This window comes from Dokdonella fugitiva, from assembly GCF_004342425.1.
GTDB classification, from domain to species: domain Bacteria; phylum Pseudomonadota; class Gammaproteobacteria; order Xanthomonadales; family Rhodanobacteraceae; genus Dokdonella_A; species Dokdonella_A fugitiva.
The window spans coordinates 1-188,761 of record NZ_SLWQ01000009.1; the positions used below are offsets into that span (position 1 = coordinate 1).

Below are 188,761 nucleotides of genomic sequence, written 5' to 3' on the forward strand. Positions count from 1 at the left end.
GGGTACTCTCCGCGCTGCTCCAGCACCATCCGCACCGCTCGCTCGCGGACCTCGGGGCTAAACTTCTTCGACGTGTTCATGGCTCCATTCTCTCAAGAGTTGGAGCCTCCACGAATCCCGGGGCGGTTCACCTCAGGGAGAGTTTCCAGGAATCCGTGGACTCACTCTACGGGGGAAGGACCGGTGGGCGGACGCTTACGACAGACCCACATCGCCGCGCAAAAACAACACCGCCAGGCTGTGCCGGGCGGTGGGTGAGCTTATGCAGCTAGAGAAGAACGACAGTCTTACCGTTTGGACTGCGCAATAGCGAGCAATTGATCCAGCCGCTTAGAGATTTGGTCGTACTGATTCGGCTGCACACCCTTGGCAAATTCAAGGTATTGGCGAACCAACTCTGGCACCCGACTGTTCTCTGCAAAAAAGGCGGCCGCCACCCCATAATACGCCCTTCGAGGGAAGTTGTTGCATAGCGAGTGCGTCTTCGACTCAATCGGGTGGTTTAACCCACGCGAGCATTCCAGCAAAGACGAGTATTGCTTAAAGAACTTTTCCCCTTCGCCATCGAGCATGGCTGCGATGTTGGAAGCAGCACGCCTAATGTCTGCATCAGCGGAGGCTAGACGAATGTACTGCTTGTCGTCCCTGCCTTCGCTAAAGGGGAAAAGGCCAAGCCCTCGAGTAACCGTTGTAGTGAACTTTTTATTACCGTCCCCATAGACCAGGCCGAGCTCATTCACCACATCCTCAACCATATCGTGGCGGACACCCAAGACTGGGCCAAGCTCGAGCCTGCCCCCCTCATCATTTGTCGAGTGAGAGGTCCACGACAGATTCGAGAAGCCGTAGGGCTCCTTTCGAACGAACATTTCACGTGCTTTTAGCCACTTAAACCCGGCACCAGTCAAAGCTGGTGCCAACTGCTCGACGAGAACTTTTTCAGCGTTATTCATACAGATGCATCCACCAATTTTCCGGAGCAGGCAGGCCAGGGCCCGTCACTCTTCCAATGCTAAACGGCTCAAGCACCGAGCCGGCTGGCAAACCAATTGCCCGTCCATTGTTGCCCACTACGACACCACCGTTTCTTTGTAAGTACGGGAAGTGTTCAAGCTGACGAGTCGTAAAGGGTGCGTTTTCGGAAAGCTTGAATTCCAGCGCCCCAAATTCGCCAGTATCCGCTCGAATACCCGCAGCATCGAGCTGGGTTCGACCCGGGAGCAGATTGCCGTTGTCGTTAAACGCACGAACCGACAGCCGGCGTGACATTTGGCGCTGTTCAAAGGCTTCAGCGGAAGCACGCGCTACACCAGCATCTTCAAATGCCGTTCCGAGTTTAAACGGCGAGGCTGCGCTGTTTGCAACACCTGCAAGCGAATGTGATTCAGCACCAGCTTGCGATACATATGGCTTGTGAGAAACCGGCTCATGCCCACCCCTCGAGAATCCGTACTCGAGGTCATTGACAACCCCCAGATCCACCGCGGAAAAGCCCACGCCGTCAGCAGCCTCACCGATCACCACCTTCTCGGTGAACCGACCCACGGCGGCCGTACCATGGACGATGCTTGAGTCGACTGCAATGCTGGCGACCCGCGTCGGTGCCGCCAACGTCGTGAGTGTAGCGCCGACATCGCTTATTGCCGCCGGATCGCCCGAGAATGCCTCCGTAGTGTCGGCTACCGCTCGATCGTATGTCCTGAACAGGCCGTCGTCACGGAGATATGCAGCCGTTTGACGAACCGCCTGCTCCGAGCCCATCAGCTCCCTTGCTGGGCCATCCGCGTAGGTTGGATTGAAGCCGATCGCGCTGGCGACGGTCGCGCTGGCGAGTACGCCAACGTTGACCAGCGCGTTCACAGCGCGCAGCCCTCCCTCGGTCAGGGAGAGGAAACCTCGCCCGATCCCAGGCCCGAGTAGACTTAGCGTGTTTCCGACCTTGTTGTGCTCCTGCCGTGCGGCTAGGTCGCGGAGTGACTCGTTCCAGGACGACAGCATGTCCGCGCCATTCACTAGCGCGGCGATCCTTCCTGTGGGATCGATGTACATGGTCGGATTCGCGTACGCATACAGGTATCGGTGCAGGCTCGGCGGCTGCATCGCCTTGCCTTCTTCCGGGTCTTCGGACGTGAACCGCGCGATCCGCGGGTCGTAGTAGCGCGCCTTGGCGTAGTACAGGCCGCTTTCCTGGTCGGTCAGGTAGCCGGTGAATCCGATCGGTTGCCGGTCGGTGCGCGTGAGGTCGGCGGTGGTGCCGTCGGTGTTGGATGCGGTGACGGTGCCGGCGCTGTCCTGCTGGGTGACGATCTCGCCCCAGGCGTCGTATTTCGTGCGGCTGCTGATCGCGCCTTGCTGGGTCAGCAGCGCGATCGGCGTGGCGAGGCTGTCGAGCAGGTAGTGGCGCTGGGTCGGCGTGCTGCCGGCCTCGGTGCGGCTGATCAGCTGGGTGGCGCTGTAGTGATAGCGGCTGAGGGGGTTGCCGATGCTGTTGGTTTCGGCCAGCAGGCTCTGCTGGTCGTACTGGTAGCGGGTCTCCTGGCTGCCCTGGCGCTTGGCGATGCGCAGGCCGTCGGTCTGGTAGTCGAAGCCGAGTGGCGGGGCGTTCGGCTGCTCCAGCGTCATCAGCCGGTCGCGCGCATCGTAGGTGAACGTGCGCGTACCCGATGCGTCCGTCTCGGTTCGCGTGTTGCCGTCGGCGTCCCAGGTCAGCTCGACGTGCAGGCTCGTGGCCGTGTCGTCGCGTGTCGTGAGCTGGCCTCGGGCGTTGTAGGCCAACGTACTGTCGCCGATGACGGCATTGCCCGCATCGCGGATCGTCTCGTGCGTGCGATTGCCGGTCGGATCGAGCACATAATGCGTGGCGCGGTCCGGCGTCGTCGTGTCCGTCAGGCGATCCGCTTCGTCATAGGCATAGGTCGTCACCTGCTCGACGTTCTGCGTCACCGCGCCGTTGGCTTCCTTCTGCTCGATCCGATTGCCGTTGGCGTCGTACGTGTACGCCTCGTGGGCAATCTCGCTGCCTGCCTTGGCATGGACGATCGACGCCACTCGACCGGCTGCGTCATATGCCGTCGTGCTCGTGCTGCCATCGGGGCGCGTGACCTCGCGCGGCTTGCCGCTCGGGAAATAGGCCAGTGTGGTCGTGCCCTGCCCCGGCACGGTGACCGCGTCGTTGCGATTCAGGGCGTCGTAGCTCCACTGCGTGGTCTGGCCGTCGCTGGCGAGCTGGGTGCGGTTGCCGACGGCGTCGTAGGCATACACCAGACTCTTGCCGTGGACATCGGTGTCCGCGTCGATGCGGTCGAAGGCGTCGTAGTGGCGCGTTGCATGCCGCGGCGTGCCGTTGATCGTCTCGTCGATCGCCGTCACGTTGCCATTGCCGTCCCGATGCCAGATCGTGCTGGCGATCTCGGTCGGCAGTGGCGCGGAGACGGTTTCCGAGGTCTCGCGGTCCAGCGCATCGAACGTGGTGATGATGGTCCTGCCGTTCGGCGTCGTCCGCGTGGCGAGGTTGCCGTCGGCGTCGTACGTCCAATGCACCGACGCTGCGCCCGTGCCCGTCGGGGGATATGTCAGGCCCGTTCGGCGATGCCGCGCATCGAACGCGAAGGTCGTCGTATTTCCATTGGCATCGGTTTGCGACGTCAGATTGCCATCGAGGTCGTAGCCGAATGTCGTGCTTGCACCGCTCAAGGTGCCGATCGGGTCGGTTACGCGGACGAGGCGATCGCCCTCGTCGTAGGCATACTTCCATGTATGCGTGTCGCCAAGCGGCCGGCGCATCGACGTGCGGTGGCCTTCTGCGTCGTATCCGTACGTCGTCGTTTCACCCGCAGCGTTGGTTTCCGTCTCGAGGAACCGGCGTGGCGTGTACGTCCTCGCCGTCGTGCGGCCGTCCGCATCGGTCTCGGTGCGCACGTCGCCGATCGGATCGTACGTCCATGACCGCACGAAGCCGAGCGGACGCTCTTCCTTGATCTTTCGCCCCGCCGCGTCGTACGTATCGGTCGTGACGCGGCCAAGCGCGTCCGTATCGGTCTTGATACGACCGTCAGCGTCGTAGGTGCGCGTGCTCGTGACGAGGCCGTCACGCGTCACCGTGCGCACGCGGTTTTCGCGGTCGTATGCCGTTGCCGTAACGATGCCGCGTCGATCCGCGTGCGTCAGGACGTTTCCTGCGGCATCGTACGTCCAGTGCTGCGTGAAGCGGCCGTCGATGGCGCCCGGGGCCCCTGATGCGTCCGGTGTGGGCGGGTCGATCTGGGCAGTTCGATGATCAAGGTCGTCATAGGAGTATGAGGTCGTATTGCCACGCGCGTCGGTTTCCGTCGTGACATTGCCGACCAGGTCGTATCCCGTTTCCAGTATTGCGGCCGGCTCGCCGTCGATCGCGGGCAAGGTCGTCGAAATCCTGCGGCCGAGCGCGTCGTAGACGTGCGTGGTCGAGTGACCACCGGGGTCGATTTCAGATACGACATCCCCATGGACATCGAGCACCCTTTGCACGACCCGCGGCTGGCCATCTACCGGCGGCAGATCCTGCCCTATGAGGCGGCGCAGGCCGTCATAGTGGTTCGTCGTCACATGACCATTCGCGTCGGTATGCGTTGCCACGTCGTCGTTGGCCGTATAGGTGAATGATTCGACCGGCCCGACGCTGTCGTTCGTTGCCGTGTGTCGCTCCAGGGCATCGTAGGTCAGCGTACGAACGTTGCCGTTTGCCCACGTTTCGCGAATCTTGTTGCCGGCGAGGTCGTATGCGCTCGTCGTGAGCTGCCCTTCAACCGGTCCGACTTCGCGCACCATGCGGTCGCGGGCATCGTATTCATAGCGCGTGATGTTGCCGCGCGCGTCACTGCGGTTCGTCACGTTGCCCTTTGCATCGTAGCCCGTCGTACGCCGACCTCCCTCCGCATCGACTGCCGCGACCATGCGGTTGGCGTCGTCGTATTCGCGCCGGCGCACTTGAGGCACGAGGCCGGGCCCGGCGAGGGTCTGTGAGACGATGCGGTCGGCATCGTCGTAGACCGTGGTCATGACCCTGCCAAGTGATGCCTCTTCGCGGTCGCGCCGGTCGCGATCGTCATAGTGGAACAGGGTCGCGCGGTTGAGCGCATCGACGACCCGGACAGGGTTGCCGTTGGCATCGTACTCACTGTGCTCATCCGCGGTGGTCGCTGCGTCGAGGCGACGACTCACCAGCGTGCGCAGGTAGAGAGGATGGTCGTACCGATAGGTCGTCTGGCGCGTTTGGCCGGATGCGTCGGCACCCTCGCCGATCGTCACGGTCAATACGTGGCCGACTGCATCGTAAGTGCGCAGCGTCGTACGACCTTCCGGCTCATGCGTCCCGGTGCGCCGGTTCGCGTCGTCATAGACATGCGTCGTGACGTGGTTCTCGAAGTCCGTTTCGCGCACGAGATTGCCGTTCTTGTCGTAGTCGAGGCTACGCTGGCTGCCATCATGACGGCGCACGCGGATCAATCGACCCATCGCATCGAACGAGGACACGGTGGAGTGGCCATTGGCGTTGGTGTCCGTGTGCGTGTCCGCAGCGTCATCGTAGGAAACGACCTCCGTCGCAGTGCCCGCCTCGGTCGCCGGCAGCGTGGTACGCAGGACGCGATCCATGGCGTCGTACGACCAGCTGGTGCGATGGCCATTCGCATCGATGACGCTGGTGCGCCGCCCTCGTTCGTCGAACACGCTGGCGACGACGTGATGCAGCGGATCTTCCATTTCCCGCTCCGTACCGTAGACGTCGTAGCGCCACAGCCACGCGTGACCCAAGCCGTCGATGTGGCTGGAATGGTCACCGTTGGCGTCGTAGCCGTCTCGCTCCGTGACGCCGCCGCGTGTGGTCGCAACACGGTTGCCGCGCTCGTCGTACGCGTACGTCGTCGCGAGACCACGACCGTCGGTGGCGACGGCGACGCGATCGCGGATGTGAACAACGACGAATGCGGACTCCGGCTCGTACGTCCAGCCGCGATGGATCACGCCGGATGCGTGCTGAATGGTTTCCGACGTCTTGTTGCCGGCGGCGTCATAGGTGTAGCTCGTCGTGGTACCGACGGCGTCGGTGATGCTCGCCGGCTGGCGGTGCGCGAGGTCCCAGGTCGTCGTGGTGGTCCCCGCCGCGTCCGTCACCGATTCGGCGGCGCCATAGCGATTGAGTGCGTACTGGATGGGCTTGCCACGAGGGTCGGTGATGTTGGTCGTGACAGGGCCGGTGCCTCTTACCTCGGGATAGGTGAATGTGGTTACGCCCTGATCTGGCTCGGTCAGGCTCATCACCCGCTGGACGGGCTCGATCAGCGTGTGGCCATCGCCGATGTCGACCGAAGTGAAGCCGCGGGTGTATGCATATCGACGTGAGGCCTGGTCTTCCGCATTCTTCGCCTCCACGAGGCGAAATCCGTAGCGGTAGTAGAGAAGCTGGCCACCCGGGCCGGCCCCGTACTCGCCGCCAAGATCGGAATAGGCGTACTCGCGCGTCCGGGTGCCAAGCCCCCCGCCGTCAGCGCGAACTGCGCGCACGAGGTTGCCGGCCTCATCGTAGTCGTAGCGCAGGATGAGGCCCCCGGACCCCTTCGCCATGCTGACGACCGGGAATGTTTCATCGATCGTGAAACCGGAGACCTGCGACTGCACATGTTTGACCTCGTAGACGAGATCGATGTACCGCCCAGCTGCATCCTCGATGCGCTGGACGCGCGGAGCGCCCTGGCTGACGTCGTATCGATAACCGATGCGATTGCCATTTGGGTCCTGGACGTAGCTGAGTCGCGGGCCGCGTACGTCGGGCTGGGCGAAGTGGTAGCGGGTACCGTCCTTTGCGTAGAAGTCGTATGCCTCGCCGCGTTGCACGAGAATGCCGTGATATCCGCCGATTGCCTCGAACGTGGTTGCGCCCTCTGCAGTGCTCACCGGGGCGAACCGCTGGCCTTGACCCGCAGTACCGGTCACGATGCGGGTATTGCATTCGTCGACGACGACCTGCGCATCCAGATCGGACGACCAGCCGCGACCGAATGGGGTGCGCTCGTCGCCAGCCAAGGAGGAGTAAGTGCGGGTCAGGCGCAGCCCAGGGCCGCGCCCACCAACGGCGATGTCCTCCTCGGGCACGACCGCTCCGCCGGAAAATACATCGACGCCTTTGACCAGGGAATGCGCAAGAGGAAGCGCGTCGCGATGCTCGATGTGATGCGCCAGCACGCCGGCGTAGCTCTCCGTCGTGCCATCCGCGGCGACGGCCGTGAGTACGTATTTGTAGTCGCCCAGGGGGAGGTTGTAAGACGTGATCGCGACGTCGTTGAAGCCGCGCGCCTTCATGACGCCATCGAGTGCCGTCCATGCAACCGTTCCGGTGCTGCCGTCAGGCCGCACACCGCTGAATGTCAAGGTGATGGTCGCGTCCCGGGCAAGAACGTAGGCGAAGCGCGCATTGCCCATGCAGGCGTAGCCACTCGGAACATCGATGCTGTCACGCATGGAAAGCGCCGTCGGGAAGCGTCCCTGGACGAGCGCGAGTTCATCGGCGGCGTCGGGCGGGCCACCCGGCGAGGGCGGTGAACCGGCGTCGACATGCGGCAGCATGCCGTAACCAGCGACGATGTCACTGCCGAACAGAACCGGTGTCCGCGTAGATTCCAACCGGAATGGCGTGCCGTCGTTGAGTACGGTACGGATGCTGTAGTGCTTGTCCGGATCGATGCTCATGCCGCGCGGAACGTCGCACGTATGGTTGCCGAGTGCGAGCGCGGGCGCGCTGCATGCGAACTGCACTTCGTCGCCCTGCAGGAATTCGATGCTCGCCGGTGAGGCGACGTACTCACCCGGCAAACCAGCGTCGGCCAAGTGCATCGGTGTGTCGGTGACGCCGAACGGGGTCAACGGGACTGGCATGGGGGCGACTGTCGGCGGTCGGAGATCCACTGCCCAGCCGTAGGTCAGGTCGGTGCCGTCTCGTGGTACCGCCGGAGTGGCGACCAGCGTCGGCGCACCCGCATTCGTCGAGCGATTCGCCCAGATCTGGCCGTGAATCCTGCCCGGCGTGCCGGCACGCAGGTCGACGAGGTAACTTCCGGCAGTGGTCTCGTGTGCGTCCTCGAGGACGCCATTGGTCAGTTGCGCACTGAACCTCGCTCCCTCGATGGGCCGCCAGAGCACGCCCGCGTGCGTGCCGCGAACGAGGTCGGCCTCCCAGAAGTCGGTGCGTTGTTGAAGGATGTCACCTGGCGGCGCGGCATCGAGCGGCTCGACATATGTGCTGCTCGCCTGCGGCAAAGCGCCCAGGCGCGGGGCGTAGGTCCAAGCCACCGCAAGGGACATGCTCGTGTTGCGGCAGGGATCGAAGCCCGCGTACGTCGAAAGTTGCATCGCCGCCGTGGTTCCCGCACCGGAGGCCGTAATCGTCAGAGTCGCCAACGCCGTCGCGGGCGGTACGACGAAGAACGTGCTGCCGAATGATTCCGAGACGAGCGACAGCGCCGGCGTCGCGCATCCGTTGCCGGTCAGCTGCAAGAGATCCTGGGGGCATTGGCCCGCAGTGAACAGCGTCGCGTCGATCACGTCGACCGGCGTAGGCTCGGCCGTACACGACAGCGGCGCATACTGCGTCGCCACCTCCACGCTCACAGGGACATTCGCGATCCCGTTGCCGAAGCGATCCTTGACGAATACGTTCGCGTAGTCGTAGCCCACGCCGGGATTGAGTTGATCCTGGGTTCGACCCTGCAGGTCGATGGTTGCCGGCTGGTCGGGCAGCGCGTAGGCGCGATACGGCTCGCCAGCGCGCAACGGTCCGAGATTGGAGTCGGCGAAGACATCGATCTGCTGGATTTCCACCCACTGCGGATGCGGCCGATCCGGCAGGACGAGGAAGTTGCCATTGTCGACCTGCCTCTGGCCGAATCGATAGCGCGCCGTGGCTACGCCATGCCGGTCCGTCGGGACGATCAACGCATCGACCGGCAGGGAATTGGCGTCGAGCAGTTTGCCCGAACCCGCCGTGCGTACGAAATGAACCGGCGCACCCACGACGGGCCTGCCGCCCTGGTCCTGCACGAACACGTAGAGCGGCTTCGCGGTTTCGGTGTCGACCACGCCTTGCTGGCCCTGCGAGGTGGCGTCCAGCGAGACCGCGACGCCACTCATCGGATCATCGGACGGATCCTCGCTGTAGGGGTTGGACAACCACTCGACGAGATCACCGAAGTACCACAGCTCCGGCGGCATGGCCGTTGACCCTCCCGCCAACGCCCCGGCGATGAAGTAGCCCGCTTCACCACTCGACAAGGAACGGACTCGCCAGACTGCACCGGTCCAGGCCTCGTACGTGATGGGGTCTCGCGGCACGTCGACCACGTAGCCGAGCGCGAGCCAGCCCGCGATCGCTGTGAGCACTTCGGACGGCTGGTTCACGCCCGACGTGCCGCTCGCCTGCGTGAGGGTGAGGACGGGCACGCCCTGCTCCCGCGCAACGGCCAGGCCCTTGTCGGCCGAGATGCTGTCGACTGCCCACTGCTGCTCGAACACCTGGTGCTCGAGCACCGAACCCTGCAGCGCTGCCAGCGCCATCCAGTTTGCCGCGGCAGCGGCGTCGGCCGTCTGCGCGATGGGCTCGCGCGGCCGCAAGGCCGCATCGATGCCGACGCCTCGCCACTCCAGTGCATCGACGACGCCGCCTATCCGCTCTACCGCGTACTGGTTGATGACGAGCGCAAGCGAGGGAAATGGCTGCATCACGCTCACGCCGACCAGGTTGGCGAGCTCGTCGTCCGCACGATCCCATTGCGACATGTAGCGAGCGCCGAGGTTCGCCAAGACGCGCGCCGCCTTCGCTTCGCTTTCGCCGACCAGCACGTCGCCGTCCGCCTGCTCGGGCGGCTGACCGTCCTGCGCGTCGAACACGAGCGCACTGATGCCGCCGGCGATCAATTGCTGTCCCGCATGGACCGTGCCGCCTGGCCCATCGAACGCAATCTCGATGCGATGCGCGGCGCCGCCTTCGAGCTCGCCGTCGCCGACAGCAGCCGGCTGGCCTGCCACGTTGAGCACCGGGCGCAGGTGGATCAAGTAGGGAGGCGTCCCTCCAACGCCTCCATATCGATCGGCGATGCGGCCGTCATCGATCGACGCCGGCTGATACGAGAGCGTGACGCGTCGGTCGAGCAACTGCGCCATGGGCAGCGTGCGATCGAACACCACGGCAGCGCCTTCGCCCATCCCTGCACGCACGACGATGCGCGCATGCTGGCGCAACGCTTCCGGCAGCCTTGAAAACTCGCCGGTGACCACTTCGCTCGGTACCGGCAAACTGGCCGGAAGGAGTTCAAGCCCGGGTGCGTCCACGTCCCGGCGCGACAACTGGTCTCCATATGCCACCGGAGGTGTCAGTTGCGAGAGGCGATCGCTCACCTGCTGGCGCAACAAGTCCAGCGGAGACGATGCCTGTGACCGGGAGAGATAGTCACCGATGAATTCATCGGGCGACAAGCCGATGCGAGCGAGCGCGCCCCCTGCGGGAACGTAGTCGTGCGGCTTGATCGCCGGCATCAACGGAATCCACGTCCTTCCGTCGAGGTCTGCAGAAGTGCCGCGATAGTTTCCGTATGGCACCCACGCCGAGACGAACACCTGCTCGATCGCGAAAGCCGCGATGCGGCCGCCGCTCACCAGCGGACGATTGGGCACGCCAGCCGCGCCGAGTGCCCGGCCGACGTCATCGGTGCGCACGCCGAGCATCACGGCGAGGTCGCCGACCGGTACGTCGATAACGCCACGCACGTAGCGCGCGGGCGCACCACTGGCGCGCAACAGGGCGATCAGGAGGCTGGCTTGATCGACGTCGTTGCCCGCGTGCGAGCGCAACGTTGCTTCGGCGCCCTTCTGCGCGCCGGAATACCATTGCGTGCGCACGACGCTGCGAACGAAATCGAAGATCCGCGCGTAGTCGTGTCCCAACGCCTCGGCCTGCGCGAGGATCGTCGGCGAAAGGGGAGCATCCTCGGTTGCCGCGTAGTCCTCTGGCGCCGGCTGGAGATCATTCGCGTCCGCGTAACTCGGCGTGACCGCCGGCGTAAGCTCAGGCGATCTCGATGCCAGCCGGGGCCTGAAGACGGGTAGCGTTGCCGCGCCATAGATCGGCGTGTCACCGATCGCCGCGCTGGCCGCCTCGCCGAATGCGTCGATGGCTGCGTCCGACGTCACGCCTCGCGCGAGTGCGCGCGAGGCATCCTGCGCCGCAGCCTCGATGCGATCCAACGCTCCGACGATCCGCTCACGGTGCACGAGCCAGCGCTCATGCGCGATCGCGGGTTGCCCGGGAGCATCGACCAGCCGATCGATCTGCTCGAGCCGGGCATCCACGAGCAGGCGCTTCGCCTCGACGTCGGCGAGCGCAGACGATAGCGATGCCGCGACGGTGCCCGCGCGTTCCGCGGGCCATGCCGACTGTGTACGGGTGGCCAGGTCGCGCGCGCTGCGAACGGCTGCCGCGTAAGCCATGAACGCGGTTCCGGCGGCGATGTGTTTCTTCGAGGGCGCCGGCGCCATGCCCATGGCAAGCGCTTCCGCGACTGCCGCGCGCGCATCCCTTCCCGCGAGCAAGGCATCGATGGCACGCCGGTCGGCCGGAACCCCGGCACTCGCGTCGCGCACCGGCGCGACCACAGCCGCTGCTGGCTGCGGGGCGGCGGTCCCTGCATCGGCGGGGGTCATCGGCGCCACAAAGAACATCGCCGTAGCGACGACCAAGGCCCGTCGCGTGCGCATGCCTGCAAGCGAATGCAATTTCAGTCGAATGTGCATCAGTGCAGTTCCTTCTGCTGATCCAGCGCGCGCATGCCGGCAGGTCGCACCTGCGGCATGCGATGGCGCTCCTCGACGAACGCGTACCACTCGTACCGGCGCCGGGGTGCCCTGGAAGGCGATCGGATCATCGATGGCCCTCGATCCGCCGACATGCCGCGAGGCACGAATCGCGTGCCTTTCCGCGCTGGGGCATGAGCCCAGTCGCGGCCTGCATCGGCATCGGCATCGGCGAGCATTGCCTTCGGGGGTAGGTCAAGCCACGCCAATGCACCGAGCCATGGTGCATTGCCTCGTGCGAGCACTGTGTCCAGAGGATCGAAGCCGTCGCAGAAGATCTGGCCATCGCGAATGACACCGGCGCCATCGAAGCCGTCGGCGAATAGCGCGTCACCACGACTGCATGCCGTCATCGCCAGCGTCAACATCTCCGTATCGAGAGCGGTCGGTCCGGTCGGCGCCGGCAGCAGTGCCTGCAAGGTCAGTGAATAGGTGTCGCTCGGCAACGCCGTTGTGCGAAGCACGCGCGTACCGGCAATCTCGGCGCCAACGGGCAAATCGATCTGGAAGGCGTCTTCCACCAGCACGTCGCCGCCAGCTGTCGCGCGCAATTCGAAGCGTAATGGCAAGGCGGCCAGGTCCAGTCCTCCCGTGTTGCGTACGACGTAGCTGGCAAGCACCGGCACCGCCTGCGGCCACGACGCATCGAACGGAAGGATGAATCCTGTCACCGCGGCCTCGGCAGGCTGACGGAAGATCACTTCGAGCGCCGCATCGGATCCCACGTTGCCCGCGCGATCGGTCGCGTGAGCAAGTATGGTATTGGCGCCCACCTGCAGCGGGACGGCCAGCACACTGAAGCGGCCCTCGGCGTCGGCGTACGTGTCCACGCCAAACGAACCGACTGAAAGGTGCACTTGCGCCAAGGATTCGGTTTCGCCGATCACATCGACCGCCGGCACCGCCACGACGGCGCCCGGGGCCGGGGAAATGAAGGCCACCGACGGCACATCGAGATCGAGGATGAACGAGATCGTCTCCGTCGCTGCATTGCCGGCGCTGTCGGTGGCGAGGACGTCGATCCGATGCTCACCACTCGCCGCTATCACGGTGCCAGAGACGTACGGCTGATCATCGAGGCGCACATCGCTCGTGAACAGATGCGCGTCGGAGATCGTGATGACTGGAGTTACCGCATGCGCGAGCAGGTCGCCGTCACCGACCCCTGCGACATTGATGAGCGGCGGCTGCGTATCGATCGCGAAATGCACGGGTCCGCGCTCGCCGGGGTTGCCGGCGCCGTCGTGCGCACGAAGCATCGCCTCATGGTCGCCGTCGCCGAGCGCCATCGGCGCGGATTCGAACACTCCGGGAGATGTTTCGACGAGCAGGCTCCAGACGCCTCCGTCCAGGCTGGCTTCAACCTCGGAGATGCCGCTGAGCTCGTCACTTGCCGTCGCGCGCAATGTCGTGGGTGAGCGCAATACATCGGCTTCGACCGGCGACAGCAGTTCGACGAGCGGAGCCGTGCGGTCGACCACTTCGATCGAACGGCCGTCGAGCAACAGCCAGTCCGCCCCCTGCTGCAATTCGAGCCGCAGTGCAAGCACGGCCAGTGGCCAGCCGCCGCTGTCGAACTGGACGTCGACCGCATACGTTTCATGAGCCGCGAAGTCGTGCGTGAACACGTGCTCGGCGAGCGTGTCCGCGCCTGATGCCACGCGAACCCGCAGGTGCTGCGCGGCGGCCGCGACGGCATTCGGGTTCTGCACGTCGACGTGCAGGCCGAGCGGCGTGCCCCAAGGCAGCTGGGCGCCGGGAGGTTGCAGGCTGCCGGTCAGGGGCCCGATGACCATCGGGTCGTAGACGACAGTGATCGCGGCCGGCGCACCCACGTTGCCTGCTGCATCGCGCGCAGTGGCCGATATTCTGTTCGAGCCAACGAGCAATGGCACGCCCGCAAAGTGGACATACCCCTCGTCATCGGCGGCTTGTTCGATCTCGTACGTTCCCGTCCCCAAGCGGGTGATGGCGAATGCCTCCGTCATGACATCGACGTCCACCGAAGGCGCGTTGATGACAGCCCCGTCCGCAGGCGCAACGATGACGACGGCGGGCGCCGAGCGATCTATGGTGAAGCGCACCACGCGCTGGCTGCGGTTGCCTGCGGAATCGCCCGCGCGCACCATCAGTACGTGGCTGCCATCCTCACCGACGGCAGTACCGGGAACGAATACCGCGCCGTCGAGGCGGATCTCGCTTTCCGCGAGATGAAGGTCCTCGATCGTGACGTCAGGAATGACGGCCTGGCCGTACGAGACGCCATCGGCGACACCGGATATCGTGATGACGGGCGATGAAGCGTCGACTTCGAAAGGCAGCGGCGGCGTCTGCGTTTCGTTGCCCCAACCATCGCGCGCGCGCACGCTGATCGTGTGGCCGCCGTCGACGAGTCCGGCAAGCCCACGCGAGTACGCGCCATCCGGGCCGGCGCTGACCGGCTGCCACGTGCCGCCGTCGACGCGCAGTTCGGCTCGCGATATGCCCGAATGCTGATCGACGATTCGAGCGACGAAGGGCACGACAGCAGGCTGCAGGCTGGCCGCCACGGGCGCGAGTACCGTTATCGAGGGTGGGAGGCCGTCGACGACCGCGAAACTTCGGCGCGCGAGCAGGCGCCATTGGCCGATCGGATCGGACGGCAGGCGTGCTTCGAGGATCGCTGCATGTGATGCAAGCGCGAGCGGCGGCGCACTCAACGCCGACACTGCATCATGACTCTCGCCGGCGCCGAGATCGAACGCATCGGTGATCTCGCTTACGAGGGCGTGCCCCGGCTCAGCGGATATGCGCACCCGCGTTTGCACGCCAGCCAATGCGCTGGTTCCCGAATTGGAAACACGGGTGCGCATCAAGGCGCCTTCACCGGCGATGAGCGTGGTCCCGGGCTCGAAGGCAATGCTTCCAGCCAAGGTGACGGCAGGTTCTGCTGCCGACAACGTGACACTTGCATCCACGGACGCTTCGTAACCTGGCGCGGCCAGACTCAGTCGCAGCGTGTAGACACCCTCCGAGAGGCCCGTCGTCGGCCACTCGTCCTCTCGCGACAGCTCATAGCCCGGGAGCAGTGAACCCAGCACCTGCTCGTGGCGCCATTGTTCAACCCCACCGGCATCCAGCGCCACGAGGCGCAGCAGAGCACCATCGATGATCGCGTTGCCGTCCGTATAGACGACATTCGTGCGGACGACGACATCGCGCCCCGCAATCTGCGTCGCTGCATCGGGAACGAGCCCGATCACCACGTGGCGAAGCACGCTTATGGAGAACGCCACTGACCGCTCGTCGAGTGCCAGGCCAGCCTGGTCGAACAGGCGGGAGCGCATGCGGTAGTCGCCTGCAAGGATGCCATGTGCGTCCCAGGCGATCGCGCTGTGCCAATGCTGGTTGAAGCCGAGCGCCTCGATGGCGAAGTCGCCCAGATCCGTGACGATGGCACCGCCGGAGTCGAGCACGTCGAGGTGCACGCGGCCCGTGAATGGTAGGCCGGTGCCGGTCGCACCGACGTCGCCCACGACTGCCTCGCCCGGAGCAAAGACCGCGCGGCCCAACGCGAGATCGAGCACCGGGGCGCCATCGGCGCTCACCGTGAAGGCGGCCGACGCCGTGTTGTTGCTTTCGTTGCTTTCGCGCACCGACAAATCCGGATCGACGGCGACATCCACGCGCCAGCTTCCGGCGGACGCGAGCATTCCGATCGGGTATGTCAGCGATCGCGTCTGGCCCGCCGCCAGCGGGCCCAAGGGCGGAGCGGCGAGCGCCGTACGTCGCCCGTCGGGCGAGATCAAGGTGGCAGCCAGCGAGGGATGCTCGACGTCGATCGAGCCGAGATTGTGTACGGTAACGACCGCTGCATAGCTGTCACTGGTCGTGCCAGTAGCCGGAACGATGAACACGTCGCCCTCGCTCACTGCAAGATCAGGCAGTTCCCCCACAGGCGCATCGACCTCGATTGGAAGCGAACCGAAGCCACGATTTCCTGTCGGGTCGGTAGCACGCGCGACGAATACGTTGGTCGCCATCAGCGGCACGCGACGCGCGCAGAACCATCCCGGAAGGTCGAAGTAGTCCAACCGGTCGCTCGTGCCTGCGAAGATTCGTCCGGACGCGGTCCAGGAAAGCATCGTTCTGTAGCTCGCGGCCGAATCGAGCGGAGTCGTGTAGCCGGCGACGGTGTCCACGAGATCGATGCCGAAGTCATCGAGGATGGCGATGACACTGCCGGATGGAGACGACGCGAGAGCGACGATCGGAGCGTAGCGCGTCAGCAGCAGCTCGTCCGCGCCGGTGGCGATGTCGAATACCTGCAGATCGTCGCCACCGTATGCGTTCATGCGTGCATAGGTGAAGTGCGACCGGTCGCTCCATGCCGTAGCACCCTCGCCACCGAGCGGCAACACGGTTGCGACCGCGCCGCTGGTTGCGTCGACTAGGCGCAGCGTTCCACCCGTATCGACCACCAGTACGTATGCGCCGTCCGGAGACCAGTTCGGTGGCGACACGCGGCTCACCGAGTCGGCATCGATGTCGATGCGCCGGCGTGGGCCGCCGACCGCGTCGACCAGCCACACGCCATGTTCGCCCGTCTGCCCGTCGTCACCGACGATCAGATAGGCGGTGCCCCGTGGATTGACGGAGAACGCAGAGGGCGCGCTGATCGGCACCCCGAGCGGTTCGGGTGCGCTGCCGGGCTCCCAGCGGACATACTGACCCGACGAAGATACATAGTAGAGCGCCTCGCCGCGCGATACCCAGCTTTGCAACCGCGTCCCCGGTTCGGAGGCGTACGACGCGACCCCGTTGTCGATGTCCTGGATTCGAATCACGCCGAAATCATCGATTGCCACGACGCGAGCGCCGGACGGGGCGGGCATCAGCGCGATCGTGTTCGAGGACGTCGTCGAGCCCGCAGCATAGGCCGCTGCAGCCACCGTCGATGCGACACCCAGCGAATTCCTCTCGAGTTCGATCGCAGCGCCTGATTCGGCTTCGCCACATACGTCCGACGCTTCCGCGCGCATCGTCAGTGGTGCATCGGCGGCGGTCGGGTAGGTCAGCACCGGTGGTTCGGGCGCGACGCGATCACGCGGCGTTCCGCTCACCGGTTCGCTCGGCCCACTGAAATTGCCTACGGCATCGACGGCCTCGACGGTGTAGTAGTACGTCGTGCCATCCGTGAGTGGTGCGTCGCGATACTCCGTGGAATCGACATCGGCGACGGGTTCGAATGGCCCGGCAGCGAGCAAGGCGCGACGGACGACGAATTCTGCCGCGGCCACTCCGCCGCCTGGCTGCCACTGGATATCGAGCTCACCACCGGTTGCCGGCGCCGTGACGGTCACCCCGAGCGGCACGCCGGGCCCTTCACCCAGAACGGTCAGGACGAGCGTATTCGACGGGGGCCCCTCGTTTTCGAAGGCATCGTACGCGCGGACCACATATTCATGCGCGCCCAGCAGGAGGCCCGTGTCCACGTACATGCGCGGTTCGTCCGCAGCAACCGTAGCGATGGGCTCGCCGTCGCGCTCGAGGCTGTACCTCGCAACGTCGACCGAACTGCTCGCGGTCCAGCTGAGGTTCGCGGCATTGCCGTCGAGGTCACCGCTGAGCATGACGGGTTCAGGCCCTTGTACGTCGCCGGCGCCAGCCGTGACTGGTTCCGAGGAATTGCTCTCGAAGGCCAGGGTGCTCAGCGCGGAGACGGAGTACCGCCAAGCGCCATCCGTGACGGTGTCGGCGATGCTGGTCGCACCCTGAACCGGGCGTTCGCGGAAGTGGATCTCGGCCAACTGGACGGCCTGGTAACCGAGCGTGCCGGTCATCGTCGAATGCGCCACGATACGGATGCGGGTAGTGCGGTACGGCTGCACGAATTCGACCTGCTGATCCGACTGTCGCGTCCCGCGCATGCTCGCGACCTGGATCCAGGCATGCCCGGACCAGGCTTGCATGTCGAAATTGCCGCTCACGGTGAATATCGACCAGGCGAGATCGGCGCCGACGACGATGCGCGGTTCGACCCACGCGAACTCGATCGTGGGATCATCGGAAGCTTCGGCATCGCCGTCGATGACGGATGCCACCCAGGAACTCTGCGGGTTGCCGTCGACCGCGGCAGCAGCGTCGCCCACGTCACTGGCCGGGGTGGGCAGCTCACCGAGCAGGCGATCCGCTTCCAGTGGCTGGCCATTGCGGAATACCCGGTAGCCGAGCAAATCGGTTTCAGAGTTCGCCGTCCAGCCGAGCTCGACGCGGTGATCGTCGACGGTTGCGACGACACCCGTCGGCACGGCAGGCGCCGATCCGCGATCCACCCACACGTCGGCGGGGCGACTGACGTTCCCGGCGTGATCGGTCACGCGCATCGTGAAGTGATTGCTGCCCCGCTCGAGGGCGTATCCAGGAAACGCGACCACGCCAGCGGTCGACGTCTCGCTTGGCGCTGCGTCCGATATGCCTTGCGGCGTTTCGACGTGGAGTTCGACTCGGCCGGCGCGTGCGCTGCAGCCGCGCAGATCGATGGCAGCAAGTTTCGTCGGTGAGAAGGGTTGTTCCAAATCGATGCCGAATACGTCGACTGCCGCCTCGTTCGATGAGGCCGATGTGTTGCCACTGCTGTCATAGGCCACCACGGAATACGTGTAGTGCGCGTCCCCGAGGCCGGCATCGTCGAACGCAGTCGACCCCGCGTCGAGCGTGCCGACCTCATATCCGTCGCGGTAGATCCGGTAGCCCGCAAGGTCCGGCGCCGCGCTCGCGCTCCAGGCGAGCCTGGCCACGGCACCATCGGCGTGCGCGACGAGGCTCGTCGGTGCCGGCGGAGCGGTCATGTCCGCATAGACCAGATGCACGACCGGCGGCGTCGGATCGACGCGGCCGCCCGCATCGCGCGCGACGGCGCGGACTTCATAGTTGCCGTGCGCGACATCCGATGCCGGTTGCCAGATGATGCGATACGGCGCAGATGTAAGCGGCGCGCCCAATTCGGTCCAATCGCCCGCGCCCTCGGCACGATACGAATAGCGAACTTCCGTGATGTCGGTATCGCGACTGGTTGCGAGGACGGTCACCGACGCCTCGAAATGCGTGCCGTCCGCGGGAGATTCGATCGTCATCGACGGTGGCGCATTGTCGAGCGGATCCAGCATCACCGGCGATGACGGCGGGCTCACGTTGCCGGCACGGTCGATCGCATACACGACGTACGTGTGACGGCCATCCGCAATATGCGCATCGACATAGGCGACATCCGCGAGCGCGAACGGGCGCAGGTCGGCCGGGACGTTCGGCCCGGTCGCATTGACGAGTTGGTTGTCGCGATACAGCAGATAGCCGAGAAGGTCGGCTTCACCGTTCGAGTCCCAGTGCGTTTGCGCATCCGCACCGACGATGCTGGCTACGAGCCCCGTCGGCGCGGCCGGCGGAGCGTTGTCGATGACCACGTCGGCAGTCGCGGTCGCAACATTGCCGCGCGTGTCCTCGGCGTCGAGGCGCAGGTGCACCATGTCGTCCTGCTGGAATTCCGGCGAGCGCGTGTTCCAGGCGGCGAGCAGGCCACCTTGGACCGCCAACGTGCCGTTCGCGATCGCTACGGCTTCCGCCGGACGATTCGTCGCCTGCGCAGTGATGCGGTAAGTCTTGAAATCGTCGCTGCTCGAGGCCGTGCCGACGATTTCGTAAATGCCGCGCACGCGCTCACCGGGGCCAGGATGGTTGATCTGCGCTGTGGGTGGCGTGCGGTCGACCAGCAACGCGACGGTATTGCTGGGGGCGCTTTCATTGCCGGCGGCATCGACCGCACGGACCTGATAGCGCGGGAAGCCTTCAGGGACATCGACATCCACATGATGCGTACCGGACACGGAAGCAGGCGTGATGCGCAGACCGTCCCGGTAAACGAGGTAGCCCGACAGGTCCGCCGCCGCCACCGCGCTCCAGTCGAGTATGACGTCCCGATTGTTGTCCACGCGACCGGTCAAGCCGATCGGTGCCGGAGGCGGTGTCGCATCGATTCGCACGCGAACCTGCTGGGTGGAAACGAGGCCCGCACGATCGGTCGCTACGAGACGCAGCACATAGTCGTTCTCGGGGAGATCGAGGCTCAACGTCGCGAGGCGACCCGCGTCGACAGGCGTGGTGCTGCTGTAGATGTCTGACCACTGTCCACCCGCGGCCTGGGTGGCAGGAACCACACTGAGGCGGTAGCCGGCAAAATGCGCGTCTGTCGCGGTGCCGTCGACGTTGCCGTTGCTGCCCAGGAACCCTCCATCGTTCGGGGCGGTGATCACCGCGACGGGCGGAGTGCCGTCGATTTCGATCCCGTGCACGACCTCAGTCGCGTTGCCTGCTTCGTCGATTGCACGCAAACGGAGCCGGTAGCGACTGTCCGGCAGCTCCGGGCGCCATGCGATCAGTTCGCCGTGCGGAACACTGGCCGTTCCGCTCGATAGCTCCGTCCACGCATCACCCTGCTCCGGCGCGACGGCGAGCGAATAGGACGCCAGGTGTGCATCCTCGATGCTGCCCACAACCGACGTGGCGGTCGTCGACGGGATCAGCGCCCCCTCTGCCGGCGTCTCGAGCGTGACAGTGGGTTGCACGGCGTCCACATCGAACTGCACATCTCGAGAGGTCCTGTTGCCCGCTCCGTCTTGCGCCTCCGCATGCAATGAATAGCGACCTTCGTCGAAGCGCGCCAGCGTCGTCAGAACCGCGTCGCCGGGCTGGGCACCCGCCTGGGAGGCGACCTGCGCGCCATCCGACAAACGTGTGAGACGTGCCTCGTATTGCGTGAAGTGGGCATCTTCGAAGCGCAGTTCGACGGCCGAGGCAGGCGATGCATAGGCGCCGGTTGGTCGCCGCACGTCGACGAGCGGCGGCGTGGCGTCGACGATGACCGCCAGACTTTGGGTTTCACCGGGCCCCACGCCGTCGTGCGCATCGACGCGAATTGCGTAGACGCCGTCGGCCACGACATGCCCCAGCGCATCCAGACCGTTCCATGTGTATCCGGCGCTGCCCGCAACCTGCGGCCCGGAATACAGGCTCGCGACCAGATGGTCCGACGGATCGAACACGCGCACATCCACGATGGCCGCTCGCAGCAGGTCCAGCTGCAGGCGCGTCGAATCCAGCACACCATCACCATTGGGCGAGTAGAGCATCGGCTGCAGCTGGGCACCGCCGATGAGGACAGGCGGATCGCCGAGTACCAGCGGCAAATGCGTCTCCGCGCGATTGCCCATCGCGTCGATTGCCGTGAAACGGATGTCTACCGGCCCTGCGAGCGACCCGCGAGCCCAGTTCTTCAGGACCTCAGGCCCAGGAACCGGCGATGATCCGCTCGCGATCTCCTGCCAGCGTTCGGGGGATTCGGCCGTTGCGACTTCGAGGCGCCAGGAAGCCAAGCGAACATTGTCCTGGACGCTGCCCACCAGTCCCACCACGGCCGAGGTGACCGTGGTGCCTGGCGCAGGCGCCGTCAGGCCCACATCCGGCGGCGTCGAATCAACGAGCGCGCCGTAGACGACGCGAGTGATGTGGGCGCAGTCGTCCTCGGCATCGATCGCGATACCGTACAGTCCATCCGCTGCCGGCTGGCCTTCGATGACGCCGTCCCAGTGGATGTCGATGTCGCCGAAGGCGGAGTCCTGGTGCCACAAGGTTCCGAGGCTTTGGGCGTCGAGGATGAGGGTATTTGTCGCCGGATCGATATGCGCTCGATGCAATGTTGCATCGACGCGAACCGGCTCGTCTGCGCGCAGGAAGAATGATCCTTGCTGGCCGCTTGCCGATATGCCTACGATCGGCTCGGACGCCTGCATGAGTTCCAGTATCGTGTGCGGAGAAGCGCGCTCGACCATCTCGGCAACGGAATCCATGTTGAACGTGCGCTGCGTGCAGACGGTTCCCCCCGACCAGCCCAAACCCTTCACCTGGATGGTGGCTGTGCCGTCATAGGCGGTGAGGTCACCCTTCACATTTGCGGCGCCCCCATCCAGCGAGCGCAGGGTGAAGCCGTTGATCAAGGAATATGCCGGGCAAAGCTCCATATCGGAGTATGAATACGACTCGCCCTTGGCAAGGTAACAGGTGAACAACGAAGGAGACGCCCCACTCCCGAGCAGTAGGCGATAGCTGCCGGGCAACGTGGAATGTAGGTCGATGCTGACGGGAATCGATTGCTGCGGCGGATCTCCCGGCAAGGATTCCTGCATCGCACACACGCGCTCGCCGCTGCGTGGCGTGACGATGGTGGTCGATGGAGGCTGTCGCGTCACCGGGAGCGAGATGGTTTTTGATCGCGAGGACCCATCGACGTAGTCAATGTCCATCCTCGCCTGGTGCTCGCCTTCAGGCCATCCATCCGTCGCGATGACATCGGTTTCATCCAACGGCTGCGATCCGTCGATTTCGCGCAAGACGACGCGCGATCCCGACAGTCCATCGACATAGCTGACGCGGACGTGCAAAGGCTCCGGTTCACCGGGGACGCCTTGTGGCAACTTTTCGATACGAAGTCCTACGCTGATCTTGTTGCTCGGCAACCCATCGCAGTTGTCCACGACTACCGGCGCCGGGCTCATTTCGATCAGCCAGCCATCAGGCGGAACCGAGCACGCGAGCGCTGCGTCGGGCGAGCGGTAGGAGAAACCGGCCGCGTCCGTTCCTGTGACCCAGGCGGCGCCAATCGCTGTAGCGCCCCAAGGAGCATCGAAGAACACCTCGTCATCGTAGAGGTGCGAGGCCGCAACGGTGTGCTCGTTGCCACCTTCGATGTAGTGCAGGATCGCTTCGACGAGGGCGCCGTCCGCGTACTCGACGCTTCGCACGCTTCGCGTGCCATCTGCCGCCAGGCTGCACGTCGGCGGATCGATGCCGCCGACCTGAACAAGCCCTTGGTTCGAATATACCCTGCTGCCGTCTTCCCTTTCGCCACGCAGGCGGACTAGCAGACGTGCGCCCTGCGGAACGGCGCCAAGATCGAGCGGAACACGCAACTCATCGGCGAGCGGCTTCAGGCAAAAGCCCGACCCAGGGCAGAACTCGTCAGCCAAGGGGTAGACGTTGCGCTCGGCCCACTGCTGCGGCGAGTCGGCATCGGCAGTCTCGACGGCGATACGAACGAGACCAGCCACGAGAGCCGCGGCAGAGAGGTAGTCGTCATCGCTGTCACGCTGGACGGATCGCGGTCGCCAATCCCGCATGTCGGGCACGGCGTCGAAAGGCGGAGGCGTGTAATAGAACGACGGGTAGTATTCCGGCCCCACCGTCCTGAGCACGAGGACATCCTCCGCGCGGCCGATTTCCTGGTTTCGGACATTTCCGGCGGGATCGGTAGCCGACAGGCGGAACCGGCGTGCTGTGTAGTTCGAGGCAGGGAGCTCGCGTTTTTCCCAGTTGTTGGGGTCCGTTGGACTCCTCGACGGATCAAGAGAAGCGTTGTTGCGTTCGGCGACAACCGACCATACGCCGTCGTCGCCCGTCCTTGATTCGAGCACAAGGTGCACCGCATTGGCGTCACGCGTCGCCATGCGCACCATCGGACGAACGTCCACATGCGTGACGTCGCGCACGTAGGCCGGTGGAACGTCGCCGCCGAGTTCCGGAGGAAGAGTGTCGAGCGTCAGCCACGCAGCGAAGCCATCAGCGTTGAGCCGATAGCGCCCGTCGGGCAGTGCGTGTCCCGCATCGTCGCGACCGTCCCAATGAAATTCCTGCGCTCCCAGATCCGCGGTGCCGTAGGTTAGATCCACCGTGCGCACGATGGCGCCGGTTGCATCGGTGATGCGTATGGCCAGTGTTACCGGCTGGCGCACGCGGTACTTGGCGACTGCGATGTCGTTGACACCATCGCCGTTCGGCGAGAAGTAGCGCGGCGCCAACGAAAAGTTGTCGATGGCCGAGCTGTCGAAAGACGACGCCGTCGCCAGGGTCGAGACGCTGTTTCCCGCCTTGTCCATGACGACGAGTCGAATGACGAAGGTACCGGGCTGAGGCGGAACCCAAGTCAGGAACTCGTCCTTTAGAACTTCATCGGACGTCGCCGGGGACAAGGCCTGCCAAGCTGACGCGCTCTGGTCCTCGATCGGCGCCCACTCCAGCCGATAGCTCGCGAAGTTCCGATCAGCGGCGATGCCGGTGAGTTCTATCCCCCGCCCCAGCGTCCGCGCGTGCAACACGGCGTGAAGGTTCTGCAGCGTAGTGAACATCCGATCGCCATCCAGGAGCGCTCGCGATTCATCGCCCCAGAGTGCACGCACGCTGGCGTCATCCGACGGCCAATCCTCCTGCAGCACGCCCCGGTCGAGCGTCTGGACCAGCCCGTCGGTACGAATGCGAGCCCCATCGCGCAAGATCAGTTCGGGCCAATCGGGTGCCGGAGCGCCAGCGCAGGGCTCGAGCAAGGGGTAGACGGCTTGGTCCGGGACGGACTGCAATGGCAGCAGTGTGCCGCGCTGGACGACGTCGACATCGCCGTCGTCCGCATCCATCTGGGCATAGGCGCGAATGCCGGGATGCTGGACGAGGACCCAGCCCTCGATGGGCTCGTCGCGGGCAGCGATCTCGCCGTACGAGAGATACAGGCGATTGCGGGCGCGGTCGAGGATCCTGTGTTCGACTCTCGCATCGAGTTCCCGGGCACACGGTTCCCCTGCCAACCTGGGATAAGACGCCGCCACGACGTTGGACGAATCGAACGGTACTGGCGATCCCTCGTTCCCGGAGGGCGAGTAAGGTCCGATCCTCTGCAAATCGGGCAGCGTACGCTCCGACAAGCGCTGGCCACTCGGTGAATAGATCGACAGACGCCGGGTCGACGCGTTAGCGATCACCAGTTGCTCACGACTGTCCAGCCAACCCATCCCGAGATGCGAGATGCCTGCCGACTGGCCGGAGAACCCGCCATGGACGTAGTCAGCCGGTTCGTCCACGAGCGCCCTTCGCGCGCCGCTTGCAAGATCCACCAACTCGATGACGTCGCGGGAATTCCGCCTGTGCACGGCAATGGACTGCAATGTCGGCGACAGTTCCGCGTCGAATTCTTCGTCGGATGCATGCTCCCCGTACTGCAGCTCGATCACAGGCTTGGCCGGATCGCGAGGAATGAAGGTGTCGGGTGGCCCGAAAGACGACCGCAAGAGACCAAGCGGGACGACTTTGAACGCACCGCCTCCCACCTCGCCTTGGAGGTTGCGCAACGGCGTAACCACGTGGCTGTCCACGTCGATCACGTCGAGCATGCCGCTTCGATCCGGACCGACGGCAACACTCGTCGCATCGAAATATCCGAGCACGTTGAAGGCATAGACATCGGGGAATTCGGCCAGCAACACCGGTGCATCCGTCTGGTCGACAGGCGAGTGGACGACCCACAGCGTGGCGTGCCCCGCATGATTGCCGCGCAGGACCGCAACGATGTCACTCCCGTCCTGGCTGAACGCGAAGTCGACAAGTTCCACGGACACGCCATTCGCGATGCCGAACGCGCGAACCCATGCTCCGGAAATCACGGGTACGGCGGACGCGTAGACCGTGTCGCTCCTGTAAACACCGACGGGTGATTGCGCGTTCGCACGCCACAATCCGAACACCTGGTCGTGAAGCGGACTCGATGCCGGCGGAATGCGGGCAAGCATCCCCCGAGGCAGCTCCGTGTAGACGCCGTGCGGCGTACCCACTGCCCCGAGCAGCGACGACTGGTTGTTGTCCACGGTTACGAGTACGGCTTCCTGCGTACTGCCGCCCACCACGACGAAGCGGTAGTCGCCATCCGGGACGACGCGCCCACGCTGATCGCGACCATCCCAAAGGACTTGCCCACGGGACTCCGAGTTGAGCGCCACGCCGGTGAAACGGCGTATGACGTCGTTGACGGCATTGACGACGTCTACTTCGACCTGGCCCGGCACGCCGGCGTTGAAGACGAAATCCACTGCATCCCGTATGCCGTCCCCGTTCGGCGAGATGTAGCGCTCGGTAGCGAAGAAGTCGCCGTTCTGCACGTCGAATGGCAGTACGGCCGTGTTGTTCGCATCGCTGCCCTCGCGCACGTGATCGTCCGGGTCCGCCGTGACCATGACGGCGTGCGAGGACGGCGCGAGCCCGAGGGTCCAGTTCCACGTGAGCGTGGTCGTCGCTCCCCCCGCTATGAGCCCGACCACCTTGTCGGCCCCTACCGCTACGGCTTCCTCCCCATCGCCCTCGAGCAAGCGCACCGTCACGTCGTGCGCATCCTGGTCACCGAGGTTGCGCACCGTCACGCTTGCCTGCACGCTTTGCCCAGGCACCGGCAGCGGCGGCGACAGCAAGATGTCCGCCACGGTGATCGCGAGATCGGGCTTCGTTCGAACACGCAGGGGCCGTACGACGACGTTGTTGTTTTCGTCGATTTCCGCCACCTGGCCGCCGGCGTCGATCATGGCGAACATGCGCTGATCACCACGCAGGGCGAGGTCGGGAACGACCATTGTGGCGGTCATGCGGCCCAAGCCGGCCAAAGACGGGATCACCGTGCTGGCGATGGGAATGCCACCAGCCAGCGGGTCGGTTGCGTACAGGGACACGCGGAATTCCCCGGTCGCGACCGTGCTGAGATTCCGAACGCCGAGCGTCGCCGTGAACGGCTGGCCTTCGAGCGCCGGATCCGGCGCAAGCTCGAAACTCCCACTCTCGAACGTCAGGTCGGCCTGCTCGACGGCGCCGACATCGAAGCCGAGCTCGGCGGAGTTGTTTCCTTCTTCGGTTTCAGCAATCTGATTCAATGGGTCCAGCGCAGCATGCAGCTGCGCCGCGCCGACCTCGCCGGCCGTCCATGTGACGCGTCGATGCACGCTCTGGCCCGCACCGACCTGCAGCGGTGTATCGAAGATCGTCGTCACCGTCCCGCCCTGCGTCACCGTCACCTGCAACAGTGCCGGTGGCGTGTCGACGGTGCCGCGATTGCGGGCAATGACATCGAACTCCACCTCGTGCCCCACCAGCGGCTGTGCGGTCAGCAGCGTCAAGTCTGCCGGCGCGACTTCGAGATCGATGGATGGGCCATATGGCAGCGCAAGATCGACATCGTTGTTGCTCTCACTCGCTTCGGCGATGGCATCGTCCGGGTCGACGCGCAACACCAGATTGGTCGTTGCCGCCACGCTGACCTCGAAGTCGAGCGCGAACGTCGTTGTCCCCCGCGCACGGACGGAAACCGTCGTCTGCGCCAACGCATGCGTCAAGTCCGGCCTCGCATACAAGCGGACGACCGCCTCACCTGCGTCTTCGCCGCCTATGTTGTGCACCGATCCCGACAGGTGGACTGGCTGCGGCAATGTCGTGACCACTGCGGGGTCAAGCGTGATCTCGGCGCGCTGCAGCGCAAGGTCGGGGGCAGTCGATGGCGGGAGGACGGTCGCGGTGAGATGACTCCGATTGTCCAGCTCGCTCGCTTCGATCGCGATTGCGGTGGCATCCAGGATCACCCAGAGCTCGTGCACTCCGGCGAGGTTGCGTGTATCCCAATCCGTACTGATCGTGGTGCTGGAGCCCGCTGCAAGTCCGGGCACGGCTACGTCACCACCGATCTGCGCCCCGCCTGAGTCGGGGTCACCGTCGAACCACCGCAGCACCGTCGCGTCCACCGGGACATTGCCGGAGTTGGTGATCCCGGCACGAAGGATTGCGTGTTCGCCATCGTACGGCTGCGAAGGCGACAATGTCGGAACGCCCGACAGCGCCAGATTGGGGCGCTGGTCGCGCGCGTAGGCCAGCGCCGCGGTCGCCGTCAGATAGATGCTGCCGCCCCAATCGCCATCGATTTGCTGCTGGCTGCGCACATACTGGCGTGCCGTTGCACTTGCCGACGGCGCGAGTGGCAAGCGACCCACGAGAGCATAGGCATCCACGGTGTCAACGAGCGCCGGTTGCGGCGAGAGGAGCCGCGCACCAATCCATTGACTCGCCGCGGCAAGCCTCTGTGTACTGCCATCGTCGCCCTGTCTTGCCCAGAGACTGGCTGCGCTCAACGTGGGCCGCATGCGGCCGACAGTGCCACTGCCGATGCCCACGCTCCCATCGACATTCTGTCGCATACCGAGATGCTGCAACGCCGCCGCCACCGCCAGCGGCTCTTGACCCTGATTGGCGAGCGCCAGCGCCACCATCCCCGTATCGACGTTGTCGGCTACCCATCCTTCCTCTATGGCGAAGCCGCCTTGCGCATCCTGCGCGCGCACGAGATCCTCGGCGTCGAAATTCCCATCCGATCCCATGAGCTTCCACGCGCGCTGGTCGACGTTTGCGGGCGCGTGTTCAGAGATCCACGCACGCGCGCGCGACAATCCCGGATATGCCGGGTCCAGCTCTTCGAGCGCGCGCAGGGCGGCAACCGTGTCGCGCATCGCCGTGGCTGCCCGGTCCTGCCAATGGCCATCCTGAGCCTGATGCGCCTCCAGCCATGCAAGCGCTGCAGCTACGCCGCCCGGCGTGGAGGTCGCACCGCTTCCCTGCAGGATTGCAGGAAGCGCCGTACCGGCTCCGCGCTGCTGGGTAAACATGTGCACCGCTGCGCGTCCGTCGGTCATCTCCGCCAGCTGTTGCTGGAAGCGGATCCGGAAGCGTTCGAGCTCCAGGAGGCGTTCGGCAGGGACTGATTCACCGGGCCGTTTGAGCAGGATCAGCGCCGCGTTGAAATCCCGCTGCGCACTCGCCGCAGAAGGCGCGCGCGGGCCGTTGGCCGCGACGATCTGCTCGATCGTGACGGCTTCAGCGCTGCCGTCGGTCGTGGCACCGAGCCGAGGAAGATCCGTTGCGCTCGCACCACTGCCATTGCGAATGAGGGTGAACGGTGGAACCTCCGACGCAGCAGCCCAGCCGGCCAGGTAGAGGTCGAGCGGACTGTAACGGTGCCTGACGTCGACGCTCCGGAAACTTCCATCAGGCTGGATTTGCCAGTCGTTTCCGTACATGACGGAGCCGTCGGAATCCAGGTAGTAGCTCCAATGCGAGCCCGCATTCCCGATGAGGTCCGCGCTTTCACTGCCACCGGCATCCATGAAACGCACCGCGGCGCCCCAGCGGTGCATGACTTCGTGTGCCAGCGTGTCGACTACTTCGTGGTATTGCGGCGATCCACTCGCGAAGCTGTAGCGCCCCATGGCCGCCATGTCGACATAGCCCTGCAGGCGGCCTGCGCTTCCGAAGTCATTGCTGTAGTCGAACATCGTTCGGCCGATGCCGGCCGTGTCATTCCGAATATGGTTGTAGAACGCGAGCGCGCCTTGCGTTTCGAATTCGAACGTGGTGAAGGCAATCAGAAAGTCGTACTGATCGGGATGATTCGCAAAGAACTGCGTGGCCACCTGTCGGCGTGGCTCATCCATTCCGCGATCGTAGCTGCCGCCGACCTCCATCACGGTGACGTTGCCGATGTCCTCCGACGCGGCAACCAGCGCGGGTTCCGCCGCGGATTTGGCGGCCGCCGGTCGGACGAATTCGTCGCAATCCTGCAGGTCCGGCATCGCGCGCGCAAAGGGGCAGCACGCGGCAAGCGAGAAGAACCACGCGATCGCGGCCCGCCGCTTCCAGCCAGTGCTTTGACGATGATGGTTACGCACGCTCCCTCCCTGGACTGTCGGTTACCGCGCCCGCTTCTCCATCGATGTCGGCTGTGCTTGGCCAATAGGGATTGGCGGAAGCTCTGCGGTCGGTGGCAGCCGAAGCCGTATGGGCGCACCCGTGGCAACGCGCATGCGGGCGCGAACACCACTCCGCGGCAAGACACTTTCGAAGTCCGCTCCGTCGGGCTGGACGGAGACCAGTCGCCAGCCCGAGCCAGCAATGGAATCGCCTTTGGAGTAGCGATGTACTCGCCCTGTCCCGTCGCGCACGACGATGGCTTGCACATCCACGGCGCTTGCCGCAAGCAGAGTTGCGCCTTCATTTCCGGCTGCAACAGCCTTCGCCGCGCAGGCAAATAGCACAGCAGTGATGAGCCCGCATTTCTGATTGCGCCGCATAGCCCCCCCCCCGTTCCCGATGGCCACGGCGAGCGCGAGCAGAAGCGCAGTAGAAATCCAGGCCGGGCCGACTTCCCCCGAAGTCAACGCGATGCTCACACGTCGTCCGCCGCAATTTCAAGACGGGTCACGTTGTCTTTTGTTCTTTTCAGCGTATTGACTACAAATGGATTGACAATTTCCTACAGGAAGTGAAGGAGAATGCCCATGCAAACGTTTACGTGATCGCACGGGAGCGATGGGCGCTCCGACTCACTCGAGGAGGGAGCCTCGTGTGACCAAAGCCGCCCGGGAAAGCGGTCCGCCACGAACGCCCGCATCGAAAGCACGGTGACCAGCCCAACAGCCAGCCTTTGCGCCCTGCGAGTGGACTGCGATTCCCAACGTTGGGCCGCCGTGCTGTGCGAATTTTCGTACACGACGGCATTGCCGATTCGTACGCGCACCACCGTACCCGGCGTGCGCTCCGTGGTAGCGTGGCGCTGTTGGACGCGTGGTCGGCGGGAAGGTCGGGGCGCCTTCCGGTTTCGAGGGCGCTATCGGCACTTTCGCCGCAGCTGCCGCCCACGCCGCGATCCAATGGAAGATCGCATCGCTCCAGTCATTCCGGAAATGGCCATCCACGCTCGAGGAGGTCTCCGATGGAACTGCATCGCGCGTCGCTTCTTCGTTTGTTCACTGCCCTTGCGTCCGCGGCATCGGTGACGGCGTGCGACCGGACCCCGCCGCCGCCCGCGCCGGCCGCTACGCCGGCCACACCCTCCTTGCCGGTCGCGAGTGATCGGCCCTGCAACAACGCGGGGGCGACGAAAGATCCGCACTGGGTGTGCCAGGCGGCGCCGCATGCGCGCACCGCGGTGGTGTTCGTGCACGGCATCTTCGGCGACACCAACGGCACCTGGGCGAACGACAACGGGCGGACGTTCTTCGACCTGCTCGCGTCCGCGCCAGGCATGCAGGGCAAGCTCGACCTGTTCGCGTTCGGCTTCACCTCCACGATGTGGGGTGGCGGCTCGCTCGACATCCGCGAGGCGGCGAACAAGATGGAGAGCTACCTCGCGTTCAACCACGTGTGGGACTACGACTCGGTCGTGTTCGTCGCGCACAGCATGGGCGGGCTCGTCACGCTGCGCGAGGTGATCAACCAGCCGCAGCATCGCGCGAAGGTGCCGCTGGTGTTCCTGTTCGCGACGCCTACGGAGGGTTCGCAGATCACGGCCGTCGCGCAGTACGTGGTCGACAACCCGGCGATCAGGCAGATGTTCATGGCCAATGGCAACGACTTCCTGAAGCTGCTGGACGAGGACTGGCGGCGCCTTGCGCCCGGCGATCGCCCGCACGTCGCGTGCGCGTACGAGAAGAGCCCCACGTACGGGCAGATGATCGTGGCGTGGTCGAGCGCGACGCGCCTGTGCGACGGCACGCCCGATGCGATCGAGGGCGCCAACCATCTCACGCTGGTGAAGCCGGACCGGCCGGACCATCCGTCGGTGATCGCGCTGGTCAATGCGATCAACACCTATGCGCCGGTGTCCGCCGACCAGGCCCTGCTCGACATGCCGGACTTCCGCCAGGACGGCGACCACTGGGCCTATACGCTGGCCGACGCGGATGCGCGCAATTCCGCACGCCTGCGCAACACGGGTGCGCGCCGCCTAGCGTACGAGATCCGCGAGATCTCGAGCCAGCGCCTGCTCGTGTGGCCGGCCGAGCAGGCCACGATCGAGCCGGGCCAGACGGACACCGTCAGCTTCGCGCTGCTGCACGGCAAGATCGATCCGCAGTACAGCCTCGTGATTCGCGCGCGGCCGTTGCCCGACCGCACGGTCATCGTGAACGTGCCGGACGTGCAGGCGGTGGAACGGCAACAGCGTGCGCTGGTCGAGACGATGTCGGCCGGCATTTCCGACTACCTCGCGTCGGCCGGCACCGTCGACGAGCTCAAGCGGCTCGGCGAGGACGAGCAGCGCACGCGCGTCGCCGACGCCGCGCGCAGGGCCGCGGCCGCCCGCATCGGCGAGTTGCCCGAGGGCGCGCAATGGGTGATCACCGCGGATGCCCTCGCGGAGGTCGGCTGGCCCGCGCTCGCGACGAGCGCGTTGCGCAAGACCGAAGCGGTGTCGCCGAGCCTCGCGAAATCACCGGCGGCCATCGCGGTCGCGGACACCGTCGCGACGCAGTCGGGTGCGCTCAAGGTCTTCGACTGGCAGGCGGAGCGCATCCCGGACCCGCCCGCGTCCGGCGAGCCGAAGACATGGGCGTACATCACCGCGGGGAACGCCGCGCACTGGTCCGCGCTCTCCGAACGCCTCGGCGAAGTACCGGCGCTCGCGCCGGAAGGCCTCAACCTGAAGGGCGACGTGTTGTCCGTCACCGGCCAGAACACGGATGCGAAACGCGCGTACACCCGCGCTGCGCAGTTGCGCGACTCGCCGTTGTCGAAGCAGCGCATCCGGACGGTGGATGCGCAGTTGCGGCGGCATGATGTGCAGGGGTGAGGCGCATCCACTGCCCTCCCCTTGCAGGGAGGGCAGTGGATGCGGGCTGCGCTCGCCTACGGCGCGGTGGACGTGGCCGCGGCGAGTGGCGTCGCTGCGGGGCTGTCGGCATCGACTGGCGTGTCGGCCGGCGGCACCAGCGGCATCGCCTCCGTCGCGGCACTCGCGCGGTAACGCCGCACGAAGGTCGCCCTCACCCGTTGCGAGTTGTTGAAATACGCGGTCCAGATCATGGCCGCGATGAGCATGCGTGCGGCTTCGAAGCCGGCGCCTTGCGCGTCTTTCGCGGCCAGCACGGGCGCGGACAGCGCGCTGTCGACGAGGGTGGCGAGCAGTTGCAGCCACAGCAGGGCAATCATCAGCCGCGGCAGGCTCGTGCGGCGCTTGAGGAGCAGCACGAGCAGCAGCACGCAGAACGCGCTGCGCATGACCTCTGCTGCACACTCGTACAGGATCACCGGTGCCCACAAGGCGTGGTAACTCGGCGAGGCGGGGTCGGTGAGCGTGGACCAGGCATCCGCGTCGATGTGGAGCAGGGTCCGCAGTATTGCGAGGTCGGCCACCGGGACCGCGACAAGGCCCAGGATGGGCAGCACGAGCCAGCCGCCGAGGCCGACCGGGCCACCGCGGCGCTCGATCGCCATCGGCGCGGGATCCCAGCGATAGAGGTAAACCGCGCCGATGAAGGCGGCGATGATCGTGGCCAGCGTGAACAGCCACACCGTCCAGTTGATCGGCGGCGGCGCGCCCGAGGCCTTCGCCACGGACCATTTCAGTGCGTAGCCGAGACCCTCGCGCGCCTCGCGCAGGTGGGCGACGTAGCCGGCGATGTCGTCGACCGCGACGTGGTCGGCGCGTGCGACGTAATGGTCGGTGATGAGGACGCGGTGGTCGTCCGGCAGGGTGATGGACCGCTCGAACAGGAACGCCGGGTCGTCGACGTGCGATGAGCGCTCCGCGACCGAAGTCCTCATCGGCAGGAGGATCTCCGTCGTGGTGGTCGCCTCGAATGGATGGGCTCGCCCGAGCGGTGCATGACGGATGGTGGAATCGGGATCCTGCAGCAGGCTTTCCGTATCGGGGAAGCTGAATTCGGCCGTCATCGTGCGGCCGTCGGCCGACGCGTGCGGGAGGCCGCCGAGCGTGTAGTGCTCCACCACCGTGTATGCGTTCTCGGCGGCATCGTCGTGCGTCTCCATCGGCGCGGCGAGTTCGATGTGCGGATAGCTGCGCGCGTAGAAGTTGAGCGCATTCTTCTGCATGTCCGCGCTCGGGTTCGTGCGGTACAGGTTGCGCTTGTACTCGGCGTGGCCACCGCGCGAGGTGGTGGTGACGGTGTACTCGACCGGCTGGTCGAAACCCTTGCGTGCGTCGATCACCACGGCCACCAGCGTGCGTGCGGCCGCCTGCGACGGGTTGTCCATCGGCACGAGGCCGGTGGTGCCCGGCGCGACGAGCAGCGCACGCCCGAAGTCGGGCTGGTGCACCTGGTCCAGGCCGGCACCGTCCTGGCGCGGACGCGTGGGATCGAGCCAGTAGTCCTTGCCATCCACGCGCACGCGCGTGATGACATGATCGAACGCGTACGGTTGCGGCAGGCGCCCCTCGATCGCCTTGTCGATCGAGGTATTGACCAGTGCCGGCGTCGCTTCGACGTGCAAGGCGCGCAGCATGGCGACGAGCAGCACGGCCTTGTCCTTGCAGTCGCCGAAGCGGCGCTTGAGCACGAGGTCGGGCGGGTTCGGCGCGTGCGAATTGACGCCGATCTCCACGCCGAGATAGCGGATCTCGCCCTGCACGAACTGCAGCGCGGCCATCGCGCGCGCGGCCGGCGTGGCGTGCGCGGCGGCGATGCGATCCACCTCCGCGCGCAGCGCCGCGCCGGGCGGCTGTCGTTGCGCATACAGCGGCAGCGCCCATTGGACGACCGCCGCCCAGTCCGGGTACGCGCTCCACTGCACCATCGGGTAGGGGTCGTACCACGCCGGCGCGTCGGATTCGACCACCAGCGGCTCGACGTCGTCGATCGACCACTCCACCTCGCGCGTGTCGCCGACGTCGCGCGTGGTCGGCACGAGGTCCGTGTTGCGCGTGCGCACGATGGGCGGATGCGCGCGGTCGAACAGCAGGCGCTGGTGGATGCGCCCGACCGGCTCGGTGTAACGCAGCATGGAAACGCCGAACGGCCGCCCGCCGAACACGGGGTTGCTGCCGCGCACGGAGTAGGCGTAGTCGACGACGTCGCCGACGCGCACGTCCTCGAGGAAGATGCTCGCGCTCTTGCGGCCGTCGTAGATGCGCTCTTCGAGCCCGGCCTCGCGTTGCAGCAGGCGCACCTGCGCAGTGCGCAGGCGCGACGTGGCAACGCCGTCGCGGATCACGTCGATCGAGTGCAGCACGAGGGTCTGGTACGCGGGGTCGAAGCCGATCTGGATGTTCGCGATCGACTCCACGCCCGACGCGTTCAGCGCCTTCACGGCATAGCGACGATACTGCGCGGGCTCGCCTCCGGTCGCGCGCAGTTGCGCGTCGATGAGCAGGTGGAAAGCGCCGTCGACGAGCTGTTCCTGGCGGATGACGGGCTGCTCCGGTACCGCCACCGGCCGCACCCACGCGGGCGTCGGGGCGATCGTGTACTCCGCCGCCCGCGCATTCCCACCCACGACGGCGGCAAGAATCGCCAGCCACACCGCCACCGCGCACATGGACGCGCGCCAACATCCTTGCTTCATGGATCTCCCCTGCCCCTGCATCAAAGGGCCATTATGCGGGCGGGCGGGTCGGGAAGTGGATTGTTGGCTTTCGCGGCATGCCGCGGACGCGTCCAGACACCCACGACCGCGTCGAGCGTGCGACACATGGCCCTTCGACTCCGCGCCTGCGGCGCTGCGCTCAGGGCGAACGGTGATGAGGTGCTCCCCCTGCCGATCAGGCTGAGGGAGGTCGCGCTCCCGCCCATCCTTTCGCATTGAGCGAAGCTCGCGGTTCCCCGTTCCGTTCGCGTCGAGCGAAGCTCGCGCAGCGAGCGTAGTCGAAGCGCCCCCGACCGCGGGGAACATGCGGCCCGGCCCTTCGACTCCGCGCCCGGAATGCTGCGCTCGGGCGCACAGTAATGAGATGCCTCCTGCGTGGGCGTTGAACTCTCCTCACTTCGACCAGACGCGCCAGGCAGCCGGCCTCAGTGCATCGCGGATCGGCGCCATGATTTCGTCGAACTTCAGGATGAGCTTCTGGTAGCCCTTGTTCCTCGGGTGGATCTCGTTGATCCACAGGGTCGGGTCGCCGATGGGCGTCAGTACGCCCTGGGTTTGCGCGATCAGCAGGCGCACATTCGTCTGCGTGTGCGCGTTGAGGTCGTCCGCAAGGGTCGTGAGACGGGCGGCGAACTGCTCCAGCAGCGCACGCGGCACCTCCGGCCGAAGGTCGGGAGGAACCTTGTTCCGGACCAGGTCGTCGTACATCCACGGCCCGCTCACCTGCCACCGATCGAGCAGGCGCGCTCCGCGCTTGTCGGGAACCAGGAAATCGTAGACGTGGGTGACGATCTTGATGCCCTTGTTGGCCGAGCTTTGCTCGCAGAGGCGAAACACTTTCCGGTAGTTCTCGAGCGTCTTGTCCATCTGCGCGGACACCGCTACCTGGTTCAGCAGGTCCCTGCCCGACGTCTGCCCGGAATACTTCACGATGTAGTCGCCGAACCGGGTGTGGCGCTTGCCGTCGATTTCGGTGGTGCCGACGAAGTCGTTGCCGCCCATCGACAACAGCAGGAAGTCCCACTTGCTTTGCCGGATCGCGCGGGAGAGCTGCTCGAAATAGTCGCCGGTCGTGAGCTCTTCCGACGTCGCACCGGCCTTGCCGCGGTCGAGGATGCAATACCTCTTCCCGCCCGGCTGCGGGAGTGCCTCCAGCGCCCGGATCAGGTTGATGGGTGCGGGCAGGTCGAACAGCGTCGGGTACTTGAACCAGGAATCTCCCAACGCGTAGATCATCGCCGAGGGTGGCTTTCTCGTCATGCCGGGCCGACCGGGCACGGGCTCGGAGGCTGCGACCCTTCGATTCTTCGCCGATGATTTCCTCTTCGTGGCCATGTGCTATCTCCGGTGTCACCGTGGACGATGCGGACGCGTTCGGTGCGCTGGCACGACGGGGACTTCGCGCACGGGTTGCGCATGACATGGCGCATCCGCCAGGCGGTCGCCGCGGGCGAATGCGTCGGTGCGAACAGCACCGCCGACCGTGTTCATGAAATCCCCTGTAGATCCCGTCGCGTACCCCGCGCCGTCTGGCATGCGAAGGCTTAGCAGATCGGCGCTGCGTGTGCACGCATCGCGTCGCTGTTGCTGCCTTGCTGGATTTTTGCCCGGACAATTGGTTGCGCGATTGTGTAGGAAATGTCCTACAGGAGTTCGTGGACAAGTCGTACGCGGCGTTCGCTCGTCCTCAGGTCGAACGGATCGCGCAGCTGCGCGGACAGCCGCACCACGCCGTTCGCGTTGAGCGGAGCGCGCGGAGCGCGCGCAGTCGAAACGCCCGCGACTTCGTGAAGCGTGCGGCGCATGGCCCTTCGACTCCGCGCCTGCGGCGCTGCGCCCAGGGCGAACGGTGATGAAGTGATCCCCCCAACCCGTTCGCGTTGAGCGGAGCGCGCGCAGCGCACGTAGTCGAAACGCCCGCGACTTCGTGAAGCGTGCGGCGCATGGCCCTTCGACTCCGCGCCTGCGGCGCTGCGCTCAGGGCGAACGGTGATGAAGTGATCCCCCCAACCCGTTCGCGTTGAGCGGAGCGCGCGCAGCGCGCGTAGTCGAAACGCCCGCGACTTCGTGAAGCGTGCGGCGCATGGCCCTTCGACTCCGCGCCAGCGGCGTGCGCCCAGGGCGAACGGAAGTCGTGGAATGGGCGAAGGAGTGGAAAGGCCGGAAGCCTTCGGGAGGACCCGAAGGCTTCCAGCTTCCACGACTTCACTCAGGCCTTGCGCCTTGCATGCGCCGCCGCGCCGACCAATGCGAACTCCCGCGCGCGTCCGCGATGCTCGCGGCCGCGCTGTCCGGCCGCCGTTACCGATCCGTTACCGCGCGGTTGTCCCGCCGTGCCGACGCGGCGGCGGCCGCTGCCTAGCATGCCGTCGCCCGCCACAGCGCGGCCAACACGGCCGTGGCGCCGGGCATCACCGCCGCAGGGAGAAAGAGTTCATGGCCATCGCAGTACCCGTTCGCGTCCTCGCCGCCGCCGTCCTGGCCTGGGCGGTCTGTCCCATCCTCGCCCAGACGGTAGCCTCGAAGGTCGTCGCTGGCGACGGCCGCGCCGTCGGCACGAGCTGGCTGGTCGCCCCGGTCGCGGGCACCTGCTGGGCAACCGACGTGGATTTCGCCGACGCGCGCCACGGCCTGGCCTCGTGCGCCTTCAGCGCGGCCATGAGCACCAGCGACGGCGGCCTCACATGGACGGCGTTCCCCACCGGCCTGCAGCAGTCGCTGGCGTTCGCGCACGCGACGAGTGCGAGCGAGTGGTACCTCGCGCGCGAAGGCCTGTACCGCAGCACGGACGCGGGCGCATCGTGGCAGGAGCTGGGCCAGCTCGGCGCCAACGGCGGCGGCGTGCAGGACGCGTACATCGACGGCCCGCAGATGGTTGCACTGCACGGCGGCGCGCTCTCGCGCAGCACCGACGGCGGCGTCACCTGGCGCGTGCGCTTCCCTGCGCAGAGCGACGTCTACCTCGAGGAGCTGCACTTCCCCACCGCCACCACCGGCTACGCCACCGGCGGCATCACCACCGAAGCGCTCGACCAGGGCAGCGTGGTGCGCACCGAGGACGGCGGCGAGAACTGGAGCTTGCTGCCCTTCACCCACGGCCACATCACCGCGGTCGATTTCCGCGATGCCCTGCACGGCGCCGCGGTGACGATCGCGGCGGAGGTCTACGTCACCGCCGACGGCGGCGCGAGCTGGCAGCAGGCAGGCGCACTGCCGACGGGCACCTACGTCAACGATCTGGCCATGCGCGACGCGCAGCGCTGGTTCGCGGCCACGCAGACCGGATGCATCCAGGAAACCCGCAACGCCGGGGCGTCGTGGACGCCCGCGTACTGCGACCCGGACGGGCGCGAGGTGACCGCGCTCAGCTTGCGCAAGGGCGGCGCGGTCGCCGTGGGCAACTACGGCTTGGCGATCTTCGAGGACACGATCTTCAACGACGGCTTCGAGTGACGGCGACGCCGCCATCTCCACACTGCGGCATACCGCCGGCCAGGCTGCGACGCCCGGTCCGGCGTCGCGCTCCCGCCCGCGCCGATACGGACGGGCAACGGACAGTTGGCATGGCGGCGCTTTGAACGGAGTGGGCCCGAACCGCTGCAACGGAGGGCGCCGCCCGTCGATCGATCCGATGCCCGGCGCCGTGCCGGGCATCGTCATTCTGGCCGCCTCGCGAGACCCGTCGCGCGGACAGGCCTCGGCACGGCGGGTGCGATGGCGCAACCCTGCGCGCTTCGCGAGGCCGCGCCGCGCCATCATCGCCCCGCGTTACCGCTTGGTTACCGCGAAATTTCCTCACCGTGCCGACGCCGCAATTGCGCAGCGGTAGCGTGCTGCCGTCCCGAGGGCCTGCGCCGCTGCAACGCGATCGCGTCGCACGCGCGCCCCCCTACGGCGACGCGAAGCCACTGAACTCAACGAGGACCCGCATGAAACCAAGACGACTGCTGGTGCATGCCGCACTGGTGCTGTCGGTGGTCCAGGCCCAGGCCCAGACCGCCACGAGCGTTCGCGATGAATACGCAAACGCCGTTTCCGCCGCTCAATCCCCGACGGCCTTCGGCCCCGACCTGTTCGGCGAATCGGTCAACCTGAAGGACGGTGTCACCGTCTTCAGCACGACCGATGTCGCCGGACGTACCCAGAGCGGCCTGCCGCTCGCGGTGACGCGCACGCTGGGCGTGAACGCCGCCGACACCGACAAGTATGTGAACCCCGAAGTCGACGGCGAGCTGTTCGGCAACTGGAAGCTGGACGTGCCGGTGATCCACGGCACCTTCGACGAACGCACCGGCTGGGTCGTCGCCAGCAATACGCCGGCCTCGCGCTGCAGTTCCGGCTATACGCCGCCCGGCGTACCCAGCGCCTTCAGCAACTGGCAGATCACCTATCTGCCCGAACAGTACTGGCACGGGAACGAAATCAGCATCCCGGGGCATGGCAAGTATCCCTTGCTGGCGCTGCCTGCCGACCGCCCCCGCCCCGACGACGGCCAGACTTACGTCGGCACGACCCGCGGCGACTGGCGCGTGTCCTGCGTGCCGACGTTGAAGAACGGTTCCGGCGAGGGCTTCAAGGTGTCGCTGCCCGACGGCACCAAGTACACCTTCGACTGGATGAGTTCGCGCAAGGTCGCCGCCCTCAAGGACAAGCATTGCAAGGTGGCGTACTACAACGAATACAACGTCGCCAACTGGTCCTGGAGCTACTGGACCTTCGGGCCCAACGACCCCAGCGACCCCAACGACCCGAACGGACACTGGCGACTCAACCGCATGGACGGCGGGGCCTTGAGCGGCGGCTCGCGCGAGGTGAATTTCTGTCGTGAGGAGATCGTCGTCAACCGGCGCGAATATTCACTGCACGCGACCAAGGTGGAGGACCGGTTCGGCAACACCGTCACCTATGACTACGACCCGGCCAATCCCCGCCGTCTGCGCGCGATCACCGCCAGCGACGGCAACGCCATCACCCTGGCCTACGGAACCAACGGCAAGGTCAGCAGCGTCGTGCACAACGGCCGGACGTGGCGCTACGAGTACGGCGGCACCGACGGCACGGCGTTGACCTCCGTGACCCTGCCCGACAACAGCCGCTGGACGTTCCAGTACGGCGACTTGTATACGATGCTGCATCCGGACAACCAGCACATCCTGTGGGCGGATTGCGAACCGCACGTGCCCGGCCAAGCCACCGCGGACGTGACCATCGGCCACCCGACCGGCGCGGTAGGCGTCTTCAGCTTCCGCTCGATGATGCACGGCACCGATCGCACGCCCGGCGGCTGTTACCAGCCCGATCCCGACAAGCCACAGGTGGCGGAATTGAGCGAGCTCGTCATGGTGTACAAAACCGCTTCGCTGACGAGCAAGCAGATCAGCGGTCCGGGCTTGAGCCCCTCGTCCTGGACATATGCCTATTTCCCCAAGTGGAGCTGGAACGCGACCGGCTACGTGGACGACTGCAGCTTTGCCGCGGCCAACTGCGACAGCACTGTCACGACCGAAGTGACCGCGCCCGACGGCACGGTGACGCGCTCGACCTTCGGCAACGACTACTGGCACAACGCCGGGCAGCTGCTCAAGGTGGAGACGCTCAGCGGCGGCAGCGTGGTGCAATCTGTCACCAACACCTATCTTGCCAGCGCGACGGGGCAGCCCTTTCCGGATGCCGTCGGCATCGACCCCAATGTGCGCAACAACCGCCTGGTGACCGAGAAGAACCGCCCGCTCAGCGCCAGCGTGATCTCGCGCGACGGCGATCAATTCTCGCGCAGCGTGCAGTCCTTCGACGCGTACGCCCGCCCTGTGCGCGTGGTCAAGAGCAACTCCCTGGGTTATTCCCACGAGGACGTCACGGAGTACTACGACAACCTGCCGCTTTGGGTGCTGGGTCAGGTTCGGCGCCAGTACGTGCCGTCGACCGACGTCAACGCCAGCAACAGTGCGGGCAGCGTCATCGTCTCCGAGACCGAGTTCAATGCTCAGGCGCTACCCGTCAAGAATTATGCTTTCGGCAGGCTGCAGCAGGCCCTGACCTACACCGCCGCAGGCCTGCTCGCCACGGTCGCCGACGGCAACGGCAACGTCACCACGCTGCTCGACCACTACCGCGGCCTGCCGCGCATCGTCGTGTTCCCGGCGACCCCGGAATCGCCCTCCGGCTCCAGCGTGAGCGCCGAGATCGACGCCAACGGCTGGATCCGCGCGGTGAGCGACGAGACCGGCGCCAAGACCTGCTACAGCTACGACGCAATGGGCCGCACCACCGGCATCGTCTATCCGTCCGAGACCCAGAACGGTGTGTGCGATGCGTCCCGCTGGACGCCCGTCACCCAGGCGATCGAGCAGATCCCGGTCGAGGAGCACGGCCTGGCCGCCGGACACTGGCGCGTCCAACGCACCGAAGGCAACCACCACGTCAACACCTACCTGGACGCCCAGTGGCGCCCCGTGCTGGAGGAAAGCCTGGACGCGACCGACCCCGTCGGCACCGTGTCCCAGACGGTGAAGCGCTACGACGCCATGGGACGGCTGGACTTCACGTCCTTTGCGCAGCGCGGAGTCGGCAGCTATCTCGACGCCCTGCCGGGCAACCGCACCCGTTTCGATGCGCTCGGCCGCACGATCCGCACCGAGAGCGACAATGAGCTGGATGCTTCGCAACCGCTGGTCACCACGACCCAATACCTCGGCGGCTTGCGCACGCGCACGACCGATGCGCGCGGCACCACGACGCTCACCGCGTACCTCGCCTGGGACGAACCGCTCTACGACCTGCCGGTTTCCATCCAGATGCCGGAGGGCAAGACGATCGCCATCGACCGTCATCCGAAGTTCGGCTGGCCGCGCGCCCTGACCCAACGCAGCGCGGACGACGCCTTGCACGAAACCCGCCGCTACGTCTACGACGGCAATGCGCAGCTGTGCAAGACGATCGAGCCGGAAACGGGCGTGACGGTCATGGGCTACGACGCCGCGGGCAACCTCAACTGGAGCGCGAGCGGCCTGCCCGCCGCGTTCGCCGACTCCACCACCTGCCAGCAAGCCGAAGCCTGGAATGCCGGCCGCCGAGTGGTGCGCAGCTACGACGCGCGCAACCGGCTGCTCACGCTCGCCTTCCCCGACGGGCAGGGCGACCAGACGTGGACCTACACGCCCGCCGGACTGCCCGCGCGCGCCACCGCGTCCAACGCGAGCAACGGCGCCGGTGCGGTGTCGACCACGTATGCCTACAACCGGCGCGGCCTGCTCGTTGCCGAGACGCTGGCCTGGAACGGCAACCCGGCCGGCTGGACCATCGGCTACGACTACGACGCGCTGGGCCATCTGGCATCGCAGTCCTATCCGACCGGGCTCAGCATCGCCTACGCGCCCAATGCGCTCGGGCAGCCGACGCGAGCCGGCTCCTTCGCCAGCGATGCGCGTTACTACCCCAACGGCGCCCTGCAGCAGTTCAACTACGGCAACGGCCTGGTCTAGAGCATGACCCAGAACACCCGCCAGCTGCCGTCGCGGATCAGCACGGGCGGCATCGCCGACTACGTCTACAGCTACGACGCGAACGCCAACGTCAAATCCATCACCAGCCTGGGCAACGGCGGCCAGAATTTCTGGGTGATGAACTACGACGGCCTGGATCGCCTGCTCTCGTCCGATTCCACCGTCTTCGCCGGCGAGGGCGTGCACCGCTTCACCTACGATGCGCTGGACAACCTCACGTCCTGGAAGCTCGGCGGGGTCAAGGACTACGCGGCCTACGTCTACGATCCGACGACCTACCGGCTCAAGGCCATCCAGGACAGCTCCGGTGCCGAGGTACAGACCTTCGCCTTCGACGCCCAGGGCAACCTCGCCGCCAAGAATGCCCAGGCCTATTCCTTCGACTACGGCAACCGCCTGCGCAGCGTAGCCGGCAAGGAAAACTACGGCTACGACGCGCTGGGCCGACGCATGCTGACCGCCGCCGCGAACGGCAGCGCCACCACCGCCTGGCAGTACGACCGCGGCGGCACGCTGCGCTTCTGGAGCGACTGGAACGCACCGGGCTACAGCAACCAGAAAACGCACGAGAACATCTACCTCGGCGGGCAACTCGTCGCCACCGTGGATCGCCAGTGGCCGGGCAACGCGGTGATCGCCACGACCTACCAGCACACCGACGCCCTGGGCAGCGCTGTCGCGAAGACCAATGAAGCGGGCCTGCTGGTGCAGAACAACGACTACGATCCCTTCGGCGCCGTGATCGGGAAGCCCACCTATAGTGGGCTGGGCTATACCGGCCACGTCATGGATGGGGCCACCGGACTGACCTATATGCAGCAGCGCTACTACGACCCCACGATCGGGACGTTCCTGTCGGTCGATCCGGTCGCCGCCGATGCCAGCACGGGACGTCTCTTCAACCGGTACGCCTATGCGCTCAACAATCCCTACACCCTCACCGATCCGGACGGACGCGACCCCTTTGGCGACGATCCCGACAAGACTCGTCAACATGTGCCCATCGTTCGACTGAGCAGCACTTCTTCCTTGTTGGCCAACAAGCGGATTCGTGTTCGCGGCACGGCGGGCGTGGTCCTCGGCTACAAGATCAAGACCCCGGCCGGAAGCAAGAATGTGCATGCGGGCTCGATCTCGATCAGTGCTTCCGAGCGCCCCGGCGAACCACGCCGCAGCCGCACTTACGAATACCGGATCGAAGGCCCGGACATTCCCCTCGAGACCCCTTGGGGCGATCTTCACTACAAGGGCGGGACGAGCGTAACAACTTGGGACGGCCCGACGGGCCTGATCCGTGGTGCCAGGACCTACATAACGCGCCCGCAATTGTCGGGAAGCCTCGTCGATCGCATCCGCGGCCAGCTACCCTGGTCGGTGCCCACGCGGCCGGCACCAGCCGGCGCCACCGCGCCTCCCACGCTCAATGTCAGCAAAGGCTCGGCGGAATTTTCCGGCGGCGTAGGTGTCTTCAGCGGCGTGTCCTTGGAGCTGGAGAGCGTCTCCCCGCCGCCCCAGGAACGGGTGGATGTGCTGCCCCTGCCGGATTACGCCAGGGATGAACCCTAGCGCAGGGAAAGCTGTATCGGGCGCCACAGCGTAGTACGTGGCGCTGACGAAGGATCGCCTTGGCGCACAAGGATGTGCGCCGGGGCATCGAGGCCCGATCTCAGCGACGAGGCCAAGGTGCGGCTGTGGAAGCCGTTCGTCGTGCCGACGCGCGAGGCGCTGCACGAGCAGAACAAGGCCACCAAGCGCAGCTTCGGCATCGTCAAACCCGACAAGGGCAGCGTGAAGCTCCTCGGAACGAAGTCGCCTACCCGAGCCATTCGCCCCGACGCGCGCCTCAGCACTGTGGACGCGGCTCATTTCGATGAAGATGACGGACCTCGCTCGAAGAATGAAGAATGCCAAAGCCCGGACCGCCGCGACGGCCGACACACGCATGAGCTCGTAGGCCGGATCAAGTCGCGCAGCGGCGGATCCGGCGCTCTCGCGCCTTGATCCGCCCTACGAATCTCAGGGCATCCGGACACCCTGGCGCCTTTTTGCGTTCGCGTTGAGCGGAGCTCGCGCAGCGAGCGTAGTCGAACGCCCGCGACTTCGTGAAGCGTGCGGCGCATGGCCCTTCGACTCCGCGCCAGCGGCGTGCGCCCAGGGCGAACGGAAGTCGTGGAATGCGCGAAGGAGTGGAAAGGCCGGAAGCCTTCGGGAGGACCCGAAGGCTTCCGGCTTCCACGACTTCACTCAGGCCTTGCGCCTTGCATGCGCCGCCGCGCCGACCAATGCGAGCGTCATGAGCAGCAGCATCCAGCGGCTGTCGATCGGCGTCGGGATGGGCTCCTGGCCGGGGCCGACCGGCGTGACGGTGACGGTGGCTTGCGAGGTGCACGGCGGCGGCGAACCCGACGGCGCGCAGACGCTCGTGCCGCTCGAGGAGGCGTCGGCGACGTTGACGATGCTCGCGGGTGGCGTCATCAAGAGCACGGCGGTGATCGTGTAGGTCACGCCGGCGCCGGCGGGGAGCGTTGCGATGATTTCGGCGAGTGCGCCGGTGCCGGTCGCGTTCGGGCAGGTGGCGCCGCCCGTGGCCGTGCACGTCCATGCGAAGCTCCCGATGCCGGCGGGCAGTGGATCGGTGATCACCGTGTTGGTCGCAGCCGCGATGCCGACGTTGCTGACCGCGACCGTGTAGGTGACGGTGCCGCCTGGCGTGGTCGTCGCCGTGTTCGCGCTCTTCTGGATCAGCAATTGCGCCATGCCGGCCTGCGGCGTCACCGCGATCACCGCGCAGCTCGCGGGTGTCGGCGTGAGGCCGCAGTCGGCGGGCGTGGTGCCGGTTTCGTAGGCGACGTTGCGGATCAGCGTGACGCCGTCCGGGATCGGATCGACGGCCGTGACCGTGACGACGAGCGTGAGGCTGCCGTTGGCGGGGATCGCGAGATTGCTCCACGTCACGCTGTTGCCCGCGTACACGCCGCCGTTGTCCGCCGACACGAACACGAGGTTCGGATCGAGCGGGTCGGTGACGCCGAAGCCGGTCACCGCGCCGCCGCTGTTCGCCAGCGTGATCGTGTAGGTGAGCGACTCGCCGGGTTCGACGCTGCCGTTGTTCGACGCATCATCGACCGACTTGCTGATCGTGATCGCGCCTGGCGGTGCCACGGCAATCGCGGCGCAGTTGGCGGGCATCGGCGTGGTGCCGCAGAGCGGCGGCGTCCCGCCGGCTTCGTACGCGAAGTTGCCGATCTGCGTGACGCCAGGCGGCAACGGGTTCGCGACCGTCGCGACCAGCGTGAGCGTGAGGTTGCCGCCGGCCGGCACGGTGAGGCCGGACCAGCTCACGATGCCGCCCGCGAACGTGCCGCCGTGGTCGGCGCTCGTGAACACGAGATTCGGGTCGAGCGGGTCGAGCACGCCGTAGCCGGTGCGATCGGTCGTGCCGGTGTTGCTGAGCGTGATCGCGTAGACGAGCGTCTCGCCGGGCTCGGCGAGGCCGTTGCCCGAATCGTCGGCGACCGACTTCGCGATCGTCACGGCGCCTGGCACCGGCAGCACCGCGCACTGCGGACCGGCCGGCGGGCACGCGGGCGGCGTGGCGCCGGTCTGGTAGGCGACGTTGGCGATCGCATCGACGCCATCGGGGAGCGTGTCGACGACGGTCGCGACGACCGAGAGCTCGAGGCTGCCGCCCGCGGGAATCACGAGATCCTCCCACGTCACGACGCCAGCGGACTGCGTGCCGCCGTTGTCGGCGGAGACGAAGACCGTGTTCGCATCGAGCGTGTCGCGGACCGCATAGCCCGCGACGTCACTGCCGCCGGAGTTGCTCAGCACGATGGAGTAACTCAGCGCCTCGCCGGGCTCGGCGATGCCGTTGCCGTTCGCGTCGAGCACGGACTTCACCAGCGTGACCGAACCCGGCGTCGGCAACACCGCGCACTGCGGGCCCGCGGGCGGACACGTGGGTGGCGTCGCGCCGGTTTCGTAGGCGACGTTGGCGATCCGCGCGACGCCGTTCGCGAGCGGCGAGTCGACCGTCGCGGCGAGGTGCAGCACGAGGTTGCCGCCCGCGGGCACGGTGAGGTTGCTCCACGTGACCACGCCGCCGGCGAACGCGCCGCCGTTGTCGGCCGAGGCGAAGCTCGTGTTCGGATCGAGTGCGTCGGTGACGCCGAACGCGGTCGCGTCACTGCCGCCCGGGTTCGCGAGCGTGATCGTGTAGTCGAGCGTCTCGCCCGGTTCGGCGATGCCGTTGCCGTTCGCGTCGGCAACCGACTTGCTGATCGCGACGGCGGCAGCGGACTGCGTCGTGACCGTCGACGTGCACGGCGGCGGCGTGTTGCCGGGCACGCAGGTGCCGCCGGTCGTCGGCGTCGCCGTCGCGATGTTGGTGATGCTCGTCGGTGCCGGCGTCGCGACCGTGCCGGTCACGATGAAGACGACCGAGGTGCCCGGCGGCATCGTCGGAACCGTTTCATTGATCGGGCCCGTGCCGGTCGTGTTCGCGCACACGGCACCCGTGGCCGCGATGCACGTCCAGGCGCTCGAGACGATGCCGGCGGGCAGCGGGTCGTTGACGAGGGTGCCGTCGGCGTTCGCGGTGCCGTAGTTCGCCACTGTCACGGTCCAGCTCAGGGTGCCGCCCGCGACGTACGAAGGATCGTCGGCGACCTTCTGGATGCCGATGCGCGGCCCGACCGGGTTGCCGACCGTCGCCGTGCACGGCGGCGCGGTGTTGCCGGGCAGGCATACGCCCGCCGGCGGCATCACGCTCGCGACGTTATTGATGGTCGAGGCCGTCGGGTCGTCGTCGATCGTCGCGACGATCGTGTAGACGAGGCTAGCACCCGACGGAAAGGCCGCGATCGTCTCGTTGACCGAACCGGTGCCCGATGCGTTCGGACAGGCGGCACCGCCGCTCGCGCTGCACGTCCACGTCGCCGACGCGATGCCAGGTGGCAGCGTATCGGTGACAAGCGTGCCGGCCGCATCCGCGCTGCCGCTGTTGGTCGCGGTGATCGTGTAGGTGACCGTACCACCCGGGGTGAGCGGGCCGGTCGTGTCCGACGTCTTGGTCACGCTCAACTGCGGCACGGCGCCGCCGCTCACCTGCGCATCGCATGGTGCGGCCGTGTTGCCCGGCGTGCAGAGGCTGCCCGGTGGCGGATTGGCCGTCGCGGTGTTGGTGATCGTCGCCGGCGGATCGTCGGCGATCGTCGCGACGATCGTGTAGGTGACGAAGCTGCCCGGCGGGAACGCGGCAAGCGTGTCGCTGATCGCACCATTGCCGCTCGCTGCGCACACGGCGCCCGCGTTCGCGGCGCAGGTCCACGCCTGGCTCGCGATGCCAGCCGGCACCGGATCCTCGACCGTGGTGCCGTCGGCGTCGGCCGCTCCGGTGTTGGTCACCGTGATCGTGTAGGTCACGCTGCCGCCCGGCATGAGCACGCTGGTGTCGGCGGTCTTGGTGATGCTCACTTGCGGGTTCGATGTCACGTTCGCGGTCGCGACGCACGGCCCCGGCGTGTTGCCCGGCGTGCAGACGCTGTCGGCATCGACGGGCGCGACCGTGACCGTGTTGCTGACGATCGCGGGCGGGCTCGGCGCGACCGTCGCGGTGACGTCATAGGTGACGAAACCGCCGGCGGGGAACGTCGTGATGACGTCGCTGATCGCACCCGTGCCCGACGCACTCGTGCACGTGGCGCCGCCGCTCGCGCTGCAGGTCCAGGCCTGGCTCGCGATGCCGGCCGGCAACGGGTCGTCGACGGTCGTGCCGTCGGCGGCGAGCACGCCGGTGTTGCTGACGACGATCGTGTAATGGATCGTGCCGCCCGGCGTCACCGTGGTCGTGTCGGCGGTCTTGCTCACGCCGATCTGCGGTACCGGCGGCAGGCTCGCCGACGCCGAGCACGGCGGCGGCGTGTTCGCGGGCGCGCACGCACCGTCCGGTGGCGTCGCGGTCGCGGTGTTGTTGATGCTCGCGGGTGGCGTCGTGCTCACCGTCGCGACGATCGTGTAGACCACGCTGCCACCCGGTGGCAATGACGGGATCGTCTCGTTGAGGGCAGCCGTGCCCGACGCCGCCGGGCAGGTCGCGCCGCCGCTGGCGACGCAGGTCCACGACCAGGTATCGATGCCGTTCGGCATCGCATCGGTGACGAGCGTGTCGATCGCGTCGACCGGGCCGGTGTTGGTCACGCCGACCGTGTAGGTGACGACATCGCCCGGGATCACCGTGGTCGCGTCGACGCTCTTGTCGATGCGTACGAGCGGCTTGATCGACGTCGTCACCGTGCTCGTGTTGTTGCCGGGCACGGGATCGTTCGTGCCCGCGGGCGGCGCGACGGTGGCCGTGTTCGACAAGGGCGCGTTTGTCGCCGGCGAGGTCGTGCCGTTGATCGTGATGACGAGCGAGCCACCCGACGGCAAGGTCGGGATCGTGCCGCTGACGATGTTGCCCGTGACGGAGACCACGCCCGGACAGACGGCGCCGCCCGTGGCGTTGCCGCAGGTCGCGCTGGCGCCGGTGAGCGACGCGGGCAGCGGGTCGTTGAACGTGGCGCCGTTCGCGGCCGACGGGCCCGCGTTGGTGATCGTCAGCGTGTAGCTGATCGGACCGCCCGGCACGATGCTCGTGCTGCCGGTCTTGACGATCGACACGTTCGCGCTCGCGTCGAGCGTGTCGCTGTCGCTCGCCGAACCGGTCGCGCCACTCGGCACGTCGGTCGCGTTGACCGTGTTGACGAGCGGATTCATCGCGAGGCTCGAGGCGAACGTGACCGGCGCGCTGAAGGTGAGCGTGTTGCCGGCGCCGCCCGCGATCGTCGCGTTCGTGGCACCGAAGCTGCCCTGCCCCGCGCCACCCGTGACCGTGCCGCACGTCGCCGTACCGGCCGGCGCGCAGGTGACGGTGCCCGCGAGCGTGACGCCGTTCGGCAAGGTGTCGCTGACGTTGACCTGGGTCGCATTCGCCGCGCCGGTGTTGCCGACGGTGACCGTGTAGGTCGCCGTGCCACCCGGCGTGTAGGTCGTGCTGCCGTCGGTCTTGGTCAGGGCAAGCACGACGCCCGGCACGACGGTGTCGGTGTCGGTCGCCGCGTTGTTGGCCTGGGCCGGGTCGGAGACGATGCCCGGCGGCGTGATCGTCGCCGTGTTGGCGATCGAGGAACCCGCGAAGTTCGCCGCGAGCTGCGCCGTCACCGTATAGGTGACGGTGCTGCCGACGTTGATATTGATCGTGTCGTTGATCGCACCCGTGCCGGAGGCGGCACCGCAGCTCGCACCCGGGCTCGCATTGCAGGTCCAGCCGGTGAACGTCATGCCTGCGGGCGGCGTGTCGGCGACGGTGGCGGCGATCACGTTGTTGGGGCCGGCGTTGGCGACGGCGACCGTGTACGTCGTCGTCGTGCCGGTCGCGATGTCCGTCGCGCCGTCGGTCTTGGTGACCGACAGGTCGGCGCTACCGGTTGCCTGCAGCGTGGCCGTCGCCGGCAACGCATTCGTCACGCCCTGCTGCGAGGTGAGCGCGCCGGCCGGGATCGTGTTGATGAGGTTGCCGGCCGCGGTGCCCACGACATTGACCTTGAGCGAGCAGGTGGAGCCTGCGCTGATCGTCGCATTGGATAGGCCGACGCTGGTCGAGCCCGCGACGGCGCTCACGGTGCCCGCGCAGCCGGAGCCGGTGAACGAGGCGGCGGGAGGCGTCGCGACCATCATGCCGAGCGGCAGCGCGTCGGTGAGCGCGGCCTGGTTGAGGGCGATGTTGCCCGGGTTGGTGTTGACGAAGCTGATTGCGAGCTGGCTCGTCGCGCCGACCGCGACCGTCGCGGGCGTGAACGTCTTGTTGAGCGTGACGTTCGCGCTGGCGACGGTGAGGTTCGCCGCCGCCTGCCCGTTGCCCCACGCGCCCGCCGACGTCGGCCGGCTGCTGTTGGTGAAGCCCTCGTTGGTCGTCGCCGACTCCGCGGGTATGAGGTTCTGCAGCGTCCCCGGCGGCGTGCCGAGAGGCACGCGCACGTTGACCTTGATCGTGCAGTTTTCACCTGCGTCGAGGTCGATGCCGGAAAACGCGATCGTGGATCCGCCAGCCGGCGCGGAAACGGTACCGCTGTCGCATGTGGTGACGAGCCCGGAGGGCGTGTCGATGATCATGCCCGCGGGCAGGACGTCGGTGTCGCTGAGATTGGTGATCGGATCGACGCCGGTCGCGTTGCCCCTCACCATGCGGTTGAGGTTGATCGTGAGCGTCGACATGCCGCCGGGATTCACGGCGACCGGGCTGAACGATTTGCCGATCCCGACCGGCGTGACGATGCCGATGCCGTAGGTGATCGCCGTCGCGTTGCTGCCCATGTTGGTGACGATGTTGCCGGCCGGGATGCGGTTGGTGTGGCTGCCGAGCGACGACGGCAGCATCGGGATGTAGACGGCCGTGTCGATCGTGCACATGCCCGGCGTGGTGCCGTCGCCGGGCGGCACGACGCCACCGGACATCGAGATCGTCGTGCCGCCGACCGGCGCGGTCACCGTGCCGCCGGCGCACGTCGTCGTCGCCGGGGGATCGGCCACCGTGAAGCCGACGCCCATCGTGGTGAGGTCGTCGAGCAGCGACGTCACCGTGAGCGGCGAGCTCGCCGGATTGACGAGGCGGATGCTCATCGCATGGATCGTGCCGGGTGTGCCGATCAGCGAGCCCGCGTAGTACTCGTTGGCGATGACCTTGTTCGAGCCGAACAGCACCTGGTTCGGCGTGACGTTGAGGTTGGTGTTCACCGCGGGATGGCCGACGCCGCCGAAGCTGCCGGCCGGGATCGAATTGGTGAGATTGATCGCCGTCGTGCCGTTGTTGGTGCCGACGACGTCGACGCTGACCGTGCACGTAACCGAGCCGTTGGCGTTCTGCGCTACCGACGGCAACGCGCCACCCGCGAGTTGCAGGCTGCCCGCGCCGGGCGCGGCGGTGAGCGTGCCGCCGCAGGTCGTCGAGGCATTCGGCACCGGCGCGACCGTCATCGCGCCGGCGGCGATGTTCGGGAACGTGTCGGTGAGATCTATCGGCGAGAGCGGTGAGAAGTTGAGGTTGTGGATCGTCAGTGTCAGCGTCGACGTGCCGCCGCTGGTGATCGACGCGGGCAGGAATGCCTTGTCGACGCGCGACCCCGTCTGGACGGCAATCGACGCATTGATGGCAGCCGCGTTCGAGATGCCCTGGTCGTCGGTGATCGTGCCGACAGGCATCGTGATGCCTGCGTTGGCGAAGAAATAGACATTGGGCTGCGCGGCGATCATGTCGAACTTGATCGTGCAGTTGCCGTTGGCCGGGATCGTGCCGCCGCTGAGCGTTGCGGTACCGGCGGCCGCGTTGACCGAGACGGTGCCGCTGCCGCAGGTCGTGCTCGTGTTCGCCGGCGTCGCGAAGCCGAGCGTCGGCTGGGCGAGCGAGAACGTCAGGGCGGCGTTCGTGAGCGCAATCGTGTTCGCATTGTTGAGCGTGAGCGTCATCGACGCCGGCGGGCCGTTGCCCTTGAGGCGGCCGCCGAAGCCGGCCGGCCAGCTGATCGCGTAGCTGCCGGTGACCGGCTGCGGCGCGAGTACGGCGAGCGTCGCCGACGCCGCGGCGCCGTTGCTGCCTTGCGAACTCGTCACGCCGCCGGCGGGAATCGTGTTGGTGTAGCTGCCGAACGAGCTGCCGGTGACGGTCGCGGTGATCGCGCATGTGCCGCCGTTCGGCGGGATCGTGCCGCCGCCCAACACGATCGTACTGCCGCCCGCTGCTGCCGTCGCGGTGCCGCCGCACGTCGTCGCGACGTTGCTCGGCGAGGCCACGACGAGACCACCGGGCAGGGTGTCGGTCACGGCCGCTGCGGTCGCGGGCGAAGTTCCCGTGTTGCCGAGCGTGATCGTGATCGTCGACGTGCCGTTGACCGTCATCGACGGTGGCGAGAACGTCTTGTTCACCGTGACCGCGGCCTGCGCGGCGGACGCCGCGAGAAGCAAGACGGCGGCCAGCAGCGCAGCCAGTGGTTGATGGACGCTCCGCTGCCCGCGAACCGATGCGCGATCCCGCGACGGTGCCATGGTGCCCCGGCGCGAACCGTCGTTCGCGCTGCCCTTTTCCTCGCCCATGTGCTTCCCCATGTTGTTTCGGCAATACCGGACCGTCGCCGCTGCTCGCGAGCGGCGTGGGTCCAGCCCGGTGATTGCGTGTCGGACTGCGGCGCCATTCCGTCGCTTCCCAGCGACAGCGCCGATCTTTAATACTCCTATACAACGCAAATTGAGTATTCATGAACGGCGAGGCAAGGAAGTGTGCGCACCGTCACATGGTTCGGCATCGCGTGATGCTTGAGGGATTTTCCCCCTTTCAACGCATGGCGCGTCGCACCGATGCACGCGCCCGGACCGCGGTTTCAAACGGCGTGCGTGCGATGGGCGTGAGGGAATATCCGCGTTGACGCTGCGGCGTCGTCCTGCTTCGTCGCGTCGATGGGCATGCACGCCATGCCTCGTTCGCCACGCTCGCACGCCATTCCGCGCGGCGCATGAGACCCCGCTCCATGCCGCCGTGCGGATGACCCCTCATGTAGGCGCACCGTCGCGAACGTCGCGCATCGTTGCATCGCGACTGCGTTCCCGCTCCATGTACCCGCGCGGCACGCGATACCCTCTGCAGGAGCGCACCCTGTGCGCGACCGTCGCGCCCCGGTGCATCGAGACGCTGGGGGATGGGTCACGCCGAGCGGCGCAGGCGCTCCGGTTCGTACCGGTGCTCGGCCTCGATCGAACCGTCCTCACCGTGCAGCACGACCTGGACATCCCGTCCGTCTTCGTGCATGCGCGTCGCGCGCATGTGGGCTGCGGTTTGTGCCTCGTCCTTCGTCGCGAACGCGCCGATCGAATGCTGGCCTGCTTCTTCCACATGCCATCGTCCGTCGCCGCGATGCACGACGTGCATGGCGTAGCGGAGCGCGAGTGGATCATCGGTACGCACGGCTCACGCTTCTTTCGTGGCCGGACGCCGGGCGAGTTCGAGATAGGCCGCGCCGGCGACAATGCGGAAGGTGCGGAATCCGCAACCCGCGAGTTCATCGACGACGGTGCGCGCGACGTGGGTGGCGTGCGCCGCACCGAGGCCGAAGTCGACGTGGATGTCGATCCACACGAAGCCTTTCGGCGCCGTGGAGGCGCGTTCGAAGCGGAAGCTCGGCGTCGCGCGCGGAAGCGTACGGACGATGGGCTCATCGTCTTCGATTTCCACTGTGGCGACGACGGTCCAACTGCCGTTGGAGCCGCACAGGTTGCTCATGATGGTTCCCGTAGGCCCGCTGGATCAGATCGGGCTGGAATAGCGGCTACCGGGGAACGAGCTGACTGTCTTAGCTCATCGTGCGCGCTGGGACCCGTGATCGGGGACGTCCCATCGCTTCGCACCGAGGCAGGAAGTGGCGACCATCATACGCGCGGTGCGTGAAGAAAGTGTAACCGGCATATTTCGTGGGTACGGCCGCGTCCCGCGAGCACCGCGAGCCACGGCCATTCGCCCACCGCCTCACGTGCGCATAACCGGCGGCGAGCACCCTGCCGGGCGTCAGGTCGACAAACCTGCGTCGCCTTCCACGACGACCTGCCGCATCAGCGGCCTCTCACCCGCTTTCCACAGCGGCACCTCGTGGCGAACGCGATAGCGCAGCGGCCCGCCGTCGGGACTCTTGCTCCGCTCGACCGGCCGCGGCACGCAGACGAACTCGGTCACAAGCACAGCCGCATCGACGCGCACGGTGGCATAGCCGTGGCCGGCCATGTCGACGAAGGTGAGGTGCGGCGCGAGTTCGGGATTGCGCACGGCGCGTGCCTTCTCGAGGTCGCCACCCTTCGCGTATTCCAGCGCCGAACGCACGCCGTGACGAAGCGTGAGATTGACGGTGTGTTGCGATGGCCCTCCGTCCGGGTTGGCGATGTAGATGGGACGCAGCGGGTTGTCGGGCTTGAGGTTGTGCTCGTTCGCTTCGGCCATGCCCGGCGAGCAGAGCGAGCCGCCGACGAAGGTGACGCCGACAGGCTCGAATGCAGCGGGTGGCAACGCCTTCGCGGCGTAGCCGGCCCAGAAGCTGTGGCGATCACCGGAGACGATCGCGAAACCCGTGAGGCCCGCGTCGCGCACGGTATCGAAAATCTCCGCACGCTCGTGGTACGTGCCACCCCAGTCGCTCGCGGCCATGAGGCCGTAACCCGCGCCCTTCCACGGTCCCAGCTCGGCGGGAAGATTTTGTGGGTCGACGCGCCAATCCGGCGTGCCGAGCGAATTGCCCCAGATCTTCCAGGTCGCACTCGCGTTGCGCAGGCTCTCGAGGAACCACGCCTTCTGCTTCGCGCCGAGGATCGTCTGCGGCGCTTCCTTCGCGCGGTAGTTGGCGACGCTCTTGTCGCCGAGGGACAACCGTGCGGGCGGATGGCCGTCGGCATACGCGCGGCCCGCGTCGAGCTGCGCCCACAGTTCCTCGGGGACGAAACCGAGCTTGTCGTCCTCGAACAGCGGGTTGATCTCGTCGTGGTTGCCGGGATCGCGCGAGCGGAAGCTGTGCTGGTCGGTGAGGAAGAGGTCGATGTGCCGGCCCCAGCGCAGGGCGCGATACGCGATGAGGCTGTCGACCGCGGCGCGGTTGTTGGCTTCCGTGCCGAGGCCGTCGTCGTCGAACTCCGTCACCGGGGTGTCGACCACGCGAGGTGCATCGAACGCGTCGAGCGACGAGCCCGGCGGCAACACGCGCGCCGGCTGGTATTCGAACCACGCCTGGTTCGCGGCGACCTTGAGCGTCTGTGCCGGCACCCAGCCTTCCGTACCGGGGAATTCCTGGATCGACTGCCAGCCCTGCCAGGAGAATTCGTGGTTGTCCCAGATCGCGACGAACGGCCAGCGCGCGCGTGCGTCCTGCAGGTCCGGTTCCTGCAGGTAGGCGTGGTAGGCGACGCGATAGTCCTCGAGCGAGTCCGGCACCCAGAAGCGGTTCCTGGCGACCGGCTTGCCTTTCGGATACTTGATCGGGAACGTGATGAGGCGATCGTAGCGGTGGCCATCCTTGACCTGGTCCGGATACTGCACGACTTCGTAGATGAAGTCGCCGAGATGCAGCACGAAACCGATACGCTCGTCCGGCGCGGCGCGCTCGTCCTCGAAGATCATGCGCCGGTACGCGTTGAGGTAGCCTTCGCACACATCCTGGCAACTGACGAAGGCGAAGCGCGCCGGCCGCGCATCGTCCGGATGCGGCGCGGTGATCGTGCGGCCGATGCGGCTGCCGGCGCCATCCTCGTCGACGAAGCGGTACCAGTATTCGCGCGCCGGCTGCAGGTGGGCGACGAGCACGCGGCAGGTCCAGTCGGACGCGACCTGCACGCGCGCGGTGGCCTTCGCGATCACGCGCGTGAATTCGGGATCCTCCGCGACTTCGACACGCAAGGTCGCGCTGTCACGTCCGTCCGCATACGGGCGCCTCGTCCATAACAACACGCTGTTGTCGTCCGGATCGCCCGACGCGACGCCTTGCGGATACAGGTCGCGCCGCTCGCGCCATCCGCTCGACGACGGCCGCACCGGCGTGCAACCCCAGGCGAGCGCAGCGCCGAGCGCGACCGAGAGCTTCAGGAAATGTCGACGGTCCATGGTTGGCATGTCGCCCTCCCGCAACGGATCGCGATGTCGATGCGCGGGAAAACTAGATCCGATCTCGTGCGGCGGAGCGTGCCAGAAGTACTCCCTTCCCATTCCGCATGGACTTGGATTGTCCTGCCGGAAACCGATCCCTGCATCCAGTGCGCCGCCACGCATTGCATGAGATAAGGGTCGTCCGCGAACTCCCTGCGTGCCGTATCGTTCCTGCGGGAAACAGGAGCATCGCTGGCGTTCCTGCCAGGCATGGGTCGCGCGCCCAACCGGCGCACGTCGCCTCGCGTCGCCAACGACGGAGCAGCGCGCCCCGTCATGCAGGGCTGCAACGAGGAGCGACCGCAGGGGGCCCTGGGCGGCTGACGCCGGCTGCGCATGCGAGCCGTTGCGGCGAAAGCCGCTACGATCGAACTCCGGACCCGACCGCTACGCAGGACGTCGCCTTCTTCGTATGCCGGTCGGCCAGTTCGAGCGCGAAGCCCTCCGCATTGCGGAGCACGCGCAGCGTCCCGACGCACCGGTCCCTCCACCGGCGCGTACCGTTCCAGGTTTCGCCACTCTTCCCGCGCTGTATCGCATGCACGGGCGCGTGGGACACGCCCGCCTGTGCCGCCTCCTTCCGTTCGTCGATCCAGGCACGCGGAGGATGCGAAAAATGGACGAACGCCTCGAGCGGCTTTCCGGGCTTCCTTTGTACCCGGCGCGACTGGCCAAGTACCTGGCCGAAGCCCATGCGGCATTGCCGCGCCCCTCCCATCCCATCTACGCAACGCGGATGCTCGCCGCGCTGACGCTGCTCGCGGATCTGGCGGCGTTCATTGCGGGCAGCCCCTTGCGGGTCGTGATCGTTTGCGTTTGTACCTTCGCGGCGCTGCGGCTTGCACGCTCGTCCTGGGACCTCCCGCCGGGGCCGTGGTGGTCGTGGGAGCTGCTGATCGGCTTCGACCCCACGCTGGTCGTGATGGCCGCGGCCGTCGCCATCCTCGTGCCGCTGCTGCTCGCCGCCATCTGCGTGGGCAGCGGGCGACTTCTCCATGCTGCGTTGAATGGCCAAAGCGCGTCGATGCCGCGTGCGCGGACCCTGGTCGCGGCGGCATTGATCGCCACATTGGCCGTGCTCGCTTCCTGCAACCGGAACGCGCCCAGCGATGTCGCCTCCGATTGCGGCAACATGCTGAGCCCGTCTGCGTTGGGCACCTCGTGGTGGCGGCTCGACTGTTCGCCGGCTGCACCTACGGCCTGCCGGGTGATGCAGGGCCGTGAAGCGATGGCCATCGAGCCCGGCCATCGACTGATCGTCTCCACGGACCAGGTGCGACGCATCGATTTCATGCCGGCACTGCAGCACTGCGCAGCCGAGGTGGTGCTCGCTGGCGAAAGCGTCGCGGCCGCGCCAATCCAGCCCGTGGCGATCAAGGTCGATCCCATCCGCCTCGAGCCCGTGTCGGTCAATGGCGCGGTGTCGATGGACGCCGCGACGCGCGACGCATTCACGCACTTCACGGCCGCGATGCACGACCTGTCGGCGCGGCTGCGCGACCTGCGCTCCGCCAGGCTCGAGGTTGGCGGGCGGGTCGAAGCCGTCGTTCCCGAAGGGATCAAGGCGACGCTGCAGGTGCCGCAGCTGCAGCGCGCCGTCGACGGGTTCGGCCACTTCGTCGACGAATACATGCGCGCCAACAGGCGTTCCGAGCGCGCGCTGCAGGTCCAGGACGTGTGCATCACGACGCGCAAGGCACGCAAGGCGGTGGACCGCGCCAGGCTGTTCCTGCACAGCGATCCCGACTGCCTCGCCGCCTTGCGCCTGCATGACGCCGACTCCGCGAAGGACGTACGCCTGGGAGCGTCGCCATGAGGACGGTGCACATGAACGCCACCGTGGTCTGGCAGTGGCTGGGGGCGGGCTGGGATGGCGTGCGCCGCCTGCTGCGGCATGCCGCTCCCATCCGCGTGCCGTTGCTGATCGTGCTCGGGGCGATCCTGCTGACGCGCAAGGTCGACCAGATCCATGAGTTGTTCTCGGTCAGCGTCGCGGCGGCGGACGGGGGACACTTCGCGAAAGAGTTGTCGTGCATGGTCGCGGCCTCCATCGTCCTCGCCGGTTGCGTGTGGTACTCGGCGCGGACCGTATTGCGCTTCGACGTCGTGCGGACGCATGCCGGGTTCGCGCACGCCAATCCGCTGTTCCGCGCATGGACGCCACGCGGGCTGGCGCTGGCGATCACCGTCATCGTCGCCTTCGGCTTCATCAACGCGCACGGTGAACCGGGAACGCGGGCGTTGTGCGCCCTGGCCGTGGTCGGCGCCGGCGCCTTCGTCTTCGTGTTCACATGGCTGCGACGCAACGTGTACCGGCGCTTCCGCGACGACATCGTGCCGGTCGAGGGCGAAGTGCATCGGATCGAGCGATGGCCGCGGCCCACGCGCGTGTTCGCGGCCGTTTCGGTCGGGGTCTTCGTGCTGGTGAACGCTTTGGCGTGGATCTACCCGGCCGCGACCGCTGCCGTCGCGGGGCGCCTCGGGCCGCTCGCGACCTTGATGCTGCTCGCCGCATTGTTCATCGCGGCGACGACGCCGCTGGTGCTCTGGTCCAGGCGATGGGACGTGCCGGCATTCACGCTCCTGCTCGTGTGGGCAACCGCCTGGCAGATGAGCGGGGCGATCGACAACCACAAGATCCAGCTCGTGCCGGGCCAACCGACATCGTCGATCGAGCATGCGTTCGACACGTGGGCCAGCACGACCACCTGCGATCGTGCCTACTTCGTTTCGGCCGAAGGCGGCGGCATACGTGCGGCGGCGTGGACCGCCCTGGTGCTGGCGAAGATCAATCGCATCCTGCTGGCCTCGGGCCACCGCCTGTCCGACTGCCTTGTCGCGGCGAGCGGCGTCTCCGGCGGCAGCCTGGGCGTCGCGGCCTTCGTCGCGGGACAGTACGTGCTCGACACGCCCGGGCTGACGCCTGCGAAGTCTTCCGCGGACTGCACGCATGAGATGCCGAACGCTCCCCAGGGCGCAGAACTCGAGTGCCGGCTCGTCTACATGCTCACGCGCGACTTCATCTCGCCGACGCTGGCCGCGATGTTCACGAGCGACCAGTTGCAACGCCTGCTGCCACGCGTGGAGCTGCCCGACCGTGGCCGTGCACTGGAGAACGCCTTCGCCGATGCATTCGCCGACGCGTTCGGCCTGCAGGTCGACGACGCGCTCACGAATCCGTTCTCCCCGGGATTCGCGTTCTCGCGACTGTATGCATCCCCCTCCACGATGCGCGCGCATCCGTGGGTACCGGTCCTCGTACTCAATTCGACCGAAGTGCGCAGCGGCCACCGCGTCCTGCAAAGCGGGGTCATCCTGCAGGACAGCGAGTTCCCCGGCGCCCGGGGGCTCGACGCTTGGCTGCACAATCAGCAGCCGACGTTGCTAGGCGCGGTCCACAACAGCGCCCGGTTCACCTACATCAGTCCGGCAGGTTCGTTGCCGGCCCGGAACGGCCGGGTTCGCCAGCTCGTCGACGGCGGCTACTTCGAAAACTCCGGCGCGACGACGTTGGCCGACCTCGCGCGCATTTTCGAGCACGTGTCGGCTGACCAATGGAAGGGCCGCCGGATCGCATTCATCCATATCAGCAACGACCCGGATCTCGGCCGCGCGCGCGATGATGCACAGGACCCACTGGATGCGATCCATACGGGCAATGCAGGTATTCCGCCGGATACGCAGGTGCCCGCCAAGCCCGCACTCGGCGAGGTTGCGCCTCCGCTGGTCGCCCTGTTCGAGACGCGCGAGTCGCGCGCTGCCTACGCGCGCAAGATGCTCGAGCGCAGCGCCACCGGCGAGCCGGACCGCTACGACTACGCGCACCTCGGCCTGAACCATGTGAAGTACCCGTTGCCGCTCGGCTGGCGGATCGGCGACCTGGCCATCTGCGAACTGATCGCCCAATTCGACGGCGACCTCAATCGCAACGAACTGGCGAAGGTGATCGGTCCGCTCCCGCCGCCGCCAGCGAAACCGGCGAGAAAATGCACGCGCCGGAACCCGTCGACGTTCGTCCACTGACGCCGGCGCCCATCGAAGTCCCTCCCCCACGCGTCATGCGCCGCTGGTGCGGCGCCGCGGCCGGGATCGGCCAGCATCGAGCACGATCCACGTCGGCGCATGGTCGCTTGCACCTTTCTCGCCGCGAACCCAGCGGTCGACGCCGGCGTCGACGAGTCGCGGAGCGAGACGCTTGTTGAGCAGCAGGTGGTCGATGCGCAGGCCGGAGTTCGTCTCCCAGTGGCGGCGGAAGTAGTCCCAGAACGTGTAGATGCGCTCGTCGGGATGGATCGTGCGCAGTGCGTCGGTCCAGCCCTGCGCGAGCAGCTTCGCGTAGCACGCGCGCGATTGCGGCTGCAGCAGGGCGTCCTTGAGCCACGAGCGCGTGTTGTAGATGTCGAAGTCGGTCGGCACGACGTTGAAGTCGCCGGCGAGCAGGACGGGATGGCGACTCGCCTGCAGCACGGCCGCGTGCGCGATCAGGCGTTCGAACCAGGCGAGCTTGTAATCGAACTTCGGCCCCGGTTGCGGGTTGCCGTTGGGCAGGTAGAGGCAGCCGATGACGATGCCGTCGACGGCGGCTTCGATGTAGCGGCTCTGCACGTCGGCGGCGTCGCCGGGCAATCCGCGCCGGCTCACGACCGGTCGCACGCCCCGGGCGAGGATCGCGACGCCGTTCCATGCGCTCTGGCCGACCCACGCCGCCTCGTAGCCGGCCTCGGCGAGCGCCTTCGCCGGGAACATCGCATCGGGCGCCTTGAGTTCCTGCAGGCAGGCGACATCAGGTCGTTCGCGCTCGAGCCATGCAAGCAGGTTGCCGAGGCGTGAGCGGATGCCGTTGATGTTGTACGTCGCGATCTTCATGAGGCAGGGCGCGGATGGAGGGGACGGCGGCCGGCGTGTGGCCATGGCTTGAGCATAGCGTCCGGGACTGAACCTGCGTTGGTCGGCCGCCACATCACGCGTGCGGCAACACCCGTGGCGGCTATCCCGACGATGAACGTCGCATGCGCGAGCGCGCCGGTGTTCAGCACGATCCTGTTCTGATCGGTCTCCCGGACACAGGAGAACGCAATGGCTCGGCACGTCATGCACGTCGCGCAGCGGGAGGACGACGGCCTCTGGCACATCGAAGTCGACGGCGCTTCGATCGCGAAGTTCCCGCAGGAAATCGAAGCAGAACTGGCCGCGATGGCGCGCGGCAACGAATTGCTCGCACAGGGTCGCCAGTGCGAGCTCATCGTCTACGACACGCACGGCGTCGTCGACCGCTGGGTCCCGTTCGGTTACGACGACCTCGCCGACCGTGAAGGGAGAACGAGATGGCTCGCTACGTGATGCACCTCGTACACCGGATAAATGACGGGCGCTGGCACCTGCAGGCGCGCGGTCGCACGCTCGTCGCGTTCGACACGAAGGCCGAAGCGGAAGCCGCGGGGCAGAAGCGCGGGCATGAACTGCAGGACGTCGGCCAGGACGCGCAACTCGTCGTCCACCGCGCCGACGGTTCGATCGAGCACGAGTACACCTACGGCCACGATCCCGAGCGCCATCCGGGATGAGGCCGGATGCGCCCAATGTCGGGCGCTGCGTTAGTGCATCGATGAAAGAGATGGGAGGGCCGAGGCCCTCCCATCGTTGCATCAGCGGGTGTTCGCCTGGTCGCCGCGGCTGCCGCGGTTGCCTTCGACGTCGCCCTGGTCGCGCATGCGCCGGCCTTCGCCTTCCTCGTCGCCCATGTTGTTGTTGGAGCCGCCCTCGCGGCCCTGCTGCTGGGTCGAACGCTGGTTCGCGTCGTCGTCGGTGCGCTGGCCCTGACCCTGGCCGTACTGGCCCTGGTTCTGCTGGCCTTGCCCCTGCTGGCGCTGATCATTCTGCTGCGGGCTGTTCTGCTGACCCATGATGTCATCTCCTGTGGTGGTTGGACTCGCCTTTCGGGGCGAGTGCCTGCAGCATCACGGGTCGCGACACGCCCAGCACTGAATAGGTCCGGGCGCCTTGCAGCTCGCATTCATCGGGCCGCAAACGAAATGCACCGAAACGCCCTGCGCGGCCGCATGCATTGGCGACACGTGGGATCGCACGTCTTTTCCGCGCGGCGAAGACGCGCCGCGACGCTTGCGCTACGCTGCGCGTAACGGCGCAATGGACGAAGCGGATGACGACGGCGATGACGATCGATGCGGCGATCGCGCGCATCCTCGAGCGTGGCGGGGCGGACGTCGCGGTTGCGACACCGCTGGGGCTCGGCAAGCCGAACCACCTGCTCAATGCGCTCTACGCGCGCTTCAAGGCCGAGCCGGCGCGGCGCCTTACGCTCTACACCGCATTGTCGCTCGACCTGCCGGAGGCGGGCAGCGAGCTCGAGCGCCGCTTCCTCGAGCCATTCCTCGCGCGCCAGTTCGGTGCGGACTACCCGCGACTCGACTACGTCGCCGACATGAAGGCGGATCGGGTACCTGCGAACGTGCGCATCGAGGAGTTCTACTTCCAGTCCGGCGCGATGATGCATGCGCCGCGCGCGCAGCGCGATTACGCGAGCATCAACTACACATCGGTCGCGCGCGACCTCGCCGAGCGCGCCGGACTGCATGCGATCGTCCAGCTCGTCGCCGCGCGCGGCGACGGACCGGATACGCGCTACAGCCTCTCATGCAATCCGGACGTGACGCTCGACGTGCTCGAGGCGATCGCCGCGAACGGCGGCCCGCGGCCGCTCGTGATCGGCGTCGTGCACCCGGACCTGCCCTTCCTCGGTGGCGCCGCCGAAGTCGACGCCGCGTTCTTCGACGGCCTCGTCGACGGCAGCACGCCCGCGCAGCCGCTGTTCGCGCTACCGCGCAACGCGGTCGACCTCGCCGAATACGCGATCGGCCTGCACGCGAGCACGCTCGTGCGCGACGGCGGCACCTTGCAGATCGGCATCGGTGCCCTGTCCGACGCGATCGTGCAGGCGCTGCTGCTGCGCCAGCAACGCAACGACGACTACCGCAACGCCATCGCGGCGCTGCGCGGCGGCGATGCAGGCGACGACCCGCTCGTCGCGCGCTGGGGCGGGCTCGCGCCCTTCGAGCACGGCCTGTACGGCGCGAGCGAGATGATCATGGACGGCTTCATGCACCTGCGCAAAGCCGGCATTCTCGTGCGCCGCGTGCACGACGACATCGACGTGGAGCGCGCGCTTGCCGACGGGCGCGAAGTGGATCCGGAGCGACTGCGCGGCGGCCATTACCTCAAGGGTGCGTTCTATCTCGGCTCGAAGGACTTCTACGCGTGGCTGCGCGCGCTCGCCGGCGACGACTACGCCGGACTCGTCATGAGCGCGGTGTCGGACGTCAACCAGCTCTACGGCGGACGCGAGCAGCTCGACGCGCTGCAGCGACGCCACGCGCGGTTCTTCAACACCTGCATGATGGCGACCGTGCTCGGCGCGGCGACGTCCGACGCGCTCGAGGATGGCCGCGTGGTCAGCGGTGTTGGCGGGCAGTACAACTTCGTCGCGATGGCGCACGCGATCGCGGGCGGACGCTCGGTGCTGCTGCTGCGCGCGACTCGCAGGAACGGGCGCCGGCTCGAATCGAACATCCGCTGGAGCTACGGCCACACGACGATCCCGCGCCACCTGCGCGATCTCTACGTGACCGAGTACGGCATCGCCGATCTGCGCGGGCGCTCCGACGAGGCCTGCGTGCGCGCGATGCTCGCGATCGCCGACGCGCGCTTCATCGACGAGCTCGCCGCGACCGCAGTGCGCGACGGCAAGCTGCCGCGCGATTTCCGCGTGCCGGACGCCTGGCGCGCGAACACGCCCGAAGCGCTCGCCGGACGCCTGCGTGCAACGAAAGCCGCGGGACTGCTGCCGACGTTCCCATTCGGCAGCGACTTCGACGACATCGAGCGACGCGTGTTGCCGGCGCTGATGTGGCTCAAAACGCGTGCCGGGGATCCGCGCCGCTGGCCCTCGCTCGTCACGGCGCTGCTGGCCCCGCGTGGGCGCGCGGACGACGCCCCGTTGCTCGAACGCCTCGCCCTCGCCCGGCCCGCGTCCGTTCGCGAGCGCGTGCTCGCGCGCCTCGTGCGCGGCGCGATCGCGCGTTCACGCGCGGCGTGAGGGATCGCGTCACTGCACGGTCGCGATCCTGATCGGCTTGCATGCCTGGATGCCGAACGCGATGCCGGCAGCCGGCTTGCTCGCCGACGGGGCGCCGGAGTCGCTTCCGCCTCCTGTTCCGTACGCGCCTTCGCGATGTCGGCCTGATGCCGGGCGATCTCGCGCTGCAGCGCTGCGTCCGCTGCGGCGTCAGCGGTACGCCTTTGCGAAACGGCGCATCCGACGCGACGATCGGGTCCACCTGCGCCTGGTCGCGAATGGCGAGATGACAGCCACCGGGCGCGAAGATGATCGTGGTCGACGACACGGCGCGCCATGAGCGCCGAAGCCTGGTTGAGCCTGCCCGTGTGCGCTGTCTCACGTTCCGTAAGCGGAAGGGAGCGGGGACGGCTTCATCTGTCCCACCGGACCCGCGTCGCGGGAAGTCGATCGAAGCCGCTTCGGGAGCGGGATCAGCTCAGCACGGAGGCATCATGGAACGGCAGTGGCGTCGCGCCCGCATGGCGCACGGCCTCGCGTACCTGCGCTTCGTGCTCGCGCTGGTCGTCGACCACGACGAGGATGTTGCCCTCGTCGATCTCGCGCTCGAACTTGCGCCGTACGTGGTTGGGCACGGTCGAGCCGACCAGCGCCGCGCTCCACGCGCCCACCATGGCGCCGACGACGACGACGAGGCATGCGCCCGCGAAATTCATGTCGACGGCCGGAATCAGCAGCGCGATGAGCGCGCCGAAGATGCCGAGCGCCGCGCCGAGGCCCGCACCGCGGAGCGCCGACGGCAGCATGTCGGTCGAGGTGTCGAGGCGCTCGTTCGGCAGGCGCTCCATTTCAATGTCGGCGCGCGCGATCAGCGAGATGTCCTCATCGTCGGCGCCGGCCGCGCGCGCCGCGAGCATGGCGGCCTGTGCCGTGGCGTAGTCAGGTGCGCAAAAAACCTGGCGGAATCTCATCGTGGCCTCCTTCGCCGGGACGGCGTATGTCCGAGCGGAACTCGCGCTTCCACGCTAGTCCCGCCCGCCTCAATCGCGCCTTAACCGTGCACGCCGCGCTGCTGCGGCGCCGCAGGAGGGCGCGCTCGACTATCATGTTCGTTCCGGATTCGACGCAGGAGGTTTCATGAACGTGCAAGGCAAGCGCATCGCGATCACCGGCGGCTTCGGCACGCTCGGCGCAGCCGTTGCGCGCGTGGCCGCCGCCGCAGGCGCGCACGTCGCCGCGATCGACCGCGCCGACGCGGCGCCCGGCAGCCTCGCCGACGCCGGCATCGCCACGATCGCCGGCGCCGACATCGCCGACGGCGAGGGCGCTCGCAAGGCAATCGACGCCGCCGCGACCGCCCTCGGTGGCCTCGACGCACTCGTCAACATCGCCGGCGCGTTCCGCTGGGAAACCCTCGCCGACGGCAGCCTCGATACCTGGGACCTGCTCTACCGCATCAACGTGCGCACCGCCGCCGCCGCGAGCAAGGCCGCGCTGCCGCACCTGCGCAAGAGCAATGCCGGCCGCATCATCAACATCGGCGCGAACGCGGCGACCAGGGCCGCCGCCGGCATGGGCGCGTACACCGCGTCGAAAGCCGGCGTCATGCGCCTCACCGAGGCCCTCGCCGAGGAACTCAAGGACGCCAACATCACCGTCAATGCGATCCTGCCGAGCATCATCGACACGCCGCCGAACCGCGCCGACATGCCGAACGCGGATTTCGGCAAGTGGGTGAGGCCGGAGCAATTGGCGGATGTGATCCTGTTCCTCGTGTCGGACGCGGCATCGCCTGTGACCGGCGCCTTGGTGCCGGTTGTGGGGAAAGTTTGAGTGTCGCGCGCGCAGCGGACAGGGGCGACCGTGCGTCCTACTCGAATCATGCCCGAACGAGGCTTTCTGTGCCATTGAAGCATCCATTCCCCGCGGGCGATTGGCCACGCCCCGCCAACCATGCTCAGGGGATTGCTCGCTGGCCACGGACGCCTAGAGGAGTGCCTCGGTGATCTCCGGCGAAAGGAAGTAATACTGCCCCGAATGCACGTCCTCGAGTATGCGATGGTTGAGGATGTTGAATTTGCGTGCGGTAGCGATTTTATCGAATCGGGCGCATATCTTGCGCGTGACGAAAGCGCCGAGCTTGCACTGCGTGTCCAACGTGGAATCGGACTCCGCTTGGATGATGATCTTGCGTGCGAGGTCGCTGGATCCCCCTTCGTCAAACTCCGCGGATTCGAGGCACGATGCGTCGACCGGTGTTCCGTCGTCGCCGATCAGGGAAACTGGACGCCCCTTGTCTCTGTGGCGCGGCGGGCGTTTGATCAGCTGTGGGCATTCGACGTCCTTGCCATAAGGAAGCGCGACCTGCCAAGGCGTTTTTTCGGGCAGGAAGAATCCCCGATCGGGGCAGCAACATACGAGCCCGGTCTGGGCCATGCACAGCGCCCGAGTCCCGCGCGCCATGTCCTGCAGGAATTCCGCCCCGGGTCGCTCCGCGCCGATGTCGCATCCCCAAAAGATGATCGCTTCGACTTTGCCGTGAATGGGTGCGAAATAGTCAGATAGATCACCGGCCAGATAGAATTCTGGTCCGGCGATGGAATTGCCACAGCCGGCTCCCACCAGACCCGGTTGCCCGTGGCCGACGATGTTGATGATGGGCCGGTCGACCTTTTCGACGATGGCCTCCATCTGCCGGACGAGGGCAGCCACGTTGTTGTGCGAGCGATACGTGCCAACGAGCGCTCGCGCGCTGATCAGGTAGCCCAGGTCGCCATCCCCCGTCATACCGCGGTAGTCAATGAGCCAATGCGATCCCTTCGTATTCATGATTCACCTCGTTTGAATGTTTGTGCTCGGGCGAACGCACGGGCTTGCGCTCGATGACGCGCAGGCCGGCCCAGTAGTAGGGGTGACGGAACGCGCGTCGTGCGCGCAGGCTGCGCTGTGTCATGCGCAGTGCGAGAGCGGCGTCCGGAGGCGGCGTAACGGTCATCGCTGCATAGAATGCGGCCGCCCATTGGGCCGCCGACGCATCGCTCATCGCCCAATCGTCGGCAACGACCTCACCTGCCCCCGCTATCGACAGTGCGGAAGCAAAACTTGGATTCCCGTCGCCGCCGGCCAGACCTTTCCCCAGCTCGCAGGTATTCAACACAACGAGATCCGCGCGAACGGGCCGCCCCAGGATGTCAAGCCAGCTGACGAACTCGGGCTTTCCGTCCCGCGCACCCGATTCGAACCATATCCCGGAGTAGCCGATGCGCGCCGGCTGCGAGGTACCGTGTGCAGCGACGTGCACCCACGCCCCTGGTTGCGCCAACGCAGCCCGCAAGCCGGCCCCCGAACCACGCCCCTGTGCCAGCGCTCGTCCTGAATCCCGCAGAATCGCCGAGAGGCCCTCCACCTCTTCCGCAACAGAGGCCAGGACTGGCATCCCCGCTTCGGATGCATCCATTGCCGCTGTGAAAACGTAGGCCTGTCCCGGCGCACCTCGCACTGCAGCTCCGTTGGACTGCAGGTGCACGTAGGACACTGTGGTGGTATCCAACAACTGCGTCTCCGTTTTCGGCCATGAGAGAAGCGGCCACTCCACGTCCGAAAGCGGACTATCCTGCAATACGTACAACCGAGCGGGCGGTGCAGGCAGGTCGACGCGCGCAAGCAACTGCTCCGACAACCTGCGGCTGGCCGCGTCGATCTCGTGAAGCGGCGTTTCGGGCGAGTGAAGCAGGGCCGTCAAGGCGACGATCGAAGAATGCACCGCCAGGGGATCGGCTGTCTCGAATGTCCGCGCGGTGTCGCGGGTGAGCCAGAGCAAGCGCGCATTGCGCGAGCCCTCGAACCATGTGACGAGCGCTTCATCCGGGCCGAGGGACCGTTGAATGGATACCAACCCAATCGAGCCGGGCGCGACGAGTTGCGCATCGTCGGCGTAGCGCTCGGTCAGGAGCGGCAACAGCATGCGCTGCGCATCCGAGCTGGCTCGGCTGCGCTCGACGTCTTCCCGCGTCAACAGCTCCCTGGCGACAGCAGCCTCGAACGCGGACAGCTCCTCACCATGCCCAATCCGTGCAAGGCGTGCGTCCGCGGTGTCGAGTCCCGGCATCCACATCGCCAGCGACGGAGCGAGGCTCCCTTCGTCGGCGGCGAACGCGATGTCGATGGCCGCGGTTCGGAGCGGATGCGCCTGTCGACGTATCGCTCGCGCGAGTAGCGGGTTCTTCGAAGCCCGCGCGAGGGTTTCGATCCGCCGCAGCGCAGCGGTCAACATCCGTCGCGCAGATGTCACGTCGCCGATACCGCTCCGGCGCCGCGCGTCAACGAGCATGAAGCGCACCCAGTCGGTGAACCCGAGCGGTGCGGAACGGAGCCGAGACAATCGATCCTGCGCCTCGCCAAGCCTGTTCCGTCTCATGTCGAGATCAATCGACAGCAAGGACCAGTGACTCGCGGTCATCGGCGTCGGGCTGGCCGCGGCGATCGCCCGGTCGACGGCATCGAACGCTCCTCGGTCGAGGTCGAGCTCGGCGCACAGGAGTCGCGTCTCATCGAGTTCCACCGGCATCTCCAGCGCGGCATAACCATCGACTGAAACCGTTGCCAAAGCGCGCGCCACGAGCGGATGACCAGCCTCGCGCTCGAGCTCCGCGGCGGATCGAATCGCCTGGAACAGGCGAACGCGCGAATCCCTCCATGAAAGGAGTGGCACAGCCTGCGCCAACATCGCTCTCGCTTCCGTCACGGCGCCGAGGCGTCGATACAAGTCGACGAGCCGTAGCAGCGCGTTGGCCTTCCAGCGCACCACCTTCGCCGTTTCGAACTCGTCGATCGCTGCCCTGGTATCCGTCAAGGATCGGGCAATGTCCCCTCGTTGGAGAGCGATACGTGCGGCGAGTAACAGGAGGCGACCGCGATTGAGCGGGGCATCCGGCCCGGTCACGGTCGCGAGGCCGTCTCGGACCATGCGCGACGCTTCACTGATGCGACCCGCGTCGTACAATGCACCGGCGTACGTCTGGAGGGCGAGCGCGTATTCGGAGCGCTCGTCTTGGCGTGCATATGCCGCGACCGTCGATGCATGGCACTTCAGCGCAGCCGGAGTTCGTCCGAGCGCAGCGAGCGCGAGGCACCTTGTATTGCGAAGGCGAGTGACGAAATATGCCGTCTCCACCGTAATCGCAATGCGGTTCGCGTCCGCGATCGCCAGCGCTTCGCCGAAATGGCCCACGCGGAATTCGGCTTCGGCCCTGCCGACCCGGGCTGCAAGTGCGCGACGCGGCTGCCCCGCCACGTTCCAGGCAGCCTCCGCCCGTTCGAAGGCTTGGATACTGTCCGCGTGGCGCCCGTTGACCGCCATCGCCTGCGCCGAAAGATGCAATCCGAAGGCGCGCAGCAGCGGATTGGGTGCAGTTGCGGCAAGCTCGACCGCCTCGGTGAGCGTGCGCGACAGTTCGCTCGCAATAGTGGGCGTCTCGATCCTCCGGGCGAGCAGCGTGGCTCGCTCCATCCAGCGCAATTCGCCGGCCGGAAAGGGTGACTGCTCGCAATACGTTGCGATGCGTACGCTTCCGCGCGCCGAATCGGGTTCCAGGCGGCGAATGACTACTGGCGCGCCCGCATCGCTTCGCAGCAGCCGGAGGCCATGACGGAGTGGCATCGGGAGTTCGACCACCATGCCCGATGATGGATGGCTCACGACAAGTTGCTGACCGAGTTCATCGATCTCCAGCCACCCCGACGACGTCGAATGCACTTCCAACGCTTCCCCGACCGGCGGAAGGTCCGCTACGCGAACCTGGTCACACGACGGATCGATCCGAGCGCATTCCGCGCGCTCGAGTGCTGCGAATCCGGCGACAAGGGTCGCGCTGCGGATGAACCACAGGGCAGCGGCCCGTCGGGCGCCCGGCGCGCGCATCAGTGACGTTCGTCACCCTCGCCACTGTGTGTCTGGCCCTCGCCGTTCGTATTCTCGACGCGGTCGCTCAGCTCGGAATGTTCGGGCCGCTCACAATCGCACGCGGTTTTGCAATTTGAACCATCCCAACTGGACGCCGGAAACGCCTCGACGCGATAGTGCTTCGTCACCTTGGCGAGCGTCGGATCTGCGCTGTTGTCTCGAAGCATGACGTAATAATCGTAGTTGTTCGGATCCTTGGTAGCGCTCCCCTCTCCGTCCCGCATCGCCTTGGGCTGAAGCCAACCGGTCGTCCCCCCCGGGCCCTTGCCCTCGACCATCTCACGCTCGATATGCGCCCCTTTCTTGACCAGACCGAGCTGCATCGTCCACTCGCCATTATCCTTTCTCGTGACCTTCAACTTGTCGTCGACTGAGAACAGATCAACCTGGGCGCACTCACCCTTCCCATCGCGAACTGCGGAAAGCGGAACGTCTTGGCCCGTGGCATAAATAACGGAATGACCTGAATCGAAAAAAAAGATGTTTACTTTCTTGCGCAAACCATGCACTGCGGCGGCGCACTTCCTTGGGAACGTGACGAGACTCCCGGCGGGGGCCGGAACGGTGTTGAGCTCACGGCACTTGCTATCGAATGTGGTGAGCCCTCCCATGCCGGGCCGGGCTTTCTCCCCAGCCATCCGGTCCCGGCACCCGCAGACCACAAGGATTGCCACGCCCAAAAAAACTACACCCATGATGCGTGCGTTCATGGCGTTCTCCCGGAAGCGATTTCGATACTGCGTCGTCGTGTCACGCCATGATCCAGATACGAAATCTCGGCGCGACGTGAGCGGTCCATCGCATTGCGTGGAAACAGGAAGCTAACGAAGCCATCCGGCGAAATCTCCAACGACACGTCTGGCTGCCCATCCAACGCGAGCACGACATTCCGCGCGCTCGGCGGCATCGCGACTTCGATCAGTACGTAGGGCGAAGCGCTTGCGGCATGCGAAAGCTGGGCCACCGACCCCGTCGAGCCTCGTGTCGTGTCGTAGACGATCCGCGTCGGATCCGCGATCACGGCCTCCATCCCGGGCTTTGGCCCGATCGCCGATCGGCCGAACCAGCCCATCCCGAGTGCCGCCACGACCGTCGCGGCCGCTGCGATCCTACGAGGAAATATCGGAGTGTGGCGTCGGACGCGATCAAGCCGATGCCCGCCGCGGGCGATGCCGGGCTCGCCCGCAAAGCTGTCCCGCATCGCGTCGTCCACCTCTACCGTCTCCACCAGTTCCGGCTTGTCCAGCAAATACGCCTCGAACCACGCCAGCTCCTCGCCTTCGAGCTGGCGATCGAGGTAGCGGGCGAGCCAGGCGCTTTCGAGCCAGGCGGCCATGCGGGTCGGCGTGCCCGAGGTCACGTGGAGCTCCTTCTGGCGGTGCGCGTAGTCCCTTCATGCAGGGACAGGAGCGACTGGCGTGCGGGGTGTCTCACTCAGGGTTCTCCCAGGCCGGCGCGGTGGAGCAGGTCGCGGAAGCGCTCGCGCGCGCGGAACACGACGCGGTGGAAATGCGTCGCGTCGATGCCGAGGCTGCGGCAGACCTCGTCCTTGTCCTGTTCGTCGAGGTAGAAGCGCACGAGGATCTCGCGGTCGCGCGCGACGGGCAGTTGCGCGAGCACCTTGCGCAGCAGCGCAGCGAGCTGTTCGGAGTCGAGCCGTTCGACCGGGTTGTCCGAGGCGGGCAGGTCGTCGAGCACTGCGGGACCTTCGGTCACGCGGCGGGCGCGGTATTCGGCGCTCGTCGTGTGCACGATCGTCGCCTGCACGTAGGCGGGCAATGCAACGGAGTCGCGGATCGCGCCCGCGCGCAGGCGTTCGAGCACGCGCGCGAGCACGTCCTGGGCGAGGTCGTCGGCGATCGGGTCGTTGGGGCGACAGTGGCGGCGCACGAGGGCGCGCACGCCCCGCTCGTACTGGCGGATGAAATCGTGTTCTGCCCGGCGATCACCCGCGGCGATGCGCGCGACCAGATCGGTCGCTCCTGGCACGTCGACGGTCGCAGTACCCTCGCCGGCAGACATCGGGACCCCCTGATCCCTCCGTTGGCGCAAGGGTATACAACAATACCCGGCCCCGCAATGCAGAATGCCGCGGGCGTCAGCCGCCCGCCGGGACGACGCTTTGGGCGACCGCGCGGCGCAATTGGCCGGAAGCGACGTGGGCCAGGCCGGCCAGCACTGCTGCGCCGAGCACGAGAACGGCCACGACACGCCAAAGGAGACGGGGCGGTCGTCGGCTCATGTCACGAGCTCCGGCCGCGACGCTTCGGCCTGCGTACGCCCGGGCGCGTCGGCGCAGGTGGCGAGCGAACCCGGAAACAGCACCCACTCCATCATCCTGAGGTACAGCACGGTCGCTTGGCGCGCGCCCGTCACGATGTCGTCGATCTCGGCGCTGTCCGGCGATGCAGCCTCCAGCGCCGCGACGATCTGTTCGCCGTGCGGCTGTGCCTCGTGCAGGTGGAGTACGACGAAGCGCGTGTTCTCGCGCGTGAGGAATGGCGCCATGAGCGCGGCGCGTGTCACGTCCCGTGCCACGCCGCCGGAGAGATTTTCCAGCACGCAGGCCGCGCCGAGCCGCAGGAACGGCCACTCGTCCACGACCGCCCGGAAATGCGCATGCCAGAGCGTGACGTCGAGCGGTTCGGGCAGCAACGGCAAGCCCATGCGCTCGAGATCGGCGGCGGCGACGAGGTAGTGGTGTTCTTCCTCGGCGGCGAAATCGAACAGGAACCGGCGCAGCGCGCGCCGACGCGCCAGGCCCGGATGCGCCGCGGCGCGGAGGAAGTAGCCCTGCACGCCGCGCGTGAGGTGGTACTGCATCGACAGGTAGCGCTGGTACTGCACGATGCTCAGCGGCGCGTCGGCAAGTGCGCGCGACAGCATGGCGGCGAACCGCTCCTGCGCATCGGTGACGGCATGGTCGAGGGCGTTCATGAAGGTCCTCACGCGACCAGGCGACGGGCGGCGCGCGCGCGCGGGCGGCCGGCGCGCCAGGCGTCGATGCGTTCGAGCACGCGCTGCGAGTACGGACTGTCCGTGCGATGGCGGACCAGCCACTCCGCGAGCGGAGCGCCACATGCGCGCAGGTAGTGCGGTTCGCCGAGGATCGCCATGGGCACCTGTTCGCCGCATTCCTCGTCAACGTAGGCATCGGCGTACTGCAGGCACGCATAACGTTCGAACACGGGCACGAGCTCCGGCTTGCACGTCAGCAGTCCGAAGCGGCGATCCTTGAGCAACGCGAGGGCGAAGCCGAGGAACAGCAGCTTCGGCATCGCGTCCGAATTGCGTGCCGCCGGCGCGATCATCAGTCGCGTGAAATGCATCAGTTGCGTAGGCGGGATGAAGTCGAAGGCCGCGAACGCGGCAGCGTGTCGCGCCTGCGCCTCTTCGTCGAGGAACTCGACGCGCATCGTCGCAACGATTTCGTCACCACGCTCGATGGTGTAGACGAGGCTCGACGCCTTGCGGTCGAGCGGCTCGATCAGCGTGCGCGCATCATGGTCGGCGTGCGCGGCGAACTTCCGCTGCTCCTCGACATAGATGCGGTAGCGGAATGCGCCGACACGCGCGAGGTCGTCGGGCGTAACGGCGACGCGTACATCATGCAGATTCATGCGAAGGCCCCCTAGGTGCTCGGACACAGGGAGTGCCGGCGAGCGCGGCTGTCCCACCTCCAAACCCCGACACGCCTGCTGCCGCGTTACCGATTGCGCACACACACCGGAGGAGGCACGACCATGGCGACCCGCGCAGCCGTCCATCATCCGCACCTCGACTGGCAGCGCATCGCTGCACTGGGGACGAGTTTCCTCATGCACGCGGTCGCGGCGCTCGCGCTTGCCGTGCCGCTCGCAATGCAGGTCGAGCGCATCGAACCGCGCCGCGTGGAAGCGAGCCTCATCGAACAGCCACCGCCGCTTCCGCCGCCCCCGCCGGAACGGCAGCCGCCGCCGCGTGTGCCCGTGCATCGCGCGGCGCCGCCACCGCCTGCGCCCGTCACGCCGACGCGCAGCGTGATCGAAGCGCCTCCGGCGCCCGCCCCCGTGGACGTCGTTCCCGAGCATCCGGCCACGCCGGCCGCGACGAGCGGCGTCGCCGCCGCCAGCGCGGTCGGCGAATCGCGTCGCCTCGCCTACGACGGCGCGCTGAAGCTCAGATACCCGGCGACCGCTTTGCGCTCGCGCCAGCAGGGCGAGGTGCTCCTCAACGTGCTCGTCGACGCCGACGGCAAGGTGCAGCGCGTCGAGATTGCCCGCAGCTCCGGTCACGCCGACCTCGATACCGCCGCGCGCGAGGCGGTGCAGCGCGCGCACTTCCGGCCGGTGCTGCGTGATGGCCAGGCGGTGCCGGCGTGGGGCGTCGTGCCGATCGGGTTCCGGCTGGATCGGGGGTGAGGGCACGGAGGCGTGGAGGTGGTTGTCGAGGGCCGAGGGCTGATGGCTGAGGGTTGAGGATTGAAGAGCATCGCGGCTGAAGCCGCTCCCACCAGCAATGAGCGCGGCACGCCGATTGGCGATGGTTGCGCCCTCGGTGCGCCGCTACGCTAGAGTGCCGGACATCACACCATGGGATCGCCGAATGGATCTCCACGCGCTCTGGTATGTCCTCGCCACGATCCTCGTCATCGTCGGCCTCGTCGGCACCGTGTTGCCGGCGCTGCCGGGCGTGCCGCTCGTGTTCTGCGGCCTGCTGCTCGCGGCGTGGGCGGACGACTTCGCGCATGCGGGCGTGTTCACGCTGTTCGTGCTCGGCGCGCTGACCGTGCTCGCGCTCGGCATCGACTTCGTCGCCGGCGTGCTCGGCGCGAAGAAGGTCGGGGCGAGCCGCTACGCCGTGATCGGCGCCGCGCTGGGCACCCTGCTGGGCCTGTTCTTCGGCCTGCCCGGCCTGCTGCTCGGCCCGTTCGTCGGCGCGCTCGCGGGCGAACTCGTCGCCGGCGGCACGCTACGCAAGGCGACCGGCGTCGGCGTCGGCGCGTGGCTCGGCTTCCTCGTCGGCGCGATCGCCAAGCTCGCGATCTGCTTCGCGATGCTCGGCATCTTCGCCCTCGCCTTCCTCGCGTGACGTCCCGGCGGTTGAAGAATTGAACCACGGAGCGTACGGAGGAAGAGCCACGCGAGAGCGACATTGTCCTGCGTCGCATCGCACTTGGAACAGGGACTGACACCCGCCTTCATCGCTGCGCCGAATTGGAGACGGGATCGACCGGCTTGATTTTCTCCGTGTGCTCCGTGTGCCTCGTGTTTCAACATGGCTACTCCTGCATCGACAGATGCGCGATCGCCGCCTCGCTCTCGGCGCGGCGCGTATCGTCGAACACGGTCACGTCGACGCGTTCGATCGTCGCCGGGTCGAGGCAGCGCACATTGACGTCGAAGCCGTCCGGATTCGAGCGCGGGACGTAGAAGCTCTTGATGCCGCAATGCGAGCAGAAGCGATGCTTCGCAGTGCCGGTATTGAACGTGTATTCGACGAGCGCGTCGGCGCCCGCGAGCAGGCGGAAACGCGTGGCCGGCACGATCAGGTGCAGGTAGCCGCTCATGCGGCAGATCATGCAGTTGCAGTCGAGCGCGTCGATGACCGCGGGCGCGTCGACCTCGAAACGCACGCGACCACAATGGCAGCCGCCGCGATGCGTGCGCAACTCCCTGCTCATGCCGCCGGCGGCAATACGTAGAACAGCACGGCGAAGAACTGCAGCACGCTGCCGAGCAATACGAACAGGTGCCATAGCGCATGGCTGTAAGGCAGGCGCCGGCTGAGGTAGAACGGCACGCCGAGGGTGTACGCCGCGCCACCACCGAACAGCAGCCACAGGCCAGGCGCGGCGATGCTCGCCAGCAGCGGCTTGATCGCGACGAGGCCGATCCAGCCGAGGCAAACGTACAGTGCCGCCATCACCTTGCGGTTCTTCACGCCGGCGAGTTCGAGGCCGATGCCGGCGAAGGCGAGCAGCCAGACGAACACGAACAGAGACCAGCCCCAGGCACCCTCGAGGCTGATCAGCGTGAACGGCGTGTAGGTGCCCGCGATGAGCAGGAAGATCGCCGCGTGGTCGAGCGTGCGCAGCACCGGCTTCGCACGCGGCGACGGAATGCCGTGATAGAGCGTCGAGGCGGTGTAGAGCAGGATCAGGCTCGCGCCATACACGCTGACGCTGGCGACGTGCCGCGCCTCGCCGTCGCGTGCGGCGAACGCGACGAGCGCGGCGAGGCCGGCAATGCTGAGCACGATGCCGATGCCATGGATGAGGCTCGAGGCGATTTCCTCGCTGCCGCTGTAGCGCGGTGCCACCGATGTCGTCATCGCGCACTCCCGCGGCGCATGGCGCGCCGCAACCTGCGCACCGTACCGCATCGTACGGCCGGCTGCCAACGCCGCGTCAGCGGCGGCGTATCGTGAACTTGCCGAACGCGACGCCGAGATCCCAGCCCGTGCCCTTGCCCGACAGCGCAAGCGACACCGGCCCCTTGGTGAGCACCTGCGCCTCCGCCGCCTTCGCGGCACCTGCGTGCGCGCCGGCGCTCGCATAAGCGCCGAGCACGTCCTCGATGTCGTAGACCTCGGTGAAACGGCCGCGACCGTCGCTGATCTCCGACTTGCCGAACGTGAGTCCGCCGCCCTTCGCCTCGATCACGACGCGCAGCGTCGAGCCGTCGCTGCACGTGACGGTCCCTTCGCCCGAGGCGGTCTTGTAGAACGCCGACCAGCCGGCGAGCGAGAAGCGCATTTCGCAGTCGAGGTCCTTGCGCGCGTGCGCAGGCGTGCCGAACGCGAGCAGCGCACCGAAAAGAATGGTCGTCGGCCTCATGGGTGGTCCTCATCGCAGGATGCTGTCCGGAAGCATACCGCCGCGCACGCGATCCGCGCAGACGTGCGCGCGACGCCGTAAGCTATCCGCATCGCGTCACCGGAGCGTGCCATGGCCGAACCCGTCACGTGTCCCTTCGACATCCTCATCCATATGCGTCGCACCGACACGCTCGGCAGCGCCGGCGCGGTGGGCCTCTCGCTCGCGCAGCGCCTGCGCGCCTTCGCCACCGGACTGCACGTCGTGCCGCTGTCGCCAGTCGCGTTCGCGTCGCCGGAAGCGGTCGCGCTGTACGTCAACGAAGCCGAAGGCGCCTGGCGCGACGCGCAGCAACGCGGCCCGTTCTGGCAGGCTGCGCTCGATGCGCACGCGCTGCAGGGCGCCTGGAGCGCGAGCCAGGGCGACGTGGTCGAGTCGCTCTGCCAGGCATCGCGTTGGCACGACCTCGTCGTGGTCGAACGACCACAGCTCAACCCCGACGCGCCGACCGGCTGGGGGCTCGTCTCGCGCACGGTGTTCGGCGCCTCGTCGCCGGTGGTGGTCGTGCCCGAGCGCGTGCGCGCCGAGAGCGCCGGCCTGCGCATCGCGGTCGCATGGAACCAGAGCCGCGAAGCGGCGCTGGCGATCCGCGGCGCACTGCCGCTGCTCGCGCGCGCCGAGCACGTGCAGGTGTTCGAGGGCGAACCGGTCGAGAACCCGCTCGGCCTGCGCTTCCTGCCGAAACTGGACTTGCGCCCGTGGCTCGAGCGCCACGGCATCGCGGCGCACTACGCGGCGTTCCCCGCGCGCAGGGACCAGGGCGCGGCGCTGCTCGACGCGGCGCACGCGATGGATGCGGACCTGGTCGTGATGGGCGCGTGGGGCCATTCGCGCATCACCGAACTCGTGCTCGGCGGCACCACGCGCCATCTGTTCCAGCACAGCGACCTGCCGTTGCTCGTCGCGCACTGAGCCGGTTCGCATGGACGCGACGGAGACCCCGATCCCCGAGCTCCAGGGCAAGCACGTGCGCCTGCGCGCGCTCGCGACGCGCGACGCCGATGGCCTGTTCGCCTTGCATTCCGATGCGCAGGTCATGCGCTGGTGGAGTTTTCCCGCGTGGACCGAACGCGCGCAGGCGGTCGGGCACATCGAACGCATGCGACGGGAACGCCGTGTACGCGAGTTCTATCCGTGGGTCGCGACGCTGCCCGGCGACGACGCGCTCGTCGGCACCTGTTCGCTGTTCGGCGTCGATCGCGAGCACAAACGCGGCGTGATCGGCTACGCGCTGCTGCCGGCGTATTGGGGACGCGGGCTGGCCGGCCGGATGCTGCAGCTCGCGCTCGGCCATGCGTTCGACGGCCTCGGGCTCGAACGCATCGAGGCCGACATCGATCCCGACAATCTCGCCTCGTGCCGCGTGGTCGAACGCGCGGGCTTCGTGCGCGAGGGTTATCTGCGCGAGCGCTGGCGCGTCGGCGGCGGCGTGCAGGACACGGCTTTGTATGGGTTGTTGCGGCGCGAGTGGCGCCGCGTTCGCGTATGAATCGGCGCGAGGGCCCCGTACGGTGGGACGTGGCGCGCGAAAACGGGAATGGATGCGGACACGCCGGAACGCGAGCGGTCGTCGCGGGGCATCGCCGGTGGGACTCGCCGCTGCGCGGCTGCGTCCCGCCCTACGGCCACGCGGGCGCGTCGAGCAGGCCCTGCCCCGCGACGCGCGTCTCGCCGTGGTCGCGCACGAGCTCGACCGGGGGCACGCCGCCGGTGTCCTCGATCGCGTCGACGAGCGCGCGCGCGTGGCTGATGAGCCAGACCTGGCTGCGTTTCGCCGCAGCCACGACCTGGCGCGCGAGCGGGCGCAGCAGGTCCGGATGAAGGCTCTGTTCCGGTTCATTGAGCACGAGCAGTCCGGGCGGTCGCGGGCTCATGAGCGCGGCGAGCAGGCATAGGTAACGCAGCGTGCCATCGGACAGTTCCGCCGCGGAGAGCGGGCGCAGCAGGCCTTCGACGCGCAGCCCGACCTGCAGGCGCGCGTCACCGGCGTCGAGGATTTCCAGCGACGAACCCGGGAACGCGTCTTCGATTGCGGCCTGCAGCGCCGGCCCGTCGCCGATCTCCAGGATCGTCTGCAATGCGGCGGCGATGTCGCGGCCGTCGTGCGCGAGCGCGCCGGTCCGCACGCTCACGCGCGGCTGGCGCAGCGGGCTCTCGGCGTCGGTGCGGAAGCCGTCGTAGAAGCGCCACGCGCGCAGGCGCTCGCGCAATGCGAACAATTCCGGGAAGCGCTCGGGCTCGCCGAGTTCCGCGAGCAGCGACTGGTTGCGTGCGGGTGCGAATGCGAGCCGTGCCCACTTGTCGTCGGCGCCGCGCGCGCGCACGTCGAAGCCTTCGCGTTCGAGCCAGGTGTTCGACGGCCGCCGCGGCGGTTGTTGCCAGACGATCTCGTGCTTGATCTCCGGATCGAAGGCGAAGCGCGACAGCGACGGCGTGGGCAGGCCGAGCGCGATCTCGTAGGCGACATCGTCCGCGGCGAAACCGAACGTCACTCGCAGCGGCGCCTTCCTCGCCGTGCCCCGGACCGGCCCGCCGCGCTTCGCCTGTTGGCGGATGTCGGGCGGCCCGGCCCATTGCACCGAGGGGATGCCGCCTTCGAGTGCGAGCGCTTCGGCGAGTCGGCCGTCGGCGGCCTGCGCGAGCAGGCGCAGCGCACGGTAGAGGTTCGACTTGCCGCAGCCATTCGCACCGGTGACGACCGTGAGCGGCGCCAGCGCGAACTTGAGGTCGCGCAGCGAGCGGTAGTTGGAGACGGCGAACGTGTGCAGCATGCGACAGATTCTGGAACGCCTGGTCGCAATGGGCGAGACGAACGTTTCCGCGGAACACGCCAGAAACAAGGCCCCCGCCGATCAGGGCTTCGCGCGTCGCCGCGCGGCTCGGGCGGACGCGCGAGTCCCGTCGCGACGCGGGGGCGGCGGCACGCGCCATGCACGTGCCGCCCGGCGCGTCCCGCTGCCAGCGGAACGAGGTCCTACTTCGCGCTGGCGAACGCGAGCGTCATGTCGAGCATGCGGTTGGAGAAACCCCACTCGTTGTCGTACCACGACAGCACCTTGACGAGGGTGCCTTCCATCACGCGCGTCTGCGTCGAATCGTAGATCGACGACAGCGGGTTGTGGTTGAAGTCGATCGAGACGAGCGGCTTGGTGTTCACGCCGAGCACGCCCTTGAGCTTGCCGTTGGCAGCTTCGTTGACCGCGGCGTCGATTTCCTCCTTGGTCGTCGCGCGCTTGGCGACGAACGAGAGGTCGACCACCGACACGTTGATCGTCGGCACGCGCATCGCGAAGCCGTCGAGCTTGCCGTTGAGTTCCGGCAGCACGAGACCGACCGCGGCGGCGGCGCCGGTCTTGGTCGGGATCTGCGACATCGTCGCCGAACGCGCGCGACGCAGGTCCGAGTGATAGACGTCGGTGAGCACCTGGTCGTTGGTGTAGGCGTGGATCGTCGTCATCAGGCCATGCGCGATGCCGATCTTCTCGTGCAACACCTTGGCGAGCGGCGCGAGGCAGTTGGTCGTGCACGAGGCATTCGAGATGACCTCGTAGCTGCCCTTGAGGCCTTCGTGGTTGACGCCGTAGACGAACGTGCCGTCGACGTCCTTGTCGCCGGGCGCCGAGATGATCACCTTCTTCGCGCCGGCGGCGAGGTGCGCGCTGGCCTTCGCCTTGCTCGTGAACAGGCCCGTGCACTCGAGCACGATGTCGACGCCGAGGTCCTTCCACGGCAGCTTGGACGGATCACGCTCGGCGCAGACCTTGATGCGGTCGCCGTTGACGACGAGATCGCCGCCTTCGACGCCGACCTCGCCCGGGAACTTGCCGTGCGCGGTGTCGTACTGGGTCAGGTGCGCGTTCGTCTCCGCATTGCCGAGGTCGTTGACCGCGACGATCTGGATCTCGTTCGTGCGCTTGGACTCGTACAGCGCGCGCAGCACGTTGCGGCCGATGCGGCCGTAGCCATTGATCGCGACCTTGACTGCCATGGATCGATTCCTCCGGGGACGAATGCGGGACGCGCATTCTACCGGCCCCGCGCCGGCAGGCACAGGGCCGCTTCCGAAGGAGCCATTTGCGCGGGCCGGACCGGCAGCGCCCGGCTCGGTCGTCCCCGACGAGGCCGTCGTCGAACGGCACTCCGACCTCGCCGGCCGCCCGCACCCGGCGTTGCTGCGCGTTGCGTATCGACCGTTCCGCAGTCGCGTCCGCCGCCGCGGATGCACGCGGTGCCTGCGCGTCGCAGGCTGCAGAGGCGCCGAAGCCACCGGGCGCGGCGACCACCGGGCGTCCGCACGCGGCCTGCGCGTGACGGGCGTTGCTCGAGCATGTGGATCCTCTCCGTGAAGGATGTCTGGACGGCCAACGACAGCCGGGGAGGCCGGCCCCTTCGACGGCCAAACCGTGGGCGCGTGGCATTCCTACACGCTTTTGCGCCAGCATCGGCGTACCCCACTCATGTCGTGCGTTAACCTCCATCCGACCAGCCGGATCCGCCGATGTCGAACCTTCCCGTCGTCCACAGCTTTCATCACGCCACCAGCGGCACCTGGACGCATGTCGTCGCCGACGCCGGCGGGCATGCGGCGATCATCGATCCGGTGCTCGATTTCGACGTCGCCTCCGGCCGTGTCGATGCGAAGCCCGCGCACGAACTGCTCGCGCGGTTGGGCGAGCTCGGCCTCGAGACCGCCGCGATCCTCGAGACGCATGCGCACGCCGACCACCTCTCCGCGGGCGGCTGGTTGCGCGACCGGCTCGGCGTGCCGCTGGCGATCGGCGCGGGCATCGTCGAGGTGCAGCGCACGTTCAAGCGACTGCTCGCGCTCGGCGACGATTTCGCCGCGGACGGGCGCGCATTCGACCGCCTGCTGCGCGACGGCGACAGCATCATCGTCGGCGCGCTCGACATCCGCGTGATCGCGGTGCCCGGGCATACGCCCGACAGCGTCGCCTACCTCGTCGGCGACGCCCTCTTCGTCGGCGACACCATGTTCGCGCCGCCCGCAGGCACGGCCCGCTGCGATTTCCCCGGCGGCAGTGCGGCGACGCTGTACCGCTCGGTCCGACGCCTGTACGAACTGCCGGACGAGACGCGCGTGTTCCTCTGCCACGACTATCCGGCGGCCGGCTCCGCGCCGGTCGCGCAGGTGCGCATCGGTGACGAGAAGCAGGCGAACGTGCATCTGCGCAGCGATACGCCCGAGTCCGACTACATCGGCATGCGCGAGCGGCGCGATGCCACGCTCGCCGTGCCGAAACTGCTCTGGCCGGCGATCCAGTTCAACATCCGCGGCGGCCGCCTGCCGCCGCCGGATACGCTCGGTCGACGCCATTTCCGCCTGCCCGTGTTCCTCGATGCGGACTGACGCGCGTCGGTTCGCCCTCGTCCTGCTGTTCGCATGCATGCCGACGCATGCGCTCGCCTGGGGACCCACCGGACATCGCATCGTCGCCGCGCTCGCCGAACGGCAACTGTCGGCGCCGGCGCGTGCGTCCTTGCAGCCGCTGCTCGCGCGCTCGCACGCACGGGCGCTCGCCGACGTCGCGACGTGGGCGGACGACCTGCGCGACGATCGGCGACGGCGGGCGCTCTGGCGCGCGACGTCGAAGCTGCACTTCGTGAACTTCACCGACGCGAGCTGCCGTTACGACGCGCCACGCGACTGCGCGGGTGGCCGCTGCGCGGTCGCGGCGATCCAGCGCTACACACACATCCTCGGCGATCGTGCGCGCAGCCCCGACCAGAGGGCGCAGGCACTGCGCATGCTCGTGCACCTCGTTGCCGACGTGCATCAACCGCTGCACGCCGGTTATCGACGCGACGCAGGTGGCAACCGCTACCAGGTGCGCGTCGAGGGTCGCCGCGGAGGCACGAACCTGCATGCCGTATGGGACACGCCCGTGCTCGGCGACAGTCCCGGCGGCTGGCGTGCACGCGCGGCCGATCTCGCGCGCGCGCCCGTGTTCCCGGCCAGCGGCCAGGCGGCGGAATGGGCCGAAGAATCGTGCCGCGCGACGCGCGATGCAGGCGTCTATCCGTCCCGCCACCGCATCGATGCGGCGTACCTGCGCCATGCGCGCCCGCTTGCCGAACGACGCCTGCGCCAGGCCGCGGCGCGTCTGGCGGCCCTGCTGGAACGCGCGCTCGCCCCTCGCCACTGACGGCCCGGCTGCCGATTTTTTCGCTGCGGATCAGTGGGTTGTCGCGATATGAATGAATTCTAAACCGACCGGTATTGAAATGGTCGGCCTGAATCCCATCTATACGCACGCCGCCGACGGGTGAACCCCCAAGCGACAGGAAGCATCGAATGAACCGGGCTACCGCGCCCCGCGGACGCCCACCCCCAACAAGTTGGAGTCACACATCATGAAGAACACCCTGCTCGCCCTTGCCTTCGCGACGGCCGGTTTGGCCGCCCTCCCGGCCCATGCTGCCGATACCAACGGCTGGTTCATCAATGGCAACGTCGGCCAGTCCAACCTCGACAAGGGCGTGTACGATGACGACGACACCGCGTTCGGCGCGAACGTCGGTTATCGCTGGGCTCTCGCCCCGAACTTCCTGTTCGGCGTCGAGGGCGGCTACACCGACCTCGGCAACTTCTCGCCCAAGGGCCGCCCGGCCGGCTTCGCCGACGCCGAAATCAAGGGTTGGAACCTCGGCGTGAACGGCCACTTCAACATCAACGACAACTGGTACCTCAGCGGCCGCGCCGGCTTCTTCCGCGCCGACCTCCAGGGCACCTACGGCCCGCTCGCGACGCCTGTCGCCGTCGACGACCACAGCAACAAGTGGTACGCCGGCGCCGGCTTCGGTTACGACTTCAGCAACAACTTCAGCGTCGGCCTCAACTACGACTACTACAAGGCCGAGAAGAACGGCCTCAAGTTCGACCCGGACGTCGTCTCGGTCAGCGCCGAGTACCGCTTCTGATCCAGCTCTCCGACGGGAGTGCAACGGCACGGATGCCGTCACAGCCAACCGGCCCGCGAAAGCGGGCCGGTTTTTTTTTGTTTGATTCGTGCGCTCGTCCGTTGGATGCGGCGAATACGCACCGATGCGTGCAGCCGCGCGCGGTTGAAGCGGGGATACGGCCTCGCCGTGCGCGCGTGAAAGGAAGCCATCATTTCTCTCCCGTAGCCGGCGGCGATCGATCCGCGGTGGGCCTCCGCCGGGGGCCGCCGCTCGATCCATCCAGCGCAGGAAGGCATGCGCGCATCTCACGCGCGTGGCGAGACGGCGCGCTCAGCGCCAGCGCGCGAGTTCGTGACGCAGGGGCGCGGCTTCGGCGAACGTCGATTCGATCATCGCGCGCAGCGACTGCGCCAGCGCGCGCGCCTCGGTTTCGCGACCGGCATCCGCCAGCGCCGCGGCATAGGCGAGCGCGAACTCCGCGACGTACGGATGCGCGTCGCCGTATTTCGCGCGCACGAGATCGAACGCACGGCGACGGTGCGTCAGCACCGAATCCTGATCGCCGGTCGCGAGTGCGACGCCGGCCTCGAGCGCTTCACGTCGCGCCTGGACGAGCGGCGTGAGCGTCGCGCGCGAATGCAGCAGCGCCTGCACGGTCTTCGCCGCGTCCACGGTCCGGCCGGATGCGAGCTGCCATTCGCCGAGCACGAGTTCGCATTTGGCGGTGTTCACGTCGTCCTCGCCGAAATGCGCGCGCGTGCCTTCGAGCGCGCGCTCCACCACCGGCTGCGCCGCGCGCAGCTTGCCCGCGCGTACGAGCACGCGCGCGAGGTTGTGCTCGGCGCGCAGCACGAGGCGGTCGCCGTCGGGCAGGGTGCGCCGGCGGGTTTCGAGCGATTCCTCGTACAGCGGTATCGCCGCTGCGTAGTCGCCCTGGTCCTCGTACGCCGTCGCGAGGTTGTTCAGCGGCACCGCGTAAGCCGCGCTGTCCTTGCCGGAGACCTCGGCGTGGATGCGCAGGGCTTCACGGTAGCGCGCGATCGCCTCGTCGAAGCGGCCGAGGTCCTGCAAGGTGTAGCCGAGCACGTTGCGTGCATCGGCCGATTTCGCGCTGCGCTCGCCGTACAGTTCGTCGCATAGCTGCATGTTGCGCTCGAACAGCGCGACCGCCGCTGCGGGTTGACCGGAATCGGACAGTGCGCGTGCGTAGCCCTGCAGCGAGATCTGGTAGTCCGGATGGCGTTCGCCGAACTGCGTGCGCTTGATCGCGAGCGCCTCGCGGTAGTAGTCGAGCGCATGCGCGTAGTCGCCGCGCTTCGCGGCGAGCAGTCCGAGGTTGTGCAGCGACGATGCGACGCCGTCGCCCGGCACGTCGACCGGCAGCGTGCGCCGCAGCTCCAGCCCCTTGCGCAGCGCCGAATCGGCTTCCTCGTAGCGATCCTGCGATTCGAAGGCGAGGCCGAGCGTGTTCCAGGAATCGGCGAGCGCGCGCGCATCGTCGGGCGCATGTTCGGTGCGCAGGGCGAGCGCGCGCCGGGCGGCCGCCTCGACCTCGGGCGCGGGATGTGCACTGTTCGCGTAGACGACCGCGAGCTGGCTCAGGGCTTCTGCGGCCTTGAGCGGCTCCCCGACACGGGGATCGAGGTAGAGGTCGGCCGCGGTGCGGAACAGGGCGATGCTCGGCGTGGGCTGGCCCAGATGCCGGTACGCCGTCGCGAGCGTGTCGAGCAGGTGCGCCTTCACCTGCGGCGCGTCGTCGAGTTCGCGCTCGATGCGCGCCGCGCCCTCGTCGAGGACCTCGCGCGCGGTGATGTCGCGATGCTCCGCATTGACGCGCGGATTGGACGTGTCGAACACCGAGACGAGGAAATCGCTGACGCGCTCGGCGGTGGCCGCCTGGCGCTTTGCCTCCTGTTCGGCCGCGCGTGCACGCGCATTTTCGAGCGCGAGGCGCCAGGTGAAGCCGCCGAGCACGAGTACCGCGCTGGCCGCGGCGAGCGCGATCGGCCAGCGCCGGCGCAGCAGGCGCGCGGCGCGGTAGCGCATCGTCGGCGCGCGCGCGTGCACCGGGCGGTGTTCGAGGAAGCGCTGCACGTCCTCGCCCAGTTCCTGCGCGGAGACGTAACGCGCCGCGACCTGCGCGGACGTCGCGCGCAACACGATCGCGTCGAGGTCGGCGGCGACGCGCCATGGCACGCCGGCGGCGAGCTCGCTCGGCCGCACGTTCGCTTCGGCCAGTCCGGCGACGGTGCGATCCTGCGCGTCGATGCGCGCCTTGCGCCCGGTCACGAGCTCGAACAGCACGAGGCCGAGCGCATAGACGTCGCTCGCGGTCGTGAGCGACTCGCCGGCGAGTTGTTCCGGGCTCGCGTAACCGGGCGTGAAATAGCCGTCCGGCTCGGCCGCGCGCGGCCGGTCGAGCGCGCGCGCGATGCCGAAGTCGAGCAGCACGGGCGTGCCGTCGGTGCGCACGAGCACGTTCGACGGCTTGAGGTCGCAGTGCACGATCAGGCGCTGGTGCGCGAACTGCACCGCGTCGCACACCGCGCGGAACAGGACGAGGCGGTCGCGCAGGTCGAGGCGGCGCGCGGCGCAGTAGAGGTCGATCGGCTCGCCCTCGACGTATTCCATGACGAGGTACGGCTGGCCGCCCGGTGTCGCGCCGCCATCGAGCAGGCGGGCGATGTGCGGGTGCTGCAAGGTCGCGAGGATCTGCCGTTCGCGCGCGAAGTGGACGAGCGTATCGTTGCCGGGCAGGCCGCGGATGAGCTTGATCGCCGCCTGCTGCTCGAAATGGCCGTCGGCGCGCTCGGCCAGGTAGACCGCGCCCATGCCGCCGCTGCCGAGCCGGCGCAGCAGGCGCCAGGCGCCGAGCCGGTCGCCTTCGGCGAGCTCGGTTTCGGGCAGCGCGCCGAGCGCCCGCATGACCGGCGCGCGCAGCTGCGTGTCGCCAGCCTCGCATTCGAGCAGGGATTCGACTTCGCGGATCGTCGCCGCGTCGGCGCGCTCGGCTTCGTAGCAACGGTGGCGTGCGTCGGGCGCGAGGTCGCAGACGAGGTCGAACACGCGGCGGACTTCGACGAAGTCCACGCGCGCGCTTGCCGTCACGCCGCGAGCTCCCGGTTGAGCCATGCGCGAGCGAAGCGCATGTCGCGCGCGACGGTCGGCACCGATACGCCGACCGCGGCGGCGATCTCGTCCTGTTCCATGCCGGCGAAGCAGCTCATCTCCATCACGCGCGCCGCGCGGGCGTCATGGTCGGCGAGCCGGGTGAGCGCCTGGTCGAGCGCGAGCAGGTCGAGCACGCCGCCGGCCTCGCTCGCGCCCTCGGCGGTAGCGCCGAGCGTCACGTGCAGGGCGCCGCCACCGCGCTTGGCCGCTTGCCGCGCGCGTGCGTGGTCGATGAGGATCGAGCGCATGTGCAACGCAGCGATGCCGAGGAAGTGCGCGCGGCTGACGAAATCGGTGTCGTTGCCGAGCATGCGCAGCAATGCCTCGTGCACGAGCGCGGTCGGATTGAGCGTCTGCTCGCGCTCGCCGCGCAGCCGCTGCACGGCGCTGCGCCGCAACGCTTCGTAGATGCGGGGCATCGCGACCGCGAGCGCGTCGCGATCGCCGCGATGCCAGGCGTGCAGCAGCTGCGTGATGTCCTGTTCCACCGCGTCCCCCAGGCCGCGCGGCCCGCGTCGAACAGGCAATGTAGGCAGCGCGCCGGCATCGTGCAACCGGGCCCCGCGACGCGCGAACGCCCCGGCGCGCGCGGCGCGCCGGGGCATTGCGCCGCTCGCCGCGCGGCGAGCGCTAGAGCACGCAGTCGATCGCCTGGATCGGCTGGATCGGCGTTGCGTTGAGCACGAGGTCCCAACGGCCGGCGCCGCCGTTCCACTGGTAGTACTGGTTCGACGTCACGCTCACGCCGACGCCGCCGAAGCCCGATTGGCCGATCATGCTGCACAGCCTGGCGCGGCTGCTGAGGTCGGCGCTGATCGGCAGGCCATTCAGGCGCGCGTTGAAGCACTGGTTGTCGCCGGAGAGGTGGTTTGCATCGCAGGTGAGGATGTAACCGTCGAAGTACTGCATCGCGGTGAAATTGCCGTTGGGCGGGATGGTCGGCGCCGGGGCACCGTTGCAGACATAGCGGTTCTGCGCGACGTTGACTTCGCCGGCGTCGAGCACGCCGTTGCGGTTCGCGTCCAGTCCGACGCGCACGAGCGTGCCGCCTGCAGCGCAGTTGGCGCCAGCCGGTTCGGCGGCCGTCGCGAGCAGTGCGTTGAAACCGTCGACGCCGGCCGCACCCGCGGAGCCTTGCGCGCCCTGTACACCCTGGGGACCCTGCGGACCGGTGGGCCCCTGCGGGCCAGCGGGACCTGCCGGGCCCGTGGGGCCCATGGCCCCTGCCGGACCGGTGGCTCCGGCTGGCCCGGGCTCGCCCTGCGGGCCAGCGGGACCCGGCTCGCCCTGCGGCCCGGTTGCGCCGGCGGGGCCGGGATTGCCACTGAGCGCATACTGCGCGACCGGGGTCGTCGCCACGGCCTGGCGAGGCAGCAGTGCTTGTCCGTTGACGCTAACCTCGAGCCAGGTCTGGTTGCCGCTGAACACGCCCGGGAACGCGAGCGAGACGGTGAACAAGCCGTCGACGACCGGGAACTGCGATTCGAGCTGCGGCGCGCCGAGCGCATTGCCGCCGCTCGCCGCATCGTAGAGCGTGAAGGCGAGGTCGTACGATCCATTGGCCGGCTGGCCGTCCTGCTCGAGCCGCCCCTGGTAGGTGAAGTCGGGCAGCTGCGCGACCTGCGCCTGCGCGCCTGCTCCGATGAATCCTGCAAGCATCGCCGCGACGCGGCGCGTGGTGATTGCACTCATGGCGCGCACCTCTCGAACGACGTGCGGAACAGCTGGTCGGGTCGCTCGACCGGCGCTGCCCAGAAGCCCGAAACGACCGTGACGCCATTGCCGGCCGTGACGCCGGCGGTCGGTTCGCCGATCGTCGCCGACAGGCCGAAGCACGCATTCGACGCGCGGCTCACGCCGCCGCTCGCGATGACCGCACCCTGCAGCGCGAAGCCACCGCCCGCCGGCGCGGCGAATGCGGTGGACGCGGCGAGCGCGATCGCACAGATGGCCGCCGGCCCGCGACGCCGGTGCGCATACGATTGAATATCCATCGAACCTCCTGCTGCGGACGTGATGAGCGGCCCCATGCCGCCCCTCTCATCGGTCCCATCCCGGAAAGCGCAAAAAGGAGGGCGCGGATATCACGCGGGTCCATGCGCACATCGGCGCACATGCGCTGCACGCGAGGCGCGTGGCGGACCACCGGGTCCGGATGTTTCAGTCCGCCACGTCGAAGCCGTCGGCGAAGATGGCGTCCTTCCAGCCGCCGCGCAGCTCCCAGCGCGACTCCGCGAACACGTTCGCGTAGGGCTGGATGTCCGGCACGACGACGATGTCGAAGTCGGTGACACCTGCGGCCACGTCGAGCAGGGCTTCCTGCTGCTGCCAGCGTCGCGACGGATCGGCAGCGGCGGGCGAGAACGCGCCGGCCGGCACGCCATTGACGTGGATCGTCGCGGCCGCCGAGCCCGCCTGCTCGCCCGGCGTGCCCGCACCCCCGTCGAACGTGCGCCGCAAGCGCAGGGGCGGCTGCGCATCGGGGACGTGGAAATGGAAACGGCTCGCGCCGCCCGCGTACGCGCACGCGAGCGCCGTGCGCGTGCTCGGCGGCTCGTCCTCGAACGTCGCCTCGAGCATCGCGCAGCCCGCGCCCGCCGGCGCCTCGTAGGCGTGCGCCGCGGCTGCTGCCGCGTCGCCGATCTCGAACGCGTCGTAGCCGACCAGCAATGGTGTGTCGCGACGATATGCGTAGACGACGCTGCGGATGCACGTGGGCACCGGCATCGCCGGCGCGTAGCCGGCTTCCTGTTCGAAATGCACGGCGTTCGCCCAGGTGAGCGGCGCCGTCGGCATGAGACGGTAGGCCACGGTGCTGCCGCTGCCGTCTGCATCGACCACGGGCGCGCCGGCAAGTGAACCGGCGAATGCGCCGTGGTCGAAATAGAACCCGCCGTCGTAGAAGTCCTCGACACCCGTGCCGTACCACGCCGGCGCGCGCGCGCCGTCGACGTACGCGCGCTCATCGCCTTCGAGGTAACCGCGCGTCGCCGCGCCGTCGGCGCGATAGCGCGCCGCGACGCCGACGATCTTGCCCGCGCCGGTCGCGTGGTCGAGCACGAGCGCAGGCGCGGCACTGCACGCGTCGCGCAGGTGCGCCTCGAAGCGCCCCGCGTCGGCGGGCACGGGCGCGGCATCGAACGCGAGCGCGCTGTCGATCGCGACCGTCGCCGGCAGGCTCGCCGCCGCGACCAGCGCGAGCGACACCGCTTCGCGGAACGGTATCGGGAACCACGCGTACAACCAGCCGCCTGCATCCTCGCCGACGAGCACGCCGCGCGCGGCCGACTGCGCATCCATGGGTGATGCGAAGAAGTCGGCGAGCGGGGCGTCGATCGTAGTCGTGCCGTCGACGCTCACGCGCAGGCTCACCTGCGCGTATGCGCTGCGCGGGAGGCGCAGGCGGATGCCGCGCAACCAACCCGGTCCGCCGCGCGCGGCGAGGACGGCGACCTCACCCGCGGCCAGGCTCGTCGTCGCCGTTTCGAACGGCAGCATGCCGTTCCACGGATCGTCTCCAGCATGGGCGAGAAACGCGCGCCACGCGGCTTCGTCATGGCCCGCGACGAAGCTCGTGACCGGCGTGCCCGGCGCGAGGCGATGATGCTGCAGCTGCAGCCAGAGCAGGCGCTGCGTCGTGCCCGTGCATGGATTGATGCCGTCGCCGTCCGCGCCGGCGAGCGCGATGCGCAGTGACTGCGCGTGGGTGATCGGCACGTGGCTGACGTAGCCGCCGCTCGATTGCGTGCGGCCGAGGGTGAGCGGTGGCGTGAACGGGACGGTCGAGCCGTCGAATACGCTCGCGAGCGGCGTGTCGAGGGCCGGCATCGCCGCACCGTCGACATACAGGCGTAACCGGATCGCCGGGTCTATGCAGGTCGACGTGCCGAAGCCGCTGGTCAGCCACACGCGCGCGAGCGCACCGGGACCGCGCTCGTCGAGCACGACGACTTCGTCGCCGTCGCGATACAGCCAGCGCAGCGGATACGGGTTCGCGGTGGCCCCTTCGCCGCCCGCATTGCTGCGGTCGTAGCGGCAGCCGCCCAGGCAGTGGCTCGACCGTTCGAGCACGACGTCGCGCGCATCGAGCGCGGCGAGGCGCGCCGGCGATTCCCAGACTTCCCACGGCAGCCCGCCCGCCTGCGCCACAGCCGCGACGCTGGTGCATGCGATCGCGAGCGGCAGGCGGCACACCATCGCGCGTCAGTCGTGGTCGGGATAGAGCGCCGGCAATGCTTCCTCGCGATGCGGCGCTGCGGCGTCGACGCGCCAGCGCAAGCCGCCGCGGAACGCGCGTTGCAGGCGCGCGGCGAGGCCTTCCGCGGCCGCGCCGCTTGCATAGCGCGTGCGTTGCAGCTCGGCCAGCACGTCGCCTTGCGCGGGATCGGCGAGCCCCGCGGCGAGCTGGCCGAGGTTGTGGACATCGCCGCGCTCGCTGCGCGCCCACGCGACGAGCGCGCGTTCCGCACCGGCGAGGTCGCCGAGCGCGCAGGCGCGCAGGAAGTCCGCGCGCGGCGCCGCCGAGGCCGAGGCCGAGGCGCCCGGCGTGCCGCGCACCGGCGCAGGTGCGCGCGCGAAGCGTCGCGAAACCCACCATGCGAACAGGGTGGCGAGCCAGAGCAGGAACGCGGTCGCGGCAAGGATCTTCCAGAGCCCGGCATGCAGGTCGGCGTCGATCGTGGGCGCAGCGGGCGCCGGCCTGGGCGGGGCAATCGTGCCCGCCGGCGTCGCCGGCGCGGGCGTCGATGCGGCGCCCGCGGCCGGCAGCACGGTGATCGTGCGCGGCGGAAGCGTCGCCTCCTCGGCGCGATCGTGCTCGGTATCCCACCAGCGCACGCTGAGGCCGGGCACGGTGAGCGTTCCGGCGCGATTGGGCACGAACGCGAACTTTCGCACGCGCTCGCCGTACAGCCATTCGCCGTCGTCGCGCGTGCGCGTGTCGGCCTTGTCCGGATAGATCTCCGCGCCGGCCGGCGCCGCGAGTTCGAGTTCGGGCAATTGTTCGTAACCGAGCCCCTGTGCCTGCAAGCGGATCGTGCGCGTGACCGGTTCGCCGACGTGCACTTCCGCCGGCGGCTCGCCTTCGTCCTTGAGCAGCAGCGACGCGGCCGGCAACCATGCGCCGTCGGTCCAGCTCGCCGGCTTCGCGCGCACGTCGAGGTGCACCGCGTCCGAACGCGCACTCACGCTGCGTCCGCGGCCGAAGAACGCCGCGGGATCGGCCGCGTCGAGCACGGTGCCGCGGAACGCGAGCGCGGGGATGTCGATCGGGCCGCTGCGTTCGGGAGTCAGCGCGTAATGGCGCTCCAGCACGTGGTAGCGGCGTGAACCGACGCTCGCGACGTAGGACTTGTCCTGGCCGAGCCGTTGCGCGGTGAGTCCATCGGCCTTCGGCTCGGCAAGATTGCCGTCGGTGAGGTCGAACGCGTAGTACAGCTTGACCGTGTAGCGGACCTGCTGCTGCACGTACGGGTCGAGCGGCTCCGCGCTCGCCTCGAGGAAGATGTCGCCGCCGGCCTGCTGCGCCGCGCTCGGCGCGGGTGCGACGGTGAGGCGGATCGGCGCGGTCTGCGCCGTGCCGACCGTGAGCGCGGGGATCGTGATCGTGCCCTCGTGCTTGGGTTCGAGGCCGACCGCCCACAGCGTCTTCGCGCTGCGCGCGCCATTGCTGATGTTCACCTGCTGGCCGGACTGCGTGTTGAGCACGTTGAAGTCCTTGGCCAGCACGGAGAAATCCGGCGACGCCGCACCGACGCCGTCGATCTCGATGTTCAGGGTCACCGTCTCGCCGAGCCGCATGCTGTCGCGATCGAGCCACGCGCGCAGCGCCGGCTTGTCGTCGGCATGCAGCGCGCGCGCGACGACGACGAGCAGGGCGAGCGCGGCGTGTACGTACCATCGGAATCCGATCGCTTTCATCCGCCGTTTCCTCCGCGTTGCTGGCGGCGCTGGTATTCGAGCTGGAACTTGCGCCGCAACAAGCCGCCCGGATCGTCGGGCACGCGCTCGAGCCAGTGTTCGAGCGCCTGGCGTTTCTCGCGCGTCGCGTCGTCCTCGGGCGCTTCCTGCACGCCATGGGCAGGCTCGCTCGCGTCGCTCGCCGCATCCTTGTCGGCGAGGGCGCGGTCGACGGCCTGCTTGAGCGCCTGCTGTTGCTGCGCGTCGGGCTTCTGCTCGCCCGGCTTGCCGTTGGCGCCGCCCGCGTCCTGCTGCCGCCCCGCGCGCGAAGACCCGTCCTGCGCACCTTGTTCGTCCGGCGCCTGCCCGGGCTGGTCCTGCCGAGTGTCGCCATCCTGCTTCGCCTGGTCGCCCTGCCCCTGCTGCTCGCCTTGCTCGCCCTCGCGCGTGTCGCGGTCGTTCCTGGGCCCACCCTGCTCGCGCGTGTCGTCGCTGGATCCGTCCTGCTCTTCACCGGGCTTCTGCGCGCCGTCTTCGGGCTTCGACCCGCCCTCCTGCTGCTGCGGATCGCCGTCCTGCCGCGAAGGGTCCTGGCCTTGTCGAGGTTGCTGCTGCCCCTGCTTCGGGTCCTGCTGCTTGCGCTGGCGCAGGAACTCCTCGACGGCCTTGCGGTTCGCCTGGGCATCGGCCATGCCCGGTTCGCGCTGCAACGCTTCGTCGTATGCGGCGAGCGCTTCTTCGTAGCGCCCGAGCCTGGCGAGCGCGTTGCCGCGGTTGTAGGCACCGTCGGCGTCGCTGGCTTGCGCCCAGGCGCTTTCCGCCGCCGCGTAATCGCCACTGCGATAAGCGGCGCTGCCGCGCCATTCGGGCGTCGGGGCGACTTCGGCGGCGCGCTTGGCATCGCCTGCGGCGAGCGCGGCCGCCGCCTGCTGGTCCGCGCGCTGCCAGAGGCCGCTCAACGCAGCGGCCCGTGCGTGCGGCGGCGACGCGAGCACGACGAGCGCGAGGGCCATGAGCCAGCCGCGCCGGAACGACGCGAGCGCGAGCGGCAGCACGGCGAGCAGCAGCCAAGGCCCGCGATCACGCCAGCGCGCACTCGCTGCTTCGCCGTCGGTGCGGCCCGCTCGTGCGTCGACGTCGACCGTCGAAGCGAGCACGGCGTCCAGATCCGAGCCGTCCGCGCTCAACGATGCGTAGCGCCCGCCGCCGGCCGTCGCGACCGCGCGCAACGCCGGCTCGTCGAGGCGTGAAAGCACGACGTTGCCCTGCTCGTCCTTGAGGAAGTCGCCTTGCGCGAGCGCGACCGGCGCCCCGGCGGCGGTACCGAGGCCGAGCACCGACACGTCGTAGCCACGCGCGTGCGCGCGTCGCGCCGCGGCCGTCGCGTCATTGCCCGCGCTGTCGGCGAGCAGGACGATCTCGCCCCGGTGCAGTCCTGCCTGTTCGATCAGCGCCGCCGCCGCATCGATCGCGCGACCGGTCGCGTTGCCGGCGACCGGCATCGTGCTCGGGTCGAGCGAGTCCACGAGGTTGCGCACGGTTTCGACGTCGTCGGTGAGCGGTGCCGCGACGAACGCATCGCCGGCATAGGCGAGCAGTGCGGTCTGGTAGTCGCGGCTGCGCGAAAGGATGTCGTCGAGCTTGTAGCGCGCGCGTTCGAGCCGGCTCGGCTTCACGTCCTGCGCAGCCATGCTCGGCGCAAGTTCCAGCACGAGCACGCGCGCCGCCTGGTTGCGGTACAACGGCATCGGTTCGCGTTCCCACGCCGGGCCGGCGAGCGCGAGCGTCGCGAGAGCCCACAGCGATGCCGCGAGCACGAGCCCGCCACGCGCGCTGCCGCCATCGATGCGTTCGAGCAGGTGCGGCAACAGGTGCGCGTCGACCGCGCCGCGCCATGCGCCCGCATCGGTGCGGCCGTGCCGCCATGCGTACCAGCACAGCGGGAGCGCGAGGAGCAGCAGCAGGGCCGCCGGGCGCAGGAAGTGGAAGTCGCCGAATGCGCTCATGCAGGGCGGCTCATGCAGGTACGCCGCGCAAGCCGCGCAGGCGCCACGCGGGCACGGCGAAGGCGAGCGCCGCGGCAGCGAACGCCGCGGCGAGCGGCATCCAGTACCACTCGTCGACCGGGCGCAGGCTCTGCTTCGCGTCCGCCGCGGGTTCCAGCTTGTCGATCGTGCGATAGACGTCGGCGAGTTCCTCGCTGTTGCGCGCGCGGAAGTAGCGGCCGCCGGTGCGCTCGGCCATCTTCGTCAGCATCGCCTCGTCGAGGTCCGCCGACGGATTGACCATGCGGCTGCCGAACAGGCTGTCCACGCGCATTTGCTCGGCGCCTATGCCGATCGTGTAGATGCGCACCTGGTTCGCTTCGGCGAGGTCGATCGCCTTGGACGGCGTGAGTTCGCCCGCGGTATTGACGCCGTCGGTGAGAAGCACGAGTACGCGCTGCTCCTGCGGTCGCGCGCGCAGGCGCTTGACCGCAAGGCCGACCGCGTCGCCGATCGCGGTTTCGCGTCCGGCGAGGCCGATGGTCGAATCGAGCAACTGCTTGCCGACCGTGCGCAGGTCGAACGTGAGCGGCACGAGCAGGTATGCACGCGTGCCGAACAGGATCAGGCCGACGCGATCGCCGCGGCGCCGCTCGACGAAGTCGCTCGCGATCGCCTGGATCGCCGCGAAGCGCGGCACGGCGGAACCGCCGAGTTGCATGTCCTCGATGCTCATGCTGCCGGAGGTGTCGACCGCGAGCAGGAGGTCGCGGCCCGAACGCGCGACGTCCTCCCGGGGACCCAGCCATTGCGGCCGCGCCGCGGCGAGTACGAGCAGCGCCCACGCGAGCAGCGCGAACACACGCCGCAGGCGCGGCACCGGCGACACATCGGCCTGCTGTGGCAGGGCGACGCCGAGGTGCGGCAGGTGCAGCGCGGTGCCGAACATGCCGCGCGCGCGCGGCAGCAGGCGTGCCGCGAGCAGCGGCAACGGCAGCAGCACGAGCAGCCACGGCCATGCGAGCTCAAGCATGGCTTGCCTCCGCGCGCAGCGCATGCGCGAGCCAGCGGCGTGCGAGCGCGACCAGCGCCCGTGCATCGACGGCCACGGCCGGATCGTCGGCGCGCCGGTACGGCGCGTCGAGCAGCGCGCGCCCCGCGCCACGGCGGAACGGAGCGGCGGCCGCCTCGCCCGCTGGCAGGTGTGCATCGAGGAACTCGAGCCAGGCCTCGCCCTGCAAGGCGGCGGCGTGCGGCGCGAGCAGGCGGCTCGCCCGCCGCAACAGCGCCGACACGGCGATCGACAGCTGCTGCGCATCCGCGTCGCGCGCGTGCGCGGCAGCGATGCGCTCGAGCTCCGCGCGCACGCGCGCGCGCCAACGCCGGTCGCGTTCGAGGCGCCACAGCATGCGTACGGCGAGCACGAGCACGACCACCCCGACCAGCGCGAGCAGCCACCAGCCGGGCGCCGGTGGCCACCAGCCGGGCGGCGGCGGCAGGTGGATGTCGCGCAGTTCGGGGCCGGCAGCGGGATTCATGCGACCACCGGCGAATGACGGCTGCGCGCGAGCAGGGGCGCGAGCGCGCGCCGCAGGTCGGCATGGCCGTCGAGTTCGATCACGCGAATGCCGAGCCTGCGTGCCTGTTCGAGCAGGCGTGCGCGCGAAGCGGAGAAGCGTTCGGTCCAGCTGCCGCGCACGCGCGGGTCGGCGAAGTCGAGCACGCGCCGTGCGGCGCCGAGATGGATCGCATAGCGGCCGGGCGGCGGCGGCGCGAGTTCGAGTACGTCGCGCAGCAGCACGATGGTGACCTCGTGGCGCCCGGCGAGCTGCGGCAGCAGCGGCATGGCATCAGCGTCGGCGCTGAAGCCATCGGTGAGAAGGACCAGGCGCATGCCCGGCCGCAGCAGCCGGCGCACGCGCGCGAGCACACCCGAGAGGGGTTCCTGCCGGCCGGCATCGGCTGCGGCGTCCCAGTCACGCAACGCGCGCAACACGCGCAGCACGCCCCGTCGCCCGCCGGCGGGCTTCACTTCGCCGTCGACGCCGCCACCGAAGCCGAGCGCCCCGACGCGGTCTCCCGCCGCCGACGCCATCCAGGCGAGCAGCGCCGCCGCGCGCGCGGCCTGCACGCTCTTGAAGCGCACGCGCGTGCCGAAGTGCATGCCGGGATTGAGATCGATCGCGAGCAGCAGCCCCTGTTCGCGTTCTTCTTCGAAGAGTTTGGTGTGCGGCTTGCCGCTGCGCGCGGTCACGCGCCAGTCCATGTGGCGGATCTCGTCGCCGGGCTGGTAGATGCGCGACTCGCGGAAGTCGACGCCGCGACCGCGCCAGCGCGAGCTGCTGGTGCCGCTGCGCAGGGCCGGGCTGCGCCGGTTGCGAACGAGGCTGGCGCCGTGGGCGAGCGCGGCGAGCGAGATCAGTTCGTCGAGGGCGACGCGGACGGAGCGGTTGGCGGATGCGGACGGCATGGCTGGCATGGCAGCGCGACGCGGGTCGCGCTGCGCGACGGACTCAGGGCAGCGGCACGCGTTCGAGCAGCATCGATACGACGCGTTCGGCACTGACGCCTTCCGCCTCGGCTTCGTAGCTGAGCAGCACGCGATGGCGCAGCACGTCGGCGGCGATCGCGTGCACGTCCTCCGGCGTCACGTAGTCGCGGCCGGACAGCCACGCATGCGCGCGCGCGCAGCGGTCGAGCGCGATCGTGCCGCGCGGGCTGGCCCCGTAGGCGACGTAGCGGGCGAGCTCGGCGCCGTACGCGGCCGGCTCGCGCGTGGCGAGCACGAGCTGCACGAGGTAGGTCTCGAGCTGCGGCGCGAGGTGCAGCGAGAGCACTTCGCGGCGCGCGGCGAACACCTGCTGCTGGGTCAGCCGGCGCAGCGGCGGCGCGGTCACGACGAGCGCCTCGCGCGCGCGGTCGCGCGCGAGCTGCAGGATCGCCGCTTCGGCGGCGGCCTTGGGGTAGTCGACGCGCACATGCAGGAGGAAGCGGTCCAGCTGCGCCTCCGGCAGCGGGTAGGTGCCTTCCTGCTCGATCGGGTTCTGCGTCGCCATGACGAGGAACAACGCGGGCAGCGCGTAGGTGTCGCGGCCGACCGTGACCTGGCGCTCGCCCATCGCCTCGAGCAGCGCGGACTGCACCTTCGCCGGCGCGCGGTTGACCTCGTCGGCGAGGATGAGGTTGTGGAAAATGGGACCGCGCTGGAACTCGAAGCTGGTCGTCTGCGGCCGGTAGATCTCGGTGCCGGTGAGGTCGGCCGGCAACAGGTCGGGGGTGAACTGCACGCGGTGGAAGTCGGCCTCGATGCGTGCGGCGAGTTCCTTGATCGCGGTCGTCTTGGCGAGTCCAGGCGCGCCTTCGACGAGCAGGTGGCCGTCGGCAAGCAGGGCGATCAGCAGGCGGTCGATGAGCGCCTCCTGGCCGATGATGCAACCGGCGAGTTCACGCCGCAGGGCGGAGAATGCGGCGGCGGCCGTGATGGGTTCGGGCATGTCCATGGGCTGTGAATCCGGGGTTCCCGATGATCGCACGGGATGATGGAGGGTCGGACAACACGGTGCGCGAATAGTTTTCGCGGAGCATCACGAAACCGCTAGCGAATCGCTACACCGGCATGCGCGGAGCGTTCCGCGGCGGTGCTAGTGCTCCAGCACGTCGCCGAGCGAGAGCGGCTTGCCGACCAGCCAGCCCTGGGCGTAGCGGCAGCCGAGACGGTGCAGGATCTCGCGCTGCTCGCGCGTTTCGACGCCTTCCGCGACGAGGTCGCAGTCGAGCGCGCGGGCCATGCCGACGATGACGCCGACCATCGCGACCCCGCGCGGGCGGTCGAGCGCCTTGATGAAGCTGGCGTCGAGCTTGATCTGGTCGAAGTTCAGGGTCAGCAAAGGGCCGAGGTTCGAGTACCCCGTGCCGAAGTCGTCGAGCGCCACGGGCATGCCGACCGAATGGCAATGCGCGATGAGGTCGCCGATGCGCGCATGGTCCATGACCAGGCTCTCGGTCACTTCGAGCTTGAGCTTGTCGGGCGGCAGGTCACGCGCGTGCAGCAGGTCGAGGATGCGCTGCACGAGGCCGGGGTCGTCGATCTGCCGCCCGGACAGGTTGGCGGCGATGAACGGCAGTGGCTTGCGGCCGCGCTCGCGGAGCTCGACCAGCATGTCGCAGACGCGCGCGAGCACGTAATCGCCGATCGGCACGATCAGCGAGGTTTCCTCGGCGAGGCGGATGAACTCGGCCGGCGAGACGGCGCCGCGTTCGGGATGCTGCCAGCGCACGAGCGCCTCGTAGCCGGCGATGCGCCCACTCACGATCTCCTCGATCGGCTGCAGGCGCACTTCGAGTTCCTTGCGGTCGAGCGCGGCGCGCAAGTCGCTCTCGAGGCGGATCTTGTCGAGCGCGTACGCGTCGTCCGGTTGCATGGTAGGCGCTGCGTCGAAGCCGTCGGCTTCGCCGGTGAGCCGCGCGAGCGCCGAGCGATACCGCGTCAGCTGGCTCATCAGCAGCGCGCGCACGACCGGGTCGGCATGGGCTAGGCGTTCGGCGAATTGCGCCTTGTCGATCGGGATCAGGCGGCAATCGGTCAGCGCGCGCGCGCTCGCCGTGCGGGTGGAGTCGTCGAGCACGGCCATTTCGCCGAGCAGCATGCCCGGGCCCAGCTCCGCGAGCAGGCGCGGCTCGCCGAGCTGGGTCGTGCTGATCTCGATACGGCCGGCCTCGATCAGATAGGCGCAGGTGGGCGCGTCGCCTTCCGCGAACACGAGTTCACCGGCCTTGAACAGCTCGCTATAAGGCTGCAATGCGCGGTCCTCCCCCCTGGGATGCAGCGCGGCCGCTTCGTCGAAGCAATGCCCGATCGTACACAAAAAAAGGGCCGCATTGCTGCGGCCCTTCTTTCGACCTCGTTACCGCGTGCTTACGGTCCGCACGCCGGCACCGGGCTCGGCACGCTCTGCGACCCGCGGAAGGTCACGGTCGCGCTGCGCGAAGTGTCGCCCGCGGCGGAGAACACGCACTGGCCCGTGCCGACGGCCGGCGGCGTGCCTGCGCCGATGAAGCCGGTCGCAGTGACGATGAAGCCCGCGGTGCCGCCGTTGTTGGTCGTGGCGGTGGTCGGATTCGGCGAGAGTGCCGCGCCGTCGCCACCACTCGCGCTGCACGCCGCGTCGATGTCCACGCCAGGCAGGCCGCTGCCGTCGGGACCGACGGCCTTGACCGTGATCGGCACGTCGCGGCTGCCGGCACAGTTGATGAGCACCGAGCTCGGGCTCACCTGCAGCGCGGAGATCTGCACGACGATGTCGACCGGATCGCTGGTCGCGCCGGCGCCCGTGAACACGACCTGGCCACTGCTGCCGTCGCCGCTGGTGACGGGCAGGCCCGACGTGACGACGGTGCCGACCGCGCAGCCGTCGGTACCGGTCAGGTCATCGAAGAAGCCCGCACCCGCCGTGCCGTCGATCGAACCGGTGCCGGCCGGCAGCGTGAACTGGAAGCCGATTCGCACGCCGCGCAGCGGGATGCCGAGCGCATCCGCCACGCACACCGTCACGGACGTGGTGGTGTCGCCGAGCAGCGGATTCGGGAACGCGACGATCGAGGCCGGCGCGACACCCGGATAGGCCATCGTGCCCGCGTCGGTGACGCGACGCGGCGCGCCCGTGATGCGATCGACGCCGTCTCCCTGCGCCCAAACGGCCACCGAGTCACCCACCGTGTTGACCGTGTAGTTCAACGTCGCATGCGCGACGCCGATCTCGTTGGTCGTCGCACTGGCCGTGATGTTGCCGTGCAGGGCACGGCCGAACAGGTACGGCAGCACCGGGCCGGAATCGACCGTCGTGCCGGTCGTGTTGTTCTTGTTGAACACCGGCAGCACCGTCGCGCTGGTGGCGCTGTTGATGCGCTGCACCGTGACCGCGCTCTCGAGGTCTTCGTTGCCCTGCACGGCCTTGCCGAACACGATCAGCGCATCGCCCGGGCCCGCGCCACCGCCGGCCGAGTTGAAGTGGCCGGTCGGCGCGGTGAACGTGCCGCCGCCTTCCTGCGGGTTGCCGTCGAGGCCCGAGATGAGGAACTGGTTGTCGTTCGGCGTGCCCGGCGCGCCGACCGGCGAGTCGACCGCGCCGAAGCGGATTGCGGTGCCCGGGATGACCGGGTTGCCCTGGCGGTCGGTGCCGAGCGCCGACACCACGAGACTCAGCGTCGCGTCCGGATCAGGCGGGATCTGCGTCACGTCGTCCGGGTTCACGTCGCCCGAAACGGTGTTGATCGTGATGCCCGGCAGGCTCGGCGCGAACAGCGGCGAGGTCAACTCGAGGCTGTAGAGCTTGCCGTCAGAGACGATGACCGACACCGGGAAACTGACCGGATCCTGGATGCCGTTGGTGACATTGTTGTCGGAACGGTCGGCGGTCGCCTTGATCTGCATCGGGCCCTGCGGCGTGCCGTCGTTGACCTGGAAGGCGATCGTGGCGACGCCGTGCACCGTATGCGTCTTCACCGTCGTGCCCGACACGGCACCGGCGACCGAATTGGTGCTCAGGCGTGCATCGCCGGCTTCGCCGATGATTTCGACCTGCAGGTTGTCGACGCCGCTGTTGCCGTTGGCCGGGTCCGGGACTGCCTGACCGCCTGCGTCGAGCACGAGCGCGTGGATCTGCGAGGTGTTGTTGCCACCGGAGCTCGGCAGGTAGACGCCGGCCGGCGTCGCCTCGAGCGCGACGCTCGCCGGCAGCGTGCCGACGCCGCTGGTCACCGTGATCGTGATCGACGCGGACACCGTGCGGTTCGTGTTCGGGTCGACGCCGGCGACGGTGAGTACCGCGGTACCGGCGCGGCCGCTGGAGAACACCCAGCAGATCGCGTGGCCGGTGTCGGAATGCACCTGGATGTTGGTCCAGTCGACCGCGGACTCGTCCGGCTGCGTGCTCGCGTCGTCGGGGATGTGGATGCTGGCGACTTCGACCGGGCTGATGCTGCAGTTGATGTCGTGGCCGGAGACCGCCGAACCATCGGCGTTGCGCCACATGATGTCGACCTCGGTCGAGAACGGCGAGGCCGGGTACCACGCGGTGTGGTTGGCATTGAGCGGCAACGTGGTCGTCGTCGCGTGCAGCGTGATGGTGCCGCTCTGCGGCGGCGAGGTTGCGCCGCCGTCACCGCCACCGCCGCCGCAGCTGGCCAGCGTGAGGCTGGCGAGCATCAGCCCCAGGGTCTTGCCGAAAAATTTCATATGTTGTCTCCAGTCCTGCGAGTTCGTGGCAGCCAGCATGATCGGCGAAATCATCCGCCGGAATCGTTACATCTGCCGCACTATTTCAGATTGTCGCTGAGGATGCGAGGCGTGACGAAAATGAGGAGTTCCGCCTTGTTGTCGTTGCGCCCCTTGTTCTTGAACAGGTTGCCGAGCACCGGGATGTCGCCGAGCATCGGCACCTTCCGCAGCGTTTCGGACTTGCTGACCTCGTAGACGCCACCGAGCACGACGGTCTGGCCATTGTCCACCAGCACTTCGGTGCTGATCTCGCGCTTGTCGAGGGTCGGCACCTGGCCGCCACCGGGGCTGTCGACGAAGCCGGCGACGTTGTCCTTCTTCACGTTGAGGTTGAGGACGACGCGGTCGTCCGCGGTGATCGTCGGCGTCACCTTGAGTTCGAGCACGACTTCCTTGAAGGCCACGGTCGCCGTGCCGGTGCCCGCACCGCCGCCGCCCGAGTTCTGGAACGTCACGTAACCGACTTCCTGGCCCTGCTTGATGTCCGCTTCCTGCTGGTTCGCGGTGATCACGCGCGGGCTGGACACGACTTCGCTGCGGCCTTCGGTCTGCGCGGCGGAAAGTTCGAGGTCGAGCAGGTAGTCGGCGCCGAGGATGGCGAGGCCGAAGCTGCCCGCCGGGCTCGTCGCCGGCATGTTCACGTTGAGGCGGTCGTTGAGCGTGGGCACCGCGATGCCGGCCGGCACGACGCCCGGCGCGACGTTCGGCAGGCCACGGTTCGGGCCGTTGAAGCGGTTGTTGAGCACCACGTTGGACATGCGGTCCGTCGCGGTCGCCGAGCCCGACGTGCTGACCACGTTGCCATTGCTGGTTTCGTAACCGCCGCTCACGCCGAACTTGACGCCGAGCTCGCGTGCGAAGCTGTCGGTCGCGATCACGATGCGCGACTCGATGAGCACCTGCTGCACCGGCCGGTCGAGCACGGCAATGAGTTGCCGGACTTCCTGGATCTTCGACGGAATGTCGCTGACGAGCAGCGTGTTCGTGCGGTCGTCGAAGCTCACGCTGCCGCGCGACGAGAGGAAGCCGCGCTGCTGCGAACTCGTGCTGCCGCCGCCACCTCCCGCCGTGTTGGTCTGCGTCTCCTTCGTCAGCAGCGCGGCGATGTCCTTCGCCTTGCCGTAGCTGATCGGGATGTAGTCGGTGACCAGCTGCTCCTTGTCTTCCATCTTCAGGCGAGCGTCGGCGATCGCTTCTTCGCGCTCGGCGATCTCCTTCTGCGGGGCCACCCAGATGACGTTGCCACGACGGCGCTTGTCGAGGCCCTTGGCCTGCAACACGATGTCGAGCGCCTGGTCCCACGGCACGTTGATGAGGCGCAGCGTGACGTTGCCCTGCACGCTGTCAGCGACGACGATGTTGAGGTCCGACACGTCCGCGATCAGCTGCAGCACCGAGCGGGTCGGGATGTCCTGGAAGTTGAACGTGACGCGGCTGCCGCTGTATTCGGGTTCGGCGTTCTTGCCCTTGAGCTTGGCGTCGTCCTTCTTCGGGGCGACTTCGACCACGTATTCGTTGCCGCTCTGGTAGGCAAGCTGTTCGTACGGTTGCTTGGCGACGATGTCCATGCGCGCGCCGTTGCCCTTGGCGCGCGTGTCGATCGACTGCACGGGGGTGGCGAAATCGAGCACGTCGAGGTGCTGCGCCTGGCTCGGCGGGAGCTTGACGTTGAGCAGGTCGAGGACGATGTTGCCGCCTTCGCGGCGCAGGTTGGCCGATGCACCGGGGCCGCTGAAGGTCACGACGACGCGACCTTCACCGTTCTTGCCGCGGCGGAAATCGATGTTGGAGACCTCGACGTCGGCATTGCCCGAGACGGCCTTGGTCGGATCGGATTTGGCGACCGATGCCGCGATGCTCGACGAGCCGATCACGCCGTTGTTGATCGAGAGCACGACGTTGTTGCCGTTCACGCGCGTGTCGTAGCCGGCCTTGCGGAAGAGGTCGACCACGACGCGCGTGCGGCCGGCCGCCTCGATCGCCGATACCGCCGAGGTGGCGCCGGCGCCGACGTCGAGTCGCCGCTTGCTGAACGCGTTGCGCGTGTCGGCGAAATCCAGGGCGATGCTGGGCGGGTTCTCGGTGGAGAACACCTGTGGCGCCACCGCGGCGCCCGCGAACTTCAGCGTGACCTCGACCTTGCCGCCGGGCAGAGCCGTGTACGAGATGTCCTCGAGCACGCCCTCGGCATGCACGGCGGTGCCGAACACGAAGGCGAACAAGGCCATCAATCCGAGCAGGCGAGAGCGCACCGTGCGGAAGGCGGACCTGCGCTCCGAGGTTGCAGCGAATGTCGTGGTCATGAGATTTGTCCCCAATGAATCGGTCATTGCTTTTTGGTGTCGCCCAGGGCAATCGTTGCCTGCCGCTCCATCCAGCCGCCGGCGCCGTTGGACACGAGCTCGACGAGATCGATGCGGTCCTCGTTGATCGCGATGATCCGCCCGTAGTTCTGGCCGAGGTAATTGCCGACGCGGACGCGATGAACCACGCCATCCGGATCACGCACGAGCCCTTCGATCGACTTGGCCGAACCCAGCGTGCCCGACATCTTGAGCCCGTCGAGCGGGAACGATTCCAGCGGCTCGCGCGGACGGTTCTGGTCGGGGTGCGGCCCCGACGTGTTCGCCTGTTCCTGTTCCTCCGCACTCAGTCCGAACGGATCGCGCAGATCCTGGTCCTTGTAGAGGAAGACCTCGAACGTCTTGATGACGGGCAGCGGAGCGAGCGGCGCGCCCTTCTTCGCTTTTTCGCGCGCGACCCATTCCTGCGGGCTCTCGCTCGGCGTGCAGCCGGCCAGCCCTGCGAGGACGAGGATCGCGGCGACACGGAGCGGGATTGCGATGTGCTTGTTCATCTCACTCCCCCCCCGCCTTCCGGCCGCCCTTCGCCGGCGCCCCGCCTTTGGGGTTCTTCGCCCTCGCCACGGCCGACTGTTCCTCGTCGTCCAGGTACCGATAGGTCTTGACCGTGCCTTCGAGCAGCAGGGTGCCACCCACGGCCGCCTTCTGGTCGGCCGGCTTGAGCGAAACGTCGTGCATCGTCAGGATCACCACGCGCGGCAGCGAGGCGACGTTGCTGATGAACGTGCCGAACTGGTGGTAGGTGCCGAGCATCTTCAGCTGGATCGGCTTCTCGGCGTAGAAGTCCTTCATGACTTCAGCGCCGGGCTGGAACAGCTGCGTCTCGATGCCGGCGCTCAGCGCGGCCTGCGTGATGTTGTTGAGCAGGTCGGGCATCTCGGTGCGGCTCGGCAGCTGCCGCAGCATCGTCTGCAGCATCTCTTCCATGTCGGCGAGCTGCTTGCGGTACGCCTCCAGGTTGACCACCTTGCCCTGCTTGTCGGCGAACTCCTTCTTCAGCGCAAGCTCCTTGTCCTGCGCCTGCTTGAGCTCTTCCTGCTGCGCGCTGATCTTGAAGTACCAGCCGAGGAACAGGATGACCACGACGATGATCGCGCAGAAGAAGAACTTGACCGACTTCGACCAGCCGCCGATGTTGTTGCGGTCGAGATTTCGCAGATCGTCGAAGAAGCTCATTTCTTGCCCTCCGTGACCTGGGCCGGCGACGTTTCTGGGTGGCCGTCGGCCGGAGCGGCCGGCGGCGTCGCGGGCTTGGCCGCGGCTGCCCGAGGCGCATCCTTGGAAGCGCTTGCGGCGGCGCCGTCCTTGTCGTCGTTGCCGGCCTCCGGCTTATGCAGCTTCACTTCCATGGAGAAGGCGTACGGCAGCTTCTTGTCGGCTTCCCTCGTACCCGCCTTGTTCTCGATCTTGCGCAGGTCCGAACGCCCCATCCATGGCGAAGCATCGATATTGCGCATGTAACTCGCGACACGGGAATTCGATTCGGCCGTGCCTTCCAGGGTGAGCAGGTCGCCGACCTGCTTCATCGTGCTCAGCCGCGCGCCATCGGGGATCGTCTTCACCATCTCGTCGAACAGATGGACCATCTGCGAGCGGTTCGACTGCAGCTGCTCGATGATCTCCTTGCGCGTCAGCAGCTGGGAACGCCGCTTGTCGAGCTCCTGGATCTCCTCGATCTTCTTGTCGAGGTTCTGGATTTCCTGTTGCAGGTACGCGTTGCGCGAATCCTGGTCGTCGATGAGGTACCCCATCCAGGACATCGCGGCGAGGAACGCGACGACGGCGACCGCGGCCGCGGTCGCGAGCATCATGTAGAACTCGCGCTCGCGCTGCTTGCGCCGCTCGGCTCGCCAGGGCAGGAGGTTGATGTTGGCCATCAGTCGAAGCTCCTGAGCGCGAGCCCGCAGGCAATCATCAGCGCGGGAGCATCCTGGGCGAGCGTTTGCGCCTGGACGCGACCGGAGAGCGACATGTCCGCGAGCGGATTGGCGACGATGCACGGCACGCCGAGGTGTTCCTCGACCATGTCGGCGATTCCGGGAATCGAAGCGCAGCCGCCGGCGAGCACGACCTGGTCGACGCGGCTGTATTCGCTGCCGGCGAAGAAGAACTGCAGCAGACGGCTGATCTGCTGGACCATCGCTTCCTTGAACGGCTCGAGCACTTCGGATTCGTACGACTCGGGCAGGCCTCCCTGGCGCTTGGCGAGGCCGGCCTCCTCGTAGCTGAGGCCATAGCGGCGCATCACCTCGTCGGTGAGCTGCTTGCCGCCGAACACCTGTTCGCGCGAATAGATCGTGCGCTGGTTCTTCAGCACGATCAGGGTCGTCATCGTCGCGCCGACGTCCACGACCGCGACCACCGCGTCCTTCGGCACCGACAGCTGGTCGGCGATGAGCCTGAACGCGTTCTCCATCGCGAACGCTTCCACGTCCATGACCTTCGCGCCGAGGCCACCGAGGTCGAGCGCGGCGACGCGCAGGTCGACGTTCTCGGTGCGCGAGGCCGCGAGCAGGACATTGACCATGTCCGGGTTGTCCTTGATCGGGCCGAGCACCTCGAAGTCGAGGCTGACTTCCTCGATCGGGTAAGGGATGTACTGGTTCGCCTCGACCTGGATCTGCGCTTCCATGTCCTCGTCGGAGAGGTCGCCCGGCATCGGGATCACTTTCGTGATGACCGCCGATCCGGCGACTGCCGCGGCCGCGAACTTCGTGCGCGCGCCCGAGCGGTTGAAGGCGCGGCGAATCGCTTCGCCCACAGCCTCGACCTCGACGATGTTCTTTTCGACGACCGCGTTGGGCGGCAGCGGTTCGACCGCGTAGTGTTCGACGCGGTAACGGCCGCCCGATTGCCCCAGCTGAAGGAGCTTCACGGCGGTGGAGCTGATGTCTACGCCGATCAGTGGCGGCGCTTTGGGTGTGAACAGGCCCACACTTTTTCCCCTTCCCACGCGCTCTTACGAGCGAAAGATGCGCCGTTACATTAAATACGATGATTAACGGTTTTTCAACAGCTGTCCAGCCCTGTGGCAAACTTGAGGCGAGACAGTGGCTTATCCGAGATTTCCCCAGTACGGCCGGCCCCGACGCCTGTCCGGCGATACAGCATACGCTCTATACTCTGACACTTACCGCACATACTTTGACTGGCATCACAAGTCCCGCCGCATGACGATCTTTCTCCGCCTGCTGCGCTATGCGCTGTATCTGGCGCTGGCCGGTGTCCTCCTCGGCGGACTCGCGCTCGGCACCGCCTATTGGCTCATCGCGCCGCGCCTGCCGTCGGTCGACATGCTCAAGGACGTGCGGCTGCAGGTGCCGCTGCGCATCGACACCGCGGATGGCAAGCTGATCGCGACCTTCGGCGAGACCAAGCGCACGCCGGTCCATATCGAAAACGTGCCGCTGCGCCTCAAGCAGGCCTTCCTCGCCGCCGAGGACGCGGATTTCTACAGCCATCGCGGCATCGACCTCGGCGGCATCGCGCGCGCGGTCTGGCTCACCGTCACGACCGGCAGCAAGCACGTCGCCGGCGGCAGCACGATCACGCAGCAGGTCGCGCGCATGTTCTTCCTCAGCCCGGAAGTCAGCTATACGCGCAAGCTCTCGGAGATCTTCCTCGCCTTCCGCATCGAGAACGCGCTGAGCAAGGACGAAATCCTCGAGCTCTACCTCAACAAGAGCTTTTTCGGCCATCGCTCCTACGGCGTCGCCGCCGCGGCGGAGTTCTATTACGGCAAGGCGCTCGACCAGCTCAGCCTCGCCGAATGCGCGATGCTGGCGTCGATCCCCAAGTTCCCGTCCACCGGCAACCCGCTCAGCCGGCCGCAGCGCGCGCGCGAGCGGCGCGCCTACGTGCTCGGCCGCATGCTGGAGAACCGGTTCATCGACCAGGCCGCGTACGACGCGGCGATGGCCGAGGCCGACACGGCCCAGCCGCATGAAGCGCCGGTCGAGGTCGATGCGCCGTACTTCGCCGAACTCGTGCGCCTGGAGGCGATCGAGCGCCTCGGCAACAACGCGCTGACCGACGGCTATCGCGTCCGCACCACGCTCGATGCGTCCCTGCAGGAAGCGGCCAACAGCGCACTGCGCAACGGCCTCATGACCTACGACGAGCGCCACGGATGGCGCGGCGCCGAGGGCCACAAGGACCTCCCGGCGGATGCCGGCAAGGACGCATGGAACGAGGCGCTGGACGAATACCGGCCCGTCGGCGGACTCGCACCCGCGCTCGTCATCGAATCCGACCGGGAGGGTGCGACGCTCTACCTCGCCGACGGCCAGAGCATCTCGCTCGAGCTGCCCGCGGTCGCCTGGGCGCGCCCCCGCATCGACGAGGACCGCCGCGGCAGTGCGCCCAAGTCGGTCGCGGACGTGCTCAAGCGCGGCGACATCGTGCGCGTCGCGCGCGACGCGGAAGGCGCCTGGCGGCTGACGCAACTGCCGGTCGCCGAGGCCGCGCTCGTCGCGCTCGATCCGCAGGACGGCGCGGTACGCAGCCTCGTCGGCGGCTTCAGCTTCCAGCGCAGCAAGTTCAACCGCGCGACGCAGAGCGCGCGCCAGCCCGGCTCCGGTTTCAAGCCGTTCCTCTACTCGGCCGCGTTCGAGCATGGCTTCACGCCCGCGTCCGTGCTCAATGACGCACCGGTGCAGTTCCCCGATCCGTCCAAGCCGGATGGCGTCTGGATGCCGAAGAACGACGACGACACGTTCCAGGGCCCGATCCGCCTGCGCGAAGCGCTGGTCAAGTCGGTGAACCTCGTGTCGGTGCGCCTGCTCGACGCGATCGGCGTGCGCTACGCGCGCGAGTACATCACGCGCTTCGGCCTCGCGCCGGAGCAGATTCCCGAGAACCTGTCGATGGCGCTCGGCACGGCCTCGGTCGCGCCGATCGCGATGGCGCGCGGCTACGCGGTGTTCGCGAACGGCGGCTACCTCGTCGATCCGTACTACATCAGCGAGATCGCCGACCGCGACGGCAAGATCGTCTACCGCGCCGATCCTGCCGTCGTGTGCACCACCTGCCCCGAGCACGCGCTCGCCCAGGCACCGGCGACGCCAGTCGCGGACGGCGCGGCGGCGACGAGCGCGCTGAACCCGCTCGGCGACGCGCACGCGGCGCCGCCCTCGACGCCGGGCGACGGCGCCACGCACAGCGCGCCGCGCGCGATCGACGCGCGCAACGCCTACCTCGTGACGTCGCTGATGCGCGACGTCGTGCGTCGCGGCACGGGTTCGGCGGCGATGTCGCTCAAGCGCAACGATCTCGCCGGCAAGACCGGCACGACCAACGACCACCGCGACGCGTGGTTCTCCGGCTTCAACGCCAAGCTCGTCGCGAGCTGCTGGGTCGGCTTCGACGACTTCAGCTCGCTCGGCCGCGGCGAATTCGGCGCCAAGGCCGCGCTGCCCATCTGGATCGACTTCATGCGCGTCGCGCTCAGGGACGTGCCCGAACAGCCGTTCGACATGCCGCCCGGCATCGCGCGCGTGCGCATCGACGCCGCCACCGGACTGCTCGCCGCTGCCGGCGATCCCGGTGCGATCCTCGAAGTCATGAAGACCGAGGACGCGACACGCCTCGCTTCGCAGCCGCCGCCGACCGACGAAACCAGCGAGCAGCACGAAGCCTACGACGTGTTCTGATGGGCGGCCGCGGCGCCATGCGCACGCAGGAAGCGCGCCGCCGCATCGCCATCGAGGCGGCGCGGTTGATCAGCGAAACGGGACTGCGCGACTACCGGCAGGCGAAGCAGAAGGCCGCGGCGCGCCTCGGCATCTTCGACGAAACCTCGCTGCCGAAGAACGCCGAGATCGAGGACGCGCTGCGCGAATACCAGCGCCTGTTCCGCGCCGACGACCAGCCACGCATCCTGCGCGAGCGCCGCGAGGCGGCGCGCGAGGCGATGCGCTTCTTCGCGGATTTCGAGCCGCGGCTCGTCGGCGCGGTACTCGAAGGCACCGCCGACGCGCATTCGGCCGTCTGCCTGCACCTGTACACCGACCAGCCGGACGCCGTGATCGCCCTGCTGCAGGAGCGGCGCATCGCGTACGACGAGGAATCGCGCCGCATCCGCCTCGATCGCGACACCGCGCGCGATTATCCGACGCTGCGCTTCAGCGCGGGCGGTACACCGATCGACATCACCATGCTGCCGTACGACCTGCTGCGCCAGGCGCCGCTCGACCGCGTCAGCGAAAGACCGATGCGCCGCGCCACCGCGGCGATGCTGGACGCACTGCTGGCCGACGCGTGAAGCACCGGGGCGATCAGGCCGGCGCTGCGCTCCGACGCAGCATGGGTCGCGACGGACGCGAGCGGCGGCGATTCCCCCGCTCGCGCACGCGCCGCGCACGAAGCGCGCGGCGCTTGCCGGTCAGCGCTTGCCGATCGCCACGTAGTCGCGCTTGGGCGAGCCGGTGTAGATCTGGCGCGGGCGGCCGATCTTGGTTTCCTGGTCGTTGTGCTGTTCGAGCCAGTGCGCGACCCAGCCGGCGGTGCGCGCGATCGCGAACATCACGGTGAACATCTCGGTCGGGATCTTCAGCGCCTTGTAGATGATGCCCGAGTAGAAATCGACGTTCGGATACAGCTTGCGTTCGACGAAGTAGGAATCCTTGAGCGCGGCCTGCTCGAGTTCCATCGCGACGTCGAGCAGCGGGTCGCTGACGTTGAGGTCCTTGAGCACCCTGTGGCACATCTCGCGGATGATCGTCGCGCGCGGATCGAAGTTCTTGTAGACGCGATGGCCGAAGCCCATGAGGCGGAAGCCTGAGTTCTTGTCCTTGGCCTTCTCGACCGCCTTGCCGACGTTCTTCGCGTCGCCGATCTCGCCGAGCATCTTCAGCACGGCCTCGTTCGCGCCGCCATGGGCAGGACCCCACAGCGCTGCGATGCCTGCGGCGACGCACGCGTACGGGTTGGCGCCGGTCGAGCCGACCAGGCGCACGGTCGAGGTCGACGCATTCTGCTCGTGATCGGCGTGCAGGATGAACAGCAGGTCGAGCGCCTTGGCCGCGACGGGGTTGAGGTCGAGCGGCTCGCTCGGCACCTCGAACATCATGTGCAGGAAGCGCGTGACGTAGTCTAGGTTGTTGCGCGGGTAGCGGATCGGCCAGCCGATCGAGTAGCGGTAAGCGGCCGCGGCGATCGTCGGCATCTTGGCGATCAGGCGGATCGCGGCGAGGCGGCGCTGCTCCGGATCGTTGAGGTCGAGCGTGTCGTGGTAGAACGCCGACAGCGACGCGATCGAGGCACACAGCATCGCCATGGGGTGCGCGTCGTAGTGGAAGCCGTGCAGGAAGTTCTTCAGCGCCTCGTGCATCATCGTGTGATGCGTGATCTCGTGCTCGAACGCCGCGTTCTGCGCCGCGTTCGGCAGCTCGCCGTTGATGAGCAGGTAGGCGACTTCGAGGAAGTTCGACTGCTTGGCGAGCTGGTCGATCGGATAGCCGCGATAGAGCAGCACGCCGGCATCGCCGTCGATGAAGGTGACCGCGCTGCGCGTCGCCGCGGTCGACATGAAACCCGGATCGAAGGTGAAGTAGCCGGTTTCCTTGTTGAGCTTGCCGATGTCGAAGGCAGGATCACCGAGCGTACCGGTGACCACCGGCAGCTGGGTGGCCTTGTTCGTCGCGGGGTCGGTGAGCTGGACGGTTTTGCTGTCTGACACGGGGAGCTCCTTCTGGCACGGCGGGCGCGGCCGGCCGGGTGCGGCGCCACGCCTGCACGATGGGTGCATTCGGCGATCACGGAGGGACCGCGATCAACGCACAATTATTGCATGGCGCACCGGCGACGGTACGCCGCGCACGGCAAACGCGGCGTAAACGAGGGTCGTACGGCGAGCGCGGACGAAGCGCGCGAACGCGAACGCCGGCACGGGGCCGGCGTTCGGAAAATCACATGCAGGTATGTCCGGTCCCGATCGGCGCATGTCTCGGGGCTGGCGCCGGATGGAACGGCCCCCGGGGCGGCGTACAGCCGTGGACGGCCCGGGGGTAAAAAGCCTGCCGGCCTTACTTGGCGTAGCGGCGGCGGAACTTGTCGACGCGACCGGCGGTGTCGACGATTTTCTGCTTGCCCGTGAAGAACGGGTGCGAGTGGCTGGAGATTTCCACCTTGATCAGCGGATATTCCTCGCCGTCCTCCCACTTGATCGTTTCCTTGCTCGTCATCGTCGACTTCGTGAGAAACGCGAAATCGCTCGAGACGTCCTGGAACACGACCGGCTTGTAGTTCGGATGGATGTCGGCTTTCATGGGCTGGCTCCGCGGTTCGGCCGCGATAAAAGAGCGGTAGTTTAGCCCGCTCCCGAGCGCCGGCGCAAGCTGCCGGCTCAGCCCCGTCCCGCCGCGCCCAAGGCGGTCGCGACCAGCGCCTCGAACCGGCCTTGGTCCACCGCCAGCACGATGTTCGCGTTCGGCCGGCCGCCGAGCCGGTCGTGCCAGTCGACCACGGTCGCGCCGCGGCCGAGCCCGGAGGCGAGCTCGATCGCGACATGATGGCGCTCGGCCTGGACGACGATCGACGGGTCCAGCGCGACCGCCATCGCGAGCGCGTCGGCGGCGATCATGCCGCGGCCGCGCGAGCGGTTGAATGCGCGCGCCTTGCGCGAAATCGCCGCGTAGAACCGCGCACGCGCGTCGCCGGCATCGAGCATGCGTTCGAACGCCTCGAACGTCATCGCATGGCGCAGGCACGCTTCCCAGTCGACGAGGTCGAACTGCGGCCACTCGGAGAACACGACGTGCGCGGCCTCGGGGTCGAAGCCGATGTTGAACTCGACCGGGGCGAGGTGGATGTTGCCGCGGCCGGTCACCGCGCCGCCCATGACGACGAGGCGCGCGATGCGCGAGGGCAAGTCCGGATCGAGCCGCAGGGCGAGCGCGAGGTTGGTCAGCGGCGCCAGCGCGACGAGGGTCAGCTCGCCCGGCCGCGCGCGTGCGAGCCGCACGATCGCCGCCGCGGCGTGCTCGTCGGCGGCGCGACGCGTCGCCGGCAGGTAGGCAGTGTCGCCGAAGCCGTCCTCGCCGTGGACGAACCCGGCGCCCGGCGCCGGCAGCACGAGCGCACTCGGGCAACCGGCGAACACGGGCGTGTCCACGCCGATCGTCTCGACCAGCTTGAGCGCGTTGCCGACCGTGTGCGCGAGGCCGACGTTGCCGGCGGCGATGCACAGGCCCGCGACGCGCGCGTGCGCATGCGCCATGAGGATCGCGAGCGCGTCGTCGACGCCCGGGTCGGTATCGATCAGCAGTGTCGTCATCGACGCATTATCCCCGCACGCACGCGGCGTCGGCTAGGCTCCGGCATAGCGCGCGGCGCCGCCGATCCAGCGCGCGACGAGCCGCTCCGCGGCGGGTGCGTGGTCGCGCAGCATCGCCTCGCCGATGCGCTGCACCTGCGGCAGCAGGTGCGCGTCGCGCGCGAGGTCGGCGACGCGGAACATGAGCTGGCCGGTCTGGCGCGTGCCGAGCAGTTCGCCGGGCCCGCGCAGCTCGAGGTCCTTCTCCGCGATGCGGAAGCCGTCGGCGGTCTCGCGCATGGCTTCGAGCCGCGCGCGCGCGGTCGACGACAGCGGCGTGCGGTACAGCAGCACGCAGCTCGACGACGCGCTGCCGCGGCCGACGCGCCCGCGTAGCTGGTGCAGCTGGGCGAGGCCGAGGCGCTCGGCGTTCTCGATCACCATGAGGCTCGCGTTCGGCACGTCGACCCCGACCTCGATCACGGTCGTCGCGACCAGCAGGCGCGTGTCGCCGCGCTTGAACGCGTCCATCGTTGCCTGCTTCTCCTTCGGCTTCAGCCGGCCGTGCACGAGGCCGATGCGCAAGCCGGGCAGCGCCGCGGTCAGCTCGGCGAACGCGACCTCGGCGGCCTGCGCCTCGAGTTGCTCGGATTCCTCGATCAGCGTGCAGACCCAGTAGGCCTGGCGGCCTTCGGCGCAGGCGGCACGGATCCGCTCGATCACCTCGCCGCGGCGCGAAGACGAAATCGCGACGGTCTGCACCGGCGTGCGTCCGGGCGGCAGTTCGTCGATGACGGACACGTCGAGGTCGGCATACGCGGTCATCGCCAGCGTGCGCGGGATCGGCGTCGCGGTGAGCACGAGCTGGTGCGGCACGCGGTCGCCGTCGCGCCCCTTGTCGCGCAGCGCGAGGCGCTGGTGCACGCCGAAGCGATGCTGCTCGTCGATGATCGCGAGGCCGAGGTTGCGGAATGCGACGCCTTCCTGCAGCAGCGCGTGCGTGCCGATCACCAGCGGCGCGCCTTCGGCCACCGCGGCGAGCGCGGCGCTGCGCGCGCGCCCGGTCACCTTGCCGGCGAGCCAGACCGGCTCGATGCCGAGCGGCTGCAGCCAGGCGCGGAACGTGTTGCAGTGCTGCTCGGCGAGCAATTCGGTCGGTGCGACGAGGGCCGCCTGCGCGCCCGCTTCGGCGGCGGCGAGCGCGGCGAGTGCGGCGACGACGGTCTTGCCGGAGCCGACGTCGCCTTGCACGAGCCTCAGCATCGGCTTGGCGCGCGCGAGGTCGCGCTCGATCTCGGCGCCGACGCGCTCCTGCGCGCGCGTGAGCGCGTACGGCAGGTTCGCGCGCAGTGCGCGGCGCAGGCGACCATCGCCCGCGAGCGGCGGCGCGCCGTGTCGACGCACCTGCGCGCGCAGGCGCTTGAGGCTCAGGTGATGGGTGAGAAGTTCCTCGAAGGCGAGGCGCTGCTGCGCCGGATGGCGTCCGCCGAGCAGCGCCGCGACGTCGGCGTCGGGCGGCGGGTGATGCAGCAGCAGCAACGACGCGCGCAGCGAATCGAGGCCGAGCCGCGCACGCAGCTCGGCCGGAATCAACTCGAGCACGTCGTCGGCGGGCAGGCGTTCGAGCGCGCGTGCGATCACGCCGGCGAGGCGCTTCTGGCCAAGGCCTTCGGTGCTCGGGTAGACCGGCGTCAGCGCCTGCTCCGCGGTGGCGACCATGCCGGCGGCGATGCGCCGGTACTCCGGATGGACGATCTCCGGGCCGTGCGCGCCGTAACGCACCTCGCCGTAGCAGAGGATGCGCGCGCCGGGCGCGAACTGCTCGGCCTGGGCGCGGTTGAAGTGGAAGAAGCGCAGGGTCAACGTCGCCTGCGATGCGTCGACGAGCGCGACGCGCAATTGCGGGCGATAGCGGAAACCGCGCTCGACTGCCTCGACGACGCCCTCGACCTGCGCGCTCTCGCCGATGCGCAGCTCGCGGATCGGCGTGATGCGCGTGCGGTCCTCGTAGCGCAGCGGCAGGTGGAACCACAGGTCCTGCACGCGCGCGAGCCCGAGCCGGCCGAGCGCTCCGGCGAGCGCGGGCCCGACGCCGGGCAGCGTCGTCAGCGGCGCGAGGCCGCTGTCGGCGAGGGCGACGGTGGAACGGGCGGCGCGCGACGGCATGCGCCTAGGTTAGCAAGGCGAATCGTGCGTCCGCGCGGGCGCGTGTAGGATCGGCGCGCTTCCCCGTGGCGGAGATCGGCGTGGACGAGTTCGAATACATTTCCGTACTGCTGTCGATCCTCATCGGCCTCGGCGTCACGCAGCTGCTGTCGGGCATCGCGCGCCTGATCCGCGATGGCCGCGCGCTGGCGCCGGCATGGTGGATCTTCGTGGTCACCGCGACGCTGCTGCTCGGCAACCTCCAGGTGTGGTGGATCGCGTTCGCCTGGCGCGGCGTGCAGGAGTGGACGTTCTTCTCCTACGTGACGTTCATGATCCAGCCGGTGCTGCTGTACCTGCTCGCGTACCTGGTATTGCCGGCCGACCTGCACCTCGACGGCGAAGCCCTCGCCCGCGCGTTCATCGCCAAGCGCAAGCCGTTCTACGTGATCGTCGCGCTGGTGCCGCCGGCGACGTTCCTGCAGCAGTGGATGCTCGCGCACGCGGCGCCGCAACCGGACCTCGACACCGCGCTGCGCCTGGCGTGGTTCGCGCTCGCGCTGCCCGGCTACCTGTCGTCGCGGGTGCACGTGCAGGCCGCGGTCGCGACCGCGTCGTTCCTGCTGCTGCTCGCCTACATCAGCCTGCTGTTCCTGCGCATCCACTGATGCGCGCGTGGTCAGTCGCCGAGCACCATGATCGCGTCGACCTCGACGTGCGCGCCGCGCGGCAGCGCCGCCACCTGGATCGTCGAGCGAGCCGGGTACGGCTCGCGGCAGTATTCGGCCATGACCGAATTCACCGCGGCGAAATCGCCGAGGTCGGTGAGGTAGATGCCGATGCGCACGACGTCGGCGAGCGAGCCGCCTGCGGCGGCGCACACCGCGGAAAGGTTCTCGAACACGCGCCGCGCCTGCCGGCTGATGTCACCGCCGACGAGTTCGCCGGTCGCCGGGTCGAGCGGGATCTGCCCGGACAAATAGACGGTATTGCCGGCGCGCACGGCCTGCGAATACGGGCCGATCGCCTTCGGCGCCTGGTCGGTGTGGATGATGCTGCGCGACATGTCGACTCCGGCTGCGGTGAACCGCGGAAGCTTGCGCGAGCACCATGCATTGCGCAAGGGCGCGCGCCGCATGCGCGGCGCTCAGACCGGGTGGCGCTTGACCGAGGTGACGACCTGCAGGCGGCGCACGCGGCGCATCACGTCGGCGAGGTGCTTGCGGTTCTTGACCTCGATCGTGAACAGCATCGTCGCGGTGGTGAGGTCGCGTTCCTTGTACTCGACGTTCTCGATGTTCGAGCCCGCCTCCGCGATCGCCGCCGCGACCTGGGCGAGCACGCCCGGGCGGTTCGCGACCTCGATGCGCAGTTCGACCTTGTAGTCACCCTGCACGGCGGTGTCCCAGGCGATTTCGATGCAGCGTTCGGGCGACTTGCGCAGTTCCGGGACGTTCGGGCATTCGAGCCGGTGCACGACGATGCCCTTGCCGGCCGAGAGGTAACCCATGATCTCGTCGCCGGGCAGCGGGTGGCAGCAATTGCCGAAGCTGAGCACGCCGCGTTCGCTGCCATTGATGAGGATCTTCTCGCTGCTGCCGCTGCGCGCGACGTGCGGGTGCTCGCCCTGCGCGGCGAGCAGCGCCTGCGCGATCGGCTCGGCGGCGCGGTTGCCCAGCGCGATGTCGGCGAGCAGTTCCTCGAGCCGCTTGTATTTCTGTTCGCCGAGGTAGCGCTCGAGCGCGGCGTGCGGGATCGCCTCGAGCGAAGCGTCGAGCGCGCTGAAGGCGCGGTCGAGCATGCGATGGCCGAACTCGACCGCGTCCTCGTGCTGCAGGCGCTTCAGGTGGTGGCGGATCGCCGTGCGCGCGCGCCCGGACACCACCCACTCGAGCCACTGCGGGCTCGGCGCCGCCGACGGCGCGGTGACGATCTCGACGGTCTGGCCACTCGCGAGCGGCGTGCGCAGCGGCACCAGGCGCTTGTCGACGCGCGCGGCGACCGCGTGGTCGCCGACGTCCGTATGCACGAAGTAGGCGAAGTCGAGCGCGGTCGCGTTGCGCGGCAATGCGAGGATCTGCCCCTTCGGCGTGAACAGGTAGACCTCGTCGGGGAACAGGTCGACCTTCACGTTCTCGATGAATTCGAGCGGCGACGGCATCTCGGTCTGCCGGTCGACGAGGTTGGACAGCCATTCGCGCGCGCGCGACTGCGCGCTGTTCGCCGGTGCCGCGTCGGTCTTGTAGGCCCAGTGCGCGGCGACACCGCGCTCGGCGACGGCGTCCATCTCCTCGGTGCGGATCTGGATCTCGATCGGCGCGCCGAACGGCCCGAACAGCACGGTGTGCAGCGACTGGTAGCCGTTCGCCTTCGGGATCGCGATGAAATCGCGGAAACGGCCGTCGAGCGGCTTGTACAGCGCGTGCACCGCACCCAGCGCCTGGTAGCAGTGCGCGACGCTGTCGACGACGACGCGGAAGCCGTACACGTCCATCACCTGGGTGAACGACTTGTGTTCGGCGCGCATCTTGGAATAGATGCTGTAGGGCGATTTGATCCGGCTCACGACGCGATGCGCGATCTGCTCGGCGCCGAGGCGCGTGTGCACCGCGTCCTCGATGCGCGCCATCGCCTCGCGCCGGTTGCCGAGCACGGCGCGGATGCGCTCGGCTATCACGCGATGGCGGTCCGGATGGAACATGCGGAAGCCGAGGTCCTGCAGTTCCGCCTTGAAGCGGTTCATGCCGAGGCGCTGGGCGATCGGCGCGTAGATCTCCAGCGTCTCGCGCGCGATGCGCCGGCGCGCATCGGGTTCCATCGCGCCGAGCGTGCGCATGTTGTGCAGGCGGTCGGCGAGCTTGATGAGGATCACGCGCAGGTCGCGCGCCATCGCGAGCAGCATCTTGCGGAAGCTCTCCGCGGCGGCTTCCTGGCGGCTGCGGAAGCGCACCTTGTCGAGCTTGGTGACGCCGTCGACGAGCGCCATCACGGGCTGGCCGAACTCGGCGGTGATCTGCTCGGAGGTGAGCGCGGTGTCCTCGAGCGTGTCGTGCAGGATCGCCGCGATGATCGTTTCCGCATCCATGCCGAGCTCGGCGAGGATGCCGGCGACGGCGACCGGATGGGTGATGTAGGGCTCGCCGCTGCGCCGCGTCTGGCCCGCGTGCGCGAGCGCGCCGATTTCGTACGCGCGGCGCACGCGCTCGACCTGCTCGGGCGGCAGGTACGCAGCCAGTTGCTGTTCGAGTGCCCGCATGTCGGCCGGGGGACGATTCGCCTCCGGCGCCTTCGCGCGCATGGACGTGGTCGTGGCCATGGCGCCGGCGCAGCGGGTCAGGCTGCCCCGTGGGATCGGCTGCGTCGGCGGGCAGGGTCCATCAGAGGTCGTCGCCGCCCTTGCTGAGGTCGTCGTCGACCTCGGCCGCGGCCCATTCGAGTGCCTCGCGTTCCTTGCGCTCGCGTTCCTGCTTGTCGATCTCGTCGATCATGGCGTGATCGACCTTGCGATCGGCGATCTCGCGCAGCGCGAGCACGGTCGGCTTGTCGTTGTGGCCATCGACGGCCGCCGTCGCGCCCTTCGCGAGCTGGCGCGCGCGCCGCGTCGCCATCAGAACGAGCTCGAAGCGGTTGTCGACCACCTCGAGGCAATCTTCCACGGTGATCCGTGCCATTCCTGTTCTCCGCTGAAATTTTTGAAGCCAATTCATGACTTTACGATCGGTCATTCTAGCGCCACGGATTGCTGCGGCGCAATCTCCCGCTGAACGCGCCGGGAACCGCCCTACGGCGGGGCGGGTGCATCGGCGCGGCGAATTCGCGTAGCCTTGCATCGTGGAAAGGAATACCCACGTGTTGCGGAGCGTTGCGTCCGCACCCAAGAGACCCGTGATGTCCCCGACTCCGACCGCTGCCCACCTGCGTGCGGGCCTGATGGCCTTGTGCGTCGCTCTCCTCGCCGGCTGCACGATCGCCAAGCCGCGCACCGACGATCCCTGGGAGGGCTTCAACCGCAAGATGTACGCGTTCAACGACGCGGCCGACAAGGCGGTGATCCGCCCGACCGCGATGGCCTACCGCAAGGTCACCAGCGCGAACATGCGGCGCGTGATCGCGAATTTCTTCGCCAACATCCGCATGCCGATCACGATCGTCAACGACCTGCTGCAGGTCGAACCGAAGCTCGCGCTGCGCAACACCGGCCGCTTCGCGATCAACACGACGCTCGGCTTCGTCGGCCTGTTCGATCCGGCCAGCGAGATGCGCCTGCCGCCGCAGGAGACCGACTTCGGCGTGACGCTCGCCAAGTGGGGCCTGCCCGAGGGCCCCTACCTCGTGTTGCCGCTGATCGGTTCGACTTCGGCCCGCGACGTCTGGCGCCTGCCGGCGGACCATTACGCCGATCCGCTCGGCTGGTACGCCGACCATCGCGACCTGAAGTTCCACGCCGAGCAGTTTCCGAGCCTCATGTACCTCGTCACCCTGCGTTCGCGCGGCATCGAGGCCGAAGGCCTGCTCGAGGGCGTGTACGACCCGTACGTGTTCTACCGCGATGCCTATCGCCAGCGTCGCCTCTACGACATCTACGACGGCCAGCCGCCGGCCGAGGTGATCGAGCAGATGCAGGGCACGGGCGACATCGATGTCGACCAGCTGCTCGAGGAACAGCAGCAGTACGAGAAGAAGAACGGCGGCGGCAACTCGCCGTAAGCGCCGGCCGTCGGGCCGTAGGGCGGATCAAGCCGCGCGGCGGCGGATCCGCCTTGGCACCCCGGGTCTTCGCACGCGGCGGCCCCGGCCTTCGGCCTTGGGCCGCCTGCCACCTGTGAGAGCGCACCCTGCGCGCGACCGTCGCGCCCCGGCACGATGACGCTGCGGTGCCCACGGACTCCCGCAGGAACGCCAGGCGTCCATCGTGCGAGGGAGAGCACTCGCGGCGCGCGGTGGCTTTCAAGCCCCGCGGGAAGGCTCGAGGCCGAGCAGACCTTCCGTGTCGCTGAGGTGCGCGAGCGCGACGAGCCCGGCCGGCACGCCCCTGAGGCGCAGGCGTCCGCCCGCGCGGCGCAGGCGCGCGGCCCAGTCGAGCAGCACCGCGAGCGTCGCGCTGTCGACCTGCTGCAGGCCGGAAATGTCGAGTTCGATCTCGCCGCCGTCCGCGGCGAAGTCCCGCCAGCGCCCGGCCATGGCCGCGGCTTCATGGAAACCGAGGCGGCCGCCGAGCCGCACGCGTCCGGCGTCGACGCGTTCGATGCGCGTGCCGACCTCGCTCATCCGCCGCCCTTCTGGTCCTTTTCCATCGACTCGAGCACCTTCTCGCCCTGCGTCTCGAGGCGCGCGATGAGTGCGTCGAGGCTCGACTTCTGGATCTCCGCGCCGACCTGGTTGCGATAGTTGGTGATGTAGGAGATGCCTTCGATGATCACGTCGTAGGCCTTCCACTCGCCTTCCTTGGTCTTGCGGAACGCGTAGTCGACCGCGAGCGTCTTGCCGTCGTCGAGCACGACCTCGGTGCGCACGATCGAGCGCTTGTCGCTGAGCTCGCCCTTGGTCGGCAGCACGCGCACGCGGCCGCGCGTGTAGTTGAGCAGGCCTTCCGCGTAGCGGTGCGCGATCGAGTTGTAGAACGCCTTGGCGAAGCGCGAGCGCTGCTCCGGCGTCGAACTGCGCGCGTACTGGCCGAGCACGAGGATCGACGCGTAGTCGATGTCGAAGCGTGGCAGCAGGATGCCGTCGATGACCTTGATCAGCTTCTCGTGGTCGTTCTTGAGTTCGGCCTGGTGGCCTTCGATCGCCTTGCCGAGGTCGTCGGCGATGCCCTGCACGACCGCGTCCGGCGTCGGCGCGTCGGCGCGCGCGGGCGAAACCGCGGCGACGCCGAGCAGGCAGGCGAAAGCGAGGCCGAGCGTGCGTAGCAACATGGTGTGGCTCCTGGAGTGGATGCGGGACATGTCAGGGCTTGGGCGGCTGCGCGCTGCCGCTCTTGTCGTCGGCCGGGGCGTCCTGGCCGTTGGCGGGCTTCTGCGGCGATCCGCTGACGAGGAACTTGCCGATCAGGTCTTCGAGCTGCATCGACGATTGCGTCAGCACGAATTCGTCGCCGTCCTTCATCATGTCGGGCGAGCCGCCCGGCTGGATGCCAACGTACTGGTCACCCAGTAAACCGCTGGTGAATATCGCGGCCGCCGAATCGTCCGGGATCTCCGCGTACTGCTTGTCGACCGAGATGCGCACGATCGCATCGAGCTTGGCCGGATCGAGCGTGATCGACTCGACCGAGCCGATGCGCACGCCGGCGAGCTTCACCGGTGCGCGCAGCTTGAGCTGGCCGATGTTGGTGAAACGCGCCTTGAGCGCGTAGCTCTCGCCCTGGCTGAAGTTCGCCACCGACGTCGTCTGCGTCGCGAGGTAGGCGAGCGCGGCGAAGCCGAGCAGGATGAACAGGCCGGTGCCGATCTGGTACGAACGTCGTTGCTGGGTCATGGTGGTTGTCCGGAACTCGGGGCCCGAAAGCCAAAGCCAAAGCATTCGACACGAAGGACGCGAAGGACACGAAGGAAAACAGGACTCCTCCTTCGATGCCTCGTGCCGCGGCTCCGCCGACTCGCCGCCTCGCCGAGCGCAGCGTCGCCGAAGAAAAATCTGCTCCGTCCTTCGTGTCCTTCGTGTCCTTCGTGTTTCAATCTTTCGCTTGCACGTTCGCGCTCACATCAGGAACGCGGTCATGACGAAATCGAGCGCGAGCACGGTGATCGACGAGAGCACGACCGTGCGCGTGGTCGCGTAGGCGACGCCTTCGCTGGTCGGCGCGGTGGTGTAGCCGTTGAACGTCGCGATCAGCGTGCACACGGCGCCGAACGCGACCGCCTTCCAGACGCCGTTGAGCACGTCGGTGTGCACGTCCACCGCCGCGGTCATGTTCGACCAGAACGTGCCGTTGTCGAGGCCGAGCCAGCTCACGCAGACGACGTGCGCGCCGAGGATCGCCAGCGCGTTGAACACGCACACCAGCAGCGGCACCGCGACGATGCCGGCGAGGAAGCGCGGCGCGACCACGTAGGCGAGCGGATCGACCGCCATCATCTCCATCGCGGCGAGCTGGTCGGTCGCGCGCATGAGGCCGATTTCCGCGGTGATCGAGGTGCCGGCGCGCCCGGCGAAGAGCAGCGCGGTGACGACCGGGCCGAGCTCGCGGTACAGCGCGAGCGCGACCACCGTGCCGCTCATCGCCGCGCTGCCGAAGCGCGACAGCACGTCGTAGAGCTGCAGGCCGAGCACGGCGCCAACGAACAGGCCGCAGGTCATGATGATGACGAGGCTCATCGCGCCGACGAACCAGACCTGGCGCACCGTTTCGCCGAAATGGCGCACGCTGCGCGGCAGCGTGCCGAGCACCTGCAGCAGGAACAGCCCGCACGCGCCGACCTGGGCGAGCGAATCACCGAGCATCGACGGCTTGCGCGCGGCGCTCATGCGTCACCGCCCGCGGGCGCGGCGAAGCCGAGATCGAGCGCGAGCTCGCGCGCGGGATACTGGAACGGCACCGGGCCGTCCGCTTCACCGCCGAAGAACTGCCGCGTCCACGGCGATTCGCCGCGCGTGAGTTCCGCCGGCGTGCCGCGCGCCACGACCTTGCCGCCGGCGATGAGATAGACGAGGTCGGCCGCGCGCGCGACCGCGGCGAACTCGTGCGCGACGAGGATGCTCGTGATGCCGAGCGTGTCGTTGAGCGTGCGGATCAGCTTAAGCACCTGGTTCAGAGCGATCGGGTCCAGGCCGACGAACGGCTCGTCGTAGAGGATCAGCATCGGGTCGCGCACGATCGCGCGCGCGAGCGCGACGCGGCGCGCCATGCCACCGGACAGCTCGCTCGGCATCAGGCCGGCGGCGCCGCGCAGGCCGACCGCCTGCAGCTTGGTCAGCACGATGTTGCGCACGAGTTCTTCCGGCAAGTCCAGGTGCTGGCGCAGCGGGAACGCGACGTTCTCGAACACGCTGAAATCGGTCAGCAGCGCCGAGTTCTGGAACAGGTAGCCGATCTTCTCGCGCAACGCGAACAGCTGCGCCCGCCCGAGGCGTGGCACGTCCTGGCCATCGACGCGGATCGTGCCGGCATCGGGCGCGAGCTGGCCGGTGATGTGGCGCAGCAGGGTCGTCTTGCCGGTGCCGCTCGGGCCCATGATCGCGGTGATCCTGCCGCGCGGCACGTCGAGCTCGAGCCCGTCGAAGATCGTCTTGCCCGACAGCACCGTGCGCAGGCCGCGCACCTCGACGAGGGCGGCATCGGCGGCGCTGGCGGCGGCGGTATTCACGTGGGTGTAATCCGGGTTCGGCGCGCGGGCGAAGGCGCGCGGCGCGCTACCTTAGCCGAAGACGCGGTCGCCGCGCAGCCGGCGCCGCCACGCATTCAATCGGCCTTCAGCAGGTCGGCGATGAGCGCCGCCTGGCGCACGGCCTGCGCCTCGCGGCGCAGGCGCTGGCACGCGACGATCGCGCGCAGGTCGGCGAGCGCGTCGCCGAACTGGTCGTTGACGACGATGTAGTCGAAGTCGCCGGCATGGGCGACCTCCTCGCGCGACTCGGCCAGGCGCCGGGCGATCGTCGGCGCGTCGTCCGAGCCGCGGCTGCGCAGGCGACGCTCGAGTTCCGCGCGCGACGGCGGCAGGATGAACACGCTCACACAGCCCGGCATCGCCGCGCGCACCTGGCGCGCGCCCTGCCAGTCGATCTCCAGCAGCACGTCGCGCCCCTGCGCGAGCAGCGGCTCGACCGCGGCGCGCGACGTGCCATAGCAGTTGCCGAACACTTCCGCATGCTCGAGGAACAGGCCGTCGGCGACCATCTTCTCGAACACGCCGCGGTTGACGAAGTGGTAGTGCTCGCCGTCGCGATCATTCGGGCGCGGCGGCCGCGTCGTGTGCGAGATCGACAGGGCGATGCCCGGCTCGCGCTCGAGCAACGCGTTGACCAGGCTCGACTTGCCGGCACCCGATGGCGCGGCGACGATGTACAGGCAGCCACTCATTCGAGGTTCTGCACCTGTTCGCGCATCTGCTCGATCAGCACCTTGAGCTCGACCGCGGCATTGGTCGTGCGCGGGTCGGCGGCCTTCGAGCCGAGCGTGTTCGCTTCGCGGTTGAATTCCTGCATGAGGAAGTCGAGGCGCCGGCCGACCGCTTCCTTGAGCCCGAACACGCGGCGCGCCTCGGCGATGTGCGCGGTGAGCCGGTCCAGTTCCTCATCGACGTCGATGCGCTGCATCTGCAGCACGACTTCCTGTTCAATGCGCCCCGGTTCGAGCGGCAGCTTGAGCTCGGCGAGGCGCGAGTCGAAACGCGCACGCAGCGCGTTGCGCACCTCGGGCATGTGCGCGCGCACGTCGGCGACGATGCGCTCGATCGCGTCGAGGCGTTCGCGCAGGAAGCCGCCGAGGCGCTCGCCTTCGCGACCGCGCGCCGCGACCATCTCGTCGAGCGCGGCGTCGAGCAGGCGCAGCGCGGCCTGGCGCAGCGATTCCTGGTCGGTACCGCGGTCGAGCAGCACGCCCGGCCAGCCGAGCAGCGAGGCGAAATCGACGTTCAACTGCGGGAACTTCGCCGCGAGCATCTGCGCCGTGTCGGCCAGCCGCGCGACGAGTGCCTCGTCGACCGCGATCTCGGCCGCGCTCGCCGCCGCGGGCTTCCAGCGCAGGCCGAGGTCGACCTTGCCGCGGGCGAGCCGGGCGGCGACGCGCTCGCGCACGGCCGGTTCCAGCGCGCGCAGTTCCTCCGGCAGGCGCAGGCCGAGCTCCAGGTAACGGTGGTTGACCGAGCGCAGCTCGATCGCCAGCGAGCCCTGGCCGGTGTCGGCCTCGGCACTGGCAAAGGCGGTCATGCTACGCAGCATCGGCGGAATCCGCAGGTATGAAAGGGGCGCAATGGTAAACTCCACGGCCCAATTGCCAAAGCGCCCCCGCATGACGGCTTCCGCCCCGAGTTCCACGCGCCCGTCCGGCCGCGCTCCCGACCAGCTGCGCCCGGTGGTCATCGAGCGGCACTACACACGCCATGCCGAGGGCTCGGTGCTGGTCGCGTTCGGCGACACGCGCGTGCTGTGCACGGCGAGCATCGAGGAGAAGGCGCCGCCCTTCCTGCGCGGCAAGGGCGAGGGCTGGGTCACGGCCGAGTACGGCATGCTGCCGCGCGCGACCGGCCAGCGTACGCAGCGCGAGGCCGCGCGCGGTGGCCAGGGCGGCCGCACGATGGAGATCCAGCGCCTGATCGGCCGCAGCCTGCGCGCGTGCGTCGATCGCCAGGCGCTGGGCGAACGCACGATCACGCTCGACTGCGACGTGCTGCAGGCCGACGGCGGCACCCGTACCGCCGCGATCACCGGCGCCTACGTCGCGCTTGCCGACGCGATCGGCTGGCTCAAGGCGCGCCACCTGCTCAAGCGCGACCCGCTGTTCGGCGCGGTCGCCGCGGTGTCGGTCGGCATCGTCGGCGGCACGCCCGTGCTCGACCTCGACTATGCCGAGGATTCCGCCTGCGACACCGACATGAACGTCGTCATGAACGACGGCGGCGGATTCATCGAACTGCAGGGCACCGCCGAAGGCCACGCGTTCCGCCGCGAGGAGCTCGATGCGCTGCTCGCGCTCGCTGCCAAGGGCATCGCCGAACTGTGCGCCCTGCAGCGCGAGGCGCTGGCGCGCGGATGATGCATCGCCGGGTCGCGCAGGTCGCGCTGCTCGTGCGCGACTACGACGAAGCCATCGCCTGGTACGCGGACGCGCTCGGCTTCGTGCTCGTCGAGGACACCGACCTCGGCGGCGGCAAGCGCTGGGTGCGCATCGCGCCCGCCGGCGACGCCGCGTTCACGCTGCTGCTCGCCAGGGCCGCGAACGAACGCCAGCTCGCCGCGGTCGGCGACCAGCACGGTGGTCGCGTCGGCTGGTTCCTTCACAGCGACGACTTCGCACGCGACCACGCGCGCCTGGCCGCCGCCGGCGCGCGTTTCGACGGGCCGCCGCGCCACGAGGCGTACGGCACCGTGGTCGTGTTCAGCGACCTCTACGGCAACCGCTGGGACCTGATCGGGCCATGCGCGTGAACACCAGGCTCGTGCTCGCCAGCGGCAATCGCGGCAAGCTGGTCGAAATGCGCGAGATCCTCGGCGGCCTCGGCCTCGAACTCGTCGCGCAATCCGACCTCGGCATCGCCGACGCCGACGAGACCGCGACCACGTTCGTCGAGAACGCGCTGCTGAAGGCGCGGAATGCCACGCTAGCGTCCGGGCTGCCCGCCCTCGGCGACGATTCGGGCCTGTGCGTCGACGCACTCGGCGGCGCGCCCGGCCTCTACTCGGCGCGCTACGCCGGTACGCACGGCGACGCCGCGGCGAACATCGCCAAGCTGCTCGACGCGCTGCGCGACGTGCCGGACGAGCAGCGCACGGCGCATTTCCACTGCACGATCGTGCTGTTGCGCTCGGCCGACGACCCGGCGCCGCTGGTCGCCGAAGGCCGCTGGCACGGGCGCATCCTGCATGCGCCACGCGGTACCGGCGGCTTCGGCTACGACCCGGTGTTCTTCGATCCGGCGCTCGGCGCCGCCGCCGCCGAACTCGATCCGGCGACGAAGAACCGCGCCAGCCACCGCGGCCTCGCGCTCGCCACGTTGCGCGAGCTCCTGCGCGGCTGAGAGCGCGCGCGTCCTACAATGCACGCATGCCGCTGATCGCGCCGCCGCTGTCGCTGTACGTGCACATCCCGTGGTGCGTGCGCAAATGCCCCTACTGCGACTTCAACTCGCACGCGCAGGCAGGCGCCCTGCCGGTCGAGGAGTACGTGCGCGCGCTGCTCGCCGACCTCGATCGCGACCTCGCCGCGTTCGGCGCGGCCCTCGCGCGGCGGCCGCTGCACAGCGTGTTCTTCGGCGGCGGCACGCCGAGCCTGTTCCCGCCGGAGGCGATCGCGCGCGTGCTCGACGGCGTCGCCGCGCGGCTCGAGCTGCCGCGGGATGCCGAGGTCACGCTCGAGACCAACCCCGGCACGGTCGAACACGGCCGTTTCGACGGCTATCTCGCCGCCGGCGTGAACCGCCTCAGCCTCGGCGTGCAGAGCTTCGACGACGACAAGCTGCGCCGGCTCGGTCGCATCCATTCCGCCGGCGACGCCGAGCGCGCGGTCAGGCAGGCGCAGGACGCGGGCTACGCGGACATCAACCTGGATCTCATGTACGCGCTGCCGGAGCAGACGCTCGGCGGCGCGCTCGACGACGTCGAGCGTGCGCTCGCGCTCGAGCCCACGCACGTGTCGCATTACCAGCTCACGCTCGAGCCGAACACGCTGTTCGCGGCGAAGCCGCCGCCGCTGCCCGACGAGGACGGCGCCTGGGACATGCAGGAGGCGTGTCAGGTCGCGCTCGCCGATGCAGGCTTCGCGCAGTACGAAGTGTCCGCCTACGCGCGCGCCGGCCGCCGCGCGAAGCACAACCTCAACTACTGGCGCTTCGGTGACTACCTCGGCATCGGCGCCGGCGCTCACGGCAAGCTCAGCGACGCCGCGCAAGGGCGCATCGTGCGCACGACCAAGGTGAAGCTGCCGCGCAGCTATCTCGATCGCGCCGCGCGGCGCGAATCCTTCGGCACGCAGGCCGACGTCGCCGCGATCGACCTGCCGTTCGAGTTCATGATGAACGCGCTGCGCCTCGAGGAAGGCGTCGACGCGCCGCTGTTCGGCGAACGCACCGGGCTTGCGACCGCCACGATCGCCGCGCCGCTCGCCCGCGCCCGCCAGCGCGGCTGGATGGTCGAGGATCCGGCACGACTCGCCGCGACGGCCCTGGGTCGGCGGTTCCTCAACGATGTGATTGGTTCGTTCTTGCCGGAAGGGCCGAGGGCCGAGGGCTGAGGGCTCGGGCCGGGAAGCGGGGCGAGGGCTGTCGCCGTGGCAGCGGCGCAAGCCGCGATGTCTTCCGCCATTGCGCGCCAGGTCCATTGCGTCAGCAGTCATTCCGCGCGGAGAGCGCACTCTCCAGAGCCCCAGGCCCTCAGCCCTGCCCGGACCATCAGCCCCCGGCGCACCCATGCTCGAACCCATCACCCTCCACTGCCCCTACTGCGGCGAAGCCTTCGAAACGCAAGCCGACACGTCGGCCGGCTCGCAGCGCTACGTCGAGGACTGCGCGGTCTGCTGCCGGCCGATCGAGGTCGCGCTCGAGGTCGGCGACGACGGCGAGCTGCTCCACGTCGGTACCGCGACCGATCGTGATTGAACCGTCCCGGGCGCGCGACTACACTGCGCGCCGCCTCAGGTGCCCTGCCCGTTCCGCGCGCAGGGTGAAACGGGAAGCCGGTGCGAAGCCGGCGCTGCCCCCGCAACGGTAAGCGAGCCACGCCCCGGTCTCATGCCACTGTCGCGTCGCGACGGGAAGGCGACCGGGGCGATGCGTCCGACGTCGACGCATCACTCGCGAGCCCGGAGACCGGCCAGGGGTTTTGCGCCTCCGCGCGGAGCGGAGGCGCCTGGCTCCAGGCGTTGCGGCGGGCAACGGACGGGCATGGACGTCTGGACGTCCATGCGTCCACCCTCGCGCGACCCTGGTCACGCGGGTGTGCGAAGGAGAACTCCATGTACCGTCTTTCCGTCCTTTCGATCGCGGTGTATGCCGCGCTGTGCGCGTCCGCGCGCGCGGACGAAGCCGAACTGCAACCGACCGTGCAGGTGACCGCCTCGCGCGTCGCCGAAACCGTCGACCAGACCCTCGCCGACGTCAGCATCGTCACGCGCCAGGACATCGACGCGAGCGGCGCGCGCGACGTCTACGATCTGCTGCGCCTCGAGGCCGGCGTGGACCTGTACCGCACCGGCGGCGCCGGCCAGCAGACCTCGCTTTTCCTGCGCGGCAGCAATTCGAACCAGGTGCTCGTGCTCATCGACGGCGTGCGCGCGGCGGCCGCCACGACCGGTGCGTTCGCGTTCGAACAACTGCCGCTCGACGCGATCGAGCGCATCGAGATCGTGCGCGGGCCGCGCGCGAGCTACTGGGGCTCCGACGCGCTGGGCGGCGTGATCCAGATCTTCACGCGCAAGCTCGACGGCCCGCGCGTCGCGTTGTCCTACGGCAGCTACCGCGACGCCGACGCCAGCGCCGGCATCGGCCGGTGGGACGGCGCGAACGGCTACAGCGTGCAGGTCGGCACCCGCCACGTCGGCGGCTTCTCGGCGACGACGCCCGCCATCTGCAATGGCCCGGACGACCCGTACTGCAGCTACGACCCCGACGACGACGGTTACCGCAACAGCAATCTCGTGCTGCGCGGCGCGCACCGGTTCGGCAGCCAGCTGCTGTCGGCATCGCTGTATCGCAGCCAGGGGCAGTCGCAGTTCGACCAGGGCTACACCGACATCATCGAGCAGACCGAGGGCGTCAACCTCTCGGGCGAACTCGCCACCGGCTGGAGCCACGCGCTCGCGCTCGGCCACATGCGCGAAGACCTCGCCACGCCGACCTACGGCACGGCGTACCGCACGCGGCGCTCGAGCCTGCTCTGGCAGAACGAATTCCACCTCGACGAATCGCAGCGCCTCGTCGCCGGCGTGGACTTCATCCACGACGAAGGCGAGACGCGCGACACCTTCGCGGGCACGACGCGCTATGACGAGAGCCGCAACGGCAGCGCGGTGTTCGGGGGTTGGCGCGCCGCGTTCGGCGCGTTCGACGCGGAACTGTCGGCGCGCCACGACCACGACGACGATTTCGGCGGCGCGACGACCGGCTCGGTCGCCTTCGGCTGGCGCGCGAACGACGCGCTGCGCGCGTACGCGAGCTTCGCCCAGGGCTTCCGCAGCCCGACCATGAACGAGCTGTACGATCCCGGCTACGGCGGCTACTACGCGGGCAATCCCGAGCTCGACCCCGAGCGCTCGCACAGCAGCGAACTCGGCCTCGAGTTCACGCCGTCGGCGAACCAGCGCCTCAAGGCCAACCTGTACGCCAACCGCGTCGACGACCTCATCAGCTTCACCGGCCCGCAGAACCAGGCGATCAACATCGCCCACGCGAAGATCGACGGCGTCGAGCTGGCCTGGGATGCCGGTTTCGCCGACTGGTCGGCGCGCGCGACCTGGACGTGGGAGGACGCGCGCGACGGCGACACCGGCGCCCGCCTGCTGCGCCGCGCGCGCAACAAGGCGTCGGCGATCGTCGAGCGCGCATTCGGCGCGCGCTTCAGCGCCGGCGCGGAAGTCCAGTACGCGAGCCGGCGCGAGGACATCGGCGGCCTCGAGCTGCCGTCATACGCGCTGCTCAACCTGCGCGCGCGCTACGCGCTCGACGATGCCTGGACGCTCGGCGCGCGCGCCGAGAACGTGACCGATCGCGACTACGAGCTCGTGCACGGCTACGGCACGGCCGGTCGCTCCGCGTGGCTCGAGGTCACCTGGCAGCCCAAGCGCTGACGAACCGCCCCTGTGCGTCCACGCGCACGCCGTGCCAGAATGCCCGCGACGCCGGCGCGACAGCGCCGGTGACGGGGCGGCCGGTGCAACCGGCTCGACCGCGCGCAGGCGCGGCGCAGGCGAATGGGGACGTTCGGCGGATGAGCAGCGGCGGGCGAGCGCCAGGCAACCGGGTCGGTGCGCAGGAGCGGCTGCCGCGCCTGGGCCGGCGTTCCGACCTCCCGCCGCGCGTGCGCAACCTGCTCGAAGGCCTGCAGCAGCACGCCGCCGGCTGGTTCCAGCCCGCGCTCGAGCGTGCTCTCGTCGATATCGACACCAGCCTGTTCCGCATGGCCGAGCGCTCCGGCAACAGCGGCGAGCAGCAACGCCGCTTCGAAGCGATGCGCGCGCTCAAGCAGGCCGGCGCAAGCGTGCAGCATCGTTTCCAGGACCATCTCGAGGGCGACCTCGCGCGCGTGCGCGAAGCCGCGCCCATGGCGGCGCCCGCGCCGGATGCCACGGTCACATCGCTCGAACTCGTCGACGCGGCCGTGCTCGAGGAAGACCTCACCCTGCAGGAGATTTCCGGCAAGGCCGACATCCGCAACAGCCAGGCCCTGCACGCCTATACGCACCGCTTCGCGGTCATCGCAGGCAGCGCGGTGCCGGCGACGGAAGCCGTGCCGCTCGGCCCGGCGCGCATCGCCGAGGCGTTCCGCTACGCGCTGCACGACGTCGAACTCGACCTCGAGCATCGCCTGTTCGCCTTCCGCCAGTTCGACCGCGCGGTGATGGCGACACTGGCGCCGTTCTACGACCGCCTCAACACCTGGCTCGCCGGCCAGCGCGTGCTGCCGAACCTGCAACACCCCTCGTTCCGCCGCCCGGACGTCGCGCATGTGAGCGACGAACCCGCGCCACCACCGGCGCAGGAGGCGGGCGCGCCGGCGGGCGACGCGGCGCCTGCCACGGGCGCCCCGCCCGAACCGGCGGACGCCGAACTGTTCGGCACCCTGCGCGACCTGCTCGGCGCCAAGCGACGCGCCGAGGGCACGGCCGGCGCCGCCGGCACGGGCGCCTGGACACCCGCCAGCCGGGACGACCTGCAGAGCGTGCTCGGCGCCCTGCAGCGCGCGCCGACCACGCCGGCGCAGCAGGCGCGCTACGACAGCGAGCATTTCAAGAACACTTTGCTCGTGAAGTTGCGCCGGGCGAGCCCCGAGGGTCGCCCGCTCGGCCTCGGCGACGAGGACCTCGACACCGTCGACCTCGTCGGCATGCTGTTCGACTACGTCGTGCGCAACGTGCGCGAAAGCAGCGGCGCGCGCGGCCTGCTCGCCCGCCTGCACGTGCCGGTGCTGCGCGTCGCACTCGGCGACAAGACCTTCTTCACGCGCCGCGACCATCCGGCGCGCGAGCTGCTCAACTCCATCGCGGAGACCGGCACCCACTGGTTCGACGAGTCCGAAGCCGATCCCGACCTCACGCGCAAGATGCAGATGGTCGTCGACCACGTCAGCGCGAACTTCGACGGCGACATCGGCGTGTTCGAGCACCTGCTGGGCGACCTCAGCAAGCACATGCAGTTGCTCGCCCGTCGCGCCGAGGCGGCCGAGCGGCGCAACATCGACGCCGCGCGCGGCCGCGACCGCCTCGCGATCGCGCGCGAAGCGGCGCGTGGCGCAGTCATCCGCATCCTGCAGGCGACCATCCCCGCGCCGCGCGTGCGCTCGCTGCTGGAGCAGGCGTGGACCGACGCACTCGCCCTCAGCGCGCTGCGCGACGGGCCCGAAGGCGCCGAGTTCAAGCGCCGCGTCGAAGTGGCCGAGAACCTCGCGCGGCGCGGCCTCCAGCCGCTCGCCGACACCGCCGAGGACGAGGCGGTGCGGCTCGACCTCGAGGCCGGCCTGCACCAGGTCGGGCTGCACGGCGACGACGTGCGCGGCCTCGTCGACAACCTGTTCACGCGCGCGCCGACGCGGGAGGTGTCCGCGCAACTGCAACGCATCGACGAGGCGCTCAAGGACAAGCCGCGCCTCGGCGGCGAATCTGCGCCGGCGACGCCCGCGCGCGCACCCGCGCCGCCGCTTACGCCGGCCGAGATGCAGATGCTGCAGCAGCTCAAGCGCACCCCGTTCGGGACCTGGTTCGAGTTCGTGCGCAACCAGCAGGGCGATACGGTGCGGCGCAAGCTCGCCTGGTTCTCGCCGGTGACCGGGCACTGCCTGTTCGTCAACCAGCGCGGCGCGCGCCTCGACGACCACACCCTCGAACAGGTCGCCCGCGACATGGCGCGCGGCCAGATCCGTCCGGTCGCGACCGGACAGGGCTCGCTGATCGACCGGGCATGGAAGGCGATCATCGGCCTGTTGCGCGCGCCGGGCGACACGGCGCAGGCCGCCGCGGGAGCACGCCCATGAACGAGAAGCGCAGGTTGCCGCGCAAGCGCCCCGACGTCGCCCTGCACGTGACCGACGCGATGACCGGCGAAGTGGTCGGCCATCTCGGCAACCTCTCGCTCGAAGGCATGCTGCTGCTCGCCCAGCGGCCGATCGCCGACGATGCACTCTACCAGTTCTCGTTCCATCTGCCGGACGCGCACGGGCGGCTGCATCCGATCGAAGTCGGCGCGCACGAGCAGTGGAGCGCGCCCGGCACGATGCGGGGTCAGACGTGGGTGGGCTTCCGCTTCATCGACGTCTCGCCCGACGATGCCGGCGTGCTGCGCGACTGGCTCATGCACGCGCAGGACTTCGTCGACTGACGCGGCCCGGCCGGGCCGCGCACCGGGGTCAGAGGGCGACGACGCGTTCGGGGTTGACCGCGTAGGCGCGCAGGAAGAACTCGACCGTCGCACGGATGTGCGTCTCGATGTCCTGCTCGGTGAACGGCCCGGAGCAGCCGCACATCAGGCGCGCGTGCAGCTCGCCCTTGAGCAGCGCGAAGAACTGCGACGACGCGCGCGGGATGTCGCCGATGACGAGCTGGCCGGCCTCGACCTCGTGACGCAGGAACTGCTGGAAACCGCACTGCACGCGCTGCGGGCCTGCCTCCCAGAACATCTGCACGAGCTTTTCCGACATGCCGGTGCCGGAGTTGAGCAGGCGATGCAGCGCGATCGACTCGGGCGCGGTCACGAGCGCGAAGAACGCGCGCGCGATCGCCTCGAGCTGGCGCCGCACCGGCCCTTCGACGTCGATCTCGAACAGCGTCGCCGGCATCTGCTCCTCGCAGCGCGCGCGGATCGCCGCGAAGAACAGCGTCTCCTTGTCGGTGAAATGGCTGTAGACCGTGAGCTTGGAGACTCCGGCCTCGGCCGCGATCGCGTCCATGCTGGTGCCCTCGAAGCCGCTGAGCGGAAACAGTCGCTTGGCGGCGTCGAGGATGGCGGCGCGCTTTTCGAGGTCCTTCGGACGGCCCGGGCCGCACGGCTTGGCGATGGCTGCGTTCATGTCGACGATTTGCTAGTGGACTACCGAGTACAGATTCGATACTATACCCGCAAGTTTATGAATAGTGGCGATCACGCACGGACTCCTTCGGGATCCCGCAAGCGCACCGCCGCTCCGCCCCCGGTCGGATTATGCCGCCTGATGCCTGTCAGGCGTAGGCCATGACGGGTCGGGCATGCTTGTTTTCGCTCGTTTTGAAAGTCTCTCGCCGCACCGTCCGGGTCTCTCTCCCTCCCCCGCGACCGGACGGTGCGGTCGGGAGCTCTTGTGCTCGCACGGTTCGCCCGCATGACGTGGCGGGCATTGGGCCAGGGGCGATCCATGGCACACGTCTTGCTGAGGTGCGACGCCATGCAACCTTTTTCTTCGTCAGTGCATCAGATGGCCGCGACGAGCCGCGGTCGAGCGAACGGAGTACAGCGATGAGCTCTGCGGGATCGACAGCCGGCGGCGCGGGCGCTGCAGGCGATGCCAGCCTTTCCTTGCGCATGGCCCAGCGCGCGTTCGCGCCGCTGCTCGAGCGCAACGTGCGCCACACGACGTTCCGTTTCGCACAGCTGCGCAGCGGTGCGCGGCGCGTGTTGTCCGCGCTGTCCGCGGACGACCGCGTCCGCCTCGCGCGCTGGCTCGCGCTGCTGTGCACGGCCGCCGCGATGGATGCGCGCGAGGTCGCCGAACTTCGCCTGGCACGCATCGACGCGACCCTCGCGGCGAGCGTCGCGGCGGCGCAGGCGACGCTCGGCGAGCTCGTCGTCGCCGGGGCCGTCGCCGCCTGAGCACGTTCCGGTGACTTCCGGCACTTCGGGCTGCGGCAGGGGATCGCCAACGATGGATTTGCCGCCGCAGCGGCGAGTGCCTATGCTCTTGACCCTTTTTTCTTGCAACGGCAGGACGCGATGTTGACCACCACAGAGCAGGCCCGGCAGAACATGGTCGAAAACCAGGTGCGCACCTGGGAAGTGCTCGACGCGCGCGTCCTCGACGTGCTGCGCGAGGTGCGCCGCGAGGACTTCGTGCCCGCGCGCCATCGCAACCTCGCCTTCGCCGACCTGGCGCTGCCGATCGGCCACGACGAAGTCATGCTCAAGCCCGTCGTCGAAGGCCGCATGCTGCAGGCGCTCGCGCTCGAGCCCGGCGAGAAGGTGCTCGAGGTCGGCACCGGCACGGGTTTCCTCACCGCCTGTCTCGCCCGCCTCGCCGGCAGCGTGACCAGCGTCGAACTGCACGCGGACTTCGCCGAAGCTGCGCGCGCGAAACTCGCCGCGGCGCAGGTGCGCAACGCCAAGGTCGAAACCGCGGATGCGCTGCGCGACTTCGACGTGCACGAGCAATTCGACGCGGTCGTCCTCGGCGGTGCCGCCTGGTCGCTGCCCGAGCGCGTGCGCGGCTGGGTCAAGCCCGGCGGCCGCCTGCTCGCGATCGTCGGCGAATCGCCGGCGCAGCAGGTCACCCTCTTCACCCGCGCGGCGGATTCGCGCTGGAGCAGCGCCAGCCTGTTCGAGACCGACGTGCCGTATCTGCACAACGCCGAACCGCCGCGCCGCTTCGCGCTGTGACGGCCTGGAAGAACAACACTCCCCGAGGATGAATCAATGATCCGCTTTCGTTCCCTGCCGCTGGCCCTGGCGCTGAGTCTCGTCACGGGCGCCGCGCACGCCGACGACCTGCTGCAGGTCTACCAGGAGGCCCGCGCGGCCGACCCGACGCTCGCCGGCGCCGAGGCGACCAAGCTCGCGACCGACGAGTACGTCGACCAGGCGCGCGCGCTGCTGCTGCCGCAGATCGGCGTGAACCTCGATTTCACGCGTTCGCGCTCGGGCGAGAACGGCGTCACCCTGGTGCCCGATCCGTCGACGCCGGACGACCCGAACAACCTCGTCCCGGTCGACGGGTTGCGCCGCACGACGTACACGCGCTCGACCGGCGCGACGCTGACGCAGAGCATCCTCGACATCAGCAAGTGGACCGCGCTCAAGGCGAGCCACTACACCGCCGACGCCGGCGCGGCGACCTACGACGCGGCCCAGCAGCAACTGCTCATCAACGTCGCGCGCGCCTATTTCGACGTGCTGAGCGCGGTCGACACGCTGAAGTTCAGCGAAGCCAACGAGAAGGCGCTCGCGCGCCAGCTCGAGCAGGCGCAGCAGCGCTTCGAGGTCGGCCTCGCCGCGATCACCGACGTCAATGACGCGAAGGCGCAGCACGACCAGGCGGTCGCCAGCGTGATCAGCAACCAGAACGCGGTCGACACCGCGCGCGAAGCGGTGCGCCAGCTCACCAACAAGGAGCCGGGCGAGTTCAAGCGCCTGCGCGAAGCGCTGCCGCTCGAGCATCCCGTGCCGGACGATCCGGCGGCGTGGGTCGAGGTCGCGCTGAAGAACAACCCGGCGTTGAAATCCGCCGCGCTGCAGGTCGACGCCGCCGAGGCGAACATCAACACCGCGCGCGCCGGCCACCTGCCGACGATCACCGGCAGCCTCAGCTACGGCCGCTCACCGAGCTGGTCCGACACGCACTACGGCGGCCTCGGCAGCGTGCACGACTTCTCCGGCGATCCGCGCTGGGGCAACACCGTGCAGCTGCAGCTCAACGTGCCGATCTTCAGCGGCGGCCTGACCCAGTCGCGCGTGCGCCAGGCGATCTACAACCGCGACTTCGCGCAGGACCAGTACGAATTCAACCGCCGCCAGGTCGAGGCCGCGACGCGCAACGACTACCGCTCCGTCATCGCCGGCGCGAGCGAGGTCGAGGCGACCAAGGCCGCGGTCGTGTCCGCGCAGAGCTCGGTCGAAGCCACCCAGGCCGGCTACGAGGTGGGCACGCGCACGATCGTCGACGTACTGATCAGCCAGCAGACGCTGCTGCAGGCGCAGAGCGCGTATTCGACCGCGCGCCACAACTTCGTGCTCAACGGCCTGCTGCTCAAGCAGGCGGCCGGCGTGATCGAGGTGAAGGACCTCGAGGCGATCAACGCGCTGCTCGAGTGATCCTGCCGGCGGCACGCACGCGCGTGCCGCCCTATTTGGCGCGCCGGCCGGCTTCGCGCTGGCCGGCTTGCGCCAGCACCTTCTCGACGATCGCCATCGTGCGGTCCACCGCGCCGCGCTCGCGCTCCATCACCGCGCGCGCGGCCTCGCCCATGCTGCGCCGTTCGACGTCGCGCGCGAGCAGGCGCACCACCGCGGGGCCCAGTTCCTCGCCTTCGGCGATGCGGCGCACCGCGCCGGCCGCGATCAGGTCCTCGGTGACCTCGGCGAAATTGAACGTCTGCGGGCCGACGATGACCGGACGGGCGAGCGCGGCCGGCTCGAGCAGGTTGTGCCCGCCGACCGGCACGAGGCTGCCGCCGACGAAGGCGACGTCGGCCGCGGCGTAGAACTCGATCAGTTCGCCCATCGAATCGACGACGAAACACTGGCACGCCGGATCCGCTCCGCCGTCCTCGCTGCGCGTGGCCGTGTGGAAACCGAATGCCCGGCAGGCGGTCGCGACCGGCTTGAAGCGCTCCGGATGGCGCGGCGCGAGCAGCAGCAACGCATCGGGAAAACGGCGCAGCACGTCCGCGTGCGCCTTCAGCACGATCATCTCCTCGCCTTCGTGCGTGCTCGCCGCGATCCACACCGGCCGCGCGCCGCCCGCGGTGACGCGGAACGCGGCGCCACGCTCGCGCACGCCGGCCGGCACGGCGAGGTCGAACTTGAGGTTGCCCACGATCGCCAGGCGCGACGCATCCGCGCCGAGCCGGCTCAGGCGTTCGTAATCCGACGTCGACTGCGCCGCGACGAAGCTCGCGCAGCGGATCGCGCGCCGCGCGAGCGGCTGGATCGGCCAGTAGCCGCGCAGCGATTTCTCCGACAGGCGTGCGTTGGCGATCACGATCGAGATGTCTCGTTCGGCGCAGGTCATGAACAGGTTCGGCCAGATCTCCGTTTCCATGATCACCGCGAGGCGCGGCCGCACGCGGTCGAGGAAGCGCTTGACCGCCGTGGTGAGGTCGTACGGCAGGTAGACGTGGAACACGCGGTCACCGAACAGGCGCAACACGCGATCCGAACCGGTCGGCGTCACCGTGGTGATGACGAACTGCGAGTCGCTGTAGCGGCGCATGAGCGCTTCGATCAGCGGGATCGCCGCATTCACCTCGCCGAGCGACACCGCGTGGATCCAGATGCTGTCGCGGATGCCCGGGTCGGCGAAGAAGCCGAAGCGCTCGCGCCAGCGCGCGAAGTAGCCGTGGTACTTGATGCCACGCGCGGCCAGCCGGTACACGACGAACGGCGTGAGCAGGTACAGCGTGAGCGTGTAGATGAAGCGCTGGAACACGGGCGCGGGGCGTTTGGAGGTGGGGCAGTATAGCGATGCGAGGGCTGAGGGCTGAGGGCTGAAGAGCGAGGGGCAGGGACGGTGCACGCGAATGCCAATCGGGAAAGGACACGTCGATGCCCGCTGCCGAGATCGCGCCCGATGCCCGATCCCGAATCCCCGATCCCTCGCTCCCGGCCGTCAAGCATAATCCCCGCATGCCCCAATCCCCGCCGTCGTTCCGCGCTGCCCTGCTCGCTCCGCAACACTGGCCCGCCTGGATCGGCCTCGGCCTGATCCGCCTCGTCGCGCTGCTGCCGCACCGCCTGCTGTTGCGCCTCGGCCGCGTGCTCGGCGGGTTCACCGCGCGCGTGCTCGGCGAGCGCCGTCGCGTTGCTGCCCGCAACATCGAGCTGTGCTTCCCCCAACTCGAACCGGACGCACGCGCGCGGCTCGTGCGCGAGAACCTGCGTGACTCGGGCGCCCTGCTCGTCGAGTTCGCGCTCGCCTGGATGGGTTCGCGCCGGGCGATCGAGCGCATCCCCGTCGTGTTCGAGGGCCTGCACCACCTCGAGCAGGCGCGGACCGGCGGGCATGGCGTGCTGCTGGTCGGCGCGCACTTCTCGCACCTCGAGCTGTGCGCGCGCCTCGTCTCGCAGCGCATCGCGATCGCCGGCATGTACCGCGAGCATGCCGATGCCGCGTTCGAATGGGCGATCAAGCGCGCGCGCCTGCGCTATGCCGACGCGATGTTCGAGAAGAACGAGCTGCGCCAGACCGTGCGCTACCTGCGCGCCGGCGGCACCATCTGGTATGCACCCGACCAGGACATGCGCGGCAAGGACGTCGTGTTCGCGCCGTTCTTCGGCGTGCCGGCGGCGACGATCACCGCGACCCACCACCTCGCACGCCTGTCCGGTGCGAAGGTCATGCCCTTCTTCCACCGGCGCACCGCCGAGGGCGGCTACGTGATCCGCCTCGAGGCGCCGCTCGATGCATTCCCGGGCGACGACGTCGTCGCCGACGCCGCGCGCGTGAATGTCTGCATCGAACGCATGGTCCGCGAAGCCCCGGCGCAGTACCTCTGGCTGCACAAGCGGTTCAAGACGCGGCCGCCGGGCGAGCCGCCGCTTTACGATTCATAGCGGCCGCTTTCCATGCCAGTATGCGCACGCGCGCCTGGCCGCGCGGGGCCGCGCCGTGGGGATGGATGCGGCCCGACCGGGGGAGGAAGGCAATGGATGTCCTGATCGTCGTGGTCGCCTGCATCGCCGGGTTGTTCGTCGGCGGCATCTTCGGCGGCAACATCGCTTTCGGCTTTTTCGGGGGCCTCGCGATCGGCGTCGCGTTCGCCCGCCTGCGCGCCCTCGCCGAGCGCGTCGATGCGCTCGGCAGGCAACTCGAAGCGCTGCAGCGCCCGCCGGCCGCTGCGCGCCCGCCAGCGGCGCAGGACGCCGTCAGCGCCCCGGTCGAAGCCCGCACGCCTTCGCCCGCTGCCGCGGAACCGGCGGCCGCGCCCGCGGCTGCCGCGCCTGTCGTCGATCCGCTGCCCGCACCGCCCCCGCTGGCGCCGCCCGCCCTGCCCGCGCAGGCGAGCGCGCCGCGCGTGACGACAAGCACGCCGCGCAAGACGGAGCCCGACGCGTTGCAGCGCTGGGCAGGCGGGCTCAAGCGCTGGTTCACCGAGGGCAACGTGCCGGTCAAGGTCGGCATGCTGGTGCTGTTCGCCGGCATCGCCGCACTGCTGAAGTACGCCGCCGACGAAGGCTGGCTGCGCCTGCCGATCGAGCTGCGCCTCGCCGGCGTCGCACTCGCGGCGATCGCCGCGCTCGCATTCGGCTGGCGCGAGCGCAGGCGTCGTCCCTCGTTCGGGCTCGCCCTGCAGGGCGGTGCGATCGGCGTGCTCCTGCTCACCGTGTTCGCCGCGTTCCGCCTGTACCATCTCCTGCCAGCAACCGCGGCGTTCGCGCTCATGCTCCTGCTCGTCGCCGGTGCGGGTGCGCTCGCGGTGCTGCAGGATGCGCTTGCGCTCGCCGTGCTCGGCCTGCTCGCCGGCTTCGCCGCGCCGATCCTCATCTCGACCGGCAGCGGCGACCATGTCGTGCTGTTCTCGTACTACGCGCTGCTGAACCTCGCCATCTTCGCGATCGCGTGGCTGCGCTCCTGGCGCGTGCTGAACCTGCTCGGCTTCTTCTTCACCTATGCGATCGGCAGCGCCTGGGGCGTGCTGCGCTACCAGCACGCGCTGTTCGCCAGTACCGAGCCGTTCCTGCTCGTGTTCTTCGCGATCTATCTCGCGATCCCGGTGTCCGACGCGCTGCGGCGTCCGCCGACCGGGCGCGGCTTCGTCGACGGCACGCTCGTGTTCGGCAACCCGCTCGTCGCGTTCGCCTTGCAGGCGGCCCTGCTCGACGGTGAACGCATGCCCCTGGCCTGGTCCGCGCTCGCGCTCGCGCTGGCCTATCTCGTGCTCGCCGCGGCGATGATGTCGCGGCGACGCGTGCTCGGCGAATCGTTCGCAGTGCTCGCGGTCGGGTTCGCCACGCTCGCGGTGCCGCTCGCGCTCAGCGCGCGCAGCACCGCCTGCACGTTCGCGCTCGAAGGCGCAGCGCTGGTCTGGCTGGGCTTGCGCGAGCAGCGCCGCCTGCCGCGCATCAGCGGCCTCGCACTGCAAGGGCTGGCTGCGCTCGCATTCGCCTGGGCGCTCGCCGACGGCGCGGCCGCCGGCGAGACGATCGCGATCGCGAACGGCACGTGCATCGGCGCATTGCTGATCGCGCTCGCCGCGTTCGCGAGTGCATGGCTTTACCACCGACGCGACGACGCGCGCCGCGAACTCGCCGTGCTGCTCTACGTCTGGGGCCTGGCCTGGTGGATCGGCGCGGGGCTGCGCGAGATCAATCGTTTCGTGGCGCCGTCGCAACGCGCGGCGGCCCTGCTCGTGCTGCTTGCGACGACCGCGGCGGTCGCGGCGTTCGCGACGCGCCGCACGCAGGCGTTCGCCACCGCGCTAACGGCCGCGTTCGCGCTCGCTGCGGGTACGGTCGTCGCGCTCATGTTCGGCGATGCCGGCCTGCAGCCGTTCGCCGGCTGGGGGCTCGCTGCCTTCGGCGCCTACGCGCTCACGGGCGCGTTCACGCTCGGCCAGCTGCGCGAGCGCACCGACCTTACGCCTGCGCTCGCCCAGATCGGCTGGGTATGGGCCTGGACCTGCGCCGCCGCGGTCGCGCTCGGGCAACTCTCCGCCGACCTGCGGCTCGGTGCGGGCTGGCGCACCGCCTTCGCGGTTTCGCCCGTGCTGGCCGCATGGGCGTTCGCCCTGCTGCGCCCGCGCATGATCGCCGCACCGTTGTCTGCACGCTTCGACGAATGGCGCGGCGCGCTGTTGCTGCTGCAGGCGATCGTCGCGACCTGCATCCTGTTCGGGCTGCTCTGGCATGCCGGCGACAGCGCACCGCTGCCATACCTGCCCGTGTTCAACCCGGTCGAGCTCGCGCAGGTCGCCGCGCTCCTGCTCGGGGCGCGCTGGCTCGCCGACGCGGCCGCGCCGCGCGAGCTCGCTGCGCACCGCGCGCCGCTGCTCGCCGGCGCCGGCTTCCTGTTCGTGACCGCGGCGACGTTGCGCGCGACGCACCAGCTCGGCGGCGTCGGCTGGGACGAACACCTGTGGTCTTCCAACCTCGCGCAGACCGCGCTCACGGTCGTCTGGAGCGCGCTCGGCGTGCTCGGCTGGGTGATCGGTTCGCGCCGCGGCCAATGGGCGCTGTGGCTCGCCGGCGCCGTGCTCATGGGCGTCGTGCTCGCCAAGTTGCTGCTGGTCGACCGCACCCACCTCGGCAACCTGTTCGGCATCGCCTCGTTCATCGCCTACGGCCTGCTCTGCACGGTGATCGGCTACTTCGCGCCGGCGCCGCCGCGCGCGACGGACGAAGGAGCCGCGTCGTGATGCGCGCGCTCGTCTGGTCGTTCGCCCTCGCCGGGTTCCCGGCTGGCGCCGCCGACCTGCACGACTACGCCTGGACGTTCACGATCGAAACGCCGGCCGGCGTCGAGAGCAGTGCCTGGCGCGTCGACCTCGATCCGGCCGTCTATGCATGGGTGCGCGATCCCGCGCTGCGCGACGTGGCGGTGTTCAACGCCGAGGGCGAGCCGGTACCGGTCGCGCGCGTCGCCGCCGAAACGATGGCGCAGGCGCACGAGCACACCGAGGCGCTGCCGCTGCTCGCGCTGCCCGCCGACGGCGCCGTCGCTGGCGGCGGCGACTTGCGCCTGCTCATCGAACGCGACGCACAGGGCCGCCTGCGCCGCCTCGACGCGGGCGACGATGCGGCGACGAAGGCAGGCGAACGCGCCTGGCTCGTCGATGCGAGCGGACTCGACGGTGCGATCGAGCGGATCATCCTCGCCTGGGAGAGCCCCGCGAGCGGCGTCGTCGCGCGCTTCGAGATTTCCGCGGGCGACGACCTCGAACACTGGCGGCGCGTCGGCGAAGGCAGCGTGTTGTCCCTGCGCGAGGGTGACGCGCGCCTCGACCGCAACGACATCGCGCTGCCCGACGTGCGCGCGAAGTACCTGCGCCTGCGTCGCGTCGACGACGGCGCGGCGCTCGCCGGCCTGAATGCGTCGGTGCGCGTGGTCGAGCGCGCCGCGGCGGTGCCGCTGCGCCGCTGGATCGACGCACGCGCGGTCGAACTGCCTGCCGACGAACGCGGCGCGACCGCGCGCTACGCGTACGCATTGCCGGCGGCGCTGCCGGTCGAGCAGGCGCGCGTCGAACTCGCGAGCGACAACGCGCTCGCCGCGCTCACCCTGTCCGCGCGCGACGGCGCCGCGTGGAGCGAACTCGCGCGCTTCACCGCGTTCCGCCTGCGCTCGGGCGAGGAGACGCTGCGCAACGGCGACATCGACCTCGTCGCCCCGCGCCGCCTCGACACGTTCCGCCTCGACGCGCGAACCCCGCTCGCCACCGCGCCGCGCCTCGCCTTCGCCTTCCGCCCCGACCGCTTCGTGTTCCTCGCCGAAGGCGCCGCACCGTACCGCCTCGCGGTCGGCAGCGCGATCGCACGCCGCCCCGACTATCCGCTCGACGCTGCGCTCGCGAGCCTGCGCGCGAGCCGCGGCAGGGACTGGCAGCCGCCGCAGGCGACGCTCGGCGCGGGCCGCGCGAGCGGCGGCGACGCCGCGCTGCTGCCGCCGCCGACGCCGACACCGTGGCGGCAATGGCTGCTCTGGGGCGTACTCGCGCTCGGCGCCGCGCTCGTCGGCGCATTCGCGCTGAACCTGCTGCGCGAGCGGCGCTGAGATCGGCATGCATCCGAACCGCCCGAAGGCGGCCGTGCTTCGCGCGTCCGGCCTGTGCGATTCGTATCCCGTATCGCAGCCCCCCACCGTAGGGCGGTACGCGCAGAGCGCGTGCCGCCGCGCTCAACGCGCCGCGGCCTCGCGTGCACCGAGCGCCGCGCAATACAACGCGAGCAGCCACCAGAACAGCAGCCCCCACCACGCCGAATAGAATGCAAGATGGGTGTTGAGCGGGAAACACATCGAGACGAGCGCGAGTCCGGGCGCGAGCGCACGTTCGCGCGCGCCCGCGTCGGCGCGACGCCACGCGCGCAACGCGGCCCATGCGCCGGCGAGCCACAGCACGAGGCCGGCGACGCCGGTTTCGCTGAGCACTTCGAGCACGATCTGGTGCGCGTGCGACGCACCGGTGTCGCTCGCGGTGTCGACGAAGCGGTCGCCCGGCGCCGCGTAGTCCGGGTAGGCATAGCGGAAACCGCGCGCGCCGACGCCGGTGAATGGATGCGCGGCGCTCATCGCGAGCGCGGTGCGCCAGATGCTGAGGCGCCCTGCCGACGCTTCGTCGACCGCGGCCTCGGTGCCCTGCAGCGCGCGCAGGCTGCGCTCGATGCGCGCGCCGAAGCGCGCCGAATCGTGCAATGCAAATGCGCCGATCACGCCGAGGCCGAGCGCGAACACGGCGCACACGGCGAGGAAACGTCGCGGCCGGCGCGTCTCGTGCCAGGCGAGCAGCACGCCGACGAGTGCGTACGACAGCCATGCCGCGCGCGAACCGGCGAGCAGCACCGGCGGCGCGAGGAACGCGTACGCGAGCACGAGGCCGCGAACGCCCCAGCGCGCACGCGCGGCGAGCAGCACGAAGGGCGCGAGCGTCGCGAGCACGGGACCGAGCTTGAGGTTGCCCGCGCCGAAGATGCCCGACACGCGCTCGCGCTCGGCCGCGCCGCCGAGGCTGTAGCCGGTCGCCATCTGCACCCAGGCATCGAGCGTCCACAAAACGACGATGCCGGCGACGGCGGCGACCAGCGCGGGCCAACGGGCCGCATCGCGCAGCGCCCACGTCGCGTACAACGCGAACGGAAGGAAGCGCAGGGTGGTGGCGACGGTCGACCAGGTCTTGCCCGGCGCGACCGCGGCAAAGCCCGACAGCAGCGCGGCGAGCCAGTAGGCGCCGAACAGCGCGAGCACGAGCTTCACGGCCCCGTCGTCGAGGCGCGCGCGACCGCGCGCGAGCAGCACGAGCCCACCGATCGCGCCGAGCGCGAGCGGCGCCTCGGCGCTGCGGCCGAGCGGCAGCAGCACGAGCACGGCGGGCACGAGCAAGGTAGCCCACAGGGGGGCGCGGTCGTCGGGGTTCGGGGTCACGGCGGGTCCGATGCGGAACGTGCGCATCTTAGCCGCTCGCGCGGCGGCTTCAGTCCGCGCCGACGATCTCGCGGTACAGCGCGAGCGTGGCCGCCTGCATGTCGGCGAGGCGGTAGCGTTGCAGCGGCGCGATCGGCGGCGCCGCGCGCAGCAGTTCCGCGGCGCGTTCGGTCAGGCGTTCGCGATCCTGCGGCGGCACGCGCCCGGCGGGATACAGGTCGGCGAGCAGTTCGCCGACGCCGCCATGGTCGTAGCCGAGCACGGGCCGGCACAGCGCGAGTGCCTCGATCACCGTGCGGCCGAACGATTCGGGCTTGTTCGACAATTGCAGCACGAGTGCCGAGGCGGCGAACACGTCGCGCGCATCGTCGCGCTGCGCGCTGATCGCGATCTGGTCGGCGACGCCGCGTTCGACCGCGAGGCGCTCGAGTTCGGCGACGTAGGCCTCGCGCCCTTCCTGGCGCGCCCCGAGCAGCAGCAGCCGGGTCGGGATGCCGCGCGCCTTGAGGTCGGACACGAGCTCGATCGCGTCCGCATGGCCCTTGAGGCGCGTGCCGCGGCCGGGCAGGGTCAGCAACGGTGCGCCGGCGAGCTGCGGGAACTCGGCGAAGAACCACTCGCGCCAGGAATTGTCGGCGAGGTAGCCGAACGGGTAGTCGCCCGGATCGATCCCGCGCGGGATGACCACGAGCTTGCTCGGATCGGTGCGCGGGTAGTTGCGCAGGAGGTAGTCGCGCACCGTGTTCGACACGCAGATGACGCGCTCGCCGCGGGTCATGACCCCGCTGTAGATGCCCGGACTGTTCAATCCGTGCGCAGTTGTGACGAAATGCGGCTGCGGCTTGAGGCCGCGGACCGCGAGCCAGCCGACCCATGCGGGCATGCGCGAGCGCGCGTGGACAACGTCGGCGCCGACCTCGCGCAGCAGCGCGCGCAGCTTCGGCACCTGGGCGAGCGCGCGCAGCGACTTCGCGCCGATCGGCATCACCCGGTGCTCGCTGCCCTCGCGCACGGCCCGTTCAGCCATGCGGCCGCCGGCCGAGACGATGATCGAACGATGGCCGGCGTCGACGAGGGCGCGCGCGACCTCCAGCGCCGAACGCTCGGCGCCGCCGGCCTCGAATGCAGGCAGCAGCTGGACGACGGTCAGGCGGCGCGCGGCCATGCGGCTCCGTATCGGATCAGGGTTCGAGGTCGTATTCGGCGCCGCAGTACGGGCATTTCGCATGCCCTCCCTGCTCGGCGATCGGCAGGTAGACCTTGGGATGCGAGTTCCACAGCGACATGCCGGGCATCGGGCAGCTCAACGGCAGGTCGGCGCCGGAGACCCGGTAGCGGTTCTCGGCGTTGGCGGGAATCGTCCTTTCCGCCGCGGGATTGGGTCGCGACATGCTCTACTCCATGGACAGAGCTTTGCAGTTTACCAGCACAAGACATGCCAACGAGTATGTGAAGCGCTTCACGGCATCGCCGTGACTCGCCCGCAGGCACGCCCACCGGCCGCGTAGCCTAGAATGCCGCGGCCTTGTTCGATACCCCATCGACCAGCAACGGGAGGGCATAGTGGACATCAACAAGATGATTGCGCGCGTGAAGGCGATCCTGCTCACGCCGAAGACCGAATGGCCGGTCATCGCGGCCGAGCCGGCGACGGTACCGGACCTGTACAAGAACTGGATTGCGATCCTCGCGGCGATCCCGGCGATCGCCGGCTTCATCAAGGGCAGCATCATCGGCACGAGCCTGCTCGGCGTGACCTATCGCGCCGGCATGGGCGCGGGCATCAGCGCCGCGATCGTCGGCTATGCGCTCGCGCTCGCGATGGCGTACGTGATGGCGCTGATCATCGACGCACTCGCGCCGAACTTCGGCGCCGAGAAGAACCCCGTGCAGGCGCTCAAGACCGTCGCCTACGCCTGGACCGCGAGCTGGGTCGCGGGCGCGGCGCAGATCATCCCGGGCATCGGCTGGCTGATCGCGCTCGCGGGCGGCATCTACGGCATCTACCTGCTCTACCTCGGCCTGCCGTACACGATGAAGGCGCCGCAGGAGAAGGCGGGCGGCTATACGGCCGTTAGCGTGATCATCGCGATCGTGCTGAGCTGGATCTGCGGGCTGATCGTCGCCGGCATCATCGGCACCGGCATGGTGGTCGGCGCGGGCGCCGGCGGCGTCCGCCTCGGCGACGCCGGTGGCAGCGTCACGATCGACGCGGACAGCGCCCTCGGCAAGCTCGCCGCGGCGGGCCAGAAGATGGAAGCCGCGAGCAAGCAGCTCGAAGCCGCGCAGAAGTCCGGCGACGCCGACGCGCAGGCGAAGGCGATGGGCGCGGTGATGGGTGCCGCGATGGGCGGCGGCGACCAGGTCGAGGCGCTGTCGCCCGACCTGCTCAAGCCGTTCGTGCCGGCGACGCTCGCTGGCCTCCCACGCACCGACTTCTCGGCCGAGAAGAACGGTGCGATGGGCATGCAGGTTTCGGAAGCGCACGCGACCTATTCGGACGATGCTTCGGGGCGCTCGCTGCGCCTCGAGGTCACCGACATGGGCTCGGCCAAGGGCCTGATGGCGATGGCCGGCTGGGCAGCGCTGCAGCAGGAACGCCAGACCGAGCATGGCTACGAGAAGACCTACAAGGTCGACGGCCGACTCGTGCACGAGGAATGGGACGGCCAGGACAAGCACGGCGAATATGGCATCGTGCTCGGCGACCGTTTTTCGGTGAAGGTCAGCGGCAACGCCGAGAGCATGGACCAGCTCAAGGCCGCCGCGGCGAGCATCAACCTCGCCGGCCTCGAAGCGCTGAAGGCGCAAGGCGTCAAGAAGGGCTGAGGCGTCACTCCTCGGCGGACGAGGGCCCGGAGGAGTGATGCGGGAGCAACTGTCTCCGCCGGTCGACGCTTCGAAAATCCCCGTTCGCGCTGAGCGCAGCCCGCGGAGCGGGCGGAGTCGAAGCGCCGCCTCGAGGACGACGGCCCTTCGACTCCGGCTGCGGCCTGCGCCCAGGGCGAACGGATGAAATTCCCGCCGCACGCGCGGCATTTCTCTGGAAGCGGCGGCAGCCGCGATGCTTTTCGGACCTCGGCCCCCGGCCCTCGAAAGGCGGCTTCCGCCACTCGCACTGCAACCGGATCCGCTTCGCGCGATCAGCTCTTCGGCTTGAGGCTCTCGGCGTAGGCCTTCGCCTCGATCGCCTCGGTGGTGATGCGCAGCTGGATGTCGTCGCTGACCGCAGGCACGTACTTGCCGATGCCGAAGTCGGAGCGCTTGATCGTCGCGCTCGCGTCGAAACCGGCGGCCTGCGCCTTGCGCATCGGATGCTCGCCGGCCTTGTTGACCGTCACGTCGAGTACGATCGGCCTGGTCACGCCGTGCAGGGTGAGGTCACCGGTGACCTTGAGATGGCCTTCCGCCGCGCCCTTCTCGACCTTCGTGCTCTTGAACGTCGCCTGCGGATACTTCGCCGCGTCGAAGAAGTCCGGCGATTGCAGGTGCTCGTCGAGCTTGGGCACGTTGCTGTTCACGCTGGCGAGCGGGATCTTCACCTCGACGCTGCCCTTGGTCGGGTTCGCCGCATCGAAGTCGAGCGTGCCCTCGACCGAGCCGAACTGCGCGGTCGGATTGGAGAAGCCGAAATGGTTCCAGCTGAAGACGACCTGCGTATGGCCCGGGTCGAGCGTATAGGTCGTGGCGAACGCGGGTGCGGCGGCGAGCGCGAGCGCGCTGGCGAGGAAGATGCGGCGGAACATGGACGAGCTCCTTGTTGGATGAACGATGGAAACCGGAGACGGCGGAATCGGCGATGAATGCAAGGCCGTCGCGCTACGGCATGGGCATACCAGCCTGACCCTGCAAGGATGTGGCATGCCCCGGAGACCGACAAGGCACGCGGCGTCGATACAGCGTTTCCACGGGCGAACGATGACGCATCGTCGCGCGACCCCGCGCCGTCGGCTAGGCTGAGGCGATGGGTGCGACCAGTTCCTGTTGGGCGATCAGCGACGGTGCCGCAGGCAATGCGCGGCAGGCGCTCGCGCTCGCGCGCGCACTCGGCGTAGTGGCGGAGCCGGTCGAGATCGTGCTGCGCGAACCCTGGGACACGTTCGCGCCGCGCTTCGCGTTCGGCGCGGCGCACGCCGTGCGCACCCGCGATGGTCGCGCGTTGCACGCCCCGTGGCCCGACCTCGCGATCGGCTGCGGCCGGCGCGCGGCGCTCGTCACGCGCGCGCTGCGCGCGTGGAGCGGCGGACGCACCTACACCGTGCAGATCCTCGATCCGCGCATCGCGAGCGATGCGTTCGACCTCGTGATCGCGCCGCAGCACGACCGCGTCGGCGGCAACAACGTGATCGGCAGCATCGGCGCGCTCAACCCCGTCGACCCGAGCTGGCTCGCCGAAGGCCGCGCGCGCTTCGCCGACCTCGCCGCACTGCGGTCACCACGCACCGCCGTGCTCATCGGCGGCTCGAACCGCGCGCAAACGCTCGACGCAGCGTATTTCGACGGCCTGCTCGAGCGGCTCGTCGCCTTGCACGAGGTCGACGGCGGCAGTTTCCTCGCCAGCGTCTCGCGGCGCACGCCGGCCGCGGTCGCGGCACGCCTGCGCGCGCGCTTCGCGTCGATGCCGGGACGCTTCTGGGGCGGCGACGCCGACGGCGACAATCCGTACGCCGGTTTCCTCGCCCATGCCGATCGCCTCGTCGTCACGCCGGACTCGGTCAACATGCTGTCCGAAGCCTGCGCGACCGGGAAGCCGGTCTACACCTGGGCCGCGCGACCGATCCGCGGCAAGCTCGCCGCATTCCATGACGAGCTCGTCGCGAGCGGCCACCTGCGCCGCCTCGGCGTTACCGACACCCGGCCTCGACCGCCGCCACTCGCTGAAACCGCCGCGATCGCCGAACTCGTGCGCACGCGCTGGCACGCCGCCCGCGCCACCGCCAGCCCGTAGGTGGGGCGCAGCGGCACGAAGCTGCAGATGAATGCGAGATTTCACCGCCAGTCCCGCCGCATGCCGTCGCACCGCCACGACCGCCGGTGGGAGCTGCGCGGCTGCTGCGCCCTACAGCGGCGGGCGGATGCGCAACTCGGGCCGCGGGCGCGGTCCGTCGTGCGGGCCGTGGTCGAACGGTGGATAGCCGAGTTCTTCGCGCATCGCCGCGTAGCGATCGGCGAGCGCGAGCAGCTCGCGGTATGCCCGTAGCGCTGCGTCGCGCTGGCGCTCGGACGCGAAATCGTAGCTCGGCGGATCGGCATGCATCGGCTGCAACGCGGCATCCCCGTCCGCGGTGAGCGCTTCGGCTTCACGCAATGCCTCGAGCGCCTCGCCGAGCACGCGCATCGCGACGCGGTAGCGCACCCAGCGATGGTTGCGCCAGCCGGTCACGCTGCCCGGCGGCGGCTCGGGCCGCGCGTAGTGCGCGAGCAGCAGTTCGCCCGCGCGCGCGCCGCGCGTGGCGATGCGGTGGATCAGCGCAGGCGCCATGCGCAGGTTGAGGCCACCTTCGCTCGCGCGCAGGCGCACCGCGACGACGCGATCGCGGTAGCCGGGAATCGCCAGCTGCATGCTGTCGGTCCAGTCCTGCATCGTCATGACGATCGCGCCGAGGAAGCCGCGCAGGCCGCCACGCTCGACCGGCACCGTGCGCGTCGTCGCGCCGCTGCCGTTGTGGTCGGGCATCCAGACGAAATCGTCCGGATCCTGCGCCTGCGCGGGGAGGTATTCGGCATCGACGAGATTGATGCCGAATGTCGGCCGCGACGGCACCAGTGCGTCGAAGTAGTGGATCGGGAAATTGCTGCAGATGCCGCCGTCGGAGAACCACACCCGTTCGGCCGCGCCGATCCAGCGCCCACGACGCGAGGGATCGGGCCCCATGCGCGTGCGCCACAGCGGCACCGCCGACAGCAGCAACGGGAACGCGAGGCTCATGCGCACGGGCACGATCACCGGCAGGTCTTCCATCGCCGGCAGGCGATAGCGGCCGGCGAGTTCGCCGTGGTCGATACGCTCGGGGGAATGCGCGACGAGCGCGTCGACGATGCTCGCCGGGAACAGCGCGCGCATCTCGTCGGCGTCGAAGCAGAAGGCCTCGCTCTCGAGCGGGAAGCTGTACGGCCGACCATGGCTCAGCGCGGTGGTCATGAGGCGCAGGTCGATCGCGCGTTCGTCGGCGTGCAGGCGAGCCGACGCGGCGACGTAGTCCCGGGCGGGATCGTGCCCGCGCCAGAGGTCGCCGAAGCACAGCGGCCGGTCCGGCGGGAGACCGGCGAGCGACTGCAGCGTCGCATGCAGCCACGGCGTCAGCGTGTCCGCGTCGTCGCCGAGGCCGGAGCACAGCCCGTAGCCGTTCGCGGGGATAGCGCGCAGGGCATGGCCGACGATGCACGCGGCGAGCCCGAGCGCGAAGACGAGCAGGCCGAGCACGAGCGCAGCCGCACTCGCGAGCCACGCCAGCACGCCGCCGGCAGCGGGGTCGATGCGCGCCGCGAGCGGCGCGACGACGACCGCGGCGACGAGCGCCGAGGCGAAGGCCGCGAGCGGGAAGTGGCGCACCGCCGCGCAGGACCAACGCACGATGGCGAGCGACCAGCGCGGCTGTTCGGGCATGAGCCCGGCGACGAGCAGGTGGTAGAGCCGCGCGGTTTTCGGCTGCGGGCGGAACAGGCGGAACAGGCGCGTCGCGCCCCGTTCGGTGCCGTCGTCGGTCTGCGCGAGCAGGTCGGGCAGGACTTCGAGGCGTTCGAAGCCACCGCGATCGCGGCCGTACTCGGCCGCTGCCGCCGCCGCGGCGGCGATCGCCCCGGCCGACGCGCCACCGACGCTGCGCAGGCGATAGTGCGCGGCGAGCCGCGCGATCGCGCGCGGATAGACGATGCCGCTCGCGATGCCGCCCTTCATCACGAGATCGCATTCGGGACGTTCGCTCATCGCAGTTCCTTGCCGCCCGCTCTCGCCCGCATTTTTACACTTCCGGCCGGGTCGCGGCCGACGCTCGACGACGGCGCCTTCGCTCCGGAAGAATCACTCGAACCCGAACCCCGCCACCCGGCACGCCACCATGATCGCGGCCGCGTCGTGCTCGACCGCGTCGTCACGCGCGACGACGCGCGGCCGTGCATCGAGCGTGCAGCGGATCGCGCGTGCGAGCAGGCCCGCATGCGCGTGGGCGAGCGCGGTCGCGGTCTCGTCGTCGAGCACGTGCGCACTGCGCAATGCCTCGATGAGCGCCGCATTCGCGCCGTTGGCAAGCAGCGCCGGATGAGCCGCCGCATGCTGCAGCACGAGGCCCTGCAGCAGGAACTCGAGGTCGACGAGCCCACCGCCACCCTGCTTGAGGTCGAACTCCGTCGCGTTCGAGCGGTCGCGTTCGGCGCGCCAGCGCGCGCGCATCGACACGACGTCGTCGCGCAGTTTCGCCGCATCGCGTGGCTGGGCGAGCAGGTCCGCGCGCAGTTCGGCGTAGCGGCGCGCGAGCACGGCGTCGCCGGCCACCGCGCGTGCGCGCACGAGCGCCTGCAGTTCCCAGGTCCAGGCGCGCTCGCGCTGGTAGGCGGCGTAACCGTCGAGGCTCTGCACGAGCATGCCCTTGCTGCCGTCCGGACGCAGGCGCACGTCGACTTCGTAGAGCCGCCCCGCGCGCGTGAGCGTGCCGAGCAGGTGCACGACGCGCTGCGCGAGCCGCGCGTAGTAGCGCGCGCCATCGAGCGGCTTGGCGCCGTCGGATTCACGCTGCGCGCGCGCGCCGTCGTAGAGGAAGACGAGGTCGAGGTCGGAGCCGAAGCCGAGCTCGCGGCCACCGAAACTGCCGTAGGCGACGACGATGAGGCCACTGCCCTCGCCGCCGCTGCCACCGTCGATGCGCCCGTGCGCCGCGGCCATGTCGCGTTCGGCGATGTGCAGCACCGCGCCGACGACCACCTCGGCGACGTCGGCGAGTTGCGCCGCGGCGCTGCGGGCATCGAGCCGGCCGCCGAGGAAGGCGAGGCCGATGCGGAACAGCGCCGACTGGCGCTGCTCCTGGATCGCTTCGATCTCCGCCTCCGGGTCGGCCTCCGCGATCATGCCGAGGCGGCGCGCGAGTTCGTCGCGGATCGCGGTTGCGTCGGGCGCTTCGGCATCGACGCGGTCGTCGAACAGGTCGTCGAGCAGCAGCGGATGGGCGATCACGCGCTCGGCGAGGAACGCGCTCGCGGCGAACACCGCGCTGAGCCGGCGCAACGCGGCGGGCTGTTCCTCGAGCAGCGCGAGATAGACCGAGCGGCGCAGGATCGCCTGCACGAGGCGCAGCAGGCGCGCGAGGCAGCGCGCCGGATGCTCCTGCGCACACGCGGCGGCGAACAGCGCCGGCATCACCGCGTCGAGGCGCTCGCGCGCGCGCGCCGACATCGTGCGCAGCGCGGCGCCGCCGAGCAGCGCCTCGAGTTCCGTCACGACCTCGCCCGGCGGAGCGAAACCGGCGGCGGCGACCGCGCCAGCATCGACGCCGTCGGCGAGCAGTGCACGCCAGAACTCCGGCCAGCGCGCACGCGCCTGCCGCGCGTCGTTGCGCGCGTCGACCGCCATCAGTGCGGCGAACTCCTCGGCCACGGCCGCGCGGTGCCGGCGCAACTCGGGTTCGAGCGCGTCCCAGCCGGCATGGCCGAGTGCGAGCGCGATGCGCTCGCGCTGCTCGGCATCGGCGGGGATCTCGTGCGTCTGCTGGTCGGCGAACATCTGCACGCGGTTCTCGAGCCGGCGCAGGAAGCGGTATGCCTCGCGCAGCCGCTGCGCGCGCGCGGAGGGAATGAAGCCGAGCTGCTCGCACGCGGCCAGCGCGGGCAGCAGCCCACGCGCGCGCAGGGTCGGCTCGCGCCCGCCGCGGATCAGCTGCACGAGCTGCACGATGAACTCGATCTCGCGGATGCCACCGGGGCCGAGCTTGAGGTGGTCGGCGAGATCCTTGCGCGCGACCTCGGCGTCGATGAGTGCCTTCATCTCGCGCAGGCCCGCGAACGCGGTGTAGTCGAGGTAGCGGCGGAACACGAACGGGCGCAGCGTGTCGAGCAGGCGCGCGCCGCCGGCGCGGTCACCGGCGACCGGGCGCGCCTTGATCCACGCATAGCGCTCCCAGTCGCGCCCCTCGCGCTGGAAGTACTGCTCCATCGCGTTGAACGACAGCGCGAGCCGGCCGGCAGTGCCGAACGGCCGCAGGCGCAGGTCGACGCGGTAGACGTAGCCGTCGACGCTGTGGTCGGCGAGCAGGCCGACCAGCGCCTGGCCGACGCGCGTGTAGTACGCGGTCGCGTCGAGCGGGCGCGCACCGTCGCTGTCGCCGTGTTCGGCGAAGGCGAACACGAGGTCGATGTCGGAGGAAAAGTTCAGCTCGCCGCCGCCGAGCTTGCCGAGGGCCAGCACGACCATGCGCTGCGGCCGGCCGCGCGCGTCGCGGATCACGCCGTGGCGTTCGCCGACCTGGCGCTCGGCGCCGCGCAGCGCGGCCTCGAGGCAGCTCTCGGCGAGCACCGAGGCACCGGCGAGCGTCGTTTCGATCGCGTCGGCGCCGGTGACGTCACGCCAGATCAGGCGCAGCGCCTCGCGCAGGCGGAAGCGCCGCAGCAGGCGGCGCAGTTCGCCGGCGTCGTGCACGTCGTTGAACACACCCGCGCGCGCGTCCGCGTGGCGCGGATCGCTCATCAGCTGCAGGAAGTCGGGGCCCAGCAGTTGCGGGTCGCGCAGCAGGCTCTGGTAGGCGAAATCGCTGGCGAGCAGCACGGCCGACAGGTGGTCGTCGACGCCGGCGTCGTCGTGGAACGGCACGCTCGCCTCGCGGCACGCCGCCTCGAGCCGCGACAGGCGTTCGTTGAGGAAGGCCGCGGTGCGGCGCGGCCAGCGGGTCGGTTCGAGCATGCCCGCATTGTGGCAGCAGGCTCGCGCGGCCAGCCAGCGTCCGGCGCGCTGCCACCGACTTTGCAAAAACTAACGCCGAATTAATCCTGCGTTGCCACGCCCGTGGCATTGTCGCGCCCTCCATGGCCCTGCCCCTCCCATCCATCGCTCGCGACGGCTGGCGCCCTGCGGTCGAGCGCGAAGGCATCGCGCTCGGCGGCTGCGCACTGCTGCTCGTGCTGCTCGTCGCGCACCTCGACCCCGGCATCGACCTTGCGGGCGAGGCAGCGCTGTGGCCGATGCTGCGCCTGACCATGCTCAACGCGATGCCGGCGCTCGCCCTGTTCGCCCTGCTGCTGGCGCTGTCGCGCCGGCTGCTGCTCTCGACCTGGCTCACCCTGCTCGCCCTCGTCGCGCTGTACGGCGCGAATGCCGCCAAGCTCGGTGCGTTGAGGATGCCACTGCTGCCCGGCGACCTGCGCTTCCTCGCCACGCCGGGTCCGGCGGCGCGCCTGTTCGTGCAATACCTGCACGTGGATGCCGCGCACGCCCTGCTCGCCGCGGGCATGGTCGCGGCGACGCTCATGCTGTGCCGCGAACGCCGCCTGCGCGCGCTGTCGGGCTGGCGGCGCCCGGTGACCGGTGCCGTCGCAGCCGTGTTCGGCGCGAGCCTGATGGCGGGCGCCACGCCGTGGCGCCTCGTCTACGTCGAGGCGGCGAGTGGTTTCCAGCCTTGGGCGCTCGACCAGAGCGCGGCGAGCACCGGCCTGATCGGCGGCCTGCTCGTCTACCACTGGGAGCTCGGCGGCGGCGACGTGCCGCCGGCCGATCGCGCCGCGGCGATCGCGATGCTCGAGGCGCATGCACCGGACCTGCGTGCCGGCCTCGCGCACACGACGTCGAGTGAAACCCTGCCCGACATCGTCGTCGTGCAGAGCGAATCGCTGTTCGATCCCGCGCGCCTGCGCGACATGCTGAGCGGACGCTTCCTGCGCGCGTACCACGCGCTCGCGCGCCGCACGACCAGCGGCGAGCTCGGCGTGCCGACGTTCGCGGGCGGCACCATCCGCACCGAGTTCGAGGTCCTCACCGGTGCGCCGCTGGCGAGCCTCGGCGGCGTGCAGTACCCCTGGCTCGAACTCGATCGCGAGACCTATCCCGGCCTCACCCGCGTACTCGACGCGCACGGCTATCGCAGCGTCGCGGTGCACCCGAATGCAGCCGCGTTCTGGAATCGCGCCCAGGCCTATCCGGCGCTCGGCTTCGAGCGCTTCGTCGATGCGGCGTCGTTCCCGACCGATCGCATCGTCGGCCTGTTCACGTCGGACGCGGCGCTCACCGAGCGCGTGCTCGAGGAACTCGACGACGATGGGCCGCCGCAATTCCTGTTCGCGATCAGCATGGAGAACCACGGTCCCTTCGACTGGCGACCGGGCCTCGATCCGCAGCGCCTCGCCGACCTGCCGATCCCCGAGCGGCTCGACCCCGGCGCGCGGCCGTGGCTCGCGAACTACCTTTACCTGCTCGACGATGCCGACCGCGAACTCGCGCGCCTCGCCGACGCGCTCGCGCGGCGCAAGCGGCGCACCTTGCTGCTGTTCTACGGCGACCACCTGCCCGACCTCGGCCCGGTCTATGCCGAACTCGGCTTCGACGACGGACGCGACCCGAAGCAGCAGCCGGTGCCTTGGTTGCTCTACGACAACCGCAATCCGCGCGCGCATCGCCTCGACACGCGCGCGTGGATGCTGCCCGGCCTGCTGCTGCAGGCGGCGGACATCCACGACGGCGGCTGGTTCGACCTGCTCGCCACCCTCGCCCACTCGCCCGACTTCGACCCGGATGATCCGCGCGACGCGGCCGGCATCGACGCGCTCGCGCGCCTGCACCTGCGCGGCGAACTGCAGCCGTTGCTCGACGACGCGCTCGGCCTCGTGCCCGCGTCCGTCGACCCCGGCTGAGGTTCGCATTGCCCGCGGACGGACGCCCTGCGCTATCGCGATGTCGAACGCAGGCCGTGCTCCGCGCGTCGCCGCCGCACGACCAGCGCGCCACCCAGGCCGAGCAGGCCGGCGAGCACGCCCAGCGCGAACGGCCCCGGGCCCGGCGCCGCGACCGGCGCACCCGCCGGCATGCCGGCGTCGTCGTCGATGATCGTACCGACCGCTTCCGCGTCGCCGAGCAGCGCGCCGACCGGCGCGGACAGGCGCACGAGGAAGGTTTCGTCGGCTTCGGGCACGGTGTCGCCGATGACCGGCACCTGGAACACGACCGAGGTCGTGCCCGGCGGGAACGACAGCGTCGCCGTCGTCGGCGTGTAGTCGACGCCCGGCGTCGCGGTGCCGAGGTCGGTGGCGACGTCCACGCTGACGCTGGCGGCGGACGGCACGTCGAGGACGAGGTCGAAGCTCATGAGTGCGCTGCCGACGTTGCCTTCGGCGCGGCTCGCATCGGCGATCGATATGCGCGGCAGGCCGCCCGCGCCGGCGCCGCCGAGGAAACGCGCGACGAGGAACTGGTCATCCGAGCTGCTCGGGTTCGGGCCACGATCGGATCCGGCGACGACGATCGCGCCGTCGGCCTGCACGGCGACCGCCTCGCCGAACAGGTCGGTCGGCGCGTCGACGAGCCGCGCCCCCGCGTTGCCGAAACCGGCATCGGGCGTGCCGTCGGGCGAGACGCGGAACACGAGCAGCATCGAGCCGTCCGCGACGCTGATCGCGTTGCCGGCGACGACGAGCGCGCCGTCGCCCTGCACCGCGATCGCGTTGGCGAAGATCTGCTGCGCGGACTGGCTCGCCGCCGTCAGCGTGAACACGCCGCCATTGCCGAACGCCGGGTCGAGGTTGCCATCGGCGAGCAGGCGCAACACGACCGCGTCGGTCAGGTGATGGCCGACGGCGACGATGCGGCCGTCGGCGAGCACGCGCAGGTCCTCGATGCCGAGGTCCGGGCCGAGTTCGGCGCGGCCGTCGCCGGCGAAGGTGGGATCGGGCGTACCGTCGGTGGCGAAGCGCGCGATGATGCCGCCACCGGTGTCGCCGGTGCCGCCGAGCAGCGGCTTGCCATCGGCCTGCAGCGCCGCTGCCGCTGCGGCATGGCTGTCGATGCCCGCGACGGCGAAGCCGGCGTCGCCGAACAGCGGCGCCGGCATGCCGAGCGTGTCGAGCAGGAGCCCGCCCGCGTCGAGGTCGATGCTGCCGTCGAGGTAGCCGGCGATGAAGAAGCCGGACGGCGCCGACGCGAGTGCGAGGCCGACATCGGTACCGCCGCGTCCACTCGTCATCCAGCCGTTGCCATGGTTGCCGAAACTCGTGTCGACGCTGCCGTCCTGTTCGAGGCGCAGCGCGGCGAGATCGCTCGCCGTCGCGATCGTGAACGATGTGCCGGCCACGACGATGCGGCCGTCGCCCTGCAGGACGACCCCGTACGCGTCGTCGTCGCTGCCGGCGACGTAGCCTTCGCTGACACGGCCACCGTTGCCGAACGATGCGTCCGGCGCGCCGTCGGGGTCGAGGCGGAGCACACCGAAGTTGCCGTCGATCACGTTCACCGAGCTCGTGCCCGCGACGACGATGCGACCGTTCGCGTCGATCGCGACGGCCGTCGCGCGCGCGCCGGCGCCGGGCATCGGATCGCGCACCAGCCCGCCGATGCCGAAGGACGGGTCGAGGTCACCGGGGGCCGCGATGGCGGTGATCGGGACCGCGGTCGATGCGAGCAGCAGGGCGACGATCGACGGCAAGGGCGTTTGCTTTTGCATGCGTGTTCTCCGGTCGGTGCAAGGGTGGCCCGGCGCGCTCACGGCGCCGGGCAGGTCTCGGCTTGGGCGTCGTCGAAGCCGTGCGCGAAGATCTGGTCGCAGGCGTAAGGCACGCACGCGGAATACTCGGAGGTGTTGCCCGCGGGCGACGTCGCGGTCGCGGTGATGACCTGGCCCTGGAGGGAGCTCGTGCTCCCGATCGGCAGCTCGAACAGCACCGTGCCGTTGTGCGGCGGGAGCATCGTCGCGCCGGTCACCTCGATGTCGTGGTGACCGAGGTAGCGCGCCGCGCCGCCCTGGCCGCCCGCGCCGCAGGCCGGGCCGGCGAAGAACTCGATGCGGTGGACCCCGTTCCAGCTCGACAGCGAACCCGTCACGCGGCCGGCGCGACGCGTGCCCCACGCCGCGTCGAGCACGGGGAAGTTCTGGTCGCAGTTCGCCTGTGCGCATGGACCAGGCGGGATCGGCGGACCGTCGTAGTCGATCGGGTTCATCCCGCTGGGATCACGCAGGTCGAGGTCGAACACGCCGTTCGCGTGCATCCGGTTGCCCGAGAAACGGTTGCCCGCCGCGCCTGGCTGGAGGATCACGCCGCTGTAGCCGTTGTACGCGACCTGGTTGTCGTTGAACGCGTTGTCGTTCGCGTCGGCGTAGACCATGACGCCGTGCGTGTTCGGCAACGCGTAGTCCGGCGAACACGGCGGCAGGCAGATCGCGAACGCCTTGGTGCCGATGCGGTTGCCGACGACGAGATTGTCGCTGCCGTACACCTGCAGGCCGTCGCCATTGCCGGAGATGAGGTTCTTCAGCACCACGCCCAGGTTCGTCGCCACGCGCAGCCCGATGCGATGGCCATGCGCGCGGTTGCCGTCCGGGTAGGTGCCGATCAGGTTGCCGATGACGAGATGGCCGTCGCCGCTGCCGCCGAGATGGATGCCGTAGCCGTTGCCCGCGGCCGGGTCCGGGTGGCCGGCGATCGAATTGCGATCGGCGGGATCGATGCCGCCGATGTGGACGCCATCGGCCGTACCGTTGACGAAGATCGCGTTGACGTTGTCGTTGCCACCGAGCAGGCCGGGATCGTAGCGGCCGAAATGATTGCCGCGCACGACGTGTCCGCTGCCCGCCTGCAGCAGCACCGCGTCGTCGAAGCCGCCGATCGAGAGGCCGCGCAATTCGAGCTTCGTGCCCGCGGGCGCGCCGGGCGGCACGCGGAACGCATGGCTGACCTGGCCGCCGGCGCCGGCGATCTGGATCATGTAGGTCGCATCGTTCGACCACGCGCTCGCGTTCGGCTGCGCGCCGGACTGGGTGAAGCCGTCGATGCGCATCGGCGTGACGATGTCCGGATACGGCGACTGCGCGATCAGGATCGCGCCGGTGTTGCCCGGGATCGCGAAGCGGATCGTGTTGAAGTTCGGCAGCGAGTTCGCGTCGAGGATCGCCTGGCGCAGCGAGCCCGACCCGCTGTCGCCCGCGTGCGTGACGACGAGCTCGGTCACGTCGACGACGCTCGACTCGTACGCGCCGCGATCGACGGCACTGCCGATCCGCCGCGGGCCGCCGTCGATGTCGACCGCGGGCAGGCCGCCCGCGGGCGTGTCGTAGCCGCTGTTGATCGCCGGCGACGACGGTTCGATCGGCCGGCCGCTCGCGTCGAGCGCGGGGTCGACCTGCAGGTTGCCGACGTTCGTCGCGAGCGGCACCGCGATGCCGCCCCAGATGTTGTGGTACGCACGCACGATCGGCACGCCGCTGGTCGGGTACAGGCTGAAATCGGTGCCGGAACTGCCCCACATGATGTTGTTGCTGATCTCGAACGTCGCCGTCTCGCTCTCGCTCCAGCGGTGGAGCGCGAGTGCGCCGCCCTGTGTCGCGTCGAGGAACGTGTTGTTGTCGACGTAGGCGTCCGCGGCGAGCGCATGCGGCGACAGTGCGAGCACGGTGCCGTAGCGCACGCGCAGCAGGTTGTTCTGGAACACGAGGTCGCCGCAGGCGTTGTCGACGCGGAAATCGCCGTATGCGGTATCGACGATCGTGCGTCGCCAGTTCACTTCCTCGCCGTAGGCGAGGCAGCTGCCGGGGGCAGTGACGCGCAGGACTTCGGTGGCGTGGAAGCGTACGCCCTCGACGGTGAGGCCCAGCCCGGCCTGGTACAGCTCGAGCTGCAACGCACCGAGCCCGTCGATGACCGTGTTGGCCGGATCGACCGTGCGCGCGCTGCAGTCGCCGTTGTAGCCACCGAGCAGGTTGAGCCGGTTCGCGAGCACGATCGTCTCGCTGCCGCTCCAGGCGTACGTCTGCGCGACGAGTCGCAACGTGACCGTGCCGCCGGACTGGAGCGACTGCGCCTGGTGCAGGCCGTCGACGAGGTCGGCGAGCGTCTGCACGCAACGCTCGAGCGCGGCGACGGGGGCGGGCAAGGCGGCGAGTGCCACCGCGACGATGAAAGCAGCGCGGCGCGTCGCCTGCGCGATGGGGCGATGGGGCATGGCGTGTTTTCCGGCAGCCTGTGACACCGCACGAAACCCGCGCCCGCCGCGAAACGAACACGCGTTCGTTCGCGCGCTCCCGCGGGTTTCCAAGAGCGAGGCAGGAACCGACCCATGACCGCGATCTGCATCAGGCCGCCCTTCGCCCGCGGCATCGGCGTGCCGCGGGCCACGCCGCATGCCCGTGCTATAACCCCGCCCATGGATGCCGCGGGCGACACGACGCAGCAACTGCTGCACCGCATCCGCGCGGGCGACGCGCACGCGCGCGAACGCCTGCTCGCGCGCTACCTGCCGATCCTGCGCCGCTGGGCGCACGGACGGTTGCCGCGCAATGCGCGCGACCTCGTCGACACCGACGACCTCGTCCAGGTGACCTTGCTGCGCGCCGCGAACCAGCTCCCCCGCTTCGAGTACGCCGGCTGCGGCTGCTTCCTCGGCTACCTGCGACACGTCCTGCTGAATGCATTGCGCAACGAAATCCGCCGCTCCGCGCCGCGCACCGGCGGCGAATCCACCGGGGCGGACGTGCTCGTCGACGAGGACGGGCTGACGCCGCTCGAGGCCGCCGTCGGCCGCGAGCGCGTGCGCCGCTACGAAGCCGCGCTCGCGACGCTGCCACGGCGCAGCCAGGAACTGCTCGTCATGCGCATCGAGTTCGGCTTCGATTACGACGACATCGCCGACGAGACCGGCCTCGGCCGCGACGCGGTGCGCATGGCGGTCAAGCGCGCGGCGGCGAGCCTCGCGCGCGCGATGGACGCGGAGGCGCACGGCGATGGCGCGCACTGATCCGTCGATCGAACGCCTGCTCGAGCGCATCCTCGAGGCCGCGCCCGCCGACGACGCGCTGCTCGATGCCGCGAGCGGCGTCGATGCGCGCCAGGCCGAGGCCTTGCGCACGCTGTCGGACATCGCGCGGGCGTTCCGGGATTTCGACACCGCACCACGCGCGCCGGCGCTGTTCACCTGGGGTCCGCTCGCGGTGCAGGAAAGGATCGCCGACGGCGCCGCCAGCGAGGTGTTCCGCGCGTTCGACCCCGGGCTCGGGCTGCCGGTCGCGCTGAAGCTGCTGCGCGCCGGCGACGGCGCGCCACCCGCGCGCATGTTCCTCGACGAAGCCCGCTGCCTCGCCAGGGTCCGCCATCGCAATGTCGTGCGCGTGTTCGGCGCAGCGGTGCACGACGGTCGCGCCGGGCTCTGGTGCGAATGGATCGAGGGGCGCAGCCTCGCCGCGTGGATCGTCGCCGACGGCCCGCTCGGCGCGGAGGAAACGATCGTCGTCGGCCGCGCGCTGTGTCGTGCACTCGGCGCCGTGCATGCCGCCGGCCTGCTGCACGGCGACGTGAAACCCGACAACGTGCTGCGCGAACGCGGCGGGCGCATCGTGCTCGCCGACCTCGGCGCCGGCGGCGAACCCGCGCACGTCAATGCACTGCTGCGCAGCACCGCGACGCCCGCATTCCTCGCGCCCGAAGTCCTCGCGGGTGCATTGCGCACGCCCGCGCACGACCTGTACGCACTCGGCGGCCTGCTGCAGTTCCTCCTCGACGGCCGCGTGCCCGGTCCCGATCGATCCGACCCGCCTGCCCGCCACGACGTGCCAGCCGCGTTGCGCGCGGTGATCGCGCGCGCACGCGATGCGGACCCGGCGCGGCGTTTCGCGGATGCCGCGGCGATGGAGCAGGCGCTCGCCGACGCGCTGCCCGGTCACGCGCAGGCGCCAGCTGCGCCGCGCGCCGGGCGCCGCGGCCTCGCCATCGCCGCGAGCGTCGCCGTTCTCGCGCTCGTCGTTGCCGGTTCCATCGCGCTGCGACCCGCCTCCGGCCCGCCGCAGGCCGAGGTCGAGTTGCTGCTGCAGCATGACGCTGCCATCGCGCCCGCCGCGGATGGCACGCAGGTTGCGCTCGGCGACCGCCTCGCCTTCAGCGTGACGAGCCGCGAGCCGGTCTGGCTCTATGCATTCAATGCGGACGACGCCGGCGTGCTGACGCGACTGTTCCCGTTGCCGGGCCTCGACACGACCAACCCGCTCCAAGCCGGCCGCCACGAGATCCCCGGGCGCGCGCGCGGGCGCAACCTGCGTTTCGAGGTCTCGTCCAGCGCGGCCGCGGAGGAATTCCTGCTCGTCGCCGCGACCGCGCCACTCGCGCGCCTCGATGCCTTCGATGCGGCCGACGGCCGCGTCGACGCCGACGTGCGCACGCGCAGCGTCGGCCGCGCCGTGCCCGCGACGACGGGTCCGACCGACGCACGCCTCGACGCGCTCGCCGCGGAACTCGCCGCGGACCGCCGCGTGCGGACCTGGCGCTACCGCCTGCCCCATCGCGATTGAGCCGCACCGGCGCGACGGCGACATGCCGGCGCCGCGTCCGCGCGCTATGCTCGAACGACCGACGGGGAGCTTCGGCATGTCCACGGCGCAGACGACCCGGTATCGATGGCTGCATGCGGCGACCCTGCTCGTCGCGATCGGCGTGGCGGCGAATGCGACGAACGCCGTGCCGGCGATCGCCGCGAGTGACGCGTCGGCCGACGCCGCGGACATCGAGGAGAACGCCGAAATCGCGGCAATCGGCCAGTTGCTCGCCGCCGGCCACGGCGATGAAGCCCTGGCGCGCGCGCAGGCGCTCGCGCGACGCGCGCGCACGGCGCGCCTGCCGCCCGCGCGCGAAGCCGCGATCCAGCTCGCCCTCGCGCGCGCACTCGATCACACCGAGGTCCAGCACGAAGCGGTGGTCGCGGCCACCGACCGCGTGCTCGCGCTGCTCGGCCCGGACCAGGCTGACACGCCGCCGGCGATCACCGCGCGACGGCTGCGCGGCGTCGCCCACGCACGCATGCGCAAGCCGGCGCTCGCACTGGCCGACCTCGAGCAAGCGGTCCGCGCGACGCGCGAACGCGACGGCGCCGAAAGCATCGACCACGCGGATGCGCTGTACGACCTCTCGCTCGCGCAACGCACGGCGGCCGACTACGGCGGCGCGATCACCTCGCTCGAGACCGCGCTGGCGATCCGCCGCAAGGCCGCGCCCGACGATCGCGTCGCGCTCGCGCGCGGACTGATACGCCTCGGCCAGACGCAGCGCATCAGCGGCGACCTCGATCGCGCCGAGGCGAACTACCGCGAAGCGCTCGCGCTCGACGAGGCGTCGCCCGATCCGAGCGGACGCAACGGCGCGGTCGTGCTGTATGCCCTCGGCAATCTCCACCGCAACCGCAACGAGGCCGATCGCGCGATCGCCTACTATGAACGCGCGGTGCGCGCGTTCGAACGGGCATACGGCACCGATTCGCCGATGCTCGCCGTGGTCCTCAACAACTACGGCAACGCCGAAAGCCTGCGCGCGGGACGCGGCGAGGCCGCGGTCGCGCTGTTCCAGCGCGCGCTCGACATCGCCGAGCGCACGCACAGCCAGGATCCCGGCCACTACATGCCGGTCGCGAACATCGCGATGGTGCGCATCTGGCAGCACCGCTACGTCGAGGCGGAGGCAGGCTTCCGCCGCGCACTCGAGCGCTTCGCCGACGCGCCGGCCGCGAGCGAGACCACGCCGCTGTTCGCGCAGCACGGCCTCGCCGCCGCGCTGTGGGGCCAGGGCCGGCACGCCGAGGCGTTCGCCGCTGCGTCGAGCGCCGAGGCGACGCGGCAGGCGGCCGTGCGCGCGGTCGCGGCGAGCCTGTCGGACCAGCAGGCACTCGCGTTCCAGGAGCAGGATTACGAAACGCTCGATCACGCGATCGCGATCGCCATCGACAGCGGCGACGCCGGCCTGGTCGAGCGCGCGTGGTCGCTCGCGATCAGCGCACGCGGCCAGCTCACCGCGATCCAGGCCGCGCGCCTCATGCAGGCGCGGGCGAGCGGCGACGCGAAGCTGCGCGCCTTGTGGCAGGACTGGCTCGAGGCGAGCTCGGCGCTCGAGCGTGCACGCATCGGCGCCGACGCGTCGGTGCGATCCGCCGCGCAGGCGCGCCTCGAACGGGCCGAACGGCGCCTCGCGATCGCGCTGCCGCAGGCCCGCGAGCTGTCGACGCGCGCGATCGGCATGGCCGAACTGCGCGCGGCGATGCCGCGCGGCACGGCGCTGGTGTGGCTGCACGATCTCGCCCATCGCAAGCCGGATGATTTCGCCAATGCCGCGGTCGACGTCGAGGACCCGGAAACCTGGGCCTTCGTGTTGCCGCCGGACGGAGCTCCGGTCGCCACGATCGCGCTCGGCCCCGCCTCGGTGATCGCGAACGAACTCGAGCAATGGCTCGCGTCGATGCAGAACCCGGCGGGCGGCAGCGATCTACTGCGCCAGCGCGGCCAGGCGCTCGCCGCGCGCGTGTGGGCACCGATCGCCGCCAAGGTCGCAGCGCAACGCATCTTCGTCGTCGCCGAGGGGCCGCTGCTGCGCCTGCCATGGCCGGCGTTGCCGGACGGCGACGGTTACCTCGTCGAGCGCGACCTCGCGTTCCACCTGCTCAACGACGAGCGCGAACTGCTCGCGCCGCCGGTCGCGCCGCGCGCCAGGCACGCCCTGCTCGCCGTCGCCGACCCGAACGATGCCGCGACCGGCGCGGTGATACCGGCGAAGGCGCGCTGCGGCGAGGCGCGCGCACTGCCGGCGCTGCCCGGCGCACGCCGCGAGGTCGCGCGCCTGGAACGCCTGTTCCGCAGGGGCGACGCCGCGACGCCGATGCTGTCGTTGCTCGGCGACGCCGCGAGCGAGGCACGCTTCCGCCGCGAGGCACCACGCGCGAGCCTCGTCCATCTCGCCACGCACGGCATCGCGCCGGCCGCGGACTGCGCCGACGACGACGGCACGCGCGGCGTCAGCCTCACCGCCGAACCCGATGCGCGGGCGACGGCGCCGACCGCGCTCGTGCTCGCGACGCCGCGCGACGGCGGCGAGGACAGCACCAACGACGGCCTGCTCGGCGAACTCGAGATCGCCGCGCTCGACCTCTCCGCCGTGCGCTGGGCCGTGCTCGCCGCGTGCTCGACCGCTGCCGGCGCGACGCACCGCTACGAAGGCCTGTACGGCCTCGCGCGCGCATTCCGCCTCGGCGGCGCGCGCACCGTGCTGCTCAGCCGCTGGCCGGTCGACGACGAAGCGACCGCGCAGTGGAGCGAGGCGCTCTACCGTGCGCGCCTGCACGATCGCGCCGACACGCCGACGGCGATGCAACGCGCGCAACGCGTCGTGCTCGCCGCGCGCCGCGCGCGCGGCGACAGCGATCATCCTTGGTACTGGGCCGGCTTCTTCGCGCTCGGTGACTGGCGGTAGGCGCTCGCGACGTCACGCCCGGCGATCGCCGCGGCGACCCATTCGCCGGTTTCGACGCCGCCTTCCATGAAACCCTGGTTGTCGAACGCGCAGTGCTCGCCGGCGAAGTGCAGGTCGCCGACGCGTTCACCGACCGCACCGCGCAGCGTCGTCCATTGCCCGGGCGTGAAGCAGGCGTAGCTGCCTTTCGTCCACGCGTGCGTCGGCCAATGGAAACGCGCCTCGCGCGCACCGTCGCGCGCGGCGGCGATGCCGGGCCAGATCGCCTCGAGCTGCGCGGCGGCCGCATCGGCCTGCTGCTTCGGCGTGCCGCTGCCGACGTCGACGCCATGCCGGCCGCCGACGAAGTTGGTGAGGATGCCCGCCGCGCCTGCCTGCATGCGGCTGGTTTCCCAGGTCGTCTGCAGCGGCAGGTCGCTGTAGGTCGCGCCGCCGCTCGCGTAGCGCGTGCGCCAGACGCGCTCGCCGAAGCCGATCATGAGCTTGGCATTGGTGCCGTAGCGCAGTTCGGCGATCGCCTTGCGCTTGGCCGGCGGCAGCTCGAGGTCGAGGCGCACGTCGCGCAGGGTCGTGAACGGCACGGCGAGCACGACGCGATGCGCACGTCGTTCGAACGCGGCGGCACCGCGCCGGAACGAGAGCACGTAACGGCCGCTGTCGTCGCGACGCAGTGCCTCGAGCACCGCGCCCGTGGTGATCGCGTCGTCGACGCGCCGTGCGAGCGCGTGCGGCACGAGGTCGTTGCCGCCACGCACGTGGTACCGCTCGTCGCTCGCGCCGAAGATGCGGAACGCGTCGGTGCCGGGATCGATGAAGGTGAGGAAGTTGAGCGCCGACTGCTCCTCGCACTCGAGGCCCATCTCGGTCGTGTAGGCGACCTCGATCAGCGCGCGCAGCCAGCCGTCGGCGCCGTTGCGGTCGAGCCAGGCGCTCATCGATTCGCGATCGAGCGCCTCGGCGCCGCCGGGCGCCGCGTACGTGATCTGCTCGTCCGGCAGGGCCGACGCGTCGCGCGCGATCGCCTGCGCGAGCGGCGCGAATGCGGCGAGGATCTCCGGATCGGAATAACGGCGGCCGCCATGGAACCAGATGTCGCCATGCGCCGCGGTCGGATCCTCGGCGAGGTCGTCGAGCACGAGGCCGAGTTCGGCTGCCAGCGAGCGCATGCGCGCGTGGCCGCTGTCGACCAGCTCGCCGCCGAGTTCGCACACCTGGCCGTCGGCGTGGCCACGCAGGCTGAACATTCGGCCGCCGACGCGCTCCTGCGCTTCATACAATGCGACCGGCACGCCGGCCTGGCGCAGCCGCCAGGCGCAGGTGAGCCCCGCGATGCCGGCGCCGACGACGATGACCGCGTCGGCCCCGTCGCCGCGCGGGCGCAGCGCCGCCGGCGTGCACGCGGCGAGCGCGAGCGCGGCCGAGGCACCGAGTGAATCGCGCAGGAAACGTCGCCGCGCGTGGTCGATGCGTGCCTCGCGCTCGCGCGCGATCGCCTCGTCGAGCGGCTCGCCGCTGCGCGCGCAGTGCGCCGCGATCGCGGCGCCGCGCCGCAGCAGGTCCACCAAGGCCGTACGTGCCATGCCGCCCTCCCCAGGTTGCCGGTCGGCGCGAGTATGCACCCGCGCGAGACGACCGCGTCGGTGGCCCGCGACGACGCCCGACTGCGTGGACCTTCGCAGGAGGATCACGTCATGACCTGCCGGCACCCGCGTCCGACCCTCGTGCGCGCATGCGTCGCGCTCGCCTTCGGCGGCGCGTTCGCCGCGAACACGCCGATGCAGGCGCGCCATGCCTTCGCGCGCACCGCCTTCACGATCGCCGCCGCTGGCGGCATCCGCGCACCTGCCGTGCAGGGAGGCGGCGCCGGCCGACTCGAGCTCGGCGTGCAGGGCGAGGTCCGGCTCGCCCTGCCCTACTGGAGTGGCATCGTCGCCGGATATCCCGGGGCCGGCCTCACTGGCGGCGACGGTGACGGCGACCGGCCGGACATCCGGTTCGACGGCATCGACCTGACCGGCCGGCGCGTCGCCGCGGGCGGCAGCAACGACGAAGCCTCGGCCTGCTATCGAATGGGGGCGCGCATGCGTGTTCGAACCCTGCAGGGCCGGCGTCGATGCGCGACGCGATGAACGCGGTTGTCGCATCGCTGCGGCGGCGTCGGGCACTGGCCGTGCCCGCCCTGGTCCTGCTCGCTGCGCTGGCCGTGCTGCGCTCGTGGTACGGCACGCGCCTGGACAGCTTCACGATCGACGAGCCGTGGCACATCGTCGCCGGCACGTCCTACGTGCGTGGTGGCGACATGCACCTCAATCCCGAGCATCCGCCGCTGGCCAAGCGCTGGGTCGGCGCATGGATGCCGGCGGACTTCCGCCTGCGGCCCGAGCCCGCGCTGGAGGAGAAGAGCCAGGAACGCGAATGGGTCGAGCAGACGATGTTCCTCGACAACGATTTCGCGCGCGTCCAGCAACGCGCGCGTCTGGCGATGTGGGCATTGAACGGCGCGCTGCTCCTCGCCATCGGCGTGCTGCTCCGACGTGCCGCAGGCTTCGCCTGGGCCGCAGGTACGCTCGCCCTCCTCGCGCTCGAGCCGACGATCGGCGCGCACCTGCCGGTGGTGATGACCGACGGTCCACTCGCGCTCACGCTCGGCGTCGTGATCGTCGCGGCGGGGCTGCTGGCAGCGACCTGGCAGTGGCGCTGGGTTGCCGTGTTCGGCGCCGCGACCGGACTCGCGCTCGGCGCGAAGCATTCGGCGCTGGCGGGGCTGCTCGGCGTGGGGCTGGTCCTCCTCGCTGCCGCACTCGCGCGCCGCGACGGCGGCGTGGGCGGCCTTGCGCTGCGCGGCGCGAAGCTCGCGGTTGCCATCATGCTCGGCGTGGCGCTGCTGTGGGCACAGTACGGCTGGCGTTTCCATGCCGACGCCGATGGCGGCGACAGATTCAACCGGCCGATCGAGGACAAGATCGCCGACGTGTCGACCGCGCCCCTGCGTGCGGCGCTCGCCTTCGCCGATCGCCACCGGCTGCTGCCACGCGCCTACCTGTGGGGCCTCGCCGACACGGTGCGCACCGGCGTCGAAGGTCGCGGTGGCGGCACGCACCTGGTGTGGGGAAGGCTCTACCACGGGCGCACGCCATGGTTCACCTGGCCGGCGATCCTCGCGGCGAAGATGCCGCTCGCGCTGGCGGCACTCGCGCTGCTCGGGCTGGTCCTGCTCGTGCGCTCGCGACTTGCGCCGACGACGCGCTGGATGCTGGCCGCGCTCGCCGCGGCAAGCGCGACGCATCTCGCCGCGCTGATGGCTTCTCCCGAGGCGTGGGGCGGCATCCGCCATGCGACACCGCTGCTCTGCGCGGCAGCCGTGCTCGCCGGTGGCGCGGTGTCGATCGCCTGGAAGCGGCGCTCGCGCGTGCTCCTGGGTGTCGTCGCCGCGGCATTCGCCGCCGCGGTGGCGATGACGGCGCGCGAGCCACGCCTGTGGGAGTACCACAACGAACTGGTCGGTGGCAGCGCCGGCGCCTACCGCTACTTCGAGAACGAGGGCCTCGACCTCGGGCAGCGCTACGGCGAGGTCGCCGCGTTCCACCATGCCGAAATCGCCGCGGGCGGCCTGCCGCTGTATTCGGGTCATTGGGTCATGTCGCTCATGGAGAACCAGTGGCGCGGCGCGCACGTCGACGTGCGCCGGCGCGTGCAGGGCCTCGACGACGACAATGTCGCGGGGGTCTACGACGGCTGGTTCCTGTATTCGGTCTACGACGAGGTGCCGCGCCCCGACCGCGAATGGGATCCCGCGCCGGTGTTCGAGGGCATGCATCGCGTCGCGCGCTTCGGTTACATCACGGTCTGGCGCGGGCGGCAGCGCAATCCCGTCGGCCGGGCCGCGGCAATGACCGACGAGGTGATGGAGTACATCTACAAGCGCAACGGCGACGACTGGCAGCGCGTCGCGCGCTGCCTCGAGCCCGTCGTCGCGCTGCGTCCGCAGGCCGTCGATGCCGGGGTCGAGCTCGGCAATGCCTACCTGCGACTCGGCGACGCGACGCGGGCGGCCGGTGCGTATCGCCGGCTCCTCGAACAGGACCAGGCACCCCTCGACGCCAGGGTCGAGCAGCAACTGCGAGCGCAGGTCTCCCGGCTGGACGCCGGCGAGGATCCGTCGACGATCCCGCCGCTGCGCAACCCGTGGTTGGAATGACGCCGCCGCAAGGCACCGTGCTCAGCCGTCGAGGCCGTCCACGAAGATCGTGTCGGGCGATGCCAGGGTCTCGACCGCGCCGATGTCGCAATCGATGCCGTCGGCGGGGCGCAGGTAGCGGCGCTGGTCGGTCGCACCGAAGGTCGCATTGGCGACGCCGCACCAGGTCGGATCCGCGCGGTCGACGAGGGGACTCGCGCGCGAGGGGAGGAATGTGCGCGTGAAGCCACCGTTGTCGGCGAGTGGGCCGAGCAGCAGTTGCAACGCGGATACGTCGACATCGTTGTCCGCCAGGGGCAGCTGGCAGGTATGGCCCGGTGACTCGATGTTGCCGACCGCCTGCAACACCGTGGCGCCGTTGGCGAAGGCGCAGGTGCCCGCGAGCAGACTGTCGTGGATGCGCACGTTCGCCGCCGCGCCGCGCACCGCGAGCAGCGAGGCGACGGCGTCGTCGGGCACCGACGGCCCGGTGCGCAGGGTCGCATGGAACAGCCAGAAGATCGTCGCACTCGCGTCGGCGACGTCGACGCCGATCGCGTGGCCGATGCCGTTGGCGACGCCGGCGCGGAACGTGTTGTCGTGGAACGTGACGTTGCCCATCACGACGTTGGCACCCGCGAGCACGCGCACGGTCGAACCAATGAGGCCCGCCCCCGATCCACCGCCGCCACGGTTGCCGCTGAACAGGGCGCGCGTGATGCGCCAGGCGCCGTCGTCGGTCGCGAGCAGCACCGCGGGATGGTCCGCATGCGCATCGTCGACGGCATTGCCGCTGAACTCGACCTCGTCCATCCAGACCGTGCCGTCGCGGTAGCTGTACATCGGCCCGGTGTTGCCAAGGAAGCGTGTGCGCGCCACGTGCACGTCGCCACCGGCGCCGTCGAGCGCGAGGGGAATCGCCTGGTTGCGGATCGTGCTGTCGCGGATCATCGCCGCGCCCGACGAGGTGAACGCGATGCCGTAGTGCGCGTCGGGGCCGACCACCTCGACGCGTTCGAGGTCGAGGTCGCCGCTGCCGTCGAACATCGCCACGCCGGCGAGCGTGCTGTCGGAGGCGTGCAACGACCCCGCGCCGCACAGGCAGCCGACGGCGTCGCCGAGTTCGGAATGTTCGATGCGCAACTGCGCGGCGCCGTTCGCCGACGTCGCGGAGACGACGCCGCCGCCGGCGGCGATGCGCACGCGACGCAAGGTCGCGCCGCCACTGTCGATCTCGATTGCCGCGTCCTGCGACGCGAGCGTGACGCCGTCGAGCACGAGCGCGGCCAGCGGGGTCACGCGCAAGAGGTCGAATGCGCCGTTGCCGACGATGCGTGTCGCGTCGGCGCCCGCGCCATCGACGGCGACATCGCCGACGGCGTCGAGCGCGCCGCGGGTGACCGTGTACTGGCCGGCGGCGAGCACGACCGTGTCGCCGCCCGGCGTCGACACCGCGGCGTCGAGGGCCTCGCGCAGCGAACAATCGCCGGCGAGGCAGCCGTCGGGCGCGGGGTCGTCGCCGCGCGTGACGAGGTAGGTGGCTGCCGTCGCGGGCAGCGACGCGAACAAGAAGCCGAGGGCGAACGAGCGATGCAGGATGGACATGGCGATCTCCGTGGACACGCCGTTCCACGGACGATCGCGCAGGCATGGGCCATGGCCGTTGCGCCGCCGCGGCGACGGCGGCGCAGGATGGGAGCTCAGCCCGCGCCGAGCGACCGCGCGAGCGACCGCGCCTCGCGCAGGCGCGTGGCGTGTTCGGGCGCCTGCAGCCGGTCGATCGCCTGCGCGACGTCCGCGCGCGCGCCGGCGAGGTCGCCGTCGCCGCGGTGCACGCGGCTGCGCACGAGATAGACGACGCCGAGCATCGGTCCGACCGTGTCGTCGCTGCTCTGCTCGAGCGCGGCGCGCGCCTGCTCGACGATCTCGCCCGCTTCGCGGCGCATCGCCGCATCGCCGGTCGCGACGAGGCTCGCCGCGAGTTCGGCGCGCGCCTGCGCGACTTCCGCGTGTTCGGGCCCGTAGGCCTTCTCGATCAGCAGGGCGGCGCGGCGGCGCGCGGCGATCGCGTCGGCATAGCGACGCTCCGCGTGGCGCAGCCCGCCGATCACGCTGTTGACGTAAGCCGCCTCGTACGAGTCGTCCTTCGACAAGGTCGCCATCACCGCGACGGCCCGCGCCGCGAGCGCATCGGCTTCGTCGAAGCGCTCGAGCTCGCCGAGCACGCTGACGAGTTCGAGCGCGGTCAGCCAGGTGTAGACGCTGTCGCCGCTGACCGCGCGGAACGCCTCGAACGAGGCGCGGTAGCGCTGCGCGGCGAGATCGAGCCGTCCCTGTGCGCGCGCGAGGTTGCCATGGAACTGCAGCGCCTGCGCGTACTGCCCGCTCGGCGCCTTGGCGAGGATGCCGATCGCTTCCGCGAGCGACGTATCGGCGGCGTCGAGCCGCCCCATGCGCCGCTGCAGGTCGCCGAGGCGGATCAGCGTGCCGCCGAGGATCACGTGGTCGTGCGGCAACTGCACGCGCTCGATGCGCAGCGCCGCCTCGTATTCGGGCAGCGCTTCGTCGTACTTGCGCTGCACGCGCAGCGTGTCGCCGACCGACATGTGCAGCAGGGCGGCGCGCGCGTTGTCCGCGCCTCCGCCCGCTTCGACGATCCCGATCGCCTCGTTCAGCGCCGCGTGCGCCTCGGCGAAGCGCGCGCGCTCGTGCCGCACCTTGCCGAGCAGCGAGAGCGGGCCGACCAGCTCCATGCTGCGTGGTCCACGCAGTGCGCGGATGATCTCGAGCGCATCGCCTGCGAGCCGCTCGGCGCCTTCGCCGTCGCCCTGGATCAGGTGGATCTTCGACGCGATCATCTCGGCCTGCGCCATGCGTGCGCCACGCGCCGCGCCGAGCTCGCGCAGGCGCGCGATGGCCGCGTCGACGAGCGGCGTGGCGGCCTTGATGTCGCCCGCCGCGTACAGGCCGTCGGCGTAGGCGACCTGCGTTTCCGTCGCGGCGAGGCTGTCGTCGCCGCCTTGCCGGCGCTGCAGCTCCCAGGCGCGCGCGAGCGTCGCGAGGCCGGCCTTGCCGTCGTCGAGGTTGAGCTGCATCTCGCCGAGGTCGCGCAGCAGCTCCGCCTGCAGCTCGGGTTCCGTGCCCAGCGTCGCATCGATCTGCGCGACACCGTCTCCGATCAGCTGCGACGGCGTGCGCGCCTGCGCCTTCGCGCGCGCCACCGGGTCCTGCTCGCGGAACAGCGCGACCATGAAGTCCTTGACGCGTTCGGCGCGCGCGAGCTGGCGTTCGGCGTGCGCGCGCTCTGCGTCGGCGCGACGCGCCTCGCTGCGCGCGACCTCGGCCTGCCACAGCGCGATGCCGAGGCCGGCGAGCACGGTGACCGCGACGAGCGCGGATGCCGCGACGCCGACGCGGTGCCGGCGCACGAAGCGCGCGAAGCGATACGACGCCGAATCGGCGCGCGCGGTGATCGGCCGCTTCTCGAGCCAGCGGCGCAGGTCGTCGGCGAAGGCCGCCGCGGTCGGATAACGGCGTGCCGGGTCGCGCTGCAGGGCGGTCGCGATGACGACGTCGAGGTCGCCCGAGAGCACCTGCGCGAGGTGCTTCGGATCGATGCCGGGACCGTACAGCGCCTCGATGTCGTGCGTGGACAGGCGCGCGGCGAGCGAGCTCGCGCGCTCGCTCGTCTCGTGTGTCGCCTCGTGGGCGAGCTGGGCCGGCGCGCTGCTGCGCCGGCGCGGCAGGCTTCCGGCCAGCAACTCGCACAGCAGGAGCCCGAGCGCATACACGTCGGTCGCCGTGCCGATTTCCTCGCCGAGAATCTGCTCGGGCGCCGCGTAGGCGGGCGACAGCACGCGCAGGCCGGTGCCCGTGCGCGTCTGCTCGCCGCTTTCCTCGAGCAGCTTGGCGATGCCGAAGTCGAGCACGCGCGGATCGCCATTGGCTTCGACGAGCACGTTCGACGGCTTGAGGTCGCGGTGCACGACGAGGCGCGCGTGCGCGTAGGCGACGGCCTGCGCGACCTTGGCGAGCAGCTCGACGCGCGCGACGACGCCGAGGCGTCGTTGCGCCGCGTGGTCGGTGAGCGGCACGCCGTCGACGTGATCCATCACGTAGAACGGCCGGCCGTCCTCGCTCATGCCGCCGTCGAGCAGGCGCACGATGTAGGGATGGTGCAGGCGCGCGAGGATGCGCCGCTCCTGCAGGAAGCGGCGCAGCACCGCGTGCGTGTCCATGCCGCGCTTGAGCACCTTGACCGCGACGCGTTGTTCGAATGCACCGTCGCTGCGTTCGCCGAGCCAGACCACGCCCATGCCGCCTTCGCCGATCGGATGCAGCAGGCGATAGGCACCCGCGCGGCGATCGGTCGGTGCCGCGTCGGCGAGCAATCCGGGTACGACATCCGGCACGCCCGCGTCGAGTACGCCGTCCTGTTCGTCCGCGGCGAGCAGCGCACGCACTTCGGCGGCGAGCACGGCGTCGGCGATGGCCGCGAGGCGCTGCTCGCGTTCGGCCGGCGGCAATTCGACGAGTTCATCGAACAGCGCGGAAATTCCCCCCCAGCGCGCAGCGTCGACCATCATGCCCCCGCTTTCAGCGTCGCCGCGCAGCGCGGCGACCGATGCATCAATGGCCCGCGATCTCGCGCTGCAGGAACGCGCGCGCGCGCCGCCAGTCGCGCTTGAGCGAACGCTCGGACCGGCCCTGCACGCTCGCGATCTCGGCCAGTTCCAGGCCCGCGTAGAAGCGCATCTCGACCAGCGCCGCGAGCGGCGCGTCGAGGCCGGCAAGCCGGTGCAGCGCATCGTCGAGCGCGAGCACCTCCTCGCCGCGATCTTCCGCCGCCGCCTGCAGCGCGGTCGTGTCGAGCGACGCGACCGGCTGGTTGCCGCCGCGACGGAGCGCCGCGCGCGCACGCACGTGGTCGATGACGATCTGCCGCATCACGCGCGCGGCGACGGCGAAGTAGTGGCCGCGGTCGTTGACTTCGATCGCGCCATGCTGGGCGAGCTTGAGATAGGCCTCGTGTACCAGCGACGTCGTGCGCATCGCGCCCTCGCCGCGCAACTGCCCGGCGGCGAGCCGGCGCAGTTCATCGTAGAGCAACGCGAACACGCGCCCGGACGCCTCGTCGTCACCGTCGCGTGCCTTGCCGATCAGCTCGGTGATATCCGCCATGCGTCCCCCGGGTCGCCGCTACGGTGCCACGCGGCGGCGGCCGCGGCAAATCGGCCGGGGAAGGCCGGGGGTTTTCGACGGCGGAGGGCCGAGGGGCATCGCGGCTTGCGCGCTCGCGGCGCACGTCACCTGTAGGCGCACCCTGTGCGCCGTCGTGCCTTGGTGCGGCACCGCGATCGCCACAGGGTAGGCTCCCGCTGGAGGCGCGTTACGTTTCGTGGCCGATGAAGATCATCGTGGCTGAAGCCGCTCCTGCACGCGGCCGCATCGAGACGGTCGCTCCCACGGAAAGAGCCGCGGGAGCGACTTCGGTCGCGATGCCCTGGACGCGCGAGCAGGCCCACGGCATTCGCGGCTGGAAGCCGCTCCCACGGAGGGAGGGGACTTGCGCGTCAGCCGTCGAAGCCGTCGGCGAACACGCTGTCGCTGACGTCGAAGCTGACCGGCACGACGAGGCGCGGATGGGCCGGGTCGTTGCTGCCGATGCACAGCGCCGCCTCGTAGTGGCCCGCGGCGAGCTGCGAAGGGTCGAGCGTCGCCGTGACCGTCGCCTGTGCATTCGCGTCGATGCTGCCACTGGTGGTGTCCAGGCTCAGCCACGGCACGTCGGACGGCGTGGCGCAGGCATCGAGCTGCTCCACCGCGCGCACGAGCAGCGCGTGGTAATCGTGGAAGCGATCGACGATCGGATCCCACGAGCCGAGCGCGCCCGGGTTGCCGCGCATAAGGTAGCCCGCCCCTGCGTTCGGCTCGCCGTTGACGTCCGAGGCGACGAACGAGGTCCCGGGATCCATCGGGTCGAACTGCACGCCGATGTAGACGTTGCCGCTCGCGACGCTGATGCCGAGCCCGGACAGGTCGACGCGCACGAAGGCGGCCTGGGCCGTGTTCGGGATGTCGGTGGCGACCGCGTCGACGGCCGCGAGCAGGTTGCCCGGTCCGCCGTCCCAGCCGCTGTCGTCGTAGACGACGAGCTGGAACGCCTGGCTCGTGCCTGCCTCGGAGGAGAGGAACGAGACGCACGCGCTCGTGAACGTCGCCGGATAGGCGCTGGGCGTGAAGCGATCGACGTAGCCGGCGATCGTGAACAGGCCCGAGCCGTCGCGATAACCGTCCTCGGGCATGCCGTCGTCGTGCACGATGATGCCCGGGGTCGATTCGTCGCAGCCCTCGGTCGAGGCGCCACGCAGCGAGACGACCTGGGTGTGGCCCGTGCGCCAGCGATCCTGCGTGCCCGCGTCGTCGGCGGCCTTGCGCGTCGCGAGCGGCGAAAGCGGCTGCTGCCGGGGCGCTGCGGCCGGCTGCGCGGCGGGTGCCTCGATCGCGTTCCACTCGAGCCCGATCTCGCCCTGGTTGGCGATCACGAACGGCACCGTCACCGGCGCGCCGCCCGGCTCGCCCGCGGCCGCGAGCGGATCGGGCGTCACCGCGATCGTCGGCGGCACGAGCGCCGGCGCGACGTCGAGGTGCACGCTCGTGGCCGTCGTGTACGCGGTCGGCGAGGTGCGCGTCCAGGCGAGCGCGCTCGCCGGCGTCAGCGACGGCGTGTTGTACGAATACAGGTTGCCGATCGACGCATCCACGTTCTGCAGGCCGACCGTCGCACTGCCGCCATTGTCCCAGTCCGGATTGGCCGGGTCGCCGAACACGGTGTTGGCGTAGTGGAACTGGAGCGAACCATCCTCGCCGAGGTGCGCCTGGAACACGGCGGGCGCGCCACCCGTCTGCAGGAAGTGCGGCCGGACCCACTGCACGATCACGCGCCGGTTCGGCGCCGTGCCGTCGACCCGCCACCAGACGTTGCCGGAGCTGTTCGCGAAATCGTCCCAGAACGGCGCGATGATCGGACCGCCCATGAACACGTCGGGCTCGTACGGCAGCGGATCGTTGAAGGCGTAGCTGAAGCCGTCCAGGGTGCCGAGCACGAGCGTGCCGTTGTTGCCGATCGTGAGCAGGTTGCTCGCGTCGTCGAAGAACGGGAACGCGAACGGCAGCGTGACGCCGGTCGCACCGTCGTCGCCGAGATCGAGTGGCGTGCCACTGTCGACGATGTCCGTGAACCCGAACGCGACCGGCGCGGCGGCGTAGCCGGGCTCCTGGTCCTGCGCGGTCCAGGTGGCAGCGTAGTCCTCGACGCCGAGCGTCGCGGTGACGATGCGGTTGAATTGCACCGATGCGCCCGGCGCGACGTCCTCGTGCATGAGCGCGAAGATCGAACCATCGACGCTGTCGACGAGCGTGTGGTAGGCGAGCGTGCGGGTCGAATCGTTGGTCAGCGTGTAGCAGAAGTTGACCGCGTCGCCGGCATGCACGGCGAGATCGGTGGCCGTGCCGCAGGTGTCCGGGTTGCCGTCGTCGAGGGCGAGGCCGACCGCGAGCGTGATGCCGCTGCCGAGCGTGCTGGACGGACCCACGTGCAGGGTCGTCGGCGCCGCCGCGGCCGCGGCGAGCGGTGCGAGCAGGCCGGCGACGATGACGCGGCGGAGGATGGGGATCGTATTCACGGCGGGGCAACCCTCATGCTGGAAGGAGGGGCCGGGCGAACCGGCCATCCGTCCGACCCTAGGCCGCCGCGCGGCGCGGCGCATCACACCGGCGTCAGCACGCGTTGACACGCGCGTGACATCGGCGTGACAGGCGGTGTCACGGCGCGTGTTCGGCCGCGCGGCGCTGCCCGCGCAGCACCTCGATGCGTCCGCGCAGTCGCTCGGCCGCACCGGCCTCCCCGCTGGCCTCGTACAGCGCGAGCAGCGCCTGCGCCGCACCGAGGTCGCGGTCGGCGTAGGCGGCGAGGCGCCCGCCGATGCCGCGCGCGTCGTCGAGGTGCCCCGCACGCACGAGCGCGATGACGCGTGCCGCGCCCGCGGGCACCCACTGGTCGGCGCGGTTGGCGGCGAGCCCGAGCTCGACCGCGAGCGCGTAGCCGGCCTCCGCACCGACCTCGTCGCGCCCGGCTTCGGCGATGCGCGCGCCGGCGAGCGCCGCGACGAACGCGCGGTCGGCATCGAGGGGGGAGGCACCGGCATCGCGCAGGCGCTGCAACGCATGCGCGGCGACCTCGCGCCGGCCCTGGGCGAGCGCGGCGTCGACGAGCAGGTCGACCGCGCGTGAGAGGCGCGCATCGCTGCCGGGATTCGGCGGCGCCAGCACGCGACCGACGATGCGGTCGACGTCGGCGTCGGCGAGTGCCGGCGGCGTGCCCGCCGCCGTGTCCCGGGCCAGGCGCATGAGCACGAACTCGGGTGGCGCGGCCGGCGTGCCGTCGTCATAGCGCTCGACCAGGCGGCCGAGTTCGTCGAGCCGGCCGTTCGCGAGCAGCGCCTGCGCGTGCGTGTAGGCGATCGCGAGCACCGCGCGCGGGTCGTCCATGCGCGGCGCGAGGCGCCACGCCTTGGTGCTGCTCGCGAGCGCGTCGTCGGCCTCGAGCATCATGCGCTGCGCATCGGATTTCGCGGCCAGCGACGAGGCGAGGTGGTCGATGACGCCGAAACGCTCGAACACCGCGGCACCGCGCTGGAACGACGCGACCGCTTCGGCGAAATGGCCGTGGTGCGCGTGCGCGAGCCCTTCGTTGTTGTCGAGGCTCGCCTCGCCGGGCAGGTTGCCCGCGGCGCGCCATTCGATGCGCGCGCGGGCGAAGCTCGCGAGCGCGTCCTCGTAGCGGCCGAGCTGGTCCTCGATCACGCCGCGCATCATGTAGGCGCGACCGAGCAGCAGCGGCTCGTGCCGGCCCTCGAGTGCGGCGAGCGCGTCGCGGCAATACGCCTGCGCACGCTCCGGCTCGTTGCGGTTGAAGGCGACCGCGCACAGGCCGTACAGCGCGCGCGCATGCACGACCGGCGACACGCCCGCGGTCGTCGCGAGTCGTTCAAAACCGCGCTGCGCCTGTTCGATGCGCCCCGCGCGCTCGTCGACTTCGGCCACGCGCACGGCGATCTCGGGCATGCGCTGCAGGTCGAGCGGCGCCGCTTCGGCGATCGCCGCGGCCTCGCGCAGGTCGCCTTCGAGGAACGCCGCGTCGATGCGCTGCTGCAGTTCCAGCGCGGTCGGCCGCGCCGGTGCTTCGGCGATCGCCGGATCGCCGAGCCAGTCGGCCAGCGCCCGATCGATCGCCTGCAGCGGGGTCGGCGCACTCGCCGCGTGGCGCACGCTGCGTTCGGCATCCTGCACGTCGAGTTCGACCCCCCAGCCCTGCGCGTCGCGGCGCACGCGCGCGGCGAGCACGAGGGAGGCGCCGGCCTTCGTCGCGAGCGCACGGCGGCGCGCCGGGTCGGTTGCCGCATCGCCATCGCGCGCGAGATAGGCGATCACCTGCTCGGACGGCAACACCGTGAGGTTGCTGCGTTCGCGCAGGCGCGCGGCGAGGTAGTCCATCGCGCCGAAGCGGATCCAGCGTGCGTCGCCGCCGTCGTCGGCGACCTCCACCGGCAACACGAGCGCGGCGCCCGCCTGCACCGGCGCATCCGGCACGCGCGCGCCGCGCCATGCGGCGAACAGCGCGACGCCGGCCACTGCACCGGCGAGCATCACGGCGAACGCGAGGACGTGGCGGCGCCGGCGACGGGTCGCCGGCTGCGGCACGACGCTGGTCGCTGCGTCGCCTTCGTCGACCGACGCTCCGACGGCCGCGCGCGGCGTCGCCGGTTCGTCGGCGACGTCGACGGGCGCGACCCAGTGGTAGCCGAAGCGCGCGACCGTGCGGATGAAGCGCTGTTCCTCGCCGGTGTCGCCGAGCGCGCGGCGCGCGCGCGAGAGGGTCTGGCCGAGCAGCGCGTCGCTGACGTCGGCGCGGCCCCATACCGCGCTGATGAGCTCGTCGCGGCCGACCGCGCGTTCGCGTCGCTCGAGCAGGTAAACGATGCAATCGAACGATTTCAGCGGCAGCGCGACCGGCCCGTCCGCGTCGCGCAGCTCGCGCGACGCCGGGTCGAGCTCGAAGTCCCCGAAACGGTAGTGCCTTGCCGACATGCTCCGACTGCTGCGAACGCGTACCCAGGCCGGCGCCCGGACCCGCGGGGGCCGCCGAGCGCCGGCGGGCCATCGGCCACTCTAGCGGGTTGGTCGCGCACGCGTAAGCCTCCCGCGCCGCCGCCGTCGCCCGATCGCGCTGCGACGGCGGCGCGCCTGCGGTCAGTCGTCGCCGTCGGCCTCGAATCCATCACGGTACACGACGAGCCAGTTGCTGTCGCTCGCGTTCGCGATGTCGCCCGCATACGGGCCGGTCGTGCTCGCACCGACGTCGATCGTCGCGCCCTGCGCATCGTCGCGCACCGGGGCGGCGAGCAGGTAGTGCACGCTCGCGTTGGCCGCGACGGTCGCGCGGTCGAGCAGCGCGCCGCTGCCGCTCGCGGCGCAGGCACCATCCGCCGCGTCGAGGCAACTCCAGCTCGCCGCGGCCGCGTCGATGCCTTCGGGCAGGTCCACCGCGACATCCACCTCGCGCGCGTCCGCACTGCCGTGGTTGCTCACCACCACGTCGTAGACGAGGGTGTCGCCGTAGGCGACGTAGTCGTGGCCGTCGCCGATCGCGACGACGAGCGCGATGTCGGGCGCGAGGTTGTGCAGCGCGAACACGGCCGGCGTCACGGTGCCGGCCGCGGTCGCCGTGACCTCGTAACTGCCGACGAGCGCGTTCGCGCCGGCCTGGACCGCCGCGCGGCCGTCGGCATCGGTCGTCGCGCTCGTCGCCGAGAGGTTCGCGCTCGCGCCACTCGCAGGCGCGGCGAATGCGACGGCGACGCCGGCGACCGGATTGTCGTACGCATCGCTGACGCGCAGCGCGAGCGGTTCGGCGAACGCGCTCTCGACGACCGTCGACTGCACTGCGCCGCCGGTCGCGACCACCTGCGCCGGCGGACCGGCGAGGTTGTGCAGGTCGAACGACGCGACGCCCGGCACGCCTGCGGCGCTCGCATCGACGACGTAGCTGCCGGCGATCGTGTTGGCGCGCGCATCGACGCGCGCGATGCCGTCCGCGTCGGTGACCGCGCTCGTCGCGACGAGCGCGCTCGCGCCGCTCGCCGGCGCGCTGAACGTGACGGTCACGCCGGGCACGCCGATGCCCGCCGCGTTCGCCACGCGCACCTGCAGCGGCGCGGCGAACGGCGCGTCGACCCCGGTCGACTGCGAAGCGCCGCCGACCGCGGCCAGCGTGGTGGGCGGATCGAGCGCGAACTGCGCATCGATCGTGCAGTCCGCATGCACCGCGGCGACGGTGTATACGACGCCTGCGAGCGCGCCATTGCAGGTGCCGGTGACCGCGCCGACGTGATAGCCCGGGTCCGGCGCGAGCGTGAACGCGATGCTGCCGCCATCGCCGACGACCTGCGGCGTCGCCGGCACGATCGAACCGTGCGGCCCGGCGCCGGGCGTGACCATCCATGCGGGAACGCCGTTGCCGCTCGCGCTGACCGGGTAGGTTTCCGGCACGCCGTCGCTCGCGACGTCGATGCGAGCGGTCCGCGCGCCGAGTGCGCTCGGCGTGAAGTGCAGCGAGAACGTACATTCGCCCTGCGCGGGCAGGGTCGCGGCCGCGCAGGCGGCGGCATCGGTGTCGAGCGCGAAGCCGTCGGCAGCGCCGTCGCCGAGCGTGATGCCGGCGAGGTGCAGGTCGCCGTCACGCAGGTTGCGCACGGTCACCGCGCGCGTCGCTTCGACACCCAGCGGCACGTCGCCGAACGTGACGGCAGCCGCGGCGAGTTCCGGCACGATGCCGGTGAGACGCACCGCGTAGTGGTCGATGACGGGCGGCAACCAGATGCCGCCCCATGACGCGTCCGTGATCAACGCGTCGTCGATCGTGATCTGGTCGGCCACGCTGATCATGTACGCCGACCCTTGCGCGCCGAGCAGGCCCGAGCCGAGCACGAGTGCATAGGAACCCGGCGTGAGCGCGACGTCGGGCAAGTCCGCACCGTATTCGTCGGCGTCCGCGGCGACATCGATCACGGCCGAACCGACCAGCGCGTTGGTGAACGCGGTCGTGTCGGGCAACGGTGGCGGCGTGGTCGGACCCGCGATGCGCACGACCGCGGCGTACACGGTGCCGCTGCCGAGGAACATCCACGCGCCGACATGGCGCAGGCGCGCTTCGCGGTCGACCGTGAAGCGCACGGCGACCGCGCGCCCGGGCGCCACCGACCCGCTCGTCTGCGTCGACTTCCACGCGGCCGGGCCGGCGCTTTCGACGAGGAAGTCCGTCGCCGACGGCGGCGTCGGCGGCAGCGTCTGGCCACGCGCGAAGATGCGTACGGTCGTGCCTTGCAGCGAACGCGCGTTGGTCACCGCATTCACGATATAGGGACCGACCGTCTCGCTGGCGCGGGTCGGGCACGGATACGTCGCGCAGGCTTTGGGCATCGTGATAGCGAACGTCGTGCCGGTCGCGCCGTAGCGGCCGATGCCGACCATGATCGCGTACCAGCCCGGTTCGAGCGTCGCAGCCAGGGGTGCGGAGACGTCGGCCAGCGTTGCGGACGGCTGCAGCAACGTCGTGCCGATGAGGCGGCTGTCGCCTGCGACATCCGGGACGGTATCGGGCGTGGCGACCTGGTACAGCGCCCCGTAAACGGTATGCACGCCGTCGCCGTACGCATGGATGCCGATCTCGCTGATCGCGGTGCGTTGCAGCAGCCGGAAGGTGATGCCGGCGGGATTCGGACTGACCGAGAGGCCGCTACCGAAGTCGCCTGGCGCATGGCTCTCGAACACGAACGGGGCGGGATCGGCGTGCGCGATCGATGCGAAGGCGATGCACGCGAGCAGCAGCAACGTTGCGACGGCGCTGCGGAAGGCGCGGATGCGCGGGCGCGAGTGGCCGGGTCGGCCGCGCGGTCGCGCGTCCGCGCCGGGCGAAGAATGGTCGTTCATGCGGAACCCCTGTTTTTCGATGGCGATGCGACCGCGTGCAGCGGTCTTGTTCGAGAACAAGCGGAAAAGCGCATCGCGGGATATCACGCGGATGCCGACCGGGTGCCGCGCCCGTGCGGACGGCGGCGAGACAGGCGAGGAAACGATCGGGCGGAATGCGGAATCTCGCGACGACGCCTCGCTCGGCGAACGAAAAAAAGCCCCGCATCGCTGCGGGGCTTTTCGTTGAAGCATGAAGCGGGAACGGAGGATCAGAAATCCATGCCGCCCATGCCACCCATGCCGCCGCCCGCCGGGCCGTGGCTGTGGGCTTCTTCCTTCTTCGGCGCCTCGGCGACCATGGCTTCCGTCGTGATGACGAGGCCGGCGATCGACGCGGCGTTCTGCAGCGCGGTGCGCGTGACCTTGGTCGGGTCCAGGATGCCCAGCTCGACCATGTCGCCGAACTCGCCCGTCGCGGCGTTGTAGCCGAAGTTGCCCTTGCCGTCGGCGACCTTGTTGAGGATCACGGACGCTTCTTCACCGGCGTTGGTGACGATCTCGCGCAGCGGCGCTTCCATCGCGCGCTTGGCGATCTGGATGCCGTGGTTCTGGTCTTCGTTGTCGCCCTTGAGCTTGGCGATGCCGGCCAGCGCGCGGATCAGCGCGACGCCGCCGCCCGGGACCACGCCTTCCTCGACCGCCGCACGCGTGGCGTGCAGGGCGTCTTCGACGCGCGCCTTCTTTTCCTTCATCTCCACTTCCGTCGCGGCGCCGACCTTGATGACGGCCACGCCGCCGGCCAGCTTCGCCACGCGCTCCTGCAGCTTCTCGCGGTCGTAGTCGGAGGAGGTCTCCTCGATCTGCGCCTTGATCTGCTTGATGCGCGACTGGATGTTCGCGGCCTCGCCGGCGCCATCGATGATCGTGGTGTTCTCCTTCGAGATCACGACCTTCTTCGCGCGGCCGAGGTCCTTCAGCGTCGCCTTCTCGAGCTGCAGGCCGACTTCCTCGGAAATGACCTGGCCGCCCGTGAGGATCGCCATGTCCTCCAGCATCGCCTTGCGGCGGTCACCGAAGCCCGGCGCCTTGACGGCCGCGACCTTGACGATGCCGCGGATCGTGTTGACGACCAGCGTCGCCAGCGCTTCGCCTTCCACTTCCTCGGCGACGATCAGCAGCGGCTTGCCGGCCTTGGCGACGCCTTCGAGCACGGGCAGCAGCTCGCGCACGTTGGAGATCTTCTTGTCGTACAGGAGGATGTACGGGTCTTCCAGCTCGACCTGCTGGCTCTGCTGGTTGTTGATGAAGCGTTGGTGCGCTTGCGCCAGCGTTACCTGCTGGCGCCTTGCTCGAACGGCAACATCTCGTTGATGGTCGACCTGGCCCGGCGCAACGGCTTTGTCTGGGACGCCGTGCTGGGGGCCGAACTGGCGCGCGACTACAAGCCCAGCCCGGTCGTCTACCAGGCCGCGGCCGCCTCCCTGGACTGCCCCCGCGACGAGGTGCTGATGGTGGCCGCGCATTCTGCAGACTTGGCCGCTGCAGCGGAAGCGGGTTTGCGCACCGCCTTCATCGCGCGCCCCGACGAAAAGGGCCCTGGCCGGGGTGAGTCGGGCGCCACCGTGCCGGTGGACTGGCATGCCCAGGATCTGGCCGATCTGGCCGCGCAATTGATGCCGGACTGATTGAACGGGCCGGGCAACGGCGCTCAGTGCGCTGCCGAGCTCGCCAGCGTCAGCCGCAAGGCCTGGTCCAGCGGTGTTGCGGGCAGCGGCCCCACCGCGGCCTGCAGCATGTCGCCACTCAGCGCGTGTGGCACCTCCCACAGGTAGGCCATCTCGGCCAGCTCGCGCCAGATGGGCACGGCCCAGCCCAGGGCGCGCATCAACCCCCAGGGGATGCCGCCGCGCCTCACCGGCCCGGCGGGCAGCAGGCCCAGCGGGCGGGCCACGCGCTCGATCGCGGCCAGCAGTTCGGCCCCGGTAAGGGTGTGGCCCGCGAAGTGGTAGTGGCGCACGCCGGGCACCGAGGGCAGGGTGGCCACGGCCACGAAGGCCTGGGCCAGATCGGGCAAATAGGCCCAGGCGTGGGCGCGGTCCAGCGGGCCGGGGTAGACCAGCTTGCCTTTGGTGATGTCCTTGGCGATGGCCAAGTCCAGCCAATTGCCGGTGCCGCTGCCGAAGAAATCGCCAGCGCGGATGACGTCGCTGCGCAGGCCATGGCTGGCTCGGGCTGCCATGCGGGCTTCCAGCTCGCAACGCCAGCGGCCCTTGCGGGTGGTGGGTTGCTGGGGTGTGGCCTCGGTGAGCAGCGGCGGCATGCCGCCACCAAAGTTGTAGATGTTGCCCGGCAGCATGAAGCGCGCCCCCAGGCGCTGGGCCAGGTCCATCCCGCTGTCGGCCAGCGGCAGCAGGTCTTGCCCCCAACGGGTGTAGACCGGGTTCAGCGCATGCACCACCACGCTGGCGCCAGCGGCGGCGCGGGCCAGGGCGGGGGCGTCGTCCAGCCCCAGGGCCAGCGCCTGGGCGCCCGGCGGCAAGGGGCCGAGCGGCTTGCGGGCCTGGGCCAGCACGCGCCAGCCTGCGCCGGCAAAGGCCCGTGTGGCGGCGGCGCCAAAGCGGCCTGCGGCGCCGAGGACGAGCACGGTGGGTTGGGTGGGAGTGGTCATGGTGGCTTCGTTGGATTTGGCGATGCCGCCAGTCTGGGCGCAGGCCACGCATTCCACAATCGACCAAGGATGCAAGCCAGCTATACACTTCCGTATGAGAAACGAACGCTTCGACTGGGCCCTGGTGCAGAGCTTCCTGGCCGTGCTGGACGCCGGCAGCCTGATGGGCGCGGCCCGGCAACTGGGCGCCCGCCAGCCCACGCTGTCGCGCCACATCGCCGAGCTGGAGGCCCAGTTGCAGGCGCCGCTGTTCGAGCGCACCGGCCGCGGCGTGGTGCCCACCACCGCCGCGCTGGCCATTGCCGACGCCGCGCGCGACATGCAGGCCGGTGCCCACACCCTGCGCCAGGCCCTGGCCGGCCAGCGCGACGCCACCACCGGCACGGTGCGGCTCACCACCAGCGAGGTGGCGGCGGCCTATTTGCTGCCGCCGGTGCTGGTGGCGCTGCAGCAGGCCGAGCCGGGCATCCAGGTGGAACTGGTGGTGTCGAACGCGCTCACCAACCTGCTGCGCCGCGAGGCCGACATCGCGGTGCGCATGGTGCGGCCAGCCCAGGGCTCACTGGTGGCACGCAAGTTGGCCGACCTGCCCATCACCGCCTGCGCCCACGAGCGCTACCTGGCCCAGGCTGGCACGCCCGAGCGGCCCGAAGACCTGGTGCAGCACCGGCTGGTCGGCTTCGACCAGGACGACACTATCTTGCGCGGCTTTGCCGCCATGGGCCTGCCGGTGGGCCGCGAACAGTTCGTGCTGCGCACCGACAACCAGATCGCCAACGGCCGGCTCATCGCGGCTGGCGCCGGCATCGGCTTTGCTGCGCGCTACCAGCTGCGCCACTGGCCGGGGGTGGTACCCGTGCTGCCGGATTTGCCCATCCCGCCCATGCCCTGCTGGCTGGCGGTGCACCGCGAGATCCGCACCCGGGGGCCGGTGCGGCGGGTGTTCGACTTCCTGGCCGAGGCCTTGCCAAATGCGCTTGAAGCCTCTGTTTGAGAAGGTCAGGCCGAGAGTGAGAGCAAACTTCCCAGCACGGTATCGCTGGTCTTGAGGGTGGCCAGGTTGGCCTGGTACTGGTAGAGCTGCACCCGCTGGGCGGTGAGGCTGCGGTCGGGCATAATGCGCTTGAAGCCTCTGTTTGAGAAGGTCAGGCCGAGAGTGAGAGCAAACTTCCCAGCACGGTATCGCTGGTCTTGAGGGTGGCCAGGTTGGCCTGGTACTGGTAGAGCTGCACCCGCTGGGCGGTGAGGCTGCGGTCGGGCATAGGAAGGGCATAGGAAATTCAAACGCCCTTTTGAGCCAGTCTGGGGGCATAGGAAATTCAAACGCCCTTTTGAGCCAGTCTGGCGGGTAGGTAGCGGACGCGCAAGCGCCGGTTGGGGCTCAGATCGGTGGTTCGCGC

The 188,761-nt window shown here is 69.3% G+C and carries 121 protein-coding genes, 1 pseudogene and 1 riboswitch; of the genes and pseudogenes, 46 read left to right on the plus strand and 76 right to left on the minus strand.

The window, feature by feature from the left end:
* Window positions 1-287: 287 nt before the first annotated feature.
* The 3 genes from EV148_RS14805 to EV148_RS14815 are packed head-to-tail and all read right to left on the minus strand — an operon-like array spanning window position 288 to window position 29,474.
* A complete protein-coding gene (locus EV148_RS14805) occupies window positions 288-953 on the minus strand; it encodes a hypothetical protein (RefSeq protein ID WP_131999623.1) in 666 nt (221 codons plus the stop codon).
* Window positions 946-11,814, minus strand: coding sequence for an RHS repeat-associated core domain-containing protein (locus EV148_RS14810; protein ID WP_131999624.1), 10,869 nt, complete (start codon window positions 11,812-11,814; stop codon window positions 946-948). The genes EV148_RS14805 and EV148_RS14810 overlap by 8 nt, the downstream gene beginning before the upstream one ends.
* Window positions 11,814-29,474 carry a CARDB domain-containing protein gene (locus tag EV148_RS14815; RefSeq protein ID WP_131999625.1) on the minus strand — a complete coding sequence of 5,887 codons (17,661 nt, stop codon included), beginning with the start codon at window positions 29,472-29,474 and terminating at the stop codon, window positions 11,814-11,816. Before EV148_RS14815 ends, EV148_RS14810 begins: the two co-directional genes overlap by 1 nt.
* A gap of 1,268 nt (window positions 29,475-30,742) precedes the next feature.
* On the opposite strand from EV148_RS14815, the gene EV148_RS14820 reads away from it, so the two are divergent.
* Complete coding sequence (locus tag EV148_RS14820; protein WP_131999626.1) at window positions 30,743-32,374, plus strand: lipase family protein; 1,632 nt, start codon at window positions 30,743-30,745, stop codon at window positions 32,372-32,374.
* Window positions 32,375-32,430: 56 nt separating this feature from the next.
* On the opposite strand, the gene EV148_RS14825 is transcribed toward EV148_RS14820, so the two are convergent.
* The 3 genes from EV148_RS14825 to EV148_RS18555 form a co-directional block, all read right to left on the minus strand.
* Window positions 32,431-35,106, minus strand: a complete 2,676-nt coding sequence (locus EV148_RS14825; RefSeq protein WP_158287489.1) for a DUF3857 domain-containing protein — start codon at window positions 35,104-35,106, stop codon at window positions 32,431-32,433.
* Window positions 35,107-35,520: 414 nt separating this feature from the next.
* Window positions 35,521-36,462: an SGNH/GDSL hydrolase family protein gene (locus EV148_RS14830; protein WP_131999628.1), complete on the minus strand. Its 942-nt coding sequence runs from the start codon at window positions 36,460-36,462 to the stop codon at window positions 35,521-35,523.
* A gap of 308 nt (window positions 36,463-36,770) precedes the next feature.
* Complete coding sequence (locus EV148_RS18555) at window positions 36,771-36,932, minus strand: hypothetical protein (protein WP_158287490.1); 162 nt, start codon at window positions 36,930-36,932, stop codon at window positions 36,771-36,773.
* A gap of 631 nt (window positions 36,933-37,563) precedes the next feature.
* On the opposite strand from EV148_RS18555, the gene EV148_RS14835 reads away from it, so the two are divergent.
* The 4 genes from EV148_RS14835 (at window position 37,564) to EV148_RS14850 (ending at window position 44,630) form a co-directional block, all read left to right on the plus strand.
* Window positions 37,564-38,580 carry a WD40/YVTN/BNR-like repeat-containing protein gene (locus EV148_RS14835; protein WP_131999629.1) on the plus strand — a complete coding sequence of 339 codons (1,017 nt, stop codon included), beginning with the start codon at window positions 37,564-37,566 and terminating at the stop codon, window positions 38,578-38,580.
* A gap of 476 nt (window positions 38,581-39,056) precedes the next feature.
* Complete coding sequence (locus EV148_RS14840; RefSeq protein ID WP_131999630.1) at window positions 39,057-42,608, plus strand: RHS repeat domain-containing protein; 3,552 nt, start codon at window positions 39,057-39,059, stop codon at window positions 42,606-42,608.
* A 3-nt stretch (window positions 42,609-42,611) separates the two neighbouring features.
* Complete coding sequence (locus EV148_RS14845; RefSeq protein WP_131999631.1) at window positions 42,612-44,195, plus strand: RHS repeat-associated core domain-containing protein; 1,584 nt, start codon at window positions 42,612-42,614, stop codon at window positions 44,193-44,195.
* A gap of 117 nt (window positions 44,196-44,312) precedes the next feature.
* Window positions 44,313-44,630: a hypothetical protein gene (locus EV148_RS14850; RefSeq protein ID WP_131999632.1), complete on the plus strand. Its 318-nt coding sequence runs from the start codon at window positions 44,313-44,315 to the stop codon at window positions 44,628-44,630.
* Window positions 44,631-44,873: 243 nt separating this feature from the next.
* On the opposite strand, the gene EV148_RS14855 is transcribed toward EV148_RS14850, so the two are convergent.
* The 4 genes from EV148_RS14855 to EV148_RS14870 form a co-directional block, all read right to left on the minus strand.
* Window positions 44,874-52,589, minus strand: coding sequence for a DUF7933 domain-containing protein (locus EV148_RS14855; RefSeq protein ID WP_206750693.1), 7,716 nt, complete (start codon window positions 52,587-52,589; stop codon window positions 44,874-44,876).
* A 772-nt stretch (window positions 52,590-53,361) separates the two neighbouring features.
* Window positions 53,362-53,622, minus strand: coding sequence for a DUF2188 domain-containing protein (locus EV148_RS14860; protein WP_131999634.1), 261 nt, complete (start codon window positions 53,620-53,622; stop codon window positions 53,362-53,364).
* A gap of 3 nt (window positions 53,623-53,625) precedes the next feature.
* Window positions 53,626-53,937, minus strand: a complete 312-nt coding sequence (locus EV148_RS14865; RefSeq protein ID WP_131999635.1) for a type 1 periplasmic-binding domain-containing protein — start codon at window positions 53,935-53,937, stop codon at window positions 53,626-53,628.
* A gap of 282 nt (window positions 53,938-54,219) precedes the next feature.
* Complete coding sequence (locus tag EV148_RS14870) at window positions 54,220-56,292, minus strand: alkaline phosphatase D family protein (RefSeq protein ID WP_241988112.1); 2,073 nt, start codon at window positions 56,290-56,292, stop codon at window positions 54,220-54,222.
* Between the two features lie 658 nt (window positions 56,293-56,950).
* Between EV148_RS14870 and EV148_RS14875 the strand changes: the two genes are divergently transcribed.
* A complete protein-coding gene (locus EV148_RS14875) occupies window positions 56,951-58,150 on the plus strand; it encodes a hypothetical protein (RefSeq protein WP_131999637.1) in 1,200 nt (399 codons plus the stop codon).
* An 11-nt stretch (window positions 58,151-58,161) separates the two neighbouring features.
* A complete protein-coding gene (locus tag EV148_RS14880; protein WP_131999638.1) occupies window positions 58,162-60,357 on the plus strand; it encodes a hypothetical protein in 2,196 nt (731 codons plus the stop codon).
* 33 nt (window positions 60,358-60,390) lie between these two features.
* Here the strand turns inward: EV148_RS14880 and EV148_RS14885 are convergent, their stop codons facing one another.
* The gene (locus EV148_RS14885) at window positions 60,391-61,200 is read right to left on the minus strand and encodes an exodeoxyribonuclease III (RefSeq protein WP_131999639.1); all 810 of its coding nucleotides are present in this window, start codon (window positions 61,198-61,200) and stop codon (window positions 60,391-60,393) included.
* A 210-nt stretch (window positions 61,201-61,410) separates the two neighbouring features.
* Between EV148_RS14885 and EV148_RS14890 the strand changes: the two genes are divergently transcribed.
* On the plus strand, window positions 61,411-61,674 hold the full coding sequence (locus EV148_RS14890) for a hypothetical protein (protein WP_131999640.1): 264 nt from the start codon (window positions 61,411-61,413) through the stop codon (window positions 61,672-61,674).
* The gene (locus tag EV148_RS14895; RefSeq protein ID WP_131999641.1) at window positions 61,659-61,898 is read left to right on the plus strand and encodes a DUF2188 domain-containing protein; all 240 of its coding nucleotides are present in this window, start codon (window positions 61,659-61,661) and stop codon (window positions 61,896-61,898) included. The genes EV148_RS14890 and EV148_RS14895 overlap by 16 nt, the downstream gene beginning before the upstream one ends.
* An 81-nt stretch (window positions 61,899-61,979) precedes the next feature.
* Here the strand turns inward: EV148_RS14895 and EV148_RS14900 are convergent, their stop codons facing one another.
* Window positions 61,980-62,237, minus strand: a complete 258-nt coding sequence (locus tag EV148_RS14900) for a hypothetical protein (protein ID WP_131999642.1) — start codon at window positions 62,235-62,237, stop codon at window positions 61,980-61,982.
* 257 nt (window positions 62,238-62,494) lie between these two features.
* Here EV148_RS14900 and EV148_RS14905 point away from each other — a divergent pair, with 257 nt between their 5' ends.
* Window positions 62,495-64,447, plus strand: coding sequence for an acetyl-CoA hydrolase/transferase C-terminal domain-containing protein (locus tag EV148_RS14905; RefSeq protein ID WP_131999643.1), 1,953 nt, complete (start codon window positions 62,495-62,497; stop codon window positions 64,445-64,447).
* A 452-nt stretch (window positions 64,448-64,899) separates the two neighbouring features.
* Here EV148_RS14905 and EV148_RS14910 read toward each other — a convergent pair whose 3' ends face one another.
* Entirely contained in the window at window positions 64,900-65,397 is a 498-nt protein-coding gene (locus tag EV148_RS14910) for a hypothetical protein (protein ID WP_131999644.1), read from the minus strand.
* 166 nt (window positions 65,398-65,563) lie between these two features.
* Here EV148_RS14910 and EV148_RS14915 point away from each other — a divergent pair, with 166 nt between their 5' ends.
* Entirely contained in the window at window positions 65,564-66,259 is a 696-nt protein-coding gene (locus tag EV148_RS14915) for an SDR family NAD(P)-dependent oxidoreductase (protein WP_131999645.1), read from the plus strand.
* Window positions 66,260-66,412: 153 nt separating this feature from the next.
* On the opposite strand, the gene EV148_RS14920 is transcribed toward EV148_RS14915, so the two are convergent.
* The 7 genes from EV148_RS14920 to EV148_RS14950 form a co-directional block, all read right to left on the minus strand.
* Entirely contained in the window at window positions 66,413-67,255 is an 843-nt protein-coding gene (locus tag EV148_RS14920; RefSeq protein WP_131999646.1) for a hypothetical protein, read from the minus strand.
* The gene (locus EV148_RS14925) at window positions 67,224-70,346 is read right to left on the minus strand and encodes a CHAT domain-containing protein (protein ID WP_131999647.1); all 3,123 of its coding nucleotides are present in this window, start codon (window positions 70,344-70,346) and stop codon (window positions 67,224-67,226) included. Before EV148_RS14925 ends, EV148_RS14920 begins: the two co-directional genes overlap by 32 nt.
* Window positions 70,346-71,098, minus strand: coding sequence for a hypothetical protein (locus tag EV148_RS14930; protein WP_131999648.1), 753 nt, complete (start codon window positions 71,096-71,098; stop codon window positions 70,346-70,348). The genes EV148_RS14925 and EV148_RS14930 overlap by 1 nt, the downstream gene beginning before the upstream one ends.
* Window positions 71,095-71,748 (minus strand): hypothetical protein, encoded by a 654-nt coding sequence (locus tag EV148_RS14935; RefSeq protein ID WP_131999649.1) that lies wholly within the window; start codon window positions 71,746-71,748, stop codon window positions 71,095-71,097. Before EV148_RS14935 ends, EV148_RS14930 begins: the two co-directional genes overlap by 4 nt.
* 74 nt (window positions 71,749-71,822) lie before the next feature.
* The gene (locus EV148_RS14940) at window positions 71,823-72,410 is read right to left on the minus strand and encodes an RNA polymerase sigma factor (RefSeq protein ID WP_131999650.1); all 588 of its coding nucleotides are present in this window, start codon (window positions 72,408-72,410) and stop codon (window positions 71,823-71,825) included.
* Window positions 72,411-72,626: 216 nt separating this feature from the next.
* Window positions 72,627-73,325, minus strand: a complete 699-nt coding sequence (locus EV148_RS14945; protein WP_131999651.1) for a hypothetical protein — start codon at window positions 73,323-73,325, stop codon at window positions 72,627-72,629.
* Between the two features lie 8 nt (window positions 73,326-73,333).
* Entirely contained in the window at window positions 73,334-74,008 is a 675-nt protein-coding gene (locus EV148_RS14950) for an N-acyl amino acid synthase FeeM domain-containing protein (protein ID WP_131999652.1), read from the minus strand.
* A gap of 123 nt (window positions 74,009-74,131) precedes the next feature.
* On the opposite strand from EV148_RS14950, the gene EV148_RS14955 reads away from it, so the two are divergent.
* Window positions 74,132-74,788, plus strand: a complete 657-nt coding sequence (locus tag EV148_RS14955; RefSeq protein ID WP_131999653.1) for an energy transducer TonB — start codon at window positions 74,132-74,134, stop codon at window positions 74,786-74,788.
* Between the two features lie 184 nt (window positions 74,789-74,972).
* Entirely contained in the window at window positions 74,973-75,458 is a 486-nt protein-coding gene (locus tag EV148_RS14960; protein ID WP_131999654.1) for a DUF456 domain-containing protein, read from the plus strand.
* 190 nt (window positions 75,459-75,648) lie between these two features.
* On the opposite strand, the gene EV148_RS14965 is transcribed toward EV148_RS14960, so the two are convergent.
* From EV148_RS14965 to EV148_RS14975, 3 genes are all read right to left on the minus strand, one after another.
* Window positions 75,649-76,050 carry a GFA family protein gene (locus EV148_RS14965; RefSeq protein WP_131999655.1) on the minus strand — a complete coding sequence of 134 codons (402 nt, stop codon included), beginning with the start codon at window positions 76,048-76,050 and terminating at the stop codon, window positions 75,649-75,651.
* Window positions 76,047-76,700 carry a PAQR family membrane homeostasis protein TrhA gene (trhA, locus tag EV148_RS14970; RefSeq protein ID WP_131999656.1) on the minus strand — a complete coding sequence of 218 codons (654 nt, stop codon included), beginning with the start codon at window positions 76,698-76,700 and terminating at the stop codon, window positions 76,047-76,049. Before trhA ends, EV148_RS14965 begins: the two co-directional genes overlap by 4 nt.
* Before the next feature lie 76 nt (window positions 76,701-76,776).
* Window positions 76,777-77,205 carry a hypothetical protein gene (locus EV148_RS14975; RefSeq protein ID WP_131999657.1) on the minus strand — a complete coding sequence of 143 codons (429 nt, stop codon included), beginning with the start codon at window positions 77,203-77,205 and terminating at the stop codon, window positions 76,777-76,779.
* A gap of 111 nt (window positions 77,206-77,316) precedes the next feature.
* Between EV148_RS14975 and EV148_RS14980 the strand changes: the two genes are divergently transcribed.
* Entirely contained in the window at window positions 77,317-78,156 is an 840-nt protein-coding gene (locus EV148_RS14980; RefSeq protein WP_131999658.1) for a universal stress protein, read from the plus strand.
* A gap of 10 nt (window positions 78,157-78,166) precedes the next feature.
* Complete coding sequence (locus tag EV148_RS14985) at window positions 78,167-78,733, plus strand: GNAT family N-acetyltransferase (protein WP_131999659.1); 567 nt, start codon at window positions 78,167-78,169, stop codon at window positions 78,731-78,733.
* 130 nt (window positions 78,734-78,863) lie between these two features.
* Here EV148_RS14985 and EV148_RS14990 read toward each other — a convergent pair whose 3' ends face one another.
* Window positions 78,864-80,015 (minus strand): AAA family ATPase, encoded by a 1,152-nt coding sequence (locus tag EV148_RS14990; RefSeq protein ID WP_131999660.1) that lies wholly within the window; start codon window positions 80,013-80,015, stop codon window positions 78,864-78,866.
* 203 nt (window positions 80,016-80,218) lie between these two features.
* A complete protein-coding gene (gap, locus tag EV148_RS14995) occupies window positions 80,219-81,232 on the minus strand; it encodes a type I glyceraldehyde-3-phosphate dehydrogenase (protein WP_131999661.1) in 1,014 nt (337 codons plus the stop codon).
* A gap of 510 nt (window positions 81,233-81,742) precedes the next feature.
* Between gap and EV148_RS15000 the strand changes: the two genes are divergently transcribed.
* From EV148_RS15000 to EV148_RS15010, 3 genes are all read left to right on the plus strand, one after another.
* Window positions 81,743-82,612, plus strand: a complete 870-nt coding sequence (locus EV148_RS15000) for an MBL fold metallo-hydrolase (RefSeq protein ID WP_131999662.1) — start codon at window positions 81,743-81,745, stop codon at window positions 82,610-82,612.
* The gene (locus tag EV148_RS15005; RefSeq protein ID WP_131999663.1) at window positions 82,602-83,408 is read left to right on the plus strand and encodes a S1/P1 nuclease; all 807 of its coding nucleotides are present in this window, start codon (window positions 82,602-82,604) and stop codon (window positions 83,406-83,408) included. Before EV148_RS15000 ends, EV148_RS15005 begins: the two co-directional genes overlap by 11 nt.
* A gap of 208 nt (window positions 83,409-83,616) precedes the next feature.
* On the plus strand, window positions 83,617-84,183 hold the full coding sequence (locus EV148_RS15010; protein ID WP_131999664.1) for a porin family protein: 567 nt from the start codon (window positions 83,617-83,619) through the stop codon (window positions 84,181-84,183).
* 312 nt (window positions 84,184-84,495) lie between these two features.
* Here the strand turns inward: EV148_RS15010 and EV148_RS15015 are convergent, their stop codons facing one another.
* From EV148_RS15015 to EV148_RS15100, 18 genes are all read right to left on the minus strand, one after another.
* On the minus strand, window positions 84,496-87,273 hold the full coding sequence (locus EV148_RS15015) for a serine/threonine-protein kinase (RefSeq protein ID WP_158287492.1): 2,778 nt from the start codon (window positions 87,271-87,273) through the stop codon (window positions 84,496-84,498).
* On the minus strand, window positions 87,270-87,824 hold the full coding sequence (locus EV148_RS15020) for an ECF-type sigma factor (protein WP_199222800.1): 555 nt from the start codon (window positions 87,822-87,824) through the stop codon (window positions 87,270-87,272). The genes EV148_RS15015 and EV148_RS15020 overlap by 4 nt, the downstream gene beginning before the upstream one ends.
* A 142-nt stretch (window positions 87,825-87,966) precedes the next feature.
* A complete protein-coding gene (locus tag EV148_RS15025) occupies window positions 87,967-89,028 on the minus strand; it encodes a DUF7151 family protein (RefSeq protein ID WP_131999667.1) in 1,062 nt (353 codons plus the stop codon).
* Window positions 89,025-89,330, minus strand: a complete 306-nt coding sequence (locus EV148_RS15030; protein ID WP_131999668.1) for a hypothetical protein — start codon at window positions 89,328-89,330, stop codon at window positions 89,025-89,027. Before EV148_RS15030 ends, EV148_RS15025 begins: the two co-directional genes overlap by 4 nt.
* Before the next feature lie 166 nt (window positions 89,331-89,496).
* Window positions 89,497-91,533 carry a DUF2961 domain-containing protein gene (locus tag EV148_RS15035; RefSeq protein WP_131999669.1) on the minus strand — a complete coding sequence of 679 codons (2,037 nt, stop codon included), beginning with the start codon at window positions 91,531-91,533 and terminating at the stop codon, window positions 89,497-89,499.
* Between the two features lie 6 nt (window positions 91,534-91,539).
* Window positions 91,540-93,255, minus strand: coding sequence for a BatD family protein (locus EV148_RS15040; protein WP_131999670.1), 1,716 nt, complete (start codon window positions 93,253-93,255; stop codon window positions 91,540-91,542).
* Entirely contained in the window at window positions 93,252-95,240 is a 1,989-nt protein-coding gene (locus EV148_RS15045; protein WP_131999671.1) for a VWA domain-containing protein, read from the minus strand. The genes EV148_RS15040 and EV148_RS15045 overlap by 4 nt, the downstream gene beginning before the upstream one ends.
* Before the next feature lie 10 nt (window positions 95,241-95,250).
* Complete coding sequence (locus EV148_RS15050) at window positions 95,251-96,252, minus strand: vWA domain-containing protein (protein WP_131999672.1); 1,002 nt, start codon at window positions 96,250-96,252, stop codon at window positions 95,251-95,253.
* A complete protein-coding gene (locus EV148_RS15055) occupies window positions 96,245-96,757 on the minus strand; it encodes a DUF4381 family protein (RefSeq protein ID WP_131999673.1) in 513 nt (170 codons plus the stop codon). The genes EV148_RS15050 and EV148_RS15055 overlap by 8 nt, the downstream gene beginning before the upstream one ends.
* A complete protein-coding gene (locus tag EV148_RS15060; RefSeq protein ID WP_158287493.1) occupies window positions 96,754-97,689 on the minus strand; it encodes a DUF58 domain-containing protein in 936 nt (311 codons plus the stop codon). Before EV148_RS15060 ends, EV148_RS15055 begins: the two co-directional genes overlap by 4 nt.
* Window positions 97,690-97,732: 43 nt before the next feature.
* Window positions 97,733-98,719 (minus strand): AAA family ATPase, encoded by a 987-nt coding sequence (locus EV148_RS15065; protein WP_131999675.1) that lies wholly within the window; start codon window positions 98,717-98,719, stop codon window positions 97,733-97,735.
* 141 nt (window positions 98,720-98,860) lie between these two features.
* Complete coding sequence (locus EV148_RS15070) at window positions 98,861-100,018, minus strand: EAL domain-containing protein (protein ID WP_158287494.1); 1,158 nt, start codon at window positions 100,016-100,018, stop codon at window positions 98,861-98,863.
* 116 nt (window positions 100,019-100,134) lie between these two features.
* A complete protein-coding gene (locus tag EV148_RS15075; RefSeq protein ID WP_131999677.1) occupies window positions 100,135-102,453 on the minus strand; it encodes a hypothetical protein in 2,319 nt (772 codons plus the stop codon).
* 80 nt (window positions 102,454-102,533) lie between these two features.
* Window positions 102,534-104,798: a type IV pilus secretin PilQ gene (locus tag EV148_RS15080; RefSeq protein ID WP_241988113.1), complete on the minus strand. Its 2,265-nt coding sequence runs from the start codon at window positions 104,796-104,798 to the stop codon at window positions 102,534-102,536.
* A 23-nt stretch (window positions 104,799-104,821) separates the two neighbouring features.
* On the minus strand, window positions 104,822-105,352 hold the full coding sequence (locus EV148_RS15085; protein ID WP_131999678.1) for a pilus assembly protein PilP: 531 nt from the start codon (window positions 105,350-105,352) through the stop codon (window positions 104,822-104,824).
* Window position 105,353: 1 nt separating this feature from the next.
* On the minus strand, window positions 105,354-106,034 hold the full coding sequence (locus tag EV148_RS15090; protein WP_131999679.1) for a type IV pilus inner membrane component PilO: 681 nt from the start codon (window positions 106,032-106,034) through the stop codon (window positions 105,354-105,356).
* A complete protein-coding gene (locus EV148_RS15095; protein ID WP_131999680.1) occupies window positions 106,031-106,735 on the minus strand; it encodes a PilN domain-containing protein in 705 nt (234 codons plus the stop codon). Before EV148_RS15095 ends, EV148_RS15090 begins: the two co-directional genes overlap by 4 nt.
* Window positions 106,735-107,793, minus strand: coding sequence for a pilus assembly protein PilM (locus EV148_RS15100; RefSeq protein ID WP_131999681.1), 1,059 nt, complete (start codon window positions 107,791-107,793; stop codon window positions 106,735-106,737). The genes EV148_RS15095 and EV148_RS15100 overlap by 1 nt, the downstream gene beginning before the upstream one ends.
* A 235-nt stretch (window positions 107,794-108,028) precedes the next feature.
* On the opposite strand from EV148_RS15100, the gene EV148_RS15105 reads away from it, so the two are divergent.
* Together EV148_RS15105 and EV148_RS15110 are read left to right on the plus strand one after the other, a co-directional pair.
* A complete protein-coding gene (locus EV148_RS15105) occupies window positions 108,029-110,509 on the plus strand; it encodes a penicillin-binding protein 1A (RefSeq protein WP_131999682.1) in 2,481 nt (826 codons plus the stop codon).
* A gap of 17 nt (window positions 110,510-110,526) precedes the next feature.
* Window positions 110,527-111,120 (plus strand): hypothetical protein, encoded by a 594-nt coding sequence (locus tag EV148_RS15110; RefSeq protein ID WP_182518296.1) that lies wholly within the window; start codon window positions 110,527-110,529, stop codon window positions 111,118-111,120.
* A gap of 120 nt (window positions 111,121-111,240) precedes the next feature.
* On the opposite strand, the gene EV148_RS15115 is transcribed toward EV148_RS15110, so the two are convergent.
* From EV148_RS15115 to recG, 4 genes are all read right to left on the minus strand, one after another.
* Window positions 111,241-112,536: a citrate synthase gene (locus tag EV148_RS15115; protein ID WP_131999684.1), complete on the minus strand. Its 1,296-nt coding sequence runs from the start codon at window positions 112,534-112,536 to the stop codon at window positions 111,241-111,243.
* A 346-nt stretch (window positions 112,537-112,882) separates the two neighbouring features.
* Window positions 112,883-113,125 (minus strand): type B 50S ribosomal protein L31, encoded by a 243-nt coding sequence (locus EV148_RS15120; RefSeq protein ID WP_131999685.1) that lies wholly within the window; start codon window positions 113,123-113,125, stop codon window positions 112,883-112,885.
* Between the two features lie 77 nt (window positions 113,126-113,202).
* Complete coding sequence (locus EV148_RS15125) at window positions 113,203-114,132, minus strand: nucleoside hydrolase (RefSeq protein ID WP_131999686.1); 930 nt, start codon at window positions 114,130-114,132, stop codon at window positions 113,203-113,205.
* Window positions 114,133-114,165: 33 nt separating this feature from the next.
* Window positions 114,166-116,277, minus strand: a complete 2,112-nt coding sequence (gene recG, locus EV148_RS15130; protein WP_131999687.1) for an ATP-dependent DNA helicase RecG — start codon at window positions 116,275-116,277, stop codon at window positions 114,166-114,168.
* Window positions 116,278-116,357: 80 nt separating this feature from the next.
* Here recG and EV148_RS15135 point away from each other — a divergent pair, with 80 nt between their 5' ends.
* On the plus strand, window positions 116,358-116,924 hold the full coding sequence (locus EV148_RS15135) for a hypothetical protein (RefSeq protein ID WP_131999688.1): 567 nt from the start codon (window positions 116,358-116,360) through the stop codon (window positions 116,922-116,924).
* Window positions 116,925-116,935: 11 nt separating this feature from the next.
* Here EV148_RS15135 and EV148_RS15140 read toward each other — a convergent pair whose 3' ends face one another.
* The 3 genes from EV148_RS15140 to rpoZ all read right to left on the minus strand — a co-directional run bounded on the left by EV148_RS15140 (window position 116,936) and on the right by rpoZ (window position 119,927).
* Window positions 116,936-117,322, minus strand: a complete 387-nt coding sequence (locus EV148_RS15140) for a RidA family protein (protein WP_131999689.1) — start codon at window positions 117,320-117,322, stop codon at window positions 116,936-116,938.
* A gap of 81 nt (window positions 117,323-117,403) precedes the next feature.
* Window positions 117,404-119,554: a RelA/SpoT family protein gene (locus tag EV148_RS15145; RefSeq protein ID WP_241988114.1), complete on the minus strand. Its 2,151-nt coding sequence runs from the start codon at window positions 119,552-119,554 to the stop codon at window positions 117,404-117,406.
* Window positions 119,555-119,633: 79 nt separating this feature from the next.
* A complete protein-coding gene (gene rpoZ, locus EV148_RS15150) occupies window positions 119,634-119,927 on the minus strand; it encodes a DNA-directed RNA polymerase subunit omega (RefSeq protein ID WP_131999691.1) in 294 nt (97 codons plus the stop codon).
* A 217-nt stretch (window positions 119,928-120,144) separates the two neighbouring features.
* Between rpoZ and EV148_RS15155 the strand changes: the two genes are divergently transcribed.
* Complete coding sequence (locus EV148_RS15155) at window positions 120,145-120,963, plus strand: MlaA family lipoprotein (RefSeq protein WP_131999692.1); 819 nt, start codon at window positions 120,145-120,147, stop codon at window positions 120,961-120,963.
* Between the two features lie 240 nt (window positions 120,964-121,203).
* On the opposite strand, the gene EV148_RS15160 is transcribed toward EV148_RS15155, so the two are convergent.
* The 7 genes from EV148_RS15160 to EV148_RS15190 all read right to left on the minus strand — a co-directional run bounded on the left by EV148_RS15160 (window position 121,204) and on the right by EV148_RS15190 (window position 126,135).
* Window positions 121,204-121,524: an STAS domain-containing protein gene (locus EV148_RS15160; RefSeq protein ID WP_131999693.1), complete on the minus strand. Its 321-nt coding sequence runs from the start codon at window positions 121,522-121,524 to the stop codon at window positions 121,204-121,206.
* Entirely contained in the window at window positions 121,521-122,168 is a 648-nt protein-coding gene (locus EV148_RS15165; protein WP_425479878.1) for an MlaC/ttg2D family ABC transporter substrate-binding protein, read from the minus strand. The genes EV148_RS15160 and EV148_RS15165 overlap by 4 nt, the downstream gene beginning before the upstream one ends.
* 34 nt (window positions 122,169-122,202) lie before the next feature.
* On the minus strand, window positions 122,203-122,733 hold the full coding sequence (gene mlaD / locus EV148_RS15170; RefSeq protein ID WP_131999695.1) for an outer membrane lipid asymmetry maintenance protein MlaD: 531 nt from the start codon (window positions 122,731-122,733) through the stop codon (window positions 122,203-122,205).
* A gap of 222 nt (window positions 122,734-122,955) precedes the next feature.
* Window positions 122,956-123,723, minus strand: coding sequence for a lipid asymmetry maintenance ABC transporter permease subunit MlaE (mlaE, locus tag EV148_RS15175; RefSeq protein ID WP_131999696.1), 768 nt, complete (start codon window positions 123,721-123,723; stop codon window positions 122,956-122,958).
* Window positions 123,720-124,562, minus strand: a complete 843-nt coding sequence (locus tag EV148_RS15180) for an ABC transporter ATP-binding protein (protein WP_131999697.1) — start codon at window positions 124,560-124,562, stop codon at window positions 123,720-123,722. Before EV148_RS15180 ends, mlaE begins: the two co-directional genes overlap by 4 nt.
* 95 nt (window positions 124,563-124,657) lie before the next feature.
* A complete protein-coding gene (gene gmk, locus EV148_RS15185; protein ID WP_131999698.1) occupies window positions 124,658-125,275 on the minus strand; it encodes a guanylate kinase in 618 nt (205 codons plus the stop codon).
* Window positions 125,272-126,135 carry a YicC/YloC family endoribonuclease gene (locus tag EV148_RS15190; RefSeq protein WP_131999699.1) on the minus strand — a complete coding sequence of 288 codons (864 nt, stop codon included), beginning with the start codon at window positions 126,133-126,135 and terminating at the stop codon, window positions 125,272-125,274. The genes gmk and EV148_RS15190 overlap by 4 nt, the downstream gene beginning before the upstream one ends.
* A gap of 70 nt (window positions 126,136-126,205) precedes the next feature.
* Between EV148_RS15190 and rph the strand changes: the two genes are divergently transcribed.
* The 8 genes from rph to EV148_RS15230 all read left to right on the plus strand — a co-directional run bounded on the left by rph (window position 126,206) and on the right by EV148_RS15230 (window position 134,435).
* Window positions 126,206-126,949, plus strand: a complete 744-nt coding sequence (gene rph, locus EV148_RS15195; protein WP_131999700.1) for a ribonuclease PH — start codon at window positions 126,206-126,208, stop codon at window positions 126,947-126,949.
* The gene (locus EV148_RS15200) at window positions 126,949-127,341 is read left to right on the plus strand and encodes a VOC family protein (protein WP_131999739.1); all 393 of its coding nucleotides are present in this window, start codon (window positions 126,949-126,951) and stop codon (window positions 127,339-127,341) included. Before rph ends, EV148_RS15200 begins: the two co-directional genes overlap by 1 nt.
* Window positions 127,332-127,931, plus strand: a complete 600-nt coding sequence (rdgB, locus tag EV148_RS15205) for an RdgB/HAM1 family non-canonical purine NTP pyrophosphatase (protein ID WP_131999701.1) — start codon at window positions 127,332-127,334, stop codon at window positions 127,929-127,931. Before EV148_RS15200 ends, rdgB begins: the two co-directional genes overlap by 10 nt.
* Before the next feature lie 26 nt (window positions 127,932-127,957).
* Window positions 127,958-129,142, plus strand: coding sequence for a radical SAM family heme chaperone HemW (hemW, locus tag EV148_RS15210; RefSeq protein ID WP_131999702.1), 1,185 nt, complete (start codon window positions 127,958-127,960; stop codon window positions 129,140-129,142).
* A gap of 175 nt (window positions 129,143-129,317) precedes the next feature.
* Window positions 129,318-129,506, plus strand: coding sequence for a CPXCG motif-containing cysteine-rich protein (locus EV148_RS15215; RefSeq protein WP_131999703.1), 189 nt, complete (start codon window positions 129,318-129,320; stop codon window positions 129,504-129,506).
* A gap of 20 nt (window positions 129,507-129,526) precedes the next feature.
* Window positions 129,527-129,739: riboswitch (cobalamin riboswitch) on the plus strand.
* Between the two features lie 123 nt (window positions 129,740-129,862).
* Window positions 129,863-131,692 (plus strand): TonB-dependent receptor domain-containing protein, encoded by a 1,830-nt coding sequence (locus EV148_RS15220; RefSeq protein WP_131999704.1) that lies wholly within the window; start codon window positions 129,863-129,865, stop codon window positions 131,690-131,692.
* A gap of 140 nt (window positions 131,693-131,832) precedes the next feature.
* Window positions 131,833-134,091: a DUF1631 family protein gene (locus tag EV148_RS15225; protein WP_131999705.1), complete on the plus strand. Its 2,259-nt coding sequence runs from the start codon at window positions 131,833-131,835 to the stop codon at window positions 134,089-134,091.
* Window positions 134,088-134,435: a PilZ domain-containing protein gene (locus EV148_RS15230; protein ID WP_131999706.1), complete on the plus strand. Its 348-nt coding sequence runs from the start codon at window positions 134,088-134,090 to the stop codon at window positions 134,433-134,435. The genes EV148_RS15225 and EV148_RS15230 overlap by 4 nt, the downstream gene beginning before the upstream one ends.
* 28 nt (window positions 134,436-134,463) lie before the next feature.
* On the opposite strand, the gene EV148_RS15235 is transcribed toward EV148_RS15230, so the two are convergent.
* Window positions 134,464-135,123 carry a TetR/AcrR family transcriptional regulator gene (locus tag EV148_RS15235; protein ID WP_131999707.1) on the minus strand — a complete coding sequence of 220 codons (660 nt, stop codon included), beginning with the start codon at window positions 135,121-135,123 and terminating at the stop codon, window positions 134,464-134,466.
* Window positions 135,124-135,545: 422 nt separating this feature from the next.
* On the opposite strand from EV148_RS15235, the gene EV148_RS15240 reads away from it, so the two are divergent.
* The 3 genes from EV148_RS15240 (at window position 135,546) to EV148_RS15250 (ending at window position 138,110) form a co-directional block, all read left to right on the plus strand.
* Window positions 135,546-135,899 (plus strand): hypothetical protein, encoded by a 354-nt coding sequence (locus EV148_RS15240; protein ID WP_131999708.1) that lies wholly within the window; start codon window positions 135,546-135,548, stop codon window positions 135,897-135,899.
* A 120-nt stretch (window positions 135,900-136,019) separates the two neighbouring features.
* Window positions 136,020-136,679, plus strand: a complete 660-nt coding sequence (locus EV148_RS15245; protein WP_131999709.1) for a protein-L-isoaspartate O-methyltransferase family protein — start codon at window positions 136,020-136,022, stop codon at window positions 136,677-136,679.
* A gap of 36 nt (window positions 136,680-136,715) precedes the next feature.
* On the plus strand, window positions 136,716-138,110 hold the full coding sequence (locus EV148_RS15250) for a TolC family outer membrane protein (RefSeq protein WP_220485013.1): 1,395 nt from the start codon (window positions 136,716-136,718) through the stop codon (window positions 138,108-138,110).
* 31 nt (window positions 138,111-138,141) lie between these two features.
* Here the strand turns inward: EV148_RS15250 and waaA are convergent, their stop codons facing one another.
* Complete coding sequence (waaA, locus tag EV148_RS15255) at window positions 138,142-139,446, minus strand: lipid IV(A) 3-deoxy-D-manno-octulosonic acid transferase (RefSeq protein WP_131999710.1); 1,305 nt, start codon at window positions 139,444-139,446, stop codon at window positions 138,142-138,144.
* Between the two features lie 197 nt (window positions 139,447-139,643).
* Between waaA and lpxL the strand changes: the two genes are divergently transcribed.
* The 3 genes from lpxL (at window position 139,644) to EV148_RS15270 (ending at window position 144,726) form a co-directional block, all read left to right on the plus strand.
* Window positions 139,644-140,570: an LpxL/LpxP family Kdo(2)-lipid IV(A) lauroyl/palmitoleoyl acyltransferase gene (lpxL, locus tag EV148_RS15260; protein ID WP_131999711.1), complete on the plus strand. Its 927-nt coding sequence runs from the start codon at window positions 139,644-139,646 to the stop codon at window positions 140,568-140,570.
* A 92-nt stretch (window positions 140,571-140,662) separates the two neighbouring features.
* Window positions 140,663-143,371 (plus strand): DUF2339 domain-containing protein, encoded by a 2,709-nt coding sequence (locus EV148_RS15265; RefSeq protein WP_131999712.1) that lies wholly within the window; start codon window positions 140,663-140,665, stop codon window positions 143,369-143,371.
* Window positions 143,371-144,726, plus strand: a complete 1,356-nt coding sequence (locus EV148_RS15270; protein ID WP_241988117.1) for a DUF3999 domain-containing protein — start codon at window positions 143,371-143,373, stop codon at window positions 144,724-144,726. Before EV148_RS15265 ends, EV148_RS15270 begins: the two co-directional genes overlap by 1 nt.
* 123 nt (window positions 144,727-144,849) lie before the next feature.
* Here EV148_RS15270 and EV148_RS15275 read toward each other — a convergent pair whose 3' ends face one another.
* From EV148_RS15275 to EV148_RS15285, 3 genes are read right to left on the minus strand one after another with little or no spacing between them, the layout of a single operon-like run.
* The gene (locus EV148_RS15275; protein WP_241988115.1) at window positions 144,850-146,091 is read right to left on the minus strand and encodes an O-antigen ligase family protein; all 1,242 of its coding nucleotides are present in this window, start codon (window positions 146,089-146,091) and stop codon (window positions 144,850-144,852) included.
* 49 nt (window positions 146,092-146,140) lie between these two features.
* A complete protein-coding gene (locus EV148_RS15280) occupies window positions 146,141-147,256 on the minus strand; it encodes a glycosyltransferase (protein WP_131999715.1) in 1,116 nt (371 codons plus the stop codon).
* A 16-nt stretch (window positions 147,257-147,272) separates the two neighbouring features.
* Window positions 147,273-147,482 carry a zinc-finger domain-containing protein gene (locus EV148_RS15285; protein WP_131999716.1) on the minus strand — a complete coding sequence of 70 codons (210 nt, stop codon included), beginning with the start codon at window positions 147,480-147,482 and terminating at the stop codon, window positions 147,273-147,275.
* Window positions 147,483-147,654: 172 nt separating this feature from the next.
* Between EV148_RS15285 and EV148_RS15290 the strand changes: the two genes are divergently transcribed.
* Window positions 147,655-148,920, plus strand: a complete 1,266-nt coding sequence (locus EV148_RS15290) for a Yip1 family protein (RefSeq protein WP_131999717.1) — start codon at window positions 147,655-147,657, stop codon at window positions 148,918-148,920.
* A gap of 314 nt (window positions 148,921-149,234) precedes the next feature.
* Here the strand turns inward: EV148_RS15290 and EV148_RS15295 are convergent, their stop codons facing one another.
* A complete protein-coding gene (locus EV148_RS15295) occupies window positions 149,235-149,837 on the minus strand; it encodes a YceI family protein (RefSeq protein ID WP_241988116.1) in 603 nt (200 codons plus the stop codon).
* Between the two features lie 218 nt (window positions 149,838-150,055).
* On the opposite strand from EV148_RS15295, the gene EV148_RS15300 reads away from it, so the two are divergent.
* Window positions 150,056-151,039, plus strand: coding sequence for a mitochondrial fission ELM1 family protein (locus EV148_RS15300; protein ID WP_131999719.1), 984 nt, complete (start codon window positions 150,056-150,058; stop codon window positions 151,037-151,039).
* 111 nt (window positions 151,040-151,150) lie between these two features.
* Here EV148_RS15300 and EV148_RS15305 read toward each other — a convergent pair whose 3' ends face one another.
* On the minus strand, window positions 151,151-153,019 hold the full coding sequence (locus EV148_RS15305; protein WP_131999720.1) for a patatin-like phospholipase family protein: 1,869 nt from the start codon (window positions 153,017-153,019) through the stop codon (window positions 151,151-151,153).
* 93 nt (window positions 153,020-153,112) lie between these two features.
* A complete protein-coding gene (gene glnE / locus EV148_RS15310) occupies window positions 153,113-155,977 on the minus strand; it encodes a bifunctional [glutamate--ammonia ligase]-adenylyl-L-tyrosine phosphorylase/[glutamate--ammonia-ligase] adenylyltransferase (RefSeq protein ID WP_131999721.1) in 2,865 nt (954 codons plus the stop codon).
* Window positions 155,978-156,099: 122 nt separating this feature from the next.
* Here glnE and EV148_RS15315 point away from each other — a divergent pair, with 122 nt between their 5' ends.
* On the plus strand, window positions 156,100-157,917 hold the full coding sequence (locus tag EV148_RS15315; protein ID WP_131999722.1) for an LTA synthase family protein: 1,818 nt from the start codon (window positions 156,100-156,102) through the stop codon (window positions 157,915-157,917).
* 32 nt (window positions 157,918-157,949) lie between these two features.
* Here EV148_RS15315 and EV148_RS15320 read toward each other — a convergent pair whose 3' ends face one another.
* Together EV148_RS15320 and EV148_RS15325 are read right to left on the minus strand one after the other, a co-directional pair.
* Window positions 157,950-159,719: a Calx-beta domain-containing protein gene (locus EV148_RS15320; RefSeq protein ID WP_158287495.1), complete on the minus strand. Its 1,770-nt coding sequence runs from the start codon at window positions 159,717-159,719 to the stop codon at window positions 157,950-157,952.
* Window positions 159,720-159,757: 38 nt separating this feature from the next.
* Window positions 159,758-162,211 (minus strand): NosD domain-containing protein, encoded by a 2,454-nt coding sequence (locus EV148_RS15325; protein WP_131999724.1) that lies wholly within the window; start codon window positions 162,209-162,211, stop codon window positions 159,758-159,760.
* Between the two features lie 114 nt (window positions 162,212-162,325).
* On the opposite strand from EV148_RS15325, the gene EV148_RS15330 reads away from it, so the two are divergent.
* The 3 genes from EV148_RS15330 (at window position 162,326) to EV148_RS15340 (ending at window position 167,484) form a co-directional block, all read left to right on the plus strand.
* Window positions 162,326-163,003 carry an RNA polymerase sigma factor gene (locus tag EV148_RS15330; RefSeq protein WP_131999725.1) on the plus strand — a complete coding sequence of 226 codons (678 nt, stop codon included), beginning with the start codon at window positions 162,326-162,328 and terminating at the stop codon, window positions 163,001-163,003.
* Entirely contained in the window at window positions 162,990-164,546 is a 1,557-nt protein-coding gene (locus tag EV148_RS15335; RefSeq protein ID WP_131999726.1) for a serine/threonine-protein kinase, read from the plus strand. Before EV148_RS15330 ends, EV148_RS15335 begins: the two co-directional genes overlap by 14 nt.
* A 76-nt stretch (window positions 164,547-164,622) precedes the next feature.
* A complete protein-coding gene (locus EV148_RS15340; protein ID WP_131999727.1) occupies window positions 164,623-167,484 on the plus strand; it encodes a CHAT domain-containing tetratricopeptide repeat protein in 2,862 nt (953 codons plus the stop codon).
* On the opposite strand, the gene EV148_RS15345 is transcribed toward EV148_RS15340, so the two are convergent.
* Window positions 167,436-169,064, minus strand: coding sequence for a flavin monoamine oxidase family protein (locus tag EV148_RS15345; RefSeq protein WP_131999728.1), 1,629 nt, complete (start codon window positions 169,062-169,064; stop codon window positions 167,436-167,438). The genes EV148_RS15340 and EV148_RS15345 overlap by 49 nt on opposite strands.
* A gap of 111 nt (window positions 169,065-169,175) precedes the next feature.
* Here EV148_RS15345 and EV148_RS15350 point away from each other — a divergent pair, with 111 nt between their 5' ends.
* Complete coding sequence (locus EV148_RS15350; RefSeq protein ID WP_131999729.1) at window positions 169,176-169,613, plus strand: hypothetical protein; 438 nt, start codon at window positions 169,176-169,178, stop codon at window positions 169,611-169,613.
* A gap of 41 nt (window positions 169,614-169,654) precedes the next feature.
* Window positions 169,655-171,682: a tetratricopeptide repeat protein gene (locus EV148_RS15355; RefSeq protein WP_131999730.1), complete on the plus strand. Its 2,028-nt coding sequence runs from the start codon at window positions 169,655-169,657 to the stop codon at window positions 171,680-171,682.
* Between the two features lie 21 nt (window positions 171,683-171,703).
* Here the strand turns inward: EV148_RS15355 and EV148_RS15360 are convergent, their stop codons facing one another.
* The 7 genes and pseudogenes from EV148_RS15360 to groEL all read right to left on the minus strand — a co-directional run.
* Window positions 171,704-173,266, minus strand: a complete 1,563-nt coding sequence (locus tag EV148_RS15360; RefSeq protein WP_131999731.1) for a choice-of-anchor Q domain-containing protein — start codon at window positions 173,264-173,266, stop codon at window positions 171,704-171,706.
* A gap of 95 nt (window positions 173,267-173,361) precedes the next feature.
* Entirely contained in the window at window positions 173,362-176,247 is a 2,886-nt protein-coding gene (locus EV148_RS15365) for a serine/threonine-protein kinase (RefSeq protein ID WP_131999732.1), read from the minus strand.
* A gap of 43 nt (window positions 176,248-176,290) precedes the next feature.
* Complete coding sequence (locus EV148_RS15370; protein WP_131999733.1) at window positions 176,291-176,842, minus strand: ECF-type sigma factor; 552 nt, start codon at window positions 176,840-176,842, stop codon at window positions 176,291-176,293.
* Window positions 176,843-177,234: 392 nt separating this feature from the next.
* On the minus strand, window positions 177,235-179,346 hold the full coding sequence (locus EV148_RS15375) for a hypothetical protein (RefSeq protein WP_131999734.1): 2,112 nt from the start codon (window positions 179,344-179,346) through the stop codon (window positions 177,235-177,237).
* A gap of 139 nt (window positions 179,347-179,485) precedes the next feature.
* Entirely contained in the window at window positions 179,486-181,810 is a 2,325-nt protein-coding gene (locus tag EV148_RS15380) for a winged helix-turn-helix domain-containing protein (protein WP_131999735.1), read from the minus strand.
* A 162-nt stretch (window positions 181,811-181,972) separates the two neighbouring features.
* Entirely contained in the window at window positions 181,973-184,711 is a 2,739-nt protein-coding gene (locus tag EV148_RS15385; RefSeq protein WP_158287496.1) for an Ig-like domain-containing protein, read from the minus strand.
* Between the two features lie 251 nt (window positions 184,712-184,962).
* Window positions 184,963-186,000: pseudogene (gene groEL, locus EV148_RS15390) on the minus strand (chaperonin GroEL); the annotation flags it as partial.
* A gap of 6 nt (window positions 186,001-186,006) precedes the next feature.
* Between groEL and EV148_RS15395 the strand changes: the two are divergent.
* The gene (locus EV148_RS15395; RefSeq protein ID WP_241988118.1) at window positions 186,007-186,378 is read left to right on the plus strand and encodes an HAD-IA family hydrolase; all 372 of its coding nucleotides are present in this window, start codon (window positions 186,007-186,009) and stop codon (window positions 186,376-186,378) included.
* 23 nt (window positions 186,379-186,401) lie between these two features.
* Here the strand turns inward: EV148_RS15395 and EV148_RS15400 are convergent, their stop codons facing one another.
* Window positions 186,402-187,361, minus strand: a complete 960-nt coding sequence (locus EV148_RS15400) for a Rossmann-fold NAD(P)-binding domain-containing protein (protein ID WP_131999737.1) — start codon at window positions 187,359-187,361, stop codon at window positions 186,402-186,404.
* Between EV148_RS15400 and EV148_RS15405 the strand changes: the two genes are divergently transcribed.
* Entirely contained in the window at window positions 187,360-188,355 is a 996-nt protein-coding gene (locus EV148_RS15405) for a LysR family transcriptional regulator (protein ID WP_199222801.1), read from the plus strand. The genes EV148_RS15400 and EV148_RS15405 overlap by 2 nt on opposite strands.
* Window positions 188,356-188,761: the final 406 nt, after the last annotated feature.

Bases quoted from the DNA above. Each gene is read 5' to 3' on its own strand.
- EV148_RS14805 (WP_131999623.1), bottom strand. From the start codon at position 953: ATGAATAACGCTGAAAAAGTTCTCGTCGAGCAGTTGGCACCAGCTTTG.
- EV148_RS14810 (WP_131999624.1), bottom strand. From the start codon at position 11,814: ATGCACATTCGACTGAAATTGCATTCGCTTGCAGGCATGCGCACGCGA.
- EV148_RS14825 (WP_158287489.1), bottom strand. From the start codon at position 35,106: ATGAAGCAAGGATGTTGGCGCGCGTCCATGTGCGCGGTGGCGGTGTGG.
- EV148_RS14830 (WP_131999628.1), bottom strand. From the start codon at position 36,462: ATGGCCACGAAGAGGAAATCATCGGCGAAGAATCGAAGGGTCGCAGCC.
- EV148_RS18555 (WP_158287490.1), bottom strand. From the start codon at position 36,932: ATGCGCCGCACGCTTCACGAAGTCGCGGGCGTTTCGACTGCGCGCGCT.
- EV148_RS14835 (WP_131999629.1), top strand. From the start codon at position 37,564: ATGGCCATCGCAGTACCCGTTCGCGTCCTCGCCGCCGCCGTCCTGGCC.
- EV148_RS14840 (WP_131999630.1), top strand. From the start codon at position 39,057: ATGAAACCAAGACGACTGCTGGTGCATGCCGCACTGGTGCTGTCGGTG.
- EV148_RS14845 (WP_131999631.1), top strand. From the start codon at position 42,612: ATGACCCAGAACACCCGCCAGCTGCCGTCGCGGATCAGCACGGGCGGC.
- EV148_RS14865 (WP_131999635.1), bottom strand. From the start codon at position 53,937: ATGAGCAACCTGTGCGGCTCCAACGGCAGTTGGACCGTCGTCGCCACA.
- EV148_RS14870 (WP_241988112.1), bottom strand. From the start codon at position 56,292: ATGGACCGTCGACATTTCCTGAAGCTCTCGGTCGCGCTCGGCGCTGCG.
- EV148_RS14875 (WP_131999637.1), top strand. From the start codon at position 56,951: ATGGACGAACGCCTCGAGCGGCTTTCCGGGCTTCCTTTGTACCCGGCG.
- EV148_RS14880 (WP_131999638.1), top strand. From the start codon at position 58,162: ATGAACGCCACCGTGGTCTGGCAGTGGCTGGGGGCGGGCTGGGATGGC.
- EV148_RS14885 (WP_131999639.1), bottom strand. From the start codon at position 61,200: ATGAAGATCGCGACGTACAACATCAACGGCATCCGCTCACGCCTCGGC.
- EV148_RS14890 (WP_131999640.1), top strand. From the start codon at position 61,411: ATGGCTCGGCACGTCATGCACGTCGCGCAGCGGGAGGACGACGGCCTC.
- EV148_RS14895 (WP_131999641.1), top strand. From the start codon at position 61,659: ATGGCTCGCTACGTGATGCACCTCGTACACCGGATAAATGACGGGCGC.
- EV148_RS14900 (WP_131999642.1), bottom strand. From the start codon at position 62,237: ATGGGTCAGCAGAACAGCCCGCAGCAGAATGATCAGCGCCAGCAGGGG.
- EV148_RS14905 (WP_131999643.1), top strand. From the start codon at position 62,495: ATGACGACGGCGATGACGATCGATGCGGCGATCGCGCGCATCCTCGAG.
- EV148_RS14910 (WP_131999644.1), bottom strand. From the start codon at position 65,397: ATGAGATTCCGCCAGGTTTTTTGCGCACCTGACTACGCCACGGCACAG.
- EV148_RS14915 (WP_131999645.1), top strand. From the start codon at position 65,564: ATGAACGTGCAAGGCAAGCGCATCGCGATCACCGGCGGCTTCGGCACG.
- EV148_RS14920 (WP_131999646.1), bottom strand. From the start codon at position 67,255: ATGAATACGAAGGGATCGCATTGGCTCATTGACTACCGCGGTATGACG.
- EV148_RS14925 (WP_131999647.1), bottom strand. From the start codon at position 70,346: ATGCGCGCGCCGGGCGCCCGACGGGCCGCTGCCCTGTGGTTCATCCGC.
- EV148_RS14930 (WP_131999648.1), bottom strand. From the start codon at position 71,098: ATGAACGCACGCATCATGGGTGTAGTTTTTTTGGGCGTGGCAATCCTT.
- EV148_RS14940 (WP_131999650.1), bottom strand. From the start codon at position 72,410: ATGTCTGCCGGCGAGGGTACTGCGACCGTCGACGTGCCAGGAGCGACC.
- EV148_RS14945 (WP_131999651.1), bottom strand. From the start codon at position 73,325: ATGAACGCCCTCGACCATGCCGTCACCGATGCGCAGGAGCGGTTCGCC.
- EV148_RS14950 (WP_131999652.1), bottom strand. From the start codon at position 74,008: ATGAATCTGCATGATGTACGCGTCGCCGTTACGCCCGACGACCTCGCG.
- EV148_RS14955 (WP_131999653.1), top strand. From the start codon at position 74,132: ATGGCGACCCGCGCAGCCGTCCATCATCCGCACCTCGACTGGCAGCGC.
- EV148_RS14960 (WP_131999654.1), top strand. From the start codon at position 74,973: ATGGATCTCCACGCGCTCTGGTATGTCCTCGCCACGATCCTCGTCATC.
- EV148_RS14965 (WP_131999655.1), bottom strand. From the start codon at position 76,050: ATGAGCAGGGAGTTGCGCACGCATCGCGGCGGCTGCCATTGTGGTCGC.
- trhA (WP_131999656.1), bottom strand. From the start codon at position 76,700: ATGACGACATCGGTGGCACCGCGCTACAGCGGCAGCGAGGAAATCGCC.
- EV148_RS14975 (WP_131999657.1), bottom strand. From the start codon at position 77,205: ATGAGGCCGACGACCATTCTTTTCGGTGCGCTGCTCGCGTTCGGCACG.
- EV148_RS14980 (WP_131999658.1), top strand. From the start codon at position 77,317: ATGGCCGAACCCGTCACGTGTCCCTTCGACATCCTCATCCATATGCGT.
- EV148_RS14985 (WP_131999659.1), top strand. From the start codon at position 78,167: ATGGACGCGACGGAGACCCCGATCCCCGAGCTCCAGGGCAAGCACGTG.
- EV148_RS14990 (WP_131999660.1), bottom strand. From the start codon at position 80,015: ATGCTGCACACGTTCGCCGTCTCCAACTACCGCTCGCTGCGCGACCTC.
- gap (WP_131999661.1), bottom strand. From the start codon at position 81,232: ATGGCAGTCAAGGTCGCGATCAATGGCTACGGCCGCATCGGCCGCAAC.
- EV148_RS15000 (WP_131999662.1), top strand. From the start codon at position 81,743: ATGTCGAACCTTCCCGTCGTCCACAGCTTTCATCACGCCACCAGCGGC.
- EV148_RS15005 (WP_131999663.1), top strand. From the start codon at position 82,602: ATGCGGACTGACGCGCGTCGGTTCGCCCTCGTCCTGCTGTTCGCATGC.
- EV148_RS15010 (WP_131999664.1), top strand. From the start codon at position 83,617: ATGAAGAACACCCTGCTCGCCCTTGCCTTCGCGACGGCCGGTTTGGCC.
- EV148_RS15025 (WP_131999667.1), bottom strand. From the start codon at position 89,028: ATGAGTGCAATCACCACGCGCCGCGTCGCGGCGATGCTTGCAGGATTC.
- EV148_RS15030 (WP_131999668.1), bottom strand. From the start codon at position 89,330: ATGGATATTCAATCGTATGCGCACCGGCGTCGCGGGCCGGCGGCCATC.
- EV148_RS15035 (WP_131999669.1), bottom strand. From the start codon at position 91,533: ATGGTGTGCCGCCTGCCGCTCGCGATCGCATGCACCAGCGTCGCGGCT.
- EV148_RS15040 (WP_131999670.1), bottom strand. From the start codon at position 93,255: ATGAAAGCGATCGGATTCCGATGGTACGTACACGCCGCGCTCGCCCTG.
- EV148_RS15045 (WP_131999671.1), bottom strand. From the start codon at position 95,240: ATGAGCGCATTCGGCGACTTCCACTTCCTGCGCCCGGCGGCCCTGCTG.
- EV148_RS15050 (WP_131999672.1), bottom strand. From the start codon at position 96,252: ATGCTTGAGCTCGCATGGCCGTGGCTGCTCGTGCTGCTGCCGTTGCCG.
- EV148_RS15055 (WP_131999673.1), bottom strand. From the start codon at position 96,757: ATGAATCCCGCTGCCGGCCCCGAACTGCGCGACATCCACCTGCCGCCG.
- EV148_RS15060 (WP_158287493.1), bottom strand. From the start codon at position 97,689: ATGCCGTCCGCATCCGCCAACCGCTCCGTCCGCGTCGCCCTCGACGAA.
- EV148_RS15065 (WP_131999675.1), bottom strand. From the start codon at position 98,719: ATGGACATGCCCGAACCCATCACGGCCGCCGCCGCATTCTCCGCCCTG.
- EV148_RS15075 (WP_131999677.1), bottom strand. From the start codon at position 102,453: ATGAAATTTTTCGGCAAGACCCTGGGGCTGATGCTCGCCAGCCTCACG.
- EV148_RS15080 (WP_241988113.1), bottom strand. From the start codon at position 104,798: ATGACCACGACATTCGCTGCAACCTCGGAGCGCAGGTCCGCCTTCCGC.
- EV148_RS15085 (WP_131999678.1), bottom strand. From the start codon at position 105,352: ATGAACAAGCACATCGCAATCCCGCTCCGTGTCGCCGCGATCCTCGTC.
- EV148_RS15090 (WP_131999679.1), bottom strand. From the start codon at position 106,034: ATGAGCTTCTTCGACGATCTGCGAAATCTCGACCGCAACAACATCGGC.
- EV148_RS15095 (WP_131999680.1), bottom strand. From the start codon at position 106,735: ATGGCCAACATCAACCTCCTGCCCTGGCGAGCCGAGCGGCGCAAGCAG.
- EV148_RS15105 (WP_131999682.1), top strand. From the start codon at position 108,029: ATGACGATCTTTCTCCGCCTGCTGCGCTATGCGCTGTATCTGGCGCTG.
- EV148_RS15110 (WP_182518296.1), top strand. From the start codon at position 110,527: ATGCGCACGCAGGAAGCGCGCCGCCGCATCGCCATCGAGGCGGCGCGG.
- EV148_RS15120 (WP_131999685.1), bottom strand. From the start codon at position 113,125: ATGAAAGCCGACATCCATCCGAACTACAAGCCGGTCGTGTTCCAGGAC.
- EV148_RS15125 (WP_131999686.1), bottom strand. From the start codon at position 114,132: ATGACGACACTGCTGATCGATACCGACCCGGGCGTCGACGACGCGCTC.
- recG (WP_131999687.1), bottom strand. From the start codon at position 116,277: ATGCCGTCGCGCGCCGCCCGTTCCACCGTCGCCCTCGCCGACAGCGGC.
- EV148_RS15140 (WP_131999689.1), bottom strand. From the start codon at position 117,322: ATGTCGCGCAGCATCATCCACACCGACCAGGCGCCGAAGGCGATCGGC.
- EV148_RS15145 (WP_241988114.1), bottom strand. From the start codon at position 119,554: ATGCGCGCGAAGGCGCCGGAGGCGAATCGTCCCCCGGCCGACATGCGG.
- rpoZ (WP_131999691.1), bottom strand. From the start codon at position 119,927: ATGGCACGGATCACCGTGGAAGATTGCCTCGAGGTGGTCGACAACCGC.
- EV148_RS15155 (WP_131999692.1), top strand. From the start codon at position 120,145: ATGTCCCCGACTCCGACCGCTGCCCACCTGCGTGCGGGCCTGATGGCC.
- EV148_RS15160 (WP_131999693.1), bottom strand. From the start codon at position 121,524: ATGAGCGAGGTCGGCACGCGCATCGAACGCGTCGACGCCGGACGCGTG.
- mlaD (WP_131999695.1), bottom strand. From the start codon at position 122,733: ATGACCCAGCAACGACGTTCGTACCAGATCGGCACCGGCCTGTTCATC.
- mlaE (WP_131999696.1), bottom strand. From the start codon at position 123,723: ATGAGCGCCGCGCGCAAGCCGTCGATGCTCGGTGATTCGCTCGCCCAG.
- gmk (WP_131999698.1), bottom strand. From the start codon at position 125,275: ATGAGTGGCTGCCTGTACATCGTCGCCGCGCCATCGGGTGCCGGCAAG.
- EV148_RS15190 (WP_131999699.1), bottom strand. From the start codon at position 126,135: ATGCTGCGTAGCATGACCGCCTTTGCCAGTGCCGAGGCCGACACCGGC.
- rph (WP_131999700.1), top strand. From the start codon at position 126,206: ATGACGGCTTCCGCCCCGAGTTCCACGCGCCCGTCCGGCCGCGCTCCC.
- EV148_RS15200 (WP_131999739.1), top strand. From the start codon at position 126,949: ATGCATCGCCGGGTCGCGCAGGTCGCGCTGCTCGTGCGCGACTACGAC.
- rdgB (WP_131999701.1), top strand. From the start codon at position 127,332: ATGCGCGTGAACACCAGGCTCGTGCTCGCCAGCGGCAATCGCGGCAAG.
- hemW (WP_131999702.1), top strand. From the start codon at position 127,958: ATGCCGCTGATCGCGCCGCCGCTGTCGCTGTACGTGCACATCCCGTGG.
- EV148_RS15215 (WP_131999703.1), top strand. From the start codon at position 129,318: ATGCTCGAACCCATCACCCTCCACTGCCCCTACTGCGGCGAAGCCTTC.
- EV148_RS15220 (WP_131999704.1), top strand. From the start codon at position 129,863: ATGTACCGTCTTTCCGTCCTTTCGATCGCGGTGTATGCCGCGCTGTGC.
- EV148_RS15225 (WP_131999705.1), top strand. From the start codon at position 131,833: ATGAGCAGCGGCGGGCGAGCGCCAGGCAACCGGGTCGGTGCGCAGGAG.
- EV148_RS15230 (WP_131999706.1), top strand. From the start codon at position 134,088: ATGAACGAGAAGCGCAGGTTGCCGCGCAAGCGCCCCGACGTCGCCCTG.
- EV148_RS15235 (WP_131999707.1), bottom strand. From the start codon at position 135,123: ATGAACGCAGCCATCGCCAAGCCGTGCGGCCCGGGCCGTCCGAAGGAC.
- EV148_RS15240 (WP_131999708.1), top strand. From the start codon at position 135,546: ATGAGCTCTGCGGGATCGACAGCCGGCGGCGCGGGCGCTGCAGGCGAT.
- EV148_RS15245 (WP_131999709.1), top strand. From the start codon at position 136,020: ATGTTGACCACCACAGAGCAGGCCCGGCAGAACATGGTCGAAAACCAG.
- EV148_RS15250 (WP_220485013.1), top strand. From the start codon at position 136,716: ATGATCCGCTTTCGTTCCCTGCCGCTGGCCCTGGCGCTGAGTCTCGTC.
- lpxL (WP_131999711.1), top strand. From the start codon at position 139,644: ATGCCCCAATCCCCGCCGTCGTTCCGCGCTGCCCTGCTCGCTCCGCAA.
- EV148_RS15265 (WP_131999712.1), top strand. From the start codon at position 140,663: ATGGATGTCCTGATCGTCGTGGTCGCCTGCATCGCCGGGTTGTTCGTC.
- EV148_RS15270 (WP_241988117.1), top strand. From the start codon at position 143,371: ATGCGCGCGCTCGTCTGGTCGTTCGCCCTCGCCGGGTTCCCGGCTGGC.
- EV148_RS15280 (WP_131999715.1), bottom strand. From the start codon at position 147,256: ATGGCCGCGCGCCGCCTGACCGTCGTCCAGCTGCTGCCTGCATTCGAG.
- EV148_RS15285 (WP_131999716.1), bottom strand. From the start codon at position 147,482: ATGTCGCGACCCAATCCCGCGGCGGAAAGGACGATTCCCGCCAACGCC.
- EV148_RS15295 (WP_241988116.1), bottom strand. From the start codon at position 149,837: ATGTTCCGCCGCATCTTCCTCGCCAGCGCGCTCGCGCTCGCCGCCGCA.
- EV148_RS15300 (WP_131999719.1), top strand. From the start codon at position 150,056: ATGGGTGCGACCAGTTCCTGTTGGGCGATCAGCGACGGTGCCGCAGGC.
- EV148_RS15305 (WP_131999720.1), bottom strand. From the start codon at position 153,019: ATGAGCGAACGTCCCGAATGCGATCTCGTGATGAAGGGCGGCATCGCG.
- glnE (WP_131999721.1), bottom strand. From the start codon at position 155,977: ATGCTCGAACCGACCCGCTGGCCGCGCCGCACCGCGGCCTTCCTCAAC.
- EV148_RS15315 (WP_131999722.1), top strand. From the start codon at position 156,100: ATGGCCCTGCCCCTCCCATCCATCGCTCGCGACGGCTGGCGCCCTGCG.
- EV148_RS15320 (WP_158287495.1), bottom strand. From the start codon at position 159,719: ATGCAAAAGCAAACGCCCTTGCCGTCGATCGTCGCCCTGCTGCTCGCA.
- EV148_RS15325 (WP_131999724.1), bottom strand. From the start codon at position 162,211: ATGCCCCATCGCCCCATCGCGCAGGCGACGCGCCGCGCTGCTTTCATC.
- EV148_RS15330 (WP_131999725.1), top strand. From the start codon at position 162,326: ATGACCGCGATCTGCATCAGGCCGCCCTTCGCCCGCGGCATCGGCGTG.
- EV148_RS15335 (WP_131999726.1), top strand. From the start codon at position 162,990: ATGGCGCGCACTGATCCGTCGATCGAACGCCTGCTCGAGCGCATCCTC.
- EV148_RS15340 (WP_131999727.1), top strand. From the start codon at position 164,623: ATGTCCACGGCGCAGACGACCCGGTATCGATGGCTGCATGCGGCGACC.
- EV148_RS15345 (WP_131999728.1), bottom strand. From the start codon at position 169,064: ATGGCACGTACGGCCTTGGTGGACCTGCTGCGGCGCGGCGCCGCGATC.
- EV148_RS15350 (WP_131999729.1), top strand. From the start codon at position 169,176: ATGACCTGCCGGCACCCGCGTCCGACCCTCGTGCGCGCATGCGTCGCG.
- EV148_RS15360 (WP_131999731.1), bottom strand. From the start codon at position 173,266: ATGTCCATCCTGCATCGCTCGTTCGCCCTCGGCTTCTTGTTCGCGTCG.
- EV148_RS15365 (WP_131999732.1), bottom strand. From the start codon at position 176,247: ATGATGGTCGACGCTGCGCGCTGGGGGGGAATTTCCGCGCTGTTCGAT.
- EV148_RS15370 (WP_131999733.1), bottom strand. From the start codon at position 176,842: ATGGCGGATATCACCGAGCTGATCGGCAAGGCACGCGACGGTGACGAC.
- EV148_RS15380 (WP_131999735.1), bottom strand. From the start codon at position 181,810: ATGTCGGCAAGGCACTACCGTTTCGGGGACTTCGAGCTCGACCCGGCG.
- EV148_RS15385 (WP_158287496.1), bottom strand. From the start codon at position 184,711: ATGAACGACCATTCTTCGCCCGGCGCGGACGCGCGACCGCGCGGCCGA.
- EV148_RS15405 (WP_199222801.1), top strand. From the start codon at position 187,360: ATGGTGGCTTCGTTGGATTTGGCGATGCCGCCAGTCTGGGCGCAGGCC.
- EV148_RS15400 (WP_131999737.1), bottom strand. From the start codon at position 187,361: ATGACCACTCCCACCCAACCCACCGTGCTCGTCCTCGGCGCCGCAGGC.